This is a genomic window from Mucilaginibacter sp. BGA-UO-ETr-C110 (assembly GCF_059567985.1).
On the sequence record NZ_JCAQPB010000002.1, the window covers coordinates 402,537 to 633,222 of the forward strand.

A 230,686-nucleotide genomic window follows, 5' to 3' on the forward strand; every position below is an offset into this window, starting at 1 on the left:
AATGGTGTTGATAAGAGTATCAAAAACTCCAAATTCATAATAATTATACTGGTATGTATTATTGTGGGTACCATTATTCTGTTTCAGCGTAAACCAAGCGGTTTTATCCCAACAGAGGATGATGGCCGTATTTACATCACCTATGATCTGCCCGAAGCTTCGTCAACACAGCGTACCGTAAAAGTATTGCATGAAATGATGCGTACCCTGGATAGTGTTCCCGAGATTGGTCACTATGCGGCATTGGGCGGTTTGAATGCGGTAACCTTCGCAACCAAATCAAACAGTGCTACCATATTTGTGCAGCTAAAACCCTGGGATCAGCGTAAAGGCAAGCAACATACCATATTCCCGTTGGTAGCTATGCTGCAGAAAAAACTTTCGCGATTTAAAGAAGCCAGCGTGGTTGTAATTCCGCCGCCGGCTATACCTGGTTTGGGTAACACCGCGGGTTTCTCGTTCATACTGGAAGAGAAGCAAGCCGGAGGGGATATCAAGTATTTTGAATCTGTAATGCGTAATTTTATAGCCGAATTAGGTAAACGCCGCGAAATTTCAAAAGCATTCTCGTTCTTTACCGCCCGTACACCGGCATATCAATTAACTATCGACAGGGAAAAAACCAAAAGACTTGGTGTGGCCCTGTCTGATGTAAACGCGGCCCTGCAAACTTATATGGGTAGCTCTTACATCAATGACCTGACGTTGTACGGTCGTACATTCCGCGTATTGGCCCAGGCCGATACCAACTATCGTACAAATATCCAGAACATTGGGCAGTATTTTGTGCGTAACCAGGCCGGTACCATGGTACCGCTTAGCACATTGACTACTTATAAAGTAATTGAAAATGCTCCCTTAATATCGCATTATAACCTGTTCCGTTCTGCCGAGATAGATGGTAACCCCGCACAAGGCTACAGTAGCGGCGACGCGCTGAATGCCCTGGAAGAGGTGGCTGCTAAAACTTTGCCGCAAGGTTATGGCTACGAGTTTTCGGGACTGAGCCGTGAGGAAAAATTATCGGGATCAAAAACCATTTACATCTTTATGTTGTCCATAGGTTTCGTGTTCCTGTTCCTGGCTGCCTTGTATGAGAGCTGGTCGGTACCATTCTCGGTACTGCTGGCCGTGCCTCTGGGTGCCTTCGGAGCTATCCTGTTCCTTACATTTAACCAAAGTTTGGATAACAACGTTTACGCGCAGATTGGTTTGATCACGTTGATCGGTTTGGCGGCCAAAAACGCCATCCTGATTGTGGAGTTTGCCAAAGAACGTGTGGATAGTGGTATGGAGCTGGAGAAAGCTACGCTTGAAGCTGTACGTTTGAGGCTAAGGCCGATTATCATGACCTCCATGGCATTTATATTGGGCGTGGCGCCCTTGTTATTTGCAACAGGTGCAGGTGCCGTAGCCCGTCAAACCATAGGGTGGACGGTGTTTGGCGGTATGCTTGCGGCCACTTCTTTGGCCATATTCATTGTACCGGTATTGTTCTTTATCATTACACGCTTTGCTTATGGTAAAGAAAAACTGGCTGAGCTCGAGAAAAACTACGATCCTCATAAAAGTCATGAACCCGAGGTTTAATATTTTCGATTAAAACAAAAAAGGAGAGGCATTGCCTCTCCTTTTTTGTTTGAGTTGATTTTGAGATCAGGTATCGCCCATATAAATATTAGGCAAAACAGAACAAAAATTCATCATTTACCGACATAAACCTGTTAAGGGATATAACTTTTTGTGCCGAAATTTAGCCTGTGCTTAAGGTTTATAGCTATTTGTTTTGATTAACTGATTAGAATGTGAAGGGGTTGATTATCAATGTTTAATGCGGTATGTCATGAGCCGGTTGGGATTTTAGCAATGTTAAAGCTGGAGCAGATTACTATAATGGCAAAGTATTTGTTAAGGAGGTGTTAATACAATAAAAATTGTAGAGTATATACTAAAAAACACAGTTATGAAAACAATGACAAAAATTATAGCCGGAGCGTTTACTGCCTTAGCTATATTTATCGGAACGAATGTAAAAGCCCAAACCGTTGATAAAAGCGCGTTGCGTTTAGGCATTGGAATTGAAGGAGGTATCCCAACCGGAAACATTCATGAACTTTCAAAGTTTGAATTGGGCGGAACCGCACGTTTGCAGTATGGTTTAAGCAATAACCTGGCTCTTACATTAACATCTGGTTATTATAATTTTTTCGCCAGCCAATTGTCTAAAGATCTGGGAGGTAAAAGTTCTGGTATGGTACCTGTTAAGCTTGGTATTAAAGCTTTCTTTGCTCCAAGCATTTATTTTGGTGCAGAAGCTGGTGCCGGTTTTGAAACCCAGAGTGAGGGTAATACAAAATTAATATTATCTCCAGGCTTAGGTTGGGCTAATAAATCATGGGATGTTGGCGTACGTTATGAAAACTTCTCGGGCCAAAGCTCTAACTATGGTCTTGTGGGCTTACGTATTGCTTACGGATTCGGTTTGTAAGATTTTTACATGAATTATTTAAAAAGCCCCTCAGCATTTGCTGAGGGGCTTTTTTGTTGTTTGAACCCTATATTAATCAAGGTTTAGATATTATTTCAATTTACCTAAGGCTTCTTTGATCCTGCGCACAGCTTCTATCAGTTTATCTTCTGCAGCTGCGTAAGAGATACGGATAGATGATGGATCGCCAAAAGAATCACCACCTACGGTTGCCACGTGGCCTTCTTCCAACAGGTAAATACTCAACTCGTCGGCATCTTTTATGGTTCGGCCATTATAGCTTTTTCCAAAGAAAGAAGTCACATTTGGGAAAAAGTAAAACGCACCATCGGGCAGGTTAACTTTAACGCCTTCTACATCGCTTAATAGCTTGTAAACAATATCACGGCGTTTTTTGAAGGCTGCGCGCATTTCCAGCACGCTTTCCAATCCACCTTCGTAAGCGGCAACACCCGCGCGTTGTGTGATAGAGCAAGTTCCTGAAGTGATCTGGCCCTGCATTTTGTCACAGGCGGCTGCAATTTCGGAGTTTGAGGCGGTATAGCCAATTCTCCAACCGGTCATGGCAAAAGCTTTCGACCATCCGTTGATGATCACTACACGGTCTTTAATATAATCAAACTGTGCTATGGACTCGTGCTTGTCAATAAAGTTGATATGCTCATAGATCTCATCACTCAGAATGTATACATGCGGGTGTTTTTCAAATACTTTGGCCAGTCCTTCCAGCTCATCTTTACTGTAAACACTACCGGTAGGGTTACAAGGTGAGGAGAACATGAACAGTTTGGTTTTTGGCGTAATAGCGGCCTCCAGTTGTTCCGGGCTTATTTTAAAGTTTTGCTCAACAGTAGTATTAATGAATACGCTTTTACCCTCGGCCAGTTTTACCACCTCTGAGTAAGATACCCAGTAAGGAGTAGGGATGATCACCTCTTCCCCCGGGTTTACCAAACACAATACGGCGTTAGCAATAGCCTGTTTGGCACCGGTTGATACCACGATCTGGCTAAAATCATAATCCAGGTTGTTTTCGTTCTTTAGCTTGGCAACTACTGCCTTGCGCAGGTCAGGGTAGCCGGCTACTGGCGTATAGTAGGTAAAGTTTTTATCCATGGCCTGCTTCGCTGCCTCCTTGATGTGCTCAGGGGTATGAAAGTCAGGTTCGCCAAAGCTAAGGCTGATCACGTCGACACCTTTAGCGGCAAGTTCACGGCCTAATTTGGCCATCTTAATTGTTGCAGATTCGGACAAGTTATTGATCCGGGTACTTAATGCGCTCATATAAATTATGTTATCGCGGCAAATATAGAAAATAACTTTACTGCTACTTACGCTTGTTATTTATAAATTTGTCGCCTAATAAAGATTGGCTTGAAAGAACAAAAAAGGATCATATTAATTTCGCTGATTACAGGCATTGTGCTCATGCTGGCGAAGTTTGGAGCATATTTTTTAACAGCATCTAATTTTGTATTGACCGATGCCGCCGAAAGCATTGTAAATGTAATTGCCAGCGCTTTCGCCTTCTTCAGCATTTACCTTTCATCGCAACCCCGGGATGAGAACCATCCCTACGGACACGGCAAGGTCGAGTTCTTCTCCGTTTTTATCGAGGGCTCGCTTATCGGTATTGCTGGTGTGATGATCATCATCAAATCTGTTTACAGTTTACTATATCCTAATGCCATCCATGATCTGCTTACCGGTGCTGCTATTATTGGCGCTACAGGACTTATAAACGGGGCACTGGGCTACTACATGATACAAAAAGGCAAGGCACTACGCTCCATCACACTGGATGCCGACGGCCGCCACCTGATTGCCGACATGGTAACCAGCATTGGCCTGGTAGCCGGCTTAATGCTTATCCACTTCACCGGTATCCAGTGGCTCGATAGTGGTTTATCTATCCTGGTGGCATTATATATTATATATAGCAGCTACAAGCTGATCCGTAAATCGGTAGCGGGTTTAATGGACGAGGCCGATTTTCAGGTGGTAACTGATATTATCAATGTACTGAGCGAAAAACGCCGCGAATCATGGATTGATGTGCATAACCTGCGCGCCCAGAAATATGGCAACGAACTGCATATCGATTGCCACATGACCTTGCCCAATTATTTCGACCTGAACCATGTGCATGCCGAAGTGTCCTTAGTTGATAAGATGATCAATAAGGAGGTCGGTATTAAAACCGAGTTGTTTATCCACTCAGACCCCTGCGTACCCGATTGCTGTCATTACTGCAGCATGCCCAATTGTCCTATCCGGTCTGAACCGCAAACCGAAGTCATTGCCTGGACAATGGATAAAGTAGTGCGCAACAAAAAACACTTTGAATAATGAAAGAGTATTTTAACGTACGGGTATATGGTCTGTTGATCAACGAGCAAAACGAGGTACTGATCAGTGATGAACAGGAATACGGGCATCGTTTCATCAAATTTCCTGGCGGCGGATTGGAAATAGGCGAGGGGTTGATCGATGGGTTAAAACGTGAATTTGTAGAAGAGTGTGAAGTGGAAGTAGAGATCATCAGCCATTTTTATACCACTGATTTCTTCGTCCGTTCGGCATTTAACAACTCGCAGATCATCAGCGTATATTATAAAGTTAAAAATACTACTCCCTTAAATTTTCCTGTAAAAACCATCGCTTATGATTTTGATGGTGAGGGCGATGTGCTGCAGGCTTTCAGATGGGTAAAAATAGCTGATCTGACTACTGATGACGTCACTTTCCCTACCGACAAGCGTGTGGTAGAACTATTAAGAGCAGAACTATGAATTTAACCGAACGCGACCTTAAAGTAATCTGGCATCCCTATACCCAAATGAAAACCGCCGCACCGCCAATAGGCATAGTGCGCGGCGAAGGAGCCGGTTTGTTTGATGAAGAGGGCAAAAAATATATCGACGCGGTATCATCCTGGTGGGTAAATATTCATGGGCATGCGCACCCGTACATCGCCAAAAAGGTATCGGAGCAATTGCACAAACTGGAGCATGTGATATTTGCCGGCTTTACCCACGAAGGCGCCGTTGAACTGGCCGAAAGGTTGCTGGCCATTTTACCCAACAACCAGCAAAAAGCATTTTATTCCGATAATGGCTCAACCGCTATTGAGGTGGCCATAAAAATGTGCCTGCAATACTGGCTCAACAAAGGCGATCAGCGTACCAAGATCGTGGCGTTTAAAAACGCCTATCACGGCGATACTTTTGGAGCTATGGCCGTAAGTGGCCGTAGCGCATTTACAGCCGCATTTGATAGCTTGTTGTTTGAAGTAGAGTTTATTGACTTACCCAATGAGCAAAATATAGAAAGCCTCAAATCTCACATCTCACATCTCAAATCTGAACTGGCTTGTTTTATCTTCGAGCCATTAGTACAAGGATCTGCCGGTATGATCATGTATGAGGCAGAATATCTGAATCAGTTGATGGCTCATTGCAAGCACGAGAATGTGCTGATGATAGATGATGAAGTGTTTACCGGTTTTGGCCGTACAGGCAAACGCTTTGCCTGCGATCATCTACAGGTTCAGCCAGATATTATGTGTTTCTCCAAAGGTCTTACAGGCGGCACCATGGCATTGGGTTTAACCACCTGTACCCAACAGATCTATGATGCTTTTTTGTCTGAGGATAAGCTTAAAACGCTGTTTCACGGGCATTCCTTTACGGCTAACCCGGTTGCTATCGCATCAGCGCTGGCCAGTCTTGATCTTTTCCTGGAGCCAGCTACGGCGGCCAATATGCAGCGTATCGAGGCATCGCACCAACAATTTGCTACTAAAATAGAACATCACCCTAAAATAAAAACCGTAAGGCAAACCGGTACCATATTGGCTATGGAATGGGAAACGGGCGATAATACCTCGTACTTTAGCTCGCTGCGCGATAAATTGTATCACTACTTTCTGGCCGAAGGTATTATATTGCGCCCGCTGGGCAATGTTATTTATATTTTACCCCCATATTGCATTACTGATGCCGAACTCGGTTATGTTTACAGCAAAATTGAGCAGGCACTTGAAGAAATATAACTATGCTGAATACACTACTCCCTCAAATAATTGCTGATAACGAATTGCACTCCCGCTGGCTAAACACGCTGTCGCTGATGGAAAATACCGGTGCTCGTAAAATATCGGCCAGCGAAGATCCGCATACCGTTACCTATATCATCTTAAAACACGCCGCCGAAGAGCACCGTCACGCTTTCTACCTGAAAAAACAGCTGGAAAAAACGGGGGTGGAACTGCCAACTTATGCCCCAGAATACTTGCTTGCTCCCGGTTCAAGCAAATACTACCTGAACCAACTGGATGTTGACGTTTGCCGTTATCTGAAAAAGGAATTGGGCCTGAGCGGCAGTGAACTGCGTTTTGCGGCCTATCTGCTGGTTACCTATGCTATTGAGGTTCGTGCCGATGAGCTATATCCCATTTACCAGGACGCGCTCGACGAGGCCGGTAGCAAAGTAAACGTAAAATCGATTATTTTAGAAGAAGAAGGTCATCTGGAAGAAATGCTGCACCAACTGCACAAATTCTCGCCCGACTGGGAACGCCATGCCAACAAAGCTGTTGCGTTTGAAACCAACCTGTTTAACCAATGGGTAGAGCAGTTGGGTATTTCTTTGAAATAAGTCAAAAGTCAAAATTCAAAAAAAGCGCCCTGTCATCCTGAACTTGTTTCAGGATCTCACAGGACGGGCAGCCTGATATGTTGTACACCCTAAATGTGGGATGCCGAAACAAGTTCGGCATGATGTAGGTCTTTCAAATCCTGATAATCCTTCAAGTGAATCAAGGTTCAGAAAAAATCAGCGACATCAACGTAATCAAAAAAAATCAACGGTCAAAAAGCCATATACTCCGTATAAACCACTTGTAAAAAAGCTTTGCCCTGCTGCAAGGTTTTATCCGTAGCAGCTTCGCCCGCATTCTTATTGCCTTTATAAACTATCCTCCGGCCCGAGTTATCATAGGAGATACTTTGTTGCGGCGTCATAAACCCAAAGCCGTTATCCCAGTTAAAAAAAGCAAAGTCCTTACTGCCCGGATTCAGTAGATCTTTCGACCAGGTAAATTGATTATGCGACAAACCCAGTTGAGCCAGTAGTGTTGCGGCAATATCGGTTTGTCCCCCTAATTTATTGATCTTTTTACCCCGGTATTCGGGTTTGATCACATCGCCAAAAAACAATAGTGGGATATGGTATTTAACAGGATCATAAGCCTCGGCAATATTACGGGGCAGGCGGTGTCCGTGATCAGCCACCAGTATAAACAAGGTATTTTTATACCAGGCTTGTTTTTTGGCCTGCTCAAAATACGCGTTAAGGCAGGAGTCGGTAAAATAAGCCGTGCTTCTGAATTTATTGCTGGCATCACCATCCTCGTCGGCTGGAAAATGCGCTTTTACAGGTAATACAAAAGGCTCATGATTGGTGGAGGTTTGCAGGTACGAAAAGAATGGCTGTTTTTGCTGCTGCGCGAATTGCAGGTGTTTGGTTAACAGCACATCATCATAAACGCCCCATTTGGTTTGTACTTGTGCCGGTGCAAAGGCTTGTTCATCCGTGATCTGATCTATAGCATGGCTGTTCATGAAGATATTAAAATCCATGTAGCTGCTTTTGCCGCCATAAAAATAAGAGGTATGGTATCCCGCGTTCTTAAATATCACGGATAGGGCAGGTAGTTTTCGTTGTTTTAGCGTATCGGCTATAATGGTACGGATGGCTTGTGATGGAAACCCGCTCATAATAGATATGATGCCTTTATCCGTACGGTCGGCCGAGGAATAGATATGGTTAAACAGGACACCCTGCTGAATGAATTTCTCAAAGTTAGGTGCTACGCCTTTATCGCCGCCCAATGACTCAATAATGCTGGCAGTATAGCTTTCCAACTGGATGATCACCACGTTGGGCTTGTCCGTAGTCAATATTTTTAATGACGAGTCGGACTTAACACTAAACGAATCATGTACCAACTTTTCCGCATCCACAGGTTCCATGAACACGTATGGATTGTAGGGCTTCCGGAAATTTTCGAATATGTTATTGAACAGGTTCCACTCGGTATTCAGGGCCGATTGGTTCAGGATCTCCTTGTCCGAAAAATAAGCCGCGTTTTGGTTGATGGGCTCTGTTTGCAGGCCACCCCGCATAAACAGGAAATTGATAAATACCAACAAGCATATCAGCCCAATTTTAAGCCCCGGTTTCGCTGCCGGTTTCTTGAAATTATAGTCAATAACGTACCAGGATAATAATGCACCTGAGCTCAGTAATAACACGCCGATCAGGATACACTTACCCACCGGCGATGAGCCCGATGATGCCAGCGCCTCGGAAGGAGCATGATAAAACGAACTAAATACCCTGAAAGTAACTTTGGTACCCCATTCCCTGAAAATATTAAAATTGAGTATAGTATTTAAGGAGATACAGAACAGGATGATCCCCACATAAATTTTAAGCCAGATAGGTTTGATATGCCAGGAAGGGACGCACCAGTTGATGATAAACACCAGCAAAGGGATGATGCAGATATAGGCCGTAGCCGAAGCATCCAGCCGGAAGCCGTAAAAAAATGTCTGGAGCAATTCGCCGAAACTGGCGCCACGAACTTTATAAAAAAAGTATAATTCAAACGTGAGCCGCGTGATCACGAAGAACAGCAGCCAGAATATAAAAAATCTGATTATACTAAAAAGGTTTCTTAACATAAAGGGGTACAAAAGTAGTACTTTAACCTCAATGTTAAGAAACCTTTAATGAATTGTTAGTGAAGAGAGAACGTATCAAGTAGTTAGTATCAAGTATCAAGATTTTTTTGCTGACTGAAAATATCGCATTTTAAAGGGTCTTGATACTTGATACTAACTACTTGATACTAATTTTATCTGCCGCCGCTCATCGCTTTCAGATCATCCAGAGATATCTTTTCAAAATCAGCCGGAATGCCGAATGTGCCGGCCGGCGCTTTTTCGTCAACAATGCTTTTAACGGTAACATCAGTGCTTTGACCCTGGCTAAATGAAGTATATTGTACCGGGAAGCCGCCTATTTCCCTGTAGTATTTTGCAATACCGGTTATCGGAACAACCACATCGTTGGTGATCCAGATATCATAGGTCTTTTTAGTTTTTGAATCTGTTGCTACTACTTTCTTGCAGTTAAAACCCGAGATCTGTTTAGCCTCGGTTGATGGCGCAAAAGTAAAGGTTGGCATATCTGCCATAGCCTGATCTACTTCATCAGGTGTAGCGATAGCTGCTTTTTTAATGCTGGCAACCGGTACGTCAACCAATATAGCCATTGATTTTCCGCTTACATCGGTTAATATTTTTATAGTAGCAGGACCTGCAGTAAATGTGAACGCGTTTGAGTCGGCACGGAAAAATCCTTTCGCATTAACTTCCTGACCCCTCATATTGGTAGTAAAGTTAACAGTACCTTCAGTGTATTTTTTCTGCGCGCTGGCGCTCATGGCTGTTGCGGTAAGAGCCAGGCCCAGGGCAACATTAAAAAATTTAATATTCATAGTTTTTGTTTGATTTATACCAATTTACCTGTTTTTGATTAAAAGACAAATTTATTAGTGTTTGGTTTAATTTTTTCAGTTAGATACGGCAATTAACGAAATGTTACGCTTTAATACGCTATAATTTATATGCATTGCCCTGGCTTGTTCTTCAAGTTGCTCAATAAGCTTGCCGCTATTGCTGCCATCAATTACAAGTGTTTGATAATCATAATTCTTGTTGATCAGGTTCAGATCGGCGTATGGGTTGCCGGTGATATACAAATAATTCGTTTTTAATTTTTCAGGTAACTGTAAGTTGAGCATTTGTTTGTCAAATACCATGATCTTTTTATTATTGAACTGAATAAGCCCTCCTTGTTTTTTTAGGAAATTTTTACTGATGCCCTGATCAAGGGTATACAATTCAACATGACTTATTTTACAGCTATCCAGATAGGGTTGTATCGAATATTTATAGTTTTTGTCGGTATCAGCCAGGTTAGTGATTACAACGGCTTTGTCGCCGTTTTTAAAAACGATGCCGGTGTTTTTACGCAGGTTCAAAAAAGCGACCGAACTGCTGTTATCAGCGTTGTATCTTTTTACGCTGATGCTTACACAAAGTAAAAACAGGCAGGCCATGCTCAATTTGAGCAACCATGATTTTTTATCATATAAAAAATAAAACAGGCTGATGATCAAAGCATAGGTAAGCAGATACTCGGCTGTAGTGAACCAGATCTTATTAATACTGGCAAATGGAGCGTGTTCAATAATGCTCAACGCTTTATTCATGAACAATACCGATTTCTCCAACACCCATGCCAGCGCGGTCGACAGCCAGGGTACCCAGGCCAGCAGCAGGTAGGCTATACCGCTATACATAATAACCATGGTAGGGATAATAATGAGCAGGTTGCTTAGCAAAAAATAAACCGGGAACTGATGAAAATAGTAAGCGCTTAAGGGAAAAGTAATTACCTGCGCGGCTATGGATACCGAACACAGCGCCCAAAGTTTATCGGCCCATTTGTTTTTGAATTTGAACCATTGATATACCACCGGCTGTAGTACGATCAAACCAGCTACGGAAAGATAGGAGAGCTGGAAACCTACATCGGTGATAAAAAAAGGATCGTATAGCAATAATAACAGGGCTGATATCGCCAGGATATTGAGCATATTGATATGCCTTACAAAAGTATTACCGATAATAACCATGCTGATCATCACCGCGGCCCGGCAAACGGCCGGCGAAAAGCCTGTTAACATGGCGTAATAGCCTATTAGCAGGATCATGATGGTCATTTTTAAATGCCTGCCATATTTGTAGCGGTTTAAAAAGCCCAGCATCCATTGCATTAAAAGGTAAATAATGGCCACATGCGCACCCGATACCGATAGTACATGGATGGTGCCCGTTTTAGAATAAGCCTGTAAAACATCATTGCTCAGGTCGGCTTTGTAACCCAGTATGAGGGTAGACGCTACAGCGATGGCGTTAGGATCATGGAGTTTCTGTTTAAACAGCACCACCATTTGCTGCCGCAGCTTTAAAGCATAGGCGATAAGGGGATTGCCTGTATCATGCTTTAAAAGCTTGTATTGCCCCGGAAATAAAAATACCTGGTAATAGATATTCTGATGCGCCAGGTACTTTTTATAATTAAACTCGGCCGGGTTAAAAGGTGGGTCGATAGGGGTGTAGGTGGCGGGTACCAGCAATTCATCGCCATATTGCAGGGCAATGGCATCACTGTCTTTCAGGGCCAGGAGCAAGGTGCCGTTGGCATCCGCGGTTTGCCGGTGATTGATACTTTGCCGAACGGTAGCCGTAAAGCGTACCAATCCGTTTTTAAACTGGGGCTCATTGTTAATGCTTACCGCCAGGAATTGTGATTGTGTTTTTGAGAAATGGCGCCGGTTATTCAACTCGTTATAGCTGATCACACTGATCCATCCGGCCGTAAATAAAACAAGGCTCATCAACAGGCCGCCAATCCACCGGGTTTTGTAAATAACTAACCGTTGGTAGTTTAAATTCAGCACAACAAATACGATAGCGAGACTGATAAAAGCAATGGCTACGGCGGGCAAATAAACAGCCGACAAAAACTGGATCCCTATGGCCAATCCCAATAAAAAAGGGATAAGCAGAATAACAACCGGGATTTCGCCTTTATGATTCACGATGGTTTAGAGTCAAGAATCAATAAAGATATATTTTAGTATCAAGTAGTGAGTATCAAGTATCAAGATTTTTGAAGAAGTAATAAAAAATATCACAGTCGTGATACTTGATACTAGCTACTTGATACCCCTGTCCACTATAACTGATCCCTAACTTCGAGCAGGAACTTTTTGATGTTTTCGAGCGAATCGATCACGCGTTGGTTCTCTTTAGTATCGCTCATATTGTGTTTGAGGTGTTCTTTGGCGCCATTGAGCGTGTAACCTTTATCGCGGATAAGGTGAAAGATGATCTTGAAATTCTCGATGTCCTCGGGGGTGAAATAACGGTTGCCTTTTTTATTCTTTTTGGGTTGCAACACGTCAAATTCCTTTTCATAGAAACGGATAAGCGACTGGTTCACATCAAACATGGCCGATACTTCGCCCATGGTGTAATACATTTTGCTTATTTCGCGGTCTTTATAAGGCATGTGCAAATGTAATTATTAGTACTCAAATATTATAACCGGAGGCTTTGGGAACTAAAAAGAAGTATTACCTTAGAAAGTCTAAACTTTATCATGGTCACGCGCTATTTAATATCAGGATTTATTACAGTCCTTTTCTTCACCCAAGCCTTTGCTGGTGCTCCCGATTCGTCTGTAGTTATAGCTGCAGCTAAGGATGAAATTCAATATAGCTGGAACATTAAGTTAAACCGTGTTGAAATAAACAGGAAATCAACAATTGATTATGTAAGCAATGCCTACCAGGTAAACTATCCCGTTGCCGAATTTTATAATGATCATGTCACTATCAATAATGTAAGTTGTAAGGTTGATGGCCACACCCCGCGCGATTTTAAGCCTCGTTACTCATACTACGGCGAAGAGAATGTTTTTTATTCCGATGCCAGGGTATGTTATTTTTCGATGCTGCTTACTAAAACAGGCAGCACCGGATCTGTAACTTTTGACGAAACCTATGATGATCCCAGGTATTTTACTTCCATACATTTTACCGGTAACGCGGCCATCAAGCACAAAGAGGTGACGGTTAAAATACCCCGCTGGATGAAAGTCGAACTTAAGGAATTGAATTTTGGCACCTACGATATCAAAAAAACGGTACAATACAACAGTGCCGATGATGCCGATGTGATAACCTATACCATGAACAATATTCCGGCCTTTGTTAAGGAAGGTAATAGCCCGGGCCCCTCATACATATATCCTCATTTGTTGGTTTTAAATAAATCAGCTACGATTGGCGGGCAGTCGTTCTCCTACTTTAACACGCTGGCCGATCAGTATGCCTGGTACCGCGAGCTCACTAAAAATTTAACAAGCGACGCTACGGTAACAGCTAAAGCAAAGGAGTTAACTGCTGCAATAACCGGCGATATGGATAAAATAAAAGCCGTGTTTTATTACATACAGGACAATATCAGGTACATCGCCTTTGAAGATGGTATGGCTGGTTTCAAACCTGAAAAGGCCGACGAGGTGCTTCGCAAAAAATATGGCGATTGTAAAGGAATGGCTAATCTCACCAAATCAATGCTGGTGGCTTTGGGTTTTGATGCCCGCTTGTGCTGGCTGGGTACTAATCATATAGCCTATGATTACCAAACCCCTTCACTGGCGGTTGATAACCACATGATTTGCGCCTTGCTTTATAAAGGTACAACCTATTACCTGGATGCAACGGAAACCTACCTGGGCATTAACGAATATGCCGAGCGCATACAAGGGCGCCAGGTGCTGATAGAGGACGGCAGCAAATACCTTTTAAGTAAGGTGCCTTATGCCTCGCCATCTCAAAATAATGATCAGGAAAGCTGCAAGCTCAGCATCAGCGGCAATAGTTTGGTAGGTAAGGTTAACCGCAGGTGGAAAGGCGAAAATAAGGAGGAGATGCTGAGCGGTTTAAACAGCGTAAAGCAGGAGAATGCCGACGAGGCGATCAAAAAGTATCTATCCGTTAATGATAAGGATTATACCATCAATGACCTGGTGTTAAGCAGCACAACTGACCCGGATAAAGATTTAACGGCTTCGTACACCGTTGAACGCAAAAACGGGATCTCGGTATTTAGCAAAGATTATTATATAGACCTGGATAACAGGAAAGAATATGCGCAGTCGGCTATTAAAGTGGAGGAACGCAGACACGATTACTGGTTCCCGAACAAAGAGAATATTAATATAGAAATGGAGCTGGAGCTGCCTGCAAATTATAAGGCCACCAGCCTGCCGCCCGATCTGAATATTGTTAAACCCGATTACGAGTTTCACATGAGTTATGTAAGCCTGCCCGGCAAGCTCAGCTACAAAAAAACGCTCAGGATCAAAAACACTATCCTGCCAAAAGCAAAATTTGCGCAATGGAATCAGGACATTGAGCAGCTTAACAAATACTACAACGAAAATGTTATTATAAAACCCATATCACAATGAAAAAAAGTCTACTCCTGTTTATTTTAGTGATCATTAGTCCCCGCTTATTTGCCCAAAGCTACGCCGATAAAGCCGAGCTGCTGAAAAAAGAAATTTGGGGAACAGTTACTCCCGAATTTAAAAAATCAACTGTGCCGACCAATCTGAGTAAAGAGAGCGCGGTGATACTGGCCCGTTCGTTAAGCCTTGTTCGTTTTGTGAAAATTGGTCATGCCGAAAAAACTTATATCTATCACGAAAGGGTAAAGATCAATGATAAAGCCGCGCTGGATGATTTTTCGACCATTGAATATCAAAAATCAGAATCAAAAACCGGGCGTATATTCTTCTTTAACTTTAAGGAAGGTTCAAAAGAGAAATTTATAGGCGCTAAGATCATCAAACCTAATGGCGCCGAAACCATTGTGAATACCGGCGAGGAAGTGATACTGCAAAATGAAAACAAGGGGAAAAAAGGTAAGCTGGCTATCCCGGGTTTGCAGGTAGGCGATATATTGGACTATTATATCAGTTCAACAGATCGCTCGGTGAATGTTTACGCGCAATCATACGATAAAAACGACGACCTGATCATGCTGGCGGGCGAGTATCCTGTTTTATCCTACGATCTTAATTTTAAATTCCACAAAGCTATAGATGTACAGTGCATTTATGCCAACGGAGCGCCCCATTTTGAAGAAAATACCAATGATGCTAAAGAGCGCATTTTTACCTTAAAACTAAAAGATCTGCCCAAATATAAAAGCCAGTTGTGGACATCGCCCTTAAGGCAGTTTCCTTATATCGAGATCGGTAGTTCATACTCAACTGATGTGGGTAGCTTTATGGGCCGGGTACGCGATAAAAGCTCCTCGCGTTTTGAGGGTTGTAAAGCTAAATTCGAGGGTATTTTCAGCGAGTATAATAATCCCGATTTTGATGAGGTTGAGAAAAAGACGAAAGATTTTTTTGGCAGCAGCAAGGCCATGAAAAGTGTGTCGTTAGATAGCCTGATGAAAGTTGTTTACACGCAATGGAAATACATGGCGTTTTGTAATTACAATGGTGATGAGCCGGATGATTTTGGTTCGGTGAACTACCGTAAAGCAAATAGCATAGGTTGCGCTGCCATGATGAGCATGGCCCTTACCGATATGAAAATAGATCATACCGTAATACTGGCAAGCTCCCGGAATAGCAATACGTTGGAAAACTCCTACAATCTTAATGATTTTGAGGCGCTCATCATGATCAATGATGCCAAACCTTATTACCTGTGTTTTGATGACGCGTTTACCCATTTTAACGAGATCCCGGTATATCTGCAGGGCGAAAAGGCGCTGGTACTGTATCCTAAAAGAAAAAATAACCGCAGCTATGATTTTACGGAAGACCAGATCACCTTACCTGTAGCAGCCAGTAATGTAAATACCGATATAGAGCAATTAAAAGTATCCCTGCTGCCTGCCAATATGCAGAAACTAAAAATTGAGCGCACGGTATCATTAACAGGCGCCATGAGGCACAATGAGCAAAAGCGTTTAATTGGGGCAGGGGATGTTGATGCCGCTTATACCGCCCAGGCCAAAGGCGAACCTCTGGAAAAACGCTTGTCGAAAAAGTCGGAAACTAAAAAAAGAATAGGCGAGTATCAGTATGCATTTGAGGCTGAACCTAAGAAAATGACCGAAAACTTTACGGCCGAAATAAAAGATCAGTATGACCAGAAACCACAGGATGTAAGCAATTGCAAGATCCTGAGCAAAGGGATGGATAGTTCAAACCCTGTGTTTCAATACAGTGCAGCCTTTGTATTAGATAACCTGGTGAAAAAGGCGGGCAACAACTATATTATTGACTTGGGTAAACTTGCCGGCGGTTTTGTTAATATAGACGAGAAAGACCAAACCCGTACCATTGATGCCTATTTGTTTGCCGCACGTAACATTACCTATAATGTAGCTTTAACCATACCGGCAGGTTACGATGTGAAAGGGATAGAAGAACTGAACGCGCAAAAAAGCAACAAAACAGGCTCATTTATCACAACGGCAACTGTAAACGGCAACACGCTGAATTTGAAAGTTACCCGCATATACAACACCAACTTTGAAAAAGCGGCAAACTGGACGATGCTAAAAGATGTTGCAGATACCGCTTCTGGATTTGAATCAAAGAAGATCTTGCTGGAGAAAAAGGGATAAATAAATTATAACCATGACGAAAATTTTAGGCTAATTATCGGAAATTTATTAAGTTTGACAACATTAAAATCTAATCCTTATGATCAATAAAACAATTTTAGCCGTAGCACTGCTTTTCGCGCTAACATCCTGTGGCAATTCCCCAAAAAAAGAAACTGAAGAAAAATCAGGCATTGGTAAATTAGTAGAAGGCGCCAGCAATCTGGATAAACTGGCAAAGTCGGGCGAGAAATTAAAAGACCAGACAGAGAAACTTAAAAAGCTTACACCGGCAACTGTAGAGGAGCTGAAAGCGGTGGTACCCGAGAATGTAGGCGATTTCAAAAGAAAAAGTTACAGCGCGGGCGGTACCGTGGCCGATATTGTTGCTGCGGAGGCGGAATATGCAAAAGAAGATAACAAAACTATCCATGTAAGTATTTTAGATGGCGCCGGTGAATCAGGCAGCGCTGTGGTTAGTTTATTGGCCATGGGGCTGAGTATGCAAACGGAATCAGAATCAAATGGTACCATCAGCAAAAACATCGAGATAGATGGTGTGCGTTATTCTACAGAAGATACCAAAAGCGCTTCAAGTGTAAGCTCTTCCCTTAAGTTTATACATAATGATCGCTATGCGGTTACTTTGCAAGGCGAAGGCTACAACCTTTCAGAGCTACAGGACTTTTTAAAGAAATTGGATCTGAGTTCATTAAAATAAGTCGATTATTGGAGTAGATATTCTACCCGATATTGCGTATATTTGTATATACAACAGCCCGGTTTTCCTGATCAAAAAGGAAAACCGGGCTGTTTTGTTAAGCAGAAAAACAGAACAAAAAGCGATCGTTTTGCAATTAGTTATTTGATAATCAATAAATTAATACTTTTTAAAGTTTTCAAAACCCATCAAAATCGTGTTGAAATTTGTTAAAAAGTGTTAAAATGAGGTTTTTTCGAGTGGTTTTCAGTGGTTTTTGCCCCGTTTTTGAGCAGAAAAGTGTTAAAATTTAAGGTTTAAAAAGTTTTTTGAGGGTAGTTTTATTGGCAAGTACTCCTTAACTAATCCCGATCTTTTTACTTTCGGACTTCCGGACTTTCCGACTTCCGGACTAATAATTACATTTGCACTCTATGACAGCTACCGAAATACGACAGGCTTTTCTTGATTTTTTTGTTTCCAAAGGGCATATCATTGTGCCTTCTGCACCTATTGTAATAAAAAACGACCCCACCCTCATGTTTACCAACGCGGGGATGAACCAGTTTAAAGATATATTTTTAGGCGAAGCCCCCGCGAAAGCGCCTCGTGTGGCCGACACGCAACGCTGTCTGCGCGTATCCGGCAAACATAACGACCTGGAAGAGGTGGGTATTGATACCTATCATCATACCATGTTCGAGATGCTGGGCAACTGGAGCTTTGGCGACTATTTCAAAAAAGAAGCCATTGCCTGGAGCTGGGAACTGCTCACCGAAGTTTATAAATTGCCTAAAGACCGCCTGTACGTAACCTATTTTGAAGGTGACGAAAAGGAAGGACTGGAAAAAGATACCGAAACCTACGACTTATGGAAAGCACTGGTTGCTGAAGATCACATCCTCCCAGGCAACAAAAAAGATAATTTCTGGGAAATGGGCGAAACCGGTCCATGCGGTCCATGCTCCGAAGTTCACTTTGACAGTCGCCCGGATAACGAGCGCGCCGAGGTAAGCGGAGCAACCCTGGTAAATGCCGACCATGACCAGGTGATCGAGATCTGGAATGATGTATTCATGCAGTTTAACCGCTTAAAAGGCGGTGCATTGCAGCCGTTACCAGCCAAACATGTAGATACCGGGATGGGCTTCGAACGCCTGGTACGCGTACTGCAGGGCAAAAGCTCAAATTACGATACGGATGTTTTCCAACCGATGATCCAGTTCATCGCTGATAAAAGTAAAAAAACATATAACAGCAAAGCCAAGCCCGGTGATGCGGATTGGAACGAAGCAGTAGCCATGCGCGTACTGGCCGACCACATCCGTGCTATCAGTTTTGCCATTGCCGATGGACAGTTACCAGCCAGTAACAAGGCAGGTTATGTGATCCGTAGGATTTTGCGTAGAGCAGTTCGTTATAGCTATCAAACTTTAGGTTTCAAAGAGCCGTTCTTTAACCAACTGGTTCCTTTACTGGCTGAACAGTTTAAAGGGGTGTTTGATAATTTACATGCTCAGAAGGATTTTGTGCAGAAGGTGATTTTGGAGGAGGAGTCAGCATTTTTAAGGACACTCGGAAACGGAATTACAAGGTTTAACGAACGAATAAAATTCCTTACTCATTTGGAAGTAGGACATGAGGCCACGGGCTTTTATAAAGAATTTGAGCCTAAAAAGATAGACGGATCCTTTGCTTTTGAATTGTCTGATACATACGGATTTCCCATCGACTTAACGGAATTAATGGCGCGTGAATTAGGCTTTTCTGTTGATTTAAAAGGTTTCGAAACCGCCCTCCAAGAACAAAAATCCCGCTCCCGTGCTGCTACAGCTATTGATACCGGTGATTGGGTTGTTCTAAAAGATAATGACAGCGTTGAGTTTACCGGTTATGATGAAACCGAAACTGTTGCTCACGTAGTCAAATATCGCAAGGTAACTGCCAAAGGTAAAGAGCAATACCAGATCGTACTGGATAAAACACCTTTCTACGCCGAAAGCGGCGGCCAGGTAGGAGATAGAGGTGAACTCGTTTTTCCGGATGGTACCATTATTATGGTAACCGATACCAAGAAAGAGAATGGCCTCATCGTACATTATGTAGATAAACTGCCCGAGGATATTGAGGATGCCTTAACCGCTATTGTTGATCCTGCTTTACGCAGTCAAACCAATAGTAATCACTCGGCTACGCACCTGCTGCATGCCGCCATGAAACAGGTTTTGGGCAGCCACGTAAATCAAAAAGGCTCATTGGTGAATGCCGATTACCTGCGGTTCGACTTTTCGCATTTTGCCAAAGTAACCGATGAGGAGCTGGCGCAGATAGAAGCCATTGTGAACCAAAAGGTACGCGAGAATATCCCCTTGAAAGAGGAACGCAGCGTACTATACGCCGAAGCCATCACCAGCGGCGTAACCGCCCTGTTTGGTGAAAAGTATGGTGAGTATGTGCGCGTCATTACTTTCGATGATGAATTTAGTAAAGAGCTTTGCGGTGGTACGCATGTAAAAGCTACCGGGCAAATAGGTTTCTTTAAAATAATAGCCGAAAGCGCTGTAGCTGCAGGGGTTCGCCGTATTGAGGCCATCACCGGGGTTGCCGCCGAGGTATATATCACCAATCAAAATCAGTTGATAGACCAGTTAAAAGAGCTGCTTAAAAATCCCAAGGACCTGGCTAAAAGTGTAGAGAGTCTGTTGGATGAGAACGCTAAGCTGAAAAAGGAGATCGAGAAATCGATCCTGGAAAAATCATCAGGCTTAAAAAATGAACTGGCACAAAAGGTGGAGGCCATTAATGGTATAAATTTTATCGCCCAAAAAGTAGCTTTGCCTAATGCCGAAGCGGTTAAAAACCTGGCTTACCAGCTAAAAGATATCGTAACGGATCTGTTCCTGGTACTGGCTGCTGATTTTGATGGCAAACCAAGTCTCACGGTAATGATAGCCGAAAACCTGGTCAAAGAAAAAGGTTTGAATGCTGGTAATATTGTACGTGAACTGGCCAAAGAGATCAAAGGTGGCGGTGGTGGTCAGCCATTCTTTGCTACCGCGGGTGGCAGTGATGCCAGTGGGTTGGATGCGGCATTGGCTAAGGCCAAAAGCTTTATCGCGTAATATACAAGCTCATTTTGCACGAAATACAAGCTACTTCCGCGCGTCATTGCGAGCGTAGCGTGGCAATCTCTAAATAGGCAGGTTAATCTGAAAAGTTCGCTCTGTATAGTTTGGGATTGCCACGCTACGCTCGCAATGACGCGTGAAGAAGTTGTCCTACAAAAAAAGACCGCGTAATAGACGGTCTTTTAATTGTTAATATATATTGGGGATATAAATGCTTATTTGTATGGATAGACCAGCCAAAATTCAAAAGGTTTAAAAGCATTTAAAAATTTTATTAAACACCCTCTTTGCGGCTGGTTAAACGCTCGAATAAAACCGCAACCATCGGGTGCTCCTTTTAAACTATACAAAATCAGTAGTTTTACTTGGATTGTTAAGCTCATTATAGCTATAAGTGCTGCTTTAGTATAAATTTTATGCGTTGTTTAATAGTTAAATAGTGATTATACTGTATTAACTTTTATATATTTGACCTTACAATCAGTAAAATTATAGCTGAATTTTTATTTTATGACAGTTCTCGCAAACGGGATAAGTGACAAGTACGAGTTGGTTGTAGGCCTCGAGGTACATGCCCAGTTATCCACTTTAAGTAAAGCATTTTCGGCCGATTCTGCAGCCTTTGGTGCCGAACCTAACCATCACATCAGTGCCGTATCGTTGGGGCATCCGGGCACGCTGCCGTTCCTGAATAAAAGAGCGGTGGAGTATGCCGTAAAAATGGGCCTTGCCTGTAATTGCACTATCAATTTAAACAACAGCTTCGCCCGTAAAAACTATTTTTATGCCGATTTACCCAAAGGCTACCAGATCACACAGGATCAGGCACCGGTTTGTTTGGGTGGATATGTGCCCGTAAGATTAGCCGAGGGTAAACAAAAAGATATCGCCATCCACCATATCCATATGGAAGAGGATGCCGGTAAAAGTATGCATGACCAGCACCATGCTGATTCACTGATCGATTTGAACAGGGCAGGGGTGCCATTGATCGAGATTGTGACACAACCTGATATCCGTAGCGCCGAAGAGGCCGGTCAGTTTTTGACCGAAACCCGTAAAATACTCCGTTATCTGGATATTTGCGATGGTAATATGGAAGAAGGTAGCATGCGCTGTGATGCCAATATTTCTGTAAGGCTGCACGGTGCAACCGAATACGGTAACCGTTGCGAAGTAAAAAACCTGAACTCCATACGTAACGTTCAGCGCGCTATTGAACATGAATTTGCCCGCCAGGTAGATATCATAGAGAATGGTGGCCGTATAGATCAAAACACATTGAATTTTAATGCAGATACCGGCGAAACATCGGTTTTGCGCTCAAAAGAAATGGCGAATGATTACCGTTATTTCCCGGAACCCGATCTGCCACCTCTGCGATTGACCGAACAGTATCTGGAAAATATCCGGAAGAGTTTACCTGCATTGCCAAACCAGTTATATCATAAATATATCGAAGAACTCGGTCTTTCGGCTTACGATGCTTCCGTAATAACAGCCGAGCGTGACCTGGCTTTATATTTCGAAGAATTGACCAAACATACCGACCATTATAAAGCCGCTGCCAACTGGATTATGGGCGCTGTAAAATCGTATTTAAATGATCACGATGTAACCATCGGTAACTTTGGCGTTACACCCAGGCACCTGGCTGGTCTGATCAAACTTGTTGACAGTGGCGTGATAAATAATTCTGTAGCTTCGCACAAATTATTCCCCGCCATGATCAAAGAACCGGGTAAAACGCCCGATGATCTGGCTAAGGAACTTAACCTGTTGATCAGCGCTGATACCGATGATGTAAGCCGTTTTATACGCGATGCCATTGCCAAATATCCGGATAAGGTTAAAGAATACCAGAAAGGGAAAAAGGGCGTTTTAGGCTTGTTTATGGGTGAGATCATGAAGAGCTCCAAAGGCAAGATCGATCCGCAGAAAACAAACCAGCTGTTGATAAAAGAATTAGAATCAAAATAAAAATGAAGAATCGCATTATTGCATCAGGCATATTTTTACTGGCCGTTTTCCTGTTTTCATGTAAGGATAAAACATCATTTACTATTTCGGGAGCTATCAAGAACCCAGCGGCCCTGAAAATGGTTTTTCTGTTAGAAGCCGACAGCTCACAGGTAAAAGTGATCGACTCGACCACCTTAAGCGAGAATGGTAAATTTCAGTTCAAACACCAGGCGCCTTATGCCAACCTGTATAAACTGCGGGTAGGTGATGCTATTTATGACCTGATCGCGAAAAATGGTGACGATATCGATTTCAGTACAGATCTGAAAGATAATACCCATTCTTATATGATCACCGGATCTGATGATTCTGATAAGATCAAGGAATTTAATAAGATCAGTAATTTTTACGGCGATAAAAACAACAAGGTGGTTGCCGAATACCAGGAAAAATCACAAGCCCTGGGTAAACAATCAGACTCGCTACTCAAGGTGTATATGCCCATATTTCAAAAAAATATGGCCGACTACGGTACTGCCGTACTCAAATTCGTGAACGATAATAAAAAATCCCTGGCCGGTTTTTATGCAGCCACTTCATTGGATGTATTTAAATATGAACCACAACTGGTGGCTTACGCCGATGAGATCAAAGGCAGTTTCCAGGATAATCCAGGGGTGCAGCAATACATTAAACAAATGGAAAAGGTGAAACCTGTTTCTATTGGCCATAAAGCGCCTGATTTTACAACCGGTGGTATTGATGGCAAGCCTGTAAAACTATCTGACTATAAAGGCAAATATGTAATGATAGATTTTTGGGCTTCGTGGTGTATGCCATGTCGCCAGGAAAATCCTAATGTGGTAAAGCAATACAATGCCTTTAAATCAAAAGGGTTTAATATTCTGGGTATATCATTAGATAAAGAGACCGGAGCCTGGAAAAAAGCTATAGATGATGATAAACTAACCTGGGCACATGGATCAGATCTGAAAGGATTTGAAGGTCCAACAGAAACGCTTTATCATATTGAAGCCATTCCTTCAAATTTTATCATTGATCCTCAGGGAAATATAGTGGCAAAGAACATAACAGGAGCCGATCTTGAAGCTTTTTTAAACAAAACATTTAGTAAGCCTCAATAAATCGTTAATATAAGGTAACCTTTAACAATTTGTTAATATTAGCTTAACTTTTAGCTTTTGTAAAGCGTATACTTTTATACAAAAAATTTAACGTGCCATGAGCAACTCCTCAAAACAGAAAATACTTATTGTTGATGATGAACCGGATATTTTAGAGCTGATCGAATATAATCTAAAAAAAGAAGGTTATCAGGTGTTTTTGGCCCGTAACGGACAGGAAGCCGTTGCTGAAGCAAAAAAATCACTGCCTGATCTTATCGTACTGGATATCATGATGCCGAAAATGGATGGCATCGAGGCTTGTCGCATTATGCGTACCATGCCCGAGTTTAAAAATACTTTTATGGTATTTTTAACCGCCCGCAGCGAAGAATATTCTGAAATCGCTGGTTTTAACGTAGGTGCTGATGATTATATAGCTAAACCAATTAAGCCTCGTGCTTTGGTAAGCCGTATCAATGCTATCCTGCGCCGCAATGCTCCTGCTGAGGATACCCCTGATAACAAATTGGAAATTGGTAACCTGGTTATCGATCGCGAAGCATATTTGGTTTATAAAGATGGGGTTAAGGTAGTTTTAGCCAAAAAAGAATTCGAATTGCTTTATCTGCTGGCCTCAAAACCAGGTAAAGTATATACCCGTGAAGTGATCCTGAAAAATATCTGGGAAGACTCTGTGGTAGTTACCAACCGTACCATCGATGTACACATCCGCAAACTGCGCGAAAAATTAGGTGATGATTGTGTAGCTACTGTAAAAGGTGTTGGCTACAAATTTGAAGCATAGCAAGCAAAAAAGCAAAACACAAAAGGGCGGTAATTTTACCGCCCTTTTGTGTTTTAAAGAAATGATTTTTTAACATTTTATTATTTTGGTTTAGCCCTAAGAAGTTTTAACTTTAGGCGTTTTAACTTCCTGTAAGATAGTCCCCTATGCTATCGTAATTAAGTAAATCTCAAGCTAATGAAAAAATATCTACTCCTGATGCTGGTAGGTTTTGTTTTTCTTTTTTCCTGCAAAAAAGATCATTCCAAAGGAACAAACCCTACAGGACAAAAATATACCGTTAATTTTACGGTAAGTGATGTGGTAAAGGCTACCGCAAGCGCTAACAAATTGCGGGTTAACAGCGCCGCGGATACTTTTAAAAAATATATAAAGAATCTGCATTACTTGGTATACGATAGCGGTGGTAAATTGGTACGGCAAATAAACCAGGATACTACATCAGCAAACTTTGGTAATATTAGTGATGGTTTTAGTCCTGGTACTTATAATATTGTGTTTGTAGCTAATGCAGCTTCCTTTTCTGCTGGCCAATTCTATGGATCAACACCCATACCAGATTATTTTACAGGTAGCTTTTTACTCGATGGCCCATTTTATAAAAGTATGTCTTTAACAGTAAGCACTTCTAACATCAATCAGCAAATAACGTTAGACAGACTTGATGCTCAACTCCATATTAAAGCAACAGATGTAATCCCAACCGATCTGGATAGTATTCAATTTGAATGTAATGCGTTTTATGGTCAATATGCTATGGGAACTGGAGTTTTTAAATATACCGGGGGAACATTTATATTTAAACATGTTTTTACAGCTGCTGAAAAAGGAACGTCAAATTTTCAATTTGCTACTATTTGCTACAATACAAGTTTTGCGTTTAGTGTTACAGTTACGCGATATGGGAAACCATACGTCAATAGTAAACCGCTAATAATTAGTAATATAACGTGTGTGAAAAATAAGATCACGATAATGACCGGAGCGTTATTTCAGCCCATTTCAACAGGCGTTCAAAATGGAGGATTTCAATTATCACTTGACCCTGTTTGGAACGATCTGGTTATAAACTTTTAGTTTTATTAATATGAAAAAGATAAACCCTTATATGTTACTCCTTGCTATTGCTGTATTGTTTTCATGCAAAAAGGATCATTCAAAAGACCCAGAACCACCAGCGTCTGGTAAAAAATATACGCTTAACTTAAGTTTAAGCGCGTTTTCACAACGAATAGTAGGAAGCGACAATAAACTGAAAGTGAATAGTGTTGTCTCAGATACGGGGACAATAAGGTCAATGTTTAAGGTTATTGGCGTTATAATAAGTGACTCTTCAGGAAGCGCCTTTACTCTTCCTGGTGGCATTTATAATGCGAAAACCTATAACGGAAGCATAAAGTATTCAATGTTGCCAGGCAAATATAAAATAGCTGTATATGCCGGACAGGAGGGATGTGGTATAGTTGGTCAATTCCTTTGTTATGGTTATGATGTTACAGATCACCTAAGTACATACAATTCATGGGGAGATACCTTTGTTAAAGTTTTTACGGTAACCGTACCAAGTGCGGACGTTAATATAAACGTTCAACTGGAGCGTTTGGTTGGAGAAATTGAATTAGATGTTAAAGATAACCTTCCGGCTAATGCCTATTCTTTTTCAATATCCCGTACTCGTGAGGATTTAAACTATTCGTTGGTAACCTCCTCCCTTGTAGCAGGCGGTGGTGTAAGCTATGTATATTCAATTATTCCCGATAGCTCGAAAAATAAACCGAATTATAAATTTACTTATATCACACCTTTTGTCAACAAGCCATTTCCTATTACGTTTACCTGTACAGATAAAAATGGGAATGTGCTTTCGCAGAAAGTATTTAATAATAATATTGTGCAAAAAAATCAAAGGGTTATATATAGCGGTAACTTTTTCGGCACACCAAGTACAGGTAATTCTTTTCAGCCAACTGTAAGTACAACCTGGGATCCTAATCCTATAAACATCAGTTTTTGAGTTAAATTATAATATTATAAAAAAGCCCTGCTTTAAAGAGCAGGGCTTTTTTTATTTTTCCTTAGGCTTGATGCCATTCAATTTAGCCAGTAAAACCGATGAAGAGCGCAGGATGTAAATTTGAAGCATAATAGGTATAATGCCATATACTATATTGATTCGGTTAATTTTCAATTAATTGGATTTTTTACCTGAAAGGGTATCTTTACAATATCTATGAAAAAATATCTATTTCTTTTACTCGTTGTCTGTTTTTTAGGTTTTTCTTGTTCCAAGGATCATTCTGGAAACCCTGAAACTAAATCATATAAGCTAACTTATAAAATAAGTGATTTCTCATCGGCAGATACTGCTTTCCAAAAGACCAATCAGGTGACTCTCGGAGTTAAGACCACAACTGCAGTGGCGCCCTCAAGCATAATGGATGTGCTATATTGCAGTATTTATGATGCCGATGGCAAAAGTATAAATACAATTAAACAGTTATCAACAGATGCAGGTTTTGGAACTATAACCACTAATTTACCGGCAGGTAATTATACTTTAGTTTTTGCAGGGGGTAAAACGGGGCTTGTTTTCTTAAACACGCTTTCTTCGGCGAAGGGTACTTTAAATACAGACCTATTGAGCTATGATAATAACAATACTGCAAATGGCCTTCCAGGTTATATCATAAAGGATACTTATTACAAAAAAGTCACTGTAGCAGTTAGCAGTGATAATATGCAAAGTGTTTCTTTAAACAGAATTGTAGCACAATTAAACGTCGTTATACAGGATGCTATCCCTTCGGCTTCGGCTTATAGTGTTGATTTATTTATAATTAAGAAAACACCATTTTATAATGCCTTCCAGGTAAATGGGGGGGATGTTAAAGCCGTCGGCTCGGAAGGCTCTGACGGATGGAGTAATATTGTACCAGCCTCCAAATTAGGTACCAGTAATTATTCAATCAAGACACTTATTTTTACTAATTCAAGCCCTTTTCAATTGAAGATTAGCGCTTATCATAGTATACCAAATGATATTATTCCGCATTGGGTTGCAGATATCACCTTAACAAATATTACCGCGGCTGTTAATAAAACAACAGTTGCATCAACAAGGCTTTTCGATCATGTTGGCGATCCAAGTGTTACTCCGGTGTTAACACATTAATTAATATCGTAACTAACTGCAGGGTGTTGTTTTGTGCCTTATGTTATTAAATAAAAATGGCCTTATATAATTATACAAGGCCGTTTTTATTTCCCTTTTTAGGCGATCTTCGGTTTAGCCGGTAATTTTACCGGTAACATCCTTTATTTTATCGGATGCTTTAGTTTCTAAATCGTCCACTATTCCTTTTATTTTGTCGCCGGTAAAGTCTGAGGCTTTTTCCTTTAGTTCGTCAAATTCCTCTTCAACCTTATCCTTTGCGTTTTCCCACAATTCTCCGGCAGATTCTTTGATCTTATCAAAAAAACCTTTTTCTTCTTCTGGTTCGTTCGGTGTAGTGCTCATGATGTTTTCCTTAATTATGAATGATTGATTTATTTAGGTATTTATAATTAAAGTTAAAATTTATTTTACAATCTATTTATTAAATTGTGGGTAATAATTTGATATAATTTCAACCTCAGCTACATCTGCTGCATAAAAAAGCGGTGAAGTATTAACTCCACCGCTTTATCAAAACCTGTAATAAAGTTTTACTTAGCCTCATTGGCCTTTTTCTTTACTGCTGTAGCTACTTTGGCTGTTTTTGTGGCCGCTGCTTTTTTAACATCAGTGGCTTTTGTTTTTGCAGCACTGGTAACTTCCTTAGCTTTTGTGGTTGCTTTGGTTTTAACGTCAGCTACCGCTTTTTTTACCGTAGCGGCTTCGTCTTTAGCTTTCGTATCGGCTTTAGCTTTTACATCTACAGCCGCCGTTTTTACTTTGGTGGCAACGCTATCGGCTTTTTTAGTAACAGCAGCTTTAGCCGCTGTAGTTTTTTTAGCCACAATTGCTTTCTCTGTAGCAGCTTTTTCTTTTAGGGCATCTATTTTGTCTTCGGCTTTATCTTTTAGTTCTTCGGCTTTTTCTTTTGTGCTGTCCCAAAACTCTTCAATTGTTTCTTTAACCTTTTCAAAAAATCCTTTCACTTCGGGTTTTGTTGCTTTGTTACTCATGATTGCTGTTTTAGATAGATATGTGTTAATTGAAGTATTTAACCATTATCATTAACCTTTGTTTTACAGCGAATTAACAAATGAGGTTTTATGATTAACATCCCTAACTGCTGTTTAAATTATAAACCGTATTTTTGCCGGCTATATTTAAAGTATGAAGTTTCCGAAATTTGCCGACCTGGTATTGTTTGAGAATGATGACGTGATTGTGGTAAACAAGCCGCCTTTCCTAAGTTCGCTGGATGAGCGCGAAGGTGGTGAGGTTAATTTACTGCGCCTGGCTAAAGTTTATTCAGAAGATGCACAGATATGTCACCGCCTGGATAAAGAAACTTCAGGAGCGCTTATTATAGCCAAAAATCCCGAAGCTTACCGCTTCGTGTCTATGCAGTTTGAAAAACGCCAGGTTAAAAAAGTTTATCATGCCATTATTGATGGTACCCATACTTTTGATAATCTGCTGGTTGATCTGCCTATCTTAAATGTGGGTAAAGGTAACGTAACTATAAGCCGGCAGGAGGGTAAAAGGGCTGAAACCTGGTTTCAGTCGTTGAAATACTTTAAACATTATACCCTGGTTGAATGTCGTCCAGTTACCGGTCGTATGCACCAGATCCGTATACACCTGGCTACCCAAAGGGCATCAATAGCGGGTGATGAAATGTATAAAGGCGAGCCGGTTTTCCTGTCAAAAATAAAACGTAAATACCATTTAGGTAAAGATCAGGAAGAACTTCCTATCATGAAACGTTTTGCCTTGCATGCTTACGAAGTTACCTTTAAAATAAATCCCGAAACGGAGGTTACCATACATGCCCCGTATCCCAAAGATTTTGAAACTTTATTAAAACAGCTTGAAAAGTTTGATAGCTAATATTTCAACGGAATATTAATTTGCTTTTGCCATAAGCAAGCGTAAATTTATATAAAAATATGCTTGCATGTTAAAAATGCTACGCCTGGGTTTGTCGCTTCTATTGATCAGCTGCTTTAACGCGGCTTTTTCGCAGATTAATACAGAAAAAGATAGCCTTTTGAACTTTATCAGGCTAAACGATAAAGATCTTCGTGATCAAAAGTTGGTAACCTATATCAAAACAAACCTGAATGATATTCCGGTACCAAAACTGAAAGCCAAAAAAGATTCTATAATCAAAGTAATTTCAGGCTATAATATTGAAAACAGGCAGGAGATCGTGTTTTTGATAGAAAGTATTGCGCTAAGGAGGTTCCTGAAATTCGATGAAGCTAAAAAGACGCTCTTAAAAGCCATTGAACTGGCTCAGAAAAAATCCGATCATTTTTTGTTATATACACTTTTTAGTCAGTTTGCATTTGTACAAACAGGCGAAGGGGATGCTATGGGGGCCATTTATAGTTATGGATTAGCGCAGAATGAGGTGAAAAAGTTAAATAATTATGCTTTGGAAGCCCTGCTTTATGTAAATATTTCCGACATATATTATAAGAGTGGGTTATACAGTCAGTCGTTATTTTATCTGGATAAGGCACAAGGTATTTGTGACAAATATAAGGTGCGTCGCCTGATCGTTTTAAGACTTATCAGTGATAACAAAGCAGAAAACTTTTTTAGAACCGATAATTATGATTCTTTAAATACCTATCATCATAAACTACGTTCACTTGCTGGTAAAACATATAAATTATATACCTCTGTAAAACGTACAGGTTATTATCTGCTTTTGTTAAAGCATAATTATAAAGGCGCTATACAAACCATCAATGTTTTATTAAAAGATAGTTTGTATGTGAGAAGTGATGCGGATGAGCAGTATCTGGCCAATGCTTACTTCGGTAATGGGCAAGTTGATTCCGCGGCGTATGTGGTTAACAAACTACTGGCACGGCCATCATTGGTAAATCTTCCTGAAATGAAATTTCAGTTATATGAAATGCTTGGTGAAATAGCACAAATTAAAAATGATAATAAACTGGCTGCAGATAACTTTAAATTAGCACTGCAGCAATCAAAACAGCACATCAATAATCTTACCCAGGTAGGTAATGTATCGTCGCAAATGAAAATTAACGATGTGCAAAGCTTGTATTACGAAAATTTACTGACATATAAAAAGGAGCGGTTAAGGCTCTTGTTTATTTTAATGTTCACATTTTTGCTGGTAATTGTAATTGCTATTTTTTATCGCTCCAACAGGCAAAAGCGGCGTTATGAAAAGTTATTGTACGCTGCCCAGAAACAGGAATTGGCTACTATCAACTCACACGAGGTTCGCAACCACTTGTCAAACATATTGGGTTTGCTTGACCTGATGAACGATAAAGATAATAAGGGCAACGAGCTCTTAAAAACAAAGGATTACCTGCAATACTCTGCCGAGCAATTAGATAAGGCTTTGAAAAACGTATCAAAAAAATTAAGCGATTAAAATTTAACAGGGCGTTCTCTGCCATTTGTACTCTTAAATAGTAAAAATCAAGCCTCAAAATATCCTCATGTTTTGAGATTTTGCATTTTTAATAAAAAAAGACTGGTTTTAATGTTCGAAAATGCGAAAATGGCAAAATTGATTTTTGAGTTCTCTATTTTTGCGTATTTTCACTATAAAAATGAGGTTTGTTGAAAAAAATTATAAAAATTTAACAATTTTATAATGAATTTTATAAAAATAATTTAAATTCGCCTTAATAATTAGTCAGATTAACAGAAAAACTATAATTAGAACCACAATTTTACAAATTAACTTAAAAATGGCAACTAAACTCGAGTACATTTGGCTTGATGGGTACAAACCAACACAAAGCCTGCGCAGCAAAACAAAAATTGTTAAAAGCTTTAGCGGTAAAGTAGAAGATCTGGAAAACTGGAGCTTTGATGGTTCATCAACCGAACAGGCACCTGGTGGTTCTTCAGATTGTATCCTGAAACCGGTTTTTACAGTTCCTGATCCACAAAGAAAAGATGCTTACCTGGTAATGTGCGAAGTATTGGATTCAACTGGTAAACCACACGAGTCAAACGGTCGTGCACTTATACAAGATGATGATAACGATTTCTGGTTTGGTTTTGAGCAGGAGTACTTCTTATGGGATCCTAAAACCGACAAACCTCTTGGTTTTCCGGCAGGTGGTTACCCAGCTCCGCAAGGCCCATACTACTGTTCAGTAGGTGCAAACAATGCTTACGGTCGTGAAATTGTTGAAGAGCATTTAGATGCTTGTTTAGAAGCCGGTTTAAATGTTGAAGGTATCAATGCCGAAGTAGCAGCAGGTCAATGGGAATTCCAGATCTTCGCTAAAGGCGCTAAAGAAGCTGGTGACCAGATCTGGGTTGCCCGTTATTTATTAGAAAGAATTGGCGAAAGCTATGGTGTTGCCATTAACTGGCATTGCAAACCATTAGGTCAATTAGACTGGAATGGTTCTGGTATGCACGCTAACTTTTCCAATACATTATTACGTACAGCAAACAGCAAAGCTAAGTTTGAAGCAGTTTGCGAAGCGTTCCGTCCTGCAGTAAAAGAATGTATCGCTGTTTATGGTGCCGATAACGATCAGCGCTTAACCGGTAAACACGAAACTGCTTCTATACATGACTTTAGCTATGGTGTATCTGACCGTGGTGCTTCTATCCGTATCCCACTTTACGCTGTTGATCACAACTGGAGTGGTTACCTGGAAGATCGTCGTCCTAACTCAGCTGCTGATCCATACAAAGTAGCTGCGGTGATTATCAAAACAGTAAAAACTGCGAAAGTTTAATCCCCTTTATATACTTTAACTTCTTCCCCCGGCTCATAAGGCCGGGGGATTTTTTTTGTGGGGTTGGCGCTGTTGTTGGTTCGATAAACAATTTACTTTTGGAAGTATTGTTACAACATGACAAACGATTTAACACAATAGAGCTGTTAAAACGTTATGACTCACCTGATATGGGAAATTTTTATCATTGCCGTAACGACGAAGATGTATCGTTTGATCATCTTGTATCGTATAGGCGTAAGCTTCCAGTGGCAATCTTTCGCGAAATTGAAAGCACCGGGCACCACTCAATAATAATCTTAATTTGGTAGCAAAGGACATCAAAGACCTATAAATTTATCGGATAGTTATGAAAATCAAAGCATACGGGATTAAAGAGGAAGGTGGAAAAGCGGAGCCATTTTATTATGAAAGAAATGTTGGTGATAATGAGGTAAGGGTAAAAATTAATTATTGTGCTATTGCAAGGGGAGATGTTCAATTCATAAGTAATGATTGGGGTGATACGAAATTTCCACTTGTTCCGGGGCATGAAATTGTGGGAATTGTAGAAGAAACCGGCTCAAATGTAACTGCGTTAAAAGTTGGTGATCGTGTTGGTATCGGTTATCAGCAGGAGGCCTGTTTTGAATGTGAATTTTGTAAAGCGGGTAATGAACAATTTTGTGCTCAGCAAAAAGTAATTGGTGTGGATTGCTATGGTGGTTTGGCTCACCATATTGTTGTTGATAACAGATTTGCCTTCAAACTTCCTTCAGCTCTTCACCCGGTAAATTCGGTTCCTTTGCTGTCATCTGGTCTTACTGTGTATTCAGGAATTGTGAACGCACAGTTGCCTGCTAATTCTGTTGTTGGCGTCCTGGGTGCCGGTGGCCTTGGGCAGCTGGCAATCCAGTTTTTAAATAAAATGGGACATGAGGTTTATGCATTTTCTCATTCTCCTGAAAAAAAAGAGATGATTAATGAGTTGGGAGCTGAATTTATATTGATCTCAAATCCCGATAGTCTATTAACATTAAATAAGCAATTTGATTTTATTATCTCGACATTAAATGCGCCATATGATCTGGATGTTTTTTTGAAGATCCTTAAGCCTCAGGGCAAGTTTTGTGTGGTGGCTTCACCTTTGAAAAAGCAGCCAATTGCCCTTGGCTTGCTATATGATTATGCTCAACGAACTATTTATGGAAATTATGTGGGTAGCCGCAGGAACATGATAGATATGCTTGATTTCTCGGCAAAGCATCATATTGAGAGCGCTGTAGAGGTTATGCCATTCGCTAAAATGAATGAAGCAATAGAAAAGGTAAAGACAGGGGAAGTCAAAATTCGGTTAGTATTGGAAAATCAGGAATAAAATGAATTCACAAAAAAAAGTATTAGACTGTTACAATATAGTGGCCGACGACTATGCGGCCGAGCGTTGGGGCGAACTCTCCAAAAAACATTTGGACACCTTGTTATTGAAGGAATTTGCATCTGTCAATAAAGACAAAGGGCTATGTGCCGACTTTGGCTGTGGACCCGGACAAACAACAAGATTTCTGTATGATAATGGCTTAAAAGATATCATCGGCATTGATCTGTCGCCGGCGATGATCAACGCTGCCCGGCGGCTTTCCCCTCAAATTAAATTTGAAACCGGGGACTTATTGAACATCGATTACTCGCCAGGTTATCTTGGAAGTGTACTTGCATTTTATGCAATAGTACATTTTACCATCGATCAGGTTAGGAAATGTTTTGAAGAAATAAACAGAGTATTAAGAGCAGGGGGAGATTTTTTACTGGCCTTTCATGCAGGGGATGAAATAATGCATTTTGCCAAAGCCCATGACAAAGAGATTGATATTGATCTATATTTCTTTAAAACAGATGACATCATAGCCTTACTTGATGAAACTGGTTTTAATATAGTTGAAGCGATAGAAAGGCGCCCGCATGAAGATGCGGAATTCAAAACCACGCGAGCCTATATCTGGGCAGTGAAAAAATGAAGAGTAACGTAAGCTTCATTAAAGCTTATACTTACCCGATTCTATCCACAACAAACCATTAACCGGCAAATTGTAAAGATAAACCCAACATTCAACCTGGCCGTCTAATGTTTCAATACTGGTTAATATCCGTATAAACAAATTTGGCTGCTCCTGATCATCACCAAAACCTTCATAATCATCAATAGCCTTCAGTATTTTTTGGGGTTCATCCATCTGGTAAATGCTGCCAAGTACGTACTGATCGTTATTTTCGTCGGCAATAGCGCCGGGATAGTCTCCTATATCATAAAGCTTTCCTCTAAACTTACCAGCTTGTAGCAAGGTGCAATGTTGCTGCAGATACGCTCCATAGCTATTTCCATTATCAAGCAGGGTACCGTAAACAAATAAATGCGGACAAATAGCTTTCATGCTGCAAACAAAGGTAAGGGCAAATTCGTATGAAATTATGTAAACACACAGGGCATTTTTTTATGTTTACATCATTATTGGTTATCTTGCTAAGGTAACCTGCCTTTACAATTATATCATGAACGAGGAACAGATCAAAGCATATCTAGAAGAAAATAATATACAGAAGATAAAATTCGCCTTTGCAGATATCGATGGCATTTTGCGCGGTAAAGTAATTCACCCTAAAAAGTTTATTGACGGTTTGCAAAGCGGCTATGGCTTTTGCGATGTGGTTTTTGGCTGGGATAGCAGCGATGTTTGTTATGATAATGTACAGCTTACCGGCTGGCATACCGGCTACCCAGATAAGCTTTGCCGCATTGATCTCTCTACGCTGCGTAACGTTCCATGGCAGGATAATATCCCTTTTTTCCTGGCCGATTACAGCGACCCGAAAGGAACCGACCTTCCTGCCTGTCCGCGTAGTCTACTCAAACATATTACCAAACAATGCGTAGACATGGGCTATCATGCAGAGTTTGCTCAGGAATTTGAATGGTTCAATTTCAGGGAAACGCCGCAATCTATCAATGATAAAAACTTTACCAATATCAATACCCTTACACCGGGTATGTTCGGCTATTCTATCCTGCGTACATCAGAGAACAGTGATTTTTATTACGATCTGTTTAACCTGCTTACCCAGTTTAATATTCCTATTGAAGGCCTGCATACCGAAACCGGTCCGGGGGTATACGAAGCTGCTATAGCACATGACGAGGTTTTAAGCGCTGCCGATAAGGCAACCTTATTTAAAACAGCGGTAAAAGAAATTGCCTATAAGCATGGCATCATGGCATCGTTCATGGCCAAATGGAACGAAAATTTACCCGGTTGTAGCGGTCATATACACCAAAGCTTATGGACAAAAGATAAAAGCGGGAACCTGTTTCACGATGCAGCAGACGAACATAAAATGAGCGATCTGCATAAACAGTACCTCGCCGGGCAATTGTATTGCTTACCCCATATACTGCCCATGTATGCTCCAACTATTAATAGTTATAAACGCCTGGTTGAAGGGGCTTGGGCACCAACCACTGTTACCTGGGGAGTAGAGAACCGTACTACAGCGCTCCGGGTGATCAATACCACACCGGCCTATACGCGCCTGGAAACCCGCATTCCGGGATCAGATACCAATCCTTACCTGGCTATGGCTGCTGCGCTGGCCTCTGGCTTATATGGTATCAAAAACAAACTGAAACTGGATATTCCCCAAACCATAGGTAACGGCTACCAGGATAAAAAGAATGGTGTATTGGCTGCTAATTTGTATGATGCCTCCGTAATGATGCAAACCTCATCCGTAGCCAAAGAGCTTTTTGGCGAAGGCTTTGTAGATCACTTTACACAAACCCGCCTATGGGAGCACCGTCAGTACATTAAACATGTAACCGACTGGGAATTGAAAAGATACTTTGAGATCATTTAAATAATATTGAACATCGAATGTTGAATGCAAAATAATGAAGGAAATACACTTTGATATTTAACATTCGGTGTTCGTTATTCCACAATATTATTTAATCTTTGTAGCCTAAATTATGTAAATGGACTATTCAGTCATTGTTAAAAAAGCGTGGGAGGGGTATGATGCTTCAAAAACCATCAAGCTTATTGAAGATATCAGCGCCATGGTATCAACCAACCACGTTTATCGCATCACTTTTGATGACGATGATATCATTATTGCCAAGCTATCCTACTTTGGCAAGTTTGAGCATTTTAAAGAAGATCACCGCATTATTCAAACCCTGGCCAATAACCTGCTTTATCCGTTCGAGAATCTATTGGCCCGCTCGTTGTTGAAAAACAACCGGGTTTATATTTATCATTACAAACATGGTAAAACAGATGCCTGGGTGGTGTTTTATAACCCTACTCGCATATTACAGCGTTTGCCGCGCCGGCTGGATGAAAGTCACATCAAAAAACTGGGCCAGCAGGTAGGTAAGTTTCATAAGGCCTGTTCCAGGGTGAAAAATGTGTTGCCTAAATCGTCAAAAACACTGCGTACCGATATATCTGCGTTGCAGCATCAGTTGGAGGCAGATGAAACACAGTTTGGTACGGCTATGCAGGCAGATTTCTTGAAATATCACTGCGAAACCTTCCTCAAGAACCGCTCTAAATATAACATGAGCTCATTCGAGATCATCCCTGTATTTATCGACTGGAACATAGGCAATTTTTCTGTCACCCCAAACCTGGAATTGTATTCCCGCTGGGATTATGACTGGTTCAGGATGAGTTACCGTGTGCTGGATTTTTACTTTTTTAGCCGCGTAGTATCCGATATTGGCGATCGTACGGTATTCAGCTATGTGATCAATACCATGGTGGAAGACCGTTTTATCATTTTCCTGAAAGAGTACCACAAAGTGAACCCGCTTACCGCAGATGAGATCAGGTTTATGAAAGAAGCTTATCGTTTTTTTATCCTGAATTATGTGATTAAGGATGGCAAGCACTTTTTTAGCGAACAATACGCCGAAAAATTGCAGGCCGAGGCATTTAATGTTTATCTTCCATCGGTCGACAGAGACTTTGACGCCGAAAAAATCATTGAAGCATTAAAATTGAAATAAATACGTGTAGTATCAAGTAGTTAGTATCAAGTATCAAGATTTTTTGCAAATTCAATTCTGAGATCAAGGTACTTTATAGCCAAAAAATAGTCACGAAGTTTTTTTACACATAAGCAGATAAATCACTAATTCACTAAATCACTAATTCAATAATTATACAGGCGCATGAACAGAATAGATAACTTTAAATCCATCATTGACCGGTATAAAGTTGTTTTTTTTGATGCTTTTGGTGTGCTGAAGAACTACAATGGTTTACTGCCTGGTATTGAGCGCACATTTGCTTACCTGGAAGAGCAGCAGAAGGAATATTATATAGTTACTAATGATGCCTCGCGCAGTCCTGCCCAACTAGCCGAATCGTACCAGATCAAAGGACTGCATACCATTACCCCAGATCATATTATATCCTCGGGGATGTTGACCAAAGATTATCTTGATCTGAAAGTGAATGATGGGATAGTGGCCTACCTGGGCACGCCCGATTCTGCTCATTATATCGATAGTTCTGGCCTGCATACGTTGCCGGTAAGCCAGATCGATGCCTCGAATATTGATAAAGTAAATGCCCTGGTGTTTTTGGATGACGAAGGCTTTAACTGGTTTGAGGACCTGAACAAGACCGTCAATATATTACGCAAACGCCCCATTCCTGTGATTGTGGCTAATACCGATCATGCTTACCCGGTAACCAAACATGATGTATCCATAGCCATAGGTGGTTTAGCCAGTATGGTGGAGAAGATAGTAGGCAAGGAGTTTATCCGTTTTGGCAAGCCCGATTCGCAGATGTTCATGTTTGCTTTCGACCTGCTGCGCGATCAAGGGCCGATCAGCAAAAAGGATATTGTGATGGTAGGGGATACCCTGCAAACCGATATACTGGGTGGCAATAAATTCGGGCTGGATACGGTGCTGGTACTTTCCGGCAATACCCAGGCGATGGATGCCGATAATCGCATCAATGCAACAGGCATTGTGCCAACCTACATCTGCGACTCGGCAGTAGTAGAGTATGGCGAGCTGGGATTTTAATAAGTCTTCAAAAAATGCCATCTCCTTTAGGTTAATAGCTATAGCACGATTCTTGGGGCATTCGGGAATTTCTTAAAAAGGGGTTTACATGGTTTACACTTTTTATGGTTTACATTTATTTAAGTAATTTATAATCAACTAATTAAATTTAAAAACTCATAAAAAGTGGGTTTACACTGTAAACCATAAAATTAAGCCATTCTGTGTTGGTAAGTTACCTTCTTTAGCGCAAGTCTTGTGCGGTTGCCGGTGGGTTGATGACTTGTGCCTATGAGCCTGGCAATGTCACAAGTCATCAATCCCACTACACAAGACTTGCGCCAGTAGTGCCAAAAAGGGGCTGTCACCCTGAGCTCCGTCGAAGGGTCGAGCGTAGAGGTCTGCCCCGCCATACTTCGACGGAGCTCATCATGACACCCTTTTTTGAACAAAGTCGTTCCATAGGCAATTGCTCTTTCAAGGGAGGGAACTAACTCATTTAACACTAAAAATGTCTATCTGACAAATAAATTTTATTTTTAAATGTAAACTTAACATTTGTTTTTTTACTTTTGGTTCAACAAAGGCATTTAACCCCATGCCCGGTGCCCCAGCACCAAAAAAACCTGAATTAATTAAACGTGATGAACAACGAAAACTTTGATCTGAAAGAACATCCGCATAGTCGTTTGAATATTTTGACCGGCGATTGGATATTAGTATCGCCACACCGCACCAAACGCCCCTGGCAGGGTAAGGTAGAAGCAACCCAGGCTGATCAGCGACCGCCTTATGACCCTACCTGTTATTTATGCCCCGGAAACAAAAGGGCTGATGGGAGCGAGAATCCCGAATACAAAGCCAGCTACGTTTTTACCAATGATTACTCCTCATTACTATTAAACACCCCGGATGGTGGATTGAACGATGATGAGCTTCTTGTGGCTAACAGCCAACGCGGTATATGCAGGGTGATCAGCTTTTCACCACGCCATGATCTCACATTGCCCGAGATGGAAACTGCCGACATCAGGAAGGTAGTTGATGTTTGGCAAACCGAATACCAGGATCTGGCTACTTACCCCTGGATAAAACACATCCAGATATTTGAAAACAAAGGCGATATCATGGGCTGTAGTAACCCGCATCCGCACGGGCAGATCTGGGCACAAAACAGTATCCCGGTTGAGGTGGCTAAAGAAACCCAGCAACAAAAAGCATATTTTGAGCAAAAAGGTCGCAGCCTGTTGGGCGATTACCTGCAACTGGAGCTCAAAAAGCAAGAGCGTATTATTTTCGAGAACGAACATTTTGTGGTGCTAGTTCCTTTTTGGGCGGTTTGGCCTTATGAAGCCATGATCGTGAGCAAAAGGCATATCACCAGCTTACTTTATTTTACCGATGAAGAAAAAATTGCGCTGGCTGATGCAATCAAACGCCTTACAGTAAGATATGATAATATGTTCGAGACCTCGTTCCCATACTCGGCAGGTATGCACCAATCGCCGGTAAACATGGGCGATCATCCATACTGGCACTGGCACATGCACTTTTATCCGCCCTTGTTACGCTCCGCCACGGTTAAAAAGTTTATGGTGGGTTACGAGATGCTAGCCAACCCTCAGCGCGATATTACCGCCGAGTTTGCTGCCGACAGATTGAGAAATTTGAGTGAAGTACATTATAAAATAAAGGGATAAGCAAAAAATACTAATTTAGGCCAACCAAACTAAACGGTATAAACCAACTATTTACGAAGCCATGAGAAACTTATCTAAAAACCTCTTATTAATAATGTTACCGGCATGTGTATCTTTAGCGGCCTGTAATCAATCATCTGACAAGAAAAAAACAACTATGACGGATAGCACTCAAACACCCGCTTCTGCTTTCGAAAAAACAATCGATGGAAAACAAACACATTTGTACACGCTTAAAAACAAAAATGGCATCACCGCTACTTTTACCAATTACGGTGGCCGTATAGTGAGCCTATTGGTCCCCGATAAAACAGGTAAACTTACCGACGTGGTATTAGGCTTTGAAAGTGTAGAAGGTTTTGAAAAATCAAAAGAGTCATATTACGGCGCTACTATTGGCCGTTATGGCAACCGTATAGCCAAAGGTAAGTTTAAAATTGAGGGTAAAGAATATCAGTCATCTATTAATAATCCTCCAAACAGCTTGCATGGTGGTAAAATGGGCTACCAAACTATTGTATGGGATGGTAAACAGATCGACTCATCAACCGTTGAGTTTACTTACTTGTCAAAAGATATGGAAGAGGGCTACCCGGGTAACCTGAAAGTAAAAGTTACCTACAGCCTGACCAATGATAATGAGTTTAAAGCGGTTTACGAAGCTACAACTGATAAAACTACTGTTGTAAACTTAACCAACCACGCCTTCTTTAACCTCAATGGCGAAGGTAGTGGTACCATCCTTGATCATTTAGTACAAGTTGATGCCGATAACTATTTGCCGGTTGATTCAACGCTAATTCCGCTGGGTAAAATAGAAAGTGTAAAAGGTACTCCGTTTGATTTTACCAAACCAGAAACTATTGGCAAAAGAATAAATGATGATAACATACAGCTAAAAAATGGTAAAGGATACGACCACAACTTTGTACTGAACAAACACGATATCAAAACGCCTATCGCTACTGTTGTTGGTGATAAAAGCGGTATCAAAATGGAAGTATTTACTGAAGAACCTGGTTTGCAGTTTTACAGCGGTAACTTTATGCAGGCCAAAAACGTGATGAAACGCGGTATCAAAGATGAGTTCCGTACCTCATTCGCGATGGAAACACAGCATTACCCTGATTCACCAAATCAACCGCAATTTCCATCGACTGAGCTTAAACCAGGACAGACCTATAAAACACAATCCTTATATAAATTTTCGGTAGTTAAATAAGCCGGAAAATTTTGCTTGATATTGACAGGGTCTTTGCCAACAGGTAAAGGCCCTGTTTGTTAAATAAGGTTAAAAGTTGCTGGGCTACAAATATTTTAAGTGAATCGACGTTAGGGATTTATCTAAACAATAGCATGAAAAAACTAATCTTATCCTTGTCGTTTATTTTTTTTATAAACAGCTCCTTTGGCCAGATTAAAGCCGGTGATGCTATCCCCGATATTAAATTTGAGCTATTAAATGCACCAATAAAAAGCACCACCTTAAGCAAGTTAAAAGGGAAAATAGTTTTAATTGAATTTTGGGCAACCTGGTGTAGTCCCTGCGTTGATGCCATGCCACACTTAGCGCGATTACAAACGAAATATCATAATAAACTTCAGGTGATCACTATTACAGATGAAAAAACGACAAGGATCAGGCAGTTTTTAAGTTCCAAACCATTCAACTTATGGTTTGGTATAGATACCGGGGCGTTGATTACCAGGATATTCCCACATCGGGTAATCCCTCATATGGTTGTTATTTCGGCCGAAGGAAAGTTAATTGCCAACACAACGCCAGAATCGGTAACGGCATCCGTTATAGATAGCTTACTGCAACAAAAAGAAGTGCATCTGGCCGAAAAGAAGGAAACTTTGCTTACTCCGCCAGAGATTGTTAAACAATATTTCTTTGCTGCTGATACAACAAAAAGCAGATTTATAATGCAGGCTGAAATGAAAGGGGCTGGGAGTTTCAGTACAACTCATCTGCAAGATAGTGTTTTCAGAGGCCGCAGATTAACCTGCCTTAACTTCCCGCTCAGCTCATTATATCGTATGGCTTACCATAATTTCGATTATGGTCGTACTATCGATAAAACAGGCGAAAAAAATAATGCGCCCTTGTATTGTGTTGATTTGATTGTGTCTGATAAAAAAGACCTGTTGCCAATGCTGCAAAAAGAACTTTCCAAAAGATTTGATCTGCAAGCAAAAATTGAGCAGCAAACAAAAGATGTATATGTTTTAAAAATTACTGATAAGGACAAATTTAAAACAATACCTATTAATACATCAGGCAAGCGGACCTACGGATCGATGCATGGTGAAATTGATCAGCAATATATCACTATGGCTGATTTTGCTAATTATTTAGAAAACTTTGGAACAGGAAAGCTACCCGTTGTTGATGAAACATTGAACAAAGAGCATTTTGATATCAAGTTTTCATTTCAGCCCGAAAAACCAGAGAGCTTAACAACTGTATTAAGCAGTATGGGACTGGCTTTAGAAAAAGTCACACGTAAAGTTGATTTTTTAGTGCTTTATAAATAGGGATGAGATTGAAGAGGCAATCCGAACAAATAAAACGTTTGTCATTCTGAGCGATAGCGAAGGATCTATTCATGAACTATGCACTCGTAGGACAGATTCTTCGCTATCGCTCAGAATGACAAGTTAAGAGAATATATCATATATCAATGCCCGTGCAACTGCTCATAATCAGCAATAGTATCAATATCAATAGCTCCAAGCGGAAACGCGATCTGTGCTACATCATTTGGAAAAGTTTTGATCAGTTTTTTGGCGCCTTCTTTACCGTGCAGCATTAATAATTGAGGGAAGTAAGCTGCATCGAACAATACCGGCACACCGAGCGTTCCGCGGTAAGTGCAGGCAATGATGCCAAAGTCGGTCTCCGCTCTTTTTTCGGTGAGTTGATATAGCAGCAGTGGATCAACAAAAGGCTGATCGCATAACATTAATATAGCGCCTGTTATTAAAGGTTGAATGCTCAATAATTCGGTTACACCCAGTCGTATGGATGATGCCATGCCTTCCTGCCAGAGGGTGTTGTAGGTAATATGTACCAACTCGTCAGATATTCCCGGGCGTATTATTCCTTCATTAGCCCCCAGCACCACCACCACATTTTCATGGCATACCGAAGTTAACGCGGTTTGGATGGCGCGTTGCAGCAGCGTTTGCCCCTGGTAAACCAGATTTTGCTTTGGGCTACCCAAGCGGCTCGATGAGCCTGCCGCTAATATGATGAGTCCGGTCATAATAGTTATTGCATGGTTTGCGTAATGATTCTTTCACAATTGGTTTAACTTTGTATTAAAGTAAATATAAATTAAAAGTATCAATATTGATATTAACCCATTGCCGGCAAATTTGTGATACAAAAAGTACATTTTAAAAACATAGGAGCCGTTTGTAATATTTACTTTTACTAAAAGACTGTTAAATTAAATTTTTATCCATTGCTCATAGATAATCACGGCCGGAAAATAAATTACCTGCGCCTTGCAGTAACAGACAAATGCAACCTGCGCTGTTTTTACTGCATGCCCGAGGATGGTTTGCATTGGCTTTCGCGTACAGAATTGATGAGCTATGAAGAAATGCTGCGCGGCTGCAGCCTGTTGGTAAAAATGGGTATCGAAAAGATCCGGATTACCGGGGGCGAGCCTTTTGTGCGTAAGGATATTATGCAGCTGCTCACGGCCATATCGCAGCTGGATGGCCTGAAAGAATTGAGCCTCACTACCAATGGTGTACTCACCGCGCCGCATGTTCCTGAATTGAAAGAGATAGGGGTGCGGTCGGTAAACCTGAGCCTGGACACGCTGGATGCCAATCGCTTTTTTACCATTACCCGCCGCGATGAATTTGCCAATGTAATGGCTGCCCTGGAGGCTTTGCTAAAACACGGCATCGAAGTAAAGATAAACGCGGTAGTGATGGACGGAAAAAACACGCAGGACATTATCCCCCTGGTACAAATGACCAAAGAACTGCCAGTAAGCGTACGTTTTATAGAAGAAATGCCTTTTAATGGCGATGGTCATGTTTACACCGGCTTGCAATGGGATTATATCCGCATATTGGAGGAGATCAAAAGTCAATATCCGCAGATCCAGAAATTACCCGATCCATCATATTCAACGGCTTATAATTACCAGGTACCTGGCCATCAGGGGTCGGTAGGGATTATAGCCGCCTATTCACGTACGTTTTGTGGTACCTGCAACCGCATCAGGATAACCCCGCAGGGCGAACTGAAAACCTGTTTGTATGATGATGGCGGACTGAACATGAAGGCTATAATGCGTGCAGGGGCAGGTGATGATGAACTACAGACTGTGTTGCTAAACGCTATTAATCACCGGGCTAAAGATGGCTGGGAGGCCGAACGTACGCGGGTGGTACATCCGGGTATACACGAATCTATGGCTACTATAGGAGGATGATTTACAGTATCAAGTAATTAGTATCAAGTATCAAGATTTTGATCCACATAAAACAAATGCAGCTGTCATGATACTTGATACTAGCTACTTGATACTAAAAAAACTAATATATGACCACTGTTGAAGAGGCTGAAAAGCTGATACTGGCACAATTAAGAGATTACGGTACTGAAAGTCTGCCGTTTGAGCAGACAGTAGGCCGTGTGCTGGCCGAACCTATTACTGCGGATCGTGACCTGCCACCCTTTAACCGGGTAACCATGGATGGTATAGCCGTTAATTACAGGTCTATTGTAAGCGGCATACTTACTTTTAACATCAAAGCTACCCAGGCGGCTGGTGATGAACCAGCTGTTATTGCTCATCCTGATGAATGTATTGAGATCATGACAGGGGCGGTGTTACCCCTTTCTGTAGATACAGTGATCCGCTATGAAGATCTTGAAATAGCCAATGGCCGGGCTTTGGTAAAAGTACAGGATATCAAAAAAGGGCAAAACCTGCACCTGCAAGGGGCTGATAAAAGAGAAGGAGATGTATTAGCGTCGATTGGACAAATGATCACGCCTGCTATTATTGGTTTGGCCGCATCTGTAGGTAAAACACACTTGCTGGTGAAAAAATTACCCCGGGTGGTGATCATATCCTCGGGAGATGAACTGGTGGAGGTTGACCAAACGCCCGCACCATACCAGATCCGGAAATCAAATGGCTATACCATAAAAGCGGTATTGCAGAAGCAGGGTTTGCAGCCAGATTTGATCCATATTCCCGACGATCCTGAAATTACCCGTCAGCAAATACAGTATTGCCTGCAAAATTATGATGTATTACTATTGAGTGGCGGTATATCTATGGGTAAGTTTGATTATGTACCCCAGGCACTCGAAGACTCGCAGGTAGAGAAGATTTTTCATAAAGTGGCCCAACGTCCCGGGAAACCTTTTTGGTTTGGTGTACATGGCAACGGGAGCCTTGTATTTGCCTTTCCCGGTAATCCTGTAGCTACCTTTATGTGCCTGCATAAATACTTTTTAAGCTGGTTAAGGACTACTTTAAATTTGGCAGAACAATCATCCGTTTATGCGGTTTTAGCTAAGGATTTTCAGTTCAAACCACCTTTGCAATATTTTTTACAGGTAAAGCTGCAAAGCAACCTGCAAGGACAATTGATGGCCTGGCCAATTGAAGGAAATGGTTCGGGTGATTTTGCTAACTTAGCAGATACCGATGCCTTTTTAGAATTACCACTGGAGAGGACTGATTTTAAAGTAGGAGAGGTGTACAAAGTATTGACATATTGATTAGGGAATGATTACACCGATCTTAGGGGATAATGATTACACCGTTTTTTTGATAAAAGTAAATGAGGTGTCAATGTTTAAACAAAGGGTCGGCGAAATAAAAAAGAATCACTGTAATCACCTCATAAAATCATTGCAATCGCTTTATAAAATCGGTGAAATCATAAAAATTACATAATGTTAAGCCATTTAGATAAACAAGGCAACCCATCTATGGTTGATGTAAGCGAGAAGCAGGTTACTCACCGCATTGCTACAGCGCGTAGCGTGGTTGTTTTGCCTGCTGAGGTATTGCAGTATTTAACCAATGGCGATTTGGTGAGTAAGAAAGGCCCGGTTTTTCAAACGGCTATTATTGCAGGTATCATGGCAGCCAAAAAAACCGGCGACCTGATACCGCTTTGTCATCCCCTGGGTATGGATAACTGTAACATCACCATACAAGTTAATGAACAACAGGAGATCGTGATAGATTGTACCGCCAGCATCACTGCTAAAACCGGTATCGAGATGGAGGCCCTGGTTGGCGCATCTATAGCGGCGCTAACTATTTACGACATGTGCAAGGCCATGAGCCATGATATTGTAATTAAAGAAACCAAACTGATAGCAAAAACAGGAGGTAAACGTGACTTTAAACGAGCATAAAAAACACGCTAAACTGGCCCGACCAGCTTCGGGGAATTTCGGTCGTAATGAATGGTCTATTGTAGGTGGCCCCTGCACGGTGATCAAACTGCTGGCCCATGATGTGATCGGGGCGCTATCTACAGTATATAAATGTGCTTATGCCGATACATCACACAATGATGACATCACCCTGGTGCCGGGCCGGCTAACCAACGGAGCCATGCTGGATTATACCGATCAGATCAATTACCAGCAGTTTAATTTTCAGAACCCGGTTTGGCCCTACCAGATCAAACAGCAATTTGCCAATGCCGACCTGATACTGGTGAATGGCAACCACCAGCTGGCCAAAGCGCAGGTAGTGATCATTGATATTAATAAAAGGGTGTCCCTGCAAAAAAGGCTGGAGCAGTTAACCAACGTACAGTTATTCCTGTTAGCCGATAACAGCGACGAGATCTTTGATTTTATACAGGAAGCCATCCCGCACTGGCAGGATATACCCGTTTACCGACTATCAGACAGGGAACGGATCATCGGTTTTTTTGAAACCAACCTGAAGCTATCGCGCCCGGTTTTAAACGGATTGGTATTGGCAGGCGGCAAAAGCGAGCGGATGGGTTTTGATAAGGGTAATGTGAATTGGCATGGCAAACCGCAACGCTTTCACATGGCCGATATGCTCAAATCATTCTGTAACGAAGTTTTTATTTCCCGCAGGCCCGGGCAGCATAATAATGAAGCAGACGTTCAATATCCAGTTTTAGAGGACACTTTTACAGGTCTTGGGCCTTTTGGGGCTATCCTGTCGGCCTTTCGCGAAAGACCAGATAATGCCTGGCTCGTTATAGCCTGCGACCTGCCCTTGATGGATGAGGCTACCTTGCGTAATCTTGCTGCCTGGCGCAATAGTTCGGCTGTTGCTACAGCTTACCACAGCCCGGTGACTGATTTCCCGGAACCATTGGTTGCTATATGGGAGCCTAAAAGTTATCCGATCTTACTGTCGTTTTTGGCGCAGGGATATTCGTGCCCGCGCAAGGTGCTTATCAATACGGAAATTAACCTGCTCAACGCGCCGGATCCCGAAGCATTGACCAATGTGAATACCCCGGACGAGCTGGAAAAAGTAAAAAGGGTTCTTCACCAAAAAACAGCTACAAACTAATGACACCCGATATTTTAAGATATAGTTGCCAGATGGCCCTGCCCGGTTTTAGCGAGCAGGCGCAAATACTATTACAACAGGCCCGGGTATTGATAGTAGGTGCCGGCGGTCTGGGTTGCCCCGCAGCCCAGTATTTAACTTCGAGTGGGGTAGGTACTTTGGGCATTGCGGATTATGATGTGGTATCTGTGAGTAACCTGCACCGGCAAATATTATACTCGCCGGCAGATGTGGGGCAACTCAAGGTAGCTATTGCCATAAAACGTTTACAGGAACAAAACCCGGATACAAAACTGGTTCCCCATACCGAAAAGATCAATTCCGACAATGTGCTGAGCATCATACAGCATTATGATATTGTGATTGACGGTACCGATAACTTTGAGTCCCGCTATTTGCTGAATGATGCCTGCGTAATGACTGGTAAGCCCCTGGTTTATGGTGCCATTTACCAGTTTGAAGGACAGGTAGCAGTTTGGAATGTGGTTTATGATGAAAATAGCCGGTCGCCTAATTACCGTGACCTCTTTCCGAAGGTTGATGCTACCCAGATCCCCAACTGTACCGAAGGCGGCGTAATACCTACATTGGCCGGGATAATTGGTTGTATGCAGGCTAATGAGGTGATCAAATATATCACCAAAACCGGCGATTTGCTGGTGGGTAAGATATTGATATTTGACGCGCAAAACATGCAGAGCCGGATCATCAAAATTGGCGCCACTTCAAAAACACCGGTAAGAAGTCTTGCTGCAACTATAACTATTCCCGTAATATCAGCATTAGAATTAAAAGAACATATAGACGACGATTCGATAGACCTGGTAGACGTACGTACCGAACAGGAGCGCGACGCCTTTGACATCGGTGGTATCCATATCCCCATTGATGAGCTGGAAGGTTATCTGGCCTACTTTACCGATCCCAAAGCCAAGGTGCTTTACTGTGCTACCGGTAAGCGCAGCGAAGAAGCTGTAAAACTCATCCTGAAACGCATCCCCGATGCTAATATTTTTTCGTTAGAGGGTGGTTTGAGAGCTTATTTGGGGAAATGATTTTACGATTTCGAAACTTACCTCTCCACGCGTCATTGCGAGGAACGAAGCAATCCCCGATAAGCAGGGCGGCTCTGTATAGTTAGGGATTGCCACGCTATCGCTCGCAATGACGTGATGTAATTTAAAATCCGAAATCGAACATCCGAATTTCCAAATCTCAGGGATGCGCCGCTACCCAAACCTCACCATCTTCAAAAGCTTCTTTTTTCCAGATGGGTACCGTTTGTTTCAGGGTATCGATGATGTAGCGGCAGGCATCAAAAGCTGCGTCACGATGGGCCGCAGATACGGCAATGATCACTGGTACTTCGCCAACCTGTAAGGTACCCGTGCGGTGATGGATCAACACCTTTTGTACCGGCCATTTTTCAAAGGCCTGCTGGGCTATCTTTTCCATTTCGCTGATGGCCATAGGTTCATAGGCTTCAAAATCAAGTTTCAGTACTGGTTTGCCCTTGGTAGCATTCCGCACTGTTCCAATAAACACATCTATCCCCCCGGATTCGGGCGACATGATCCAATCGATACAGGATTGAATATTCAGCGTTTCGGAAGAAAGTAATATCTGTGTATTATTCATTGGGCAGCATTTTTATAAAATATTTTGGCGATTCCGAGTAACCCTGGCGTTCATAAAAGCGATGGGCATCTACCCGGCGCGAGTGACAGTGAACTTCTATCCGGTCGCATTTTTTTTCGGTGGCCAATTTAGCAAAATGCTCTTCGAGCGCATTGCCGATGCCTTTGCCGCGTGCGCTTTCATCAACGGCAAAACAGCTTATCCGGGCAAAATCACCACGGGTAGTTAATTGTGGTATAAAATCAAAAGCAATAACCCCGGCCACCTCAGCATCCAGTTCATAAACCAGTACGGTTGATAAGGGCTGGCTAAGCATCACTTCCAGGTTTCTAAGTAAATAACTTTCTGTTCCCGGATAGCCCAGTTGTTCCAGTAGTTTACATATCGCCGGATGATCGGCCAGAGTAGCTTTCCTGATGCTCATATAGTTTGTTTGTGATTAAGGATTGAGGGAGCAAAGAACAAAGACTTTTTATCCGCTTGTATTTTTATTTTTCAATCCTTGCTCTTTGTTCCAAATATCTTTGCTCCAATCATCCTCCGCTTACAGGCGGTATAATGGCAATTTCGTCACGCTCATGTATCGTATCGCCAGGCAGGGCATACTCGTTATTTACTGCCACCATGTACGATGCCAATTGTTTCAATCGCGGATATTGCTGCTCCAGCAGGTATTTTAAATTGTATATGGTGGCATCGTTTGTCAATTCAAGGCTAACCAGCGAACTTCCAAATATCTCCTTTGCCACACCAAATGCCAGCACATTAATCTTCATACTCAAAATTAGGGCAAAATAGTTAAGAAAGGAAATAATAAAGAGTAAGGGTTTTTTGATCAAGGATAAAAAGAGTAAGGAATAAGGATTTTTTTAGCTTAATATCTTTGCTCCCCAAATCCTTGCTCCTTGTTCTCAAAAAGAAACAAAGCCGTCACGTAAATTGTATATTTGATGTATGGTTGCCAATTCTACACATAGTATCCGCGTTATCAAGGTAAATGCTGCCGAAATAGCTTCAGCTACGGATGTACTCGCCATTGAAGAACCACTGGAGATCAGGCTGGAGCATGGGCCCGAAGGGCAAAGGCAGGTGCAGAATATCTCTGTTACCATGCGCACCCCCGGTCATGATGCTGAGCTGGCAACCGGCTTTTTATTTACCGAAGGCATCATCAAAAATCCGGAAGATATCGCGAAAACAGAGCATTGTTTTATTGCTTGTGCCGAAAATAAGGAGAATGTGATACAGGTAAGTTTGGCGCCCGGTATTGTACCTCACCTGCAAAATACAGAACGTAATTTTTATACTACCTCCAGTTGCGGGGTTTGCGGCAAAGGCTCTATCGATGCTATCCGTACCGTAAGCAGTTTTGCCGGCGAGCGGGATGATAACGATACTATACAAGCCCCTGTTTTATACCAATTGCCTGTGATACTCCGCAAGCATCAGCGGGTATTTGAGGATACGGGTGGATTGCACGCCTCAGCATTATTCAGTACCATGGGCGAGCTGTTACTGCTGCGCGAAGACGTGGGCCGGCATAACGCATTGGACAAGCTCATTGGTGCCGCATTAAGCTATAATTGGCTGCCGTTACAACAAACCATATTATTGTTAAGTGGCCGGGCAAGTTTTGAATTGGTACAAAAGGCGGCTATGGCTGGCATCAATATTATAGCAGCGGTTGGAGCGCCATCAAGTCTGGCCGTGGAGTTGGCCAATGAATTTAACATCACGCTGATCGGTTTTTTACGCGATGAGCGTTTTAATGTATACACCGCGGCACACCGCGTACAGATACCCCGTTATGAAGATACGTATTAAAGGCAATTCATTAAGATACAGGCTTACCCGTACTGATACCACCCTGTTGGCCGAAGAAGGTCACCTGCGTGAGGTGGTTGATTTTGGCAGTAAGCAGCTGTTTTACGCTTTGCAGGTAGTGGATGAGGAGCAACTATCCGCGACTTTTAAGGATGATACCATCACCGTGTATATACCTGCAAAACTGTTACAGGAATTTTCCGATACGGATAAGGTGGGTTTTGAAGGTATCCACGGCAACTTACACCTGTTGGTGGAGAAAGATTTTACCTGTTTGGATAACGTGGCCGAAGATCAGAGCGATAATTACCCCAATCCTTTAGCGGCAAAAAAGAAATGAGCAAGGCATTGAAAGAGCAGGAACAGCCGGCAGCCGAGAATCCTGAGAAACTGCTGGATCTGAAATTAACAGAGCAAAAACAATGGGCGGCGGGTATCCCGGCGGTAAAAGCCGCCATAGTTGATATTATACAGGAAGCCGGTTTTGTACGCGGCATGGAAGGCTTGTTTAAAATGAACAAGAAGGACGGTTTTGATTGTTCTGGCTGTGCCTGGCCCGATCCGGATGATGATCGCTCCCCGGTTGCGGAATATTGTGAGAACGGCGCCAAGGCCCTGGCTGAAGAAGCTACCACTAAAAAACTGACAGCCGATTTCTTTGCTGAAAACTCCGTGTTCGATCTGGCTAAGCTCAATGATTATGAGATAGGGAAGAAGGGGCGTATTGCCCAGCCTGTTTATTTGCCCAAAGGCGCTACACATTACCAGCCTATCAGTTGGGATGATGCCTTTAAAAAAATAGGCGATAAGCTCAGTAGCCTGGCATCACCTGATGAGGCTGCTTTTTATACCTCTGGTCGTACCAGTAACGAGGCCTCTTTTACGTATCAACTTTTTGTACGCGAATACGGTACCAATAACCTGCCCGATTGCTCTAACATGTGCCATGAATCAAGCGGCGTGGCTCTTACGGAAACTATAGGTATAGGTAAAGGAACCGTTACCCTGAATGATTTTTACGATACCGATGTGATCATTATTATGGGGCAAAACCCGGGTACAAATCACCCGCGGATGCTCACCGCTTTACAAAAGGGTAAAGCGAGAGGAGCAAAGATCATCGCCATAAATCCATTGCACGAAGCCGGGTTGATGGGTTTTAAAAATCCGCAAACCGTTAAAGGCATCCTGGGTATCGATTCGCACCTGGCCGATCTTTACCTGCAGGTAAAAATAAATGGCGATATGGCCCTGCTCAAAGCTATAGAAAAGCTGCTGTATCAGGCCGAACTGGAAAATCCGGGCAGGGTATTTGATCATCAATTCATTCAAAATAATACTGAGGGTTACGAGGCTTTTCTGGCCAATTTAAACCGGTACAGTATGGATGAACTGGCTCTTGAGGCTGGTGTGCCTTTAGCCCAGATTGAGCAGGCTGCTGAAATGCTGAAAGATAAAAGCCGCATTATTGTGTGCTGGGCCATGGGTATTACCCAACATAAAAACGGTGTGGATACCATTAAAGAGATCGTTAATCTTACCGCATTAAAAGGCGCTATCGGCAAACCCGGTGCCGGATTATGCCCGGTAAGGGGCCATAGTAACGTACAGGGCAACCGTACCATGATGATCTATGATAAACCCTCGCCCAGGCAGCTGGATAAACTGAAAGAGGTATTTGGCTTTGAACCTCCGCGCGGGCATGGTTACGATGTGGTGGAATCGATACAGGCTATGCATGAGGGTAAGCTGAAGGTGTTTTTTGCCATGGGCGGTAATTTCCTTTCGGCTACGCCGGATACGGTTTATACGGCCGATGCCATGCGCAAGCTCGAGATGTCGGTGCATGTATCCACCAAGCTTAACCGGAGTCACCTGGTGCACGGGGAAGAGGCTTTGATATTACCAACGCTCTCGCGTAGTGATAAGGATATGATTAACAGCGAGGCGCAGTTCATTACCTGCGAAAATTCGATGGGCGTGGTACAAATGTCAAAAGGAATGCTGAAGCCCATTTCAGACCATCTGATGAATGAGAACCAGATCGTTTGCAACCTGGCCAAAGCCACTTTAGGCGATCGCTCTGTTGTTAATTGGGATAAATATGCTACGAGTTATGATGCCGTGCGTGATGATATTGCCCGCGTGATACCCGGTTTTGAAGATTATAATCAGCGGGTACGGATCCCGGCTGGTTTTTATCTGCCCAATGCACCACGTACGGGTAAATTTGAAAATAAGATCAACGGTACCAGGATAGGTTTCGCTATAACCGAACTGCCTAAACATGATATAGCAGCTGATGAGTACCGTATGGGTACCATCCGCAGTCACGACCAGTTTAATACCACTTTATATGGCCTTGACGACCGTTACCGTGGTATCCATAATGAGCGCCGGGTGATATTCATGAACGAGCAGGATATGCTCAAAGCCGGCTTCGAATCGGGCCAAAAGGTTGATCTGTTTAATTATTATGGGGGAGTAGAACGGGTGGCACGTTTGTTTGTAGTAGTCCCTTACAATATCCCCGAAGGAAACACCGCAACGTATTACCCGGAAGCCAATGTGCTGATACCAATAGACAGCGTTGCCGAGAAAAGTAACACGCCCACCTCAAAACTGGTGTTTATCAAGATCAAAAAGCACGAGGCTGAAAGGTAAGACCTTGTCATTTCGACGAGGTACGAGGAGAAACTATCTCTCGACCGGAGGGAGAAATCTTTTTATGAGGTATATGCTGCAGTATTGGTGCAAATCTTGTGTGGTAGATTGTGTAAGGCTGACTTGTGACCTCACCAGAGCACAAGTCAGCAACCCGCCGGCAACCGCACAAGACTTGCGCTAAAAATGGGAAGGATCTTCTTCAGGAGGTATGTCGAAGAAGATCCTTCGTTCCTCAGGATGACAAACACAAGGTCCTTTCCGAGAGCCCCTGCGTAGGCGTGAGGTAAGATCAATCATTTGTCATTTCGAACGAGGTACGAGGAGAAATCTTCTGCAACATTCCTGATCAGTAGGTAAAGCGTAAAAGATTTTTCGTTATGCTCAAGAGATAGTTTCTCCTCACGCCACGCTTTGCCCACCCTTGTTCGTCGAAATGATATTTTTTTAATTTTAATCGCCGTATTAATTATATTGCTTCAACATATCAAATCTAAAACTTAAAGCAATATAAAATGAAAACAGATCTGTATACCAAAATTGTATTAACCATTATTGCGGTAGCTTTAACCGTAAACCTGCTGAAAGGAAGCGCAACCCCGGCACAAGCTGATGGCAAACACTATGTTAGCGTACCCCTTAATCCCGATGGCAGCCTGAATGTTACCATCAAAAACACACAGGACGTAATGAAAGTAAGCATCAGCGATATCGATCCTTACGCTTTCAGGAATGTGACACCTTTAGAGGTTAAAGTCAGAAATTAACAAGTATTTTAGTACCTACGGCAACGCTTTGCGCGATACATAAACCACGGCAGGGATATTGTCCCCGTTGAAGGTGAATGTATCTTTTTCTTTATTGTACACACCCCCGGAAGCTGTTACATATAGGCGGTCGTTACTATCCATATACAGGTTTTCGATCTGGGCCTTAAACGGAAAATTAAGGGTATTGCCATCCCGGAGTATTGTCGTCGGGCCATGGATATAAGCATTGCTATTGGCCGAAACTGGCTTGGTATTATATTTTAGCGCATAGGTGATTTTATTTGCTGATTGAACAATTCCAATAAGTTTACTCATCTTCAGTGATCGTTCATAATTCATATAGCGGTTCCAGGTTTTACCCAGATCAAGCGTATAGAATTGCGCCAATGAGGCTTTCAAGGTGCCATCCAACTCCAGTCCACCTGTAGTGAATAGTGCGAATACGGTATCTTTACTGACGTATAAACCTTGTATAGGTCCGTTGAAGTTTTTCGATTCCTGCCAGGTTTTTCCTTTGTCGGTAGTAAAATAGGCTTTGGCTTTGGTAGTCACCAAAAGGGTGTCATCAATATTACCGGCAACAGCGTAAGCTGCGTTACCATTGGCTATTTCCAGTTTGATCCAGTTGGGATCTTCCTGATTGGTTACGACAGGCGATTTATTATCTTTTTTGCAGGAAGTAATAATAAAAAAAATAGCGGTGATGATAAGGTTTAATTTTTTCATAAGCAGGGTTTATAAATAATAATACCATATAGAACGTGCTAATACGGTATTATTGGTATGACCTGCAATTTATAATTTGGTTTAATAAGAAAAAATTAATCAGCCAGTTTTAAACGCCACGTAGCACGGATGCGGCCTGCGCTGCGCAGGTTTTCCAGTTGTTGCTGGCTTGCATTGGCCCGAAGATATTTTAGCGAGCCCGAGTTTTGATGTTCAGCTTCGGCTTCTTTGTCGATAATGAACCCTTCTGCTTTAAAAAAAGCTGCGGCTTCTTCAAAACTATTGAACTTGTTTTCGTCAATGCGGTGCTCTCTGAGAAATTCCTGCAGTTCATCGTTTATTTTAAGCTCCGGGAAACTTTTTCGGGATTTAACATAGATATCGGCTGTAATCCAGTAACCGCCCCGCTGTCGGAGCACCTCGCGGATGTTATGGCATAGCCTTCGTTTTTCGTCCATATTCAGGTAAACCAGCAGTCCTTCGTTTACAATGATGATCCCGCCTTCGGGGAAATGATCCGCTGTGGCTGTAAACGCGGCCTCATCAAGCGCGTTGAGGGCTAAAGTTTCCAGTTCACCATGGGGTATAACATCAGGAGGCAATAGATCCTCCAGCAGGCTAAGCTTGGTTGCAATTACCCCCGGCAGATCAGTATCAATGTAATAAGCCTCCTTATTCAATACCGAGCTTAAACCGCGGAAAGAAAAACCTGAAGATATCTCTAAAATATTTTGAACCACTAAACCTTCCAATAATTGGTTAATGCTCTTATACCGCGATTCAAAATGCAGTACACGCGCCCAAAAGGCAAGCTCTTTGATACTAAAATCCGGCTGGTAATGATCGGGGCGACTGATCAGCTTTGCCGCTTCCAAAGCAAAAGGAATATCTGTAAAGCCTTTCAGCAATAATAACGACCGTGCCGAAGGGCTAATACTGCTATAATCTCGGTCTTTTGAAAGTAATTCTTCGTTGTTCATGATTAAATTGACTGTTGAATAATAATACAAACAGAAGTTTCATCGTGTACGGCAAATTCTTTTAAGCCCCAGGGCTGATTCTTGATCGCTTTTAAATTAGGGTGTAGTATTTCCGGATGTTTGGCGCTGACCTCCGCGTAAAATCCCTCAATATCGTCGGTATCTATCCGCATTTCCGGGCGATCATGCACATGAAAATCATCTTCACTGGCTACTAACTGAATAGTAACACCATCGCGCGCCATGATGTAAAATCCATCCTCGGAATATTTGATTTCAAAACCAAGCGCGGCGAAAAGGTTTACGCCTGTCTGAACATCTTTATAAATGATCTTGGGGATTATTTTTAATAAACTCATGATTGTCGTGTTTGTGATTACAACAAATTTGCTGAGTTTTAGCCGCGTATCATTTAACAAAAGATAAATAATACAAAGGTCACTTGATTTTATTGCGGATACGGCTCAGGGATACCTGGGTAATACCCAAATAGGAGGCAATGTGTTGCAATGGCACCCGCCTGATCACTTCGGGGTTATGCTGCAGCAGGTTTTTATAACGCTGGGTAGGACTGTCTTTTAAATAGGAGAAAAAATGCTGCATAAACTCAGCCTGTTTATCGCTGGTCTGTTCAATGATAAACTGGTATAGTACGGGATCTTTTCTCACTTGCTCCATATCACCGGCATCAAGCCAGCGTATAGAACAAGGTTCCAGCGTTTCGATACTAAACGGACTTGGCGTTTGCTTGCGCATGCTTTGCCGGGACGAAACCACATCACCTTCAAAAAAGAATTGAAAGCTGATTTCCTTACCATCGTGATAAAACCAGGTGCGGATGCTGCCCTTTTCAATTAAAAAAGCCTTGCGACTGATATCGCCTTCTTTTAAAAGCAGGTGTTTGGCTGGCACCTCTGCAAACTTCCATAAATGCCGGTATTTTTTCCATGCTAATCTAATGGCGGGTGGTGCTATTTGTGGTTCTTCCTGTTTCATGGGTAATTTACTGTTCCCTAATATTTCAAATACTTAACGCCGGATGTGGCTCCTGGTTTTAATCTGTATCCTTTCTAAATATCGTCATATCGAAACAAATGCAGCATATCAAGCCTTTTAAAATAAAAAAATATTATGTCATTTGATCAATATCACGAACCGGCCGATGAGCTATCCGCCGAAACCAGGACCTTTGCCCGGATGATTGTATCCTTAACCGAAGAGGCAGAAGCCATTAACTGGTACGAGCAACGCATCTCCGTTGAACCTGACAAGGCTGCTAAAGCCATCATGCAAAATGCCCAGCAGGAAGAGTTTAAACACTTTGGTATGGATCTGGAATTTCTGTTGCGCAAAAAGCCGGTTTGGCGTAAAACTCTGCAAGCTATATTATTTCAAAAAGGCGATATTGTAAAGTTGGGTAGTAAAGGCGAGGAAGCAGCGGAGTAGTATATTTGCACCATGAATAACAACCGTATTGCGCTGGTTTTGGGCGATATTACCAAGATTAAAGCAGATGCTATAGTGAACGCGGCGAATACCTCCTTATTGGGTGGTGGTGGCGTTGATGGCGCTATACACCGCGCGGGAGGTAAGGCCATATTGGATGAGTGTGTTCAGATCCGGAATAGGCAGGGTGGTTGCAAAACGGGTGAAGCCGTGATCACCACAGCGGGTAATTTGCCTGCAACCTATGTGATCCATACAGTTGGTCCTGTTTATAATAACGGCAATAGCGGCGAGGAAGAATTGTTGGAGTCCGCTTACTTAAACAGTCTGAAATTGGCAGTGCAAAAAAACGTGCAGACTATTGCTTTCCCTAATATCAGCACAGGAATTTACCATTTCCCTAAACAAAAGGCAGCCGCCATAGCCATCAATACCGTAAAGCATTTTTTAGCCGGGAATGATAGCATACAGCTGGTAACATTTGTTTGCTTTGACGACGAGAATTACGGCATATACCAGGATTTACTGAGTTAATAAAAAAGCGTGTTATTATCTAAATAACACGCTTTTTTAATTTCTTTATCCTTTTAGGTCGAAGAGAATATGATGCGGCGCAAACTGGTTGCGTTTATTTACTCGCGTTGTTGTTCAAAAACGGAGCTACATTAGCCACCTGTGTGGTTTGGAGGGTTGAGCTCCTGAAAGCTTTAAAACGGGTTGAACCACCAAACACAAACAGGTAATTATTGTAAACTGCCGATGCGGTTGCCCTGCGCTGTTCCATATTTGATTTGAGTTTTACAAACTGGTTGGCTTTGGTATCATAGTAACCAATAAAATCTTCATCATCATAACCACCTACTACAAATACTTTGTCGCCACAGGCTGATACGCTGTTGGCTGATAGAAATTCAGGGAGTTTGCCCACTTTTTTCCAGGTATTGCTTTTGATATCATACGCGTTGATGCTGTATGATTGGCGTTTAGTAAAAGCATCAAAACCGCCAAATGTATAAATTATGCCATCAACCACGACGCCGGCGGCCTGCAGGCTCTCTGGCATATCGGCCAGTTGCGAAAATTTCGATGTCTGCGGATCAAACTCATACAGGGAGTTTAATGTACGTTTTCCATCCCTGGTTCCGCCAAAAACATATACTTTATTGTTCCATTCAACCGCGCTGCCATAGGTGCTGGCCATCGGGTTTAAAATATGCAGGTTCTCTACCTTGCCGGTTTTAACATCTACCGTTTGTACACCCTGAAATATCTGACTGGCATCGCGTCTGCCTCCTACACCACCAATGCCGCCCATCACATAAATTTTTCCGGTAGCGGGCACATAAGCCGCTGAGGTTTGAATCCTGTTTCCGCCCATATCTGCCAGAACTGACCACTTGTTTACCTGCGGATCATATTTCAACACTTCAGACGAATAACCGCCAAAGCCTTTATAGCCCGATATGGTATAAATATAGCTGCCGTCGGTAACGCTGGTGGTCCAGGTTAAGGGGTAGGGCAAATTGGCCGCGCTTTTAAAAGTAATAGCAGCAGGCTGTTTAATTTGTGCCTGGCTTTCATTCATATTTAAACCGGCAACTACAATAAATGCGCAAAGGAGATTCAGGATTTTCATTGGGCAATAAGTTTAAGTGAATTTACCAAATAAGACGGATATGATCATCAATAGTTTAATAGTATCATAATATTTACAATTGGGTAACAATCAGGTCAATAAGTCTCATTTTTGGGGGTTTAAACCCAGCTTGAGTGGCAAATAAATAATGCTTATGTTAGCCTAATGCATCCGGCGCTACAAAAACAAGTCGAAGGAAAGATCAGCCTCTCTGCCGAACAGGAGCAGCTTGTGAGTCGTTGTTATAAACCGCGGCTGGCTAAGCGAGGGGAAATACTGCTCGAAAAAGGAAGCATTGCCCGCTATTTATATTTTGTAGTGAAAGGTTGCCTCCGCGTTTTTTTAACCAAGGAAGATGGCAGCGAATGGACACGTTTTTTGATATTTGAAGATCATTTTGGCACTGCATTCCCCAGTTTTGTACAGCAAAAGCCATCGGTTGCCGCTATACAGAGCATGGAACCTTCTGAACTATTCATGATCAGTCGCCAGGATGCGCAAATGCTGATGAAAGAAATACCCGGCTGGGAAACCATGATGCGCCTTGGGCTTGAGCAGGATTACATAGCCTCCATTGAGCGTATAGAAAGCTTAATAACCCTCGATGCCAAAGAACGCTACAACATCCTGATGCAAACACAGCCCGGCCTGATACAAAGACTACCCGGCAAGATCATTGCCGATTACCTGGGCATATCGCAGGAAACGCTGAGCCGGCTCAAATCAAAAAAATGATTTATTGACTATTGTCAATCTTTTTAAAAGGACTATTGGCTTGCTTTGTATCTAAATCAGATAACCTATGCACCGCTCCATTTATATTACGCTCATCATCGCCCTGTTTCACCACACCATTTGCGCGCAAACGCATATTGGCGAACGCACTTTTCATTTTAAGGACGAGAAACGTAACCGGCCGCTGGTTACCGAAATCTGGTATCCCACAACAGATACTTTAAAACAAAGCGACAAAACTTTTTCGCCATTTATGCGTGTGGCTACCGTGCGCGATGGTAAGTTGCCAACCGCTAAGCTGCCCTTGATCCTGATCTCACATGGCACAGGAGGGAGCCGCCTTTCGCTGGAGTGGCTGGCTGATGCTTTGGTGCAAAAGGGCTTTATTGTTGCCGCTGTTGATCACTGGGGCAACACTTATGACCATAAGATCCCCCTTGAATTTTTAAAACCCTGGGAACGCCCGCAGGATATCAGCTTTGTGATCAGCAGCTTGTTAGCCCAAACAGATACAAAGGATGTGATCGACACAGATAAAATTGGTATGGCCGGATTTTCATTTGGTGGTTATACGGCTATTGCACTGGCTGGCGGACATTTTGATTTTATGGCGCTGCTTAACTACTATAAAACTATAGGCAGGCAACAGCTTAATCTGCCCGAATTTCCCGGCTTGGCAAAATATCTTGATGACAGTACTTTGCTTGCCGGCGCGAAAAACCCTCCACGGTTATATGATAAACGGATCAAAGCTTTCTTTTCTATTTCGCCAGCCACGGGTCTGGGTTTTGTTTCTGATCGTGATATCACGGCGCCAGTTTATATTGTGGGTTCGCAAAGCGACAGTATCGCCCCGGTAAAAACCAATGCCCTGCGTTATCATCAGCTCATCAAACGCTCTCAATACTATATAAACCCAGGCAAAACCGGTCACTATGTAATGCTGCAGGAAGCTATTGAAGAGGTCAAAAAAGAAGCCCCCACTTATTTTACGGATGACCCATCAGTGAGCAGGCACCAGGTGCATTTAAAGGTTGATAGTTTGGCGGTGGGGTTTTTTGTGAAGAATTTGAAGTAGAATCGACTCACCCCTACATCGCTTCGCTCGTCACCCCTCTCTCCGCCTTCGGCGCAAAGAGGGGGCATTCGCTTTTCTTTACCCTCTTTATGGCGAGGCCAAAGAGAGGGTGGTGCAGAGAAGCGCAGACCGGGTGAGTCTTCGCCGGCGTTCAAAAAGGGTGTCATACTGAGCTCCGTCGAAGTATGGTGGGTAGGGCCTCTGCGCGCGTCCTTCGACAAGCTCAGGATGACAGGCCTACGCCAGATAAAATCTTAAACAGAACTGTTCGCAATCGTTTTCGTAGTTTCTATAATGGCGTCCTGGCTCAACCTTATTCTTAAAACATATATTTGGAGTACTAACCGCAATTATATCTGCATGAGAAAAAAGTACTCCCTGCCACGCGTAAGCATGGCTTCTGTCCTGATCGCCGGATTGGCTCTATCCGCATCGGCACAACAAAAAAACATTTACCATAAAGGTTGGGTTGATTTTAACAAGAACGGCAAAATGGACGTTTTTGAAGATCCTTCGCAAACCGTTGACAAACGTGTTGCCGACTTGCTAAGCCAGATGACCGTTGAAGAAAAAACCTGCCAGATGGCCACACTGTACGGCTACAAGCGAGTTTTGAAAGAAGAAATGCCCGCCGCGTCATGGAAAAACGAAGTCTGGAAAGACGGTATTGCCAATATTGACGAGGAACTGAACAACCTGGTTTCTACAACCGACAGGGCATATACCGAATATTCATTCCCTTACAGCAAACATGCTTCGGCTATCAATACCATTCAGAAATGGTTTGTGGAAGAAACCCGCCTGGGGATCCCGGTTGATTTTACCAACGAGGGGATTCACGGTTTAAATCACGACCGTGCCACACCTTTACCGGCCCCTATATCTATCGGCAGTACTTTTGATAAACAACTGGTGCGCCGTGCCGGCCAAACCGTAGGTCGTGAAGCTAAAGCCCTGGGTTATACCAACGTTTACGCACCTATTCTTGACCCTGCGCGCGACCAGCGTTGGGGACGTGTTGTGGAGTGTTATGGCGAAGATCCTTTCCATATAGCTGAGCTGGGCAAACAAATGGTGCTGGGGATCCAGGAAGAGGGCGTAGCATCAACCCTGAAGCATTTCGCGGTGTACAGCGTACCTAAAGGCGGCCGCGATGGTAGCGCCCGTACCGATCCGCATGTGGCCCCGCGCGAGATGTACCAGATCTATCTGTACCCCTTTCGCCGGGTGATACAGGAAGCACATCCTATGGGTGTAATGAGCAGTTATAACGATTGGGATGGCGTGCCCATTACCGGCAGTTATTACTTTTTAACCGAGCTATTGCGCCAAAAATTTGGCTTCAATGGCTATGTAGTATCTGACAGTGAGGCCGTAGAATACCTGTACTCCAAACACCATGTGGCAGGCGATTATAAAGAAGCAGTAAGACAAGCGGTAGAAGCCGGGCTGAATGTACGTACCAACTTTACCATGCCGCAAACCTATATTATGCCCCTGCGCGAGCTGATCAAAGAAAATAAACTGTCGATGAAAGTTGTTGACTCCCGGGTTGGTGATGTATTGCGGGTGAAATTCCGTTTAGGTTTGTTTGATGATCCGTATGTAAAAGATCCAAAATCATCCGACAAAAAAGTACATACCCCGGCTGATGATGCCATGTCGCTGCAAATGAACCGCGAATCGATGGTGCTGCTCAAAAACCAAGGCGACCTGTTGCCGTTGGATAAGAGTAAACTGAAAAATATACTGGTGACCGGTCCGCTGGCTGCCGAAAAAAATTATGCGACCAGCAGGTACGGTCCATCGCACAACCCCGTTACCAATGTGCTGGATGGTATTAAAAATTACGTAGGTAAGGATGTAAACGTTACCTATGCCAAAGGCTGTAACGTGGTTGATGCCACCTGGCCCGAAAGCGAGATCATCGAAACACCGCTTACTACACAGGAGCAGGCCGGTATTGATTCGGCTGTAGCACAGGCCAAACAGGCCGATGTGGTGATAGCCGTGGTTGGTGAAGATTTTGAAAGGGTGGGCGAGAGTCTTTCCCGTACCGGTTTAAATCTGCCAGGCAGACAGTTAAAACTGATCCAGGCGCTACAGGCTACCGGTAAACCGGTGGTGATGGTGATGATCAACGGGCAACCCCTTACCGTTAACTGGGAAAATAAATTTGTACCCGCCATACTGGAAGCCTGGTTCCCTGGCCCCGAAAGCGGACGTGTAATAGCCGAAACCCTGTTTGGCGATAATAATCCGGGCGGCAGGCTGCCTATTACCTTCCCCAAAACAACGGGACAAATTGAGTTTAACTTTCCGTTTAAACCGGCTTCGCAGGCCAGCCAGGGTGGCGAGAACAGTTGGGGCAAAACCAGTGTGAACGGCGCGCTGTACCCTTATGGTTACGGCTTAAGCTATACCAAATTTGAATACAGTAACCTGCAGGTATCGCCCGAGAAAGAGAACGCCCAGGGCGATGTACAGGTAAGTGTGGATGTAACCAACACCGGCAGCCGTAAAGGTGATGATGTGGTGCAGTTGTACCTCAAAGACGAAGTTAGTAGTGTAACTACCTATGAGTATGACCTGCGCGGATTTGAACGCGTTAACCTGGCCCCGGGCGAAAAGAAAACCGTGCAGTTTACCCTGCATCCTGATGATCTGGCCCTGTTGGATAAAAATATGAATTGGACGGTTGAACCTGGCAAATTCATGGTCATGATCGGCAGCTCATCGGTTGATATTAAATTGAAAAAAGAGTTTGAAGTGCAATAGGGCTGAATGCCTAAGGCAGAAAGCTAAAAGCGAAAGCCCTGTAAAGTTTAAACTTTACAGGGCTTTCGCTTTTAGAAGAATCTAACAGGTTTCTATATAAACATTTAAAAGCCTTGATTAATATCATTAGGATTATAAGCCGAATTATAAGTAACTGTAAAGCCACTGGCATCACCACTGCTATTAGAAAATAAATTTCCGGTCAAAATAGTTCGGGTATTGCGCTGTAGTGTTATATTGGAAACCGTTCTTCGGGCAATAATTGTGCTATAGTATCGAGCCGATATATATATAGTTACTGGTGAATTTGTATTTAACAGAGGACCTTCCGGACCAGGAGAAAAGTTGGTTGTACCAATTTTAACAAATGGAATGCTTGTAGCATGATCATAATCAATAGTACCGGAAGATATATCATCAAAATATGAATATGCGTTATTTAAATTGACAATTTGTACATCTATATCCGTAATTCCTGTAGGGATGGCGTCTTGAATAATAACTTGTACTTCAGAGGTTAATCGCTGCAAAACGACGTCCTTCACTATGGGGTTATCACCCACAACAAAATTTATCTTTTTATAAAACGTTTCATGAAAAAGCTCCTCATTACCGGAAACATCACTGTAACTAAATGTGGTGCCGGCATCAATAAATTTATCCTTATATTCATCCATATAGGTTATTCCTACAAAAACAGCTGTGTAATTTCCTGACGCAAGACTGTCTTGAATTGTTCCAAAAGCAGGTTCGCCTTTATTTATAGTTACTGTTTTTTTTAGGGTATTGCTGGAATCGTATAATTTGTATAAGAGTCTTATAATGTTACTTTGCTCTGGGGGAACAACATCATTTACCTTGGTTTTAACACTTCCATTTATCGGGGTGTTTTGTTGTGTAAAATTATTTATATTAAAAACAACCGGGTGCAAATTACCTTGAGGGTCTGTTGTTTTAGTATGATTTTCTTTTTTGCACGATAACAGCACTATACTTAATATGGTGAGGTAAATTATTTTTTTTTTCATTTGGATAGATTTAAGAATTAAAAGCCGACTGTTATTGGTGTATTCCAATCCTGATTAACCGTAATTGAAAATCCATTATTGCCAGGGGTAAATAAATCGCCTGATAACGTAGTTTTGGTATTTGTTTTACATACCACATTCTTAATTATTCTTGTATTAAGGGGAGCGGTGGGATTTGGACCGAAATACTTTACAGTTACGTCAAATGGTGTTATATTATTGAATGTATTGATACTGATCGTATAATTGGTTTTACCAATATCAGCCGCAGTTATAGTTTTAGCCGCGCCGTTTGTGCCTAAAAAACTAAGTTTGCCTCTGCCATTTCTGGCATCACATCCTAAAGTATCTGGAAAAGACACCCATATTTGTGTTGTGCCAACTGGAATGGCGTCTTTAATCACCAAATCTAATCGGGCAGTGATTCTATCTAAACTCACCCCCATATTTATTCCATTTGCAGTAACAGTAATGGGTACCCGCTTATAAAAGGTATCACCCCAGAAAAATGGATAATAAAACCCGGTGAAATACTCTGGATACGTTATCGTGCCAAATTTAAGATCAGCAGATCCCCCACAAAATACGGCCACATAGTTACCTGGCGCTACCTTGTCAGTAATTGTACCAAAGCCGGCACTTCCTTTAACAAAGCTGATTTGGCTAAGTAATGGACTCTGTATATCTGTGGTAAAAAGCAAATAAGTTAAGTTTTGCACCGGAATAGTATCTGCAGCCTGCGTGGCAAGGGCAGCTGTTTTTGCTTTACCTAAGCCTATAGGAACGTTGGTTTGTGAAAAACCAGATACCTTAAAATTTATGGGGTATAATTTGGTATCGGGTTCTTTTTTTTCCTTTTTGCAGGAAAAAAGCACAGATAGGCATATAGCACAAAGTAAAAGTCTATGTTTCATCGGCTTAAGTTTTTTGTAAAAATATTATTAAATATTCGATAATTGCCTTTTATAAAACATTTTGCAAATTATTTAACCGATAAGCCAGGGTGTTTAAAATTCTGATATCAAAAACATTAGGTTATCATATCGGGTTATTTTAATGGAAATTCCAGCGGGTAAAATTCTACTATCAACACCCGCCTTTTTAGGCATGGACGCTTGAACTGGCAAGAACTGCTGAGGGGTTTGGAATAGAAAAATATTATTAAAATAAGTATATATTTACTAATAGCTATCAAAGCTTCTTTTGTAATTTGAATTACTTCCTTATCCATAAGTATATGAACAAAAGTCTTTATAATTTCGGGATATTCTTTTTAGGATTGACCGTTGCCTGCGGCTTATTCCAGGGCATCATGCAAATCTGGGTCAATGCACAACTTTATACCCTGGGTTCCTTTGTTGCCTGGTTTTTGGTAACAAATGCAATTGCTTCAACAGGAGGAATATTCTTGCTAAAGTATTATCATTACCGGGAGTATTGGGCTGCCTTCTATACCTTGATAGCCTCTACCATTGTAAACCTTTGTTTTGCGGCTCTCATCTTAATGCTATTATCATCAAGGGCATTACTCAGCTATTATATGCCTATGGTTCTTATTTCTTTAAGTGTCGGCATTATATCCGCGCTGAGTCTTCTATTTTCCAGTACGAGGAAAAGCTTTTGGTTAAGAATAGCAGGGGCTTATCTATTGGTCATCGGTTTGGTTTTGGTATCAACTACTGTCTGGACCCTGTTTTCAAAAGATGTTCAATTAAATAGCACATTAGCAAAAATTGCCCTATGGACATCAATACCTGGCAGCTTAATTTACATTCCGTTTATTATGCATTTTTTAAGTGAGATTAAGCTGTTAAATACAGAAAACACAAGCCCGGTTAAGGAATCTGTAAAAGTTACATTGGGTATAGCGCGAACATTGGCTTTGATTATCGCAATAATTTCGGGAGTGATGCTGAGTTCCGATGCTAATTCGTCTGCATACTGGGGGGCGGTGAATTTTGAAAAAACTCAAAGAATGGCTCAATTATTTGAGTCCCGCACGTATGTGAACAGTAAAGGCGATACCTTATTTTATCATTTACTAAAGCCATTAAATTTCGATCCTGCAAAGAAGTATCCTTTGGTTGTAAGTTTGCCTTACGGCGGCCAACCCGCCACTGATAAGATCAGGCAAATGGAAGGTGCAGTGGCAGCTGAGGTATTATCAACTGATATTAACAGGGCAAATTATACTGCATTTCTTTTTATACCAAATTGCCCGCCCGGATCTGGCTGGGGCGGTATCCCTAATTATCCATCGGTAGATTCGTTGGTTTATGAAGCCATTAGCTCACTGGACAAAGAACCCGGGATAGATGTAAAAAGGCGCTACGTTACAGGACTGTCAAGAGGTGGTTACGGGGCCTGGCATTTTATCTGTACCCGGCCGGATATGTTTGCCGCCGCAATACCTGTTGCAGGAGGCGAAGATCCTAAATTGGCCTCCCGGATTGTCAATATACCTGTATGGGCATTTCATGGTGCTCATGACAAAAATGTTCCTGTTAGCGGTTCACGTGATATGATCAATGCTATCAAAAAAGCAGGCGGAAATCCAAAATACACCGAGTTTCCAGATGATGGGCATAACATATGGGACCGGGTTAGTAATACACCTGGTTTATGGGACTGGCTTTTTGCCCAGAAACGTAACTAGTAAAGGCGCAGTCACCAGCCTATTTAAGCATGGATGTTTGAACTGACCAGGCTATCTCCCGCCCGGAGGGCAATGCTCTTTTAAATACTGAGTATATAACGTACGTAAATGCAAACTTGTTCCCGGCCCTTCATCTATTGCATGTGAACGATTTGGGTACGACATCAACTGAAACTGTTTATTATATTTAACCAACTCGTTAATCAGCATTTCGGCATTTTTATAATGCACATTATCATCTCCCGTGCCATGTATATATAACAGGTTTCCCCGTAAGTTTTTGGCATAAGTTATGGGCGATCCCTTGATAAATACTTCGCGGCTTGCACTGTCAACAGGTACGCCCATATAACGTTCCTGGTAAATATTATCATAGGTTAGCTGCCAGCCTACGGCCGCAATAGCAATACCGGTTTTGTAGATCTCCGGATACTGAAACATTAAGTTAAGCGTGGCTGAGCCGCCGCCGCTCCATCCCCAAACCGCTACCCTTGCAGTATCAATAAAGGGCCATTTCATTATTTCTTTGGCACCCATTGCCTGGTCTCTGGCGCCTACAATACCAACATTTTTGTAGACCGATTTCCGCCACTCCCGTCCTTTAGGTGCCGGCGTTCCACGATTATCCATTGAAATATAAATATAACCGTCATCGGCCATATTGCCAATATATTCCCAATTTTGAACCGCATAATATATATCTTCCACGGTCACAGCTGCAGGTTCGCCGTAAACATAAAATACAACGGGATACTTTTTAGTTGGATCAAAATTGGTGGGTTTTACCATCCAGCCATCCATTTCAACCCCATCAATAGTTTTTACTTTAAAAAACTCCGGTTTATTTTTAGCTTGCTCGTTTATCGCTATCACCTTTCCAGCAATATGTTGATGATCAGGCAAGCTGATCACTTCGCGTTGAAAAGGCGTATAACTATTGGTAAAGTCGTGCAAGGCAATTTTTCCGTTGGGCGAAATCGAATAAAAGTGTGTTCCCGGCAAATTCATAGGTGTCACCCGTTCGGCCTTGCCGCCACTTAGTTTTATGCGGTAAAGGTATTTTTGCGTAGCATTATCAGGCGAAGCCGTAAAATAAACATAACCACTTTTTTCGTCTATTAACTCCAGGCTTATCACATCATAATTACCTTTAGTGAGCAGCGTTTCCTTGCCGTTCTTATTTATTTTTGACAGGTGCCGCCAGCCATCTTTTTCACTCATCCACAAAAAATCCTTACCGCCGTTTATCCATTCCCATCCTGCCCCGTCACCATAATTCCAGCGCGACCGGATATCCACCCAGGCAGCATCATGCTCCTCATAAATAAGCCTTGATTTTCCATCAGCGGCATCGGCAACAAATATTTTGCTTTCGTTTTGTGCCCGGTTCATTTGTTGTAAAATGATCCTGTTTGAATTTGGTACCCATTCCATATTTAATATATAATGCTGCACCGCATCGCCGGGTACATCCATTCGGTTTATCTTACCGCTGGCAATATCAACAACCGCAATTTTACAGGAACTGGGATCTTCACCGGCAACAGGATATTCTACCGGAACCACGTAAGGATAAATTGAATCAGTGGTATTTAGCATTGAATAGGTTTTAACTTTACTGGCGTCAATTTGCCAGTAAGCGATCTGCTTGCCATCAGGCGACCAGCGGAAGCCATCCCTGTTATCAAATTCTTCTTCGTATGCCCAATCAAACGTACCGTTTATTAGTTTTTGGGTACCATCAAATGTCAATTGTTTAACTGTGCCCGCAGTCAGATCTTCTGCATAAATATTATGCTCACTTACATAAGCTGCTTTACTGCCGTCGGGCGAGAACTTGGCAAACATCAGCGATGAGGCAGGCCGGTCCTTACCTATTTGCTTTAAGGTTTTGGCATTAAGGTCATAAACCCAATAATCGCCACGGGTATTATAGCGCCAAACCTTTTTACTATTGGTGTAGATCAAAATCTTTTTACCGTCATCGGCCATAAAGAACTGGTTGATCATAAGTGCTTTTTTCCCGGGAGGAGTAAAGACCTCCGGACCTAAAAAAACAGTCTTCCGTTCCGGATCGTGCATATCTACTGTTAGTATGGTACTGTCTTTTGCCGAATAGTAGTGGTAGCCATCAGCTGTCCAATGTATTTTTGGCCGCCGCTGGGCTTTTACCATTATCTGCAAAAACAGGAGCATTAAAAGCATAACGTATTTTAGCTCCAGCCGGAAGTTTTTAATATTCATTGAATGCGTTTTTATCTTATTTGGGTAGAAATGCCTCCCGTTTAGTGCCCTCAAAATGAAAGTAAATGGGAATTAGTTTACTATCACCTTCAAAAATGATGTTTTAGTTTAATATTTCCAATGAATTATTCTTTACCTATTGAATGTTCTGATCTGGGTATTTAAACGTGGACACTTGAACTAGCAAGAGAGTTTGAAGGTTTAAAAACTGTTATGCAACGTTTTTACTTGCCGATAATTTTCGGTATATTTACAGTATAGCAGCCCGGTTCTCTTTTTATCAGAGTACCGGGCTGTTCTGTTAAGAGGCTAACAGGCCCAAAAATAGATCGTTTTTGATGCAGTTATTTGAAAATCAATATATTAATACTTTTTAAACCTTTCAAAACAGGCTGAAAATTTGTTAAAATTTGTTAAAATCGATAGTTTAATCAAAAATTTGATGCTTTTTGAGCCGATTTTACCCCGTTTTTGACTAAAAAAGTGTTAAAATTATAGGTTTAAAAAGTTTTGGAAAAAGGCGTACGGACTCATAGCTACAATATCTTTTTTTACTTTCTGTAGGCAATTGTTTCATTAATTTTGTCAATTAGACAGGTACCCTTATTGAGTGTAATAATTACAGTTGTAGTTAAATACTTTATTTATATTTTTATACAATTCAAAACACTAAGGCATTGCCTGTTATAAACCCAATTATAAATTATTGAATGGAACTGGAGAATAAAGGTGTAAAGGGCAGTCAGCTAAAAAATATGATCATTAAAACGCTTTATTTTAATAAAGCGATGTCATGCGCGGGTTTGAGCGAGTTATATGATAAAAGCATACCCTCAATAGCCAAAGCTGTTAATGAATTAATGGATGAGGGTTTTGTTGTTGAGGATGGTTATGCTCCTTCAAGCGGTGGCCGCAGACCGTTGATGTATTCAGTAAAGGCAAATACCATGTATATTCTGGCCATTGCACTTGACCAACTTACTGCACGGATCCAGCTTTTTGACCTGCTGAACAACGCTGTAGCCGATATGGTTACTTTTGAACTTAAATTGCTTAATAATCCCGATGCTCTGGCTAAACTGACCGGGGAGATCAACAACTATATCAAGGGTTCGGGCGTATCCAAAGAAAAGATAGCCGGGACAGGTATTGGTATGCCGGGCTTTATAAACGTTACCGAAGGGATAAATTACACTTATCTTGATGCCGGCGGCGAAAGTTTGACCGCTTATCTTACCGCCAAAACCGGTATTACTACCTATATCGACAACGATTCGAGTTTGATAGCCCTGGCCGAACAAAAATTCGGCATAGCCAAATCACAGAACGAGGTTATGGTGATCAACCTGGGCTGGGGTATTGGTTTAGGGATGATTGTGAATGGTAAGCTGTTCCGCGGTTATAATGGTTTCGCCGGTGAACTGAGCCACATACCTTTATCAGAAGATGGCGCGCTTTGCGAATGTGGTAAACGTGGTTGCCTGGAAGCAGAGGCCTCCATGCTGGTAGTGGCCAGAAAAGCCATTGCGGGTATTCAGCAGGGACGTATCACCAGTTTAAAATACAATAGTAACGATAATGACCACTCTAAACTCATGGGGGATGCTGTACTGGAAGCCGCCAACAATGGCGATCAGTTTGCTATTGAGCTGTTATCAGACGCGGGTTATAAAATAGGGAAGGCCCTGGCTATTCTCATCCACATCATGAACCCTGCTATTATTGTACTAAGCGGCAGGGGGGCTAAGGTGGCCAAGATACTCATGGCGCCTATACAGCAGGCTCTGCATAAATACTGCATCCCGAGGCTTGCTGGTGGTACTGAACTACTGGTATCTGAGCTGGGTTTTGATGCCGAGCTGATCGGCGCCGCCGTACTGGTAATGGAAAATTTTGATAAAAACAAAAAAGCAAAAATAAGCAAAGCGGCTAAAGTTGTGGCTTAGCCAATGTGCAGATAAGATCAGATGTGCAAATTTCAGATGTGCAGATTAAAAAAATCAAATTATCAATAAATTATTTCATCTGCACACTTGCACATTTGAAATTTGTACATCTAAGAAAACACTTTTCCAGAGTAATCCATAGCTTCCTGAAATTTGGCCAAATCAAGCCTCAGGAGCTCGTTTTGTGACTGGAGATATCCTATTAGGTTTTCGGTGGCGATGTTGCCTGTGAGGTCATCTGCGGCCATGGGGCAGCCTCCGTAACCCTTTAGTGCTACATCAAAACGTTTGCAACCGCTTTTATAAGCAGCTTCTATTTTGGGCTGCCAGGTATCAGGGGTAGAGTGTAGGTGGATGCCGAACTCTGTTTCCGGGAATTTACGGCATAGGTCGGGGTAAATACTGCTGATCTGTTCTGCCTGGGCAATGCCAATGGTATCGGCAAGTGCTATGTTTTTGATACCCAGACCAACAAGCTGTTCTGTCCATTGCTCTATGATGCCCGTATTCCATTCATCGCCATATGGATTGCCAAAACCCATAGACAGGTAAACTAATAATTGTTTACCGCTGGTATGGCATAACTCGTTGATCTTTTTTACGTTTTCAAAAGCTTGAGGGAGCGTAGTGTTGGTATTACGGATTTGAAAAGTTTCGGATATAGAAAAAGGATACCCTAAATAGGTAATCTCCTCATGTTTAACCGCGTCCTCGGCACCGCGGTAGTTGGCAATAATGGCCAGCAGTTTTGACCGGGTACTGCTTATATCCAGCTTTTTTAATACGTCGGCAGTGTCCTGTAGCTGTGGTATAGCTTTAGCGGATACAAAGCTCCCAAAATCGATAGTATCGAAACCTACCTGTAACAGCAGGTTGATATAGGCCGCTTTGATATCGGTTGGTACAAAATCATGCAGGCCCTGCATGGCGTCGCGGGGGCACTCGGTTATTTTTATGCTCATTTCAAGTACTAAGTCTGAGGTCTATAGTCCAAAGTTAGTTTTTAAGTCTGAAGTTTTGAATTTTTAAACCCGGTCTTAAGGCTTTATGACTTTCGGCTTGAGACTCAGAAATCAATCAACCGTTTTGGGTAAATGCTCATCTTCGGTAAGTCCTTCGCGTTCAAACTTGCGGATAATAAGCCTTGTACCGCCATTATAAGTAATATAGCTGGATACCCAGTTAATAAACACGATCACCTTGTTACGGCCACCTAAAAGCGATATTAAGTGAACGAACAGCCATACCAGCCAGGCAAAAAATCCCTGGAATTTTATTTTACCCAGATCGGCAACGGCTTTATTACGACCAACAGTAGCTAAGGAGCCCTTGTCGAAATACTTAAAAGGTGCCGTTGGTTCGTGGTTGATGAGTTGAGCTATGGATTTAGCCACATGCTGCCCCATTTGTATGGCCACCTGGGCCACGCCAGGGTGACCTTTAGGTGTTTCGTCGGTTATCATGGCTGCTACATCGCCAATGGCAAATATGTTGTTGGTGCCCACTACACGACAAATACTATCAGTCCTAATCCTGTTCCCGCGTTCAATAAAGCTGGGATCGATACCTTCGGGTATCACACCCATAACGCCGGCACTCCAGATCACAGTTTTGGTGCGGATGGTTTTACCACCTTCAAATTTGATCTCCTCGCCGTTGTAGCTTTCTACTTTTACGCCTAAAAGCACTTCGACGCCCATTTTTGTCAGAAATTCTTTAGTTGCGGCAGAAGCTTCGTCAGAAAAAGGGCCTAATACTTTTGGCAGGAAATCAACCAGGTACACTTTCATATCCTCCTTTTTGAGCTCTGGATAATCTTTGGCCAGGATATGATTGCGCAATTCTGCCAGTGCGCCCGATAGCTCCACACCGGTTGGCCCGGCGCCTACCAGTACAAAGGTAAGGTAGGGGGCACGTTCTTCCTGGGTGGGTTTTAATAGTGCTTCCTCAATGTTTTGCAGGATGGAATATCTTAGGTTAAGCGCCTCAGGAATAGATTTCATGGGCATCGAAAACTTTTCGATATCCTTATTTCCAAAAAAGTTGGTGGTTGAACCTGTAGCTATCACCAGGTAATCATAGGCTATTTCACCAATGGTGGTATCAATGGTGTTTTTTTCGGCATTTACTTTGGTTACCTCGGCAATCCTGAACCTGAAATTTTTTTGACTGGCAAAGTTCTTGCGCAGCGAAAAAGCGATGGATTCCGACTCAAGGCTGCCTGTGGCCACCTGGTATAAAAGCGGCTGAAACGTGTGGTAATTATGCTTATCGAGCATTAAAACCTCAACGGGCTTATCTTTCAGGTGCTTGGCTACCTGGAGCCCACCAAAGCCCCCGCCTACAATAACTACCAGTGGAAATTTGGAGCTGTCTGTTAAGTTCATAGCACAGGTGTTTTATTTTATGCAGAGATACAACAAATGCGTCTCTTTTAAACAATTTCAGATATCAATACAAACAAAAAAGGCCCCAAAAGTTCTTTGGGGCCTTGTAAATAAATTTATGGAGTTTATCTCAGGTCTTTTTTCCCAAAGTCAACAATAACCGGTGTTGCCACGCAGATAGACGAGTATGTTCCGAAGATCACACCGATCAATAATGCGAACGAGAATCCTTTGATCACATCGCCACCAAATATGAACAATACGATCAATACGAATACCACGGTTAAAGCGGTAATGATGGTACGGCTCAATGTACTGTTGATAGCCTGGTTAATTACTTCTTCAGGGTTATCAGTTTTTGCATGGTGCAATTCCAGGAACTCACGGATCCTGTCAAATACTACCACGGTATCGTTGATCGAGTAACCGATAACGGTTAATATCGCGGCAATGAACGCCTGATCAATATCCAGCGAGAATGGAAGTATACCTCTGAATAAAGAGAAGAATGATAATACCAATAATGCATCATGCGCGGTTGCTACCATTGCACCTAAGCTGAACTGCCATTTGCGGAAACGGATCAGGATGTACGCTGAGATCACAAATATGGCGAACAATACCGTATAGATAGCTGATGTTTTTAATTCATCAGCAACAGTGGCGCTCACTTTTGAGAAACCTACTATATCCTTATCGGTTATACGGGTAGCATCTTTGGTACCCAAAGCCTGGATCAATGTACTCCTTACTTTAGAGTCAGTGGCGGCATTATTATCCTTGATCAACAAGTTGGTAGTGATGCTCATTTTATCGGCACCAAATGTTTTAACCTCTGTACTGCGACCTAATGTAGCATCAACTGCATCATGGATAGCCTCAGTAGTAACGGCTTTATTAGGGAAAGTGATGATATAGTTACGACCGCCTTCAAAATCCACACCGTAGCTAAAGCCGCGGGTAAAGATGGATACTAAGCCAGCTAATATGAATATACCCGAGAAAGCGTAAAACTTGAAACGGTTTTTTACGAATTTGAAATTGGCGTTTTTGAAGGTATGTGAGCTCCATGGGTGAGAAAATTTAATATCCCAGCCTTTATCAAGCATCCACTCAAATATAACCCTTGAGATCAGCAATGAACAGAATAATGAGGTGATGATACCGATCATCAATGTGGTAGCGAAACCTTGTATCGGGCCCGAACCAAAGATGAATAGGATCAAACCGGTTAAGAACGTACTGATCTGTGAATCGAGAATAGACGGTAAAGCGTGTTTGAAACCATCGGCAACAGCTATTCTTAATGATTTGCCTAAACCCAGTTCTTCACGAACACGTTCGTAAACCAACACGTTAGCATCAACCGCAATACCCAGCGTGAGTACGATACCTGCTATACCCGGTAAGGTTAATACCGCGCCTAAGCTGGTTAATACGCCCATCAGGAAAAATATGTTGATGATAACCGCTACTACCGCTACAGTACCCGCACGGTTGTAATAAGCGATCATGAATATCAATACCACAACCAAACCTAATATACTTGAGGTAACACCGGCATTGATAGCTTCCTGACCTAATGACGGACCTACTACTGATTCTGATATGATGTGAGCAGGAGCAGGTAAACGACCAGCTTTTAATACGTTGGCCAAATCCTTGGTATCCTCGATGGTGAAGTTTCCGGAGATAGAGGATACCCCACCAGAGATCTCGTTCTGTACATTTGGTGCAGAGTATACATTATCATCCAATACAATGGCTACCGCTTTTTTATTGGTACCTGATGATGCCTCAGCAGTAACGGTACGCCATTTCTGGGCACCTTCTGAGTTCATGATCATCACAACCTCTGGATTTCCTTTAGGATCATTATCGGCACGGGCATCAGTGATCACATCGCCAGATAATACCGGACCGTTTTCGGCGCCTGTTAATTTGATGGCATATAATGCAAACGCTTTGTCCTTATTATTTTTTAATGGTTTTACCTCCCAAAGAAATTTCAGGTTGCGTGGTATTACCGCTTGCACATCGGCGCTATGCAGGTAAGAGTTAACTTTAGCTGTATCTCTCAATGGTGAGTAACCTACAACCGGACCCTGGCCCAATTGCTGCTGACCGCTTGTTGGATCCTGACCAATGTTTGGAGACAACACAGCAAACAGTGGGTGCAATGCCGTGAATTGTGTTTTGCTGGCCAATGCTGCCGCAGATGTATCTTTAGCGGCATTTTTTTGAACCTTGCTCAATAATGAACCTGCTTTAGCCGCAGTATCAGTTTTAGCTGTAGCTGTTGTAGTAGCTTTTGCTTTTGACGAATCTGCTTTAGCTGTTTTATTTTTTGCAGCCAACAAGTTGTCAATATTGGCTATGTATTGATAAGCTTCGGTATTATCATAAGTTTCATAAAACTCCAGCTTGGCAGAACCTTGTAACAATTTACGAACCCGCTCGGGTTCTTTTACCCCAGGCAACTCAACCAGGATACGGTTTGAGCTTTGCTCTAACTGAATGTTAGGCTGCGTAACACCAAACTGGTTGATACGGGTATTCAAAACCGTATACGATTGTTTTACCGCAGTATTGGCCTGATCTTTCAAATAAGCTTGAACTTCGCTGTTGGAGGCGTTAAACTTTAAGTGATCCTGATTATCCTTTGTTGAAAAGATAGCAGCCAGTTTACCGTTTGGATTCAGTTTCTCATACTCGCTAACAAATAACGAAATGAAATCTTTTTGATTGGTTTTAGCATCAGCCTGTAATTTATCGGCATTAGCCAAAGCCTGGTTAAACACAACATCCGGATTGTTGTTGGCAATTTTCCTCACCAGCTCGTCAAGCGAAATTTGCATGGTAACGTTCATACCACCTTTAAGGTCGAGACCTAATGCCAATTCTCTTTGGAGAACGTATTGATAATTGTGTTTGAACAACGGATATACCGGTTGCGTCGACATCGAATCCAGATACGCTGTTTCTCTCTTAGGGTCACCCTTTGAATATACTTTGGCATCACTTTGAACTTTGCGCGCCACCCACGTGAAAGATAGCTGGTATAAGCATACTACAGCCAGCAGAATGGCGAAAAATTTAATAACCCCTTTACCTTGCATCGAATTATAATATGTAATTAATTAGTTTATAAGCTTTTTTTAATAAGACGGCAAATCTAATAAAATTTCGCAAGCATGAAATTTTAAATTAAAACAATTTGATGACAGAAAATGTTAGCGGCGTTCCAACGTGATGAAGGAGTACCTGTACTTGTTTTTTTCGTCGGGCTCAAAATTTTCCCGTTCCGTCTCTTTCCATTCCTGCGGATCAAGCTCCGGGAAAAAGGTATCACCATCAAAATCCTGATCGATCACAGTTAAATAGATACGATCGGTAAGCGGAATGGCTTGCCGGTAAATTTGGGCGCCACCAACAATAAATACCTCACCCTCGCCGGCGCAAAGCTCGAGAGCATCTTCTATAGAACCTGCAACTTCACAGCCTTCAATAGTGATGGACTGCTGGGTTATTACTATGTTACGGCGTTTGGGTAATGGTTTACCAACCGACTCGTAGGTTTTACGCCCCATAATCACGGTATGCCCGGTGGTGACATCTTTAAAATGTTTCAGGTCGTTGGGCAGGTACCAGAGTAATTTATTGTCTTTGCCGATAGCGTGGTTTTTGGCCGTGGCAACTATGATAGATGTGGTCATTATTGGTTTATTAGTATTATTGGTTCAATAGTTCATTGGTCTGAGCGGTTTAATTTGTTTTCTTGGCTTTTCCAGCCAACCAAACTTTTATACCGTCAAAATTTAGTTCTCCTTTACTTGCTGATATTGTCATATCATACTTTTCATCTTCAGTGGCGGTAATATCAACTTCAAATTCAAGAAGAGTTAGCCTGAGTAAAACGTAGGCGGTTCTTTTATTACCGTCAAGAAAAGGATGATTAATAATAATACTCTCGAAAACTGCAGCAGCTTTATCAATAGCTTCCGGATATAGGTACTGTCCATCAAATGTTGCGTATGGCCGTGCAATGGCCGCTTCTAAACCGCCTTGGTCTCTGATTCCTTTGCTGCCCCCAAATTTTTCGATCAATATGTTATGGATAAGCAAAGTTGTTTGCAAATCGATCATTGAGCCAGCTTTTGTAGTAACTCTTTATCTTCAGAAAGAATTTTCCTCAAATTATTAGTGAGTTTTATTTGATCAGGCGACTGTACCTGCAATTCTTTTACAAAATCTAAAATATCCTGCAATACAGTTTCAGGCACTTGGTCAAGTACTTTTTGTATCTCTTTTTTTATCTGAACCGAAGTCATCCTCAAATTTATTAAATTTTTACAGGAACAGCAAGCATGACCCAATTACACCGCCACTGCAGCTTTAATATGCGGCCATGGATCATAGTTCTCCAAAGTGAAATCTTCAAACTTAAAAGCGAAGATGTCTTTAACTTCAGGGTTGATCTTCATGGTTGGCAACGGACGCGGTTCGCGGCTCAGCTGCAAACGGGCCTGATCCATGTGATTATTGTACAAGTGGGCATCACCAAAAGTGTGGATGAAATCGCCATAATCCAGATCACAAACCTGTGCCATCATCATGGTGAGCAGAGCATAAGATGCGATATTGAAAGGTACTCCCAAAAATATGTCGGCACTGCGTTGATAAAGCTGACAAGACAACTTACCCTTCAATTCTCCCTTCAAGGGGTTAGGGGGCTCCACATAAAACTGAAACAGACTATGGCAGGGTGGCAGCGCCATCTGGTTCACGTCGGCAACGTTCCATGCCGATACGATCATGCGGCGCGAGTCGGGATTGTTTTTAATTTGATTTACCACCTGGGTTATCTGGTCAATGTGCCCTCCGTCGGGTTTTGGCCATGAGCGCCACTGGTAGCCGTACACCGGTCCAAGGTTGCCCTCGGCATCTGCCCACTCATCCCAGATGCGAACGCCGTTTTCTTTCAGATAGCTGATATTGGTATCGCCACTCAAAAACCAGATGAGTTCATGAATGATGGATTTAAGGTGTAATTTTTTGGTGGTCACCATAGGGAAACCATCTTTGAGGTTGAAACGCATCTGGTAGCCAAACACACTTACCGTACCGGTTCCTGTCCTGTCATGCTTTTGCGCTCCGGTTTCCATCACATGGCTCATCAAATCGAGATACTGTTTCATTTTTTTGTTAATATAGGTTGATTGAGTGGATTGATTAAGATTTAAAGAAACCTAATGAACCAATGAACTTATGAACCGGTGAACTTTTTCAAAAGGCAAAGAAAAATAATCTAATTTTGGTATCCTAACAGATGTGCAAAAATACAAGCGGTGTTAGTCTTTTTTCTATGATCCTTTTTCCGAACGCAAAAATAAACATTGGCCTGAACATTATCGAACGCCGGCCCGACGGTTATCATAATCTGGAAACCATTTTTTACCCCATCAACATTAAAGATGCGCTTGAAGTTGTGGTGAGCGATAAACTGAGCTTTGAGTCTACCGGTTTGGAGGTCCCAGGCAGGGTAGAGGACAACCTATGCATCAAAGGATATCATTTATTAAAAAATGACCATAACCTGCCACCGGTGAGTATTCATCTCCATAAAAATATCCCGATAGGGGCCGGACTGGGTGGTGGCTCGGCTGATGCTGCTTATTTTATCAGGTTGATGAATCAGCAATTTGAGCTCGGACTGTCTGTTGCTGAAATGACCGGTTACGCGCGCAGGCTTGGTGCCGACTGTGCTTTCTTTATCGAAAATAAACCGGTATTCGCTTTTGAGATGGGCGACGAATTTGAGTCGATCAAATTGGATCTGTCCAAATATAAAATTGCTTTGGTAATGCCAGATGTTCACATATCCACTGCCGAGGCTTTCAGAGGGATTAAACCATCCCCCGCAAAAGAATCATTGTTTGATCTGATCGCTGAGCCCATCACCGAATGGAAAAAAAATATCAAAAATGATTTCGAAGCATCGATATTTAAAAACCATGTAGAAATACGGGGTGTTAAAGCGGCTTTGTATGAAGCTGGTGCGATCTACGCTAGCATGAGCGGGAGTGGAGCCTCGGTATTTGGCATATTTGAACAAACGCCCAACCTGCAACATCTGGAAGCAGAGAACGAGGTGTTTTATGATGTATAGTAAAGCATAATCCCTGAACAGGCGGGCCATTTTGTTACAAAAAGTGGGTTTACATGGTTTACACTTTTTATGGTTAACATTGATTTAATTAATTGATAATCAATAAATTAAGTCAATTGTGCAACAAAATAGTGTAAACCATGATTTGTCTGAATTTAAGTCCATCTCAAGGGACTCTGCGTTTGTATCACCACGCATCATTGCGAGGCACGAAGCAATCCCAATAAGCAGAGCCGCTCTGTAGGTCGGGGATTGCCACGCTATCGCTCGCAATGACGAGAAGGAGATAAATTCCCCTTAATCAAACTCCCGCGTCTTCGCTTACGCCCCGTCCAATAGCCTCTACCCAATCAGTCTCGCCCCAGCCTTTTGCCATAGCGCTCAATAAGCGGCTGTGTAAGGCATTTACAAGCGGCATGGGTGTCTGACTTGCCTGAGATAATTTAAATGCAAGACGCGCGTCCTTATAGCCTAGTTTTGATTTGAAGCCTACCGGCTCATATTGCTTGTTGGCGATAGCCCGGCCATAGTTTTGAAAAATGGGGACATTGAACAATGTCGATCCGAAAAAATTAGCCACCTGTGCCCGATCCAGTCCATTCTTCTCTGCAAGGGTATAAGCCTCCGCCATGAGTTCCATCGAAGCCATGATCATAAAGTTACCTGCAATTTTTATCACGTTTGCTCCGCCCGCAGATTCACCAAAATCTATAACACCCTGGCCTAAGCAATCCAGTACAGGTTTGGCTGTATCCTTGGCATGCTGATCGCCGGATACGCATATCCAGAGTTTGCGGGCTTCAGCGGCTTCGGCCCGGCCAAACACCGGAGCGGCCAGATAGTGGCTGCCGGCTTCTTCATGAAGCAGGGTAAGTTGTTCGGACGTTTCTGGTGAAACGGTGCTCATGGAAATGTGCAGGGCATGCTCCGGCAATTTTTCCAGTATGCCCTGATCGCCCAAGGTTATTTCTTTCAGCACCTCGTCGTCCGAAAGTATTGTGATCACCATATGAGCTCCCTCGGATGCATCAGCAGGTGTTTGGCATTTGGTGACGTATGCAGGATCGAGCCCATCTATTTTTGAAAGGGTGCGATTATAAACTTGTAAATGATAACCCGACTTGATGAGATTTTGTGCCATAGGTATGCCTATGTTACCGAGGCCGATAAATCCGATTTTCTTTTCCATGATTGTTATTAGATGTTAGCTGATATACTCTCTGTCTTCGTCGCTTAGTGTATTGGGGTCTTCTTTCTTGTGGATGTTGTCATGATAGCCTTCAATGTCAAACTTTGCTTTCTTGGGTCGGCCAACAAGCCAGCCCAAAATAAAAGCCACCACGGCTACCACTGCCATCATCGTCAATTTTGAAATATAAAAATTGGAGAATAAAAAAGCGAACGGAACCTTGTCTGTGTTTTGCACCAATGCTGCTGTGAGCAAAATGGTGATAACTATTATAGTGATTGTTTTAATGCTCATGACGATTTGGTTTAACAGTTTATACAATATCCGGTTTTTAAATCTTTATTAAAAATCATTTTCGTTTAGCGCTTTTTAAAAACTGAAAAACATGGAGGGAGCAGGTGGTTAAAAATGGAGCACCTGAAAATTGGTTTTCGATCATCGTGAAAAAAATGGAAATGATTTTTGATGGTTTTGAATTTTAAGCCCGGAAGAAAACCGACCGAAATGAAACCGCGATTTTGAGAGGTCCGGGATCACGGAATCAAATCCTGATCTGACGATCCTGGTTCTGTTGTGTTTTGGCTGTTCGCGCCTCTTGCATCACCACGATCTCTGGCCCGAAAATAGGCTCCTGTTCCTCCGCTGAGAATCCAAAAAATTCCACCGGATTTAATTTTTTGTATACAACCGGGGGTGTTGTGTCAATTTTATTTCATTCCTTATTTTTAAGTTCATAACACTATCTGTGAACTTTTAAATCAATTCCATAACCTGTAGTATTTAGTTATATAATTAGTTTTATATATCTGAATATTAAGTGTATAAACACATTATTTAAGTATATGAATTTTTATTGCTAATTTTTTTAGTTTTTTGTTGTTTTAGTTAAATCTATTTTGTTTAACTTTTACTTTTAGTAACCGAATTAAATATTTGATTATTAAAATTTTATATATTTTATAAAATGACTGTTTTAAAAATTTTCGAATAGGAATTTTGTTTAAAAAGTAGCTTAAGAGATATTTTTATGTAATTGCCTATTTTTTTATTTGGTACACTAACTAAAAAATAGATTTTGGCGCTGTTGCGCGCGGAGATGTTTAAACGGTGCCAAACCCGTCGAAAAATAATAATGCCCTACAGGGCTTAAAAATGGCTTTCAAAACCGGGGGCTTTCTATCCCCTACCAGGGTGTGTCAGCATTAAAAACAGAAGGAAATGGGGCTGGATTTTGTGGCTTTTACGAAGGCAATAGCAAGGCATGAATAGCCGGATATTTATAAAGAAATAAAACTGCAGAGAAGCGAAAAAAGAAGAATTATTATCTTAATCTTCTCTTGCTGATTTGTTTTCGGGCTACCGGATATAGGAATATCGTAGACAAAATAATGACTGCTCCTGCCCAGAAACCCATCGTCATTTTGTTCATATCACCAAAAAAAATAAACGACATCAGGATACCATAAACGGGTTCGAGGTTAGTGATGAGGGCGACTTTGAAAGCCGAAAGTTCACGCATTACAGATACTCCCGCAACATAGGCAAGCGACGTGCAGATGGTGCCAAGGAGCACTAAGTATCCAATGTCGCTGGGTTTTAAAATGAGCGATCTGTTAAATCCCTGGGTCAGTAAAAGGTATAGGGAGATCCAGAAAAACGCTCCGGTTAATTCATAAAAAGCAATGATAGGCGCCTCATTTTTCTTGACAAATCTTGAATTGATGATCGAAAAAAGGCTGGCACAAACGGCACTTGCAAGCCCGGTAATGATGCCCTTAGTGTAATGTGATTCAAATTTAAATATCAAAACGATACCGGTTATGATCAGCAACCCGGCCAGGATTTCCAGTTTTGAGATCTTTGTTTTATTCAGTAAAGGTTCAAATATGGCCGTAAATAAAGTAATGCTGGAGAGGCAAACCAGCGTTACAGGAACGGTGGATAGCTTGATAGAAGCAAAGAAAAGTACCCAGTGACCACCTACTAAAGCGCCCGTAAAGGCCATTTTTAGAAAGGTTTTTTGGTCAACTTTGATAGCTGTTTTGTTAAAATTGAAGTATAAAAACAGTGATATCACGGCGATCATCACCCTGTACCACACTAATGGTACTGCCGAAATAGTAATAAGATTGCCCAAAATACCGGTAAATCCCCAGATAAAAACAGTGAAATGGAGTATAATTAAGTTCTTGTTAAGGCTTCCTTTGCTACTGTTTGTAACCACTATTTTGGTGCTTTTAGAAGTAAATAATAGCCGAGCAGACCAAATGTGGTATTAGGAATCATGACGGTAAAAATAGGAGGCACACCGCCTTTTATGGAGAATACGATAGAAAATCGCTCTACAATAATGTAAGCGAAGCAGAGTAAAATACCGATCCCAAGGGGTAAACCAACACCTCCCCGTACCTTGCGTGACGACAAAGCTACGCCCACAATGGTTAAAACATAGGCCGATAGCGGGTATATAAAACGATGATATTTTTCGTAATAAAGGTTGTTTAACACCTCTGGCCGGCGCAGTTTTTCCTTATCTATATTCTTGTTCAGATCGCTTAATGACATAGCCGCGTATACATTATCATACACGATAAAGTCGCTCGGGTGCATGTCAAGCGTGGTATCTTTTGGCGTTGTGCTGTTGATATACTGCTCTTTTAGGCCGTTTATATACTTAACAGTGTAGTTTTTTAATGACCAAACTCTTTTAACCGAATCGTAGGTAACCTGGTTGGCAATCAATTTTTCGCGAAGGGTATCACCATTGAATTTCTCCATAATAAACTGGTAACCAGTATGTACGGTTGGGTCATAGTTTTGCAGGTATACAAAGGTGTGTTTGTCTATCTGCATATGTACCTCAATCTTGGTTGGGTCATTATCGGTTATACCGTTGGCGTTCTCAAAGTCGTTTTTTAGGTGATTGGTGAAAGGAATCAGGTATACGTTGGCAAAAAACGATACCACAAATATGATACTTGAAGCTATAAAATAAGGTCTTAAAAAGCGGTTAAAACTGGCCTTGCCGCTCAAAATGGGTACAATTTCTGTTTGGTTAGCCATCTTGGCCGTAAAGAATATCACCGCCAAAAAGTTAATCAAGGGCGACAGCATATTCAGGTAAAAGGGGATAAACCCGGCATAGTACTGAAACACGATATCATGGAGTGAGGCGTGTTTACTGGTGAAATTATCTAGCTTCTCAGATACATCAAACACTACCGATACCGCGGCAAAAATACCCATAGTAAACACAAAAGTGCCCAGGTATTTGCCCATAATAAACCTGTCAATAACCTTCAGATACCGGTGTATAAAAGCCTTCATCCTTTAGTTTAGTTGTTTATGATTAGCCAAATTGATACCATAAAATTATGTTTATTGCCCCTCATCTTTACGTTGTCCTTCTGTTATAATCGTTGACCAAGCTGTTTAACCATGATGTTTTTCCAGTTATAAAACTCGCCGGATATGATCTTTTTACGGGCCTCCTTAACCAGCCACAGATAAAAGTGGAGGTTATGCAAGGTAGCAATTTGCGCTCCAAGCATCTCACCCGAATGTATTAAATGGCGTAAATATGCTTTTGTATAATTCTTATCCGCAAACAGCTCGCTATCACTTTCAATAGCCGAAAAATCATTTTTCCACTTCTCGTTTTTGATATTGATGATGCCATTTTTAGTAAAAAGCATACCATTACGGGCGTTACGGGTTGGCATAACACAGTCAAACATATCAATTCCCAGGGCTATATTTTCCAATATATTAATAGGTGTGCCTACACCCATTAAGTAACGTGGTTTTTGTTCCGGCAATATATTGCAAACAATTTCTGTCATGGCGTACATTTCTTCAGCGGGCTCACCAACTGAAAGTCCGCCAATGGCATTGCCTTCACACTCATAAGAAGCAATAGCTTCTGCCGATTTTATACGCAGATCTTTATAAACAGATCCCTGTACTATAGGGAAAAGAGTTTGGCTGTAACCATATTTGGGCTCGGTACTGTCAAAACGATCACAACAACGTTTCAGCCAGCGGTGAGTCATGTCAATAGATCGCCTGGCGTAATGATAATCGCATGGATAGGGGGTACATTCGTCAAAGGCCATGATGATATCGGCACCAATAATGCGCTGGATATCCATTACATTTTCCGGTGTAAACAAGTGTTTTGAGCCGTCGATATGTGAGCGGAAAGTAACCCCTTCCTCCTTGATTTTACGAACTTCGGTCAGAGAATACACCTGGTAACCCCCGCTATCTGTTAAAATAGGTCCATCCCAGCCATTAAATTTATGCAATCCTCCGGCTTGTTCAAGCGTATGAAGACCGGGTCTGAGGTATAAATGGTAGGTATTTCCTAAAATAATTTGCGCTTCTATATCATTTTTAAGCTCGTGCTGATGTACTGCCTTTACAGTGCCGGCAGTACCAACGGGCATAAATATAGGGGTTTGTATAGTGCCGTGATCGGTGGTAATTTCACCTGCGCGGGCTTTCGAAAGCGGGTCTTGTGCTGTTAAATTAAATTTCATTTTGAGGTTGCAAAATTAACAAATAAAGCCGGTTTGCTTAAATGGTTGACAATGAAATATTCAACAGCGTAAAACAATGCGTACTTAGTTTAAATCATTGCATCTTCTGATACCTTCTTTGAGCCAGACTATCAAGGATGGCGAACTTTTTTCTCCTTTATATCTGATTGATCTGTGAAGTGTGGAAAAAAATACGTCAGTGTGTGTAATAATCACGAAATAAACCCATGCCGGCCACTTTTATTCCGGTGATTTTTAACAAATTTGCCTGATATTAAAACTGATTGGAAACTTATATACACAACGCACTTTTTATTCTTTTTCAGCTGTGTTTTATCGTTCAGCTGTATTACCTGATAAGTAATCATAGCCGCCTTTCACGATATAAACCAGCGGAGCAATTACCTGAGGTATTGATACCTGTTTCGGTAATTATCAGCGCACGCAATGAGGCAAAAAACTTGCAGGAAAACCTGCCTTTGATATTGCAGCAAAACTACCCTGATTTTGAAGTAGTGGTGATCAATGATTGCTCTTACGATTCATCAAATGATGTTTTGGACGATATGCAACGGGAGTATCCACATTTAAAAGTGGTTACCATAACGGAGCATGATCGCTTTAAAACAGGGAAAAAATTTGCCCTTACCCTCGGAATAAAGGCTGCGAAAAATGAGTATATGTTGTTTACAGATGCCGATTGCAAGCCTGCCTCGATAAACTGGATAACGCGTATGGCCGTTAATTTTAGCACCAAAGCCCAAATCATTTTAGGTTATTCGCCCTATTATAAAACCCGTAATTTTTTGAATCCCTTTGTTCGGTTCGAAACAATTAAAACAGCGATAAACTATTTGTCGGGTGCACTCAACGGCGATCCTTATATGGGTATTGGTCGCAATTTAGGTTATACCAAGACCTTGTTTTTTAGTCAAAAAGGTTTTGCATCACATATGCACGTCATCTCTGGTGATGATGATCTGTTTGTAAATCAACACGCCACCGCGGATAATACCATTATTGAAATACACCCCGAAACTTTTACTTATACCAGTGCGAAAACAACCTTAGCATCGTGGTACAGGCAAAAAAAACGCCACATGGGGGTTGGTAAATTGTATAAAAATAAGCACAGACGAATGCTCAGCTTTGATGCCATGAGCGGTTTTCTGTTTTATGTTTTGCTTATAATATCCCTTGTTTTTAAATATGAGGCTTTGCTGGCACTTGGTTTGTTTACTTTCAGGCTGATATTACAGCTAATTATATACAGTAAGATATTTAAAAAGCTCGACGGTAAAGATCTGATATGGTATTTGCCATTTTTTGATATTATATATTATATGTATTTAAATGTTTTTGGGCTGATCGGGACATTTTTAAAAACAACCCAATGGAAATAAACGCCAACTTTACCGATAATGCGAAGAATGATTTTCACCTGGTGGTTAGGGCCCGCGAAGGTGATCAAAAGGCTTATGCCGATCTGATGCACCGGTACAAGGATTCTATTTATTTTATGGTTTTAAAAATGGTTAACAACAAGGAGGATGCGATGGATCTTACCGTGGAAACCTTTGCCAAAGCTTTTGAAAAGCTGGATAAATACCAACCTGATTATGCTTTTAGTACCTGGTTGTTTAGAGTAGCTACCAATAATTGTATCGATTTTATCCGTAAAAAGAAGCTGAATACCCAATCTATCCACGGGATGACCGATGATGATGGGGATGAAAAACCCTTACAAATAAAGGCTGATGTTTTAAATCCCGAAGAAACATCTATCAAAAAGCAACAAACACAAGAGCTCAAATTATTGATCGAAAGCTTGCCTCACCGTTACAGAAACCTGATCACGCTGCGTTATTTTGATGAATTGTCATATGAAGAAATAGCCCAACAGCTCGATTTGCCATTGGGTACGGTTAAGGCGCAATTGTTTAGAGCCAGGTACTTACTGGGTAATATCATTAATCGTTTTAACAGGGATGACATCTGATATCGTATTTAAATATTTTCCGGATCTGACCGCGAAACAACGTTCTCAAATTGAGCAGCTGCCGGAGTTATACAACTTATGGAACAGCCAGATCAATGTGATATCACGCAAAGACATCGACCTTTTGTATGAACGTCATGTATTGCACTCGCTGGGAATTGCGAAAATAATGTCCTTTTTACCAGATGAAAGCGTGTTGGATGTGGGTACAGGTGGAGGATTTCCGGGTATTCCACTGGCTATTTTATTTCCCGAAACCCGGTTCCATTTGGTTGATTCCATTGGTAAAAAGATAAAAGTGGTGCAGGAAGTAGCTAAAGCCTTAGGCTTAACCAATGTAAAAGCATCGCACCTGCGTGCCGAGCAACTGGATGAAAAATTTGACTTTGTAGTATCAAGAGCGGTTACCCAGCTCAAAGATTTCTATCCCTGGGTACGAGGCAAATTCAATAAAGACTCAAAAAATACTTTAGCTAATGGGATCCTATATCTAAAAGGGGGTGATCTGGAGCAGGAAATCAAAGAGTCGGGGCTGAAGGTACAGCAGTATCACCTTAAAGACTATTTTACCGAAGAGTTTTTCGAAACCAAGCAGGTGATCTACGTGAAAGGGTAGGCTGATAATGCCTTTACATGGAAAAATGCCGAAGCGGTTTTAGCCGTTCAGCATAAGCTTAAATAGATATTTAGTGGCACTAATTTTTGCTTTTGTATCCGACCACTACTACTCTCGCGACACTGGAAAAGTCTTTTCCCGCATCTTGATCTTCAGTGGATATGCCATCTAAACGATAAGCAATAACAATGTTATATGTGTTGGGTGTTACATTCTCAATAGTTCCGGTGTAAGATTTAAGGGCTCTCACAACTTCTTCATCGCAACCAGAACCAATACCTTTTGATACGATGATGTCATCTATCCGATGATTATCATTAAGATGGAATTTGACAGTGATATCCCCGGTAACTTGATTATTCCTGGCAACTGTTGGATATCTTATTGTTTTTGCAAGATACGTTGACAGTACAGTAAATGGGTTTTCAGGAGGCGGAGGCGGAGGTCTTTTTTCAGCCGGAGCCTTGATTACCGGAGGAGGAAATTTCACTACCTGTGTTTTTGGTGCGGGTTTAACTTTTTTTGGTAGTGGAAATTTCACAATGCTTACTTTTGGTGTTTCTGCTGTTGGAGCAGGCGGAACAGGTGGCGGCGGTGGAGGCGTTTTTTGTTTACCAATATAAGTAGGTTTTTTTACGACTGGAGGAGTGCTACCAGAACTTGGTCTTGGTGGCGGAGGTATAGTATATCCCAGTGAACCTATTACATAGGTATTGAATTCGGCTCCTGACTTTTGTATATCAGCTTCATATTTAGGTGCTTGTCCATAATAATCGGTAAAAAAGGTGATAGCCAATTTGTGCTCGCCGGTTTTGTCGTTAACTGAGCCATTGAATGACCGGAATGATGCTAATACCGCCTCGCTAAAAGCATTGCCTGTACTTTTTACGATCTGAGTGTTGGATATTTTATGGTCTGTGCCCACATTAAAAGCTACGATCACTAAACCTGATTGTTTGTTTTTTAGGTCGGCTTTAGGATACTTTTCGGTTTTGTTCAGGTGGGTAAAAAGGTCATCGTACCCGTTTTTTACCATAATAGGCGGTGGTAAATACTGTTGTTTTGATTGCTTTACTTTTGCTGATGAGTCGATAGCAATACGTTGTGGCACCAGATCAACCAGCGCATAGGTTTTACTGAACCCAAGAGTGGAGGCGCAAAGGGCCGCCACACAAATAGGCACAGCTACGAGGTATTTTAGCCTGGCTAAATTCCCCGAACGTTTTTGGTTTAACATAATGATCCTCTTTTTTAATAGGTTATAATTGAAAAATGAATGCGTAACCGATGAGCCATTAAGTCCATAAGCATTGTTTACCAAAAACGAAGAGTAGGTGAGCGTGTCTCTTTCAAAGGCTGCCGTTTGCTCATCAGCGATGTACTCATGCACGGTTTTGAGACTGTTTTGTAGCAGGTAAACAAAAGGATTGAACCAATTGATGATCTTGATGAATTCCAGGAACAACACATCGAGCGTATGTTTTTGACGAATATGCACCATTTCATGCCGGATAATGATGTCTGTACCTTTCAATTTCGACCCGATAAACAGGTAGTTAAAAAACGAGAACGCGGTATTGGAATCTTCAATCGGTACAATTTTATATCTGTCGGCGGCTATTTTACTAGCGGTTTGTACCATTTGTGCCAGTTTATATAGTTTGAAGATGAGTATAGTTACTAACAGCATAACCCCAAGACAATAGGCATAAATAACGATATCCTGCAGACTGATAGAGAAGTTTGTTGCCTGGTTTGCGGTTGGTTTTAACCCGGTGGGTACAATAAATACTGTGCTAACTACTCCCTGATCCACTGGTTTTAGCATGCCTACCTGTACTAATGGCAACAGAAAAGATATGATACAACTTAATAAAAGATAAACCCTGTTTAGCGTATAATAGGTTTCTTTATTTAAGAATATGCAGTACCCGGCATAAAATACAGCAAGGTAGATATTCGCTTCGAGCAGGTAATGCAGCCAATTCATGATTTTTGATTTTTAAGTTGATCAATCAATGAGGTTAATTCGTCAAGCTCTTTTACACCCAGCTTTTTTTCGTCAACAATAAACGATACCAGGCTTTGATAGGAGTTGCTGAAATAATTCTTCATCATCTTATCAAATGTGAATTTTTTATACTGGTCATCAGTAACAAGCGGGTAATAAACATGCGAGTTGCCATATGCTTTATGGTCAATAAAGCCCTTACCCTCCAATACCCTTACCACAGTTGATACCGTGTTGTACGCAGGTTTTGGATCGGGCATTTGCTCAATGATATCCTTCACAATAGCCTCTTTAAGTTGCCAAAGTATCTGCATCACTTGCTCTTCGGCTTTGGTTAATTCTTTTAAGTTCATAGTAAACTATTTTTATAGTTTGGTTTAATAAAGGTATAAACTATTTATATAGTTTGCAAACTATTTTTATAGTTTTTTATTTATGCTAATATTTTTAGGAATTTTTATATTTTAGATGTGAATAGAATGGCAGATTTAAATGATGATCTGTCTATCTGAAATTTGCACATTTATTAATATGTCATTACTACACAGAGTAGCTTTATCACTTGTGAAAAATTTGGGTCCGGTATCGGCTAAATCATTGATCGCTTATTTAGGCAGTGAAGAAGAAGTATTCAGATCTTCCGTAACAAAAATGACCAGGATACCTGGTATCGGCGATAAAAAAGTAGCCCAATGGGACTTTGATGACGCCCTCAAAAAAGCCGAAAAGGAGTTGCTATATATTGAAAAGCATGGTATAGAACCCATATTTTACACAGACAGCAAGTATCCGAAGCGGTTAAAGAACTGCGGTGACTCACCCATATTATTGTATGCAAAAGGGAGTATGGATCTAAATCCGCAGCATGTGGTCAGCATTGTTGGTACACGTAATGCCACCGACTATGGCCGGTTATTGTGTAAACAGCTTATAGAAGAATTACAACAGTACAATGTTTTAATAGTAAGTGGTTTAGCCTTAGGTATTGATGTTGCTGCTCATAAAGAATGCCTGAAACAAAATATGCCCACAGTTGGCGTATTAGGTCATGGGCTCGACAGGCTTTACCCCAGCCAGAACCGGGCTACGGCCGATAAAATGCTGGAGAATGGTGGTTTGCTGAGCGAATACCCATCAGGGACTATACCCGATAGGGAGAATTTCCCCCAGCGTAACCGTATTGTAGCTGGTATTGCCGATGCTACTGTAGTGGTTGAGGCCGGCATAAAAGGAGGAGCGTTAATAACAGCCGAAATTGCAAACTCCTATAACCGCGACGTATTTGCCTTCCCCGGTCGCCTGGATGATAAATACTCTGAAGGGTGTAACTTCCTGATACGTAATAATAAAGCTGCTTTACTAACCTGTGTAGCCGACCTGGCTTTTAGTTTAGGTTGGGAAAAAGGAGATAAAGCTAAACCAATTGATCAGTTTGTTTTACCCATTGATCTTTCGAAAGACGAACGTTTGATATTTGACATTTTACAACAGCACCAATCACCTTTGGCTATTGATGACCTTACCATCAAAGCTAATATGCCCATGAGCATGTTGGCGATGAATCTACTCAATATGGAAATGCAGGGTTATATCCAATCATTACCCGGGAAAACCTATAAAGTGAGTTAGGTTATACGTTTTACGTTAGGTATTTGATTAATAGTTGGTTGAGAGATTAGATATTACGTAGAACTTAAAACGTATGACGTACCACATCTACCCCTTCGGTGAATCATAAAAGGACAAATGCCCGTCCTCATTACTGATGGAACGCCAATCATCATTATCAAAACTGATCAATGCAACGGCGCAGGTAGGTACATCACGCAATTGACCTGTCAGGTAGTGTAATAGTTGACTTATACCCGGGTTATGACCAACCAGGCCAATATATCCATACTCATTCGGCAGGTTATTGATCACATTTACCAGGGTACGTTCGCTTGCTTCGTATATTTTTATATCGGTATGTGATGGCGGCAATTGCAGATGCTCGGTAAATATCTGCGCTGTAGTTAATGTGCGCAATGCCGGACTAGTCACCACTATTTCTGGAACAATAGATCGATCTTTTAAAACGTCGGCCATCAGTAACGCATCCTGCATTCCGGATTGTTTTAGAGGGCGGTCAAAATCCACATAACCGCTTTCATGAGTTGCCTTGGCATGGCGAATTAAAATTAGTTTTTTCATGTTCCAGTATAGGTTTATTTATAAAGATAACAGCTAAGCTTTAATAAGTTTTTGATATTATAAATAAAAAAGAGGGCCCGAATAAACCCTCTTTTTTGATCTGATTTTAATAGGCTAGCTTAAAACGCATAACCTATAGAAACACCAAATACACAGGTTTTTAATTTGCCGCTGTCGGCGGTTGGAGATATGTTAGTTAAACCCAGGTCATAGTTTACATTAAAAAGTAAGCCGCCTTTTAGTTTAATTCCAGCTATGGCGTTGGCACCATACTCCATAGATTTAAGACTGTTATCGTCATTGCCGCCAAATTTAACATCTTCGCTTGCGGTTTGTCCGCTTTGAGGATCGGTGATCTTTACTTTGCCCGAAATTCCCCTTGCAGCGTAGGGCCCTGCACCAAAATAGATATCACCAACAACCACTGGCACATGATACACGATATTTACAGGTAATTGTAAATAAAGCAGGTTGATTTTTCCTGTACCTTGTTCAATTTCAACATCAACATTTGGGTCGCTGTTATCGGTAAAAGAGGCTCCGTTAAATTTTCCACCCTTACCGCTAAGATTAAGAGCTGGTTGTACGGAAACATTGCCAAATTTAAAATCAACAAAAACGCCCGCGTTAAAAGTGGTTAAAGAGCTGGAATTAGCACTAAGACCGCCAATTGATGCATTCAAGGTGGCAAAGTTAACACCGCCTTTAATTCCGATTGTTGGTAACTGGGCAAAGGTTACAAGTGATGCACCCGCTAAAAGCAGGGAGAGTAGGAGTTTTTTCATACAAAGTGATAAGATTAATAATTTACCAGCAAAAGTAAATAAATTAATCAATCACCCAAGAAAACATTCTATTGATATGTGTGTTTTAATGTAAGTTTATGATTATCAGTAGTTTGTCTATTTGTTCGCGAATCGAATAATTTCATCTTCGGGCATATCATTCATACACTTGAAGTGGCCCAAAGGGCATTTCTCCAGACCGAATTTGGAGCATGGACGACAGGATAATTCGATGCCAGCAACCAGTACATCTTTAACCATATAAGGTTGCACACCCAAAAGATCTGGTACTGTGCCCCCCCAAACAGATACTATTGGCCTGTTAAAAGCCTCGGCAATGTGGGTAAGACCGGTGTCAAAACCAATGATACTTTTAGCCTTAGATACCAGGAAAACTGATTCATCAAGTGAGGTAACACCGCAAGCGTTATAAACTTTAGCCCCAATTGCGCCGGCTATAATGTCGCCATTAGCTTTTACATCGTTACCTCCTAATAATACAACAGGGCTATTTAGTTGCCGACAAATGCTGATGATCTTATCATTGGGCATGCGTTTGGTAAAATGCGTGGCCCCAATTACAAATGCCACATATCCAGTCTGGTGCGATAGGGGTAACAAATTATCTAATTGATGATCAGCTTTGATATAATAATCAATAGGCTGCCCGTCATTAACCACACCTAAAAATTTAACCGCTTTAAGGTAGCGGTCGACCAGGTGAGTAGGGGGGATCAGCTTTAATTTAAACTTTAAACTTAGCCATTTTTTTACAGGCTGTTTTTTGTATGTCGACGACCGGATACCTGTGCGTAGTTTGATGATAGCGGTACGCAGATTATTATGAAGATCTATAATATAATCGTAGCGTTCAGCTTTTATTTCATCAATAGTTGCTGATAATGTGGGTTTTAGCAATAGTAATTTATCTACATAAAGATTACTATCGTAAATGTACTGGAAAGCCGGTTTGGTTAAAAAATGGATCTCGGCTCCAGGTATCTGCTTCTTGAGGCAGCGAACAACCGGTGTGGTATAAATAATATCCCCCATCGAACTAAAGCGGATCACCAGTATCTTCATTTAATTTTGAATTAGTGAGTGGTGAGTTTTTGAATTAGTGAGTGATCAATGATGAGTTTTTGAATTTTAGCTTTTGAATTTTGACTTTTTTTCAAATACTTTGGTGATCTCAGGTAATGATAAGGCGTTAAGACACATCTCTTTATATAAACCACCTTTGCGTGCGGCTAAAATACCAAAGCGCATGTCCAGGAAACCTTCTACACGGTGAGCATCGGGGTTGATAGATAACCAAACGCCTTTTTCCAAAGCATATTGGTGCCAGCGCCAGTCGAGATCGAGCCTTAGCGGGTTGGCATTAATTTCGATCACCACATTGTTGGCCGCGCAGGCATCGATCACTTTTTTATAATTGATCGGATACCCGCCCCGACTTAATAATAGCCGGCCAGTTGGATGGCCTAATATGGTAGTATAGGGATTTTCAATGGCTGTGATCAATCTTGAAGTGGCTTTTTCCTCATCCATTTTAAGTATGGAATGCACAGATGCTACTATAAAATCAAACTTTTGGAGTATCTCATCCGGATAGTCAAGCGAACCATCATATAAAATATCCGACTCGATACCTTTAAAAATGTGGAAGTCACCGAGCTTTTTATTTAAATGGTCAATCTCTTCCTGTTGCTGTAAAACCCGTTCAATACTCAGGCCCTTCGCGTAAAACGCGCTTTTACTGTGGTCACACATACCCAGGTATTCCAGCTTTAAGTTATCACGGCAGTAAAGTGCCATCTCTTCAACCGTGTTTACCCCGTCGCTCCAGGTACTGTGATTGTGCAGGCTGCCTTTGAGGTCATGCGTAATGATCAGCGTAGGCAGTTCATTTTTTTCGGCCTTTTCAATAAAGGTAGTACCCTCGCGCAGTTCGGGTTGCATCCAGGCCAAACCGGCTTTGGTATAAATGATCTCTTCAGATTCAGGTTGTTCCAGTGGTACGTTAATGCGCTCTAACACAGCCTGAACATGATCATCTGTACCCGTATTGATGAATAACTCGTTGAAATAATCGGCTTTGTCAACACAAATGATATCAACCAGTAATCCATTTTGGAGTTCGCCTCCTATATGGTTTTCATTCAAAGAAACATTAGTTAGAATTTTTGACTCTAACAGGGCATTATAAGCTACTTCCTGGTTTATGCTGCCAACAACGATCACGATCTCGGTGATGATCTCACTTAACCGGCGAAATTCACCGGCAAAATGTTTCAACGCGTCAGGGAAAATGGCTTTTATTTCATCCATAAGCTCATTGGCTTCCTGTTCTACCTGGGCGAACAGAAATTTGCCGTTACTGGCCATCCGGAATTCGATCGCTTTGCGTATTTCTTCCTGTGTTTTAAGTCCGAAACCTTTGGCCTCTATCAGGCGGTTTTCGTTACAGGCATAAAAGAGTTCGCCGGTATTTTCAATACCCAGATCTTTCCAGATAATAGCCACTTTTTTAGGGCCGATACCTTTAATACCCATCATCTCAACCACCCCAGCTGGTGTATTATCCAGTAATTCCTGCATTTCGGCGATAGTGCCGGTTTCAAACAGTTCGATGATCTTGGATGCAATGCTTTTGCCTATACCGTCTACTTTTTCCAGTTGTTCCAGTGTTTTACCGGCAATAGGGAAGGGTAGCTTATCAACTTTAAAAGCTGCATTGGCCACCGATTTTATTTTGAATGGATTACCCTCATGCAATTCCATGAGTTGTGATAGTAAACGAAGCGTGCGGGCTATGGGTTTATTTTCCATAATAATATTGAGGTCGTAAAAATACAAAAAGCCATTTGCTTTTTTTAGTTCAATGATTCATTAGTTCAGTGGTTCATTAGGTTGGTCTTATAACCCCAAAACTTTTTAAACCTTAAATTTTAACACTTTTTTAGTCGAAACAGGGCAAAAAAGCGTTTCATTTGCTCGTTTTAACAAAGTTTTAACGCCATTTTAACACTTTTTAACAAATTTTTGATGGGTTTTGAAAGGTTTAAAAAGTATTAAAATATTGATAGTCAATAATTTATGTTAAAAACGGCTTGTTTTTGGCTGTGTTTTCCCTTAACTAAACAGCCCGGTTTTCCTTTATAGCGGGAAAACCGGGCTGTTGTATATACAAAAATACGCAATATTAAGGAGGATACCTACCGGAGTCTGATAAATAAAAAAGCTGCCCATACAAGCAGCTTTTGAATTAAAATATAAACTGGAAAGATCGTATTATCAGTGTGTTTATTTGGCAATAACTACCAGTGGTCTGGATGTATCGAGACTATTGGTTAGCGCGAATTTCCAGCTTTCGCTGCCGCTATTGGCATCTAATACATAAAAGAAATTAGAACCGCCGCCGCCGGCATACACTTTGCCGTTAACTACAGTAGGTATGGCGCCGTTGGCATTAATCAATTTTTTCCAAACCTCTTTGCCGGTAGTAGCATCAACAGCATAAATATTTCCGTCATCACTGTTGATGTATAATTTTCCGTTGGCATAGATAGGGCTGGAGGTAAAACCCTGGTTGTCCAGGCTTTTCCATATAAGGCTTCCGTCGCTTTCTTTAATAGCGTATAAACTTCCTGATTTGCTGCTATCACCAATTTTAAACCAACTTGCAAAGTAGATAACACCATTGTTAATAACCGGCAAGGCATGCTCCATAGAAATGCCATCGGTGCTGAAACTCCATTTTAACTGACCGGTAGTCTCATTTACAGCGGTTAAATAGCCATTTCTTGAACCTATTAATACAACACCATTTGAAATTACCGGACTCGATTTAACAATGACACTGGACGTATCATACTTCCATTTTAAATTCCCGGTTGCAGCGTCAATGGCATAAAGGTTACCATCGGTACTGCCAATATATACTATGCCGTTGGCAACTGCCGGATTCGAATCAACATTGCCAGCAGTTTGAAACTTCCATTTTAAAGTACCTGTTATGGCATCTACTGCATACACAAAATGATCATCACTGCCAAAATAGGCTACACCATTAACCACAGCCGGACTCGAGATCACCGTGCTCTGTGTTGTGAATTTCCATTTTAATTTACCCGAAGCCGCATCAAGCGCATACAGATTATGATCGGTATTGGTAGTATACAAAATGCCGTTTACCAGCGTGGGTGCCGAATAAGAAAAATCGCCGCTTGATTGATATTTCCAAACCAACGCGCCGTTTTGAGCATTAAGGGCATATAGGTTTTTATCCTGGGCTCCAACATAAGCAACATCAACTTTGTCTGGTGTCGGAGAGTTTGGTTTAGAATCCTTTTTACAGGATACAACTGAAGAAAGTGATAATAGAACAGAACAATAAAAGAAATACTTTTTTAAGGAAAGGTAATGGATGTTCATGTGCGATAGATTATTGGTGATATAACTGTTTAATCATAAGTATATTATCCGGTATGTTATAAAACATCGAAATATATTATAGTTGACTAATAATAAATAGGAAGGTTTAATACCCCGATTAAATAAAAAAAGCTGCCCATACAAGCAGCTTTAATCAAAATATAAACTGGAAAACTTATTTTATTTCTATACTATAAGGCATGCGGGCCTGCGGGGTGCGCATCATTTGGGTAACGCCTTTAATTTGTTCGTAAATTTTGTAATTATCACCCAGTTCTGATTGCAGTATCCGGGTGCGGGCCTCCGCGGTTACATCACCGCTTAGCTGATTAAAGAAGCTTTTTTGCTCGGGATATGTTACCAGGCTGTAGTTTTTAATTTTGGCCTTTTTAGCAGCCGATGTTATGGCATCATTGATATTGCCCAGGCGGTCAACCAAGCCATTCTTTAATGCCTGTTCGCCTGTCCAAACACGGCCCTGACCTATGCTATTAATGTATGCCTGGGTTTTGTGGCGGCCTTCGGCAACGGCTTTGGTAAAGTCGTCATAACCGCGGTTTACGTTGTTTTGCAATATCAGTTTTTCGTCGGGGGTCAAAGGGCGACTAATATCACCCAGGTCGGCATATTTTCCGGTTTTTACACCATCAAATGTAACGCCCAGCTTATCGTTAAAAAGCTTTTGCATGTTTGGCAAAATGGCGAAAATGCCTATCGAGCCGGTAATGGTATTGGGCTGCGCGATGATAGAATCGGCCGCGCATGAAATATAATAACCGCCCGATGCTGCTAAATCGCCCATAGAAACGATGATAGGTTTTACTTTTTTGGTTAGCATAACCTCACGCCAGATCACATCCGAAGCCAGCGAACTGCCACCGGGAGAGTTTACACGAAGCACCACCGCTTTTACTTTATTATCAAGCCTTACTTTGCGCAGGGCTTTTGATATTCTTTCAGATCCAATAGTGTTGTCATCTCCTTCGCCACCAGAAATTTCGCCCGATGCATAAACAACAGCTATCCGGTTTTTGGATGATGTAACTTCATCTTTATTATCGTTATCGGCGCTGCTCTTGGTATAGTCGGCCAGTTCAATACTGTTCAGGTCGTTTTTACTTAGGGTGCCGGTGCGTGTTTTCAGGTCATCCAGTATTTCGTCTTTGTATTTTAAGCCGTCGATCAGCTTCAATTTAAGCGCATCCTCAGGTAATTGTACCCGGCCGTTGTTGGCGTAATTAAATAAAGAATCTTTATTGATGCCCCGGCTTTTGCTGATACCGGTTAAAAAATGATCATATAACGAGCCCAGGTAGGAGGTAACCTGTAAACGGTTGGCATCGCTCATTTTGGTCAAAAATAAAGGTTCAACAGCGCTTTTGAACGTACCCACTTTAATGATCTGTACCTCGATACCTAATTTATCAAGCGCTCCCTTTAAAAAGGTAACCTCCGAATTAAAGCCTTTGAGCTCAAAAATGCCTTTCGGGTTCATATAAACCTTATCGGCAACTGATGCCAGGTAGTAAAAGCCTTGTGTGTATATTTCTGAATATGCTACGATGAATTTGCCCGATTTTTTAAAATCGATCAGGGCGTTGCGGATCTCTTCGGTAGTAGCTTGTCCGGATATCATGTAGCTTTCATCCAGGAAAATTCCTTTAATGTTAGCATCAGTTTTGGCCTTTTTAATATTGGCCAGGATATCATTTAAGCCGGTTGATTTATCTTTATCCAATCCTAAAAAGCTTAAGCCGGCCAAAGGGTTGTTGGGTGTACGCTCGGTTATGGGGTTTGTAAAAGCCATATGCAGTACAGAATTGGGCTCAACTTCAATTGTTTTATCGCCACTGGCGGAAATTATCCCTATCACTACCAAAACCAAAACAACGGTGATTAAAACTACACCAACAATGGTGGCCAGAACGAATTTGAAGAATTGTTTCATTAATGTTATAAATCTTTTTATCTATGCAAACTTAGTAATTCAATACCGATAATGTTAAGAGCCGTTTCTATAATATTTGTTACAACATGAATAACATTTTTTTACTTTTAGGTAGCAACCTTGGCGACAGGAAATTGTTTCTGAAACAGGCAGTTGACCATATTGAAGTTGAGATTGCCCCTGTTGTAAAGCAATCATCGGTATTTGAAACACAATCATGGGGCAAAACCGATGCCCCCGATTACCTGAACCAGGTAATACAGCTGCATACTTCCTTACCGGCAAGGGCATTATTGGAGAAAATACTAGCTATAGAAATTTTGCTGGGACGCGAACGTAAAGAGAAATGGGGATCGCGCACTATTGATATTGATATTTTGTTTTACGGTGATGAGGTTATCCATGAACCCGATTTGCAGGTTCCCCATCCCCAACTCCATAAACGACGGTTTACCGTAGAGCCTTTGGCAGAAATAGCTGCTGCTTTTGTTCATCCGGTGTTGCATAAAAATATTTTACAACTTAAAAATGAATTGATAGACAACTTGATCGTAAAAAAAGTATAATTTTAGTAAAACATAAATTTGTATGGCGGATATTTCACCGGGCCAGGATCTCGATCTTTCTTTTTTGTACGAAATTGCCGATGGCAGTACCGAGTTTATTGTAGAGTCGATTGATATGTTTCTGCAGCAAACCCCGGAATTGATGAGTGCTATTGACGATGCCCTGGCTGGTAAAGACTGGGCTGCAGCCGGGCAGGCCGCACACAAACTAAAGCCAAACCTGGGTTTTTTTGGTATGCCTATTAGCCAGGAAACTTTACAGGAGATTGAAATAGCTTGTAAGGAAGGAGCACCCGATTCTGAGAAGATCACTGAGAAATTTAACCAGGTAAAATCATTGGTAAATGCCAACCTGATAACCTTACAGCAAATAAAAACAGAGAAACAAGCGGAGCTGTAATATCAGCAAAAAGCTTAAGGCTGAAAGCCAAAAGCGCCCAACACAGTATAAAAAACTAAGGCAATCAATTTGATTGCCTTAGTTTTTTATAAGCTCTGTAAGTAAATTAATTACATTTTTCGCTTTAAGCTTTCGGCTTTACGCCTTTAGCTGTCTTTAAGCTACTTGTTGTATTTTGAAGGTATAGCTTTCCATGATCAGGTTAGCTAATAGATTTTTGCAGGCCTCATCTACTTTGGCGTGTGCGGTTTCGGCGCTGTCGGCTTCAATTTCGAGGGTAATGTGTTTGCCGATACGTACGTTTTGTATTTCGGCTAAACCAAGGTTTTTCATGCTTCCGGTTACTGCTTTTCCTTGAGGATCAAGTATTTCTTTTTTGGGCATTACGTCTATTTCAGCCTGGAACTTTGTCATTTGTGAATTTAAATTGAATTAAAGATAAAGTGATGTATATAAATATCACCACCGGAACTGCCACAAATTTAAAAAATAGAATCAGTATTGCCGAAAACAACAGCAGTAAATAGCGGAAAATGTTTTTATTAAAGTCGCGGTTCTTGAATTTAAGCGACATCAACGGTATTTCAGACACCAGTAATATGCACATCACTGTAATTAAACCCGTTAATATATAAGGATTTAGAATGTAACGGGCTAAAACTTCGTATTGCTGAATAATTAGTGGAAGCGAAGCGATAAATATAGCATTGGCGGGTGTTGGCAGGCCAATAAAACTATCAGACTGGCGGGTATCATTGTTGAATTTGGCCAGGCGTAAAGCCGAGAATACCGTTATTAAAAATGCGACATAACACAAATAACGACTTATATGGTCAATTTGCGGAGCTTTTAAATATAACTCATATAATATGGCCGATGGTAAAAAACCAAAGCTTACCATATCGGCAAGTGAATCCAGATCTTTACCTATAAATGAATAGGAATTAAGCACCCTTGAAGCCAGTCCGTCAAAAAAGTCGAATATAGAAGAAAGAAAGATAGCATAGGCAGCTATGATGAGGTTGCCCTGAAAAGCAAATACTATTCCTATACAGCCGCTAAACAGGTTGGCACAGGTAATGGCATTGGGGAGATGTTTCTTAACGCGCTTCTTCATTATCAGGCCATGAAGTTATCAGGATTTTATTAAGTATTTATGAAGTTACAGATAATAATTTTATTTGAAAAGAATCAAGAGGCAAGAATCAAGAGTCAGGATACCCTAAATGGGCTTGTCTCTTGATTCTTGCCTCTTGATTCTAAAATCTCATCTACCTATAACTTCATAAATACTAAAATATTACGAATTCATTGAAATCAAAAATTCTTCGTTAGTTTTTGTGCCTTTTATCTGGGCCTGTAAAAACTCCATTGATTCCTGCGAATTCATATCGGCAAGGTGGTTACGTAGTATCCAGATGCGTTGTAGGGTGTCGCGGTCAAGCAGTAAGTCGTCACGACGGGTGCTTGAAGCGGTAATATCAATAGCAGGGAATATGCGTTTGTTTGAAAGTTTACGATCCAGTTGTAACTCCATGTTACCAGTACCTTTAAACTCTTCAAAAATAACCTCATCCATTTTAGATCCTGTTTCGGTAAGCGCTGTAGCAATAATGGTTAATGAACCGCCATCCTCAATGTTACGGGCGGCACCAAAAAAGCGTTTGGGTTTGTGCAAGGCGTTAGCATCAACACCACCCGATAATATTTTACCGGATGCAGGAGCAACGGTGTTATAAGCACGGGCCAAACGGGTGATAGAATCCAGCAGGATCACTACGTCATGACCGCACTCAACCATACGTTTTGCTTTTTCCAATACGATGTTGGCAATTTTTACGTGGCGTTCTGCAGGTTCATCAAAGGTTGATGAAACTACTTCGGCGCGTACGCTGCGGGCCATATCGGTCACCTCTTCCGGGCGCTCATCAATCAGTAAGATGATCAGGTAAACTTCGGGGTGATTTTTAGCTATAGCATTGGCCACATCTTTTAACAACATGGTTTTACCCGTTTTTGGCTGGGCTACAATTAAACCACGCTGACCTTTACCAATTGGTGAAAACAGGTCCATGATGCGGGTTGAATAGTTGCCGGCATCTGTAAACAGGCTCAGTTTTTCTGACGGGAAAAGTGGTGTAAGGTGATCAAAAGGTACACGGTCACGCACTTCGGCCGGGATACGGCCATTAATGGCTTCCACACGTACCAGTGGGAAATATTTTTCGCCTTCTTTCGGCGGACGGATGCTACCACGAACGGTATCACCTGTTTTAAGGCCGAATAATTTTATTTGTGATTGCGATACATAAATATCATCGGGCGAAGTAAGATAGTTGTAATCTGATGAGCGTAAAAAACCATAACCATCGGGCATGATCTCCAGTACACCTTCATTTACAATAACATTATCAAAATCAAGGTTAATAGCAGGCTCCTGGTTTTTTTGTTGGGTTGGGTTGCCATTGCCATTGGCGCGCCTGTCAAATTTTTGCGGGCGGCTCTCGGTTGCAGGTTCATCATTTCTGGTGACCGTTTCACCTTGTTGAACCGAAGGAGCTTCAGCTTCGTCAGTAACTGCTACCGCCGGTGTTTCGTTTTCGGTTTCTTCAGCTTGTTCTTCGTCCTGTATATCAAACAGGTTGGTATCATCTAAAGGTACTTCAACACGTGGTTGTGTTTTGGGTTTTAGTACACGGGTTCTTTTGCGTGCTTTGTCTACTGTTTCGGCCGGAGCGTTAGTAGGAGTATAGTTTGACTCAACAATGTTTTGTTGGGCGCGGGCAGCCTCAATAAGCTGTTGTTGTTCAATGATGCGGGATATTAGCTGTGGCTTTCTGAGTTCGTCAGCTTCGGCAATACCTAAATTTTTTGCAATTTCGCGCAACTCAGAAACGAGTTTGTCGTTCAATTCTATTTTATCAGACATGATATGAATTATAGTTCAATGGGATTTTTAATGTTGTAATTTGTTTTCTTGACGGTAATAAAGCCCCATGTGAGTTTTAGTGGTTAAACATGAAGAATTATTAAAAGAAATTGATCTTGAAACTTGTATAAGTAAACATCCAAATCCAGGTAAATATTGTTGTAATAAATAACGTGGGGTTTTAAATTGTTTCTTTAGTGCAAGAAAAATTCAAAGGAAAACGTTGCAATTGTAATCAAATAATTTATAATTTCAAATTAATTAAATAAATATCTGATAATTGACCACATATAAGCTAATTTTTTAGTTTTTTTGACATTCAAAATATTTAAGCATTAATGATTTCACGCGCCCGGCTAATTGAACAGATCAAACAGAAAAAATCTTTTTTATGTGTTGGTCTGGATACTGATATCAATAAGATCCCCGAATTTTTAAAGGATTACCCCGATCCGATACTGGAATTTAATAAAAGGATCATTGATGCCACTAAGGATCTTTGCATCTCCTACAAACCTAACGCGGCATTTTATGAGGCCTATGGAATAAAAGGGCTGCAAAGTTTGATTGACACCTGGAAGTATTTGCCTACTGATACCTTAAATATAATAGACGCCAAAAGAGGCGATATCGGTAATACCTCTGATAAATACGCGCAGGCTTTTTTTGATGAAAAAGCTTCGGGCATGAGCTTTGATGCCATTACCATTACACCTTATATGGGTAATGATAGTGTGACCCCGTACCTGGCTTATGAGGGTAAATGGATCATTCTGCTGGCGCTTACATCATCGGTAGGTAGTAAGGATTTTCAATACCTGCAAACAGGTGATGGTTATTTGTACGAAACCGTAATCCAAAAGGCCAATACCTGGGCTGGTGCCGACAGGATCATGTATGTGGTTGGCGCTACCAAAAGCACCGAGTTTACTAACATCCGCAAATATGCCCCAGATAATTTTTTACTGGTGCCTGGTGTTGGCGCGCAGGGTGGGAGCCTGGAAGAAGTGTGCCGCTATGGTATCACTAAAGACTGCGGCCTCATTGTGAACGCGTCGCGCTCTATTATTTATGCTGGTAACGGGAAAGATTTTGCCGATGCCGCCCGCGCCGAAGCGCAACGCATGCAGCAACAAATGCAGGTAGAGCTGGAAAAGGCAGGGGTGATATAACCCCTCCTAAACGGCGAAGCCCTCATGTAATAATCCTCCCCAAAGGGGAGGACTTTATAAGTATGGCTTTAATTAATAATGCGCATAGCATAAAAATATATACTCAGCTGTTCAGTTTATTGCTAATTGAATTTTTGCTAATCAAAGTCCTCTCCTTTGGAGAGGATTTAGGTGAGGTTTATGCCGCATAATTACTAAATTACCACCCGTATTCTTTACACCTTATGAAAAGAACCTTATTGTCTGTTATTGCCCTTTCTGCGGCCTGTTTGGTATCGGCGCAGGAAAAGAAACCCTTAAAGCCAATTGATTTTTACCGTATACCTTCAGTGAGCGATCCGCAGATTGCTCCGGATGGTAAATGGGTGGCTTATAGTGTATCAACCGTTGATACGGCTAAGGACAAACGCGTATCTCACCTATGGATGCAAAGCTGGGATGGCAAAGAGTCAATAGAGTTGACGCACGGCGATGAAGCGGCTTCGTCACCAAGATGGAGCCCCGATGGCAAGTATCTGGCGTTTCTTTCTTCGCGCGATTCCAAAAATGGTTCGCAGCTTTGGCTGATAGACAGGCGGGGAGGTGAGGGTTTTAAGCTGACGGATGTAAAAGGTAGTTTGAGTGAATATGCATGGTCGCCCGATAGTAAAAAAATAGCGCTGGTCATAGGTGATCCCGAAAACAAAGGCAAGGAAGAACCTAAAACACCCAAACCTATTGTAATTGACAGGTATCAATTTAAACAAGACGTAGAAGGATATTTACAGCAGTTACGTGATCATTTGTACCTGATTGATGTAACTACTAAAAAACTGGATACGCTTACCAAAGGCGACAAGGATGAAAACTCTCCGGTATGGTCACCAGATAGCAGGACTATCGCTTTTGTAAGCAACCGCACCGTTGATCCGGACAAAAACCAGAATAAGGATATTTTCACCATCGATGCCCGGCCCAATTCTACCATGTTACAGTTAACCACCTGGAAAGGCCGGGATAGTAACCCGCAATGGAGCCCTGATGGCCGTTATATCTCTTATCTGCGTACTACAAGCGATGCTGATTATATGATGTATGACCAGAGTGTACTATGTATCATGGATGCAGTTGGTTCCAATAACAGGGTACTGACAACACAGCTCGACAGACCGGTATCTGACCAAACCTGGGCTAAGGACAATAAAAACATATCATTTTTAGTAACGGACGACCGGCAGCGTTATCTGGCCAGTATTAATATTAACAGCGGCAAAATAGCAACTATAAGCAAGGGGATGTTCGGTATTACCGATATCAATACCAATTTATCCGGTAATTGGGTGGTGGCTAAAAGTGATCCATATACACCTGCAGAGATATTTGCTTTAGAAGGCGAAAAACTTCGCCGCTTAACCTTTCATCATCAAGCATGGTTAAATACAGTAAAGCTGGCCCAGGTATCGGGTTTTCAATCGCGCAGTGCCGATGGTACACAGGTATCGGGAATATTATTTACACCGGATAGCATTCCTGGTAAAAAATGGCCACTCATCTTATTTATACACGGCGGCCCGGTTGGGCAGGATGAGTATACCTTTGATGCTACCCGGCAAATGCTTGCCGCGGCTGGATATGCTGTAGCCGGCGTAAACTACCGGGGCAGCAATGGCCGCGGACTTGATTACTGTAAAGCCATATATGCCGATTGGGGTAATAGAGAAGTAAAAGATTTATTGGGCGCAGTTGATCATCTGGAAAGAATGGGAATTGCAGATCCTGATCATTTAGGTATTGGCGGATGGAGTTACGGAGGTATCCTTACCGATTATACCATTGCATCAGACACTCGTTTCAAGGCGGCTGCCAGCGGTGCAGGTAGTGCATTGCAGCTATCGGTTTACGGAAGCGATCAGTATGTATTACAGTATGAAAATGAAATTGGCCTGCCCTGGAAAACTGCCGATAAATGGATACAGCTATCATATCCGTTCTTCCATGCTGATAAAATAAAAACACCTGTGATGTTTATGTCTGGCCTGCGCGATTTTAACGTTCCCACAGCGGGGAGTGAGCAAATGTACCAGGCGCTGAGATCGCAAGGAGTCCCAACAGAATTGATACTGTACCCCAACCAATTCCATGGCCTTACCAAGCCAAGCTACCTGGTTGACAGGTTACAGCGTTATGTGGATTGGTATAATAAATACTTAAAGTAAACCCGAACCGTCACTATACTCTGATAGCTAACTTCACCACCGCTCATCTACTGATAAGATGATGTTGAAATAATAAAATTGACCATATGAATAAAAATATACTGTTGATCATAGCTGTACTTATTGGCAGCAGTGCTTTGGCTCAAACCGTTAAAAAGCCGTTCAAGCCAACCGATTTTTATCATATCCCTACATTGGATGATCCGCAGCTTTCACCCGATGGCAAATGGGTCGCCTATAGTTTGGCCGAAGTTGACTCGGCTAAGGATAAAAGGATATCACACATCTGGATGCAGAGTTATGATGGTAAGCAGTCTATCCAGCTTACTTTTGATGATGAACCTTCGTCAACACCAAAATGGAGCCCGGATGGTAAATATTTATCGTTTTTATCCGAAAAAGACTCTAAAAACGGGGGGCAGGTTTGGCTAATGGATCGCCGGGGAGGCGAGGGACATAAGCTTACCGATATTAAAGGAGAATTGCAGGATTACGCATGGTCTCCGAATAGTAAAAAGCTTGCCCTCATCATCAAAGACCCTGAAAATGGTGGTAAGCCAACACCCAAAACAATTGCCCCTATTAAAATTGATCGCTATCATTTTAAACAGGACATTGAGGGGTATCTGCAGCACCTGCACGCGCACCTGTATGTATATGATATTGATGTCAAAAAACTGGATACATTAACCAAAGGGGATATGGATGATGATTCGCCGGTTTGGAGCCCGGATGGTAAAACTATAGCTTTTGTAAGTAACCATACTGATGATCCCGACAAAAACGAAAATTCGGACATTTTTACCATTGAGGCCAAAAGCGGGGCCGAGGCCAAACAATTAACCACTTTTACAGGTCATGATATTAAGCCGCTATGGAGCCCCGATGGTAAATATATCGCTTACCTGCGTTCAACCAGCGATGCCGATTATTTTATTTATCAGCATGATGTACTTTGCCTCATGGATGCGGATGGTAAAAATAATAAGATGCTTACCGCGCAATTGGACAGACCAGTGAGTAATCATGCCTGGAGTAAAGATGGTAAGAATATAGTTTACCTGGTAAGTAATGACCGGATCAGGTATGTGGCCCAGTATAATCTGTTGCTTCATAAATCCACTGTAATTAATAAAGGAATCCAGTGCAGTTTTGAAGCCCTGATAGCCCATTCGCCGGGCAACTGGATAGCCAAAATGACCAATCCGCATATGCCACATGAACTGGTGGCTATTGAAAATGGTAAGATACGCCGGCTTACTTTTCATCAGGACAAATGGCTGAGCAAGGTTAAACTGGCTTACGTGAAGGGTTTTCAATCATTTAGTAGCGATGGTACGCTGGTGTCGGGTATTTTGTATACTCCAGACAGTGTTGTAACGCAGAAACTGCCTTTTATTTTATATATCCATGGCGGGCCAACCGACCAGGATGAGTTTGAATTTGATGCCACAAGGCAAGTACTGGCCAGTGCAGGTTATGCTGTAGCCGCTGTTAACTATCGGGGCAGTACCGGCAGGGGTTTAGAGTATACCAAAGCCATTTATGCCGATTGGGGCAATAAGGAAGTAAAGGATCTGCTGGGCGCGGTTGATGAACTGGTGAAAACGGGTGTAGCCGATCCGCAGCGACTGGGCATTGGCGGCTGGAGTTATGGCGGCATATTAACAGATTATACCATAGCTACGGATCCCCGTTTTAAAGCCGCGGCAAGTGGAGCGGGGAGCGCATTGCAATTATCTATTTATGGCAGTGATCAATGGGTAGTTCAGTATGATAATGAATTGGGCGTTCCATGGAAGAATGCTGATAAGTATATTAAACTATCTTATCCGTTTTTTCATGCAGATAAGATCAAGACCCCAACGCTGTTTATGTCGGGTTTGAAAGACTTTAACGTACCAACCGCAGGAGGTGAACAAATGTACCAGGCGCTTAAGTCGCAAGGTGTACCAGCCGAGCTGGTGCTTTATCCGGGGCAGTATCATGGTATCAGTATACCAAGCTATCAGGTTGACAGGGCACAGCGTTATATTGATTGGTTCGGGAAATACTTAGCCCCACAGTCCCCTAAGTTTTGATATGCGGATTTTAGATGTGCAGATATGCAGATGTGCGGATGTGAAGATTAGCTTCGTTGCTGGCTGCGTCGTTTCAGATGTGTTGATTAAAGCCGATATGGGCATTTAATTATCATCTGCATATTTGCACATTTGCATATCTGCACATCTGAGGCTTACATCTGCACATCCATTTATTGTTAATATGTTAAAAATATCCATATTAAATAACTATGGTTTAAGTATAATTTTACTTCATGACTAAACATCGCCATCTGCTTTATTTGTTTGCCGTGTTTTTTGTGCCATTGGTGTTAACTTCCTGTCATTCGCGTAAGGCTGCGATGAAGGGGCAACCTGGCGAAATTGTGAAACCGAGGACGGAAATGGCCGATAAATATTCACAAATCATGGGGGTGGACAGGAGCAATATCGAAAATGGGCGTTTGTATGCATTCATCGACCAATGGATGGGGGTACCTTATAAATTTGGTGGCCTGGATAAAGATGGCGTTGATTGTTCGGGCCTTGCTTTTTTACTGGAGCAGCAGGTTTATGGTATTACCATTCCGCGGATGACCAGTAAGCAGATCACCGTGATCAAACGCAAATATGAAGAGGATCTGAAAGAAGGCGACCTTGTTTTCTTTGATTTTGACGGTAAGCAGTTTAGCCATGTGGGTGTATATCTGCAAAACGGATATGTGGTGCACGCTAGTTCCAGGAGGGGAGTGATCATTGTTCGTCTGCGCGATCCTTCTATATATAAATACTTTTCGCGTGCAGGCTCCATCATAGCGGATACCAGCGTAACGGATGCCAGTGCCGGGAAATAACCTGTTGAGTTAACGCTTACTTTTGTGTTCTACCTTCTTAACGGGTTTTGCAACAGTTTTTCTACGCGATCTGAAGTGCCGAAAAAGCATAGGTGCCGAGTTGTTTTGATCCGGAAAGTATCTTCTGTTAAGTCCGGCTATCAGTATCCCATATAAACCCACGAAATAGAGCAGCAGTTTTGTATCAAGCTCAAGCCAGGTGATCAATGCCATGCAAACAAAACCCAGTGGGATAATAATAAAGTTGATACGTTGTACCTTCCATTTAAGCACAGTTTCCATATTGGCTGCATTTACACAAAGCAGACTTTTATTTTTTAGGAGATAATAAACAAGCACTGTTTGAGATAAAGTAACCAAAAAGATAATGCCGATATACGAGAACAATCCCCAGCTGTATTTGATGAGATCAAAACCAGCGGTTATAAAAGTTACCGCAAACGGGAACATAGAAACAAAAAACAGGAAGACCAGGTTCATAACGATAAGGTTTACGTTATAATCCTTTAAAAAGCTGAAGATCTGTAAATGCCTGTACCAAAAGCTGCCTATTAATGCAAAGCTGAAAGCATAGCCAATAAACTTGGGTAGCAGATCGGTGAATGCCTCGTTTATTTGCCGGGCGCTGGCGTGATGCAGGCTTTCGGGTAGTTTTATCTCCAAAACCATAATGGTGATAATGATAGCGAATACGGCATCACTAAAAAGTATAACCCGTTCCAGTTGAAACTCTTTTTTTATTTCATCTTCATTTACCATATCTATTTCCGGTAGTTTTAATTTAATTGGTAATTTTGCTGCATTATGTCAGATCAAAAAGAGAATTACTCCTTCTGGACTAAATATAAGCGTTTTGCAGGTAACGAGATTTTGCTTTATCTGGTGATGATCATCGGCATTATACTTGGCATTGTGATATTTAGTTACTTTTAGCCAGGGTAACGTTGTTGTCGTCACTTTCTACAATGGCCTGGTAAAAATCGATCAGGTCCTGGTAAATGTCCTTACTGTAAGTTCCGTCAATTAATTGTACACGGCGTTTATATACCAGTTCGTTCCCTTTTACGCTTATACTTGCCGAAAACTTACCGAATGGTTTGCTAATGGAAACATCGACAGGGCGCAGATCAACATGATAGTTTGCCGGTAAGGTATAAATGATCTCGTCTTCGTCAGTATAACCTCGGTTAATGTACACATCATGGCGACGGTTACGCACCTCGCGTGGAACGGTGTGGGTTCTGTTGGTAGCATTTGCCAGGAAAGTTATTTTTCCGTCGTTTACAGATCCGTATTCACCCGCATTAAGTTTAATGGTTTCGGTAGTTACAGGCTGCAGGCTCTTATCCTGTTTAAAGTCTACTTTTTCAATATCCATATTGTTGATGGCGTATTCTTTCTGCAGGTTTTTTATTCGCTCTTTGGGCGCTTCTTCAATTATTCCTTCCCGGTTATCATATTGAGTGCCTTTAAAAATAGTTTGCATTTCGCCCGATAAATTGCCTTGCACATCTAAAACGAAGGTGGCTTTACGCTGTTGCAAGTTGTTTGGAGCCGTATATTTGGGCGTGTGAAGTAATTTTCCACCTTCAGGGGTACAGGCTAACACGGTACGATCGTCGGTAAAGTCACTTAAAAAGCCGAAAGGTATTTTCTGGCTGGTACACTCTAAAAAAGCAGTATCGTTTTTAAAAGGCAGGCATAAAATAACATGATCAAACTGGTTCATGCTGGCAAAATCACTTAATGGGCTTTGCTTGCGGCTGCCGGCTTCAACAATACAATAATAGGAATCAATATTTACGGTTTTAAGTAAGGCCTGGGTATAATTCACCAATGCCTTACAATCGCCATAATTTTGCTGATCCACATCGGCAGCCAAAAAGGGCTGATACCCTCCAATACCAACCTGTACGCTTATATAATGGGTTTTACCCTGCATATATTCGTATATCTTTTTGGCTTTCAATTTTGGATCGGTGATACCATTGGTAAGTTCTTTAATATAAGATGCTGTAGCACCAGGTACCTGCAGGCGACTGGCCAGTAGTTTATCATATATCCATTTCCCCATCTCCTTCCAGTTATTGAACGACCCGGTAATACCCTCGTAACTGAATTTTTCGGGGGCTATTTTAACACTGCTCAGGTACTTATCTTCATTAGGGCTATAAGGTTCGTCCTTAACTGCTTTTAAGTTATTAACCCGCCAGGTATAGGTTTTATAACCATCTTTATTAATACCCGTAACTACTTTAACGGGCATATTGATCTCTTTGTACCGGATATTAAAATCGGGTTTACAGCTAAATGTATACGAGCTTTTTTCAACAGCCTGTCCGGTAGTTGAGTTGGGTTCCCAATCGCTGAAATTAAGTGACTGTTTTGATTTTACTTCATATTCATAAACAATGGTATATGGGTAATCAGTTACAGCAGGGTTATAATGTTTCACCTTTAAATCCTGAAATAACGAAAACCCATCTTGCGCGTTCACATCCTCGAAATCGCTTTCTGAGAATTTATTAACCTGTTTGCCAAATTGGTTGTAAACCAATCCTTTAATGCTTTTTATTACACGGCTTTTATTGTGCCAAACTACAATATCGGCTATATCGTTGCCATTTTTATTTAAGATGGTAACCGCGGTTTTGATGTGATAAAGTGTATTATCATAATCCTTTACCTCAACGCTCACCTCATTATTACGCACTACCGCACTGGCATATGGCAACAGATCTTTGGAGATAAGAGATACATCATAATTATCCTGTGCACTGGCACCCAGACCTATGATGGATAAAAAAAATAGTAATAAAGGAGCTCTCATTATTTTTTCTTGAAGACCATATCAGTTTTTTCTGTAAGGACTATCTTGTTATATAATTCTTTAAGGTAAGGATATTCTTCGGGGGTATAAATAGCCTTGGTGAACCGGATAATGTTTGAAAAAGTAAACTCGTTATCGTGGCTTTCATAATTGGTAACAAACATACCGCCGTTATTGGGTAAAGCAAAAGCCACTACCTGTGGCGGGGTTTCAATAGCGTATTGAGCGGGTAGGTGCATATTTATAACAAGTCTGTTGTCGCTGGCCATGCCCCAGTCAACCGGGTAATCACGCTCGGCCAGTTTAAAAGGATTATTGGTTCTTTTTTCCCAAAAGAAGGGGTTAAAGACCAGGCGGGCTTTGTTCATATTATCAAAGGCATCTATTTCAACCTCCAGTACTTCGCCGAGGGGTTGGCTAAGGGTATCCAGATTAGTAATGTACGATTTTAATATCTTTATTTTGGGCAGCTTTCCGTCCAGGTCCTCTATATACTCATCAATGGAGTTGAATTTTTTGATCGCTTTACGTTTTAGATAAGCGTTATATCCATTATAATAATTACTGATGGTGCCTTTGATCTTTCCGTTTTCAAGCAGGGTAAGATCAAGTGTATGGATCTCGCTAGCCTTTTGTAAGGAACTTAGTTCAACCCAGTATGAGGGTTTGTCCAGGCTTATCACACGACCTTTATCATTCAAACATTTTAGCGGAAGTACCCCAAAAGATAACAGAGGATCGCTGGCATCCAGGTAATAGGGTTTTCCATCAATATTTGTTTTGGCTATCACATAGTTAAAATCGCTGATTACCGGGTACAGCGTATTGATGTTGCCATGTTCGCGGGTTGATAGTAATACAGCCTCGGTATTAATGCCTGCCGCATTTAATGCGGTGATCAAAGTAAGATTGATATCGGCGATGCTACCAGTGTGGGCATCCATGGCACGCTTGATGCCATCTGGGCTGGATATACCAATATATTCGTTCCATTTGTACCATTTTTGCAGATAGGCATAAATAGCGGTAGCCTTATCCATTTCGGTGGTTTTGCCGGCTATAACCGGAGCAATGCGCTCCTTCATCAGTTCTTTTCGCTTCATTTGCGATCCAAACCCTTCATCAATTTTAAGCTGATGGTCTATATCTTTCCATTCCTTGGTTTCAAGGGTTTTAACACCGGTGTAAGGGTTAGTCCATTCTGCAAGCTCATAATATATGGCCGATAAAAAATTCTTGGGAGAGGTCATATAATCCTCTTCCACAAAAGCTGGTACGTCTTTCATGCCATAAACCATGTGCGAACAGTCGCTTTTTGATCCATGCGAGGTAAAGCATTCCCGCTCAAGTTCGGAGCTGGTCTTTGTAAGTTTGTAAGGCCCTCTTAATGACACGTTAAACGTCCAAAAGCCAGGTATGTGAGCCTCGTATTGGGAATAGATCTTGGGTATATCATCCTGGAATTCCCATTTGCGAAAGCTATCCCAAAAAGGAGATATCAGCGTATACCTGAATTCAATAACACAGCCCGGACGCAGGCCCGGGAGGGCGAACTTAACGGTACTTCCGTATTTATAATCTTTTACCTTGAATACTTTTTTAGGGTCAAGGTCTATTTTTTGCATCAGGCCGTTATCATCCTTATAGTAGGTAGTGCCGGTTATGTCGGTCACTTCTTCGGCTACATTGTCATTATTATGTACAGGTATCTCGATAGTGCCGCTGGTAAAGCCCTTATTATCGAATATTTTTATTTTAGCATGGTATCTATAAATGAGCCTGATATGGTCGTCACTGGCTATGTCGATCCTGGAATTACCAAATTCATTTATAAATACGGCGTGAGCAGCGGTATCTTTATCATAGCGTTGCATATCTACCTCTTCCTGTACAAAGCCTTCTTTAAAGTCTTGTGCAGTTGCAAAGTGTTGTATACCAATGGATAAAAGAGTAATGAGTAAAAGTTTCTTCATGAAATATTGTGATAAAATAGGAAGGTATTAAATTAAAAATAAAACGTTTATATTAAATAAATTAAAAAATTTATTCTGCTGATTCTTTTTAGGACATTTGCGACCTTTGTACCATCTACTATTGATACCTTTTAAAATGAAATTAAATTTAAAACGCCCTCTTGCTTTTTTCGACCTGGAAACAACCGGTACCAATATTGGTTCCGATCGTATAGTTGAAATTTCTGTAATAAAACTAAATCCGGACGGCAGCGAGGAAGTAAAAACCTGGCGTGTTAATCCGGGTATGCCCATTCCCTTGGAGTCATCACTGGTGCATGGTATCTATGATGAACACATCAAGGATGAATTGCTGTTTAAAGAAATAGGAGAGGCGGTAGCAGAATTTATTGGCGGAAGCGATTTGGCCGGCTACAATTCTAACAAGTTTGATATACCGATGCTGATGGAGGAGTTTTTACGCGCGGGAGTATCATTTAGTCTGGATGAACGTCATTTTGTGGATGTACAAAATATATTTCACCAGATGGAGCAGCGTACATTAAAAGCGGCTTATCAGTTTTACTGTAATAAAACCATTGAAAACGCCCACTCGGCCGAAGCTGATACCCGCGCTACTATGGAAGTTTTGCTGGCGCAGATAGAGCGTTATGAAAATATGCAGTGGGAAGATAAGAAAGGAAATATCAGTGTGCCTGTTGTAGGTGACGTAGAAGCATTGCATAATTTCACTAATTTGAGTAAACCGGTTGATTTTGCTGGTCGTATGGTTTTTAACGAACAAGGCGAAGAGCTGATTAATTTTGGCAAGCATAAAGGTAAACGCGTTGAGGATGTATTTAACGTAGAACCAAGCTATTACTCCTGGATGATGCAGGGCGATTTTCCATTGTATACCAAAAGGAAACTCGAAGAAATATATACCCGTTGGAATGGTAAAAAAGCGGCTGAACGCCAGGCTAAAGCAGCAGCACAGCCAAAACCAGAGCAACAAGCTCCAAAATCAGATGCTCCGAAGGCAGACTATCCTAAAAAGGAGTTTACCAAACCCGATCATACCCGTACACAATATCCACCTAAACCTTTTAAAAAGAAAGAAGAACCCGCAAAGCCTGTTGATAACGATATGTTGCAGCAATTAGCTTTGAAGTTTAAAAAGGGATAGATCTTCTAAGAAAATAAGAGACAAGAATAGGGAAAGGAGTTGTAGTGATACACTCCTTTTTTATGCCTTTAGCTTTTATCGTTCAGGAATTCAATATTCCGCTTCAGTCCGGAAAATTTGGTGCGTTTTACGGCTGAGTTTTTAAATACTTTTTGAAAAACGTCCTGTGTTATCTCCTGCCAGTCATCAGCTTTCAAATGAAGCAGTTCGGGATGTGGATTGAAGGCAGATTCGGTATTCAGTATCGAAAAACGATTCCAGGGGCATACATCCTGGCAAATATCACATCCAAACATCCAGTTATCCATCTTGCCCTTAAACTCTTGTGGAATCTCGTTCTTCAACTCAATAGTGAGATAGGAGATGCAACGACTGCCATCAACTACATAAGGGCCAACAATAGCATCGGTAGGGCAGGCGTCAATACAATTGGTGCAAGTGCCACAATGATCCACTGTGGGGGCTATATCATACTCCAGTTCCAGGTCGATAATTAGTTCGGCAAGAAAAAAGAAGGATCCAGCTTTTTTATTTAACAGGTTGGAATTTTTGCCTATCCAGCCCATGCCTGCCTTTTTTGCCCAGGCTTTGTCAAGCACCGGTGCCGAATCAACAAATACACGACCGCCAACTTCGCCTATTTTTTCATTGATGATCTGTAAAAGCTGCCTTAATTTATCTTTTATAATCGTATGGTAGTCAATTCCGTAGGCGTATTTTGATATTTTGGGAGCGTTAGGGTCCTCTTGTTTATTATTGGTGTAATAGTTAATACCTAATGATATTACCGATTTGGCACCATCAACCAGCAAACGGGGATCAAGCCTTTTATCAAAATGGTTTTCCATGTATTGCATTTCGCCATGCATGTTTTTTTTGAGCCAGGATTCTAGCCTGGGGGCCTCTTCTTCCAAAAACTCGGCTTTTGAGATACCACAAAACAGGAAACCAAGCTTTTGCGCTTCGTTTTTGATCAGTTGGCTATATATTGTCCTGTTTTGCGTCACTGGTGCAAAGATACTATAAAATAAAATTCATAAATCAGGAGGTATTTATCTATCTATTATTAATAGGAAGCCGTTAATCATAACATTTTTAATAAAAAGCCCCTCCTGTTAATTATTGGTGTGGTATTTGTGAATATTATGATAAATATGAAAGATGCTTGAACACATGAATTATTTGCCTTCACATGTGTTAGGTATGCATGCAGTTGGTGAGGTAACCATTAAAGATTACGAAAAAGCCCTTTTACCCTTGCTCCATGAGCAAGTTGAAAAAACAGGGAAGATCAACTTTTTGTTAGTTTTGGAAACCAACATTCAAAATTTTACAGCAGGGGCCTGGTGCGGAAACATTGAAATTGGTCTGAAGTACTTTATGAAATGGCACAGGCTGGCCATCGTAACCGACCAAAAGGGGTTCAGAGAGTTTAGTCACCTGTTTAAATATATTCTTCCGGGACAGTACAAGGGTTATCCCTTAGAACAATTGGATGAAGCCGTAAAATGGGTTGCCGGAAAATAGATTAAAAATCACGCCTGATATTGCTCAACAGGTTTTTTGAGTTCCAGTGCCCGCTGTCGATGATCCGTCTGATGGTCATCAAGGGATCGCCGGGGTAACGCTTTGTCGAAAGCTGGAAAGCCGCCTTAAAACCTCTTTTATGCAATTCCGGTAACCCTTCTTTGTTCCATAAACCAAAAGGGTAGGCAAAATACTTAACAGGTTTGCCCGTTATTTCTTCCAGTTTTTTTGTGGGTTTATCTAACTGAATTTCCCAATCCTTGCTGCTAAGTTTTGGAAATGGATGATGATCCCAGGTATGGCTGCCAATCACGTTTCCTTCATCAGATAACTGTTTGATCTGTGCTTTATTCATATAGTGCGGCCGACCAATGGATACCGTCATGATGAAGTAAACGGCTTTGAAGTTGTATTTTTTTAACTCCGGAGCAGCAATGGTAAACTGATCCAGATCGGTGTCATCAAAAGTGAACATGATGGGTTTGGATGGCAGCGGCGCACCTGTGGTGAGGTAATCATACAATTGATCGGGTAGGATACTGTGATAACCCTGGTCGGCCAGCATTTTGATATGTTCTTTAAATGCCGCTATTTGTACAATATCATCTTTAGCGCTTTTGGAATCAGTGGCACGCCAATCGCGTACCTGGTGATAGCATAAAACAGGGATCTGTTTTCGCTTCATAATAGCAGCAGTATCAACAGGAATTATGGCTGTTGATACTGCTGGTTTTGCTACTGACTGTGAAGCCACAGCCGTTTTATGAATTGATTTTGGCTGGCACGCAACTATGCCTGAAACAAAAAGCAATAATGCCAGTGATTTTAACATGATAAGGTTTGATCTTGCTAACAACCCCTTTAAGGGCTGGGGAGACTAAAAGCTGTTTCTTACGCTGTTGCCAAAAGTTTTAGTGCTCCAGTAACCGCTGTCTAATATCCTTCTAACGGTCATTAGCGGATAATCAGGATCGCGTTTGTCAGCCAATTGGAATGCTATTTTGAAACCTTTTTTCTGGAACTCCGGTAAAACTGGTTTTTTCCAGATGCCAAACGGGTAAGCGAAATAATCTATTTTTTTACCTGTAATTTCTTCCAGCTTTTTGGTAGGCTTGTCTATTTGCGTAACCCAATCGTCAACAGGGCGGGTAGTGATTTTACCGTTTTTGCCGATGATCTTCAATTCAGAATTATGGGAGTATTTATCAACCCGGTGATGATCCCAGGTATGGCTTCCAATGATGTTACCTTCGTCTGATAGCTTTTTAACCATATCGGCAGTCATATAATGAGGGCGGCCGATAGATACAGTCATTACAAAATAAACAGCTTTAAAGCCGTATTTTTTAAGCGTAGGATTAGCAATGGTGAACTGATCAAGATCGGTATCATCAAACGTTAGCATAATAGGCTTTTTAGGCAGTGGGGCGCCGGTTGTCAAATAGGCATACAATTGATCGGGCAGAATGGTATGGTAACCACTATCGGCCAACATTTTGATATGTTCTTTAAAAGCGGCTATTTGTACAATGTAGTCCTTGGCATTTTTTGAATCAGTCGCTTTCCAATCGCGTATTTGGTGATAGCAAACAACAGGCACCTGTTTACGGGCCATGATAGCGGCGTTATCGATTTTTCCGCCGGTTGTGGCGGCAGGAGTTTCAGAACCTTTATCAGCGGGGCTGGCTGTTTTATCAGCAGGTTTAGATTGGCAGGACATTGCGCCTAATGCACAAACGGTTAACCACACAAAAGCTTTTTTTAACATAAGATAGCAATGATTATAGATTGAATTATTAACGGCGAAATTAATATTATAAATGTGCAGGTTTACAATTATATTAACAAATATTCAACCTGAAGTTATAAAATTATCCTTTTGCCTTCTTTAATTGATCTTTTAGCGGCATCCAGTATCTGCATCACAATCATGTTGTATTTTAACGATGAACGGTCATTGCGTGATTTAAGCGGATTTTTAAGTGCGGCAGTAAAATAGGGTACAGGGGCGCTATCTGTTAAGGCCAATGGCGGCGCTTTAAATTCCTTTACATCATTGTTAATACGTACCTGAACCTTGTCGGGATCAAAAGTGTGGATATAGCCTTTGGCCCCGAATATTTCCATGTCTTTGATACTGAAGGGCCAGTTCCATGATGCTTCAATCATGCCGGTAGCATTGGGGTATTCTACTATGATGGTAGCATCATCTTCCACCTTTGGATAAACAGATGGTTTGTAATGACGGGCGATTGCTGTTACCGCGATAGGGCGCTGGCCCTGCATGAACCAGGTCATCATATCGGCGCCGTAGCAGCCAAAGTCATTGAGCGCGCCTGCACCGTTCAGTTCCGGATCTGTAAGCCAGCTTAAAAAATCCTCACTGCAACCAATTTCACGCGGGCCCTGGTGCCCGTCATGGAAAACCATTTTACGAATTGCACCAATGCTATCGGTTTTTACCGTATTGTAAGCGCTTTGTACTGATGAATACCAGGTTGTTTCGTAATTGGTAAGCAGGTTGATGTAATATTTAAGCGCCAGAAACTCCATACGTTTAGCCTGGTCAAGGGTTGCCGCCAAAGGTTTTTCAACCATTACGGATATACCCAGCGGGGCGCATGTTTCTACAATATCAATATGTTTGCCTACTGCGTTATAACCCAGCACAATGGTTGGCTTGCGTTTGAGGCACATGGTTTTAAGGTCCTCAAAAAACAAGGAATCAGGCAGGTTATATATTTTACCAAACTTTTGCCAAAGTTTTTTATCTGGCTCGGCTATGCCGACAATATTCACATTGCCGTGGCGGTATTCATTTAATATCAGATGTATATGATCATGATTGAGCCCGGCAATACCTACTTTGGTACCAGTAGCTATCCTGCGGGTGACCAAACTATCGGCTTTGATCTTAGCCAGGGAATCGGCCTGGGTGGTTTGAGCTTGTGTATCAATTGAATAAAGCGTGAAAATAACAGCAATAGCTAAAAGCATTTTGCAATAAGATCTGAAGCTTTGTTTAAGTTGTGTTCTCATGTTTTAATATGGTATAGTTGGTGGTTTACTAAAATAGAGAGGGGTTGCCGCCCAGTTTTATTTTGCCTAAATGTTTATAAGCGCTTTCCGTAGCCTCGCGCCCACGGGCGGTACGCATCAAAAAGCCTTCCTGTATCAAAAAGGGTTCGTATACTTCTTCAATAGTACCTTCGTCTTCACCAACGGCGGTAGCAATGGTTTTTAAACCTACCGGGCCACCTTTGAACTTATCAATAATGGTGATCAGTATCTTATTATCCATCTCATCCAAACCGTGTTCATCTACGTTGAGGGCATTTAGCGCGTATTTAGCTATTTCAGTATCGATGTTACCGTTGCCTTTGATCTGGGCAAAATCGCGTGTACGGCGTAATAACGCGTTGGCTATACGCGGCGTACCACGGCTTCTACGGGCTATTTCGTAAGCGCCTTCATCCGTAATGGGGGTTTTTAATATAGTTGCTGAGCGTAGTACAATAGTTGTAAGCAGCTTGGCATCATAATACTCCAACCGGGAATTAATGCCAAAGCGAGCCCTCAATGGCGCTGTAAGCAGGCCTGAGCGGGTGGTAGCACCTACCAGGGTAAAGGGGTTAAGTGATATTTGCACCGAACGGGCGTTGGGGCCGCTCTCCAGCATAATATCTATCTTAAAATCTTCCATGGCTGAGTATAAGTACTCCTCAACCAGCGGACTTAAGCGATGTATTTCGTCAATAAATAGGATATCTCCGGTTTCCAGGTTGGTAAGCAATCCGGCAAGGTCGCCGGGTTTATCCAGCACCGGACCCGAGGTGATTTTGATACCCACGCTCATCTCATTGGCGATGATGTACGACAGGGTAGTTTTGCCCAATCCTGGGGGGCCATGCAGTAATACGTGGTCAAGGGCTTCGCCACGCTGACGGGCCGCTTGTACAAAAACTTTTAAATTGGCTAATATTTTATGCTGACCGGTAAAATCCTCAAATTGCTGCGGACGCAATACCCGTTCAATATCGCGTTCGGTATTGGTTAATCTTTCTGCTCCGGGGTCAAGATGCTCGTTCATTGCCAACGAAATTAGCTTTTTTATTTCGAAATTCGGATTTCCGATTTCGGAATAAAGGATTTTTTATCGGGATTGTTACAGACCAATTATATATATCAAGCCGGTAAGAATCAGGATTGAAAATTTCCACCTCCAGTCAAAATAAATCCGGAATAGAACCTCTCAATTCCGAAATCAATCTCATCCCTCCGGATACTTCCTGAAAATACTGTTGATTTTCATTTGGATCACACCAAAAAACGCTTCCTTGAATATACCTGTCGACATTTTGGAGGTGCCTGCTGTACGATCGGTAAAGATAATGGGTACCTCAACCAGTTTAAAGCCATGTTTTATAGTAGTATACTTCATCTCGATCTGGAAGGCATATCCCACAAATTTTATCTTATCGAGCCTTACGGTTTCCAACACTTTGCGTTTATAGCACATAAACCCAGCTGTAGAATCGTGTACATCGATACCAGTGATGAACCGCACATATACCGATGCAAAGTAGCTCATCAGCACGCGGCTCATAGGCCAGTTGACCACGTTTACACCACTACTGTATCGTGAACCAATGGCTGCATCGGCGCCATCAATGCAAGCCTGACGAAGTTTAAGCAGATCATCGGGGTTATGTGAAAAATCGGCATCCATTTCAAAAATATAGTCGTACTGGCGTGCAATAGACCACTTAAAGCCATGTATGTAAGCTGTCCCCAAACCCTGCTTACCCGCACGCTCTTCAATAAAAAGGCGTTCGGGATATACGTTCATCAGATTTTTTACAATGATGTTTGTGCCATCGGGCGACCCATCATCAATGATGAGTAAATGAAAATCATGAGGTAAGGAAAACACTTTGCGGATCATCCGCTCAATATTTTCCTTTTCATTATAGGTTGGTATTATAACTATGCTATCCGGCACTTAAAAAATATCAGGTAAACAAAGAGCAAAAATAATTGATTTAAACCCGGTTTTAAAAATTAAAAGCAGTTAAATAATGTTAACTGCTTTTAATGAAAAGAGATTTATAAATTATGAGTATCAGCAATAACCTGGTTATCTACGTAAGGATCAGTAATGTAGTTGCGTTCTTTTAACCTTGGAGCAACAAAAAGAAATATCAGTATAAATATGCAAATAAAAATAACAAAGAACCACTCATAGTTTGCACCTTTAAGCATACGTGCCCACCAGCCGCCGTCTTCTATTAAGCCATTAACAAGCGCGGTAATAAGATTACCGAACGATACAACCAGGAACCAGATACCGGTCATGGTACTTTTCATTGATTTTGGTGAGTGTGTATAAGCGTATTCCAGGCCGGTGATAGATACGAGCACTTCGGCCGCTGAAAGTATCATAAACGCAAACACCTGCCACCAGATGGAGGGTGAACCGCCATGATCCAGGCTGGTGTGTATGATGCCGATTACCACGAATGATAAAGCTGTTAAAATCAGGCCGGTGCCAAGTCTTCGCAGCGGGGTTGTTTTTAGGCCAATTTTGTCAAGCCATGGATATACTACATAGTTGAAAAATGGAATGAATAGAAGAAGGAACACTGTATTAACAGTTGATAACTGACCAGGCAGCACCGTGAACGAGGTAAAACCCAGGTTAATTACACGATCCATCCTTTCGGCATATAGGGTCCACTCAGACAAACATTGATCCCAAACAGCCCAAAATGCCAGTGCGAAAAAGAATACCGACATAACCCGGTATACTGCTTTCACACCTTCAACGCGTTCGGGGTTATACGGGCCTTTGGCAACATCAAGCATTGATTGCCCAGGTTTGCGTTCACCTAAATGAGTTAGTGCATACCAGGTTATAAATACCAGGTTATTGCGATTAACGCCTTGTGGGGGAACTTTTACGTATTTTTTACGGCCCGAAAAAAATATGATGGTAGCCAGCGCCATCAGTAAACCGGGGATACCAAAAGCCCATCTGGGGCCAAAGTGCTCATAAGTCCATGGAATAGCAACGGTTGAAATCATAGAGCCGGCATTGATACTGAAATAGAACCAGCCGTAAACTTTCGAAAGTAGATCCTGGTTGGTAGCATCAAACTGATCGCCCACGTTAGCAGATACACATGATTTAATGCCGCCGGCACCAATTGCAACCACAAGTAAGCCTAGTTCAAAACCACTAAGGCCACCATCGAACATGGCTAACATTAAATGCCCCAAACAGTAAATCATCGATACATATAAAATGAGTTTGTATTTACCTGTAAACCAGTCTGCTATCATGCCGCCTACAAATGGTAAAGCATAGGCCACCATCACAAATAAGTGGTGTAGCTTATTGGCTTTGGCGTTGGCAACATCTGTTAACGCAACAACATGGTTGGGATTAAAAAACTGGTTTACCAGAAAAAGCGTCAATACAGAACGCATTCCGTAAAAGCTGAAACGTTCCGCGGCTTCGTTGCCGATAATATAAGGAACACTCCTGGGGAATCTGGATTTTGGGGTAGCCGTTGCGGCAGGGTTTTCTTGCATTATTTAATTTTGTTAAAAATAGTATAATTCTTGTTATTCAGGGTCTTATACCAAAGGTGTTACAATTTATGATTTAAATATCTTGATGAATGAATTACTTATAGAGTTAATGTATTTAATTTGAATGTATCAGGCTCTTGTCCTTAGCTGCCTGTTTTTTCGGGTCCACGTATTCTTCATCACTATTGTTAGGGATGTTGCGCATATCCAGATTTTCTACATATACCCAGCGGTCATTTTTTAGCTTATAACCATCGTATGACAGATCGGGGCCAAAGGTCTCGGGCTGGTCTTTCATCTTCTTATCTGGCGGTGCCAGATGGTCAAACACGATCAGATTTTGGTCTGACACGTATCGCAGCAACATAGATACCTGGCGGCTATATTCAAATATTATCCTTTTGCGGGTTTTGCTATTACCATCAAAAACAGGCATCCCGAATGAAGGCCTACCTCCATTATTAAAAGACAGTATCTCCAATACTTTTTTGGTAGATTTTATGGTATTTCCCTTCCAGCCGAGGAGTACATAATAAGGCTTTTGCGCGTACACCGGAATGATCTTGTAATATTGGGCTCCGTACCATTTGCGACTATCGGTCACCGAATCTTCGGGGTTTTTGAGTAGGGGCGAATAATCTTCGAGCGGGAACATTTTAAGCGGGCCACCGCTATTGAGCTGAATGGTGCCATAAAAGCGATAACTGCCATCCTGGTTCATCACGTGCCAGCTCATGATTCGGAAACGGTTATCGGGCGAATTCAAGATGCTGATACTTTTAACCGAATCAAATGGAAAAAGAAACGAATTGTTAATTTTTAGGGCGCTTACCAGTGTTTTAATAAATTGGTAATTAGCGTTTTTACGCTCCAGGTCGTTTTCATCATTCACCATTTTTTTACCCAGCGAGGCAAGGCTGTCCTGGTAAATATTTAATTGTTTTATACGTGAACTCTCATCTAAGTGCTGACCAAAAGTCTGGCTGCAAATAAACAGGGAGGTTACGAACAGAAACAAGCGCTTGGCTACCATACCGGGTATTTAAAAATTAACATGATGTTGCCGCTAAATTAAATAATTTATCATAATAGCTGTTGTAACTTATAGTTGAACAGCCGGTTTGTTTAATTTAACGTAAATTTTCAATAACCATTGCGCTGGCGCCACCGCCGCCATTACAAATTCCGGCAGCGCCGTATTTGCCTTTATTTTGCTGTAAAACAGAGAGTAAGGTAACAATGATGCGCGCACCCGAAGCACCCAACGGGTGACCGAGCGAAACAGCGCCTCCATTAACATTAACCTTAGCCGGATCGAGCTTTAAAAGCTGGTTGTTGGCAATAGCTACTACAGAGAATGCTTCGTTGATCTCAAAAAAGTCGATCTGATCTGCTGATAAGCCTGCCCGGTGTAAAGCCAGCGGGATAGCTTTGGATGGGGCAGTGGTAAACCACTCCGGGGCTTGTTGTGCATCGGCATAGGCTATTATTTTGGCCAATGGCTTAATACCCAGCTCGTCTGCTTTTTCTTTGCTCATCAATACCAGTGCCGCTGCGCCATCATTTAGGGTAGATGCGTTGGCGGCTGTTACAGTGCCATCCTTTTTGAATACGGGTTTTAGTGTAGGTATTTTTTCAAACTTTACCGCTTTGGGCTCTTCGTCCTCGGCAAATAAAGTGGTATCACCTTTTTTATCTTTAAGTTCTACAGGGGTTATCTCATCGTTGAATTTACCTGCAGCCTGAGCTTTTTGGGCCCGGTTGTAGGATTCAATAGCAAAGGCATCTTGCTCCTCGCGACTGATATTACAATCAGTAGCGCACAACTCGGCTGCAGAACCCATGTGATAGTCGTTATAAACGTCCCAGAGGCCATCTTTTACCAGTCCGTCGGTAATCTGGCCATTGCCCAGGCGGTAGCCATTACGGGCTTTATCCAGGTAATAGGGCACATTGCTCATGCTTTCCATACCGCCGGCTACTACAATATCATTTTGACCTATGGCGATACTTTGGGCAGCCAGCATAATGGCTTTCATGCCCGAAGCGCATACTTTATTTACGGTAGTGGCAGGTAGATAGGGCAGACCGGCAAATATAGCCGCCTGGGTAGCAGGTGCCTGGCCTAAATTGGCCGACATTACATTGCCCATATATACTTCTTGTATCTGCTCGGGTTTGAGGCCCGATTTTTCGATTGCTGATTTGATGGCTAAAGCCCCCAGTTGCGTGGCGCCTAAGGCAGCTAAACTACCCCCAAAGCTGCCGATAGGTGTGCGTGTGGCAGCCACTATTACTACTTCTTTCATGTGTCCCTCATTAAATTGGTGTGGCAAATTTAGTTATTTTGATGAAAGGAAAAAGCTATGCATGCATAATAATTACAATTGATCCAGATGGGGGTTTTTTCGGCACAGACCATTTGGTCGGTCGGTGGTCAAGGAGGCATTTTTGATTCGCTTCCTACCCTGAAAAACTTTTTAAACCTTTAATTTTAACACTTTTCTGCTCAAAAAACGATGAAAATCGATCAAAAACTGCTTGAAAAACCCTCATTTTAACACTTTTTAACAAATTTTAACACGGTTTTGAGCAGTTTTTGAAACTTTAAAAAGTATTAAATTATTGATATTCAAATAATTGAATTATAAATGGCCTGTTTTTGGCCTTGTTTTATCCTTAACAAAACAGCCCGGATCATCTATTATTAGAAGATCCGGGCTGCTGTATATACAAAGATACGGAATATTTGCCGCAGTTAATAAATATTGCTTCGGCTGCCCCGGCTTTGTAAGATTATAATATGCTCAGCAAGAAAACATAATAAGGGTATCATGTCTTCGGGGATGTCTTTCCTGATGACGGTAATGGTATCTGTTAAGGAGAATGCCGGACTTTTTATATGCATTAAACTGCCCAATTTGGCCGAGATCCATTCATATTCATGTGAAAATAAGGATACGTCTGAAAATGTAGCCTTAAATCCGTTTACCATGATTAAGGTTGGAGGATCTGATAACCGACCATAATGCTTGGTGGCATGGCCTAACAGATTGGCATTATCGTCATATATCAGGATCTCTCTTTTGCCGAAAGGCTCAAAATCATAATCGAATTTCCAGCTTTTGCCAGCGGAATAGGCAAGTCCTGTTTCCCTTCCTAAGCCATCATAAACGAGTTTGCCGAAGTTATTGGTGTGGTCCGTTAAAAGATATTCGCCATCAAACAAGCTCTGTTTAATTAAATACAAAGTATTTGTGGCAGGGCTTATTTCCTGGTATTCCATTATTCCTTTTTCTTCTTCGTGGTTTTTTTGCGGGTGGGTTAAATGGTTAATAAACCTGGTTGCGATTAAAAATGGTTTTAACACCTGCCAGGATAAGCACGTTTAAATGTGGTATCTCTGAAACCGAACTGATAAAGGTGATCACTATTTGTGAGCTGTCATTACCTGAAATTCTTATTAGCTCATTATGATGTTCATCAAGCCAGTGATATTCTGAACTAAATAATGAAGTAATGTTGAAACTGGCTTTGAACCCGCTATTTAGTTTTAAACTGACTTTATTATTTGTTTCGTAATAACCAATTATTTTCCCTTCGGGAGTTTTGATAGTAAGATCGCCTATGGTGGAATTTAATACCAGGATAGTTTCATCTTTTGTTTCTAAATGTGTTTTGGCAATAAATGAATTGTCATCATACATTCGGCCATAGGAGTTCACATTATCAGTCAGGTCATAATCCGAACTTATTCTGCCGCGATTTAACAGCCAAAGTTTTCTGCCTGCTAATTGGTTAATTTCCTGGTATTCCATTATTCCTTTTTCTTCTTGGCGGTTTTTTTGCGGGCAAGCAAGGCCTGTTGCAGCAGATATTCGACCTGGCCGTTAGTGCTCCTGAATTCCTCGGCGGCCCAGGTCTCTATCTCCTTCAATACATCCGGATTAACGCGTAATATAAATGCCTTTTTTTCTGCCATATCAACCTCCCACTCCTGCAGATGCCGCGGCCTTCTTCTGGTTTTGCAGAACCAGGTTTATACCCAGTAAAGCCAATAAAGACGGGTTGGGTATGTTTTTTAATGCATCCGGCTCCAGGAAAACTTTAAAAGGTGTTTTTAACTTCCATGATTCTTGTTTGATGTTCAGCAGATCGCCATACTGCGTATTGATTAAACTAAAGGTGCGTGTAAAGACCTTCTTATTTAAATATACCGCCTCAAATCCGTCGTTCAAGCTCAGCATCGTTTTACGCGACCATATTTCGGGTGTGATGGTGCCTATCTGCATCCCATCTGTATCATTGATCAGTAATATCCTGCTAAATATGCCTTTGCTTTTGATGATCCAGGTTTTTTGTGCCGATTCTAAAATGGCCCCGACTTTCCACAGTCCATCGTAGCTCAATTTGCCATAGCAAAACTGGCCATCGGTTAATTCAAACCAGGGGCGCCAAAAGCCATGCCGTATTACTAACAGTTCGTTGGTGCGCAGTTGGTCAAAACTCCTGTACTGATCCATCATTAATGATATAAAGTTCCGGTATTTACTACGGGGTTCACGCTGCGGTCGCCGCATAATACTACCAATAAGTTACTTACCATGGCAGCTTTGCGTTCTTCGTCCAGCTCCACAATGTTTTTTTCGGATAGTTTGTTCAGCGCCATTTCAACCATGCCTACGGCGCCTTCCACAATGAGGCGGCGGGCAGCTATAATGGCTGTTGCCTGCTGTACCTGTAACATGGAATGTGCAATTTCGGGCGCATAGGCCAGGTGAGATATACGGGCTTCCAGTACTTCTATACCAGCACGTGCCAGTCTTTCATTCAACTCTTTTTCTAACAGCAGGCTTACCTGCTCGGCACCACCACGCAGGGTGATGTTGGCTGTTTCATCCTCCAGGTTGTCATAAGGGAAGGAGTTGGCCAGGTGGCGAACCGCGGCCTCACTCTGGATATTTACATATTGGATATAGTTTTCAACTGCGAATACGGCAGCGGCAGTATCCTTGATCTGCCATACAATAACAGCCGCAATTTCAATCGGGTTGCCAATGCTGTCGTTCACTTTAAGCTGCTGTCCGTTGAGGTTAAAAGCCCGTAATGATACTTTCTTTTTATTGGTGAAGGGATTAACCCAAAAAAAGCCGTCTTTTTTTACACTACCGGTATACTGGCCAAAAAGTGTAAGCACTTTTGATTCGTTGGGATTGACAACGATCATACCCGGAAGTACAAAAATAAAGCCGAACACCAGGAGTATCGATCCTAAAAAAAATCCCATGTCGGAAGAAAAGAGAATAGCGGCAATAACTAATAATACCAGGAAAAAAGCCAGTGCGGTGAAGCCTGATGGCGGGTTGATAGTTTTTTCGGTTTGCATGATAAGATGATTTTAAAATGATATCATAAAGATATCAAATTTAAATTGACAAATGCAAATAATTAGTATCAAGTAGCTAGTATCAAGAAATAGTTGCCAGGGTTGTTAGCGACTTTATATAAACTCTTTTTTATTCGGTATTTCCAAGTCGTGATACTTGATACTAGCTACTTGATACTAACTATAACAGAAACTTATATTATTTTTGAGCGGTTAATTAAATAAATGGCAAAACTATCCACTTCGCGCCAAAAGGCTTTATTGCGTAAATACTCGCGCAACGTTAAGTTTTTAATGATGTTGCTGAGCATTGGCCTCATTGTGTTTTTTTTACCCAAGCAGGCAAAATTTGGCTATGAATATGAAAAAGGCCGTATCTGGAACCAGAAAGACCTGGTATCGCCTTATAACTTCGCCATCCTGAAAACTTCCCAGGAAAACAAGAACGACCAAAAATCGGCCAAGGAAAGTATCACCCCCATTTATCAACTGGATGCTGCGGTGGCCAACCAGCAGCTGGAAGGTTTTAAAAGCGATATCGAGATCAAATGGCATAATGCAGGCATCAACGACAAGCTTAAACCCAAATATATTTCAACCGGTACCGATCTGCTGCAGGAAATATATGAAACCGGTATTTTAAAGCTGAACCCCCAGTACCAGGTAAATTCAGAAAACTATCCCATTACCGTTTTAGACAAAAACGTGGCTACGGCCAAAAATACCAACGAACTGTTTACCAAAGAAAAGGCCCTGGCTTATTGCGACAAGATCCTGGGCAAACATACCGACCTGGATAAGGCTTTTTTGCTGGATATGCTGCAAAACCGACTGCAAACCAACTTAAGCTATGATAATAACCTTACCTCGCGGCTCATCAATGAGGCTATCGAGGGCTTGTCAATCACCCGGGGGATGGTGCAGAAAGGGGAGGTGATCGTTTATAAAGGTTCGGTTATTAATGATGACGTTTATCAAAAGCTGGAATCATACAAACAGGCTTTTGAGGATAATGCCCGTACCAACGGTAACCGCAAGCTGGTGCTGCTGGGGCAGTTTTTCCTGGTAGGCATAGCCATATCATTACTGATGATATTCCTGCACCTTTTCCGTAAGGATATTTATGCCGATAACCGCCTGGTAAGTTTAATATTACTGGTCATGACGGCTATGCTGGCTACTTTATCGCTGGCTATTAAACTACAGTTCCCTACCAACCTGTATTATATACCGTATTGTATTGTGCCTATCATTATCCGTATTTTGTTTGATACGCGTTTAGCGCTTAACATACATTTACTGGTTGTGCTCATCGCCGGCTTTTTTGTACCCAACAGCTTTGAGTTTACTTATTATGAGATCACGGCGGGGATGGTATCTATCTATAGCATCAAAAACCTCATCAGGCGCGAGCAGTTCCTGATCTCGGCGGTCATTATCATCTTTACTTATTTTGTAGCCTTTTTAGGGATCACCTTTATCCGTGAGGGTACTTTCCTGGATATCGACTGGATGGATTTTCTGCCTTTTGTGGTGAGTGTGCTGCTTACCCTGCTGGCTTATCCGCTCATTTATATTTTTGAAAAGATATTTGCCATCACATCGGATATTACGCTCATTGAGCTCACCAATACCAATGCGCCTTTGCTGCGTGAGCTGGCTTTTAATGCTCCGGGTACATTCCAGCACTCGTTGCAGGTGGCAAACCTTGCTGAGAACGCTATTTACACCATTGGCGGTAATGCTTTGCTGGTAAGGGCAGGGGCGCTGTATCATGATATCGGTAAAATGGAAAACCCGCTGTTTTTTATTGAAAACCAAAGTTCGGGCTTTAATCCGCATGATAAGCTGCCTTATGAAGAGAGTGCCCAGATCATCATCAGGCACGTAAGCAAGGGTATTGAAATGGCGCGTAAAGCCAACCTGCCCGAAGTGATCATTGATTTTATACGTACCCACCATGGTAATACCCGGGTGGATTATTTTTACCAGTCGTCACTGAAGAATTTCCCGGAAAAATTCATCAATGAGAACATTTTCAGGTACCCGGGACCCATCCCTTTCACCAAAGAAGCTGGTGTTTTGATGCTGGCCGACTCGGTTGAGGCCGCTTCGCGCTCCTTAAAAGAGCCCGACGAAGAGTCGATCAGTATTTTGGTCGACCGGATAGTGAAATACAAGCTTGATCAGAACCAACTGAAAGACAGTAATATAACTTTAAAAGATATCGAAACCATCAAAACTATTTTTAAGCGGATGCTGATGAGTATTTATCATGTGCGAATAGATTATTAAAAATCGAACTTTTTTTTTGACGGGAAACTTGAATTACTATATTTGCAATCCCGAAAAACGGGGAACATATTGAAAAGAACACGGTGAGGTGCCTGAGAGGCCGAAAGGATCAGTTTGCTAAACTGACGTACGGGAAACTGTACCGAGGGTTCGAATCCCTCCCTCACCGCTGAATAGGAAAAAGTCCCGACAATTAATTGTCGGGACTTTTTTCTTTGGGGATGGTTGGTGATGATAACGGGCATGGGCTGAATTAGCTTAATATTGGTAAAGGTTTTGAATTTATATCTTAATAAATCTAAATATTCCGATTTGTGATGATTATATTGTTGTTGTGTCCGACTTTCTTATCGCAACTGTTCGTTCAGGCTGATGAGTCAATTCATCTTGTATTTCTTCTTTTTCTCTTTTTAGGTTCTCCATAATATCCACTCTTCGCTTGAAAACTTCCTTTTCAGTGATTTCATTTTTAATAATGGCATCCAATATTTTAATCTTTTCGTCAATGATTTGCAGTATAATATACTTTTCAAAAGCAAGTACATCGTTTTCAGAGTTATCAGACGGTGCAAACATCTTGTAAACAGGCTTTGGTAAAGAATCTTTGTATGCCTTCCATTTATGAAAAGCAGCGGAATATATATCCTTGAATTTTTCAAGGGTTTTGGTGTCAACATACCTGTGCATTTCATCGGTAAATCCATGACTATACTCAGTTTTAAGTATAAGAAGCGTGCCCAAAACCCTAATAAAAAGCTCTTTAAAGCTATGATTTAGATTATCTTCTTCATCTTCAATGGGGTTCGGTAGCTGGGTTTTTAAGAAATTAGTACATTCTTTTGCCGTTTTGCTTAAATCAACAAATGAATTACAATCAGGATTATGAATAAACTGATTTCTGATCTCCATGAATTTAACCATGGCTTTATAATCCTCGGGTTTTAAATCATCAATATCCGAGAGCAAATCGATTTTGCTTTTGAAAGACAGACTGCTTGATTTATTGTCCAGAGTTTTCGAAGATGGTTTAATAGTCCTTAAAAGCATCTTCAATGCGCCTGATGCGGCTTCTTCACATCTAATTGAACAGATTAAGATAGTACTCCGTAAATCTTTATTATAATCCTTTGCCATAGCATCTAGATTTCAATTATATACAGCTAACTTACGGAATATTCAAATCATTAGAAACGCCTCACTCATTTTGACAATAAAGTTTTCCCTGCTAAACTCTGCCAAATTATTCTTTCAGCCTCTCAAAGTTTCTTGAAAGAGACCTTGAGGGAGATGAACTGGTCTTTTGAGATTATATAATAAAAGATATACCTTCGGTTAAAACCTAAAATTATGACAGCTGAATTTTTTGAAGAGTATTCATTGTTTAGAAAACTTAATATTGATGTACCTGCTACTCTCAATCTTGTTTCTAAACCACCTATCCATATGTCTTGTTTAAAATGTAAAAGAGAACAGACATTTAATGTGACAAATGAGTTTTGGGAAGGAAATCACTATATGAATGTGCCATCCGGATCTACTAAAATTAGATTTGTATATGAATGTCAGGCTTGCAGGTCATTTGAAAGAGTATTTTATGTTTTTATTGACGAAAATTGTAAATTCATTTACAAAGTTGGTCAATATCCCGAATGGGAAATCAAGATTGATAAACAGATTGAAAGAGCACTTGGTGACCATGCTACTAATTTCAGAAAGGGACTTGTTTGCGAATCTCAATCATATGGTATTGGTGCGTTTGCATATTATAGGCGAATAATCGAAGGCATAATTGATGAATTACTAAATTCAATCGTTGATATCATACCGCCTGAAGATTTGGAAAAATATTCAAACGCATTGGAACGTACCAGAAAAACTCGCGTAACCCAGGATAAGATTGAAATTATTAAAGATCTTATACCATCTATTCTGAAACCAAGTGGTATAAATCCATTAGGTGTATTGCACAGTGAGCTAAGCGAGGGAATCCATGTTTTGTCTGATCAAGATTGTCTGGAAAAAGCACATCATATTAAATCCATTTTGACGTTTTTATTAAATCAAATTATTGCAACTAAAAACACGGCTTCTGCATTTTCAGATAGCATGAAAAAACTGCTTGAAAAAAAATCGAATATCTCAAAATAAAAATCTTCCGTCATTCTGCGTGCCGCGTGTAACCCTAACGTGTATTAAATAATTAATTGACGAAAGCACACGCGGCACGTGTGCGCCAGCTGAGGGTTGAAATAAATTTAGCGTGATTCGTTGGGTTTTAAGAAATCACACTATCGGATGCTTGCGCCAGCTGTGGCACAGATTTATTATCAAAGTAATACGCTTTTTACAAATAATATTTAAATTCATGATAAAATCTAAACCTCTTATCATGAAAAAACTACTGGCTATTATGCTGCTGTTTCCATTTGTATGCAAAAGCACCATGGTGAACGCACAAAGTAAAAAACTTACAAAGGCTTACAATGTGGCAACAAAACTTGCCATGATTGCCGACAGCACCCAAAACATCGATACATTGATGACGTTAACATCAGCTAATCCGGTGTTGAAGTGGAAAATAATTAATGGAAAAAATTACGTATTGATGGCTACGTTTACCGGCGATCTCCAAGGATATCCGGTGGGAGATTCAACCAGGACAACAAACGAGGTCTGGCTGTTTATTCCCGGCCAAATGCAGTACCGGCTACGGAGTAAAATGACTTCTAAAACCGATACTATTCTTAAATTAAATGAAATGCTGGGCTTGCCGCCTGTATCGGGGGATACCCATATAGCACAATTTTGGGTGCAGGTCGACAATGTTTTCCGGCCTGCAGGAAGTCCCGATGTCACCGTACCAAAAGCTTCGGGTACATTATCATTAAATGCAAGTCCGGAATATAAGCTTTGGTTTAATAACTATATCATCACATCCTATTTCCAACCGCTCACCAGTACTGAGGTGTATTATCCATGGACACGAATGGGTTATACTTACAATTGGGCGCCTGGCGCAAACCGGGTTGGTGTGAGTGAGTTTGTGTTGAATCCTTATTCAGGGATATGGGTGGAAGCCGTTATTAAAGCCAGCGATTATTTTAAGAATTAGTGTTGAAAAGCATAAAAATTTTGCGATGTAACTTTAAGCTGGCGCACGCGTGCCGTGTGCTTTCACCGGGTTCTGAGTAGGTTTACATATAACCCCCGCTACAGCAAGGATCAGTTTGCTAAACTGACGTACGGGAAACTGTACCGAGGGTTCGAATCCCTTCCTCACCGCTGATCATATCATCAGAAACAAACAAAAGCCTGTAAATGAATAGTTTACAGGCTTTTGTTTGTTGCCAACTTTCCCAAAGTTACCTAAAATGCCCAAAAGTTTGTGGCAAAATCGGGGCAAAAATTATTTTATAAAACTGCCACGAATTGTTATATAACTCATTGATTATCAGGTTTTACATGGCTTAGAGTCTTGATTCTCCGTAGCTGTATTTCGACATTTATTCATATTTAATCGTAGTAACTATGTTGGAAAAAGCTTTAGTTTACTGTATTTGCTGGTATGGTGAGCCGGGCTGTAATCCGGCTTGTAACAAAAAATATTCAGTTGACTTTTATGATATTTAAAGCCAGCCAGCTAAAAAAATCAAGACTCTCCGTAGCCATGCGGTTGCCACACCGCATTTTTGTATAGGGTTACGATTCATTTCCATGAAGTGAATAGGCTAAAACAAAACCTGATCAATACTGAAAAGCGGTCGTTTATCCATCCAGATCATCTGAAACATCTTTTGAACGATCAAACAGCAAGCGTTCAAGGCTGGTTTATTTCCAGATAGAACGCAACCCGGTCATACTGAGGTTATCAATAGTTAGTTTGCCTGATGCCGTAAGGGCAAGGTTATTAAGATCAGCACTCGGGAAATAAACGGCCGTCATGGCCGTTAAACCACCGTCGGCAAATAGCTCAACCGATGTTTTATCAACTACGATGGTGATATTTGAGTTTTTAGTGGTAGTTAAACGTGGGGCTGTAAAACGGCCGGCAAAATCCTTTTGAAAGTCAGTTTTCCCTGCTTTTGTACGGTCAATAAAATATTGATCTTTTCCTGCATCATAGCCTATCAGCAATTCCTCTCCATTTTTATTTGACAGCTTAATACTATAATCCTGTAGCTGCTTTAAACGGAACTTTAAAACATACTGACTTTTAAAACTACTGATCCTTGAAGAAAGGTCAATGGTTTTATTTATCTGTAATTGCTTTAAAGCAATTGTTTTGGTGTAGCTGTTTTTCAGTTCTGCTACCGGTTTGGATGCCAGTAAAATTTGACCCTTGCTTTCTTGCAGTTCAAGCTCACGCGGTATTGTCATGGCATTTCGCCAGGCCTGGGTGGGTACCTGGTTGGCATATTGCCAGTTACTCATCCAACCTAAGAATATTTTGCGGCTACCCGTATTGCTCCAGGTTATGCCGGCGTATTCATCGGGACCGTAATCAAGCCATCTGGTGTTGGAATCAATGGGTATGAATTTATTTCCATCAAAACTACCGGCAAAATATTGCGTAGCCGAGCCGCCGTTGGGGCCTCCGGGGTTAAGGTTTACCACCAATATCCAGTAAGTTTTACCGTTCAGCTTTAAAGGAAACAGGTCTGGGCACTCCCAAACGCCGCCATGTGCCCCCGCTCTTAAACCAAATTCACTTTCCTTTTTCCAGTTTTTTAAATCAGGTGCCGAGTAAAAAGTGATGCGATCTTTAGTAGCTAGGGTCATTATCCATTTTTTCTGTTTGGCATACCACATTACTTTAGGGTCACGAAAATCCCTGATGCCCGGATTTTTAAGGACCGGGTTGCCGCTGTATTTGGTCCAGGTAGTACCATTATCTAAACTGTAGGCAATGCTTTGGTTCTGAAAAACTTCAGTGCCTGCTTTTTCTCCTTTCGGATCATGGTGGGTAAATATGGCAACCATCGGGATCTTCCCTTTTTTACCAAAGCCCGATGTATTGTTGGAATCGACAACAGCACTGCCCGAAAATATATAACCCAGGCTATCCGGGTATAAAGCTATCGGCAACTCTGTCCAATGCATCAGGTCCTTACTTATAGCATGCCCCCAGTGCATAGGCCCCCAAACAATATCCTTGGGATAATACTGAAAAAACAAATGGTAGGTATGGTTAAAATAAACCATACCATTGGGGTCATTTATCCAATGCGCTTTTGGCGAGAAATGTACCTGCGGGCGGTATTGCTCTGTGTACGTTTTTTTTTGTAAATCCTGAGCTCTGCAAACACCAATTACGGTGATAAAGGCTATCAGCATCAACATGCCGCATTTTGTTTTCATAATTTAAGTTTTTAATAAAATATATTATTGGGCAGAGATATTCAAAAACAGTAAATAAATATTTCATAAATAAGGGAACCCCGGTTTACTTTACCAAACCAGGGCCCTTTATTTTTGTTGACAAATTAATACCCTGGGTTTTGTTTATATAAACCATTGGTAAATGTTATTTCAGATTGTGGAATGGGCAGATATTCGTCTCTGCCGGCGGTAAATTTGGCTGTTGCTAAAAATGTTCTTCTCACCTTTTCAACATTGATATAGTCGTTTAAGGTTTTTTCGGCAATTCCCCATCGTACTAAATCAAAGAAACGCGCACCTTCTGTTGCGAACTCTAATCGCCTTTCCCATTGTAACGCTTTAAGTGCATAGTCCTGAGTCCAGTTTGCCAGAGTATAGGGCTTTATATTATAAGATGATGGAAAAGTGCCATCTATCTTTTTCAATCGCCCGGTACTTGCTGCTGCACGGTTTCTTATCTGGTTAATTAAGGGTAAAGCGTTTGCCTGCTGGCCCAGCTCAATATAGGCTTCGGCCTGCATGAGCAACACATCATCGTACCTGATGATATCATAATTTTTAGCCGAGCCCATGAACGGACCAAGCTTAAAATAGGATGAGCTTGTAGCCAATTGCTGATTGCGCATGGTATGGAAATTTCCGTAAACCCCCGGATCACGTACCCAGCTGTTGCTGAATGGCTTTGTGTTGTCGTATTTATACGGATGCCCGTCTATTCCAACGGTATGGTCTAATCTGGGGTCAACCGTTACTTTTGTTAAATCGGCAATGCTGTTGTTAAATGAATCAAAGTTGGGCAATCCATTCACATCAGTGGTGTGTGCGTTCACCAAGTTCTGGCTTGCGGCATGAAAACCGCAGCAGCCATATTGCGGCGCGCCGTGGGGGTAATTTAACCCATCTTCAAAATTCAAACGCCCGGAGGTAGTGCCGTCATTAATAGTAAACTGTATCGCGAATACAGATTCCGGCCCGTTCTCAGTTTCTGGTAAAAAGTCATCGGCAATATCTGCACTTAATGAATATTTTCCAGAGGAAATAACCGCCTGGGTAAGCGTAACCACTTCTTGTAGCCTTGTTTTGTTGATATTGATTACATGGTGTTTATCGTCCTGCTCGTAGGCCTGGTACAACCTTAATTTAGCCAAATATGCCTGGGCATTTAATTTATTGGCCCTGGCCAACTCTGGTTGGGTAGCTGGCAAGTTATCAATGGCGTATTGAAAGTCGGTCGCAATTTTATTCCAGGAATCCTCATTTGATAAGGTGTTTGAAACTTTCAGGATATCATCCGTTGTTGCGTTTTCGTCAAAAATGGGGATGTTTTTATATAATAGTTTCATGGTGAAATAACTATGGGCGCGTAAGAATTTCAATTCGGCCAAACGTATTTTCTTATTAGGGTAATCGGCCTCGGAGAGTGAATTCACTGCCTTTAGCGCCACATTTGCCCTGGAGATAGACTTGAACAGGTTTTTCCAGGTACGTGAAACAAACGAGTCCATTGATGGGGTTACCAGGTTGTAATGCTCCAAAGCATCAACCTCACCCACATCGCTGGTACCGCCGCCGCCTTTGTAGGCATCATCTGAACGAACGCTACCATATGCCCAGTCGCTGTAAATTGGCCCTATCATATCGCCGTTACCAATAGCTGCGTAGGCTGCTGTTACCAAACCCTCAATTGCGGCAGGCGTTTTTAAATCTGATGAAGACAATACGCCTTTGGGTGTATAGTCTAACGCTTTTTTACAGGAGCTGAGGATAATCAGTCCGGATAAAACAGCTGTAAATAATATTTTTGCTTTCATACTGAATAGTTTTTGTCGTTAAAATGATGCGTTGATACCAAAACTGAACACTTTCGGAATTGGAACCGGGCCAAGGTCAATCCTTTCAGGATCGGGGCTTAAATAGTTTTTACTTTTCAACGTAAATACGTTTTCGGCCATCGCGAATACCCGCAGCTTTGTAAATACCGCCTTAGGTACAATAGTGTATCCAACTTGGACGTTGCGCAATTTGAAGTAAGAGGTATTCACAATAAAGTAGTCAGAAGTACGACCTTCATTATTGTTATCTTTTAGCGTTAGTGCCGGCACCTTTGTATCGGTATGCTGCGGTGTCCAGCCGTCAAACACACCCGGGCCTACGTTTTCGCGGCTATGCATCAAATTGTTATACAGGGTATATACATCAAATCCTTTCCTGCCCGCAACACCCGACCCGAATATTGACAGGTCGAATTTTTTATAGGTCAGATCAATTCTTACACCGTACTCTAAGGCAGGCAATGTAGTCCCTATCCAGGTTTGATCGTTGGCATCAATTTTCCCGTCATGATTGATATCAACATAACGGATCCTGCCTGGTCCTGCGCCGATTTGCGTTGGGGCAGCATCTACTTCGGCCTGCGATTGGAAAAGGCCGTTTGTTTTATATCCGAATATGTCAAACTGGGAATGTCCTATTATGGTATTATCTATATTCCCTGGATAAGCCGGCCTAACGTTCTCCGGTAAATCTGTGATCTTGTCTCTAAAGTGAGAAAAGTTTAAAGTTACATTGTAATTAAAATCGCCTGATTGCTGGCCGTGGTAGGTTACTAAAAACTCCCAGCCTTTATTGCTTTTTGAGGCACCGTTAACGGTCTTTGATTGGCCCTCGCCCAATGCCGATGCAACAGGAGGCGTAATCAGGATACCGGTGGTTCTCCGGGTAAAATAGTCAAATGATCCCGAGATCTTATCATGCAGGATGGTAAAATCGAGTCCCGCGTTTATCTCTTCGGTAGATTCCCATTTAAGACCGGGGTTTGCAGCCTGGGTTTGTACAAAGCCCGAGGGTAATGAACCCGTATTGGCGCCAGAAAGCGAGTACGCAGTACCAACATTCATATACTGCTCCCAGAAACCTGGTGTCAATTGATTTTGGGTAGTACCATACCGGGTATCATAAAGCGTGAAGCGCGATTGGTCGCCAATTTCCTGGTTACCAACCCGGCCTACACCAACCCTTAGTTTTAATTCCGAGAAAATGGTATTGTTTTTCATGAAGCCTTCCTGGTCAATTTTCCAACCAAAAGAAGCAGCCGGGAAAATACCATATTGATTATTTGAACCAAACCTTGAAGAGCCGTCACGGCGTACGGTTACCGAGGCCAAATATTTGCTGGCGTAATTATAATCTAACCGTGCAAACTGCGAAAACAAACTGTTCCCGGTTGACCGGCCGGTTACAATGGTATTGCCTGTGCCGGCGTCCAGGGTGAAATAGTCTTCCGTTTGTATGGCGTAGCCTTGTTTAAGGGTAGTTTGAAAATCGGTAAAGGTTTTAATATACTCGGTACCTGCCAATAGCTTGAAATGATTATTGCTATTTAAATCATAATTATACCTCAAAGTGTTTGAAAAAGTAGTGCTCAGGTAATGGTTTTGATCAAAAAACAAGCTGTTTGTTGTACGGGCCAGGGCACCTTCCTGAAAGGTTGGTGTTATGACCTTACTCAGGTAGTCTGCATTATCGGCACCAAAATTCGATTTAAAATACAGATTCTTAATTGGCTGAATTTCTAAAAAAACGTTTCCAAATGTGTTTACCCGGTTGGCATTATTCCATTTGGCCAGATCCTGCATGTGCAATGGATTGTTCCTGTCAGAATAACCTGCACCAGACTCACCGGCGTAAGTAACACCATCTTTTTGATATACAGGTATAGTCGGCGCTAATGTGACTGCCAAAAATGTGGTTGCAGCACCACCCAGATCCGTGGTCGTAAGCGTCTCGTTAGAGTTGGTTATTTTTAAATTTACACCAAACGTGGCTTTGTTATCAAAAGCGCGCACCACACCGTTAATGCTGCCTGTAGTACGGTTATATTTGGTAAACCTAACCAGGCCCGTATTTTTGATGTTGCCAAAGTTTATTTCGAGCGATGCATTCTTGTTACCAATCGATGCGGTGAAATCATTATTATAAACCATGGCTATTTTATACAGCACACTTTGCCAGTCGGTATCACCGGCGGGGGTATTAGGATCGCCGCCCACAAATTGTTTGGGTACCACACTGTTTAAAACCGGGTTGTTATAATTGCCATTCCAGTTAAAGGTGTATATATCGCCGTATCCGGCAGCCGGGTCCTGACCATCATTTACCGAAGCCTGCCATAACGCCTTTCCCCTGTCAGCCGAATTCAGCATTTTAAAACGCAATGATTTTTCGGACTGAACAGATGTGCTGTTATTAAACTGGAACTGAACTTTACCCTGCGTATTGCCGCCATTTTTTGTGGTAACAATGATAACGCCATTTGAAGCCCTTGATCCGTAGATCGACTCGGCAGAGGCATCTTTTAGTACCTGTACCGATGCGATGTTTGAGGGTGACAGATTTTGAAACACTTCGGGCCTGGTGGTGGGTATACCATCAATAACATATAAAGGATTGTTATTGCCCAAAGTGTTGGCTCCCCTGATCAGTATCCTGCTGGTTGACCCATTAGCCGATCCATCTTTTTCGATATACAAACCGGCAACCCTGCCCTGCAAAGCCTGCATGGTATTACCCGAGCTGTTGTTTTTTACCGGGGCTAAATCCACAACGGCTACCGCGCCCGTCAGGTCTTTTTTTCTTTCGGATGTGTAACCGGTTACAACCACCTCATTGAGTGCATTGGCGGCATCTTTAAATACGATGTTAAGTACTTTAGTATCGGCTGCAATAGTTATCACAATAGGCTGAGTACCTACGTAGGAGAACCTGATTGACTGTCCGGTGGCAACGGAAATGCTGAATTTTCCGTTAGCATCTGATAGTACTGATTTTTGGGTTTCAACAACACCTATGGTAACACCATCCATTGGTTTAGATGCGTTATCCAATACAGTCCCGGTGATAATACGGGATTGCGCGTATCCTTCACTTATTAGCAGTATAAGCAAGGAACAAATAAGTAATAGTTTTCTCATTGATTTTAATTTAAGTTTATGGGTTGGTTAAAACATTTTGTTGATAAAGTCCTGGTATTCTTTGATTTTATAATCCGGGCAACCTCCTTTCTTTGTCGCAATAAATGCTCCCATCGCTATTGCATTTTTCAATAAGGTTTGTGGCTGTTCGCCATGATAATGGTTGGCTATAAAGGCGGCTAAAAACGAATCGCCGCTGCCAATTGTGTCTATAACTTTTACCTCGCGGCCGGCTACATGATAGGCCTTATCGCCCTTGTAATATGATGCGCCAAACTCCCCCTTGGTAACAATGATCTCGGGGATGGTAAAATGATCCTGGATAAATTTGATCTGTTCAGATTCCTTCCAGAATGATCCACGGAATAAGCCCTGTACCATTTCGAGTTCGGCCTGGTTAAATTTTACAATGTCAGCTTTATGAAGTAATTCATCCAACAGATCGCGGCTGATGAACGGTGGCCTCAGGTTAATATCAAATACTTTAATGGCATCGCTTTCCAACAGTTCAAACAAGGTGTTACGCGATACACTATTCCTTGATGCAAGGCTGCCATACACCAGGTAGGTTGACGGCTTCAATTGCGTAATGATGTGTTTACTATCGTTAATAAAATCCCATGCTACAGGGAAAACGATCTCGTACGATACTTCGTTGCCATTATTCATTTTGGCAATTACCTGGCTGGTGGGATGTTCAGTATCTGTTTGCAGCAAATGTTTAGGTATTCCCCAGCCATCAAGCAGGTTTTCCAGCTTTTGGCCGCTGGCATCGTTCCCTATTTTGCTTACCAGGCTAGCCGGTACGCCTAATTTATTCAGGTGGTACGAAACGTTTAGCAAAGCGCCGCCTGGCTGCGGGCCATCTGGCAATACATCCCAAAGGATCTCGCCGTAGCAAATGGCCGGGGTTGATATGTTTGTTTGCGGGTTTATCATTATAGTATGATTAATGCATTACCATATTGGTTTCTATCTGCTCTAAGGAACGGCCTTTGGTTTCGGGCATAAACCGCCAAACAAAAATGAGCTGGCATACCATCATCACACCAAAAAATGAAAACGTAACCGCGCCGCCTAATGACTCGGCCAGGTAGGGGAAGCAAAAAGCGATGATGGCCGCCATTACCCAATGGGTGGAGCTACCCAGTGTTTGACCTTTGGCACGTACCTGGTTTGGGAAAATTTCGGATATAAAGACCCAGATGACCGCCCCCTGCGAAAAGGCAAAGAAGGCGATGAACATCATCATATAAACAGGTATTGCAAATCCGCTTAAATGCCCGGAGTAAAAGGTGAACGCCACCAGGAATAACGATGCTATTAACCCGAATGAACCAACCAACATTAATGTGCGTCGGCCCACCTTATCAATAATATTGATGCCCAGCAGGGTGAATATAAAATTGATTAACCCGATGCCAACCGTAGATAACAGCGAAGAGTGCGCACCAAGCCCGGCCATTTCAAATATGCGGGGCGCGTAGTATATAATGGCGTTGATACCAGATACCTGGTTAAAAAAGGCGAAGAGCACAGCCAATATTACCGGTGTTTTATACTGACCAGAGAAAAGCCTACTGCTCGATGCGGTATCATGAAGGGTTGAGTTTTTGATAGCCGCCAGCTCCTGATCGCAGTTAAGCGGGTTTATTACGCGCAGTATCTCCAATGCCCTACCTGTTTCGCCTTTTTTAAGGATGAGCCAGCGCGGGCTTTCTGGTATAAAGTAAATCAGCACTAAAAACAATGCAGATGGGAAGGCTTGTACACCCAGCATCCAGCGCCATGAAGCTTCGCCGCCCTGGCTAATGAGATAGTTGGACAGGTACGAGATAAGAATACCCAATACCACATTGAACTGGAACAAACCTACCAAACGCCCCCTTCTATCGGCGGGCGATACTTCTGAAATATAAATAGGCGCTGTTACCGATGATATACCTACACCCAGGCCACCTAATAGCCTGAATACTAAAAACAGATACCAGTTATCTGCCAGCGCGGTACCTATTGATGATAGCAAATAGGCGGCAGCCACGAAGTATAAAGTGTTTTTTCGTCCGAAGATATCTGATGGCCTTGCACCGAACAATGAACCAATTACGGTACCAATAAGCGCGATAGATATAGTAAGCCCATGCTCCATTACAGACAGGTGCCAGAATTGCTGGATAGATTTTTCGGCGCCCGATATCACAGCAGTGTCAAACCCGAAAAGGAAGCCACCAAGGGCCACGACCATGGACCAGGCCAGGACGGAATGTTTTCTCATAATAATTATAAAAGGTGTTAATTGGATTTACAGTTGCAAAGTAGGACGATATGCAAAGCGGCAGTTATTGATTTTATACCAAAAGAGTATAAAAATTTAGATAATTATAGATTGTTGATTATCAGTTATATAAAACAAAATTCCTATACTGTTTCACCCGGATGTTTGATTTTGATACACCGTATTTCCAGTTTTGATACATGATGACACAGTGGAAGCCGTAGGATGGAGTCTGTTATTTGCATTATAAAAACTTTTATCGATACTTTTGTATACGTCCCTCCCAAAAAGGATTGTATTAACCAATAAAACCATACGCAAACGGATACTTAATATTTTATAATGGCTTTGCTTTATCACCTGCGCAATCTGTTATTGCTAACCATATTTATTATACTAATGGTATTTACCGGCTGTAAAAAAGCCGACAAAACATCACAGTATACCATAGGCTTTTCGCAATGTGTAGGCTCAGACTTGTGGCGGCGCAATATGCTCGATGAAATGAAAATGGAACTGTCATTACATCCCGATGCCCGTTTTATTTATGCCGATGCCGATAACAGTAGTAAAAAACAAATTGAACAGGTAAAACAAATGCTGGATGAAGGCATCGATCTGCTCATCATATCGCCAAACGAGGCGCAACCTTTAACAGGCATCGTAGAGCAAGCGTATAATAAAGGCATCCCGGTTATTGTCATTGACCGTAAAACTTCGTCAGACCTTTACACCGCTTATGTGGGTGCCGATAATTACCAGATTGGCAAAATGGCCGGCGAATACATTGGCAGTAATTTAAAGGGCAACAGTAATATTGTAGAGGTGATGGGTCTGCCCGGCTCTTCGCCTGCAATTGAAAGACACAGGGGCTTTAGCGATGCCTTAGCCAAATTTAATAATATACACATTAAGGCCCAGGTATATGGCGACTGGCTGAAAGATCATGCCCAAAAACAACTTTATCAGGTACAGCCCGATTTAAACGCAGCCGATGCGCTGTTTGCCCATAATGATGTCATGGCGAGCGCATCCAGAGAGGTTTTGAACAACCTGCATGTAAACCACCACGTTAAAGTATTAGGTGTTGACGCGATGCCCGGAACCGGCGGAGGCCTGCAAATGGTAGCATCAAAAACTATTGATGCCAGTTTGGTATACCCCACCGGTGGTAAAGAGGCTATTACCATCGCATTCAGGATCTTGAATAAGGAGGCTTTTGCCAAAGAAAACATCCTGCAATCGCTGGTTATCGATTCAACCAATGTGCAGCTGATGAAAATGCAATGGAACAAGATCAGCAGCCAGCAAAAGGATATTGAACGGCAGCAGTCATTACTGGAAGAACAGCGGCAGGTTTACAACAGCCAGCAGCTCATTTTAAATATCATTATCATAACACTGGTGCTGGCCATTGTTTTTGGCGGGCTTGCCTTTTACTGGCTGATGGAAAACCGCAAGATTAACAAAAGCCTGGAAGCAAAAAATAACGAAATTTTGTTACAGCGTAACCAATTAATGGAAATGTCGGCCCGGGCTGAGGTTGCCACCGAAGCCAAGCTGAATTTTTTTACCAATATCTCGCACGAGTTCCGTACGCCATTAACGCTCATCCTGTCACCGGTTGAGGATATGATGAAAAACGAGAGGCTGAATATGATAGCGGGCAAAAATTTAAAACTTATCCATAAAAATACATTCAGGCTGTTAAGATTGGTTAACCAGCTGATTGACTACCGCAAAATTGAGTACGATAAACAGCAAATTAACGCGGCACCAAACAACCTGATTGATTTTGTTATGGATATCATGGATAGCTTTCGGCATAATGCCCGGAAACGGAACATTAGCCTGAACTTGATATCGGCAGAAAAAAACATCAGTGTATGGTTTGATGCGAATATGCTGGACAAAGTTTTCTTTAACCTGCTATCCAACTCATTTAAGTTCATTAAAGACAATGGCCGCATCCAGGTAACCTGCTCTCAAAATACCGAAAACGTTGAAATAGTTGTCCAGGACAATGGCATAGGCATGGAGCCGGAAGAAGCTGAACACATTTTCGACCAATTTTACCAGGCCGATAATGGCGATGCAAAGGGTTCAGGCCTGGGACTTTCCTTATCTAAAGAGATCATTTCCCTGCACCATGGCAGCATCAGAGTAAGCAGCAAAAAATGGGAGGGAACCATTTTTACCATTACACTGCCGCTTGGCAATCCGTACAACTACAGTACCGGCCAAGTCGGCAAGCCTGTTAACACTGTAGCCATTGATGAACGCTCCCGTATTTATACGGCTGATCTTGAACAATATGAAATAAATACCGACACAACTGCCCTTGCCAACCCTAAAGAGCAATCGATCCTTATCATTGAAGATAATACCGATTTGCTTGGTTACCTTGCCGATAAAATGGGTGCTGATTACGAAGTCTTTACAGCGGATAACGGTGTACTGGGTTTGGCGGAAGCATTTGAAAAAGTACCCGACCTTATTATATCAGACGTAATGCTGCCCGGCATGTCGGGCAAGGTCATTACCGAAAACCTTAAAACGGATATCCGTACATCGCACATCCCGGTGATATTGCTTACGGCGCAGGCCAGCGTTGAGCAGCAAATTGATGGTATTGACAGCATGGCCGATGTGTATATGGTTAAACCTTTTAATTATGATCAACTACTGGCAACGGTAAAAAACCTCATCAAAAACAGGGTGATACTTAAGGAACACTTTACCAGCGATGTAAGCCACGGCAAAATACCGGTATCAAAATCGCTTGATAAAAAATTCCTTAACGATTTTGCAGGTATAGTAGAACAAAACCTGGCCAATGAAAACTTTAATGTAGATGACATCTGCAAAAATATCGGCGTTTCGCGGGTACAATTATACCGTAAAGTAAAAGCGTTATTGGGCTGCAGCATTACCGATTATATTTTGAACCGCCGGTTAAAAAAGGCCCGATACCTATTGACTCATGAAGGATATTCCATCTCCGAAATAACTTACATGGTAGGCTTCGCCAGCCCCAATTACTTTTCAACGGTATTTAAGGCGCAGTACCATTGTACCCCAAGTGAATATAAACGCAAGCAACAACATTCATAAGGGCTTAATTGATTTATTATCTGCTTATTAGACTGGATGTTCCGAGCACTTTGCCAGTAAAAGCTCCGGCTGCAACTACATCTGTACACTCTGTGAGCCGCCTCCGGATGTAAAATACGCCCTCAGTATCCATAATCAAGTAAATAAGGATTATAAGTCATCCCTATCTAGATGGATAGGTTTTTACCAGGAAAGGAATGAAAAGCCACTGCTCAGCTCCAACATGAAATATGCGTAGTAAATACCTGCAATCGATTGCATTTTTAAAATAAATTTTTAGATTTGTTCAACTGGTTGTAACGCAAATTTTACATGTGTTGTTTTAACACTTAAATTTTAAATCATTCCTAAATTGCCAAATTACACTTACATATCTAATGAAAGCGTACTTCTATTATGGAGTGAGTTCAGGTTGGGCAATGCAGTTTCATATGCCAGCCTGATGCGTATTTTCAGTAACCCGATGTACAGATATGGGATTAGATTTCTCGACGATCCCGATTTTGTAAAGGATTGTATCCAGGACGTGTTTTTTGAGCTTTGGAACCGCAGGGATAAAATAAGGCAGGCAGAATGTGTTAAATCCTATTTATATAAGGCGTTGAGATTGCGGATATTCAGGGAAAGGTCAAAATGGAAACCATCGGAATTCATTGAGGATAATTATGAATTTATGATAGAATTTGACGTGGAGTCAAGCATCATCAATGAGGAGGTATCTCAGGAAATCTATCATCGGCTCGAAAAAATCCTGGATAATCTTCCCAAACGTCAAAAAGAAATTTTATACCTGCGGTTTTATGAAGGCATGAGCCCTGAAAAAATCGCCGAAGTGATGGATCTTAACCGGCAGTCGGTGTATAACCTGATGCATGAATCCATCATTAGCTTACGAAAGTATTGGGCAAAAAGCCCGGTTTATTACTGCCTTTGATCTCCTTTTTATCAATCCGGAAATTATTTTAAGATTTTTCCAGTAGATTTTTCCTTTTGCTGCATATAGTTAATGTAGACCAATATTATAACCTGTTTCATGCCTGAAAATAAATATCATAAAATCGAAGATTTTTTAATGGATAATTCTTTTGTAGAATGGGCCCTGGGTAATTCGGCAGAGGAGGAGGATTATTGGAGAAATTTTCCTTTACAGCACCCAAATTGTGAAGATATTTTTAAACAGGCTTGTGCTATTATACAGTCATTCCATATCAAATCCGTAAATGATCTTTCTGAAAAAGATATCGACCTGATCATAGATCAGGTGAATAGCCGGATTAAGGGAGGGGGAATAACGCCTTATTATATTCAGCCAATTAAATCCAGAGGAAATAACCTGTTACGTTTTGCCGCCATTTTAATTATAGCTGTTGCAGTCGGCCTTGTGGCTATCAATGTCAGCAAAAAACAACAAATGGATAACCAGGTAAATTTGCAAACCAGCAGCCATGTGATTAATAAAAGCGGGACGCCGATGCTGGTAAAGCTGCCGGATAACAGCTCTGTGATACTTCAACCCGGCGCTCAAATAAATTATCCTAAAATTTTCAGCAGCAGCAAACGTGAGGTAAACCTCAAAGGGGAGGCGCTTTTTGAGGTCAGTAAAAACCCTGCAAAACCATTCTATGTGTATTCAGGTGAACTGACCATACGGGTTGTGGGTACCAGTTTTAAGGTTAAGGCCAATGATAGCGAAGGGCAATATAAAGTTTCGGTTAGTACGGGCAGGGTAGAGGTATCAGCCCATAAACTTGAAAGCACAGGATCAAAAAACAAGCCTTCGATAGTTTTAACCGCTAACCAACAAGCGGTTTTATATCGTGAAGATCTAAAGCTGGAGAAAGTGGTTTTAAAAAAGCCCATGCTGTTATCAAAAGAGTCCGCCAATATTCACTTCAATTTTTCCGCAACACCATTTTCAAAAGTGGTAACAACTATGGAGGATGCTTATGGGGTACATATCACCTATGATGAAAAAGTAATGGGCAATTGCCAGCTTACAGCATCCCTAACGGATCAATCTTTAGATGAGCGGTTAAAACTGATCTGCAAGGCTGTTGAAGCCGAATACAAGATAATTGACGGACAAATTATAATAACCGGCCATGGCTGTGATAATCAACTGATTTTAAACAATTAATCCCCTAAAGATATGTGAGAATAAATATAAAAAGCTTTTGAAAAAATCACCGGCAGTGCTGACACACCGCCGATGAGGTCGGTTTCTTCCTGTCATCTGCGACCAACAAATTGAACAGGAAGCTTTTCGTCGAATTTTTATAAAATCCAATTAACCAAACCAAATTTATGAAAAAAAAACGTTCATTAACTGCTATTATGCGTGTAACGGTTATCAACATGGCTTTATGCCTCACCTTAGTCAGCGGGGCTATTGCCAGTAGTAGTAAGGCCCAGGTTCTTGATAAAAAAATAAGCCTTGAAGCAAAGGATAAGGAAATGCGCAAAGTGTTAGTTTCAATTGAAAAAGAAGCCAACATTACATTTATATACAGTCCGATGCTGGTGCAAACCAACAATAAAGTAACAGTGAAATTCAAAAACGAATCCCTGTTAAATATCCTTTCGACGCTGCTAAAGCCACAAAATATCAAATATGAAGTGTCGGGTAATGTAATCGTGCTTAACAGGATGCTGGCGGCTGGTGACGAGCCGGAAAATCAAACGATGAGGACATCACAGGAAATCCCTGTCACGGGTATGGTCACCGACGAAACCGGGGCACCTATACTGGGCGTAAGTGTAACCGTTAAGGGGAGCAATGTTGCGGTAAGTACCGATATCAAAGGAGGCTTTAAAATCAACGTCCCTGATGCAAGCGCTGTATTGGTATTCAGATCCGTTGGTTATTTAACACAGGAAGTAGTGGTCGGCAATAATACGGTTATTGATGTACAACTTAAAACGGATTCAAAATCACTTAACGAAGTTGTCGTAGTCGGTTACGGATCGCAAAAGAAAAGTACGCTTACCGGGGCAATCACTTCATTGAATGCCCGTACCATTAACGCTTTACCTGTTGCCAGTGTTGAACAGGCCCTGCAAGGGCGTGTTGCAGGCTTAAATGTAACCAATAACGGCGCACCAGGTACACAGCCTATTGTAACTATCAGGGGTATCAGTTCAATCAATTTTGCGTCTGATCCATTGTATGTGATTGATGGCTTTCCTACCGGAAACCTTTCATCTTTCGACTCAAAGGATATTGAATCTGTTGAGGTATTGAAAGATGCAAGTGCTGCTGCTATTTACGGATCAAGGGCTACCAATGGGGTTATACTGATCACCACAAAGAAAGGTGCCCGCAACGGAAAAGTGCAGGTGAGCCTTGACTCATACGCGGGTATTCAAAGTCCGTCAAAAACATTAGATCTGTTGAATACAGAACAATATGTTCAGTATGCCACCATGCTTTTAGGGGCCGATAAATTACCGCCGCGTTTATCCCAGGCTAATTTTAACAAGCCTATTTACGCAGGAGCAAGCCAAACCTACGCGCAAACGAATACCGACTGGCAGGATGCTTATTTTAAACGCAATGCTTTAATAACATCAAACAATGTGTCCTTAGCTGGTGGTAATGATGTATCACGTTTTTATACTTCGGCAGGATATTTTAAACAGGATGGTATAGCACAAGCCCTGAGTTATGATCGCTATAATTACCGTATCAATTCTGATCATAAAATAAGCAAGGTATTTACTTTTGGTCAAAACCTTTATTCGGCGGTTAGCAATCAGCATTATGACGCGACTCAGGGTAACAGAACGCAATTGACCAATGTAGTCAGGATGCTGCCATACATCCCATTGCATGACCCCACCACAAACGGAGGCTTTCAAGGTCCTATCAGCAGTTTTGATGGATCAGACCCTACAAATCCTGTGGAATCAGCCCAGATCGGGTCAAATACTATCAAAACGATTAAAATTTTAGGAACCGCGTTTTTGGATGTCAACTTTACCCCGTGGTTAAAGTTCCGGTCTACTTTTGGTATCGATTACACCAATGGTTATACCCAAAACTATACACCTATTTATAATGATGGGGGCACTTTGAGCGCTACCTCGGCATCAATTGCCAATCAGCGAGTATCGTCAACAACCAAACTCTATACCCAACAGCTTTCTTTTGATAAAAGCTTTGGAGCTCATCATATAGCGGCAACCGCTGTTTACGAGCAGCAGGGCCTTACCTTTACTACGGAAACATCATCCGGGACCCAGTCAACCAACCTGGTTAAAACACTTAACGGTGCATCAAATATATCGGCCAACAATATTAATCAAAGCAACCTGTTGCAATCACTCGTAGGCAGGGTAAACTATGATTTTGCCGGTAAATACCTTTTAAGCGGGTCTATTCGTCGTGATGGGTTGTCGATCTGGGCACCAGGTCATAAATATGCCAATTTTCCCTCAGCCTCAATTGGCTGGAAGATCGATCAGGAAGATTTCCTGAAAAATAACCCATCTGTATCCGAATTGAAATTGCGGGCAGGTTATGGTTTAACCGGTATTCCTCCAGGCGGACTTGGTAACTATCCATATCTGTCACCGGTAAACTCAAACCAGGCCTTCTACCCGATAGGAAATATTGCGCCGGGAAGTGCTAACGCTTCGTTTACCAATGGCTTATCAAATCCTAATCTTAGCTGGGAAAAAACCAAGCAACTCAACATTGGTGTAGATCTGGGCCTGTATAACAATACCATAACGGTAGTGGCGGAGTTTTTTAAACGTAAAACCGATAACCTGATCCTTACAGTACCCACTGCACCCAGCCAGGGATTTCAGGGTGTTGGTACGTTAGCTAATATTGGCGCAATGCAAAATACCGGTGGCGAAATACAGTTGGGTTATCATAAAAGGGATGGCGAGTTTAAATGGGATATTACCGGCTTGTTAAGTATTATTCGTAATAAAGTACTCAAGCTAAATACCGCAAATGCATCGATCCCATCTGGCAGCGATGCCGATTTTGGAGGTGGAGATGTGTTTACCAATACCATTGCCGGTCAGCCGGTACAGTCATTTTATGGTTGGATAGCCGATGGAATTTTCAAAAATGCTGCGGAGATTGCCAATAGCCCTACACAGGCTAATGCTGCTCCCGGTGATATCAAATTCAAGGACATCAGCGGCCCGCAAGGTAAACCGGATGGGGTGATCGATTCCTATGACCGTACCTATATCGGCAGTTTCCTGCCTAAGTTCACTTACTCTTTAAACTATACGGCCAATTATAAAAACTTTGACCTAGCCATATTTTTTCAGGGTGTACAGGGCAACAAGATCCTGAATGCCGAGCGGATTATACAGGAAGGCATGCCCAGATTATTTAATGCAGGCACCCAGGTCTTAAATGCCTGGACACCACAAAACCCCAATAGTACAATGCCCCGTGCCATTGCCGGTGACCCTAACCGAAATGGAAGGCTCTCTACCCGGTGGATTGAGGATGGATCATACCTGAGGCTTAAAAACGTAATTATTGGTTACAGCCTGCCACAATCTGTGCTTAGGTCCTTTGCCAATAATGCCATTAGCCGCCTTAAATTCTATGTGTCTGGCCAAAACCTGCTGACTTTTACAAAGTACAAAGGTTTTGACCCGGAAGTAGGTAATAAAAATCAAAATACCACAGGTGGTAATTTGACCAACGGTGTCGATTTTGGTCAGTACCCGGTAGCCCGTTCATTTCAATTTGGCATACAGGCCGGTTTTTAACAGTTAAGATTTTTAAAGGAAAATATTATGAAAAGCAATAAGACTTTTAAATACCTCATTACTTTAGGGCTTATAATAACAAGCATTTTTTCATGTAAAAAGGATCTGGATATTAGTAATCCAAACGTCGTGACTACGGATAATTACTTCAAGAATTCAAGTGAATTAACAGCTGGCACTTATGCTATTTATTCAACATGGCATGCCATCGGCCTCGTAGCCCGGGAATGGTTTTTTCTGCATGATTTGCGGAGCGATGACGTAGTAAGCGGTGGCAGCCAGTTAGAGGCTCCCCGCAACCAGATACTGATTGGTGTGGTTGATCCCGCTAATCCGGTGATGAATACAGTTTGGAACACCCTTTACACGGTTATTCACCGGGCTAATACGGTTACAGATAATGCGCCAAATGTAACCGACAATACTGCTGTAAGGGATAACCTGGTGGGCGAAGCCAAATTTTTAAGGGGTTGGGCCTATTATGAACTGGCAAGCATGTGGGGTAGTGTGCCTATTTATACAACTACCGCTAAAACCCCAACCGATTATCAGCCTAAATCAAAAGTTGAGGATGTTTTTGCCCAGGCGGTAAAGGATCTGACAGAGGCAGCAGCCGTATTACCGGGTAAATCGGCTACAGACAAGGGCCGTGCAACCGCTTCCGCGGCAAATGCTATGCTGGGCCGTGTTTTAATGCAAACCGGCGATTATGCAGGTGCCAAAGCGGCCTTACTAAAAATACCAACTTCAGGTGCCGATGGTTATTCGCTTACCCCAAGGTTTCTTGATAATTTTGAAGAGGAAACAGAATTTAACAATGAATCGATCTTCGAAATGATCTATTCGGATAAAGGCGATAATGGTTTTAACTGGGGGAGTGCTGTTGGAGACGGCGCTTCTGCTGCCCAGACCACCGTACGGAATCAGGAATATAACCCAATAGGCTGGCGTAACCTGATTCCATCAAACAAAATACTTAACGAATTTGAAAATACGGCAACGGGCGCTGCCAAAACAGATCCTCGATATGCCTACAGTTTTTACCAAACAGGTGATACGTTTAACAACGGTGCCTCTACATTAGTTGATGCCGATCAAAATGGGAACTCATCTGTTGTGAATGGCAAAACTATTAAGGTTGGCTTCAGAAAGTTTCAGCTCATTTATAAAGAAGACAAGGCTACCGCATCCTATCACCCGGGCAGCAACAACCAAAGGATTATAAGGTATGCGGAAGTGCTTTTGAATCTTGCTGAGTGCGAAAATGAACTGGGTAACACCAGTGCTGCGGTTGCGTATTTGAACCAGGTACGGGCAAGGCCAAGTGTCGCTATGCCACCTTATCCAACATCACAATTCCCGGTAGGATCAAAGGCCGATGTCGTTAAAGCCATTATGCACGAAAAAACAGCGGAAATGACGAATGAAGAGGTGAGGAACATTGATATTTTAAGATGGAGAAGGAAAAGCTATTTTACTACCGAACCCTTATCATATTATACTCCTTCAAAAGAATTTCTACCTATCCCGCAATCTGAAATTGATAACAATCCTAAACTTTAATACGATAACGATACCGATAAAAGATGAGATGTTTTTTGTCGGTATCGTTTTTACGACGAGCAGAAATCTGCAGGATGGCCTTTCCTGGTATTTTTACGGTTGGATCGGGTATACGACAGGCTGCGGAAAGGGCCTTAAAGACCTTTACAGCTTATTAAAGTTCTTTAATTTCTTTATCTCCATTTCTCTTGCCCGTTCCCCGGAACGGGGCATCTTATAGGTCGGAATCCCGCACCTGCATTGTAGAATAAACTGACCTGTAATAATTTACAAGTGAAATAATTTACAAATTTTGTTTGTTATTGCATAAATTTAACGACCGATTATTTAAACAACTGATACTTTGCAGATAAAGTCATTGTATGATCAGCAACATATACGCACCAGGGTATCCCTTGGAGACCAGCAGGCCTTTGCCTTATTTTTTAACTACCATTGGCCGCAGATTTATAGCACGGGTTTAAGGCTGACCAAATCGCCAGAAAAGGCCCAGGACCTCGCGCAGGATATTTTTATTAAGCTCTGGGAAAACCGGCATAAGCTAATCGAAATAAAGGAAGAAGATGCCTATGTCTATATCTTATCGCGCAATGTTATTCTTGATTTTCTGCGAAAAAAGGTTTTCGATACCGAAAATATTGAAGCCTTGGTTGATTACTTTGAAGACAGTACCGTTACGCCGCAGGAAAAGTTGGAATATAATGAATTAGAAAATATCCTTAAATCCGCTATCGATCAATTGCCGGGAAAAGTAAAAGATGTATTTATGCTGAGCAGGGTGGATGGCCTTACTCATGAACAGATTGCTCATCAACTAAGTATATCTGTAGTATCCTCAAAAACCTATATAGTGAGAGCACTGCAGGACATCCGCAAATTCATGGCTTTACATACAGATAATCCTGCCATCATTTTTGCCGCCGGGGCTATTTTGTACGGCCTATCAAAATAAATAAATATTTTTTGTCTTACCCTGTCGCTCTTTTACGTCTTTAGTATCAGTAGGCCCTGATTAATGCATGTTGCAAGGGGTACGTCCTATACCAATAAGATGCACCAGGAAAGATTTAAAGTATTATTTGAACAATATCTCCATGATAGCCTTCCACCCGAAGATCTTTCGGAATTACAGGCAGCTATTCAGGATGACCGCTATCGGGCATTATTCGATGATTTGCTTAAAAATGCATTCCAGGAACCAGCTTTTGCAGAGGTAGATGAAGGGGCCAGGCAATCCGTTTTAAACGCCGTCAGTTTCAGGATCAACCAGCAGGAAGATACTGAGTTAAGAAACACCGATAAAAGGCGCTTAATTCCTTATCGTTGGTTAACCGGTGTAGCGGCTTTGCTATTTTTTGCTTTCGGTGCAGGATGGTTTTTTCTGCGGAATAAAGATAAAGGGCCGCATGAAAACACTTATGCCCATGATATCAAACCAGGCATCAACAAAGCCACACTGACCCTTGCAAATGGTAAAAAACTGATCCTTACTGATTCCCTGCAAGGTCAACTGGCCAGTGAGGCGGGGATCATAATCAGTAAAACAAAGCAAGGCCAGATTGTTTACACCGTTGCGTCGGATAAGGATAGCGACCATCAGGCACTACAGTATAACATCTTAACGACAAAAGAAAGCGAACAATTCCAGGTAATTCTTCCTGATGGTTCCCATGTTTGGTTGGATGCCGCCTCCTCCCTGAAATACCCCGTAGCTTTTAACGGAAATGAACGCAAAGTAGAATTGACCGGACAAGGTTATTTTGAAGTGAGTCATAATGCAGCTGTACCCTTTATCGTAAAAACAACCAAAAGCGAAGTGCAGGTATTGGGGACACATTTTAATGTTTCTGCGTATGATGATGATCAGGATACCAGAACAACCCTGCTTGAGGGTGCGGTAAGAATAAAAAGTAAGCTATCGGCTGCTATGCTGAAACCCGGCGAACAAGCTGTTTTAAATGATAAGGGACAGCTAACAGTTAATAAAGAAATAGATGCAGAAATGGAGATCGCCTGGAAGAACGGGCTATTTGATTTCAAAAAAGCCGGTATTGAGCAAATTATGGCCCAGGTATCACGCTGGTATGGCATTAAGGTTACCTATGAAGGAAAGATTCCTAAGACAAAGCTTACCGGAAGAATGCCACGCAATGTAGACATTGCTGAGTTATTGGGAGTATTGCAATTTGAAGGGATCAAATTCCGGATAGAAGGAAAAAATATTACTGTTACTGACTAAGGCAAAGGCAGGCTCATGAGAAGGCCAACCTATTCCATGTCTCAGGCAGCAGGCTGATAATCAATAACCAATTATTCACTTTAATACTAATTATGGAGAAATAAATACGAAAGACCACCTAAAAAACGGGTACCTTTTTAAGCTGATAGATAGGATACGGGTATAGTTTACCCGTATCCCTGCAATTCATCTGTAAATTAAAAGACCGGGAAGTGCTCTAACACTTTCCCGGTTAATATCCGGGTATCCAATCATCAGAAGTAACCAATTTAAATCTAACGTTTAACCCCAAACTAACCAAAATTATGAAAATTAATTTAAAGTGCGCGGAAGCGTCATGGCGCACTATGTCCAAAATTTTTCTAATGATGAAACTAACGATCGTCTTATTGATTGCAGGACTTGCACAAGTAAGTGCGAAAAGCTATGCTCAGCTGATAACCCTTCACGAAAAGAATGTATCCATAGAAAAAATCTTATTACTGATAGAAAAACAGAGCGGGTATCATTTTATATACGATGATAATCTTGATGTTCTTAGATCCAGAACCTTAAATATTAGTGTCGAAAAGCAAACTATCGGCAATGTGCTTGACCAGTGTCTCAACGGGATACCAGTTAGTTATAAAATATTTAAAAAGACTATTGCCTTAAAAGAAACAGAGCAATCACAAAGCGATAAGCCGGTTATTACTGTTCAAAATATCAACGGAACAGTTACAGATGACAAAGGGGCTCCATTGCCCGGTGCGTCCGTTATGTTAAAAGATGCGCAAAAGGGTACGGTCACTAATGCTGCGGGGCAGTTTTCGATCGATGCCAAACCGGGTGATGTACTTGTCATTTCTTTCGTAGGATTTCAAACCAGGGAGATTGTAATTGGTGCACAATCGAAAATTGAAGTCAGGATGACTGCGCTCACCAGTGCGTTAAATGAAATGGTTGTTGTAGGCTACACTACACAAAGCAGACACAAGCTCACCAGCGCAGTAGTCACCGTTTCCGGCGACGAACTGAACAAAAGGGTAGCCACCTCTCCTGCAACTTTACTACAGGGAAAACTTCCCGGTTTACAGGTTGTTCAGGGTTCAGGTGAGCCGGGAGCCGAAAATGTCCAGCTTACAATCAGGGGTACCGGTACCTTCAGCGGTGCTGGGTCAAATCCATTAGTGATCGTTGACGGCCTTCCCGGCAGCCTGGATGTGCTGAATGCGAATGATATAGAGTCGATCTCCGTATTGAAGGATGCGTCATCTGCCGCGATTTATGGATCACGCGGGGCGAACGGTGTGATTGTGGTAAAAACCAAGCGGGGCAAAGCCGGCAGTCTTGCTGTTCAATACACCTACAATTTCGGGATTTCCAATGCGACGAAGCTTCCGGATCTGGTTACCAACTCCGCCACCTATATGCAGTTATCGAATGAAGCACGTACCAATTCTTCATTGGCCCCATTATATACGCAAGCTCAGATCGATTTGTATCAAAATGCGACGGACCAGGTGAAATATCCAAACCATAACTGGCTGGATGATATCTTTCGCACCGCTTACACACAAAATCATTACCTGAACATGAGCGGAGGTAAGGATAGCACAACTTACAGTGTGGGTATCGGGATCACTAACCAGCCCGGCGTTATGCGGGGATTTGACTACTCAAAGTATACGCTCTCGCTAGGGCTGAATTCAAAGCTTAACAAGAGAATAACGTTTGGAAGCGATATACAGATGCGCTATGGCAAAAAGCTCACACCCGAAAACGGAGCAAGTGACCAATTTCTTTCCGCACTGGCGCAATCTCCTTTGTATCCGGCGCAGGTGGATGGGAAATGGATAAAAAAAGCCTATTCAAATGAACTGGGTAATAAAAATCCGGTGGCCATCGTGGATGAAGACATCAGGACCCGGGGAGATGACAAATACATTCAAGGTAACCTGTCACTGGATATTGATCTTTTCAGGGGGTTGAGATGGGAGAATAAAGCGGGATTCAATTATGGGATTTATAAATTCAATGATTTCAGACCCATTATACCCACCTATTATTATAGTGATATGAGTCCCGCGGGTAATCTCGATGACGGATCCCCCGGCCTGAATGTAGGCAATTCAGACAACTTATACACCGTTTATTACAGCCAGCTGACCTATAAAAAGAGTTTTGGAGGGCATAATTTTTCGGCGTTTGCCGGCTTGCAGCAGGAGAGGAACACGGGCAGTAATATCAATGCATCCAGAACACAATATGTTACAAACTTCCTGAGAGAACTGGATGCGGGACCCTCTGACGGGCAGACAAACGGCGGTACATCCTCTTCCTGGGCGATCAGTTCTTTATATGGTAGTGCCAATTACGATTATGAAGATAAATATTTGCTCGGCGCCAGCATCAGGTATGATGGAACATCCAGGTTGCCATCTGATACCCGTTATGGAACGTTTTACTCATTTTCAGGCGGATGGAGAATTTCAAAGGAAAATTTCCTGAAAGATGTTTCCTGGTTAAATGATTTGAAGATCCGTGGTTCCTGGGGACAATTGGGTAACCAGAATATTGGAACATATCCTTATCAGTCTACATTATCGGGCGCTAATTATGCTTTTGGCGGTACGGTTACATCTGGTTTTGTTTCCAATACGTTGGTTGACCAAAACCTCACCTGGGAAACTACCCGGGTAGCTGATGTAGGTCTTGATATGACTGCATTTAATAATAAACTGGTTTTCTCGGCAGATTATTTTAATAAATATACCTTCGATATCTTAAGGGGATCCCAGGTTCCTTACTACGTCGGCCTTAATGCACCTACTATAAATAACGGAGCCCTGAGGAATAAAGGCTTCGAGTTTGCAGTTCAATACAATGACAGGATTGGCAAAGATTTTACGTATACCGTAGGGTTAAACCTGCAAACCTACAAAAACAAGCTTGAGCAATATGGATCAAAGGACATCAGCGACCATACCATCAGAGAGGAAGGGCATGAGCTCGATGCTTACTATATGTATGTTTGGGATGGTATATTTCAAAGTCAGGCCGAGATAGATAATTCTCCGAAACAACCGGTTACCCCAACGCCGGGCGATCTGAAAATAAAAGATATAAATGGTGACGGGAAAATAGACGCAAATGACAGAACCTATGTAGGCGGTAAATTTCCGTCTTATCAATATTCAGCTAATTTGGGAGCTGGATACAAGGGCTTCGACTTTAGTGCGCAAATTTATGGTTCTCAAGGTCAGAAGACATATGTTAACGGTTGGGGAATAGAACCTTTCAGGCAGGGCTCTATTCCAACAACAGACTGGCTGAACCGTTGGACGCCAACCAATCATACCAATACCATGCCTAAGATATACGTGGCAGATGGCTATGCACCTGTACAAAATTACCCTTCTACTTATTTCTTAAAAGACGCTTCCTTCATCCGGCTCAAAAGCCTGCAACTCGGCTATAGTTTTCCGATATCCATGCTGAACAGGATCTCGATTAAAAGCCTTCGGATTTTTGTAGCTGCTGACAACGTGTTCACCATTAGTAAATATCCAGGTTTGGACCCTGAACGTGTTGGAGACGGTAACTATGTTACCTATCCTCAGAACAGGACAATAACCTTTGGTGCATCCATTAAACTTTAACCCTATTAAAGCAAACGATTATGAATCTTTACAATAAATATATATTCATGCTGATCATGTTATCAGTCATGCTGATATCTTGCAGGAAAAGTTCATTGAACCTTAATCCGCCTGATCAACTATCTACGCAAAATTTCTGGAAATCAGAAAGCGATGCGGACCTTGCATTAACAGGGTGTTATAACTTTTTATATGCATCAGGAGGAGGCTATTCGACCTCGCAATACGAGGTGGTGGCCTGGGATAATTTTAGTGATAACTCTTACGGGCAATATAACTACGGAGGTGGAACAAGCGCATTATCTTCCGGTCTTTCAGCCGGCGTTTTTGACACCTATAATCTTTTCCAATCATCTTATTACGTGAATAATTATAAAGCGATAGCTTCTATTAATTATTTCCTGGCCAATGTGGATAAAGTGCTCACCGGTGATAAGCTGAAGCAATACAAAGCTGAAGCGTATTTCCTGCGTGCCTTTAATTATTACTGGCTTGCTGTGTTGTATGGCAATGTCATTATAACAACGGCAGACCCATATACCCTTGACTATACCAAACACATGGCCAAATCTAGCCGGGCAGATGTTTTAAAGCAGGTTGAAGCGGATCTGGATCTGGCGATCGCCGGCTTGCCGGATGTTTCCTACAGCAGCGGACATGCGGTTAAAGGAGCAGCGCAAGGTTATAAAGTCAGAGCGTTGTTGTTTGAGAAAAAGTATACAGAGGCCGCCGCCCTTGCCAATGAAATAATAACAGGAGGAAAGTTCTCATTGAATACTTCCTATCCCGCAAACTTCTATAAGCCTGCTCAAAACAGCAGTCCTGAAATTATGTTCTCGGTAAAATACCAGCTTCCGAATTTGTCTCATCAGGATAATGGGATCAGCGTTCCCCTGCAACGTTGGAAAGGTGAACTGGCCACACAGGACCTCGTAAACGAATATGAAGCCGCAGATGGCAAAGACACGACCAGTTCCGGGGTATATGTTCAAGGGAAACCTTATGACAACAGGGACCCTCGTATGCGTATGACCCTGTTCTTTCCAGGCGACACCAAAGTCCAGGGATGGCCGTTCACCGGATCTTATGCAGTGGCTACGCCAGGAAAAGATTCATGGATTGTCGGCTACTATCCGGTCAGGAAATGGCTTGACCCTGCCTTGGTAGATCCTGATTACGGCGTAAAAGGTGATAATGATTTTGTTTTACTCCGTTACGCGGATATTTTACTGATGTATGCAGAAGCACAAAATGAAGCGTCTGGACCGGACGCAAGTGTTTATAATGCAATAAACCTTGTTCGGGCCCGGGTTAATATGCCTGGTTTATCTGCTGGTTTGTCACAAGCGCAGTTAAGGGAAAGAATCCGGCATGAGCGGCGCGTGGAATTTGCCCTGGAGGGAATACGCTATTTTGACCTGAGGAGATGGGGCATCGCAACGCAGAAATTAAACGGTTTTGCCCAAAATCCTTTATTCCCTACTGTAAAAACTAAATATGCTGACAACTATGATTTCTGGCCTATTCCACAACCGGAAATTGACAGAAATGCGCCCGAACTCGTGCAAAATCCCGGGTATTAAGCAAACCCTAATGATTTGCGCCGCAAACTTAAAGAAAATTAACTGGACACTATTCACACCGGATGGTATCCAGTAAGGTTTAGGCGTAATTCTGCGATATTTTCAAGTTCGCGGCAATATCATGGCAATGAAAAAAAATATCGTAAATTATTGATTTACAGCGTTAAGTGTATGCAGGTTTCATACTCTTCCTCTCAACTGGATATAAAAAGTCCCGACAATTAATTGTCGGGACTTTTTTGTTTGGATGGTGCGGAGATGATGCCGACCATGGGCTGGAAGGTATAGAGCTTGAGTTGTTGTTATATAGCTTGATCGAAGCGTTTCCAGGTTCCTTCTGAGATCACCTCGATGTTTCCGCCGGTGACTATGATAGCGGTCTGTTCGTCGATGGCGTAGACGGGGCAGGGGAGCATGGAAGCCCAGGTAGGGGCATTGGCTATAGAGGCACTGCGGTGGTTTTCGTTGTTGTAGTGGGGGATGACGGCAAAATCGATGTACCCGGCGCCCTGGGCGGTGATGAATGTTTGGGTGAATGTATCGAACCTGATGGTCTGGGTGGTCAGAGGCTGGGCGATGGTGGCAGGCAGGTTGTTGTAGGTTTCGCCGAAGAGGTTACTGGTGGCGATGGCACCGGCGCTAGTTCCCACATAGACCAGGTTATCGAGGGTTGGCAAAAATTCGGATAGGCCTGATTGTTTTAACCAATAGCTGATAAACAGCGGGTCGCCGCCCCACACGAGCAGGGCATCTGCTTCGCGGAGCGCTTGTTGCCAAACTGCTGCACTGATGCTGGGGAGCATGGTCAGTTCCAGTAGTCCTAAGGACTTCCAGCCTAACTGGCACATGGCTGAGCCGAGCTGTCCGTTCATGGCTTTCCAGGCGAACTGCGGGCCGCCGGGAAAGGGGTACATTCCGGTCGGTACGAAGAGCGCGTTGGATTCTTCAATGGGTTTACCTAACAGGTTTGTTAGTGCATTTTGGATGCTTGGATTGGCAATGCCGCTGGAGGTTAGTAAGAGCTTCATATGTATAGTAAAGATAAAGATAAAGAAACGCTAAATTTATGAAGGGGGCCAGCGGAGGCAAAATGAAATTTAAACAAAAACAGGGCGCCCGCTTAATGCAGGCGTCCTGTAACCATATATAGGTATAAAGCTTGATTTAACCGCAATGACAGGCACCGTCAATACAGGTGCCCGGTTGGTTTACGGCTGCACAATAATGTACACATGAAGATGGCACACAAGTAAGCGCCTGGCCACCTTTTATTTTTTTCATTTCATTTTTTGTCAGGCTTGTGCCGAGACTTTTAAATTTTTTCATCGTTTTTAGTTTTTAAAGGTTAAGAATGACACACAAATTTACCTTGGAGCCTGCTGTGAAAGTTCACAGACTTATAGCCGTTCAGATGCAATAAGGTGGTTAACTAATATACGATAACATTAACCAATAATTACAATGAAGGTTTAACTAAAATTGTGCTTTTAACCTTAATTTCCGTCTTCAGATGGCGTATGCGTACCGCGTGTGCTTTCACTGTTAATTATTCAATGCACATTAGGATCACACGCGACACGCGTGCGCCAGCAGAGGAGGTGGCGGTTTTAGTCAATATTGTAGCCTATTACTATACCTTATTTTTTAAATGAAAACAGCCACGGAAACAAATCGGGTTCAGCAAATACATTGGCTTCAATGTTATGTTTTAAGCCTGGGTATTCGGTATATTTCGCATTTTTTGCACCGCTGTGTTGTAACGCTTTAATCAGGCTCCTATCGGGCCATGGATTAATAATGTCATCGATCGCACCGTGAAAAATCCACACGGGAAGGTTGACAGCCCTTTTTGGATATAGCTCTACGTTACCCTGCCCGCATATAGGAAAAGCAGCCGCAAAATAACCAGGATAATGGATGATCAGATCGTAAGTGCCAAAGGCGCCAAGTGAAGTGCCGCCCAGGTAAATTCTTTCTCTGTCTGCGATTTGATGTTCGGCCAGGCTATCCATTAAAAGCTTTACCAAACGTTCCGGTGTTGAAAGGGCCAGGGTGTTCATCTTATGGTTAAACGCTGCTGTTGTATCGTAGGGCGGCCCCGGAGGGTTTTTGAACCACATGCTGTCCGCAGGACATTGCGGAAAAACTACAAGTGAAGGATACTTTTTCCGGACCGAATCATTTAAAAAATCCTTGCCGGCTCCGTAATACGGACTATGACCGCCGAGTTGTTGTTCATTATCATTTCCTCTGAAGCCTGCACCATGCAAGTAAACAATCAAAGGGTATGATTTTTTTGAGTCATAGTTTTCAGGATATAATATCCGGTAACGCAGCGTGTCTTTGCCCTTAATAAATAGCGCTTTTTGATATAGATGGAAATCCTGTGCCTGGGAGAAATGACCGCAGATTAATAGCGTGAGAATAGAAATAATTTTTTTCATATGCATATCAATTCTCTACTGCCACTTTACTATACTTATTTCTGTATTCAATTGGCGTAATTCCCGTAACCCTCTTGAATACATCTCTGAATGCTTTCATATCACTATAACCAACATCAAACATAACTTCCGATACGTTTTTTCTTGAGCTTTCAAAACTGCGTTTGGCGGCTTCAATTCTTACCCTTTGTACATATTCAACAGGCGTATTATTGGTAGCCAGTTTAAATCTTCTTTCAAAGGTTCTTTGGCTAATGTCTACTTTATCTGCCAGACCATTAATGGTTAATTTATCCTGATAACTTTTTTCGATATAGTTTTGTGTTTGTAAAATCTCCTTATCATTGTGGGCTTTCTGTCCGGTGAAAATTGTAAAAGCACCCTGGCTGTTCCGATCTATATCTATGGCAAAATATTTGGCGGCCAAAATAGCGGTATTTCTATCGGTGTATTTTTCTAATATATAAAGCAGCAAATTCCATATTGAGTTTGCACCGCCGCTCGAATAAATTTTACCTTCATCAGTAATAACAGAACCCTCTACAATATTTATTTCCGGGAACATATCACGAAACTGATTATAATAGGCCCAATGTGTAGAGCATCGCTTACCATTTACCAAGCCGGTTTCTCCTAACAGGAAAGCACCAATACATAAACTTGCGACCTCGCTGCCATTTTGGTGCATCTTTTTTATCCATGGAATTACTTTCTCATTTGCTTTTATCGCTTTATCAATTTCTCCATAAATGGCTGGTATTATGATCAGATCAGTTTTTTGAATGTCTTTTATTAGCCGGTCTATTTTTACGGAGTATTCGCCATCATTGGTAGCTACATAATCTTTTAAGCCTACATATTCCACATCAAATAAAGGGTTTTTACCGAATGCTTTTAAAAAATCATTAGCTGTTTTAAACAAACGGTAGGGCGGGGTTACAGCCTCAATGGCCGCATTTTCGGGCACATAAACAGACACTTTTTTCATTGGAATAATTATTCGTTAATAAGTTGTTTTTTAATAGTACTCATGAGTGCTGCACAGTTTGGTTTTTTAATGGTAATGAAGCTATCATGAGCTGTATTTTTCATTAAGGTTTGTGAGCTGTAGCTCATGCTGGTTTCATTGTTATATTTTCTTTTCCTAAAGATAAATATGTTTTGGCGGAATTTACCCTCTAAGTTGTCGTTTTTGCACTGTATCAGATCCTGAAGTAAATTCCAACTTTGTATTATCAATAAGTTTCAAACTAAATTTAAATGTCGTCATGAAAAATTTATTCAAAACACCTAGTCCTCTTAAATCAATACTACTAATGGCAATCATTGTATTTGCAGCATCTCCATCAAACGGGCAACAAAGTAAACCTGCCGACAGTGGCTACGTACCTGTTAATGGCACTAAAGTTTATTACGAAGTGTATGGTGAGGGCAGGCCTATCGTTTTACTGCATGGTGCCTTTATGACCATCGAAGGGAACTGGGGACAATTAATACCTGAATTGTCAAAAACAAGAAAAGTAATTGCTATTGAATTGCAGGGACATGGACACACACCGTTTTCAGACAGAAAATTATCGCATGCTACTTTAGCCAGTGATGTGGCAGGAGTAATGGATCGCCTGAAAGTTGACAGTGCCGATGTGGTTGGATATAGTTTTGGCGGCTCTGTGGCTTACCAGTTTGCTATACAAAGCCCTAAACGATTAAGAAAATTAGTGATCATCTCTTCTACTTATAAAAGTACTGGTTGGAGGCCCGAAATAGCTAACGCGTTTAAAGGTATGAGGCCTGAATTATTTGCAAATAGCCCGATGAAAGTGGCATATGATGCGGTAGCGCCCGACAAAACAAAATGGACAAAGTTCTTAGAGCAGATGATCGCTTTCGCCGGTGAGCCATTTGATCTGGGCGACTCCAATATTGCGAAAATTTCTGCGCCTGTATTGATCATCTCGGGCGACAATGATGGTCTGGATAAAGTGGAGTTGGCGAAAACGTATCAATTACTGGGAGGTGGTGTATCTGCTGATCTGGCACCGATGCCAAAATCACATCTGGCAGTTGTTCCTTCGCAGAGCCATGTTGGCCTAATGATGCAGACTAACACCATATTAGGTTATCTGGATGGCTTTTTAAAGTAAACATAATCGTATCTGGTATTAAAAAGATGCTTCGATAAATATTTTCGAACCCTTAAATAGAAAATGAACAAAAACGCAACCACTTCAATTAAACTACTATGAGAAAGATAATCGTTTTAACATTTATGACATTAGACGGAGTAATGCAAGCACCAGGCGGACCTGAGGAAGATACATCAGACGGCTTTAAATATGGCGGTTGGTCTGCACCGTATGAGGACGAAGTTTCTGGCAAGGTGATGCAAAAACAGATGGAACCTACTGATATTCTTCTGGGCAGAAAAACATTTGATATTTTTGCTTCCTACTGGCCAGCGCATGCGGATTATTGGCCGGGTATCAATGATGTCACGAAATACGTCATATCCAACACCATGAAAGAGTCTGGTTGGGAAAATTCGGTGTTCTTGACAAGCGTGGCAGATATCGAAAAACTCAAAAATTCAGAAGGTTCCGACATCAAAGTTTGGGGCAGCAGCGAACTCGTTCAGCTACTACTGAAGCATGATTTGGCGGACGAACTCTGGCTCAAAATTTACCCGGTGATTCTTGGCAAAGGGAAAAAGTTGTTTGACAACGAAGCGGTTCCGGCGGCATTTAAATTAACAGATAATCATGTTACCCCAAGTGGAGTTATTTTTGCCAATTACAAGCGAGCTGGAGATGTAGAGACAGGTACTATTGGCGCTTAAGAGCGTGCAATAATTTCATTTCCCTCAGGGTTCTCTGCGAGAGGCCTTGAGGGGACGTAAAAAGTGGGTTTACATGGTTTACACAATTTATGGTTAATATTCATTTATTTATTTGATAATCAAGTGAGTATGTAGATTTTCTTACAAAAAGTGTAAACCCAACACCGTAGTTGGGTTTACATTATTCATTTGCCACCACAGATACCCCTCCGCTTACACACTCGTCATAGACCACAGGTGTCGGGAAAAGCAAAATTTTATAAATGACAACGGAATTAAGTCTTCCCACCACCTATGGTCATAAACGAACACGAGAGAGGCCTCATACAACATGCTACAACCAGATTAGTTTATAAAAAACAAGCACAATCGTTTTGGTTGGGCTTGATATTATATTCAATATCCTATTCACCACACGCGGCACGCGTGCGCCAGCGAAGGGCTCTGTTACACCAAGTGGAGTTATTTTTGCCAATTACAAGCGAGCTGGAGATGTAGAGACAGGTACTATTGGCGCTTAAGAGCGTTTCGCTAAACGCTTCAAATCCTCAAGAAAGTGGTTCGAGTTTAGCCTTATCGGGCTACGAAAGTTAAAAGCCTCAAATCGAAAGATTTGAGGCTTTTAACTCTGGGGTATTTTGTGGGTTTACACTATCGTAATAATATTCTTGGGTTTAATTATGTAATTAATTGATTATTAATAGTTTATAATGATGTTAACCATGAATTATGTAAACTATGTCGCCCCCTCAGGGGCTCCTGGAAGAGGCACTGAGGCAGTCTGTAAATCAGGGCACTCTGCGAGAGACCCTGAGTAGATACATAAGGTCTTATCGCACCGCGGGAGCGTTGCTATTGAACATGTCGCGGAACATTTTCCAGCCCTCGCTTGTCTTTTTCCAAAGAACAAGGTATTTCCCTTTACCCAGGGTATTATTGTTAGCCCCAAACATCTCATAGTTTCCCTGTTCGGTGACATATTCATCGGTAAGGCCATACAGGTCGAGCGTATTAAATATGATGTTACGCACGCCGGAACGGTAGGCGAATTTAAAAAAGGCCAGTTGACCTTGTCGGCCGCAAATTGCCGGTGAATTGGCCGGGAGCAGGCAGGCATCAGCTGTATAGCTGTTTAAAAATAAGGAAGAATCCCCTTTTATAAATGCTTCACCATAGTTTGTGTTAACGATGTTCAAGGCGGCTTTAACCTTGCCAACATCGGCGTTTTGTGCAAGGGCCTGTTGGCCTCCGTAAAATAATAGGTAAAAAATGGTTAATGTGAGCAGCAAGCTTTTGTTTGTCATGATGTTTAAGGTTGGTTATAAAATAAAAAGGTTTTCTGCAAGCTAATCATAAGTCGTTGATATGGAGACCCGGTATCCACTTATTAATCAAACCTATACAGAGATCCAGTTAAAAAAATGTTTTCATTCAGAATAATCCATTAAAAAGCGATCCTATTTATCCTCTTTTAAATAGCAGGGTGTCGATGGTTTTCCAGCTCTGCCCATCCGGACTCCGTTCGTAGCTCATTTGAAAATGGTTTTTGTCTATAAGCATGTATCGGAAGCGTTCGAAAGTTTGCTGAGGCCCGGTTTCATCTTTGCGGGAGAGGATGATCACATCCGGATCGGTGTTAACTCCAGAGAATGTACGATTGCCATGAAAGTTATCGAAAATGGTAGCTGAAAAACCGGATTTTGAGCGATCGAGACCCCACATGGACAGGGCCTTGTAGGTATTGGGTAGCTGGTCTTCGTGTGTATAGCTGAGCCAACAACTGTCGAGTGATAGATGGAAGGTGGCTTTGGCTGCGATCTTTCGGCCGTTAGCGAATTCCCCTTCTCCTTGCCAGGAACCCTCCAGAAAACTGGCCATCGGTGGTATCGTAGTCGGCGTAACCGCGTTTTGGGCCCGTATATTTAATGTGTTTATCATCAAAAGAGTACTGATGATCCCCAATTTGATTTGCATCGCTTTGTTAATTATTATAAAACAAAGCTTTGATAATTTATGGAGCCGGGGAAATTAATTCAATGGTTATCGAATTATTTTCAACGACTTACCGGAAATGTACGCTAAGGGGACAACAACAAAAAAGCCTGGTAATTACCAGGCTTTTTCTGATTCGAAACACCAATCATGCTCAATATTTAGTAGCACCAATATCAAAAGCCTGGGCAGCAGGGCGTGAGCTGCCATAATAATCATAATTTACACCATATGATGCGGCGTTTACCCCTGCTTTAATAAGGGGAGATGACGATAATAAATGAAAATCCCCTCCATTATAATTTACGAATTTTAGAATGTTTACATCGGTACTTATATAGTTATTTAAAGCTGTAAGTTTAACATCGTTGCTCTTTTTGATTATCGCAAGGCCTGATCCCGCTTGCAGGATAACATTATTGATAACGGTGTTCATCGGGATAGTTTCTGAATTTAATTTTATACCACCCAGTGTGGAAGCGATAATGGTATTATTAATAAACTGAAAGTTGGGCCCCGGTGTGTATCTCGAATCGGCAAAAATGCCATAGCCTTTTGAATTTAGAATATAGTTATTATACACCTGATTGTTTCCGAGGCCGAGAACAATAATCCCGTTACCGGGCGCATTCCTGACCAGGTTATTAAAACATCGCCCTCCGGTACCTTCGCCTATTTGTATACCGTTATTCTGATATGCCGCAAAAGGGCTTATTCCGGGGTTTTTAACTATATTACTATAAATATCGCATCCTGAAATTGCACTGCCAACCTGGATGCCCTCAGAACCGGTAGAATCGGTAAGGTTATAGTATATTTTAACATTCGCCACATCGTGGGGTAAAACCGTACCGCAGGAAAGTGATACCCCATCGGCATAAAAAGAATTGCCTACGTAAAGTCCTTCGCCTCCTGTTTTATGAATGTAGTTGTCATGAAGAAGTATATTTCTCATTGTAAAATGGCTACGCCATGTTGCTGCATCGCATGATGGGTCTGTTTTTGCCATAATGCCCGCAAAGCCGCTATTACGAACTTCCACTTTGGCAATCTCAAAATCCGAGCTCAGATCATCCATCGTCATACCGATGTTGCCACCATTAATATCAAACCCATACTTAATGGAGGATACGCCATTGCCCAGCACCTTAAAATAGGTGCAATTTTGTGTCTTAAAGGCATATGATGCAGTAACGGATGTGGAGATAGTTACTTTACCACCCTGGTTAATAATAGTAATAGGAGCTGCTGCTGTTCCTTTAAGATTTTTAAGTAATAAAGATCCTCTTACTCCAGCGAGGATAAATACAGTAGCTCCCGCAGGTATATTAGTGCCATCGACCATCCATTCCGAAGACTTAACTGTATACGTAAAGGTAGAAACTGATTCGGCTTGCACACTTACGGATTCGGTATTTACAGTTGGGCTTGCCGGTTTTTCAATTTTGCTTTTGGTACACATCGCAAAGGATGAAATAACCAGTGCACCAGCCATTATGCGGGTCAGGCGATTTTTATTTTTCATGTTTAAATTAAGGGGAGGCCCGAAAAAAATGTACTGGATTCAAAGCGTTATCATATATCAAGCTTTCCAGGCCCGGCAAAGTAACTTATTATACGGGACTTTCGGTATATGGTTACTTTGTTTTTGAGGAAATTAACTAATGGTTTTATTTATCAATGCGCCTGAGTTAAATACAAACAAAAAAGGCCCGCAATCAAGTAATTACGAGCCTTTTTTCTATTTATTCTGTTAAACCAAAGATCTGCGTTTTAGGGTAAGCACGGCGATCTCGGGCCAGATACCTATGCGGCCTTTTAAACCCAGAAAGCCAAAGCCCCTGTTTACATAAAGGTAAAGACCGCTTTTTTGATAAAGCCCCGCCCATTGTTTATAAATATATTTGATCGGGCTCCATTTAAAACCAAACAGCTCAAAGCCGAATTGCGCGCCATGTGTATGCCCCGAAAGCGTGAGGTGGATGGGCTGGTGGTGACCAAGCGTTACCGCATCCCAATGCGAGGGATCATGTGACATCAGGATTTTGAAGGCCGCATCAGGTACGCCGGCCGTTGCTTTTTTAAGGTCGCCGTATTTATGAAAACCACCCTTACCCCAGTTTTCAACACCGATAAGGGCGATAGCCTGGTTATCTTTTTGAATAGGCGTAGCCTCGTTCAGCAGTAATTTGAACCCAATTTCCTGGTGCACCTGTTTCAGACGACTGAGGTTGGCCTGTTGATCGTCCTTGTTTTCCCATTGCATATAATCGCCATAATCATGATTGCCGAGTACTGAGTATTTGCCATAAGGCGCTTCCAGCCCGGCAAATGCCGGTATCCAGGGATCCATTTCTGTTGCCTGGTTGTTGACCAGGTCGCCAGTGAACAATATCATATCACTTCCCTGCGCGTTAACCAGGTCGAGCCCTTTCTGCACGCCATTAGCATCACTGAAACTACCGGAATGAATGTCGGATAATTGTGTGATCGTAAAACCGTCAAACCGCTCCGGAAGATCATCAAAAAAGAGTGTTTCCCGGCGTACTTTATAATAGTGCCGCCCGCGGGTGATGCCAAACAGCAACAGCCCGAAAAACATAGCCGCTATCACTAATACAAACTCACTCACGCCATAACTGCGCGGCGGGAAGCCACGAAACAGGCGGGTGAAATCTTCCAGTATCAATACGATAGAGCTAACCAGCTTGGGTATAAAGGATAACAACATCGAGGCCATTAGCCAGGATATGAGTTTGGTATTCCGGGTAAACGCACCGAATATAATGGTACCGGCCAGCAAAGCATCAAATAACCAATAAACCAGGTATACGGATGTATTAACAGTAAGGGTGGCAACAGCCGAAAAAAAGTAAATATCAACAATGAGCCATAAAAGGATAATGGCGAGGATTCGTGTTTTCATATATCGCTATGACGAGTATACCCTCAAAAGATTTTAATGGTACAAGCATGATGGCAATTGGATGACAAAAGGGTATTATATGTAACAAAAATGTTATGCTAGAAACTATAGCGATCAAGTAACGATATTAGTTTAATCGCTGTCTTATAGTTATGAAATTACTGTACCTATCGTTTTTAACCTTATTCACGCTATTTCTATTCAACCTTGCTGATGCGCAAACAAAAGATGGTAAAATTTCAGGGGCGGTTTTAGATGATGCCAGGAAACCGCTCGACGGGGCAACTGTAATTTTACTTACCGCAAAAGACTCGGTAGTTTTAGGTACCAAACTGGCCAATCCGGATGGTAGCTTCACTTTTCAAAACTTAAAGGATAATACCTATATGATCAAGGTGACTTATATAGGCTATAAGAATTACAAAAGCGATCCTGTGTTGGTTAGTGGGCAAAAAACGGTTAATCTGCCGGCATTTATTTTATCATCTATCGGGAAAAAGTTGGATGAAGTAAACGTAACCGCCCAAAAATCATATGTACAACAAAAGATCGACCGCACGGTGGTTAATGTTGGGGCGCTGATATCCAATACAGGTGCCAATGCATTGGAAGTGCTGGCAAAGACCCCTGGTGTGCTGGTAGATGCCGACGGCAATATTACTTTTAAAGGGAAAAGTGGCGTAATGGTGATGATAGATGATAAACCCACTTACCTCTCGGCCGCTAACCTAGCCACATACCTGCGCTCATTGCCATCTTCGGCATTAGATCAGATAGAGCTGATGGATAACCCGCCTGCCAAGTATGATGCCGCTGGAAACGCGGGTGTCATCAACATTAAAACTAAAAAAAATACCACCAGGGGATTTAATGCGGTGGTATCGGCAAATCTGGCTCAGGGTTTTTATGGCCGTATGAATGAAAGTATCAACTTTAATTACCGTATAGATAAGGTTAACTTTTTTGCCAACGTTGCTTATAACAAGCAGAAAACTTTCAGAAGGCTCGAAATAGACCGCAATTATTTGGATGCGAACGGGGATCAGACCTCTTCTCTAAAAGACATTTCTTATTTCAGACCATCCAGCAACAATACTAATATTAAAGCAGGCTTAGATTATTTTATATCGCCAAAAACAACCTGGGGAGTAGTATTTACCGGCAACATATCCCGCGATCATGATAGCAGCCCGGTATACAGCTTACTATATGATAAAAGCGGTGGATTGGATTCGACTGTTAACTCCCTCAATACATCTAAAAATAAATTTGACAGTAAGGGCGTCAACCTGAACTATACCCATAAGTTTGATAGCATAGGCCGTACCCTTACGTTTGACCTGGATTATATTCACAATGTAGCAGGTAGTAACCAACTATTTGTAAACAATACTTTTTTACCCGATGGCAGTTTAACAAATACACAAACCATAAGTGATAATTTGCCTTCTACCATCAATATTTACTCTGCAAAAGTTGATTATACCCATCCGTTTAAAGGCAAGGCGAAACTGGAGGCCGGCGTTAAAAGCAGCTATGTTAATACAGATAATGCCGCTAATTACTTTAATGTGATCGATGGCGTAAGCAACATCGACTATAACAATACCAACCGGTTTTTGTACAAAGAAAATATAAACGCAACGTATGTTAATTTCAATAAAACCTTTGGCCGTTTTTCGATACAAACAGGTTTGCGATTAGAGAATACCAATGGCGACGGGCACCAGCTGGGAAACGCACAAAAGGCCGATTCATCATTTGTTAAACATTACACCAATCTTTTCCCAACGACGTATTTTTCCTATAACCTGGATACCGCCGGTCATAATGTATTGGTGGCTTCCTACGGTCGCAGGATAGGGAGACCAAGCTACGGAAGTTTAAACCCCTTTACCTTTTTTGTAGATAAGTTTACTTATTTCTCCGGCAATCCCTTCCTAAAACCACAGTTTACCGATAATTATAAACTGGCCTATAGTTTCAGGAGTTTATTTACCGTGGCCATTGCTTATAATCGTACAACTGATGTTCAAAATGAAACTATTCATAAAGATGGTAATGTGTTTGTGAGTACTACCGGTAACATAGGGCAACAAAAAACATGGGATTTTTCGGTTAACAGCAATCTTCAGCCTGCCAAATGGTGGTCGGTTAATCTGTATGCCGAGGTGTATAAAAATACTTACCAGGGCGCATTTTATACCGGCTACCTGAATCAATCGCAATATACTTTTAGCGCCAACGGAAATAATCAATTCACCATATCAAAAACCTGGAGCGCTGAATTAAGCGGCTGGTATAATAGCGGGGGTACTTACGGGCAGTTTGTTTCTATACCTACAGGTATGCTTAATGCCGCTGTTCAGAAAAAAATATTGAATAACAAGGCGTCCATCAAGTTCAATGTACGCGATGTATTGAAATCATTTAGTCCAAGCGGTACCATTACTAATATTGCAAATGCTACTGCAACCTATCACAACTTTGTAGATACGCAGGTGGCAACCCTTTCATTTACCTATAGTTTTGGTAAATCGATCACCATGCCGCATAAACGTGATACCGGCGGTGCTAACAGCGAACAGGACAGGGCACACTGATATGTAATTTGATTAAGCTTGTGTTTCCAAAACTCTTCGTGTAAAAATCGTTACCCTCGTGATATTGGCGAAAGTAAAATAATCGCAAATAATTGCGAAGTTTGTGGGGATGACGGAATTGAACGAATACGAGTGTGAAATGCTGGATGCGATGCTGGAGGCTTTTGGGATACCGGACAGTCTTACACGCGTGCAATTGCTCAAACTTTTTGATGGGGACGAAGCCACCGCTTTTGCCATGGTACAAATATTAACATGGGAGGGGTTGATCAAGGAATCGGGTAATCATGGCGATTATGAACTGCCGGAGAAATTGATACTGAAGCCAAAAGGCGAGAAATTCCTTAAAGACGGCGGTTTTAGCCGGCGTTACCAGCTGGAGCAGCAAAAGCCAGTGGAGGTTGGTGGCACGCTGGTTAAACTACAACAGCAAAATATGCGCTTACAAACCGAAAAACTGGCTAACCAGGGTGAGATTTCCCGACTAGAAAAACGGATCAATGGCTACCGCACCCGTCAATATATTTGGTGGGCGCTGATAGTTGTTGCCTTAATCCTGGGTTACTGGCTTGGCCATAAGTAAAAGCGTTCACCCGGGAATAAGTACATTTATTCAGTGGGCTCAACACCTTTTTCGGTATTGCCGTCATCCTCTCTTTCTACGGTGATGGTGCATTCTGTTACCAAGGCCGCCAGCGTTCCTACAGCTGCAAATACCGGAGCCAATATAGCACCCAGCAGGCCTACGCTTAAAGGAAAGCTCATCAGTTCCTTACCTGCCTTATCACTTATCGTAATGCGGCTCACGTTGCCTTCATGAACCAATTCTTTTATTTTTCCCAGTAACGATTCGCCACTGATGGAAAATGATTCTTTTTTACCCATTTGCTGAAATTTATAGTTTGGTTATTGGATGGTAAGCAGCGGGTTTTGTTACAAAGTTAAATATGCGCTATTGTATTTTAGCAAAGGTGATATTTCGGGCTCGGCTAACAGATATTTTAAACCCATTGATTTTATCGCTGGCATCCCTCGTAAAATATATATCAGCACCGCCGTCGGCACTTTTGAAGCCATCATAATAGGTAGGGTTAATGGCTTGATCGTTTAACGGGTCGATATGCAGGGTAAGTTTGCCATTTTTGATGACTACCGTATACTTGCTTTCTGTTTCGGATGAATAGTATGCACCGGTATAGGCCTTAAGATAATCCTCGCCGATACCTGCAGTTTTTACTGCCGCATAAACGGTGGTATCCTTTGTTTTTGTGATGTGGATAAAGCCTTTATTGTTGAATATTATTTGCTCTCCGTTAACACTGAAAGAATTTCGTCCTATAGGTCGAAGTTTAAAACGTGCAGTGCACAGCGTATCATTTTTCAGCATCAATTGTAGGCCGGCGCCGTTTTTCTGGTTTTGATACCAGCCTGTAAATGTTTTTAACTGATCGGGTGATAAGGGATAGGTTTTAGCCTGTTGAGCTGGTTGAGACGGCTGTTTTTCTTTATCCGGAACAAATAAATCCTCCACCTTGCGTACCAGACTAAAGTCGGCATTGGAAGCATTGCTTAAAAAAGCGATAGACAGCTTTAGCTGCGGATAACACAACAGGAGCGATCGGTAGCCTGCTGTAGCACCATCATGGTTAATATAATCCCAGCCACGGCGTTTCTGTATAAATAAACCCATACCGTAAGCGTTTTCCGCACCACTGTTCAGGTGGTCAACTGCTATTTGCTGTGATAACAGGGAAGGGTTCCCTAATTTGCCACCCCAGTAATATTCGTTCCATTTCAATAAGTCTTCGGCGGTAGTAAGCAGGCCGCCATTGCCGTAGGCATATTCGTTAGGCATATCAGTTTCATAACCTGTATCCGTTGTGTGATAAGCTATGGCCCGGTTTAAAACGATACGTTTAAAATTGTCGCGCCATTGGGTATGAGTCATTCCAGCCGGTTCAAAGATATATTTGCGGGTAAACTCAGCCAGCTCCATACCGGTAATACGTTTAACGATCAGGGCCTGCAAATTAAAGTTTGAATTGCTGTAAATAAATTCATCGCCGGGTTTATTGTTCAGCGCTTTTTGGTGCGATACAATATACAGCACATCATCATTGTTATAAGTTTTGGTTGATCGCGGCCAGCCTGCAATGTCCATAACAGAGCCCCAATCGCGCAGTCCGCTGGTATGATGAAGCAGGTTGCTTATTCTGATCACCGAACCATAATCGGGTATCTCGGGCAGGTACTTGCGGATATCATCATTAAGCGAAAGCTTACCTTGCTGCGCCAACAGCAAAATGGCCGCGGCTGTAAATTGTTTGGATACAGACCCAGCTTCAGTTACTGATACTGTGGTTAAAGGTACCCGGTGTTCCAGATCGGCCATGCCCCATGCTTTGGAGTAAATAACCACCCCGTTCCGTGAAATAGCCAGTTCACAGCCCGGATTTTGCGGTTGGTAAGCGCTGAACGTCTTATCTATCTGTGCCAGAGTATCCTGCAAAGTTTGTGTATGCCCAAAGGAAGAAATTAATAAGAAGGTGATAAAGACAAGCGATTTTTTTATGCAAAATGCGGAGTGGTTCATTTTGTATTCAATTTTGTATAAGTGACGTTAATTTGTTTTACTTCGTTACAGTTGATATCAAATTTATCCTGATCAAATGTATTGTATTAACTCCGAAGACCGTAACCAGGAGAAATTATGTCTGCAAGGGCTAATAAATGCTTAATAAATGGGTAAATTCCTGCTTTAATTCACGACCGCAGAGAACTACCTTTGCGCCCGATTTTTAGCTTACTTAATAAATGTTTATTATGAAACCCCTACAAAAAATAACATTTTTATTTGCCGGCTTACTGTTTGTAGGTACCGGTTTAGCCTTTGGGCAGAAAAAAAATAGCACACACGCACACAAATCAACAGCGATCGACTCTGCCAAATGGCGTAAAGATAACTACATCGTAAATCGCGATTCTGCTTTTGCCAATCCTTATTTTGCCCTGCAAAAGTTAACAGGTGGTAATCGCCGGTTTACGGAAAGCCGGAGTATTTATCCGAGGCAAAACCCCGCTCTGATCAAAAAACTGGCTTCGGGGCAATCTCCTTTTGCCACCATTGTTGGCTGCTCCGATTCCAGGGTTTCTGCCGAAATTTTGTTTGATCAGGGCTTTGGTGATCTTTTTATCGTTCGTACCGCCGGGCAGGTGATGGCCGAAGCTTCTTATGGTACATTGGAATATGGTTACCTGGCGTTAAAAACAAAATTGATCGTGGTGCTGGGGCATACCAATTGCGGTGCGGTTGAAGCGGCCGTAAAACGCCCGGAAAATCCACCGGGCCATATAGTAAGTTTGATCAATGCCATCAAACCGGCGGCTATAGCGGCAAAAAAAATGCCAGGCAATGTACTTGACAACGCTATACGGCTTAACGTCATCAACCAGGTAAACCACCTGCGCCATCTGGAGCCCGTATTAAGTAAAAATTATGAAGATGGTAAGCTGCTTATCGTAGGAGCTATTTATGACCTGGGAACCGGTAAAGTAACCTTTTTAAAAGAAACGCTGGAGCATCTTCCGGCAACCGCCTTTGCCAGGCACGATATTACTGGTAAATAGCTTGCTTTCATCAGATCTGATCTTGCATAGGTTTTTACAGGGTAGAAACAGGTAAAGCCTTTTTATGAATGATCATACAGCCGCCTGTAAAGGTGAGTGCAGCAAGTATACATAGTATGATATAATAGGGCTCGCCCAGTAGGCCTGAAAAATTTTGTTGTGACTTCGGCAAAAATAACATTACCGCCGCTGTACTGTTAATTGTTGCATGTATAATCATGCCGGGGATAACAGACCGTGTTTTATAGAAAACCCAACCCAGGAACAGTCCGCCAAAAAAGGCCGGTATAGCTTGCCAGGGGTTCATGTGTATAGCCGCGAAAAACAGCGCTGAGATCAGGATAGCTTTTTGAGGCTCATAGTTTTTTAACAAGCCTTTTAAAATGATTCCACGGCACAGTATTTCTTCCAGAATAGGTGCTGCAATAATGAGTGTTATGATCGAGAAGATGTCTTTTTTGATCATATTATCAAAAAATTTCTGGACGGAATCGGGCATAGGCAAGAGGTTTGATACCCACTCTAGACCGACAACTAACGCCAATGTGCTCAGGATAAGTATAGGTGCCAGCCAGCCTTGCATCTTATTAAAACTGATATTGAAGGGAGACATCCTCAACTTTTTGCTTTTTTTGACCGAGTATCGTATAGTCAATAATAAGCCCACGATGTAAGACAGTAACTCCACAAGCGACCTGAGTCCCGGCGACTTAAAGCCCCAATATTTAAGTGGTTCCAATAAAATAGCACCTAAGATACCTCCGGCAAACATGAAACCAATGGTTACTAAAAATAATTGGAAGATAGATCCTCCATCCGGGTACGTAAGTTGAGATAAAATTGGCGTATCGGTAACAGGATAGCTAACTACAGGGTTTTCTGGTTCAGGTTGGTTCATATACCAATATTATGAAAAATTTGCTGAATGTAATGCCATCAAACTATTTCGATAGAGCGCTCCACATTTACCTGTTTTAAAAAATATTCATCGTGCGATATAACTAAAAGCGTGCCCTTGTACTCATTGATCGCATCGGTTAAAATTTCGATGTTTTGAATATCCAGATTGTTTGTTGGTTCGTCCAACACTATCATGTTCGGCGCCTGGTTGCTGATGGTTAATGAACAAAGCATCAACCGCATTTTTTCACCACCGCTTAAAGCTTTACAGGATTTGTCCCAATATTCCTGGGTAAATAAAAAACGGTTCAGGCGGATCTTGATATCATGTTCCTGCAACGCTCCCGAGTTAAATTGCTGTGCCTGCTCATAAACGCTGAGTGTATTATCGATCAGGGAATAATCCTGATCAATATAAATGGTTTTCACGGCGGCCCTATCGAGTGTGCCTGATGTGGGTTGCAATTCGCCCAGCATCATTTTGATCAGTGTTGTTTTGCCAGACCCGTTTGCACCTCTGACTACCAGTCGTTCGCCACTTGTGATCTGAAAAGTTAAAGCCTGTTTCCAAAGCAGCAGATCACTGTATCCAAAGTTAATGTCCCTGGCGCTGATCAATATCTTGCCTGTATGGAGCGCCGGGTTATCAAAATCCATTTTCATCTTGTCGATCCCCGGGAGCTCTTTTCGCAATTGGCTCAACTCCTGCGAAATATTACCCACTTTTTCGGCGTGAATACCTTTCATGCGTGAGGTGCTGTTCTCGGCATTGTTTCTGAGGGTATTCATAACTATGGTGGGGAGCCCAGCTTTTTCTTGTTTTTTCTTACCCCTGGCATCCAGTTTTTGCTGCCGCTCCATGGATTCTTTTGCTGTTTCTTTTGCTTTACGAAGGGCTTTTTCTTTGTTCCGCAGATCCTGGTTCAGGGCATTGCTCTCTATCATTTTCTGTTCTGCATAAAAATCATAGTTGCCGCCATAAACCGTTATGCCGTGCTTGCCAAGCTCATATACCGTGTTAAGCAGGTTCAGTAAAGTCCTGTCGTGACTTACCACCAATAAGGTATTTGAGGTGGAGGTTATATAGTCATACAGGATGTTTCTGCCCTGTGTGTCTAAATGATTGCTGGGTTCGTCCAGCAGAACAATCTCAGGTTGATGGATCCTGATCCCGGCCAGGAGAACCTTTGTCTTTTGACCACCGCTCAGAGACCCCATTTTTTGGTCCAGAGTTAGTTCATCAAGCTCCCAATATGCAAAAGCTTCATGACAGCGCTCTTCGATTGCCCAGTCATCATCAAGCAATGTCATATTTTCATCGGTTACATTACCTTCTAAAATCTCTTTTAGTGCATTTAGTTTATCATCTATCCGCAGTGCCCGGGCAGTACTGTAATCATTAAACTGGCCAAAAAGCTGGGGTACATAGTAAGGCTTTGAATGGGTTTTTATCAATCCGCTTGCAGGCTGCAATTCGCCGGCTAAAATTTTTAAGAGGGTTGATTTTCCGGTGCCATTATTACCTATTAAGGCAATTTTATCTTGTTTATTGACAATAAGATCCAAATCTGTAAACAACAGATCCCGGTTGGGGTGTATATAAGTAATAGCTTGAAGATTAAGCATAATTCCTTTCTTTAAGAGTGAATAATTACAAAAGCCTCCTATAGTGGCTTCGTTTATTTTCCTGAAAGAAATTATTTATTACATGGAGGGAATATGGTTTTTTGTTGAGGCAAAGATATGAAAAAAATAAAAAAAGCTTGTCCGCAAAATTTTGCAACTTCGTATAACGTACTTCGTTTAAAAGGAAAACCTAATCAACCTGTTATCATGATTATCCGTTATGCCCGTTTGTCTTTGCCCTTTGATACCAAGGCCATGCAGGCCGAAATAGCACAGTTCGGCCACGAATGGCAGGAGCATTTCAATACTTTTTATTACGAAGGATCCTGGACCGCAATGGCCCTGCGGTCACCGGGTGGGAGTGATAAAAATATTACCCCTGATCTGATGGCCAACTCCGGTTATCAGGATACTTCATTGATGCCCCATTTTCCTTCGGTAAAACAGCTCCTTGCGGACCTGGATTGCCCCGTAATGGCAGTACGGTTTTTAAAATTGCAGGCAGGCGCGATCATAAAACAGCACCGGGATAACGAGCTGGCTTTTGAAAAAGGAGAGGCCCGGTTGCATTTTCCGGTCATCACCAATCAGCAGGTACTGTTTTATATTGAAAATGAGCGTATCCCCTTGCAGGAGGGCGAATGCTGGTATGTCAATGCTAATTTGCCGCACCGGGTATCAAACGAAGGCGCTACAGACAGGATTCATCTGGTTATTGATTGCAAGGTAAATGATTGGCTCGCCCGGATCATCAATGAATCGGATAAGATATCATTTAAGGAAGAAAATACAGAGAGTGACCTGTTAATGATCATCAAAGAATTACGACTGCAAAATACAGCCTCCTCCAATAAATTAGCTGCTGAACTGGAACAACAGTTGAACGGTACTGCTATTTAGATGAGTATGGATAAGCTCCCTCTTAAAAACTGGATCCCATATAAATTGGTAAACCATGACGGGAAGATGCAATGTCACTGGTTAAATACCTTTGAAAAGCAGTTTACCGAACCTTTTTTTGATGAAACCATTTTGAAGATTAAGGGGCTCAACAGCGCGCATTCCGCTATATCGTCGGTAAGTGACCTTTGTATGTTTGAGGAATGGGCAGGTGGTTTAAATTCTGTGGAACCAACAGCTTTTATTTTTCATATTTCACGCTGCGGCTCTACCCTTGTTTCGCAATTGCTGGCCACGTCTGATCAGCATATTGTACTCCCTGAGGTTCCATTTTTTGATGATCTGCTTCGATTGCCATACCAACATGCCGGTTTTACCTCAAAAGATGCTTCCAGGTTATTGATGACCGCCGTTAAGTATTACGGGCAAAAAAGAACGGGCCGGGAGCAGCATTTAGTAATTAAAGCCGACAGCTGGCACATGTTTTTTTACGAGCAACTACTGCACCTTTACCCAACTACACCTTTTATTTTGATGTATCGTGATCCGAATGAAGTGTTTAGCTCGCTTAAAAGGATGGCGGGATTACAGTCGGTACCGGGCCTGATCGAACCCGAAGTATTGGGATTTGCTGCGGAGGAAGAAGTGCCGCAAGCCCCGGATAATTACATTGCAAAGTTGCTTGAAAAATATTTACAGCAGTACCTTAAGATCATAGCAACTGACGGCCACTTTCTGCTTCTTAATTATAGCGAGGGGGCAATGCCCATGATTAAGAAGATAGCCGATTTTGCCCATATACCCCTTAGTAGGCAGGATCTGGCGGATATGGACGAAAGAAGCCGTTATCATTCCAAAAAACCAGGAGAAACGTTTTCAGAAATAAATCCGGCGCCTGTACCTCCATGCCTTCACAATGCCATGGAGCTTTATAAAGAACTGGAAGAAAGAAGAAAGGGCTAAGACCAATTTACATACCCAATAGCAAGCAAACCACTGGAGTATAATACCCACACTTCCTACACCCCTGATTTATTATCACGCAAACGTTTGTTTAATAACCATATATCCTGTTGATAATATTGATATTAGAAACTGCCAAGCCATGGTTTAAATCCAAGCGATTTAAACCTGAAAACCTATTGAAACATGCAAAAGAAAGCCATCCCTCGCAGAGATTTTATTAAAAAGACAGGTCTGTTGACAGCCGGCTTAGCTGCTGTACAGTTCCCGGCATGGAGCAGGGGGATATTTGACCAAGGCTATCCTCTGCATAATATACCTCAACGTAAAAATATTGATCCCGTATGGATAAAGTCCCTGTACAACCGTGGCGAGGCAACGGCATATTATAAAAGTAAAAACGAACTAAAATATATAGGTATGCCCGTTGGTGGCTTGCATGCCGGAACTGTTTATGCCGGTGGTGACGGCAGACTTTGGTTATGGCAAATTTACAATGAAACATTTGAAGGCAGTCATGAAGGGATTGAACCCAAAGCCGTAAAATGGAACGACGGCACATCGGAACGAACCATACGGGCAAGGGACGGTTCGGCCTATATAGAACCTGCTATAGCTGATAATCTGCGGGTATTGGAGCAGGGTTTCGCAGTAAAAGTAATTGTTGATGGGAAAACGTTTATCAAAGAATTAAATGAGGATCAGTGGGAGGAGATCATCTTTAAACCGGCATACCCTATAGCCACGGTGGAGTACAAGAGTAAGGATTTCCCGGTAGCTGTGAGTTTAAAAATATACTCGCCATTTATTCCCCTGGACGCCGAAAACTCCGCCTTGCCTGCTACTATTTTAAGGCTTACCGTAAACAATACCACCAGCAGCAATATCCAGGTTTCGTTACTAGGCTGGATGGAGAACGGGGCCAATAAGCTTTCCGGGAAAGAGGGTACAGGTAAACGTGTTAATCAAGTAACGACTGCGGCTCGATCAACCAGTGTGTTTTCCACCTTTGACACAACTAATGAAGCGTTAAAAACAGCACCGGATAGTGGTACCACCTGTTTTACCTTGCATGATAGCAAGGGTAAAGCAACAGCCAATACATCACCCTGGCCCGTTACAGAGCAACACTTTGATTCGCCGGTTATTGCATCAGCAAGCGCAGATGCACCCGAAAAACTGGTAGGTGCTATTTCCTTCCAACAGGATCTTGCCCATGGCAAATCGCTTACTGCTGATTACTCTATCTGTTGGCATTTTAATAAGCCGCACCCGAAACTGAAAAATTTAGTAAAAGACGCGGAAGCTGGCTTTCATTATGGTGCACGTTTTAAAGACGCGCATGAAGTAAGTCAGTACCTGGATACCAACTTTGAAAAACTAAGTAAAGCAACGGAATTATGGAGCACCACCTGGAACAACTCCACCTTGCCGCATTGGTTCCTGGAACGCACGTTTGTTAATATCGGTACGCTGGCAACTGCCAATACTTATCGTTTTGCAGATGGCCGTTTCTGGAGCTGGGAAGGGGTGGGTGCCTGTCCGGGTACTTGTACACACGTATGGCAGTATGCCCATTCGGTTGCCCGGATCTTCCCGGAACTGGAAAGGGATCTTAGACAGCGGGTAGATCTGGGCCTTGGTTTTAAGGAAGATACCGGGGCCATCCTTTTCAGGGGCGAGGATGAAACCCACCCGGCTATCGACGGGCAGGCCGGAACCATACTCCGCTTTTACCGGGAACACCAGATGAGCGCTGATAATGCATTTCTGCAAAGCAACTGGCCCAGGATCAAAAAGGCTGTGCAGTTTATGCTGGCCCAGGATAAGAATGGCGATGGCATGACCGACAGCCCCATGGAAAATACGTTGGACGCGGTATGGGAAGGGGAGATAGCCTGGATAGTTGGCCTCTGTATAGCCGCCGCCAGCGCTGCCCATGCTATGGCTATTGAGATGAACGACCAGCTCTTTGCAAACGTTTGTGGGCAATATGTAGCCAATGGCAGCAAAAACATGGAAAAGGAACTGTTTAACGGCGAATATTTCATCCATCGCCCTGATGCGATTAAGGGAAGAAAAGAATTAGGCTCCTACAATACCTGTCATATCGACCAGGTTTACGGGCAAAGCTGGGCTTTCCAGGTAGGCTTGCCGCGGATCATCAGCCAGGAGAAATCGACATCGGCATTGAAAGCTTTATGGAAATACAACTTCACTACCGATGTGGGACCTTACATCAAAACCCATACCGGCGGCCGGCCCTATGCCTTGCCCGGCGAAGGCGGGATGATCATGAATACCAACCCGCATAATGAGCCCAAGCCTTACGGCGAAAACACCACCTGGCAACTGGGCTATTTTCATGAATGTATGAGCGGTTTTGAACACCAGGTAGCTGCCCACCTGATGGCCGAGGGAATGATAGAGGAAAGCCTGATACTTACCCGGGTTATTCACGAGCGTTACCATGCTGCCAAAAGAAACCCTTTTAATGAAATAGAATGCAGCGACCATTACGCCCGTGCCATGGCCAGTTACGGCACGTTTATCAGTGCCTGTGGCTTTGAATATCATGGTCCCAAAGCTTATATCAAATTCGCCCCAAAATGGAACAGCACTCATTTTAAGGCGCCATTCACGGCGGCTGAAGGGTGGGGTACTTATACTCAAAAGCTAACCGGATCAAAACAAAGTCATAGTGTTGAACTGAAATATGGTGAATTAAAACTACAGCAAATCGCCCTGGAAAAGATCGCCGGAAGCAAAGTCAGTTCGGTGGCAGTAACACTGGGTACAGCACCTATCTCTGTAAACCTGAAGCAAGAGGGTAATACTCTGCTATTATCTTTTAATAAAAAGATCACTATCTCCAGGGATCAAACTTTAAATATCATTTTTTCCTGATCATCATCAACAGAAACATTAAACAACAGTATGTCCGTACTAAAACTATCACATCTTCCTAAGGCTTTATTATCTGCGATCCTGCTTATTTCGGAACTAGGTTTTGCCCAAACAAACAATAAAACAGCCCCGCCGGTACCAGAAGTCCGCGCGATACAAGCCGGCGATAAAAAAATCGTTTCGCCACAAAGTCCGGAAGGATATCATTTGCTGTTTAAAGGCAGCGACCGTTCAGCCATCATCGATAGTACAGGCGCGATTGTTACCCCTTTGGTGGAGAGCAAGGTAAACTTGTATTTTCAATTGATCAGCAACCAGACAGACACGCTCAAATACGATGTTTCCAAACAGGTAACTGTTCCCGGGAAATTTGCTGATAAAGGCACCAATCCCCAACCCTTTGTTATCCCGGCCTTGCGCGAGTGGCATGGCGGTCAGGGGAATTACGCGTTGACGTCTTCCGACCGGATAGTGATCAATACAGCCAACAGAACTACCCTGCAAAAAGTAGCCGCTATTTTAAAAAAAGAGATCAAACAACAAACCGGGTTTAATTTAGCCATCGTGACCGGCCGGCCTGAAAAGGGAGATATTTTTTTAACCCTGCAGGAGCCGGATAAAAGCATTGGCGAAGAGGGTTATTATTTCAGAGTGAGCGATCATATCACCATCAGCGCGCTTCAATACCAGGGTTTATTTTGGGGCACGCGCACCTTATTACAATTGTTGGAGCATCAAACACACATCTCCAAAGGTATAGCCCGCGATTATCCCGAATTTAAAGTGCGGGGTTTTGTGTTGGATGATGGTCGTAAGTTTTTTAGCCTCCAGTTTTTGAGGGATTATGTGAAACTGATGTCCTACTATAAAATGAACGATTTTCAGATCCATTTGAATGATAATGGCTTTAAAAAATATTTTGGCAATAGCTGGGACAGCACCTATTCGGCTTTCCGGTTAGAAAATGCCACCTATCCCGGTCTTACCGCCAAGGATGGCTCGTATACCAAAAAGGAATTTATTGAATTGCAGCAATTAGCTGATGATTACGCCGTACGCATCATTCCCGAAATTGATGTGCCCGCGCATGCACTGGCTTTCACCAAGGTAGTTCCCGGGATCGGCAGTAAACAATACGGCATGGATCATCTTGATCTGCATAACCCGCTTACCTATACCGTCATCGAAAATATACTGAAAGAGTATCTGGGTGGTGATCATCCCGTATTTACAGGCAAAGAGGTTCATATTGGTACCGATGAATACGCTAAGAAAGATGCGGAAGCTTTCCGTGCTTTTACCGATCATTTTATCAAATATGTACAGGGCTTTGGGAAAGATGTAAGGGTTTGGGGGGCACTGACCCATGCTGCGGGCACCACACCGGTTACCGTTAAAAACGTCACCATGAATACCTGGTATAATGGTTATGCCAATCCTGTCGACATGAAAAAGCTGGGTTATAACCAGATCAGCACACCCGATGGCTGGCTATATATTGTGCCCGCCGCCGGTTACTATTACGATTACCTGGATTATAAAAACATTTACGAAAACTGGACACCATCCATGATCGGCGATGTACGCTTCCCGGCTGGCGACCCGACCATCATTGGTGGCTCTTTTGCCGCATGGAACGATATTGTGGGCAATGGTATCAGCGAAAAAGACGTGCATGATCGCGTATTTCCGGCTATGCTGGTTTTATCACAAAAAATGTGGGATGGAAACCACACAGAGGTTGATTATTCCAATTTTGCCACAGCCTGTAACCAGGCTGGCGAGGGGCCGTCTGTAAATATCAGGGGCAGGATAAGCAAAACCAATACACCTTTTGTTACCCGTTTTACTTTTGATAAAACCGACCGCCGGGTACAGCTTCATGGGGTTACCTATGCCGAGGGTATAAAAGGACAGGCCCTGGTATTTTCGGGCGAAAATAGTTTAGCCGTATTGCCTTATCCCGAGATCGGTTATGATTATACTGTTTCCTTTTGGATCAATCCGGCCGAGAATACTTCGGAGGATGTGGTACTGTTCAAGGGCCCCAATTCGGTAGTGAAATTAAAACAGGGAAACAGCGGTAAACTAGGCTTCTCCAGGGATGGTTACAACTTCGATTTTGACTACGCCGTTCCAGAAAACGTTTGGACACACGTAGTGATCTTGGGTACTAATAAAGGCACCAGTCTGTACATCAATGGTACTTTACAAAAGAAACTGTACGATGATTGGATCCAGTTCAGCGATAAGGAAAAAACAAAGGTGCGCAAGGTAGAAACCCTGTTTTTTCCCTTGCGGGAGATAGGCGGCTTCCATGGTAAAATAGATGAACTGCAGATCTGGAACAAAGCCCTATCTGACCAGGAGATAGCGAATGATAAATAATCCCTTAATGATGATAAGAAACTCCAATAACCATTTGAAATACGCATTCGTCGTGATCATGATGTTCCTGATGCTGATATGGTCGTGTTTCACTGTTAACGCTCAAACTAAACCGCAGGCCGACTGGCTGCTTAACCCAACCGCTTATAAAGCGGTGATCAAAGCTGCCCCCTCTGGTAAAGAGATCACCCTGAATAATGGTTTGGTTAAAAGAACCTTCAGGCTGAATCCCAATTTGGTTTGTACCGATTATACCAACCTGGTTAACGGGCAGCAGCTATTACGATCAGTTAAACCCGAGGCCCGTTTAACCATTAACGGTAAAAGTTATAATGTAGGTGGATTGATAGGTCAAAAGGAGAACGCCTATCTTTTGCCCGAATGGATCGATAATTTCAGCGCCGGTAAAAACGATTTTCAATTAAAGCGATTTGAGATCAAAGCGTTGGCTCCCCAGCTTAACTGGAAAAGTAAATTCTGGGCAAGCAATCATCATCAGCCCGCTGGTCAGCAGATCGCTTTTTACTATCAGCCTGGTGCGCCTGAGTTAGCGGGCTTGGAGGTTACGGTTACCTATGAACTGTATGATGGCTTACCGCTGATTGTTAAATCGCTCCGCATCAATAATAAGGGCGACCAATCATTTAAGATTAATAGGGTGGTTAGCGAGGTGTTGGGTATGGTGGAGGAGCAGAGCGCCGTGGTAGGTACTCCCGCCAATATGGCCAAACCGCAGGGGATATATTTGGAGACAAACTATGCCTTTAACAATGCCATGCGGTACGACCTGAGCGACCAAACCACACACTGGAAGGCCGATTCCACCTATACCTCGCAGGTAAATTATGATTATCAGACCCCATGCCTGCTGGAGATCTACCCGGATAAAGCGCCCGGTATTGACCTGCAAAAAGGAGAAACTTTAAACTCTGTACGCACCAACGAGTTACTGATGGATAGTTACGACCGGGAACGCCGGGGACTGGCTATCCGCACCATGTACAACACCATAGCGCCCTGGACAACCGCCAACCCCATATTTATGCACCTGGTGAGCCGCAATGATGAGGAGGTACACACGGCGATTGATCAATGCGCGGCAACAGGCTATGAAGCCCTGATATTGAGTTTCGGCAGCCATTGCAATATGGAGGATACTTCTGTAGTAAATATCAAAAGATGGAAACAGCTGGCTGCTTATGCGCATAGCAAGGGGATCTTTATAGGTGGATATTCCCTGTTTAGTTCGCGCAGGATAAGTGATGAGGATGATGTGATCAACCCTAAAACAGGCAAACCCGGCGGGGCTTTCTTTGGCAACGCGCCATGTTTTGGCAGTAAATGGGGACTGGCTTATCGCGACAAGATCAAAACCTTTTATGCGCAAACAGATTTTGATATCTGGGAAAATGACGGCCCTTATCCCGGCGACGTATGCGCGTCGACAACGCATCCGGGGCATAAAGGTCTGGACGATTCGCAATGGCGGCAAATGGAGATCCAAAAGGATCTGTATCATTCCCTGCATGAAAAGGGGGTATATATCAATGCCCCCGATTGGTATTTTTTAGATGGTACCAATAAAATAGCGATAGGTTATCGCGAGGTAAATTTCTCGCTCTCGCGCGAAGAGCAGATGATCCTGAACCGGCAGAATATTTTTGATGGTACCTGGGAAAAGACAGCCTCCATGAGCTGGGGATTTGTACCGCTCACCAAATACCAGGGCGGCGGACCCGAGGCGGTGCTGGAACCCCTAAAAGATCATTTAAAAGATTACGAGCAATTGATGGCCCAGTATTATGGGGCAGGGGTACAAGCCTGTTACCGCGGCCCTCGATTGTATGATACCGAAACCACTAAGCAAACCGTTATCAAAGTGATCAATTGGTACAAAAAATACCGCGATATCCTCAACTCGCAGATCATTCACCTGCGCCGGGCCGATGGCCGGGATTGGGACGGGATATTGCACGTAAACCCCAACCTGCAAACCAAAGGCATGCTGATGCTGTATAACCCGCTCAAGCAAACCATCACCCGTACTATCAGCATTCCGCTGTACTATACCGGGCTAACCAGCACGGCTACGGTTCAGGAACAGGAAGGCCCCGCGAAAAAATACACGCTAAGCCGTGACTATAAAATAACCTGCGCTTTCACCCTAAAACCCGAAAGTTATACCTGGGTGCAGATTAGGTAGGGAGGGGTTTTGTTGGAGCAAGGATTTTTGGAATAAGGAGTAAGGACGAAAAGAGTAAGGAGCAAAGACAAAATATAAAAAGTATGTCATTGCGAGCGTAGCGTGGCAATCTCGTAGCTATTCCTATTGATTAGAACGTGATGAGATTGCTTCGTACCTCGCAAAGACATGGTATAGAAATTTTCGAATCTCCCTGATTTTTCGTATATTTATATTAACACCAGCCCGGATCTCTTTTTTTAGAGACCCGGGCTGTTTGGTTAAAGGGAAAATAAGATCAAAAATAGGTTGTTTTTCACTTAGTTATTTGATAATCAATAAATTAATACTTTTTAAACCTTTCAAAACCCACCAAAAATTTGTTAAAAAGTGTTAAAATGGCGTTAAAAAAGTGTTAAATGGATAAAAAACAAGCCTTTTTGCCCCGGTTTTGACTAAAAAAGTGTTAAAATTAAAGGTTTAAAAAGTTTTTTCTTACCTGATCAAAATAAGAATGATAGCCAGCAACGCCGGTACCGCCTGAATAAAGAAAATCTTTTTGGTCACGGTAAGCGCTCCGTAAATTCCCGCTACGGCTACACAGATCAGGAAAAACAAGGCAACATTGGTATGCCACTGAGCATCGCTGATAAAAAATGTCCAGATCAAACCGGCTGCTAAAAAACCATTATATAAACCCTGGTTTGCAGCTAAAACCTTACTCTTTTCCAGTTCCTCCAGTGGTTTGTTAAAGGCTTTAGGTCCACGGGTTGTCCAGGCGAACATTTCCAGCCATAAGATATAGCAGTGTATAAGGGCTACCAGGCCAATAAGTACTTTGATAATAAGATCCATAGGTTTATGATTTATAGGATATAAATGTAGTAAAATGTGAATGATATATTAGGTCTGGATTTCTGTTATACCAATAAAGCTTTGCCTCTATTTAGTTAGACCTTCCTACATAAGATGAATATATAGCTTACCTTTTTGCTAAATACGCTTAATTATTGCAGGTATTATAATTGCCGCTAATAATTGTTGTGATTTTTATTAGATAATATTATTTGTATCAGTCAAATTTGTAAATTATTCTATTTGTTTGGATACTTATTAAAAAAAATAAAAAAGTTTGCTTAAAAAATCAGAATTAATTAATTATGTTTGAATAATAAGCAATTATTTATGGAAGGTAGGCATAAGCAAATTAAAAGTGCCCAATTAAAGAGTGATATCTTAAAGCAATTGTATTTTAAAAAATCGCTTCTATATAGTGAATTAAGCGCGATTTATAACAAAAGTATTCCTGTAATAAATAAAATAATAAACCAGTTGATCAAAGAAGGCTTCGTAGCCGAGATTGGTTATGCTGCATCGAGTGGGGGGAGAAGGCCCCTGATGTATTCGGTAAAACCAGATGCTATGTACATCATGGCTATAGCGATGGATCAGTTCTCGACCCGAATGTTAATTATGGACCTGCATAACGAGCCGATAACGGAAGTTGAAATGATAGCATTGTCGCTAAATGCTAATCCAGAGGCTTTGCCGCAACTGATAGATCATATTAACCATTGTATCATCAATAGTGGGATAGACAAGACCAGGATACTTGGAATTGGAATTGGTATGCCGGGTTTTGTTAGTGTTTCTGATGGCATGAATTACTCCTACCTGGATACAGGGGGCGAAAAACTAACAGAGTATATTCAACGCGCTACCGGACTACCAGTATATATTGATAACGATTCGAGTTTAATTGCACTGGCCGAGCAAAAATTTGGCGCGGCCCGATCAAAGGACCAGGCCATGGTTATTAACCTGGGTTGGGGCATCGGGCTGGGGATGATAGTTAACGGTGAGATTTTTAGAGGAAGTGATGGTTTTGCTGGTGAATTTAGTCACATCCCTTTATCTGAGGACGGTACCCTATGCCTTTGTGGTAAACAAGGTTGCCTGGAAGCCGAAGCATCAATGCTGGTTGTAACTAAAAGAGCAATAGAAGGCATCAAGCAGGGCAAACTATCATCATTAAAATCATTTATTAATGAGCCATTGGAAGTGATCGCGAAAGCCATTTTTGATGCAATAGATATTGGTGATCAATATGTGATAGATCTGCTTTCAGATGCGGGCTATAAAATAGGTAAAGCCCTGGCCATACTGATTCATATTATGAACCCGCGCGCTATAGTTTTAAGCGGTCGGGGTACAAAAGCCGCTAAAATAATGCTGGCTCCTATACAGCAGGCATTAAACAAATACTGTATCCCGCGATTAGCGGCAAAAACAGAACTGCTCATTTCATCATTGGGTTTTGACGCCGAACTTTTAGGTGCCGCAGCCCTGGTCATGGAATATTTAGACGATGATATTTTAACTACACACTTTAATCAACAGCCTATGGATAAAACACGCTAAGAAAACACAAACAAAAATTTCAAAATTACTATAACCGCTTAATCATGAAAAAAACATTACTCGCATTAATAATGCCCTGTTTGGCTATTGGAGTCAACGCCCGCACAATGGCAGGCTTTAGGGTAGCAGATAATCTGCACATTAAAAAAAACAATACCACGAAAACCTTAAATGCGATTGACGCCATTAAAGGAACCGTGAAAGACGCCAGCGGCCAACCGCTTATTGGCGTTAATATACAGGTAAAAGGAACCAGTCGGGGAACACAGACCGATGCAAATGGTGCATTTACCGTACAAGCCAGCGCCGGCGAGGTGTTGGTTGTTAGCTACATAGGATATGCAAAAAAAGAAGTAACCGTAGTAGGTCCGGCGGTAGCCCTTAATATCGTGCTTTCTGAGGATTCTAAAACACTGGGCGAAGTTGTGGTTACCGCTTTAGGTATTAAAAAATCCGAAAAATCAATTACATACGCTTCGCAGCAAATAGGTGGTGGTGAGCTTACCCGTGTAAAAAGCGATAACCTGATGAACTCCCTGAATGGTAAAATTTCGGGTGTTACGATCTCGCCAAGCGCGTCGGGCGTGGGCGGTTCGGCTAAGGTTATTTTAAGAGGTAATAAATCGGCAGCAGGTAATAACCAGCCTTTATACGTAATTGATGGTATACCTATTTCCAACGGTTCCAACTCAAACGGACAACCCAATAATACATTCGGAACCAGCGTTGGGCAAGGGGGGATGGCGTCTGCAGCATCTACTAACCAGGATGGTGGCGATGGTATATCAAACCTGAATCCCGATGATATAGAAAGTGTTACTATATTAAAAGGTGCTTCCGCATCAGCATTATATGGTAGCCAGGCACAAAACGGTGTTATCCTGATCACGACCAAAAAAGGTAAAGCCGGAAAAACCTCCATTAGTTTTACCTCATCTGCAACAATGGATCATATCGCCTATAAACCAGAGTTTCAAAACTCATATGGGCAAACTCCCGGTGGTGCAGACAGTTGGGGTGCCAAAATATCCAGCGGGCATGATAATCTTTCAGAGTTTTACCAAACTGGTACCAATTTTACCAATTCTATCAATCTTTCTGGTGGCTCTGAAATTGCGCAAACATATTTTTCTTACGCCAATACTACTGCCAGAGGTGTTGAGCCTGGTAACAAGCTGGTTCGTAACAACCTTAACTTTCGCGAAACCGGTCATTTTTTAAATGATAAATTAACGGTTGATGGAAATATCACCTATGTTGATCAGAAAATAAATAACTCACCGGGTCTGGGTTTGTATTTAAATCCTTTAACCGGCTTATACCTATTCCCCCGCGGACGGGATATTCTTCCATATAAAAATCAATTTGAATTACCACCGGTGCCTATTACTGGAAATGGTGCTCCAACACAGAATTGGCCTTTTAACGAAGATATTCAACAAAACCCATGGTGGACAACCCAGCGCGATCCGAACACTGCTCAGCGTAACCGCGTGCTGATAAACGGTAGCGTTAAATATGATTTTACCAAATGGTTGAGTCTACAAGTTAGGGGAAATCTTGATCGTTTTAACGATGTTTACGAGCAGGATCTGTATGCAGGCACCAACCCTGTTTATGCCAAAGCAAATGGTCAGTTACTGTTAACTAATCAAACCACCGAGCAAAAATATGGTGACGCGTTACTAACTTTCACAGTACCTGGCAAATCTGATTTTAAAGTTGATGGGGTTCTCGGTGCAAGTATAACCGATTCAAAAACAGCTGGTACCATTATAGGCCCTAATTCGCTGAATACTTATAATGATCCGGGGCTTTTAATACCTAACGTATTCTTGCCTGAAAATTTGGTTTCGGCTGATGGCGCGCCTCCGGTTAATTCGCTTCAGGCAAATCATAATCAAATACAATCGTTATTTGCCAATGCTAACTTATCATACAAAAACTGGGCATTTTTAACCCTGACAGGCAGGAATGATTGGTCGTCAAATCTGGCATTTACACCTAATAGCTCCTATTTTTATCCTTCGGCAGGTTTGTCATTCATCTTAAACCAGATGTTTGAATTACCCAAAGCTATTTCTTATGCCAAGATCAGGGGAACTTATGCAGAAGTTGGTAATACAGTACCATCGTATGTAACTAATCCGTTAACGCATATTATCCCTGGAGGCGTAGTTTTAAACTCTGTGGCTCCTTTCCCACAGTTGAAACCTGAAAGAACCAAATCATTTGAGTTGGGCTTTGATTCTCGCTTTTTTGATGATGCTTTAACGGTTAATTTTACTTACTACAAATCCAATACAAGAAACCAGTTCTTCCGGATCACGCCTTCTTTTGTGACCACTTACTCTCAAGGGTTTGTTAATGCCGGGAATGTTCAAAACTCAGGTATTGAGTTTATGGTGGCTTATGATGTAATTAAAAACAGCTCTTTCACCTGGAATACTGCTTTCAACGGATCTACCTTTAATAATAAAGTGATAGATGTTGATTCAAAAGATGGTATCGATCAGTTTATTTTAACAACAAGCTCAAATAACTCTTATGAATCTGTACTGGCTAAAGGTGGTTCATACGGTGATATTTATGGTGTTACTTTAAAACATGATGCACAGGGCCGTATTATGGTTGGTACCGATGGAAAGCCAATAACTGAAGATGGTTTTAATTATATCGGTAATCCTAATCCTAAGTTCCAATTAGGCTGGAATAACACATTCAATTACAAAAAATTCACCGTAAGCTTCCTGGTTGACGGCAAATTTGGCGGACAGGTACTGTCATTAACACAGGCCGTAATGGATAAGTATGGTGTTTCACAAGTAACCGGTGATGCACGTAATGCAGGTAGTGTGCAAATTAATGGTGTTGATCCAACTGGCAAAGCAGTTAGCAGTGTTGATCCTAAATTATGGTATACCACTATCGGTGGTCGTGATGGTATCTCAAGCCAGTATATATACAGTGCCACAGTGGTACGTTTGCGTGAGGCCTCAGTAGGGTATACGCTGCCACTTACCGGTAGTGTGTTTAAAAGCCTGAGACTTTCGTTAACCGGAAGGAATTTATTGTATTTCCACAAGAAAGCTCCTTATGATCCGGAGGTTACCATGTCAACAGGCAACAGCCTTTCTGGCGTAGATACCTTTAACCAGCCGGCAACACGTAATATTGGTTTTAACCTGAATGTTACTTTATAAAATATTCACTTTTAAAAATGAAAGTAATGAAAACACATTATAAATTAATTGTACGCTCAGGCTTTAACTACGGGATGGCCGGGCTGCTTGCAATGGTAATATTTACTTTTACCAGTTGTAAAAAGAACTTCGAAAAATTTAATACAGATAATACAGGTGTTAAGGACTATCCAGTTGGTTTGGTATTTCCTGGTTTACAATATTCAGTTTTTAATGAAGAAGGAGGTTATCAACTTGATCAGAATCTGAATGCCGATTGTTATTCGGGCTATATGATGTCTCCAAACCCATTCAGGGGAAACATTAACAACCTGAACTATAGTTTGGTTGATGGATGGAACCAGCAAATTTTTATTGACTCTTACACAACATCCTTATTTGCTGTTAATGGTATTGCCAAAACCGGTGCTAAAACTAATCTCCCTGATTTTTGGGCTGTTGCCTTGATATTAAAGGTAGAGATAATGGATCGTGTAACCGACAAATATGGACCGATTGCGTACAGTAAAGCTGGTACCGTTATATTGAATACGCCTTATGATAGTCAGCAAGCCGTTTATAACCGGTTCTTTTTGGAACTGGATACAGCCGCTGCTAATTTAAACACATTTATTGCAGCTAACCCTGGTAAGACGCCTTTTGCAACGTATGATAGGGTTTACGGTGGCGACTATACCAAATGGCTTAAATTTGCTAACTCGTTACGGTTACGCCTGGCTATGCACCTTACCAAAATAGATCAGACAACCGCTCAGGCACAAGCTCAAAAAGCTTTGACGGCTCCTGGTGGTTTGCTTACAACTAATGATGACAATGCCGGCATTTCTGGCTCAGGATACCATAATCCACTTTTTACCATTACTACCAGCTGGACTGATATAGCAGCAGGAGCTTCTTTGGAATCATATATGGTAGGATATAAGGATCCGCGTTTGCCTAAATACCTGTCGCCTGCTACTGATACGCATTTTGCCGGTCAGTATAAAGGTATCCGTATAGGTTCGGCAGTTACCGCAAAGCCTGGTTACAACGGCTTCTCTGTTTTAAATCCAAACACTATTGTGGCATCGGGATCGCCTATGATGATGATGACCGCTGCCGAAGTCTGGTTTCTGAAAGCAGAAGCAGCGTTGCGCAACTGGCCGGGTGCGGGTGACGTAAAAACCAATTACGAAACCGGTATAAATACATCCTTAGCTCAATGGGGAGTTTCAGGTGGTAGTTATGTTAGTGATGCGGTTAGTAAGCCTAAGGATTATGTAGATCCTTTGAATGCTGCTAATAATGCAACCGCGGTTTCAACGATTACAGTTGCCTGGAACGCGGGGGCTACTAACGAACAAAAACTGGAGCGGATCATTACCCAGAAATGGCTGGCTATGTTCCCGGAAGGTCAGGAGGCATGGACTGAGTTTCGCCGTACCGGTTACCCTAAATTGTTTACGGTTGTAAATAATAATAGTAGCGGAACGATTGATACTCAAATCCAGATCCGTAGGCTGGCATATCCTCAAAATGAATATACAACCAATGGAGCTGAAGTGCAAAAGGCCGTTACATTGCTTGGAGGCCCGGATAATGGTGGCACAAGAGTATGGTGGGATGTAAACAAAGCTAATTTTTAATTAAAGCAGCATCCAAATGCTGGTTATCTTATAAAAACAAAGTGGCCCTTATAAGGCGCCACTTTGTTTTATTGATGTTGACAATTATGTTAAAGAATAGCTTTTAACCTTGTTTTTAAACATATTGGCAACAATACCTATAATGGTTCGGCGGGGCAGGAACCGTGAAGATAGAGATTGTATATAATTATTGAAGCCGCCTGTTACAGTATAATTTTTTCCCTTCATGAAGGCTGCAATGCCTTCTTTAGCCACTTGTTGCGGCGTTGCATAGGATTGGCCCTCTGTTTGGGCATTCGCAACTTCAGAAAAAAGAGTTTTAGTGTTTCCCGGGCATACGGCAGTAATGGTGATGCCTTTATCTTTGTATTCGCCAAACAAAGCCTCCGAGAAACTAAGTACAAAGGCTTTTGTGGCACAATAAACGGCAATAAAGGGCGTAGGTTGAAATGATCCGGTTGAGCCTATGTTGATAATGCCGCCACTTTTGTTTGTAAGCATCTGTGGTAAAAAAAGATGGGATAGCTTTATTGTGGCATCTATGTTTAAGGCAATCATTTCGGTATAGGTTTGTTTTTCTTCATCAAGAAAATTAGCCCACTTGCCAAATCCTGCATTATTTACCAAAATGTCTACATGGAGCTTGTCATCCCAGATTTCATGCGCGATCTCATCGGCGGCAGAAGGGAGGGTAAGATCGGCAGTGATGATCTTTACATCGACAGCATGCTCTTTTCTGATCTCAGCTGCAATTTTAGCCAGTTTATCGCCTGATCGGGCAGTTAAAATAAGATTAAGGCCCATTTGTCCGAACTGTCGGGCAAAGGCTTCGCCAATCCCAGAAGAGGCTCCTGTTATTAGTACTGTTTTATTTTTTAATGATTTCATATTATTCGCTTTTTACAGCTGCAATAGTATATCATTAAAATAGGAGATTGCTTAACCTATGTTAGGAAATTAAAAAAGTGATCAAATCAGTTGACCAGCTACAGATCTGCGTATGCGACTAAGCGATTCTGGTTTTACGCCTATAAAAGATGCAATATATTGTAAGGGGATATTGTGGATAAAATCCGGATGCTGTTTCATGAGTTGCAAATATCTTTCTTCGGCGGTTTTACTAACAAGATCCTGGGTGCGCTGTGAATTGTAGAATGCCACGTGCTCATTGATGATGCGGCCCGCATCGGCCCATTTTGGATGAAGCTGGAATAGTGACTCCAGCTTTTCTTTTTTTATTCGCAGCAAATCACAATCTGTTATGCATTCCAGTTGCTCGTGCGAGGGCGCGCCTGAGATATAGCTGCCAAATGCTGTCATAAAACCCAGGGGGCAATTGATCTGATTGGTTATCTCCTGACCATCTGTGTAGTAGTAAGTCCTTAGGTATCCTGAATTTATAAAGTACATATACCGGGCGAATCCTTGGTGCTTGACAAGTACAGATCGTTTTTGATAGCTCACAGGCTCAAAATTTTTAACAATAATGTCCTTGTCATTGTTGTCAATGAAAATCAGTCCAGAAAGCAGATCTATCAATTTTTGATGTTGCTGGAGCTCCATATATAAAACTATAACAATTTGCCCGTTATATGGTCATTCTTTTTCAAGATTTGGTGTTAACTACTCTTTATTGCTTGTATTGTGCTGCTTTATTTGATTTCGTTTTATTTCAATTGTGTTTCAATTTGTATGATTTTGATGAATTATTCATTTGTAAATAGGGTTTTTGTTCTCTTTTTGTGAAAAATTAATTATTAGTTAGTTTTGTTTTGTTTCTAATTGTTATTATTTATAATTTTGATATGTGAATCGAAACTGATTGATAAAATATAACAATATAAAGATCATGGTTGCAACTAACAGAAGCGATATTGTAGAATCCATAGCCGATCCTAATAAAATTTGGGATGTGGTTATAGTAGGTGGTGGCGCCACCGGTTTAGGCGCCGCGGTTGATGCTGCCTCCAGGGGCTATAAAACCCTGCTATTAGAACAGGCTGATTTTGCAAAAGGTACATCAAGCCGGAGCACTAAACTGGTACACGGTGGTGTGCGTTATCTTGCCCAGGGTGATATTGGCCTGGTGCGTGAAGCTTTGCATGAACGCGGTCTGTTGCTTAAAAATGCACCTCACCTGGTAAAAAACGAATCATTTGTTATTCCGAACTATGAATGGTGGGGTGGCGCTTTTTATACTATTGGCCTAACCCTTTATGATCTGTTAGCTGGCAAGCTTGGTTTTGGCCGCGCAAAACATATCTCCAAAAAAGAGGTGATCAGTAAGCTACCTACTATTAATCAAAAGGGTTTATGGGGTGGAGTTGTATATCATGATGGGCAGTTTGACGATTCGCGGCTTGCAATTAACCTTGCGCAAACCTCACTTGAGCAAGGTGCGACTGTACTGAATTACTTTCGCGTGGTTAGCTTGATTAAAAACGATCAACAGAAAATTGCCGGTGTAATTACCACCGACATGGAAAGCGACCAAACCTATACCATAAAATGTAAAACGGTTATTAACGCTACAGGTGTATTTGTTGATGATCTGCTGCAGATGGATAAACCTGGCAAAAAGCCCTTAGTTAGACCAAGTCAGGGGGTACACCTGGTACTCGACCGGTCGTTTATGCCGGGTGAGGATGCCATCATGATCCCCAAAACAGAGGACGGTCGGGTGCTATTTGCCGTTCCGTGGCACGATAAACTGGTAGTAGGTACTACGGATACCCCGCTTAATGAACATAGCCTTGAACCTCGGGCATTGGAAGAAGAGATTGACTTTATTATACGCACCGCCGAAAAATACCTGACCAAAGCGCCAACCCGTAAGGATGTGCTCAGCGTATTTGCCGGTTTGCGCCCATTGGCAGCTCCGGAAGGTGATTCATCCAAAACAAAGGAAATTTCACGTAGTCATAAGCTGCTGGTATCCGATTCTGGACTGATCACCATCACCGGTGGAAAATGGACAACTTACCGCAGGATGGGAGAAGATACAATTAATAAAGCTATTGAGGTAGGTAAACTGGATCCCAAACCAAGTGTTACCAAAGACCTGTCGATACATGGCAGTAAACTCAATGTAAACCGAAACGATCATTTATATGTATATGGCAGCGATGAAGATGCTTTGCTGGCACTCGTAAATGAAAACGCGGAATGGGGTAAAAAAATGCATCCTGATATGCCTTATATACAGGCAGAAGTGGTGTGGGGTGTAAGGCACGAAATGGCGCGCAATGTAGAAGATATCCTGGCACGCCGTGTACGATCATTATTCCTTAATGCCCGTGCCGCTATCGATATGGCACCAGTTGTGGCTAACCTGATAGCCAAAGAACTAAATAAAGATGCTGCCTGGGAGAAGGAACAGGTAGCATCATTTACTGCTTTAGCCAACGGCTACCTGCTTGAACCTTATCAGACCTCACCTAAATCCTCTCCAAAGGAGAGGACTTAAAATTGCTTTTTTGAACCCTTTCCTTTGGAGAGGGCAGGGTGAGGCTAAATCAATTATTAATTATAAACCAGTGAAAAACGTAAATTATGGAAGATTACATTTTAGCATTAGACCAGGGAACTACCAGCTCAAGAGCTATAGTATTTGATCACAAGGGGCAAATTAAATCTGTTGCTCAAAAAGAATTTAAACAGATATTCCCGCAATCGGGTTGGGTTGAGCATGATCCGAACGAGATCTGGTCGACACAGGCCAGTGTAGCAGCAGAAGCCACCGTTAAGATGGGCATAAACGGTACCAATTTGAAAGCTATAGGTATTACCAACCAACGCGAAACCACTATTGTGTGGGATCGTAATACAGGTGAGCCGGTATACAATGCCATTGTTTGGCAGGATCGCCGTACCGCTGCTTTTTGCGACAAGTTAAAACAAGCTGGGCATGAAGATATGATCCGTTCCAAAACGGGACTGGTGATCGATGCTTATTTTTCCGGATCAAAGATCAGGTGGATATTGGATAATGTAGAAGGTGCCCGTGCAAAGGCAGAGAAAGGCGAACTGGCATTTGGTACCGTAGATAGCTGGCTGGTATGGAAATTTACCCGTGGACATGTACACATTACGGATGTTACCAATGCCTGCCGTACCATGCTTTTCAATATCCAAACCCAGCAATGGGATGATGAATTGATCGCTTTATTGGATATACCTAAAAGCATGTTGCCCGAGGTAAAACAATCCAGTGAGGTATATGGCGAAACGGCAACAACCATTTTTGCATCTAAAGTTCCGATCGCGGGCATAGCTGGCGATCAACATGCTGCACTTTTTGGTCAGATGTGTATTGAGAAGGCCATGGTTAAAAACACCTATGGAACGGGCTGTTTTATGCTGATGAATATTGGCGATAAATTTATCGAATCAAAAAATAACCTGTTGACTACCATCGCCTGGAAAATTAACGGGAAAATACAATACGCTTTTGAGGGCAGTATATTTATCGGCGGGGCAGTAGTACAATGGTTGCGTGATGGGTTGGGCATTATCAAAACATCTGCTGATGTTGAAAAACTAGCTTTGGCTGTTGAGGATACGCAGGGTGTATATTTTGTACCAGCCTTTGCCGGCCTGGGTGCACCTTACTGGAAACCTGATGTACGCGGGACTATTGTAGGTCTGAGCCGGGGAACTACAGCATCGCATATAGCCAGAGCGGCTTTGGAATCAATAGCCTACCAAACTATGGATGTACTCAAAGCGATGGAGGCTGATAGTGGGATGGAAATTAAAGAATTAAGGGTTGATGGTGGCGCTACGGCGAATGACCTGCTGATGCAGTTTCAATCAAACCTGCTCAATTGTAAAGTGATCAGGCCAAACGTGGTTGAAACAACGGCTCTGGGTGCCGCATACCTGGCAGGTTTGGCGGTTGGTTATTGGGAAAGCGTAGAGGAAATACAACAGCTATGGAAATCGGAAAAGGAATTTACGCCCGAAGCTGATCTACCTGCAATTAAACAAGGGATCAAAGGCTGGAAAAAAGCTATTCATGCTGCCCAGTCCTGGACCGATGAACTGCCAGAGGCTTAATTAATTTGATTATTCACCATTAATTTTAATATCAATATGTCACCATTCATAGCTGAGTTGTTAGGCACCATGTTGCTTATACTTTTAGGCGATGGCGTAGTTGCCAACGTTGTTTTAAATGATACCAAAGGGAATAATAGCGGCTGGATTGTTATCACCACCGCCTGGGGACTGGCCGTTTTTGTAGGTGTGGTTGTAGCCGGGCCATATAGCGGGGCGCACTTAAATCCCGCGGTTACCATAGCCCTGGCCATTGCCGGTAAGTTTGCCTGGGCCAGTGTACCACTTTATATTGCTGCCCAACTTTTAGGGGCCTGTTTAGGGGCTTTTTTAGTGTGGTTAATGTACTATGACCATTTTCAGCGTACCAATAACCCAGGTGGAATCTTGGCGATTTTTTGTACCGGGCCTGCTATTCGTAATTATAAATCAAATATAGCAAGCGAGATCATCGGTGCATTTGTGCTGCTCTTTACTATCTTTTATATTTCCGGTGCCGAGATCACACCCAGTAAAACACCTGTCGGCCTGGGATCTGTAGGGGCATTGCCAGTAGCTTTATTGGTTTGGGTAATCGGTTTATCTCTTGGTGGTACTACGGGTTATGCCATTAACCCCGCCCGTGACCTGGGGCCACGCATCATGCACGCCATTTTACCTATCAAAAGCAAAGGTACCAGCGACTGGGCGTATGCCTGGATACCTGTTATTGGCCCCATTATTGGTGCCGCGATAGCCGCTTTTTTATACACTAACCTGAGTCATTAACACATAATCCAATTATTATTTCTTTTTAAAACCAGAGTTTTATGAAAACGATTAATAAAGTTGGCCTTTTGGCCATACTTGGGCTATGCCTTTGTCTTCAAAGTATGGCTCAAGACACCACAGCAAGGAAAAAAGACTCAATCATTGTAAAAAAATACCACCCGTTTGACGTTAATTTACAGGTAAGATCATTGTATATATGGCGCGGATTTAAGGTATCAAACGCTCCTATAACCGATGTAGACATGCATTACACCACTCGCGATGGCAGGTTTGCCGTTGGCCTATGGGGCGGCGCTGGTTTTACCGGCGACTACAAAGAGTTTGACTACTATGTAAGCTATAAAGATAAAAAATCAGGCTTCAGCGCATCTGTTTGGGATATTAACAACATTACCAATTATCCTAATGCCGATCTGTTTAACTATAACAAGGCGAGCACATCGCACTTTATTGATGTTACGGTAGGTTATCAGTTTAAGGATGCATTTCCGCTCAGTATCAACTGGAGCACCATTGTGCAGGGGCGTGATACCTATGTTAAAAGCAATGGCGATTTAGGTAACGCTTATTCCAATTATGTGATACTGGATTACAGGCTATGGAAAGAAGGAAGCTCTGATCTGCATATTTTTGCAGGAGGCGGTTTTGCCTTTGGCCGACGGGTGAATTTTTACGGCTCAAAACCCAACATTGTTAACACCGGTTTAACCCTGAATAAGGATCTGGTGCTTTTTAACTATCACATGCCAATTTCCGCTACGGCCATGTTCAGTCCGGAGCATAAATACGGGGCATTACAATTAATTATCAATGCGTTTTAAGTAATTTTTAGGCCTGTTGAGGAGAGCTACCGCAGCTTTTGAGATGATGCCCGGGCGATTAACTCTGTTTCCACCAGTTCCGTAGTAAACTCCTCAACAGGCCATTTGCTTTCAATGGTTTTGATCAGCATTTCAGTAGCCAGTTGCCCTATTTGAAAGGCTGGTTGCCGCACTACAGTTAAGGGCGGATCAAATAGTTCGGCCACATCCGAGTTAGTAAAGCCGACAATTGCAATGTCGTCCGGAACTTTGACCCCCAGCTTTTTTAGTATGTGCATGCAACTAATGGTAAGCCGGTCGCTGCCAACGAAAATAGCTTCGGGACGCTCGTCCATGCTTAGTAACTCTTTAATCGCAAATTCAACTTCGTCCTGTATCATACCTCCATGATTACAGTGCTTTAAATAACCTGCCTTAAAATCAAGGTTGTGTTTGTCAAGCGCTGCCTTAAAACCGTTAAATCTTTCCTGGGTAATTGACAGGTTATTGGAACTGGTTAAGTGAGCTATTTTCCTAAAACCTGTATTGATTAAAAGTTCGGCAGCATCAAATGATCCTTTAAAGTTGTTCGCGATTACTTTATGGGTATTCACATCTGCTGCAACCCGATCAAAAAATACAATTGGAAATCCTTTTTCATGCAGGTATTTATACTGAGAGGTATCGGTTGACTCGGCAGATAAGGATACCAACAAGCCATCTACATGTCGCGACAACAGGTGTTTTACATTGGTGCATTCCCGGTCAAATGACTCATGTGTTTGCGTGATAATAACATGATATCCCCGGTTATAAGCAATTGATTCAATCCCATTGATAGCCTGCGAAAAATAAGTATTAGCAACCTCACATACTACAACACCAATGGAATGGCTCTTTTGTTCTTTAAGACTAAGCGCTATAGGATTTGGCCGGTAGTTTACCTTCTCCGCATACTCCAGCACCAGCCGTTTGGTTTCGGCGCCTATTTCATAGCTTCCGTTCAAAGCTCTTGATACTGTTGATGTTGACAGGCCCAGCGCCTTTGCTATATCTTTTATGGTATAAGATTCAAACATAATTTAGTTCAAGGTGTTTCGAGGGGCCAGCATGACATTGGTTTACAATGAGAGTTTCTCTGTTACAGGGCTAAGTTAGTGTAAAATTACAGATCTCCTATGCCGATTTAAATACAATTAAAGGCTCTAAACCATGCAAACGTTTCCGGGAACGTTTGCATGATTTTAGTACGTCATATCTTTTTTTTATTAGCTACTTGTACTTAACCTTGTTTGGTAATTGAGCTGTACGGCTAATTACCCCAATAATAATAAACCAACAAGAACCGATAAATACATCTTTTTTATTGAGTGCATGATCTTATCAAAATATAATTTAAACAAAATCAATTTGCCGGTATCAAGTCTTCCTGATGAGCAAATATTTGAACTTCCTGAAAAAGTATTACAATTTGGTACCGGAGTACTTCTACGCGGTTTGCCCGATTATTTTATTGACAAAGCCAATTGCAAGGGCGTTTTTAACGGCAGGATAGTCATAGTAAAATCAACCGATACAGGTTCTGCAACTGATTTTGATAAACAGGATGGTTTGTACACTATTTATACAAAAGGTATTGCAAACGGACAAGAAATAAATGAGCAGGTCATATGCTCGGCCATCAGTCGCGTGTTATCAGCTACAATCGATTGGAACGCTATTCTGGAAGTTGCCCAGAATCCTCATTTACAGGTGATCATTTCCAATACCACAGAAGTAGGTATTAAATTGGTAAAAGAAGACATCAGTAAGCATCCACCGGTATCTTATCCGGGTAAATTGCTGGCGGTTTTATATAAACGATATAAGGCCTTTAATGGCAGTGCTGAGAGCGGGTTGATTATTATACCTACTGAGCTGATAACGGATAATGGCAAAAAATTAGAGTCGATAGTACTTGAATTGGCACACCTTAACAAGCTGGAACCGGCCTTTATGGATTGGCTGGAAAGTAATAACCGTTTTTGTAATTCCCTGGTTGACCGTATAGTGCCAGGCAGGCCCGATAAGGCCTTAAACGATGAACTAGAGGCAAAAAGTGGTTATACGGATAATCTGAGTATCATAACGGAGCCATATAGCCTATGGGCCATTGAAGGAGACGATCATATTAAGTCGGTTTTGTCATTTCATGAGGTTGATGAAAGTGTTGTTATTACGCCTGATATTGAATTATTCAGGGAGCTTAAATTGCGTTTGCTGAACGGAACGCATACCTTGAGCTGTGCCTGGGCCATTCTGCAGGGTTTTGCTACGGTGAAAGAAGCCATGGCTGATGAAACTTTTATAAATTTCATCACACCGCTGATGTTTAACGAGATATTACCTGCTATCCCGTATAAAATTGATGAAAAGGTAGCTGCCGATTTTGCAGGTAAAGTGCTCGACAGGTTTCGTAACCCATACATCAGGCATGAATGGTTGAGTATTTCGGTACAGTACACTACTAAGATCAAAATGAGGGTGATCCCTTTATTGTTGAACCACTATAAACTAAAGAACAACACCCCGGAACATATGGTACTTGGTTTTGCCGCCTTCATCCGGTTTATGCAGGTTAAATTAAGTAACGATGGCCATTACACCGGGAGAATAAACGAGCGGGACTATCGGGTTACCGACAGCTTTACCGAATATTTTGCCACGGTTTGGGCAAATGCAGAACCCAACACAGCCATACACCAAATATTGACCAATTCTGATCTTTGGGATACCGATCTTACCGTTTTACCGGGATTCGAGGATGCGGTAATTGAACAATTTCACAGTTTCAAATAGGGTATAGGATAACTGTTCGGGTTAATTTCTGGGGGACTGTAACAAATTTTCAGCGCTTACCATCTAAGGGTTAAAGTAAAGGCCATCACCATACTAAACCTCATGAAGCTGAAAAAAATATCCTGGGTTTTAATTGCTGTTTTTGCTATCATTATAGGCTTGTATCCGCTTGCTTACTACTTTGTGGATATGAAAACCAACGGTTTACTCAGTACTAAACCCCAGGCCGTATTAGATAATGCAGTATGGCATGGAGCGTTTTATGCACATATTACTTTTGGTGGTATTGCCCTGCTAACCGGCTGGACCCAGTTTAGTAAAAAGCTGCGCGAAAAATATCTGAGTACCCACCGGCTGGTTGGTAAAATTTACGTTATCGCTGTTGGCCTAAGCAGTATCAGCGGATTATTCATCGCTTTTTTTGCTACTGGTGGTATAGGCAATGTTTTAGGTTTTGGCATATTGGCCATGTTATGGTTTATAACCGTATTCAGCGCTTATACCAGCATCCTGAAAAGGGATGTATACCAGCATGAAAACTGGATGATACGCAATTACGCCCTCACTTTGGCCGCCGTTACTTTGCGTATCTGGCTGCCATTATTATCTGGCTTTGTTTTTCATGATTTTATACCGGCGTATCGCATCGTATCCTGGTTGTGCTGGGTACCAAATCTGATCATTGCTGAGATCATTATCAGTAAAAGAACAGCGAAATCGGAGCAAGTTCCTCAAACTATATAGGCTGTCAGCAATTAAAAGCTGGCATATGCCCTTACCGGGAATGTACCCACACCTTTGAATTTTGGAGGTACCGCATTGAATTTATAGCCACTCTCCGGTAATTTGTCCAGGTTGCATAAATGCTCAGATATCAGTATTTCGGCACCCAGTAAAATAGTATGTACCGGGCGACTTTTACCACGGGTATCATCAATGTTATGACTATCAATACCGACAAGTTTTACGTTGCATTCCTGCAGATATTCAGCTGCATTGGCTGTAAGGTAGGGATGGTTTTCAAAATATTGCGGTGTGTTCCAGTGTTTTGCCCATCCTGTATAAACCAATACGGCTTTATTCCTGATCTCTTTACCTGTAAAATAGCTTCTGCCAATTTCGGTTGCATTTTCCGCGTTGATGGTGATGGCGTCGAGGTTGGCAAAGCGTTCCAGCTCCATTTCTGACATATCCTTGCCATGTTCAAAACGATGGAAAGGGCAGTCGATATAAGTACCCGTATTGGTTACCATTTCTATTTTTCCTATCTGGAATTCCGTTCCTGGTTCATAATTAGCCCTGGATTGCTCCCGGCTGAGGTAATCGCAAATGATAGGTGAAGGCAAGCCTTTGTAGGTTACCAGGCCATCGAAAATGGTATGACTGAGGTCGATATACTTATCATCAGGCAGGATATTAACCGGCTGGCGTTTGTGTTTTTCTTCGATATAATATTTATTCAGGATGTTAACCTTACCAACCATGAGTAGCTGCATATCGTTTACAATATAATCGGCCAGTTCCAGGTCGCTGATGGTATCGCCGGCAATATCCAGTCTGAAATCCTGACCCTGGATACCGCCGCCATTGGTGAAAGAAATATCAAAATCAAAAACTACTCTTTTATCAGGCATGGTTGTTTGGTCTGTTTTAGTGATCGGATGAAAATGCTAAAATAAAACTTTTTAAACCTTCAATTTTAACACTTTTTTAGTCGAAAACAGGGTGAAAAGGTTTGGTTTTTATCCACTTTAACAAAGTTTTAACGCCATTTTAACACTTTTTAACAAATTTTTAGCATGTTTTGAAAGGTTTAAAAAGTATTAAATTATTGATTGTCAAATAATTGCTTGTAATATGGCCGGTTTTTGTTCCTGTTTCTGCATTAATAAAACAGCCCGGATCTCTTTTTTATAAGAAAACCGGGCTGTTTTATATATACAAAAATACGAAATTTTGGGTAGAATACATAGGATGGGAGAAGATCAAATTGTCGCACAATCGATTAGTCTTATAAATAAAAACCATGTCATTGCGAGCGCAGCAATCTCCTCATTGTATCTCCGCATCATGCTTACTTGAATTGAACGTGATGAGATTGCTTCGTCGTTCCTCCTCGCAATGACATGATTTTGATTATTGTTTATTCCTCGGCGCAGCGATGCCGGGCTGAGCCTTCTGCTACTTATTTATCTTCAGATACCGATAAATCAACAAAAGAATACAAATTATAGCCGCTGCCGAAATAAGGGAGCTTACCGTTATGGCATGTACTATAGCTTCGGGGCCGCCATTGGTCATGGCGCCAAATACAGCTACGCCCATGGCGCCGGCTGCTTGCCGGGTGGTATTTAACACGGCTGATGCCGTACCCGAACGTGTTTTGGCTACGGTAGATAATATACCGGTGGTCATGGCGGGTACGGCAAGGCCCATGCCCAGGGGGATAATGATAAAAGGGAAAAATAGCTGCCAGTACGGTGTATGAGCATGGGCGATGAGCAGGCCCGCATAACCGATAGCGCCAATGCTGAGCCCGGTGATAATGGGTACCCGTGTACCATATTTGGCCATGAGCCTGCCACTGATGAGGTTGGAGATGATGAATCCCGCAGTAAGCGGTAAAAAGGCTAACCCCGCGGTGAGGGAGGGGTAATGAAGCACATTTTGCAGGTACAGGCTCAGCACAAACACGGTTCCATAATAGGTGGCATTCAATATGATGCCCTGTAGTACCAGCACATTAAAAACCGGCGACTTAAACAGATCCAGCGGAAGGATAGGGGATCTGGCTTTTCGTTCTATCCGCAGAAAAATAATAAACATGATGGCGCTGAAAATAAGCGCCCCGTAGATGATGGGGTTGTTAAAACCCAGGTAGTGCAGCTCGATAATGGCCGCGATAAGTGCCGTAAGGGCCAGCATCCAGGTAAACTGACCGGGAATATCAAAACCTTTATTGGCGTGTTTTTCGCTTTCGGTGAGTTTAACGCTGAGCAGGATACCGATCAGGCAGATGGGTACATTCACAAAAAATATCATCCGCCAGTTGCTCACATGCATCAGCAGACCGCCCAGGATGGGCCCGGCGGCTATGGATACGCCACCGGCGGCTGTCCACCAGGCTACGGCTTTGCTGCGCTGGGTAGCCTCGTGGGCAAAACTCTGGTTTAGGATGGATAGGGAGCTGGGGATCATGGCTGCTGCACCAACACCCTGCAGCACGCGGAAAACGATCAGACTAAATGGGTTCCATGCAAAACCACAGCCTGCAGAGGCTATGCCAAATACTAACAGACCAAATTGAAAAAGCCGTTTCGATCCCAACAGATCGCTCATGCCGCCTGCCGAAAGCATCAGCACCGCGAAAGCTATGGTATAGGCATCAACAATCCACTGCAGTTCGCTGATATCAGCCTTAAACGAGGTGGAGATCTGAGGCAGTGCGATGTTCACAATGGATACATCCAGCTGTGATACTACAAAGGCCAGGCTGGTGGTGCCCACTATAAAAATAAAGGGTGATTTTGTTTGGTGCCCGCTGCTTACCGCCGTCTCTGCCATGGTCTGTAGATGTTGATTTACAACACAAAGATACCTGCTCCAAAAACATTACAGTTCGGTTTAAAATGAAATGTGAAATTCATATCGAATATGAATAACTATTTTTATTGGTTTTTTATAAGATCTTTCTTATTTCAAATCAAGCGGCGCCATGCTTACCGCTGTAGCAGAAGGGAAGTTTTTTGGTACAGGATAAGTTACTTTGCCGCTTCCAAGCCACTCAACCGCCCTGATCATGGTGGTTTGGAAACCTATGCAGCGATAGCCGGGTGGATAGGTGTCACCTTTCCACAAATGCCCCATGCTTGATATATAAACCTTTCCCTTGCCATATTTCACTACCCATTCCACCGGCCAATTGATGCCGGTCAGCGGGTCTTTGGCGTAGGAGAGCACCGTAAGGTTTTGTGCCGGGCCACGTGCAAAGCGGTATAGTTCAACATCGGGTGTAAGCCATTGTTTAGGGTACAATCTGTTGATAGGATGCTGATTCAATACGCTAATGAGCAGGTTACTTCTGTCGTTATGATAGGTATCCTGGCCCTGGCCTGGTGGTATGCTGTCTATTTTGCCTAATGAATCAACCGTGAGCGCGTAACCAAAGCTTTTTGATCGCCAGCCTAATCCTATCATTTTGTTATACTCGGCCCAATCGGGGTAAGCATTATTAGCGGAGTGCAGGATATACAGACCACCGCCATTTTTAACATAGTTTTCCAGTTCATGCTGCACGCTTAAAGGCCATTTTAGCTTCGGATTCTGGATGTTGTTGGTATTTTGTATAACTACATCATATTTTTTAAAGTTGGGTTTCCAGCTTGATTGAACGGTGGAATCCTGCAGATTTACCGGTATAGTGGAAACTGTTATCTGGAATAGGCCCGATCCATCCAATATTTGCTTCACCATTTTTGTTGTCTGTTTCCAGTCGTGATTACTGAAACCATCAACAATAAGCACCTGGATGATTTTTTTAGGGTGATTTTTTGCACATACCACCGAGCACAATAAGCAGCAAGTAATGAGCAGGCTATATTTAAGATATTTCATTAAATTAATTTGTGGCATAAAGATAGGATAAGCTGCGTAGGTATGGTATAGGAACGAAACCCAAAGTATAAGTAATTGCTTTTCGCCTTGTAAATATTGTGTTATAAAGCCCTTGTAAGTATATTTAACGTGAGTTCGGGAGAAGGTGGGAATTGTAATATCAACAAAAAGCAGTTGTCATTTCGAACGAGGTACGAGGAGAAATCTTTTTCGCGTGATAAGTCTGGCGTAAAAGATTTCTCCTCACGCCAGCACGTTGTCCAGCGCTGTTTGTCGAAATGACATGGCTTATTTTTCCCGAACTCATGTTGTTTAACCTTATCCCCAATCAGACTAAAAACAAGAGAATGACTAATATCAAACGAAGGGTATTTATCAAAGGCACTTTGCTGGCCGGTGCCGGTACTATTTTAACGCTGCAGATCATCCGGGCAGCGGAGGAAAACAGTGTAAGCACAAGATGCAATGGTGAGCAGGCAGCGAGCGGCAAAAAAGTTATTGTAGCGGGCGCGGGGATAACCGGGCTATGCTGTGCTTATGAGTTGATGAAAGCGGGGCATGAGGTGGTGGTACTGGAAGCCAGCGGCCGATATGGCGGGCATGTATTTACTGGTCGTGATGGTTTATCTGATGGTCTGTACGCCGATTATGGGGCCGATCATATCACCAAGCCGGGTTACGAACGTTTTTTTGAATATGTGGAGGAATTTAAGCTCAAAGCTATCCCGTATCCACATGCCGAAGGCTCAGAGGCCGCGCCCGATAACCATACCCTCAAAATGATCGACGGTAAATTTTATACGCCCGAAATGATGAAAGACCCGGCGGTGCTGGCCAAATTCGGATTTAACGAAAAGGAGATCAAATTTCTGTCGGAAAACCCGATGTATGCCCTGAGCGATTTCTACCTGAAACCGTACTTGAGCAAGTTTACCGACCCTTACCAGCCCTATGGTATTGGTTATGATGATTACGACCAGATAGCCATTGCCGCGATCTATAAAAAGGAAGGTGCTTCGGCGGGCGCGCTCCGGTTTTTGGGAGGAAGCACGACCAATGCGCTATACGCACTCTGGCGATCTGCCATCATGAAATCCCGGGGGATCCCGGCATCAGAAGGGGATACCTATCACTTAAAAGATGGTAACGAGCAGCTGCCTATGGCTTTTGCCAAACGTCTGGGTGCAAGGGTTAAACTTAATCATCCGGTTACGGCCATTAAGCATGATAGTACAGGGGTAACGGTTTCCTACAAGGCTTATGGCACTGCCCAGTTTCAGGAAATGAAGGCCGATTTTTTGGTGAACTGCATCACCCTGCCCATATTTAAAACTATCCCGGTTAGTCCGCCGCTATCCCCGGCTAAGCAGTATGTGGTTAACCGCATGGGTTATTCCTCGCATCCTTTTTATGTGTTCGAGGCCAGTTCTAAATTCTGGCTCGATGACGGGTTTAAAACTATCAATATGGAGTTTGAGCACCCTGATATTTCCTCTATATGGGAAGAAACCAACGAGGTAGATACCCAAAGAGTGATTCTGAAAGCCTTTGGCCCGGGTGGCATATCGCCCGAACGTGTTCTGGCGGCTTTCAGGGCTGTGTACCCCGGTAAGCATGATACGATAGAACAGGCTTTAACTTTCGACTGGACGAAGGATAGATTTGCCCCGGCCTGCGAAATGCAGCCTTTCCCGATAGGCACCATGCGTAAGTTTTGGCCACAGATAATGCTGCCCGAGGGGCGCATCTATTTTGCAGGCACTTATGCCGATAATATGAGCCGGGGGATGGAATCCTGTATCCGTTCGGCACAGCGGGTGGCGCAGGAAATTGGCAAGCTTTGACTTTACAATTTATTAAACATTTCTTATCCTTTTACAATCCGCTTTCTTTAATATCTTAGGCACCTTAAAACCGGTATTTAACCAACGGTTTTGCCTGACATATGAAACGCAGAGAATTTGTAAAAAACGCCACGCTTACCGCTCTTGGAGCTTCGCTGATTGGTCCATTAGAGGCTTTTGCAGAAGAAAGGGTTACGCACCTGGGCAGTGATGACGTATCGCCCCGGGCGGCGCTGGCCGATGACTTTAAGCTGCACTTTTTGGCCGTTGGTGACTGGGGCCGCAACGGCGAATATGATCAGGCCGAAGTAGCCAAACAAATGGGTCAATGGGCCACCACGCATCCTAATGACTTTGTGGTTTCGGTAGGTGATAACTTTTATCCCAAAGGCATCATCAGCGAAATGGATCCGCAGATCCATTACTCTTTTGAAAATATTTATACCGCGCACTCCCTGCAATGTGATTGGTACCCCATTTTAGGCAACCATGATTACCTGACCGATCCCGACGCGCAGATCCGCTATAGCAAAGTAAGTCGCCGGTGGAACATGCCCGCCCGTTACTATTCCAAAGAAGTTTCCTTAGGTAAAGATAAAGGCAGCGCCTTGTTGGTGATGATAGATACCGACCCTATGCTGCATGAACATTTGAAGGATTATGTGAGCACCCAAATGGATTGGCTGCGTAAAACATTGAAAGATGCATCGGCCGATGTGAAATGGAAAATAGTGATTGGTCACCACCCATATTATACGGTGGGGCCGCGGATCAACAACTTTGATACTTTAACCGTGCGGAAAATATTACCGCAGATATTTGAAGAGCATAAGGTCGATGTTTACCTGGCGGGCCACGATCATTCCCTGCAACACCTCAAACCCGAAGGATTTACCCACCAGTTTATTTCGGGCGCGGGTTCGGAGCTTACCCCGGTAACCGCCGGTATTGCCTACAGTAAATTCCAGGCTTCAGAGCATGGTTTCATGTCGTTCTCGGTAAATGCCAGCAAGCTCAATGTAAAAGCCATTAACCAGGTTGGTAAGGTGATATACGAAACGGAATTGAGTAAGTAGTTTTTAGTCGATGGTCTATAGTCCATGGTCCATGGTCAAAAGGCCCGGCCACCATGGTTCGACGGGTTCACCATGACACCCTATTTTAACGTTAAGAACTAAAAAACAACCGTGTCATTGCGAGCGGTAGCGTGGCAATCTCCTCGTGTTTATGTATGCGACGAGATTGCTTCGTCGTTCCTCCTCGCAATGACATGGTTTTTATTTCCAGTCCTTATTCCCTTGTTCCCAAAATCCTTCCAATCCCTAGTCCTCTCCTAAGGTACCTGGTTAATATGCGATACAGAGAATTTTAAACCCATGATACCAATCATGATGAGGGAGATAAAGAAAACCTCCACCCAGGTGATGGTTTTGTTGAAGAAGGCCATTTCGGCTATTTTGATAAATACCAGTGTAGCGGCGGTCCAGATGGCGTATGCGGTGGCTGTAGAGAGCTCTTTGATGGCCAGGGAGAAGAAGTATACATTACACACACCAAACAGGATATAGCCCAGCAATGGCGCCAATAACGGGAAGCTTACATCAACCCGGTAAAAGTTTTGCCAGGTGAGCAGTTTAAGATCGCTTAGTTTAAAGTATTTTACCGAAAACGTCCACGCGGTTTCAAATACTGCTGCTATGATAATGTATATCCAGGCCAAAGGGTTATCGGTTTATTGCAGAATTTCTTCTTGCGGGTGAGTGGTTATGGTTGTGTTGATTGTTTCCGGTTGATGTATTGTATCGGTTTTAGAATGCTGTTTTTTCCAGGGTGATAGCAACAAAGATAAAATAGCCGGGCGTAAGTTATAATAACGCTCAAACCATTTATATTTCAACAGCTTGTTTTCGTCAAAACGCTTGACAGAAAAGGCGTGTTGTAAAAAATAGTCTTTGGGATACTCATAGCCTAATCCCCAGTTTTCGCGCTCGTTACCTGGCGGGTGTCCCGGATCGTAAGCTGAGCCAAACAGGTGGTCCCAGATGGAAAACTTGGTAGCAAAGTTGGCATGGAAAACTTCCTGATAGTTGGCATGGTGCCACAAATGCAGCTCGGGTGTGTTGAGGATATATTTGAGCTTACCCAGTTTTACATTCACATTGGCGTGGATGAACATACCGAACATGGCATCCAGCAGGGCCTTGATGGGTATTACAGCCGGATCGGCACCTAATAAAATAATAGGTGCGAATTCAATGGTTTGGTTAATGATGATTTCGATGATGTGCGAGCGCGAGCCGGATAAAAAATCAACCTCCTTGCCTGAGTGGTGCGCCTCATGTGTACGCCAAAGGAACTTGCTGCGGTGCTGCAGCCGGTGAAACAGGTAAATGTACAGATCATGCGTCACCAGGAAAAACAATACCTGCACGGCTATTGGCCAATGGGTTACAAACTGAAAGGCCGACCAATCAAAATGATGCTGAACGGGCGCGATGATATAATCAAATATCAGGATCTTTAAAAAATAGCTTTGTATCAGGGTATACCAAACCAGGTCGATCCAAAAACCTTCCCTGAAAAATTTTAATCCTTTACGATAGGGCGATACCCGTTCCCCGGTAATAATGAATATTACCCACAAAACCAGTATCGTAGTGGTAACGGTAAGTAGTTTTTCCTGTGGCATTGTTTTTAGTTAGTATCAAGTAGTTAGTATCAAGTATCAGGTACCAGGATATCGTTTATAGACAATTTTCAAAAGTCTCGATACTTGATACTAGCTACTTGATACTAAAGTTATATCGCTGTCCATCCGCCGTCAACCACCAGGTTGGCGCCGGTCATGTAGGCGGAGGCATCGCTGGCTAAAAATATCAGCGCGCCCTGGTAATCGTTGGCTTTTGCCATGCGGCCTAATAATGTTTTGGCCGAATAGTTCTCAACAAAAAAATCATTCTGGTTGTTCTCTACACCACCCGGCGAAAGCGTATTTACCCGCACGCCTTTATTACCCCAATACGAGGCCAGGAAACGGGTGAAGTTAATCACCGCGCCCTTGGTTACCGGGTAGGCGGCAGATTTATAAAAATCCTGTTCGCCCTGCGCGTTTTTGTATATCGATTGATCGGGTCCTACCATACCATAGGTAGAAGCGACGTTGATAATACTGCCCGAACGTTGATCTGCCATCACGGTACCAAACACCTGCGAGCACAGGAACACGCCGGTCACGTTTACATTCAGCGATTGCTGAAATGCGGCGAGCGGATAATTCTCAAATGCCGAGAGCTCTTTGGCCATAGCCGGGTTCTCGAACATATCGTTAATAGCGGCGTTATTCACCAGTATATCGATGCTGCCGTAACGGGTGGTGATCTTGTCGCGGGCAACTTCCAGAGAGTGTTTGCTGGTTACGTCGATCTTTAGTCCACCGTGCTGCTCGCCCAGGTTGGCGGCAAAGGCTTCTACCTTTTTCTCGTCCATATCGGCAGCTACCACGTTTGCTCCGGCCATAGCCAGTGCTTCGCAATGCTTTTGCCCGATAAGGCCCAGCGCCCCGGTCACGATAGCCGTTTTTCCCTGTAATGAAAATAGTTCCATATACTTCATAATGAGAGTCAGGAATTAAGAGTCAAGAATCAAGAGAGAAGATAAAACCTTTGTTGGCTACCGGTTATTGTTCTTCGCTTTTTTGTTTTCTTGACTCTTGATTCTATTTTATAGTGCCGCGGTTTTTGGCTTAATATTATAATTGCTCACCTTACGGAAAACAGCCTCCAAAACTTCGCCTTTTAAATAGCTTTTTACGTCGCCGCTTACAATGGCGTCTTTAACCAGTTGTAACACGTCGCGGTAAGCTAAAAGGGTATAGTCAATATCTTCGGAAGTATGGCTGAAGCACATGTTATGGAAGCCGGCCCAAAGGATACCGCGCTTGATCATTTCCTGCTGCATCAGCGTTTTTAACTCCAGCGCGTTACCTGCCTCGGGAGTAAAGGTTACCATGCTGCGACAGTTATAACCTATGCAGCGGGTATATTGATCCATTCCCAACGATATAGCGATCTGGTTATAGCCATCTTTTAGCAAAGCACCATGCTGATCAAGGTATTGCGGTACATTCTTATCACGGAGCTCGTTGATAGTGGCTATACAAGCTGCTAATGATAAAGCTTCGCCGCCAAAGGTAGTATAGCTGAATACTTCAGAGTTAAACAACTCCATCACATCCGCGCGACCGGTAAGCAAGGCTATAGGCATGCCATTGGCACAAGCTTTAGAGAATACGGCCAGATCGGCCTTAACATTAAAATATTCCTGCGCACCGCCCAGGGCAATACGGAAGCCTGTCCACATTTCATCAAAAATAAGCAGGGTGCCATTTTCACGGCATACTTCGGCTAATTCCTGTAAAAAGCCCGGTTTGGGTGCTTCAAAGATGAAAGGCTCCAATATCAGGGCAGCTACGCTTTCGTCTAAGGCTGCTTTTATCGATTCGATATCGTTGTATTCAAAAGTGTAGGTAAGGTCCTGTATGGCGCCGGGAATACCTGCATTGCGACTGGTAATACCGATGTACCAGTCGTGCCAGCCGTGGTAACCACAGCAAAACACTTTGTCGCGGCCAGTAAATGCACGGGCTACACGAATAGCGGCAGAGCAAACATCAGCACCTGTTTTGGCTATTTTAACAGCTTCGGCATTCGGGATCACTTGCTGTACCAGTTCTGATAATTCCACTTCCAGTGGGTGCATTAGCGAAAAGGTGATACCATCATTCAGTTGTGCGCGGATAGCGTCATCAACGGCGGGGTAGGCGTAGCCTAAGGAGATAGGGCCAATAGCCGAGTTATAGTCGATATATTCATTTCCGTCGGCATCCCAAACGTGCGATCCTTTACCTTTTACCAGGTATTTGGGGGCTACGCCTTTGCTAAACTGACCCGGACCTTTAGCCAGAGTTTGGGTAACCGGTTTTTGAACTTTTAAAGCACGCTCGTATATTTTGTCCGACTCGGTGATGTCGGGATAGTTGTTGCTTAACTGTATTTTATTAGCCATGGTCAAATCTTTTTTATTCTGAAAACTCTGGGGTTAATATAGAAGGTTGTGAGTACCCGGTTTGGTAGCCTAATATCCTTTCGGCTATTTGCTTGCCGGAGAAACCTTCGTTTTGTAATACATCGGGTAATAATGCCGGTCTGAACCATCTTTCCTTTAAAGCGATAGGCATTACTTTGGCGGTGGTTTGATATTGTAATAGTACTTCGGCTACAATGGTGTATAGACCGCCGGTCAGGAAATGATCTTCGAGGGTAACTATGAGGTTGCTGCTGGCAGCTACTTGCAGTATGATAGCTTCATCAACCGGTTTTAGGCTGCGCATGTTCACCAGGCCAACTGATAGGCCTTCATTTTGTAATACTTCCACAGCGATAAGCGCCTGTTCAAACATTAACCCATAGGTTAAAATGGTAACATCGCTACCTGAAGAGATCACCTCGGCTTTGCCTAATTCAAAAGGCTCATGCACGTGGCTGGTTTTGCGGGTGTTAATGCGGGTATAGGCCGGGTTGGGCGATCTCCAGATCTCGGGCAGCATTTTTACAAGGTCATCCTCATCAGCAGGAGCAAAAACGGTTAGATTGGGGATGCCCCGCATAATAGAAATATCTTCGATAGCCTGGTGGGTAGGCCCGTTGGCATCTGATAAAAAACCGGGGATGAAGCCGCTTAGCTTTGCCGGTAAATTGGCAATGCCCAGGTCGGTACGTACAAATTCAAAAGCGCGCATGGTTAAAAACGCGGCTAAGGCGTGCACCACCGGGATGCGTCCGCGAAGGGCCAAACCAGCTGATGCGCCGATCATTGTTTGCTCGGTAATGCCGGTATCAATAAAACGTTTACCCAAAATGGTTGGCAGGTTACGCACCAGTGCACGGTTTTCGGCTGTCATCACTACTACCTGTTCATCGTTCAGGGCCGTTTCGGTTAATAATTCTTCGTAGGTCATGGGCTTATCTGACAATTAAAGTTTCTGATGTTAATGAGGTGGTATGTTCACCATGCAATTCCAGTAAAAGCTGCTCAACTTCGTCGGCCGAGAAATTGCAGAACCAGCGATCGGCGCGTTCCTGGATGCTGGGCAGACCTTTACCGCGCACGGTATCGGCTATAACCACATTGAGCTTGCCTTGTTGAAAAGGGTAGGCGCTGAAGGCTTCATGTAGTTCAGGATAACTATGCCCGTTGATACGTTTCACCGCCGCACCAAATGATTCAAATTTTTGTACCAAAGGCTCCAACGGTATCAGATCTTCCGTACGCATATTGGCCTGAAAATGGTTACGGTCAATCACAAAGATCAGGTTATCCAAACCATAGGCATTGGCCACCAGCACGGCTTCCCAGCAGGTGCCTTCATTGAGTTCGCCATCACCCATGATGCAGATCACTTTGTTGTTGCTGCCGCTGATTTTAAGATCCATAGCAACACCTATGGCAACCGAAGGCAAATGCCCCAGCGAGCCTGAATGAAATTCGACTCCCGAGATATGGGTGTTGGGGTGCCAGTAAATATGATCGTCAATAGAAAGATGTTTTTCTAATCGCTCCTTTTCCAGGAAGCCCAATTCAACCAGTGTACCATATAAAGCCGGCACATCATGGCCTTTGGACAAGAAAAGGTAATCGCGATTGGCATCTTTTAAGTTCGCGGGTGTAAGGTTCAGGAATTCGCTGTACAGGTAAACGATCATATCAACGGCCGATAAAGAGGCTCCGGTAAAGCAGCCGCCTGCTGTTGACATGCGCACAATATGTTCACGCACTTTTAGCGCTATAGCCTGTAGTTCCTGTTCGCTATGTTTTGTGTTTTCCACGGGTAAATAATTATTTAATTTAAATATTTATGGTGTTAACCGGCACCTGTTTGGTTTGCTCCGGTTGTATGGTTTTTAACTCGTTTAAATGATTGCGGTACCAGTTTACACCCGCGTAACCGGCATTGATCTGGTAGATCTCCGGCTTACGATCCAGCAGATCCAGTATATCAGCACAGGAGAAGTTTTTGTTTACAGGGTACAATTCCTCAAATACCCTTTTTATAAAAAGATAGTCTTCCTGGTAATCAATGGTAAAACGGTGCGACATGGAATAATCCAAACCGGTTTCCCAGCTCAGATTACCGATGCTGAACAACTGCGGATTTTCCCAGATATAAGGTGTGGTATGCTCCAATTCCAGGCTTTTAGTGGCATTTTCCCAAACCTGTTTTAAACAGGCCATGGTCATTATCTCTACGTCGTTACCATCGGGCCAGGTAGCCGGGTGCAGGTTGCTTACATAATCATGCGCAACGGTATGTTCAAAAAAGTAAGCAATCACCCGGTCAATGATCTGGGGGTCTATCAGTGGGCAATCCGAAGGGATTTTCAATACTGCATCGGCATTGTGCAACAAGGCTGCCTGGTAATGCCGATCAAGCAGGTTGTTTTGATCGCCCCGGTAGCAGGGTATGTTCAGCGCGCGGGCTTCCTGTTCAATAACGTCGTCCTCGGCATTAACCGATGTGGCTATCACCAGTGTGGCCTCGTGTTGCATCATCTGCAGGCGCTCTATCATCATGGCCAGTATGGTTTTACCCAAAACGGGCAGCATCACCTTGCCGGGTAAACGGGTTGATGCCATACGGGCCTGTACGATGATAACTACCATTTTTTAATTAGTGAATTAGTGATTTAGTGAATTTTTCATTTGTGTTTATTCCAAAAATCCTTGCTCTTTGCTCTCCCAATCCTTGCTCCCTTAATAATTAGCTACTAATTGTTCGGTATAAAAAGTGACGCCTTGTGTATTTAAAGCTTTTTGTACATCAAAATTTTCGGATATGCCCTTGTGGTTAGTATAAGCCCGGCACACCTGCGCTATTTTTTGTGCGGAGATACCACCGTTTTGAATAGGCGCCAGTTTTTTAAGCTCATCCACATCAAACCATGAATGCACCTTTTTACCTAATGCTATACCGGTATATACCACTGTTGAATATTGCGTGATCAGTTCGCTGCAATTAGCGATCATATGATTGGTATTTCCCGATTTGAAGATCATAGCATCTGCAGGGGCATGTTCCCGGATCTCCTTTTCGGCACGATCCGCGTTCTCGTTTGGGTGCAACTTGAAGAGCAAAGGCCTGCCATTGGCTATTTTTACAGCACTTTTAATAAAAGCGGGCCGGTTTTCGAAACGATAGGTTTCGCGCATATCGGTGGTGGCCACCATTACATAATTACGATGCGGGAAATCGTTATCCAGAAATTGTTCCAGGTTGTCGTAATTAGGCATGCCGGTAACGGCGATCTTATTACTGCTGGTGCCGTTTTTAATAAAGTACTGACGGTAACCTAATGATGCTGAACAGTAAACGTCGCAAACATTTGATGAGCCGTTCAATGAGGTGTTGCCGCATAAAAAAGTAGGCAGCTTCAATATTTTTACCAGTTTACTCACCAACGTATATTTATCAACCATGCCTTCCTGCACCCATACTGTTTTGGTTTTACGCATGCGGCTGGGCACCAGTATATCTGAGCAAAAGACTACCAGATCATAATGGTTTAATCGTGCGCCATAATCAATTTGTAATCCGTGCTGATGAAGGTATTTTTCGGAGTTTGTACGATAGTAGTTTGAGAGTATCGTGCCGTTGAGCAACGAAGTATGATTAATAAATAAGTTTAATATATAGCTGTCTGTAAATAGCTGACTAAACCAGCAATCAAACTCGGGCAGTTCGTTTGCTATCTGATGCATTTGTGATGTTTGGTTTACAGAACCGGTAATAAACAGTATTTTCTGCATTTATAGTTTGATGACTAATTGTTAAGGCAAATGTTTTCTGTTATGGTATGCTTAACTTAACTGATATAAATATTTTATAATAAATTATACATCATATATTAAAACCATCACAATGGATTAAAAGTATGGCTGTTACTTTTATATAATGCTAATTTAAGGTTATGAAATAGTTAATTATGTATTAGGGTAATTTTAACTTAACACATTCAAGACTAATGATTTATATTATTTCGCATTCGCCGAAAAAGCCACCCGCCTGGTCAGGAAATTTTTAAGCTCCGGAAGTTTATCCGTATTGATCAGATCAACACCACAGTCAAGCAATTCATTCCAAACCGCTGGATTTTCGGGTGATGCCCATAACCGTACTTTTTTACCGAACCTGTGTGCCATGCTTACATATTTACACAAACGCGCCTTTTGTAAAACCGGGAAAGTACCGCTGCCATTCCAATTCACCAACCTGGAGTATTTACAGCTTGCTGTACGGTAAATGTTTGTTGATGAGGTGTCCTGTTGAACCTTCATCAGGTCTTCGTCAATAAAGGCCAAACGGTTTTGTTGGTTTTTCAGGATATCAAATGGCTTGTTACCGGTTATCACGATCGTGATCTGGCGCTGAACAAATACACCATCCTCGTAGCCTGAAAGTATGCTTTTATATTTTTCGAGCACTGCTGAAAGCACCTCGTATGTTTTGGCCGCGTTTGATTTAATATCGATCATCAGTGTAATGGGATAAACAATGCGGGATTCTTGCCCGTTTGAGCCATTGATACAACTGGCCAGCGGATCCAGGTAAAGGCGTTCCAGTGTTCGGTGCCTTCTAAAAAGCGGCAGTAAATGAGCTACAACTAATTTCCCCTTTCGTAAATAAATATCAGCTTCTATATGGGTATACCCATTATCCAGGGCATCATACAACGGTCGTTTATGCCAATAATCATTATGGGCAAAAGCGTTGGCGAGCGGGACATTTTGGGAGTAGGAGTTAAAGGCAGTAAATACCAGGAGAACTAAGAACAATAATTTTAGGTGCTTTAGGCAAAAGCTTGCTGCTTGCATCATTAATTGTTTTGTTGCACAAAGCTACCTGTTGAATGTGTTTTAAATATTAGCACACAGTTAACAAATTTTTTATTGATGTTAAGGTTTTGTGAAGCGGAGTAAGGGTTTTTGGAGCAAAGAGCAAGGATAGAGAGCAAAGAACAAGGACTTTAGGAACAAAGACAAGGCTGAAACTCAACACAGATAAAAAATCACTAAATCACTAATTCAATAATTTCCATGGATCTCCTGCTATTCGTTTATATAAACTTCGCCGCTTCTGATGTTTCCATAACAGGTACTGCCTTTTAGCGTTTTAATAATAACATAATCTTCATCCATTTTTTCAACCCCCGAATCAATAATTGAAGCATATATTGGCATTATTTTTTCTTTGCCTCCTGCTAATGCAGCACCCCATAAGCCGTCCTTAATCAATATCCAACAAAGCAGCCGTCCCTTTTTATTGATTTTATACAATGGTTTAATTTCATCATACAAAAATGGGGTTTGCAACCTCATGCCTCTTTCCAGTTTTCTATTAATAGCAGTGTAAGAAGCCAGTCCTTTTTTGCCAGTACTCAATGATTTTATTTTAATAAGGAGATCATCATATTTGTTGGGAAATAATAATGAATCAATTTTGCAGCCAAATAACCGGACTGTATCTGAATATTCCAGTTTACCGGCATCAAATTTTTTCAAATTATAATAGCTTGTATCGCCTCGTTTTTTTAGCAAGGTGTAGGTATAATTAATTACAATATTATCTGAAGGTGGCCGCGATATATCCATTACCACGGCATCGTCACGGCTGTAGGAGGGTTGCGCTCGCTTTTTGCCGTTTTCATCTATATATTCGCTTACCTTATTTTTATAAACAATAAAATAGATCTGCTGCTCATGCTGAGTGTAGGAGTAATTAACAGAATCATATACAGGCTTTACCAATATGGCCCCTGTTTTTCGGTTAGCTATGCCCTCTTTATGTTGGAGGGAAATTTTCACAAACGGGTCGCCAAGATATTTTATACTATCATATACACAGGGTATTACCAGCGTTCCGGCACTATTGATCAGTCCCGTCTTTCCCTTTTTTACAATAGCTGTGGCATCCTTATTTTCATGGTCGTGAAAAAAGTCAATTTTTTCGTAACCAGGTTGTAGTATTATTTCCTTTTTATCATTAATAACGCCCCAACTGTTGTGAGCATCAGCGAAAGGATAAACCGCCTGGGCAAATAAAATATCTATGTTGCTTATAAAAAACAGGAATAAAAGCAGGTACCGCATATTTTGTGTTTATGATTGGAAGTGTATTGGTTTATAAATATAAGAATGATTGAGATATTACTTGTATTTCAAAATATATATCAGATCATATGATCATAGGCTTCCAATAATGAAGATGCGGAATTAGGTAGGAAATACTTTTGTGAGAAAAGTATAATAAGTAAACCTGAAAGGTTTTTTTATAGCGTATAGGTGTATAAAAAAGCAGCTGGCGTATACCAGCTGCTTTTTATAAAAGTATTAATAACCCGGATTCTGAACCAGGTTAGGATTGGTTTTTAACTCGGTTGATGGGATAGGGTACAACCTGCGGGTTGGGTCGGTGTTCATTTTCAGATCATCTGTTTTTCCACCAGCTACTGGTAGTGGATATTCTTTTTCAAACAAGCCAAAACGGATCAGGTCATTACGGCGCCATGCTTCCCATGAAAGCTCACGTGCACGCTCATCTAACAAACCATCCAAATCAATTGATGAAGCAGCCTGTGCGTGGGCACGTGTACGTAATTTATTTACCAGTGTAAGCGGAACTTGTAATTCGCCATTTACGGTAGTTGGCGTGGCTCCGCGTAATATAGCCTCGGCTTTCATCAGTAACACATCAGCTAAACGAAATACCGGTACGTCGTTACTGTTTAAACGGGTTGCCTGGATAATATTAACATCAGGGTAGTATTTGATCGATCTTACACCTTCTGATTGTGAGGTAACTATATCGTTGCCCAAATCCATTGGTTTTAATCCGGTAAGGGTTAATGTAGGTATAAGGTTGATTTGTTTAGTGGCGTTTGGTGACGGATAATAAACCGGTTGATTAGTAAAGCCGCCATTGCCATCAGGATAAAATTGTGGACCTGCCAACCATGTTTTGGTACGGTCATCTCCAGGGATGTTAAAGCGGTTATAAAACTCAGGAGTAGTGCTCATGGCAATACTTAAACCTACGTTAAAACCATATGCTTGTGCCAGGTAATAAAAGAAGCCGAAACGAGTAAACTGATTGCCCGGTATTTGCTGGTCATAAGGTACTGCAAATATGGTTTCATTGATTAACGGACCGTTGGTTGGTAAAAATATGTCACGGTATTTGGCATCCAGATAATAGTTGGTATTGGCCTGTACGCTATCGCACATGGTTACGGTTTCCTGGTAGCGGTTGGTTCCGGTGTATACGCCAGCGTTCAGATACATCTTTGCCAATAAGGCAAATACCATTCCCTTAGTTGGGCGGCCATATTGCGATACGTTTGTGGTAGCATTGCTGCTTTTGGCCGGCAATAAAGGTAAAACAGCTTTTAACTCACTTTCAATAAAGGCATATACTTTGGCACGTGGCTGTGTTGCCGGTTGTACGGTTACCGGGAAATCGGTAATGATAGGCACATTACCATACAGGTCCATCATAAAATAAAGATAAAGGGCGCGCATGGCCTTAACTTCGGCAATGGAAGATGCTTTTTTTGCAGCTGATGATGACGAACTATTGATAACGCTCATGATGCGGTTACAGGTGTTTATACCACCAAAACCCCATTGCCATACACCTATTACGTTAGGATGATCAAAAGTCCAGGTATGGTAATGTAATTGGCGGTATTGGCCACCATCGTCAAAGTTGCCGTCACGTGCAGGTAAAATGGCTTCATCTGTTGACATATCCTGCATACGCCAGTAAGGTACGGCGTAGCTTGATGACAGGTTAGAATAAATGGTACCCAATAATGCGGTATAATCGGCATCGGTTACGGGAAAGTTTGATTTTACGTACTGCGACTCCACGGGTACATTTAATTTTGTACAAGAGAATGTGCCTATCGTCACAACTATAGCGGCACATATGATGAATATCTTTTTCATTTTTGTTTGTTTAACTGTTATTAAAATGATGCGGTTAGGCCTAAGCTGAACGTGCGTGTTTTAGGATAAAAATTCCTGTTATCAATACCAGGGGTTAAGCCGCCCATGTCAACTTCCGGGTCAACACCGCGGTATTTGGTAATAATGAAAATGTTATTACCCGAGGCATAAAAACGCAAGCTTTTAAATGCCTGGATGTGCGGCTTAATGGTATAACCAATAGTAGCATTATCCAAACGCAGGTATGAACCGCTTTCCAGAAAACGATCCGAGATCAGGTAAGCATTGATATCCTTAAACGATTCGCCTAAAGTAAATCTTGGAATGTTTTGCAGTTTGGAGTCGGCAGGGTTATTTAAACCGGCAAGTGTCGCGTTTAAAATTTTGTTGCCATACACGCCACGAACCAGGAAGTTAAAGTCGAAGTTTTTATAGAAGAAGCTATTGCTCCAGCCGTAAATCAATTTTGGTTGCGCATCGTATTTAATGAACTGATCGGTAGTAAGCGGTTGCGCGGCGGTTGTTGATCCGTCGGCTTTTTGGTAGGTACTCACACCGTTTGAGTTTTTACCCAGGTAGTGCCACAGGTCAAAAGTACCAACAGCATAACCCGGTTGAATAATCTGGCTGTAGTTGCCCGACTGACCTTTACCGCCTAACTGGGCAGTTTGAATGTATGGAAGAACCAGGCCACCCTGTGATAAACTTTGTACCACGTTTTTATTATGTGAAAAATTTAGTGAGGTGCGCCAGGTAAAAGCTCCCGATTTTACAGGTATGGCATTTAACACAACTTCAACACCGCTATTTTTCATTTTACCTACGTTTGCCGTTAAAAGCGGATAAAAATATTGAGTAGTTGATACCTGGAGGGTAGTGATCAGATCAGAGGTTTTCTTGATATAATAATCAACAGAGCCAGTAATGCGATTGTTAAGTATACCAAAATCCAAACCAATGTTGGTAGTGGCAGTACTTTCCCATTTCAGATTTGGGTTGTCATTACGTACAGGGCCAATAGGGTTAACTATATTACCATTGCTTAAAAACTTGCCGCCACCTGGAGGTACGCCGTAAATGAGCTGTGCGGTAAAGGCGTCGAACCCTGCGCTATTACCAGATACGCCATAACCAGCCCTTAATTTCAAGTCGCTGACAACCGGAACGGATTTCATAAAATCTTCGCTGATGATCTTCCACCCGGCAGAAGCCGCAGGGAAATAACCATGACGAACGTTTAAACCGAAACCCGAAGATCCGTCTTCCCTTAATGAGGCCTGCAGCAAATACTTATCATTAAATTGATATTGTGCACGGGCATAAAAAGATATTAACCTTAAAGTAGAAATATAGGTTGGCGGGGTAGTGCCATTTATATTGTAACTTGGATTAAAAATAATTTGTGAAAGCTGGGTAGGATTGGAGAATGCCAAATAATTATAAGTTAAAGCATCGTTTGAAAACCCTTGGGTTTGTACCCCAAAGCCGTCACCGTTACGGTCCTGCTGGTAAGAGTAACCACCTAATAATTTTAAAGAGTGCTTACCAAAAATACGATCATAGTTAAAATACGCCTCAACTACGTTACTGGTATTGGTATAAGCACTGCGCGCGGCTACGCCACCGGCGTTAACATATATGCCCGACTGGCTGGTAGAGTAGGTATTAACGTTGTTTTGTTCTTTTTGGGTTGATCCTGATAAGGTGAATTTTAAACCGTTTAAGATATCAACCGAAGCAAAACCATTGATCAGGGTTTTGTTGTTTTCCGTTTTGATAAAGTTATTGTTAATTAACGATAAAGGGTTCAACGGCCCGCTGCCTGTACGGGTATAGTTTTCTTTATAAGTACCATCGGGATTAAAAGGACCCACCGTTGGTAAATAGAACAAAATACCCGATAATACCTGGCTTTGGAATATATCGTTGTTTTTGGTGGCGCTATTAGTAAGCGTGATACCTAATTTTAAACGGTCATTAAAAAAACGTTGGTTGATATAACCTTTATAAATAGTACGCTCCAGGCTGGTGTTTTTTAATATACCATTATTTTTCATGTAGTTTACGCTTGCTCCGTATTCTGAATTGGTGCCTGCACCGCCATAAGAAAGGTTATGGTTTTGCGAATAGCCCGTCCTTTCGGCTAATTTTTGCCAGTTGGTATTTGAACCATCGTCATCGGCGACACTCAGCTTAGGTACACCGTTATCGGTTAAATATTTGCGCAGCTCATCGCCGGTAAGTACATCAATATTTTTTGATACATTTTCAACAGCGCCATAGGCACTATAGGCCAACCTGGTTTGGCCGGTTTTAGCCTTACGGGTGGTAACAATAATTACACCGTTTGCCGCGCGCGAACCGTATATAGCTGTTGATGATGCATCTTTTAATACGTCGATGCTTTCAATATCGGCAGGAGCTAAAAGATCTATTGAAGCGCCTGGCACACCATCAATGACATAAAATGGCTCCGTAGCACCGTCGCGTAATGTTGACGGTCCTCTTAATGTAGTTGAGGGTTTTTTGTTGGGGTCACCGCTTTTGGTAATGTTTAAGCCGGCTACCTTACCTTGTAATAACTCGGCAGGAGTGGTTAATACGCCCGCGTTAAAATCTTCGGCCTTTACCGATGTTATAGCGCCGGTAACATCTTTACGGCTGGATGTACCGTAACCAATAACTACCACATCTTTCAACTGTTTGGTATCAGTTACAAGAGTAATATTGAACGATGCCCTATCACCTACAGTAACCTCTTTTGGTACCGAACCCAGGAAGGTGAATTTTAAAACGTCGTCTGGGCCGCCAACTGTAACGGAATAACCACCATTACTGTTGGTAGTAGTTGCTTTGCCGGTGCTTTTAACAGTTACCACAACACCAGGTAATGGTGTGTTGGTTTCGTCGGTTACGGTTCCTTTTACAAGCCTGCCGGTTTGTGAAAAAGCTTGTAGCGCGGTAAGTAATATTGCGCAGGCAATGAGTAAACCATGCCTGGATAAATGATGTGTTTTCTGGAAAAAACAGTGGTAAATTTTTTTCATAATGTGTGTTTTGGACAATTAATTAAACTAAACTCAGGAATCGCATTTTTCCGCTGCAAAGGAATGATGCGCATGTTAGGAAATCATCAAGTGAACATTAGCTTTTTCATTTAGGTTGAAATGAGTGATTTGGTTAATTGGTGTTGTTTTTTGTATTAATTTATTGATTTACAAGATTTTAATATACAAAAAAGATTAGTTAAACCATAAATTGGTTATATGGGAAAAACTAATTATTAAAATTAGTTTAATATCTCTTAAACAACTTTAAAAAGGTAATAAATGGGTTTATTGCCTGCAGTTGGACCTTATTAATTTAGTAAGTTTATTATTGGTTTATAACGTAATAGTTAAAGAAATAACCGTTATAATGGTTTAAAAATAGGTTTTAATTAATTGATTTGGCAGACAAGCAAATTACTTAAACGTTTTTGTTTAAAAGTAATTGATGATTGAACTCAATTCGTC

Annotated in this window: 186 protein-coding genes and 2 tRNA genes (1 of these 188 running past the window's edge); 92 read left to right on the forward strand and 96 right to left on the reverse strand. The window is 42.1% G+C overall.

Features of this window, described 5'->3' with window-relative positions; all coding sequences use genetic code 11:
- Together AC57BQ_RS03155 and AC57BQ_RS03160 are read left to right on the forward strand one after the other, a co-directional pair.
- On the forward strand, positions 1-1,590 hold the 3' end of the coding sequence (locus AC57BQ_RS03155) for an efflux RND transporter permease subunit (RefSeq protein ID WP_496404884.1). 1,590 nt of this gene lie to the left of the window's left edge; 1,590 of the gene's 3,180 nt are visible here — the last part of the coding sequence; the start codon falls outside the window, past its left edge; its stop codon occupies positions 1,588-1,590.
- A gap of 373 nt (positions 1,591-1,963) precedes the next feature.
- Positions 1,964-2,488 (forward strand): hypothetical protein, encoded by a 525-nt coding sequence (locus tag AC57BQ_RS03160; RefSeq protein ID WP_496404885.1) that lies wholly within the window; start codon positions 1,964-1,966, stop codon positions 2,486-2,488.
- A 90-nt stretch (positions 2,489-2,578) separates the two neighbouring features.
- On the opposite strand, the gene AC57BQ_RS03165 is transcribed toward AC57BQ_RS03160, so the two are convergent.
- Positions 2,579-3,772 carry a pyridoxal phosphate-dependent aminotransferase gene (locus AC57BQ_RS03165; RefSeq protein ID WP_496404886.1) on the reverse strand — a complete coding sequence of 398 codons (1,194 nt, stop codon included), beginning with the start codon at positions 3,770-3,772 and terminating at the stop codon, positions 2,579-2,581.
- A 90-nt stretch (positions 3,773-3,862) separates the two neighbouring features.
- Here AC57BQ_RS03165 and AC57BQ_RS03170 point away from each other — a divergent pair, with 90 nt between their 5' ends.
- Genes AC57BQ_RS03170 through AC57BQ_RS03185 form a run of 4 tightly spaced genes read left to right on the forward strand, consistent with a single transcriptional unit; the run spans position 3,863 to position 7,147 of the window.
- Entirely contained in the window at positions 3,863-4,837 is a 975-nt protein-coding gene (locus AC57BQ_RS03170) for a cation diffusion facilitator family transporter (RefSeq protein WP_496404887.1), read from the forward strand.
- Positions 4,837-5,280, forward strand: a complete 444-nt coding sequence (locus AC57BQ_RS03175) for an NUDIX domain-containing protein (protein WP_496404888.1) — start codon at positions 4,837-4,839, stop codon at positions 5,278-5,280. The genes AC57BQ_RS03170 and AC57BQ_RS03175 overlap by 1 nt, the downstream gene beginning before the upstream one ends.
- Entirely contained in the window at positions 5,277-6,542 is a 1,266-nt protein-coding gene (bioA, locus tag AC57BQ_RS03180) for an adenosylmethionine--8-amino-7-oxononanoate transaminase (protein ID WP_496404889.1), read from the forward strand. The genes AC57BQ_RS03175 and bioA overlap by 4 nt, the downstream gene beginning before the upstream one ends.
- A gap of 2 nt (positions 6,543-6,544) precedes the next feature.
- Positions 6,545-7,147 (forward strand): hypothetical protein, encoded by a 603-nt coding sequence (locus AC57BQ_RS03185; protein ID WP_496404890.1) that lies wholly within the window; start codon positions 6,545-6,547, stop codon positions 7,145-7,147.
- Between the two features lie 212 nt (positions 7,148-7,359).
- On the opposite strand, the gene AC57BQ_RS03190 is transcribed toward AC57BQ_RS03185, so the two are convergent.
- From AC57BQ_RS03190 to AC57BQ_RS03205, 4 genes are all read right to left on the reverse strand, one after another.
- On the reverse strand, positions 7,360-9,237 hold the full coding sequence (locus tag AC57BQ_RS03190; RefSeq protein WP_496404891.1) for an LTA synthase family protein: 1,878 nt from the start codon (positions 9,235-9,237) through the stop codon (positions 7,360-7,362).
- Between the two features lie 173 nt (positions 9,238-9,410).
- Positions 9,411-10,055, reverse strand: coding sequence for a hypothetical protein (locus tag AC57BQ_RS03195; protein ID WP_496404892.1), 645 nt, complete (start codon positions 10,053-10,055; stop codon positions 9,411-9,413).
- A 75-nt stretch (positions 10,056-10,130) separates the two neighbouring features.
- Entirely contained in the window at positions 10,131-12,227 is a 2,097-nt protein-coding gene (locus tag AC57BQ_RS03200; RefSeq protein ID WP_496404893.1) for a ComEC/Rec2 family competence protein, read from the reverse strand.
- A gap of 137 nt (positions 12,228-12,364) precedes the next feature.
- Positions 12,365-12,700, reverse strand: a complete 336-nt coding sequence (locus tag AC57BQ_RS03205; RefSeq protein WP_090464704.1) for a MerR family transcriptional regulator — start codon at positions 12,698-12,700, stop codon at positions 12,365-12,367.
- A 90-nt stretch (positions 12,701-12,790) separates the two neighbouring features.
- Between AC57BQ_RS03205 and AC57BQ_RS03210 the strand changes: the two genes are divergently transcribed.
- The 10 genes from AC57BQ_RS03210 (at position 12,791) to AC57BQ_RS03255 (ending at position 27,724) form a co-directional block, all read left to right on the forward strand.
- Positions 12,791-14,668, forward strand: coding sequence for a transglutaminase-like domain-containing protein (locus tag AC57BQ_RS03210; RefSeq protein ID WP_496404894.1), 1,878 nt, complete (start codon positions 12,791-12,793; stop codon positions 14,666-14,668).
- Positions 14,665-16,851, forward strand: coding sequence for a hypothetical protein (locus AC57BQ_RS03215; RefSeq protein WP_496404895.1), 2,187 nt, complete (start codon positions 14,665-14,667; stop codon positions 16,849-16,851). Before AC57BQ_RS03210 ends, AC57BQ_RS03215 begins: the two co-directional genes overlap by 4 nt.
- 79 nt (positions 16,852-16,930) lie before the next feature.
- Positions 16,931-17,551: a hypothetical protein gene (locus tag AC57BQ_RS03220; RefSeq protein WP_496404896.1), complete on the forward strand. Its 621-nt coding sequence runs from the start codon at positions 16,931-16,933 to the stop codon at positions 17,549-17,551.
- A 413-nt stretch (positions 17,552-17,964) separates the two neighbouring features.
- The gene (gene alaS / locus AC57BQ_RS03225; RefSeq protein ID WP_496404897.1) at positions 17,965-20,652 is read left to right on the forward strand and encodes an alanine--tRNA ligase; all 2,688 of its coding nucleotides are present in this window, start codon (positions 17,965-17,967) and stop codon (positions 20,650-20,652) included.
- A 516-nt stretch (positions 20,653-21,168) separates the two neighbouring features.
- Positions 21,169-22,638 (forward strand): Asp-tRNA(Asn)/Glu-tRNA(Gln) amidotransferase subunit GatB, encoded by a 1,470-nt coding sequence (gene gatB, locus AC57BQ_RS03230; RefSeq protein WP_496404898.1) that lies wholly within the window; start codon positions 21,169-21,171, stop codon positions 22,636-22,638.
- Positions 22,639-22,640: 2 nt separating this feature from the next.
- Positions 22,641-23,765: a redoxin domain-containing protein gene (locus tag AC57BQ_RS03235; protein ID WP_496404899.1), complete on the forward strand. Its 1,125-nt coding sequence runs from the start codon at positions 22,641-22,643 to the stop codon at positions 23,763-23,765.
- Between the two features lie 97 nt (positions 23,766-23,862).
- A complete protein-coding gene (locus AC57BQ_RS03240) occupies positions 23,863-24,552 on the forward strand; it encodes a response regulator transcription factor (RefSeq protein ID WP_076373414.1) in 690 nt (229 codons plus the stop codon).
- Between the two features lie 177 nt (positions 24,553-24,729).
- Positions 24,730-25,629: a FimB/Mfa2 family fimbrial subunit gene (locus AC57BQ_RS03245; RefSeq protein WP_496404900.1), complete on the forward strand. Its 900-nt coding sequence runs from the start codon at positions 24,730-24,732 to the stop codon at positions 25,627-25,629.
- A gap of 10 nt (positions 25,630-25,639) precedes the next feature.
- A complete protein-coding gene (locus AC57BQ_RS03250) occupies positions 25,640-26,566 on the forward strand; it encodes a hypothetical protein (protein WP_496404901.1) in 927 nt (308 codons plus the stop codon).
- Positions 26,567-26,782: 216 nt separating this feature from the next.
- Positions 26,783-27,724, forward strand: coding sequence for a FimB/Mfa2 family fimbrial subunit (locus AC57BQ_RS03255; RefSeq protein WP_496404902.1), 942 nt, complete (start codon positions 26,783-26,785; stop codon positions 27,722-27,724).
- A gap of 114 nt (positions 27,725-27,838) precedes the next feature.
- Here AC57BQ_RS03255 and AC57BQ_RS03260 read toward each other — a convergent pair whose 3' ends face one another.
- On the reverse strand, positions 27,839-28,069 hold the full coding sequence (locus AC57BQ_RS03260; RefSeq protein WP_419699158.1) for a hypothetical protein: 231 nt from the start codon (positions 28,067-28,069) through the stop codon (positions 27,839-27,841).
- Positions 28,070-28,257: 188 nt separating this feature from the next.
- Positions 28,258-28,719: a hypothetical protein gene (locus AC57BQ_RS03265; RefSeq protein WP_496404903.1), complete on the reverse strand. Its 462-nt coding sequence runs from the start codon at positions 28,717-28,719 to the stop codon at positions 28,258-28,260.
- Positions 28,720-28,873: 154 nt separating this feature from the next.
- Here AC57BQ_RS03265 and AC57BQ_RS03270 point away from each other — a divergent pair, with 154 nt between their 5' ends.
- The 5 genes from AC57BQ_RS03270 (at position 28,874) to AC57BQ_RS03290 (ending at position 34,457) form a co-directional block, all read left to right on the forward strand.
- A complete protein-coding gene (locus tag AC57BQ_RS03270) occupies positions 28,874-29,593 on the forward strand; it encodes an RluA family pseudouridine synthase (protein WP_496404904.1) in 720 nt (239 codons plus the stop codon).
- 67 nt (positions 29,594-29,660) lie between these two features.
- Complete coding sequence (locus AC57BQ_RS03275) at positions 29,661-31,127, forward strand: hypothetical protein (RefSeq protein ID WP_496404905.1); 1,467 nt, start codon at positions 29,661-29,663, stop codon at positions 31,125-31,127.
- 322 nt (positions 31,128-31,449) lie between these two features.
- Positions 31,450-32,460 (forward strand): glutamine synthetase beta-grasp domain-containing protein, encoded by a 1,011-nt coding sequence (locus AC57BQ_RS03280; RefSeq protein ID WP_090464730.1) that lies wholly within the window; start codon positions 31,450-31,452, stop codon positions 32,458-32,460.
- Between the two features lie 349 nt (positions 32,461-32,809).
- Entirely contained in the window at positions 32,810-33,817 is a 1,008-nt protein-coding gene (locus AC57BQ_RS03285) for an NAD(P)-dependent alcohol dehydrogenase (protein ID WP_496404906.1), read from the forward strand.
- A 1-nt stretch (position 33,818) separates the two neighbouring features.
- Positions 33,819-34,457, forward strand: a complete 639-nt coding sequence (locus AC57BQ_RS03290; RefSeq protein ID WP_496404907.1) for a class I SAM-dependent methyltransferase — start codon at positions 33,819-33,821, stop codon at positions 34,455-34,457.
- 18 nt (positions 34,458-34,475) lie between these two features.
- Here AC57BQ_RS03290 and AC57BQ_RS03295 read toward each other — a convergent pair whose 3' ends face one another.
- Complete coding sequence (locus AC57BQ_RS03295; RefSeq protein WP_496404908.1) at positions 34,476-34,871, reverse strand: gamma-glutamylcyclotransferase family protein; 396 nt, start codon at positions 34,869-34,871, stop codon at positions 34,476-34,478.
- A 118-nt stretch (positions 34,872-34,989) separates the two neighbouring features.
- Between AC57BQ_RS03295 and AC57BQ_RS03300 the strand changes: the two genes are divergently transcribed.
- The 6 genes from AC57BQ_RS03300 (at position 34,990) to AC57BQ_RS03325 (ending at position 42,759) form a co-directional block, all read left to right on the forward strand.
- Complete coding sequence (locus tag AC57BQ_RS03300) at positions 34,990-36,348, forward strand: glutamine synthetase family protein (RefSeq protein WP_496404909.1); 1,359 nt, start codon at positions 34,990-34,992, stop codon at positions 36,346-36,348.
- Between the two features lie 118 nt (positions 36,349-36,466).
- Positions 36,467-37,504 carry a hypothetical protein gene (locus AC57BQ_RS03305; RefSeq protein WP_496404910.1) on the forward strand — a complete coding sequence of 346 codons (1,038 nt, stop codon included), beginning with the start codon at positions 36,467-36,469 and terminating at the stop codon, positions 37,502-37,504.
- 165 nt (positions 37,505-37,669) lie between these two features.
- The gene (locus tag AC57BQ_RS03310) at positions 37,670-38,539 is read left to right on the forward strand and encodes an HAD-IIA family hydrolase (protein WP_496404911.1); all 870 of its coding nucleotides are present in this window, start codon (positions 37,670-37,672) and stop codon (positions 38,537-38,539) included.
- Between the two features lie 623 nt (positions 38,540-39,162).
- On the forward strand, positions 39,163-40,218 hold the full coding sequence (locus AC57BQ_RS03315) for a UDP-glucose--hexose-1-phosphate uridylyltransferase (RefSeq protein WP_496404912.1): 1,056 nt from the start codon (positions 39,163-39,165) through the stop codon (positions 40,216-40,218).
- A 94-nt stretch (positions 40,219-40,312) separates the two neighbouring features.
- Complete coding sequence (locus AC57BQ_RS03320) at positions 40,313-41,440, forward strand: aldose epimerase family protein (RefSeq protein ID WP_496404913.1); 1,128 nt, start codon at positions 40,313-40,315, stop codon at positions 41,438-41,440.
- Positions 41,441-41,574: 134 nt separating this feature from the next.
- Entirely contained in the window at positions 41,575-42,759 is a 1,185-nt protein-coding gene (locus AC57BQ_RS03325) for a TIGR03435 family protein (RefSeq protein WP_496404914.1), read from the forward strand.
- Positions 42,760-42,902: 143 nt separating this feature from the next.
- Here the strand turns inward: AC57BQ_RS03325 and AC57BQ_RS03330 are convergent, their stop codons facing one another.
- Positions 42,903-43,490 (reverse strand): nucleotidyltransferase family protein, encoded by a 588-nt coding sequence (locus AC57BQ_RS03330; RefSeq protein WP_496404915.1) that lies wholly within the window; start codon positions 43,488-43,490, stop codon positions 42,903-42,905.
- 201 nt (positions 43,491-43,691) lie between these two features.
- Between AC57BQ_RS03330 and moaA the strand changes: the two genes are divergently transcribed.
- The 5 genes from moaA (at position 43,692) to AC57BQ_RS03355 (ending at position 48,838) form a co-directional block, all read left to right on the forward strand.
- On the forward strand, positions 43,692-44,681 hold the full coding sequence (moaA, locus tag AC57BQ_RS03335) for a GTP 3',8-cyclase MoaA (RefSeq protein ID WP_496404916.1): 990 nt from the start codon (positions 43,692-43,694) through the stop codon (positions 44,679-44,681).
- A gap of 110 nt (positions 44,682-44,791) precedes the next feature.
- Positions 44,792-45,985: a molybdopterin molybdotransferase MoeA gene (locus AC57BQ_RS03340; RefSeq protein WP_496404917.1), complete on the forward strand. Its 1,194-nt coding sequence runs from the start codon at positions 44,792-44,794 to the stop codon at positions 45,983-45,985.
- A 177-nt stretch (positions 45,986-46,162) separates the two neighbouring features.
- Positions 46,163-46,633, forward strand: a complete 471-nt coding sequence (moaC, locus tag AC57BQ_RS03345) for a cyclic pyranopterin monophosphate synthase MoaC (RefSeq protein WP_496404918.1) — start codon at positions 46,163-46,165, stop codon at positions 46,631-46,633.
- On the forward strand, positions 46,614-47,783 hold the full coding sequence (locus tag AC57BQ_RS03350; RefSeq protein WP_496404919.1) for an NTP transferase domain-containing protein: 1,170 nt from the start codon (positions 46,614-46,616) through the stop codon (positions 47,781-47,783). The genes moaC and AC57BQ_RS03350 overlap by 20 nt, the downstream gene beginning before the upstream one ends.
- Entirely contained in the window at positions 47,783-48,838 is a 1,056-nt protein-coding gene (locus AC57BQ_RS03355; RefSeq protein ID WP_496404920.1) for a ThiF family adenylyltransferase, read from the forward strand. Before AC57BQ_RS03350 ends, AC57BQ_RS03355 begins: the two co-directional genes overlap by 1 nt.
- Before the next feature lie 160 nt (positions 48,839-48,998).
- Here AC57BQ_RS03355 and AC57BQ_RS03360 read toward each other — a convergent pair whose 3' ends face one another.
- The 3 genes from AC57BQ_RS03360 to AC57BQ_RS03370 all read right to left on the reverse strand — a co-directional run bounded on the left by AC57BQ_RS03360 (position 48,999) and on the right by AC57BQ_RS03370 (position 50,197).
- Positions 48,999-49,421 (reverse strand): molybdenum cofactor biosynthesis protein MoaE, encoded by a 423-nt coding sequence (locus tag AC57BQ_RS03360; RefSeq protein WP_496404921.1) that lies wholly within the window; start codon positions 49,419-49,421, stop codon positions 48,999-49,001.
- The gene (locus AC57BQ_RS03365) at positions 49,414-49,845 is read right to left on the reverse strand and encodes a GNAT family N-acetyltransferase (protein WP_496404922.1); all 432 of its coding nucleotides are present in this window, start codon (positions 49,843-49,845) and stop codon (positions 49,414-49,416) included. Before AC57BQ_RS03365 ends, AC57BQ_RS03360 begins: the two co-directional genes overlap by 8 nt.
- 109 nt (positions 49,846-49,954) lie before the next feature.
- The gene (locus AC57BQ_RS03370) at positions 49,955-50,197 is read right to left on the reverse strand and encodes a MoaD/ThiS family protein (protein WP_090464779.1); all 243 of its coding nucleotides are present in this window, start codon (positions 50,195-50,197) and stop codon (positions 49,955-49,957) included.
- 178 nt (positions 50,198-50,375) lie between these two features.
- On the opposite strand from AC57BQ_RS03370, the gene fdhD reads away from it, so the two are divergent.
- From fdhD to AC57BQ_RS03390, 4 genes are all read left to right on the forward strand, one after another.
- The gene (gene fdhD, locus AC57BQ_RS03375; protein WP_496404923.1) at positions 50,376-51,245 is read left to right on the forward strand and encodes a formate dehydrogenase accessory sulfurtransferase FdhD; all 870 of its coding nucleotides are present in this window, start codon (positions 50,376-50,378) and stop codon (positions 51,243-51,245) included.
- Complete coding sequence (locus tag AC57BQ_RS03380; RefSeq protein ID WP_496404924.1) at positions 51,229-51,585, forward strand: DUF7009 family protein; 357 nt, start codon at positions 51,229-51,231, stop codon at positions 51,583-51,585. The genes fdhD and AC57BQ_RS03380 overlap by 17 nt, the downstream gene beginning before the upstream one ends.
- Entirely contained in the window at positions 51,582-53,909 is a 2,328-nt protein-coding gene (locus tag AC57BQ_RS03385; RefSeq protein ID WP_496404925.1) for an FdhF/YdeP family oxidoreductase, read from the forward strand. Before AC57BQ_RS03380 ends, AC57BQ_RS03385 begins: the two co-directional genes overlap by 4 nt.
- 515 nt (positions 53,910-54,424) lie before the next feature.
- Entirely contained in the window at positions 54,425-54,676 is a 252-nt protein-coding gene (locus tag AC57BQ_RS03390; RefSeq protein WP_090464790.1) for a hypothetical protein, read from the forward strand.
- Positions 54,677-54,691: 15 nt separating this feature from the next.
- Here the strand turns inward: AC57BQ_RS03390 and AC57BQ_RS03395 are convergent, their stop codons facing one another.
- From AC57BQ_RS03395 to AC57BQ_RS03410, 4 genes are all read right to left on the reverse strand, one after another.
- Positions 54,692-55,405, reverse strand: coding sequence for a beta propeller repeat protein (locus AC57BQ_RS03395; RefSeq protein ID WP_496404926.1), 714 nt, complete (start codon positions 55,403-55,405; stop codon positions 54,692-54,694).
- Positions 55,406-55,500: 95 nt separating this feature from the next.
- The gene (locus tag AC57BQ_RS03400) at positions 55,501-56,385 is read right to left on the reverse strand and encodes a hypothetical protein (protein WP_496404927.1); all 885 of its coding nucleotides are present in this window, start codon (positions 56,383-56,385) and stop codon (positions 55,501-55,503) included.
- Positions 56,386-56,387: 2 nt separating this feature from the next.
- Entirely contained in the window at positions 56,388-56,744 is a 357-nt protein-coding gene (locus AC57BQ_RS03405) for a VOC family protein (RefSeq protein WP_496404928.1), read from the reverse strand.
- Positions 56,745-56,823: 79 nt separating this feature from the next.
- On the reverse strand, positions 56,824-57,381 hold the full coding sequence (locus AC57BQ_RS03410) for a Crp/Fnr family transcriptional regulator (protein WP_496404929.1): 558 nt from the start codon (positions 57,379-57,381) through the stop codon (positions 56,824-56,826).
- A 135-nt stretch (positions 57,382-57,516) separates the two neighbouring features.
- Here AC57BQ_RS03410 and AC57BQ_RS03415 point away from each other — a divergent pair, with 135 nt between their 5' ends.
- Positions 57,517-57,831 (forward strand): ferritin family protein, encoded by a 315-nt coding sequence (locus AC57BQ_RS03415; RefSeq protein WP_496404930.1) that lies wholly within the window; start codon positions 57,517-57,519, stop codon positions 57,829-57,831.
- Between the two features lie 12 nt (positions 57,832-57,843).
- A complete protein-coding gene (locus AC57BQ_RS03420) occupies positions 57,844-58,365 on the forward strand; it encodes an O-acetyl-ADP-ribose deacetylase (protein ID WP_496404931.1) in 522 nt (173 codons plus the stop codon).
- A gap of 94 nt (positions 58,366-58,459) precedes the next feature.
- Here AC57BQ_RS03420 and AC57BQ_RS03425 read toward each other — a convergent pair whose 3' ends face one another.
- Positions 58,460-59,467, reverse strand: a complete 1,008-nt coding sequence (locus AC57BQ_RS03425) for a Kelch repeat-containing protein (RefSeq protein WP_496404932.1) — start codon at positions 59,465-59,467, stop codon at positions 58,460-58,462.
- 165 nt (positions 59,468-59,632) lie between these two features.
- Between AC57BQ_RS03425 and AC57BQ_RS03430 the strand changes: the two genes are divergently transcribed.
- The 3 genes from AC57BQ_RS03430 (at position 59,633) to AC57BQ_RS03440 (ending at position 64,058) form a co-directional block, all read left to right on the forward strand.
- Positions 59,633-60,202, forward strand: a complete 570-nt coding sequence (locus tag AC57BQ_RS03430) for a Crp/Fnr family transcriptional regulator (RefSeq protein ID WP_496404933.1) — start codon at positions 59,633-59,635, stop codon at positions 60,200-60,202.
- Positions 60,203-60,269: 67 nt separating this feature from the next.
- Positions 60,270-61,280 carry an alpha/beta hydrolase family protein gene (locus tag AC57BQ_RS03435; protein ID WP_496404934.1) on the forward strand — a complete coding sequence of 337 codons (1,011 nt, stop codon included), beginning with the start codon at positions 60,270-60,272 and terminating at the stop codon, positions 61,278-61,280.
- A 360-nt stretch (positions 61,281-61,640) separates the two neighbouring features.
- Complete coding sequence (locus tag AC57BQ_RS03440; protein ID WP_496404935.1) at positions 61,641-64,058, forward strand: glycoside hydrolase family 3 N-terminal domain-containing protein; 2,418 nt, start codon at positions 61,641-61,643, stop codon at positions 64,056-64,058.
- 104 nt (positions 64,059-64,162) lie between these two features.
- Here AC57BQ_RS03440 and AC57BQ_RS03445 read toward each other — a convergent pair whose 3' ends face one another.
- Positions 64,163-65,086 carry a hypothetical protein gene (locus AC57BQ_RS03445; protein ID WP_496404936.1) on the reverse strand — a complete coding sequence of 308 codons (924 nt, stop codon included), beginning with the start codon at positions 65,084-65,086 and terminating at the stop codon, positions 64,163-64,165.
- A 17-nt stretch (positions 65,087-65,103) separates the two neighbouring features.
- Positions 65,104-66,000 carry a hypothetical protein gene (locus tag AC57BQ_RS03450; protein WP_496404937.1) on the reverse strand — a complete coding sequence of 299 codons (897 nt, stop codon included), beginning with the start codon at positions 65,998-66,000 and terminating at the stop codon, positions 65,104-65,106.
- Between the two features lie 323 nt (positions 66,001-66,323).
- Between AC57BQ_RS03450 and AC57BQ_RS03455 the strand changes: the two genes are divergently transcribed.
- Positions 66,324-67,742 (forward strand): carboxylesterase family protein, encoded by a 1,419-nt coding sequence (locus AC57BQ_RS03455; RefSeq protein ID WP_496404938.1) that lies wholly within the window; start codon positions 66,324-66,326, stop codon positions 67,740-67,742.
- Positions 67,743-67,793: 51 nt separating this feature from the next.
- Here AC57BQ_RS03455 and AC57BQ_RS03460 read toward each other — a convergent pair whose 3' ends face one another.
- Positions 67,794-69,986, reverse strand: coding sequence for a S9 family peptidase (locus AC57BQ_RS03460; protein ID WP_496404939.1), 2,193 nt, complete (start codon positions 69,984-69,986; stop codon positions 67,794-67,796).
- Positions 69,987-70,696: 710 nt separating this feature from the next.
- Here AC57BQ_RS03460 and AC57BQ_RS03465 point away from each other — a divergent pair.
- The gene (locus tag AC57BQ_RS03465) at positions 70,697-71,932 is read left to right on the forward strand and encodes an ROK family transcriptional regulator (RefSeq protein WP_496404940.1); all 1,236 of its coding nucleotides are present in this window, start codon (positions 70,697-70,699) and stop codon (positions 71,930-71,932) included.
- A 110-nt stretch (positions 71,933-72,042) separates the two neighbouring features.
- On the opposite strand, the gene AC57BQ_RS03470 is transcribed toward AC57BQ_RS03465, so the two are convergent.
- The 7 genes from AC57BQ_RS03470 to AC57BQ_RS03500 form a co-directional block, all read right to left on the reverse strand.
- Positions 72,043-72,894 carry a hydroxymethylglutaryl-CoA lyase-like TIM-barrel protein gene (locus tag AC57BQ_RS03470; RefSeq protein ID WP_496404941.1) on the reverse strand — a complete coding sequence of 284 codons (852 nt, stop codon included), beginning with the start codon at positions 72,892-72,894 and terminating at the stop codon, positions 72,043-72,045.
- Positions 72,895-73,005: 111 nt separating this feature from the next.
- Positions 73,006-74,319: an NAD(P)/FAD-dependent oxidoreductase gene (locus AC57BQ_RS03475; RefSeq protein ID WP_496404942.1), complete on the reverse strand. Its 1,314-nt coding sequence runs from the start codon at positions 74,317-74,319 to the stop codon at positions 73,006-73,008.
- 125 nt (positions 74,320-74,444) lie between these two features.
- Entirely contained in the window at positions 74,445-77,438 is a 2,994-nt protein-coding gene (gene secDF, locus AC57BQ_RS03480; protein ID WP_496404943.1) for a protein translocase subunit SecDF, read from the reverse strand.
- 114 nt (positions 77,439-77,552) lie between these two features.
- Entirely contained in the window at positions 77,553-78,035 is a 483-nt protein-coding gene (locus AC57BQ_RS03485) for a dihydrofolate reductase (RefSeq protein ID WP_496404944.1), read from the reverse strand.
- A gap of 49 nt (positions 78,036-78,084) precedes the next feature.
- Positions 78,085-78,465 carry a type II toxin-antitoxin system death-on-curing family toxin gene (locus AC57BQ_RS03490; protein ID WP_496404945.1) on the reverse strand — a complete coding sequence of 127 codons (381 nt, stop codon included), beginning with the start codon at positions 78,463-78,465 and terminating at the stop codon, positions 78,085-78,087.
- Positions 78,462-78,650: a hypothetical protein gene (locus AC57BQ_RS03495; protein WP_496404946.1), complete on the reverse strand. Its 189-nt coding sequence runs from the start codon at positions 78,648-78,650 to the stop codon at positions 78,462-78,464. The genes AC57BQ_RS03490 and AC57BQ_RS03495 overlap by 4 nt, the downstream gene beginning before the upstream one ends.
- A gap of 45 nt (positions 78,651-78,695) precedes the next feature.
- Positions 78,696-79,517 carry a thymidylate synthase gene (locus tag AC57BQ_RS03500; protein ID WP_496404947.1) on the reverse strand — a complete coding sequence of 274 codons (822 nt, stop codon included), beginning with the start codon at positions 79,515-79,517 and terminating at the stop codon, positions 78,696-78,698.
- A 131-nt stretch (positions 79,518-79,648) separates the two neighbouring features.
- Between AC57BQ_RS03500 and ispE the strand changes: the two genes are divergently transcribed.
- Positions 79,649-80,488: a 4-(cytidine 5'-diphospho)-2-C-methyl-D-erythritol kinase gene (ispE, locus tag AC57BQ_RS03505; protein WP_496404948.1), complete on the forward strand. Its 840-nt coding sequence runs from the start codon at positions 79,649-79,651 to the stop codon at positions 80,486-80,488.
- Positions 80,489-80,789: 301 nt separating this feature from the next.
- Here ispE and AC57BQ_RS03510 read toward each other — a convergent pair whose 3' ends face one another.
- From AC57BQ_RS03510 to tgt, 5 genes are all read right to left on the reverse strand, one after another.
- Positions 80,790-81,677: an NAD(P)-dependent oxidoreductase gene (locus AC57BQ_RS03510; protein WP_496404949.1), complete on the reverse strand. Its 888-nt coding sequence runs from the start codon at positions 81,675-81,677 to the stop codon at positions 80,790-80,792.
- 15 nt (positions 81,678-81,692) lie between these two features.
- A complete protein-coding gene (locus AC57BQ_RS03515; protein ID WP_090464855.1) occupies positions 81,693-81,971 on the reverse strand; it encodes a LapA family protein in 279 nt (92 codons plus the stop codon).
- A gap of 1,027 nt (positions 81,972-82,998) precedes the next feature.
- Positions 82,999-83,904 (reverse strand): DMT family transporter, encoded by a 906-nt coding sequence (locus AC57BQ_RS03520; protein WP_496409454.1) that lies wholly within the window; start codon positions 83,902-83,904, stop codon positions 82,999-83,001.
- Positions 83,901-85,004, reverse strand: coding sequence for an LptF/LptG family permease (locus AC57BQ_RS03525; RefSeq protein ID WP_496404950.1), 1,104 nt, complete (start codon positions 85,002-85,004; stop codon positions 83,901-83,903). Before AC57BQ_RS03525 ends, AC57BQ_RS03520 begins: the two co-directional genes overlap by 4 nt.
- 83 nt (positions 85,005-85,087) lie before the next feature.
- Positions 85,088-86,218, reverse strand: a complete 1,131-nt coding sequence (tgt, locus tag AC57BQ_RS03530; RefSeq protein WP_496404951.1) for a tRNA guanosine(34) transglycosylase Tgt — start codon at positions 86,216-86,218, stop codon at positions 85,088-85,090.
- 284 nt (positions 86,219-86,502) lie between these two features.
- On the opposite strand from tgt, the gene AC57BQ_RS03535 reads away from it, so the two are divergent.
- From AC57BQ_RS03535 to rsmG, 3 genes are read left to right on the forward strand one after another with little or no spacing between them, the layout of a single operon-like run.
- Positions 86,503-87,621, forward strand: a complete 1,119-nt coding sequence (locus AC57BQ_RS03535) for a glycosyltransferase (protein ID WP_496404952.1) — start codon at positions 86,503-86,505, stop codon at positions 87,619-87,621.
- Positions 87,612-88,217 carry an RNA polymerase sigma factor gene (locus AC57BQ_RS03540; RefSeq protein WP_076375015.1) on the forward strand — a complete coding sequence of 202 codons (606 nt, stop codon included), beginning with the start codon at positions 87,612-87,614 and terminating at the stop codon, positions 88,215-88,217. Before AC57BQ_RS03535 ends, AC57BQ_RS03540 begins: the two co-directional genes overlap by 10 nt.
- Positions 88,207-88,833, forward strand: coding sequence for a 16S rRNA (guanine(527)-N(7))-methyltransferase RsmG (gene rsmG, locus AC57BQ_RS03545; RefSeq protein WP_496404953.1), 627 nt, complete (start codon positions 88,207-88,209; stop codon positions 88,831-88,833). The genes AC57BQ_RS03540 and rsmG overlap by 11 nt, the downstream gene beginning before the upstream one ends.
- Positions 88,834-88,912: 79 nt before the next feature.
- On the opposite strand, the gene AC57BQ_RS03550 is transcribed toward rsmG, so the two are convergent.
- Together AC57BQ_RS03550 and AC57BQ_RS03555 are read right to left on the reverse strand one after the other, a co-directional pair.
- Positions 88,913-90,823 carry an energy transducer TonB gene (locus AC57BQ_RS03550; RefSeq protein WP_496404954.1) on the reverse strand — a complete coding sequence of 637 codons (1,911 nt, stop codon included), beginning with the start codon at positions 90,821-90,823 and terminating at the stop codon, positions 88,913-88,915.
- The gene (locus AC57BQ_RS03555) at positions 90,820-91,197 is read right to left on the reverse strand and encodes a BlaI/MecI/CopY family transcriptional regulator (RefSeq protein WP_419699117.1); all 378 of its coding nucleotides are present in this window, start codon (positions 91,195-91,197) and stop codon (positions 90,820-90,822) included. Before AC57BQ_RS03555 ends, AC57BQ_RS03550 begins: the two co-directional genes overlap by 4 nt.
- A 178-nt stretch (positions 91,198-91,375) precedes the next feature.
- Here AC57BQ_RS03555 and dprA point away from each other — a divergent pair, with 178 nt between their 5' ends.
- Complete coding sequence (gene dprA / locus AC57BQ_RS03560; RefSeq protein WP_496404955.1) at positions 91,376-92,473, forward strand: DNA-processing protein DprA; 1,098 nt, start codon at positions 91,376-91,378, stop codon at positions 92,471-92,473.
- Positions 92,474-92,560: 87 nt separating this feature from the next.
- Here dprA and AC57BQ_RS03565 read toward each other — a convergent pair whose 3' ends face one another.
- The 6 genes from AC57BQ_RS03565 to sppA form a co-directional block, all read right to left on the reverse strand.
- A complete protein-coding gene (locus tag AC57BQ_RS03565) occupies positions 92,561-93,037 on the reverse strand; it encodes a SixA phosphatase family protein (RefSeq protein ID WP_090464883.1) in 477 nt (158 codons plus the stop codon).
- Between the two features lie 119 nt (positions 93,038-93,156).
- On the reverse strand, positions 93,157-93,822 hold the full coding sequence (locus AC57BQ_RS03570; protein WP_496404956.1) for a porin family protein: 666 nt from the start codon (positions 93,820-93,822) through the stop codon (positions 93,157-93,159).
- 117 nt (positions 93,823-93,939) lie between these two features.
- Complete coding sequence (locus tag AC57BQ_RS03575) at positions 93,940-94,905, reverse strand: glycosyltransferase family 9 protein (RefSeq protein ID WP_496404957.1); 966 nt, start codon at positions 94,903-94,905, stop codon at positions 93,940-93,942.
- 66 nt (positions 94,906-94,971) lie between these two features.
- On the reverse strand, positions 94,972-96,654 hold the full coding sequence (locus tag AC57BQ_RS03580) for a helix-hairpin-helix domain-containing protein (protein WP_496404958.1): 1,683 nt from the start codon (positions 96,652-96,654) through the stop codon (positions 94,972-94,974).
- 474 nt (positions 96,655-97,128) lie between these two features.
- A complete protein-coding gene (locus AC57BQ_RS03585; protein WP_496404959.1) occupies positions 97,129-98,259 on the reverse strand; it encodes an outer membrane protein assembly factor BamB family protein in 1,131 nt (376 codons plus the stop codon).
- Positions 98,260-98,434: 175 nt separating this feature from the next.
- Positions 98,435-100,207: a signal peptide peptidase SppA gene (sppA, locus tag AC57BQ_RS03590; protein ID WP_496404960.1), complete on the reverse strand. Its 1,773-nt coding sequence runs from the start codon at positions 100,205-100,207 to the stop codon at positions 98,435-98,437.
- Positions 100,208-100,293: 86 nt separating this feature from the next.
- On the opposite strand from sppA, the gene folK reads away from it, so the two are divergent.
- A complete protein-coding gene (gene folK, locus AC57BQ_RS03595) occupies positions 100,294-100,773 on the forward strand; it encodes a 2-amino-4-hydroxy-6-hydroxymethyldihydropteridine diphosphokinase (RefSeq protein ID WP_496404961.1) in 480 nt (159 codons plus the stop codon).
- 22 nt (positions 100,774-100,795) lie between these two features.
- Positions 100,796-101,173 (forward strand): Hpt domain-containing protein, encoded by a 378-nt coding sequence (locus AC57BQ_RS03600; RefSeq protein ID WP_496404962.1) that lies wholly within the window; start codon positions 100,796-100,798, stop codon positions 101,171-101,173.
- A 156-nt stretch (positions 101,174-101,329) separates the two neighbouring features.
- On the opposite strand, the gene purS is transcribed toward AC57BQ_RS03600, so the two are convergent.
- From purS to rho, 3 genes are all read right to left on the reverse strand, one after another.
- Positions 101,330-101,587 carry a phosphoribosylformylglycinamidine synthase subunit PurS gene (purS, locus tag AC57BQ_RS03605; RefSeq protein WP_496404963.1) on the reverse strand — a complete coding sequence of 86 codons (258 nt, stop codon included), beginning with the start codon at positions 101,585-101,587 and terminating at the stop codon, positions 101,330-101,332.
- Entirely contained in the window at positions 101,568-102,290 is a 723-nt protein-coding gene (gene pssA / locus AC57BQ_RS03610) for a CDP-diacylglycerol--serine O-phosphatidyltransferase (RefSeq protein WP_496404964.1), read from the reverse strand. Before pssA ends, purS begins: the two co-directional genes overlap by 20 nt.
- 183 nt (positions 102,291-102,473) lie before the next feature.
- Positions 102,474-104,102: a transcription termination factor Rho gene (rho, locus tag AC57BQ_RS03615; protein WP_496404965.1), complete on the reverse strand. Its 1,629-nt coding sequence runs from the start codon at positions 104,100-104,102 to the stop codon at positions 102,474-102,476.
- Between the two features lie 341 nt (positions 104,103-104,443).
- Here rho and pyrF point away from each other — a divergent pair, with 341 nt between their 5' ends.
- From pyrF to AC57BQ_RS03635, 4 genes are all read left to right on the forward strand, one after another.
- Entirely contained in the window at positions 104,444-105,274 is an 831-nt protein-coding gene (gene pyrF / locus AC57BQ_RS03620) for an orotidine-5'-phosphate decarboxylase (protein WP_496409455.1), read from the forward strand.
- Positions 105,275-105,498: 224 nt separating this feature from the next.
- Positions 105,499-107,469 carry a prolyl oligopeptidase family serine peptidase gene (locus AC57BQ_RS03625; RefSeq protein ID WP_496404966.1) on the forward strand — a complete coding sequence of 657 codons (1,971 nt, stop codon included), beginning with the start codon at positions 105,499-105,501 and terminating at the stop codon, positions 107,467-107,469.
- Positions 107,470-107,555: 86 nt separating this feature from the next.
- Entirely contained in the window at positions 107,556-109,550 is a 1,995-nt protein-coding gene (locus AC57BQ_RS03630) for a S9 family peptidase (RefSeq protein ID WP_496404967.1), read from the forward strand.
- 236 nt (positions 109,551-109,786) lie between these two features.
- A complete protein-coding gene (locus AC57BQ_RS03635; protein WP_496404968.1) occupies positions 109,787-110,365 on the forward strand; it encodes a C40 family peptidase in 579 nt (192 codons plus the stop codon).
- A gap of 9 nt (positions 110,366-110,374) precedes the next feature.
- Here AC57BQ_RS03635 and AC57BQ_RS03640 read toward each other — a convergent pair whose 3' ends face one another.
- Positions 110,375-111,124 carry a TMEM175 family protein gene (locus AC57BQ_RS03640; RefSeq protein ID WP_496404969.1) on the reverse strand — a complete coding sequence of 250 codons (750 nt, stop codon included), beginning with the start codon at positions 111,122-111,124 and terminating at the stop codon, positions 110,375-110,377.
- Between the two features lie 45 nt (positions 111,125-111,169).
- Here AC57BQ_RS03640 and AC57BQ_RS03645 point away from each other — a divergent pair, with 45 nt between their 5' ends.
- On the forward strand, positions 111,170-111,298 hold the full coding sequence (locus AC57BQ_RS03645; RefSeq protein WP_255366852.1) for a hypothetical protein: 129 nt from the start codon (positions 111,170-111,172) through the stop codon (positions 111,296-111,298).
- Here the strand turns inward: AC57BQ_RS03645 and AC57BQ_RS03650 are convergent.
- A complete protein-coding gene (locus AC57BQ_RS03650) occupies positions 111,285-113,195 on the reverse strand; it encodes a DUF3858 domain-containing protein (RefSeq protein ID WP_496404970.1) in 1,911 nt (636 codons plus the stop codon). The two genes, AC57BQ_RS03645 and AC57BQ_RS03650, sit on opposite strands and share 14 nt — an antisense overlap.
- Complete coding sequence (locus AC57BQ_RS03655; protein ID WP_496404971.1) at positions 113,195-115,168, reverse strand: DUF3858 domain-containing protein; 1,974 nt, start codon at positions 115,166-115,168, stop codon at positions 113,195-113,197. The genes AC57BQ_RS03650 and AC57BQ_RS03655 overlap by 1 nt, the downstream gene beginning before the upstream one ends.
- A gap of 136 nt (positions 115,169-115,304) precedes the next feature.
- On the opposite strand from AC57BQ_RS03655, the gene AC57BQ_RS03660 reads away from it, so the two are divergent.
- Entirely contained in the window at positions 115,305-116,333 is a 1,029-nt protein-coding gene (locus AC57BQ_RS03660) for an exonuclease domain-containing protein (protein ID WP_496404972.1), read from the forward strand.
- 68 nt (positions 116,334-116,401) lie between these two features.
- Here the strand turns inward: AC57BQ_RS03660 and queG are convergent, their stop codons facing one another.
- Positions 116,402-117,340, reverse strand: coding sequence for a tRNA epoxyqueuosine(34) reductase QueG (gene queG, locus AC57BQ_RS03665; protein ID WP_496404973.1), 939 nt, complete (start codon positions 117,338-117,340; stop codon positions 116,402-116,404).
- A 154-nt stretch (positions 117,341-117,494) separates the two neighbouring features.
- On the opposite strand from queG, the gene AC57BQ_RS03670 reads away from it, so the two are divergent.
- Entirely contained in the window at positions 117,495-117,860 is a 366-nt protein-coding gene (locus AC57BQ_RS03670) for a SpoIIAA family protein (RefSeq protein WP_496404974.1), read from the forward strand.
- A 1-nt stretch (position 117,861) separates the two neighbouring features.
- Here the strand turns inward: AC57BQ_RS03670 and AC57BQ_RS03675 are convergent, their stop codons facing one another.
- The 13 genes from AC57BQ_RS03675 to AC57BQ_RS03735 form a co-directional block, all read right to left on the reverse strand.
- Entirely contained in the window at positions 117,862-118,692 is an 831-nt protein-coding gene (locus AC57BQ_RS03675; protein WP_496404975.1) for a polysaccharide deacetylase family protein, read from the reverse strand.
- A gap of 45 nt (positions 118,693-118,737) precedes the next feature.
- Complete coding sequence (locus AC57BQ_RS03680; RefSeq protein ID WP_496404976.1) at positions 118,738-119,628, reverse strand: polysaccharide deacetylase family protein; 891 nt, start codon at positions 119,626-119,628, stop codon at positions 118,738-118,740.
- Positions 119,629-119,723: 95 nt separating this feature from the next.
- Positions 119,724-120,899, reverse strand: coding sequence for a Gfo/Idh/MocA family protein (locus AC57BQ_RS03685; RefSeq protein ID WP_496404977.1), 1,176 nt, complete (start codon positions 120,897-120,899; stop codon positions 119,724-119,726).
- Positions 120,900-120,927: 28 nt separating this feature from the next.
- Positions 120,928-121,950, reverse strand: a complete 1,023-nt coding sequence (gene ruvB / locus AC57BQ_RS03690; RefSeq protein ID WP_496404978.1) for a Holliday junction branch migration DNA helicase RuvB — start codon at positions 121,948-121,950, stop codon at positions 120,928-120,930.
- Between the two features lie 180 nt (positions 121,951-122,130).
- Positions 122,131-122,862 carry a polyprenol monophosphomannose synthase gene (locus tag AC57BQ_RS03695; RefSeq protein ID WP_496404979.1) on the reverse strand — a complete coding sequence of 244 codons (732 nt, stop codon included), beginning with the start codon at positions 122,860-122,862 and terminating at the stop codon, positions 122,131-122,133.
- Positions 122,863-122,966: 104 nt separating this feature from the next.
- Complete coding sequence (locus tag AC57BQ_RS03700; RefSeq protein WP_496404980.1) at positions 122,967-124,454, reverse strand: POT-type proton-dependent oligopeptide transporter; 1,488 nt, start codon at positions 124,452-124,454, stop codon at positions 122,967-122,969.
- Positions 124,455-124,569: 115 nt separating this feature from the next.
- Positions 124,570-125,487: a hypothetical protein gene (locus AC57BQ_RS03705; RefSeq protein ID WP_496404981.1), complete on the reverse strand. Its 918-nt coding sequence runs from the start codon at positions 125,485-125,487 to the stop codon at positions 124,570-124,572.
- Positions 125,488-125,584: 97 nt separating this feature from the next.
- Positions 125,585-126,763: an acetyl-CoA C-acyltransferase gene (locus tag AC57BQ_RS03710; protein ID WP_496404982.1), complete on the reverse strand. Its 1,179-nt coding sequence runs from the start codon at positions 126,761-126,763 to the stop codon at positions 125,585-125,587.
- Positions 126,764-127,212: 449 nt separating this feature from the next.
- Positions 127,213-127,740, reverse strand: coding sequence for a hypothetical protein (locus tag AC57BQ_RS03715; protein WP_496404983.1), 528 nt, complete (start codon positions 127,738-127,740; stop codon positions 127,213-127,215).
- Positions 127,741-127,786: 46 nt separating this feature from the next.
- Positions 127,787-128,272: a hypothetical protein gene (locus tag AC57BQ_RS03720; protein ID WP_496404984.1), complete on the reverse strand. Its 486-nt coding sequence runs from the start codon at positions 128,270-128,272 to the stop codon at positions 127,787-127,789.
- Positions 128,272-128,436 (reverse strand): type II toxin-antitoxin system antitoxin, encoded by a 165-nt coding sequence (locus AC57BQ_RS03725; protein WP_496404985.1) that lies wholly within the window; start codon positions 128,434-128,436, stop codon positions 128,272-128,274. Before AC57BQ_RS03725 ends, AC57BQ_RS03720 begins: the two co-directional genes overlap by 1 nt.
- Before the next feature lies 1 nt (position 128,437).
- The gene (locus AC57BQ_RS03730; protein ID WP_496404986.1) at positions 128,438-128,980 is read right to left on the reverse strand and encodes a hypothetical protein; all 543 of its coding nucleotides are present in this window, start codon (positions 128,978-128,980) and stop codon (positions 128,438-128,440) included.
- Complete coding sequence (locus AC57BQ_RS03735; RefSeq protein WP_496404987.1) at positions 128,980-129,840, reverse strand: SPFH domain-containing protein; 861 nt, start codon at positions 129,838-129,840, stop codon at positions 128,980-128,982. The genes AC57BQ_RS03730 and AC57BQ_RS03735 overlap by 1 nt, the downstream gene beginning before the upstream one ends.
- A 225-nt stretch (positions 129,841-130,065) precedes the next feature.
- Here AC57BQ_RS03735 and AC57BQ_RS03740 point away from each other — a divergent pair, with 225 nt between their 5' ends.
- The gene (locus tag AC57BQ_RS03740) at positions 130,066-132,135 is read left to right on the forward strand and encodes an HD family phosphohydrolase (protein WP_496404988.1); all 2,070 of its coding nucleotides are present in this window, start codon (positions 130,066-130,068) and stop codon (positions 132,133-132,135) included.
- 82 nt (positions 132,136-132,217) lie between these two features.
- Positions 132,218-132,304: transfer RNA gene (locus tag AC57BQ_RS03745), tRNA-Ser, on the forward strand.
- 152 nt (positions 132,305-132,456) lie between these two features.
- On the opposite strand, the gene AC57BQ_RS03750 is transcribed toward AC57BQ_RS03745, so the two are convergent.
- A complete protein-coding gene (locus AC57BQ_RS03750) occupies positions 132,457-133,269 on the reverse strand; it encodes a hypothetical protein (RefSeq protein ID WP_496404989.1) in 813 nt (270 codons plus the stop codon).
- A gap of 213 nt (positions 133,270-133,482) precedes the next feature.
- Between AC57BQ_RS03750 and AC57BQ_RS03755 the strand changes: the two genes are divergently transcribed.
- The 3 genes from AC57BQ_RS03755 (at position 133,483) to AC57BQ_RS03765 (ending at position 135,417) form a co-directional block, all read left to right on the forward strand.
- Positions 133,483-134,283, forward strand: coding sequence for a hypothetical protein (locus tag AC57BQ_RS03755; protein WP_496404990.1), 801 nt, complete (start codon positions 133,483-133,485; stop codon positions 134,281-134,283).
- Positions 134,284-134,524: 241 nt separating this feature from the next.
- Positions 134,525-135,247: a hypothetical protein gene (locus tag AC57BQ_RS03760; protein WP_496404991.1), complete on the forward strand. Its 723-nt coding sequence runs from the start codon at positions 134,525-134,527 to the stop codon at positions 135,245-135,247.
- 68 nt (positions 135,248-135,315) lie between these two features.
- A tRNA-Ser gene (locus tag AC57BQ_RS03765) sits at positions 135,316-135,417 on the forward strand.
- Between the two features lie 546 nt (positions 135,418-135,963).
- Here the strand turns inward: AC57BQ_RS03765 and AC57BQ_RS03770 are convergent.
- The 5 genes from AC57BQ_RS03770 to AC57BQ_RS03790 form a co-directional block, all read right to left on the reverse strand.
- Entirely contained in the window at positions 135,964-137,493 is a 1,530-nt protein-coding gene (locus AC57BQ_RS03770) for a glycoside hydrolase family 32 protein (protein ID WP_496404992.1), read from the reverse strand.
- Between the two features lie 125 nt (positions 137,494-137,618).
- Positions 137,619-139,325: a RagB/SusD family nutrient uptake outer membrane protein gene (locus AC57BQ_RS03775; RefSeq protein ID WP_496404993.1), complete on the reverse strand. Its 1,707-nt coding sequence runs from the start codon at positions 139,323-139,325 to the stop codon at positions 137,619-137,621.
- Positions 139,326-139,343: 18 nt separating this feature from the next.
- Positions 139,344-142,484 carry a SusC/RagA family TonB-linked outer membrane protein gene (locus AC57BQ_RS03780; RefSeq protein ID WP_496404994.1) on the reverse strand — a complete coding sequence of 1,047 codons (3,141 nt, stop codon included), beginning with the start codon at positions 142,482-142,484 and terminating at the stop codon, positions 139,344-139,346.
- A gap of 27 nt (positions 142,485-142,511) precedes the next feature.
- On the reverse strand, positions 142,512-143,423 hold the full coding sequence (locus AC57BQ_RS03785; protein WP_496404995.1) for a carbohydrate kinase family protein: 912 nt from the start codon (positions 143,421-143,423) through the stop codon (positions 142,512-142,514).
- Between the two features lie 10 nt (positions 143,424-143,433).
- Positions 143,434-144,759, reverse strand: a complete 1,326-nt coding sequence (locus AC57BQ_RS03790; RefSeq protein ID WP_496404996.1) for a sugar porter family MFS transporter — start codon at positions 144,757-144,759, stop codon at positions 143,434-143,436.
- Positions 144,760-145,101: 342 nt separating this feature from the next.
- On the opposite strand from AC57BQ_RS03790, the gene AC57BQ_RS03795 reads away from it, so the two are divergent.
- The 9 genes from AC57BQ_RS03795 (at position 145,102) to AC57BQ_RS03835 (ending at position 162,644) form a co-directional block, all read left to right on the forward strand.
- Positions 145,102-147,873, forward strand: coding sequence for a substrate-binding domain-containing protein (locus AC57BQ_RS03795; protein WP_496404997.1), 2,772 nt, complete (start codon positions 145,102-145,104; stop codon positions 147,871-147,873).
- 352 nt (positions 147,874-148,225) lie between these two features.
- Positions 148,226-148,807, forward strand: a complete 582-nt coding sequence (locus AC57BQ_RS03800) for an RNA polymerase sigma factor (protein WP_496404998.1) — start codon at positions 148,226-148,228, stop codon at positions 148,805-148,807.
- Positions 148,808-148,906: 99 nt separating this feature from the next.
- Positions 148,907-150,010: a FecR family protein gene (locus AC57BQ_RS03805; protein WP_496404999.1), complete on the forward strand. Its 1,104-nt coding sequence runs from the start codon at positions 148,907-148,909 to the stop codon at positions 150,008-150,010.
- A 167-nt stretch (positions 150,011-150,177) separates the two neighbouring features.
- Positions 150,178-153,618 (forward strand): TonB-dependent receptor, encoded by a 3,441-nt coding sequence (locus AC57BQ_RS03810; protein WP_496405000.1) that lies wholly within the window; start codon positions 150,178-150,180, stop codon positions 153,616-153,618.
- Positions 153,619-153,645: 27 nt separating this feature from the next.
- Positions 153,646-155,181, forward strand: coding sequence for a RagB/SusD family nutrient uptake outer membrane protein (locus tag AC57BQ_RS03815; protein WP_496405001.1), 1,536 nt, complete (start codon positions 153,646-153,648; stop codon positions 155,179-155,181).
- Positions 155,182-155,524: 343 nt separating this feature from the next.
- Positions 155,525-156,133, forward strand: coding sequence for an RNA polymerase sigma factor (locus AC57BQ_RS03820; protein WP_496405002.1), 609 nt, complete (start codon positions 155,525-155,527; stop codon positions 156,131-156,133).
- A 63-nt stretch (positions 156,134-156,196) separates the two neighbouring features.
- The gene (locus tag AC57BQ_RS03825) at positions 156,197-157,420 is read left to right on the forward strand and encodes a FecR family protein (RefSeq protein ID WP_496405003.1); all 1,224 of its coding nucleotides are present in this window, start codon (positions 156,197-156,199) and stop codon (positions 157,418-157,420) included.
- A 365-nt stretch (positions 157,421-157,785) separates the two neighbouring features.
- A complete protein-coding gene (locus AC57BQ_RS03830; protein ID WP_496405004.1) occupies positions 157,786-161,061 on the forward strand; it encodes a SusC/RagA family TonB-linked outer membrane protein in 3,276 nt (1,091 codons plus the stop codon).
- Between the two features lie 20 nt (positions 161,062-161,081).
- On the forward strand, positions 161,082-162,644 hold the full coding sequence (locus tag AC57BQ_RS03835; protein WP_496405005.1) for a RagB/SusD family nutrient uptake outer membrane protein: 1,563 nt from the start codon (positions 161,082-161,084) through the stop codon (positions 162,642-162,644).
- Between the two features lie 302 nt (positions 162,645-162,946).
- Here the strand turns inward: AC57BQ_RS03835 and AC57BQ_RS03840 are convergent, their stop codons facing one another.
- The 3 genes from AC57BQ_RS03840 to AC57BQ_RS03850 form a co-directional block, all read right to left on the reverse strand.
- Positions 162,947-163,672 (reverse strand): Type 1 glutamine amidotransferase-like domain-containing protein, encoded by a 726-nt coding sequence (locus AC57BQ_RS03840; protein ID WP_496405006.1) that lies wholly within the window; start codon positions 163,670-163,672, stop codon positions 162,947-162,949.
- Positions 163,673-164,281: 609 nt separating this feature from the next.
- A complete protein-coding gene (locus AC57BQ_RS03845; RefSeq protein ID WP_496405007.1) occupies positions 164,282-165,088 on the reverse strand; it encodes a carboxylesterase family protein in 807 nt (268 codons plus the stop codon).
- A 7-nt stretch (positions 165,089-165,095) separates the two neighbouring features.
- Entirely contained in the window at positions 165,096-166,076 is a 981-nt protein-coding gene (locus AC57BQ_RS03850) for a GlxA family transcriptional regulator (protein WP_496405008.1), read from the reverse strand.
- Between the two features lie 328 nt (positions 166,077-166,404).
- On the opposite strand from AC57BQ_RS03850, the gene AC57BQ_RS03855 reads away from it, so the two are divergent.
- Together AC57BQ_RS03855 and AC57BQ_RS03860 are read left to right on the forward strand one after the other, a co-directional pair.
- The gene (locus tag AC57BQ_RS03855; protein WP_496405009.1) at positions 166,405-167,232 is read left to right on the forward strand and encodes an alpha/beta fold hydrolase; all 828 of its coding nucleotides are present in this window, start codon (positions 166,405-166,407) and stop codon (positions 167,230-167,232) included.
- A 98-nt stretch (positions 167,233-167,330) separates the two neighbouring features.
- Positions 167,331-167,924 carry a dihydrofolate reductase family protein gene (locus tag AC57BQ_RS03860; protein ID WP_496405010.1) on the forward strand — a complete coding sequence of 198 codons (594 nt, stop codon included), beginning with the start codon at positions 167,331-167,333 and terminating at the stop codon, positions 167,922-167,924.
- Positions 167,925-168,754: 830 nt separating this feature from the next.
- Here the strand turns inward: AC57BQ_RS03860 and AC57BQ_RS03865 are convergent.
- The 4 genes from AC57BQ_RS03865 to AC57BQ_RS03880 all read right to left on the reverse strand — a co-directional run bounded on the left by AC57BQ_RS03865 (position 168,755) and on the right by AC57BQ_RS03880 (position 172,842).
- The gene (locus AC57BQ_RS03865; RefSeq protein ID WP_496405011.1) at positions 168,755-169,228 is read right to left on the reverse strand and encodes a YybH family protein; all 474 of its coding nucleotides are present in this window, start codon (positions 169,226-169,228) and stop codon (positions 168,755-168,757) included.
- A gap of 157 nt (positions 169,229-169,385) precedes the next feature.
- Positions 169,386-169,862 (reverse strand): hypothetical protein, encoded by a 477-nt coding sequence (locus tag AC57BQ_RS03870; protein WP_496405012.1) that lies wholly within the window; start codon positions 169,860-169,862, stop codon positions 169,386-169,388.
- Positions 169,863-170,070: 208 nt separating this feature from the next.
- Complete coding sequence (locus tag AC57BQ_RS03875; RefSeq protein WP_496405013.1) at positions 170,071-171,441, reverse strand: right-handed parallel beta-helix repeat-containing protein; 1,371 nt, start codon at positions 171,439-171,441, stop codon at positions 170,071-170,073.
- 228 nt (positions 171,442-171,669) lie between these two features.
- Positions 171,670-172,842, reverse strand: a complete 1,173-nt coding sequence (locus tag AC57BQ_RS03880; protein WP_496405014.1) for a metallophosphoesterase — start codon at positions 172,840-172,842, stop codon at positions 171,670-171,672.
- Positions 172,843-172,994: 152 nt separating this feature from the next.
- Between AC57BQ_RS03880 and AC57BQ_RS03885 the strand changes: the two genes are divergently transcribed.
- Both AC57BQ_RS03885 and AC57BQ_RS03890 read left to right on the forward strand, forming a co-directional pair.
- Positions 172,995-175,445 carry a TonB-dependent receptor gene (locus tag AC57BQ_RS03885; RefSeq protein WP_496405015.1) on the forward strand — a complete coding sequence of 817 codons (2,451 nt, stop codon included), beginning with the start codon at positions 172,995-172,997 and terminating at the stop codon, positions 175,443-175,445.
- A gap of 109 nt (positions 175,446-175,554) precedes the next feature.
- On the forward strand, positions 175,555-176,028 hold the full coding sequence (locus tag AC57BQ_RS03890) for a hypothetical protein (RefSeq protein WP_143013830.1): 474 nt from the start codon (positions 175,555-175,557) through the stop codon (positions 176,026-176,028).
- 26 nt (positions 176,029-176,054) lie between these two features.
- Here the strand turns inward: AC57BQ_RS03890 and AC57BQ_RS03895 are convergent, their stop codons facing one another.
- Together AC57BQ_RS03895 and AC57BQ_RS03900 are read right to left on the reverse strand one after the other, a co-directional pair.
- Positions 176,055-176,330 carry a DUF4342 domain-containing protein gene (locus AC57BQ_RS03895; RefSeq protein ID WP_496405016.1) on the reverse strand — a complete coding sequence of 92 codons (276 nt, stop codon included), beginning with the start codon at positions 176,328-176,330 and terminating at the stop codon, positions 176,055-176,057.
- A gap of 67 nt (positions 176,331-176,397) precedes the next feature.
- The gene (locus AC57BQ_RS03900) at positions 176,398-178,038 is read right to left on the reverse strand and encodes a serine hydrolase domain-containing protein (protein ID WP_496405017.1); all 1,641 of its coding nucleotides are present in this window, start codon (positions 178,036-178,038) and stop codon (positions 176,398-176,400) included.
- Positions 178,039-178,268: 230 nt separating this feature from the next.
- On the opposite strand from AC57BQ_RS03900, the gene AC57BQ_RS03905 reads away from it, so the two are divergent.
- Entirely contained in the window at positions 178,269-179,072 is an 804-nt protein-coding gene (locus AC57BQ_RS03905) for a carbonic anhydrase (RefSeq protein ID WP_496405018.1), read from the forward strand.
- Between the two features lie 34 nt (positions 179,073-179,106).
- Here AC57BQ_RS03905 and AC57BQ_RS03910 read toward each other — a convergent pair whose 3' ends face one another.
- Positions 179,107-179,970, reverse strand: a complete 864-nt coding sequence (locus AC57BQ_RS03910) for a CPBP family intramembrane glutamic endopeptidase (RefSeq protein ID WP_496405019.1) — start codon at positions 179,968-179,970, stop codon at positions 179,107-179,109.
- 38 nt (positions 179,971-180,008) lie between these two features.
- Positions 180,009-181,598, reverse strand: coding sequence for a ribosomal protection-like ABC-F family protein (gene abc-f, locus AC57BQ_RS03915; protein WP_496405020.1), 1,590 nt, complete (start codon positions 181,596-181,598; stop codon positions 180,009-180,011).
- A 117-nt stretch (positions 181,599-181,715) separates the two neighbouring features.
- On the opposite strand from abc-f, the gene AC57BQ_RS03920 reads away from it, so the two are divergent.
- The 5 genes from AC57BQ_RS03920 (at position 181,716) to AC57BQ_RS03940 (ending at position 190,959) form a co-directional block, all read left to right on the forward strand.
- The gene (locus AC57BQ_RS03920; RefSeq protein ID WP_496405021.1) at positions 181,716-182,498 is read left to right on the forward strand and encodes an aspartyl/asparaginyl beta-hydroxylase domain-containing protein; all 783 of its coding nucleotides are present in this window, start codon (positions 181,716-181,718) and stop codon (positions 182,496-182,498) included.
- A 6-nt stretch (positions 182,499-182,504) separates the two neighbouring features.
- Positions 182,505-183,461, forward strand: coding sequence for a sulfotransferase (locus AC57BQ_RS03925; RefSeq protein ID WP_496405022.1), 957 nt, complete (start codon positions 182,505-182,507; stop codon positions 183,459-183,461).
- Between the two features lie 186 nt (positions 183,462-183,647).
- Positions 183,648-186,368: a GH116 family glycosyl hydrolase gene (locus AC57BQ_RS03930; RefSeq protein ID WP_496405023.1), complete on the forward strand. Its 2,721-nt coding sequence runs from the start codon at positions 183,648-183,650 to the stop codon at positions 186,366-186,368.
- Positions 186,369-186,398: 30 nt separating this feature from the next.
- On the forward strand, positions 186,399-188,756 hold the full coding sequence (locus tag AC57BQ_RS03935; RefSeq protein WP_496405024.1) for a glycoside hydrolase family 20 protein: 2,358 nt from the start codon (positions 186,399-186,401) through the stop codon (positions 188,754-188,756).
- 7 nt (positions 188,757-188,763) lie between these two features.
- Positions 188,764-190,959 carry an alpha-galactosidase gene (locus tag AC57BQ_RS03940; protein WP_496405025.1) on the forward strand — a complete coding sequence of 732 codons (2,196 nt, stop codon included), beginning with the start codon at positions 188,764-188,766 and terminating at the stop codon, positions 190,957-190,959.
- 474 nt (positions 190,960-191,433) lie between these two features.
- On the opposite strand, the gene AC57BQ_RS03945 is transcribed toward AC57BQ_RS03940, so the two are convergent.
- Positions 191,434-191,793 carry a DUF1304 domain-containing protein gene (locus tag AC57BQ_RS03945; protein WP_090465260.1) on the reverse strand — a complete coding sequence of 120 codons (360 nt, stop codon included), beginning with the start codon at positions 191,791-191,793 and terminating at the stop codon, positions 191,434-191,436.
- Positions 191,794-192,270: 477 nt separating this feature from the next.
- Here AC57BQ_RS03945 and AC57BQ_RS03950 point away from each other — a divergent pair, with 477 nt between their 5' ends.
- Genes AC57BQ_RS03950 through AC57BQ_RS03960 form a run of 3 tightly spaced genes read left to right on the forward strand, consistent with a single transcriptional unit; the run spans position 192,271 to position 198,187 of the window.
- A complete protein-coding gene (locus AC57BQ_RS03950; protein WP_496405026.1) occupies positions 192,271-193,359 on the forward strand; it encodes an ROK family protein in 1,089 nt (362 codons plus the stop codon).
- A gap of 44 nt (positions 193,360-193,403) precedes the next feature.
- Entirely contained in the window at positions 193,404-196,562 is a 3,159-nt protein-coding gene (locus AC57BQ_RS03955) for a SusC/RagA family TonB-linked outer membrane protein (RefSeq protein ID WP_496405027.1), read from the forward strand.
- A gap of 26 nt (positions 196,563-196,588) precedes the next feature.
- Complete coding sequence (locus tag AC57BQ_RS03960; RefSeq protein ID WP_496405028.1) at positions 196,589-198,187, forward strand: SusD/RagB family nutrient-binding outer membrane lipoprotein; 1,599 nt, start codon at positions 196,589-196,591, stop codon at positions 198,185-198,187.
- Between the two features lie 84 nt (positions 198,188-198,271).
- Here the strand turns inward: AC57BQ_RS03960 and AC57BQ_RS03965 are convergent, their stop codons facing one another.
- On the reverse strand, positions 198,272-199,075 hold the full coding sequence (locus AC57BQ_RS03965) for an SDR family NAD(P)-dependent oxidoreductase (protein ID WP_496405029.1): 804 nt from the start codon (positions 199,073-199,075) through the stop codon (positions 198,272-198,274).
- An 81-nt stretch (positions 199,076-199,156) separates the two neighbouring features.
- On the reverse strand, positions 199,157-199,750 hold the full coding sequence (locus AC57BQ_RS03970) for a Crp/Fnr family transcriptional regulator (protein ID WP_496405030.1): 594 nt from the start codon (positions 199,748-199,750) through the stop codon (positions 199,157-199,159).
- Positions 199,751-200,036: 286 nt separating this feature from the next.
- Between AC57BQ_RS03970 and AC57BQ_RS03975 the strand changes: the two genes are divergently transcribed.
- The 4 genes from AC57BQ_RS03975 to AC57BQ_RS03990 all read left to right on the forward strand — a co-directional run bounded on the left by AC57BQ_RS03975 (position 200,037) and on the right by AC57BQ_RS03990 (position 204,837).
- Positions 200,037-201,653, forward strand: a complete 1,617-nt coding sequence (locus AC57BQ_RS03975; protein WP_496405031.1) for a glycerol-3-phosphate dehydrogenase/oxidase — start codon at positions 200,037-200,039, stop codon at positions 201,651-201,653.
- An 86-nt stretch (positions 201,654-201,739) separates the two neighbouring features.
- Complete coding sequence (gene glpK, locus AC57BQ_RS03980) at positions 201,740-203,245, forward strand: glycerol kinase GlpK (protein ID WP_496405032.1); 1,506 nt, start codon at positions 201,740-201,742, stop codon at positions 203,243-203,245.
- A 36-nt stretch (positions 203,246-203,281) separates the two neighbouring features.
- On the forward strand, positions 203,282-204,013 hold the full coding sequence (locus tag AC57BQ_RS03985; RefSeq protein WP_090465276.1) for an MIP/aquaporin family protein: 732 nt from the start codon (positions 203,282-203,284) through the stop codon (positions 204,011-204,013).
- Between the two features lie 41 nt (positions 204,014-204,054).
- A complete protein-coding gene (locus tag AC57BQ_RS03990) occupies positions 204,055-204,837 on the forward strand; it encodes a hypothetical protein (RefSeq protein WP_496405033.1) in 783 nt (260 codons plus the stop codon).
- 26 nt (positions 204,838-204,863) lie between these two features.
- Here AC57BQ_RS03990 and AC57BQ_RS03995 read toward each other — a convergent pair whose 3' ends face one another.
- The gene (locus AC57BQ_RS03995) at positions 204,864-205,895 is read right to left on the reverse strand and encodes a LacI family DNA-binding transcriptional regulator (protein WP_496405034.1); all 1,032 of its coding nucleotides are present in this window, start codon (positions 205,893-205,895) and stop codon (positions 204,864-204,866) included.
- A gap of 295 nt (positions 205,896-206,190) precedes the next feature.
- On the opposite strand from AC57BQ_RS03995, the gene AC57BQ_RS04000 reads away from it, so the two are divergent.
- Positions 206,191-207,654 (forward strand): tagaturonate reductase, encoded by a 1,464-nt coding sequence (locus AC57BQ_RS04000; RefSeq protein ID WP_496405035.1) that lies wholly within the window; start codon positions 206,191-206,193, stop codon positions 207,652-207,654.
- A gap of 102 nt (positions 207,655-207,756) precedes the next feature.
- Positions 207,757-208,398, forward strand: a complete 642-nt coding sequence (locus AC57BQ_RS04005; RefSeq protein ID WP_496405036.1) for a DUF2306 domain-containing protein — start codon at positions 207,757-207,759, stop codon at positions 208,396-208,398.
- 11 nt (positions 208,399-208,409) lie between these two features.
- On the opposite strand, the gene AC57BQ_RS04010 is transcribed toward AC57BQ_RS04005, so the two are convergent.
- The 3 genes from AC57BQ_RS04010 to AC57BQ_RS04020 form a co-directional block, all read right to left on the reverse strand.
- Positions 208,410-209,288 (reverse strand): cyclase family protein, encoded by an 879-nt coding sequence (locus AC57BQ_RS04010; RefSeq protein WP_496405037.1) that lies wholly within the window; start codon positions 209,286-209,288, stop codon positions 208,410-208,412.
- Between the two features lie 547 nt (positions 209,289-209,835).
- Positions 209,836-211,218, reverse strand: coding sequence for an MFS transporter (locus AC57BQ_RS04015; protein WP_496405038.1), 1,383 nt, complete (start codon positions 211,216-211,218; stop codon positions 209,836-209,838).
- A gap of 129 nt (positions 211,219-211,347) precedes the next feature.
- The gene (locus tag AC57BQ_RS04020) at positions 211,348-212,268 is read right to left on the reverse strand and encodes a ThuA domain-containing protein (RefSeq protein ID WP_496405039.1); all 921 of its coding nucleotides are present in this window, start codon (positions 212,266-212,268) and stop codon (positions 211,348-211,350) included.
- 347 nt (positions 212,269-212,615) lie between these two features.
- On the opposite strand from AC57BQ_RS04020, the gene AC57BQ_RS04025 reads away from it, so the two are divergent.
- A complete protein-coding gene (locus AC57BQ_RS04025) occupies positions 212,616-214,112 on the forward strand; it encodes a flavin monoamine oxidase family protein (protein ID WP_496405040.1) in 1,497 nt (498 codons plus the stop codon).
- 101 nt (positions 214,113-214,213) lie between these two features.
- Positions 214,214-215,188 carry a purple acid phosphatase family protein gene (locus AC57BQ_RS04030; protein ID WP_496405041.1) on the forward strand — a complete coding sequence of 325 codons (975 nt, stop codon included), beginning with the start codon at positions 214,214-214,216 and terminating at the stop codon, positions 215,186-215,188.
- 257 nt (positions 215,189-215,445) lie between these two features.
- Here the strand turns inward: AC57BQ_RS04030 and AC57BQ_RS04035 are convergent, their stop codons facing one another.
- The 12 genes from AC57BQ_RS04035 to AC57BQ_RS04090 form a co-directional block, all read right to left on the reverse strand.
- Positions 215,446-215,832: a DMT family transporter gene (locus tag AC57BQ_RS04035; RefSeq protein WP_496405042.1), complete on the reverse strand. Its 387-nt coding sequence runs from the start codon at positions 215,830-215,832 to the stop codon at positions 215,446-215,448.
- 12 nt (positions 215,833-215,844) lie between these two features.
- Positions 215,845-216,801 (reverse strand): sterol desaturase family protein, encoded by a 957-nt coding sequence (locus AC57BQ_RS04040; protein WP_496405043.1) that lies wholly within the window; start codon positions 216,799-216,801, stop codon positions 215,845-215,847.
- A gap of 110 nt (positions 216,802-216,911) precedes the next feature.
- Positions 216,912-217,715 (reverse strand): SDR family oxidoreductase, encoded by an 804-nt coding sequence (locus tag AC57BQ_RS04045; RefSeq protein WP_496405044.1) that lies wholly within the window; start codon positions 217,713-217,715, stop codon positions 216,912-216,914.
- Positions 217,716-217,832: 117 nt separating this feature from the next.
- On the reverse strand, positions 217,833-219,176 hold the full coding sequence (locus tag AC57BQ_RS04050; RefSeq protein ID WP_496405045.1) for an aminotransferase class III-fold pyridoxal phosphate-dependent enzyme: 1,344 nt from the start codon (positions 219,174-219,176) through the stop codon (positions 217,833-217,835).
- 13 nt (positions 219,177-219,189) lie between these two features.
- A complete protein-coding gene (locus AC57BQ_RS04055) occupies positions 219,190-220,128 on the reverse strand; it encodes a transketolase family protein (protein WP_496405046.1) in 939 nt (312 codons plus the stop codon).
- A gap of 4 nt (positions 220,129-220,132) precedes the next feature.
- Positions 220,133-220,996, reverse strand: a complete 864-nt coding sequence (locus AC57BQ_RS04060; protein WP_496405047.1) for a transketolase — start codon at positions 220,994-220,996, stop codon at positions 220,133-220,135.
- Positions 220,997-221,015: 19 nt separating this feature from the next.
- The gene (locus AC57BQ_RS04065) at positions 221,016-221,831 is read right to left on the reverse strand and encodes a cytidylyltransferase domain-containing protein (protein WP_496405048.1); all 816 of its coding nucleotides are present in this window, start codon (positions 221,829-221,831) and stop codon (positions 221,016-221,018) included.
- Positions 221,832-221,921: 90 nt separating this feature from the next.
- On the reverse strand, positions 221,922-222,974 hold the full coding sequence (locus AC57BQ_RS04070; protein ID WP_496405049.1) for a hypothetical protein: 1,053 nt from the start codon (positions 222,972-222,974) through the stop codon (positions 221,922-221,924).
- Between the two features lie 225 nt (positions 222,975-223,199).
- Complete coding sequence (locus AC57BQ_RS04075; protein WP_496405050.1) at positions 223,200-224,000, reverse strand: phosphatidylinositol-specific phospholipase C/glycerophosphodiester phosphodiesterase family protein; 801 nt, start codon at positions 223,998-224,000, stop codon at positions 223,200-223,202.
- A 273-nt stretch (positions 224,001-224,273) separates the two neighbouring features.
- A complete protein-coding gene (locus AC57BQ_RS04080; protein WP_496405051.1) occupies positions 224,274-225,314 on the reverse strand; it encodes a WG repeat-containing protein in 1,041 nt (346 codons plus the stop codon).
- A gap of 240 nt (positions 225,315-225,554) precedes the next feature.
- Positions 225,555-227,171, reverse strand: coding sequence for a RagB/SusD family nutrient uptake outer membrane protein (locus AC57BQ_RS04085; RefSeq protein ID WP_496405052.1), 1,617 nt, complete (start codon positions 227,169-227,171; stop codon positions 225,555-225,557).
- Positions 227,172-227,191: 20 nt separating this feature from the next.
- A complete protein-coding gene (locus tag AC57BQ_RS04090; RefSeq protein ID WP_496405053.1) occupies positions 227,192-230,218 on the reverse strand; it encodes a SusC/RagA family TonB-linked outer membrane protein in 3,027 nt (1,008 codons plus the stop codon).
- Positions 230,219-230,686: the final 468 nt, after the last annotated feature.

Coding starts and splice junctions, on each gene's coding strand:
- secDF (WP_496404943.1), bottom strand. CDS start 77,438: ATGCAAGGTAAAGGGGTTATTAAATTTTTCGCCATTCTGCTGGCTGTA.
- AC57BQ_RS04000 (WP_496405035.1), top strand. CDS start 206,191: ATGATCTTATCAAAATATAATTTAAACAAAATCAATTTGCCGGTATCA.
- AC57BQ_RS03485 (WP_496404944.1), bottom strand. CDS start 78,035: ATGACCACATCTATCATAGTTGCCACGGCCAAAAACCACGCTATCGGC.
- AC57BQ_RS03420 (WP_496404931.1), top strand. CDS start 57,844: ATGAATAACAACCGTATTGCGCTGGTTTTGGGCGATATTACCAAGATT.
- AC57BQ_RS03270 (WP_496404904.1), top strand. CDS start 28,874: ATGAAGTTTCCGAAATTTGCCGACCTGGTATTGTTTGAGAATGATGAC.
- AC57BQ_RS03710 (WP_496404982.1), bottom strand. CDS start 126,763: ATGAAAGAAGTAGTAATAGTGGCTGCCACACGCACACCTATCGGCAGC.
- AC57BQ_RS03285 (WP_496404906.1), top strand. CDS start 32,810: ATGAAAATCAAAGCATACGGGATTAAAGAGGAAGGTGGAAAAGCGGAG.
- AC57BQ_RS03680 (WP_496404976.1), bottom strand. CDS start 119,628: ATGTTAAAAAAAGCTTTTGTGTGGTTAACCGTTTGTGCATTAGGCGCA.
- AC57BQ_RS03450 (WP_496404937.1), bottom strand. CDS start 66,000: ATGAAACATAGACTTTTACTTTGTGCTATATGCCTATCTGTGCTTTTT.
- AC57BQ_RS03440 (WP_496404935.1), top strand. CDS start 61,641: ATGAGAAAAAAGTACTCCCTGCCACGCGTAAGCATGGCTTCTGTCCTG.
- AC57BQ_RS03360 (WP_496404921.1), bottom strand. CDS start 49,421: ATGAATAATACACAGATATTACTTTCTTCCGAAACGCTGAATATTCAA.
- AC57BQ_RS03955 (WP_496405027.1), top strand. CDS start 193,404: ATGAAAAAAACATTACTCGCATTAATAATGCCCTGTTTGGCTATTGGA.
- AC57BQ_RS03475 (WP_496404942.1), bottom strand. CDS start 74,319: ATGAACTTAACAGACAGCTCCAAATTTCCACTGGTAGTTATTGTAGGC.
- AC57BQ_RS03465 (WP_496404940.1), top strand. CDS start 70,697: ATGGAACTGGAGAATAAAGGTGTAAAGGGCAGTCAGCTAAAAAATATG.
- AC57BQ_RS03390 (WP_090464790.1), top strand. CDS start 54,425: ATGAAAACAGATCTGTATACCAAAATTGTATTAACCATTATTGCGGTA.
- AC57BQ_RS04020 (WP_496405039.1), bottom strand. CDS start 212,268: ATGAAATATCTTAAATATAGCCTGCTCATTACTTGCTGCTTATTGTGC.
- AC57BQ_RS04085 (WP_496405052.1), bottom strand. CDS start 227,171: ATGAAAAAGATATTCATCATATGTGCCGCTATAGTTGTGACGATAGGC.
- sppA (WP_496404960.1), bottom strand. CDS start 100,207: ATGAAACAATTCTTCAAATTCGTTCTGGCCACCATTGTTGGTGTAGTT.
- AC57BQ_RS03470 (WP_496404941.1), bottom strand. CDS start 72,894: ATGAGCATAAAAATAACCGAGTGCCCCCGCGACGCCATGCAGGGCCTG.
- ruvB (WP_496404978.1), bottom strand. CDS start 121,950: ATGAACGAGCATCTTGACCCCGGAGCAGAAAGATTAACCAATACCGAA.
- pssA (WP_496404964.1), bottom strand. CDS start 102,290: ATGAAGAAGCGCGTTAAGAAACATCTCCCCAATGCCATTACCTGTGCC.
- AC57BQ_RS03540 (WP_076375015.1), top strand. CDS start 87,612: ATGGAAATAAACGCCAACTTTACCGATAATGCGAAGAATGATTTTCAC.
- AC57BQ_RS03370 (WP_090464779.1), bottom strand. CDS start 50,197: ATGAAGATTAATGTGCTGGCATTTGGTGTGGCAAAGGAGATATTTGGA.
- alaS (WP_496404897.1), top strand. CDS start 17,965: ATGACAGCTACCGAAATACGACAGGCTTTTCTTGATTTTTTTGTTTCC.
- AC57BQ_RS03300 (WP_496404909.1), top strand. CDS start 34,990: ATGAACGAGGAACAGATCAAAGCATATCTAGAAGAAAATAATATACAG.
- AC57BQ_RS03850 (WP_496405008.1), bottom strand. CDS start 166,076: ATGAAAAAAGTGTCTGTTTATGTGCCCGAAAATGCGGCCATTGAGGCT.
- AC57BQ_RS03635 (WP_496404968.1), top strand. CDS start 109,787: ATGACTAAACATCGCCATCTGCTTTATTTGTTTGCCGTGTTTTTTGTG.
- AC57BQ_RS04025 (WP_496405040.1), top strand. CDS start 212,616: ATGACTAATATCAAACGAAGGGTATTTATCAAAGGCACTTTGCTGGCC.
- AC57BQ_RS03380 (WP_496404924.1), top strand. CDS start 51,229: ATGAAGATACGTATTAAAGGCAATTCATTAAGATACAGGCTTACCCGT.
- AC57BQ_RS03795 (WP_496404997.1), top strand. CDS start 145,102: ATGGCTTTGCTTTATCACCTGCGCAATCTGTTATTGCTAACCATATTT.
- AC57BQ_RS03430 (WP_496404933.1), top strand. CDS start 59,633: ATGCATCCGGCGCTACAAAAACAAGTCGAAGGAAAGATCAGCCTCTCT.
- AC57BQ_RS03870 (WP_496405012.1), bottom strand. CDS start 169,862: ATGATAAACACATTAAATATACGGGCCCAAAACGCGGTTACGCCGACT.
- AC57BQ_RS03410 (WP_496404929.1), bottom strand. CDS start 57,381: ATGAAACAGGAAGAACCACAAATAGCACCACCCGCCATTAGATTAGCA.
- AC57BQ_RS03280 (WP_090464730.1), top strand. CDS start 31,450: ATGGCAACTAAACTCGAGTACATTTGGCTTGATGGGTACAAACCAACA.
- AC57BQ_RS03880 (WP_496405014.1), bottom strand. CDS start 172,842: ATGAAAACACGAATCCTCGCCATTATCCTTTTATGGCTCATTGTTGAT.
- AC57BQ_RS03585 (WP_496404959.1), bottom strand. CDS start 98,259: ATGAACATCCATTACCTTTCCTTAAAAAAGTATTTCTTTTATTGTTCT.
- AC57BQ_RS03570 (WP_496404956.1), bottom strand. CDS start 93,822: ATGAAAAAACTCCTACTCTCCCTGCTTTTAGCGGGTGCATCACTTGTA.
- AC57BQ_RS03515 (WP_090464855.1), bottom strand. CDS start 81,971: ATGAGCATTAAAACAATCACTATAATAGTTATCACCATTTTGCTCACA.
- AC57BQ_RS03645 (WP_255366852.1), top strand. CDS start 111,170: ATGTCAGATCAAAAAGAGAATTACTCCTTCTGGACTAAATATAAGCGT.
- AC57BQ_RS04080 (WP_496405051.1), bottom strand. CDS start 225,314: ATGCGGTACCTGCTTTTATTCCTGTTTTTTATAAGCAACATAGATATT.
- AC57BQ_RS03340 (WP_496404917.1), top strand. CDS start 44,792: ATGACCACTGTTGAAGAGGCTGAAAAGCTGATACTGGCACAATTAAGA.
- gatB (WP_496404898.1), top strand. CDS start 21,169: ATGACAGTTCTCGCAAACGGGATAAGTGACAAGTACGAGTTGGTTGTA.
- AC57BQ_RS04040 (WP_496405043.1), bottom strand. CDS start 216,801: ATGCCACAGGAAAAACTACTTACCGTTACCACTACGATACTGGTTTTG.
- AC57BQ_RS03700 (WP_496404980.1), bottom strand. CDS start 124,454: ATGCAAGAAAACCCTGCCGCAACGGCTACCCCAAAATCCAGATTCCCC.
- AC57BQ_RS03780 (WP_496404994.1), bottom strand. CDS start 142,484: ATGAGAAAACTATTACTTATTTGTTCCTTGCTTATACTGCTAATAAGT.
- AC57BQ_RS03845 (WP_496405007.1), bottom strand. CDS start 165,088: ATGAAAAAAATTATTTCTATTCTCACGCTATTAATCTGCGGTCATTTC.
- AC57BQ_RS03160 (WP_496404885.1), top strand. CDS start 1,964: ATGAAAACAATGACAAAAATTATAGCCGGAGCGTTTACTGCCTTAGCT.
- AC57BQ_RS03825 (WP_496405003.1), top strand. CDS start 156,197: ATGCATGTTGCAAGGGGTACGTCCTATACCAATAAGATGCACCAGGAA.
- AC57BQ_RS03985 (WP_090465276.1), top strand. CDS start 203,282: ATGTCACCATTCATAGCTGAGTTGTTAGGCACCATGTTGCTTATACTT.
- AC57BQ_RS03930 (WP_496405023.1), top strand. CDS start 183,648: ATGCAAAAGAAAGCCATCCCTCGCAGAGATTTTATTAAAAAGACAGGT.
- AC57BQ_RS03935 (WP_496405024.1), top strand. CDS start 186,399: ATGTCCGTACTAAAACTATCACATCTTCCTAAGGCTTTATTATCTGCG.
- AC57BQ_RS03830 (WP_496405004.1), top strand. CDS start 157,786: ATGATGAAACTAACGATCGTCTTATTGATTGCAGGACTTGCACAAGTA.
- AC57BQ_RS03895 (WP_496405016.1), bottom strand. CDS start 176,330: ATGGGTAAAAAAGAATCATTTTCCATCAGTGGCGAATCGTTACTGGGA.
- AC57BQ_RS03630 (WP_496404967.1), top strand. CDS start 107,556: ATGAATAAAAATATACTGTTGATCATAGCTGTACTTATTGGCAGCAGT.
- AC57BQ_RS04055 (WP_496405046.1), bottom strand. CDS start 220,128: ATGACCTACGAAGAATTATTAACCGAAACGGCCCTGAACGATGAACAG.
- AC57BQ_RS03435 (WP_496404934.1), top strand. CDS start 60,270: ATGCACCGCTCCATTTATATTACGCTCATCATCGCCCTGTTTCACCAC.
- AC57BQ_RS03235 (WP_496404899.1), top strand. CDS start 22,641: ATGAAGAATCGCATTATTGCATCAGGCATATTTTTACTGGCCGTTTTC.
- tgt (WP_496404951.1), bottom strand. CDS start 86,218: ATGAAATTTAATTTAACAGCACAAGACCCGCTTTCGAAAGCCCGCGCA.
- AC57BQ_RS03295 (WP_496404908.1), bottom strand. CDS start 34,871: ATGAAAGCTATTTGTCCGCATTTATTTGTTTACGGTACCCTGCTTGAT.
- AC57BQ_RS03995 (WP_496405034.1), bottom strand. CDS start 205,895: ATGTTTGAATCTTATACCATAAAAGATATAGCAAAGGCGCTGGGCCTG.
- AC57BQ_RS03865 (WP_496405011.1), bottom strand. CDS start 169,228: ATGACAAACAAAAGCTTGCTGCTCACATTAACCATTTTTTACCTATTA.
- AC57BQ_RS03860 (WP_496405010.1), top strand. CDS start 167,331: ATGAGAAAGATAATCGTTTTAACATTTATGACATTAGACGGAGTAATG.
- AC57BQ_RS03705 (WP_496404981.1), bottom strand. CDS start 125,487: ATGGTAGCCAAGCGCTTGTTTCTGTTCGTAACCTCCCTGTTTATTTGC.
- AC57BQ_RS03165 (WP_496404886.1), bottom strand. CDS start 3,772: ATGAGCGCATTAAGTACCCGGATCAATAACTTGTCCGAATCTGCAACA.
- AC57BQ_RS03990 (WP_496405033.1), top strand. CDS start 204,055: ATGAAAACGATTAATAAAGTTGGCCTTTTGGCCATACTTGGGCTATGC.
- AC57BQ_RS03835 (WP_496405005.1), top strand. CDS start 161,082: ATGAATCTTTACAATAAATATATATTCATGCTGATCATGTTATCAGTC.
- AC57BQ_RS03945 (WP_090465260.1), bottom strand. CDS start 191,793: ATGGATCTTATTATCAAAGTACTTATTGGCCTGGTAGCCCTTATACAC.
- AC57BQ_RS03890 (WP_143013830.1), top strand. CDS start 175,555: ATGACGGAATTGAACGAATACGAGTGTGAAATGCTGGATGCGATGCTG.
- AC57BQ_RS03600 (WP_496404962.1), top strand. CDS start 100,796: ATGGCGGATATTTCACCGGGCCAGGATCTCGATCTTTCTTTTTTGTAC.
- AC57BQ_RS04010 (WP_496405037.1), bottom strand. CDS start 209,288: ATGCCTGATAAAAGAGTAGTTTTTGATTTTGATATTTCTTTCACCAAT.
- AC57BQ_RS03190 (WP_496404891.1), bottom strand. CDS start 9,237: ATGTTAAGAAACCTTTTTAGTATAATCAGATTTTTTATATTCTGGCTG.
- AC57BQ_RS04015 (WP_496405038.1), bottom strand. CDS start 211,218: ATGGCAGAGACGGCGGTAAGCAGCGGGCACCAAACAAAATCACCCTTT.
- AC57BQ_RS03905 (WP_496405018.1), top strand. CDS start 178,269: ATGAAACCCCTACAAAAAATAACATTTTTATTTGCCGGCTTACTGTTT.
- AC57BQ_RS03720 (WP_496404984.1), bottom strand. CDS start 128,272: ATGGAATACCAGGAAATTAACCAATTAGCAGGCAGAAAACTTTGGCTG.
- AC57BQ_RS03315 (WP_496404912.1), top strand. CDS start 39,163: ATGAACAACGAAAACTTTGATCTGAAAGAACATCCGCATAGTCGTTTG.
- AC57BQ_RS03730 (WP_496404986.1), bottom strand. CDS start 128,980: ATGATGGATCAGTACAGGAGTTTTGACCAACTGCGCACCAACGAACTG.
- bioA (WP_496404889.1), top strand. CDS start 5,277: ATGAATTTAACCGAACGCGACCTTAAAGTAATCTGGCATCCCTATACC.
- AC57BQ_RS03925 (WP_496405022.1), top strand. CDS start 182,505: ATGGATAAGCTCCCTCTTAAAAACTGGATCCCATATAAATTGGTAAAC.
- AC57BQ_RS03550 (WP_496404954.1), bottom strand. CDS start 90,823: ATGAATTGGCTGCATTACCTGCTCGAAGCGAATATCTACCTTGCTGTA.
- AC57BQ_RS03310 (WP_496404911.1), top strand. CDS start 37,670: ATGAACAGAATAGATAACTTTAAATCCATCATTGACCGGTATAAAGTT.
- AC57BQ_RS03525 (WP_496404950.1), bottom strand. CDS start 85,004: ATGAAGGCTTTTATACACCGGTATCTGAAGGTTATTGACAGGTTTATT.
- AC57BQ_RS03640 (WP_496404969.1), bottom strand. CDS start 111,124: ATGGTAAATGAAGATGAAATAAAAAAAGAGTTTCAACTGGAACGGGTT.
- AC57BQ_RS03355 (WP_496404920.1), top strand. CDS start 47,783: ATGACACCCGATATTTTAAGATATAGTTGCCAGATGGCCCTGCCCGGT.
- AC57BQ_RS03580 (WP_496404958.1), bottom strand. CDS start 96,654: ATGGAAAATAAACCCATAGCCCGCACGCTTCGTTTACTATCACAACTC.
- AC57BQ_RS03260 (WP_419699158.1), bottom strand. CDS start 28,069: ATGAGCACTACACCGAACGAACCAGAAGAAGAAAAAGGTTTTTTTGAT.
- AC57BQ_RS03740 (WP_496404988.1), top strand. CDS start 130,066: ATGGCAAAACTATCCACTTCGCGCCAAAAGGCTTTATTGCGTAAATAC.
- AC57BQ_RS03655 (WP_496404971.1), bottom strand. CDS start 115,168: ATGAAGAAACTTTTACTCATTACTCTTTTATCCATTGGTATACAACAC.
- AC57BQ_RS04070 (WP_496405049.1), bottom strand. CDS start 222,974: ATGCAGAAAATACTGTTTATTACCGGTTCTGTAAACCAAACATCACAA.
- AC57BQ_RS03960 (WP_496405028.1), top strand. CDS start 196,589: ATGAAAACACATTATAAATTAATTGTACGCTCAGGCTTTAACTACGGG.
- AC57BQ_RS03755 (WP_496404990.1), top strand. CDS start 133,483: ATGACAGCTGAATTTTTTGAAGAGTATTCATTGTTTAGAAAACTTAAT.
- AC57BQ_RS03495 (WP_496404946.1), bottom strand. CDS start 78,650: ATGACTTCGGTTCAGATAAAAAAAGAGATACAAAAAGTACTTGACCAA.
- AC57BQ_RS03940 (WP_496405025.1), top strand. CDS start 188,764: ATGATGATAAGAAACTCCAATAACCATTTGAAATACGCATTCGTCGTG.
- AC57BQ_RS03490 (WP_496404945.1), bottom strand. CDS start 78,465: ATGATCGATTTGCAAACAACTTTGCTTATCCATAACATATTGATCGAA.
- AC57BQ_RS03670 (WP_496404974.1), top strand. CDS start 117,495: ATGCTTGAACACATGAATTATTTGCCTTCACATGTGTTAGGTATGCAT.
- AC57BQ_RS03275 (WP_496404905.1), top strand. CDS start 29,661: ATGTTAAAAATGCTACGCCTGGGTTTGTCGCTTCTATTGATCAGCTGC.
- AC57BQ_RS03900 (WP_496405017.1), bottom strand. CDS start 178,038: ATGAACCACTCCGCATTTTGCATAAAAAAATCGCTTGTCTTTATCACC.
- AC57BQ_RS03885 (WP_496405015.1), top strand. CDS start 172,995: ATGAAATTACTGTACCTATCGTTTTTAACCTTATTCACGCTATTTCTA.
- AC57BQ_RS03240 (WP_076373414.1), top strand. CDS start 23,863: ATGAGCAACTCCTCAAAACAGAAAATACTTATTGTTGATGATGAACCG.
- glpK (WP_496405032.1), top strand. CDS start 201,740: ATGGAAGATTACATTTTAGCATTAGACCAGGGAACTACCAGCTCAAGA.
- AC57BQ_RS03675 (WP_496404975.1), bottom strand. CDS start 118,692: ATGTTAAAATCACTGGCATTATTGCTTTTTGTTTCAGGCATAGTTGCG.
- AC57BQ_RS03510 (WP_496404949.1), bottom strand. CDS start 81,677: ATGGAAAAGAAAATCGGATTTATCGGCCTCGGTAACATAGGCATACCT.
- AC57BQ_RS03385 (WP_496404925.1), top strand. CDS start 51,582: ATGAGCAAGGCATTGAAAGAGCAGGAACAGCCGGCAGCCGAGAATCCT.
- AC57BQ_RS03770 (WP_496404992.1), bottom strand. CDS start 137,493: ATGAAAACAAAATGCGGCATGTTGATGCTGATAGCCTTTATCACCGTA.
- rsmG (WP_496404953.1), top strand. CDS start 88,207: ATGACATCTGATATCGTATTTAAATATTTTCCGGATCTGACCGCGAAA.
- AC57BQ_RS03175 (WP_496404888.1), top strand. CDS start 4,837: ATGAAAGAGTATTTTAACGTACGGGTATATGGTCTGTTGATCAACGAG.
- AC57BQ_RS03210 (WP_496404894.1), top strand. CDS start 12,791: ATGGTCACGCGCTATTTAATATCAGGATTTATTACAGTCCTTTTCTTC.
- AC57BQ_RS03750 (WP_496404989.1), bottom strand. CDS start 133,269: ATGGCAAAGGATTATAATAAAGATTTACGGAGTACTATCTTAATCTGT.
- folK (WP_496404961.1), top strand. CDS start 100,294: ATGAATAACATTTTTTTACTTTTAGGTAGCAACCTTGGCGACAGGAAA.
- AC57BQ_RS04045 (WP_496405044.1), bottom strand. CDS start 217,715: ATGGAACTATTTTCATTACAGGGAAAAACGGCTATCGTGACCGGGGCG.
- AC57BQ_RS03365 (WP_496404922.1), bottom strand. CDS start 49,845: ATGAGCATCAGGAAAGCTACTCTGGCCGATCATCCGGCGATATGTAAA.
- AC57BQ_RS03910 (WP_496405019.1), bottom strand. CDS start 179,970: ATGAACCAACCTGAACCAGAAAACCCTGTAGTTAGCTATCCTGTTACC.
- AC57BQ_RS03205 (WP_090464704.1), bottom strand. CDS start 12,700: ATGCCTTATAAAGACCGCGAAATAAGCAAAATGTATTACACCATGGGC.
- AC57BQ_RS03965 (WP_496405029.1), bottom strand. CDS start 199,075: ATGAAATCATTAAAAAATAAAACAGTACTAATAACAGGAGCCTCTTCT.
- AC57BQ_RS03185 (WP_496404890.1), top strand. CDS start 6,545: ATGCTGAATACACTACTCCCTCAAATAATTGCTGATAACGAATTGCAC.
- AC57BQ_RS04065 (WP_496405048.1), bottom strand. CDS start 221,831: ATGGTAGTTATCATCGTACAGGCCCGTATGGCATCAACCCGTTTACCC.
- AC57BQ_RS03460 (WP_496404939.1), bottom strand. CDS start 69,986: ATGAATATTAAAAACTTCCGGCTGGAGCTAAAATACGTTATGCTTTTA.
- AC57BQ_RS03735 (WP_496404987.1), bottom strand. CDS start 129,840: ATGCAAACCGAAAAAACTATCAACCCGCCATCAGGCTTCACCGCACTG.
- AC57BQ_RS03255 (WP_496404902.1), top strand. CDS start 26,783: ATGAAAAAATATCTATTTCTTTTACTCGTTGTCTGTTTTTTAGGTTTT.
- AC57BQ_RS03725 (WP_496404985.1), bottom strand. CDS start 128,436: ATGGCAGAAAAAAAGGCATTTATATTACGCGTTAATCCGGATGTATTG.
- AC57BQ_RS03395 (WP_496404926.1), bottom strand. CDS start 55,405: ATGAAAAAATTAAACCTTATCATCACCGCTATTTTTTTTATTATTACT.
- AC57BQ_RS03405 (WP_496404928.1), bottom strand. CDS start 56,744: ATGAGTTTATTAAAAATAATCCCCAAGATCATTTATAAAGATGTTCAG.
- AC57BQ_RS03215 (WP_496404895.1), top strand. CDS start 14,665: ATGAAAAAAAGTCTACTCCTGTTTATTTTAGTGATCATTAGTCCCCGC.
- AC57BQ_RS03970 (WP_496405030.1), bottom strand. CDS start 199,750: ATGGAGCTCCAGCAACATCAAAAATTGATAGATCTGCTTTCTGGACTG.
- AC57BQ_RS03775 (WP_496404993.1), bottom strand. CDS start 139,325: ATGAAAGCAAAAATATTATTTACAGCTGTTTTATCCGGACTGATTATC.
- AC57BQ_RS03415 (WP_496404930.1), top strand. CDS start 57,517: ATGTCATTTGATCAATATCACGAACCGGCCGATGAGCTATCCGCCGAA.
- AC57BQ_RS03265 (WP_496404903.1), bottom strand. CDS start 28,719: ATGAGTAACAAAGCAACAAAACCCGAAGTGAAAGGATTTTTTGAAAAG.
- AC57BQ_RS03715 (WP_496404983.1), bottom strand. CDS start 127,740: ATGGAATACCAGGAAATAAGCCCTGCCACAAATACTTTGTATTTAATT.
- AC57BQ_RS04005 (WP_496405036.1), top strand. CDS start 207,757: ATGAAGCTGAAAAAAATATCCTGGGTTTTAATTGCTGTTTTTGCTATC.
- AC57BQ_RS03290 (WP_496404907.1), top strand. CDS start 33,819: ATGAATTCACAAAAAAAAGTATTAGACTGTTACAATATAGTGGCCGAC.
- AC57BQ_RS03875 (WP_496405013.1), bottom strand. CDS start 171,441: ATGAAAAATAAAAATCGCCTGACCCGCATAATGGCTGGTGCACTGGTT.
- AC57BQ_RS03815 (WP_496405001.1), top strand. CDS start 153,646: ATGAAAAGCAATAAGACTTTTAAATACCTCATTACTTTAGGGCTTATA.
- AC57BQ_RS04030 (WP_496405041.1), top strand. CDS start 214,214: ATGAAACGCAGAGAATTTGTAAAAAACGCCACGCTTACCGCTCTTGGA.
- AC57BQ_RS03975 (WP_496405031.1), top strand. CDS start 200,037: ATGGTTGCAACTAACAGAAGCGATATTGTAGAATCCATAGCCGATCCT.
- rho (WP_496404965.1), bottom strand. CDS start 104,102: ATGTCTGATAAAATAGAATTGAACGACAAACTCGTTTCTGAGTTGCGC.
- abc-f (WP_496405020.1), bottom strand. CDS start 181,598: ATGCTTAATCTTCAAGCTATTACTTATATACACCCCAACCGGGATCTG.
- AC57BQ_RS03320 (WP_496404913.1), top strand. CDS start 40,313: ATGTTACCGGCATGTGTATCTTTAGCGGCCTGTAATCAATCATCTGAC.
- AC57BQ_RS03575 (WP_496404957.1), bottom strand. CDS start 94,905: ATGAAGATACTGGTGATCCGCTTTAGTTCGATGGGGGATATTATTTAT.
- AC57BQ_RS03685 (WP_496404977.1), bottom strand. CDS start 120,899: ATGAGAACACAACTTAAACAAAGCTTCAGATCTTATTGCAAAATGCTT.
- AC57BQ_RS03325 (WP_496404914.1), top strand. CDS start 41,575: ATGAAAAAACTAATCTTATCCTTGTCGTTTATTTTTTTTATAAACAGC.
- AC57BQ_RS03555 (WP_419699117.1), bottom strand. CDS start 91,197: ATGAACTTAAAAGAATTAACCAAAGCCGAAGAGCAAGTGATGCAGATA.
- AC57BQ_RS04090 (WP_496405053.1), bottom strand. CDS start 230,218: ATGAAAAAAATTTACCACTGTTTTTTCCAGAAAACACATCATTTATCC.
- AC57BQ_RS03840 (WP_496405006.1), bottom strand. CDS start 163,672: ATGAAGCTCTTACTAACCTCCAGCGGCATTGCCAATCCAAGCATCCAA.
- AC57BQ_RS03250 (WP_496404901.1), top strand. CDS start 25,640: ATGAAAAAGATAAACCCTTATATGTTACTCCTTGCTATTGCTGTATTG.
- AC57BQ_RS03330 (WP_496404915.1), bottom strand. CDS start 43,490: ATGACCGGACTCATCATATTAGCGGCAGGCTCATCGAGCCGCTTGGGT.
- AC57BQ_RS03650 (WP_496404970.1), bottom strand. CDS start 113,195: ATGAGAGCTCCTTTATTACTATTTTTTTTATCCATCATAGGTCTGGGT.
- AC57BQ_RS03855 (WP_496405009.1), top strand. CDS start 166,405: ATGGCAATCATTGTATTTGCAGCATCTCCATCAAACGGGCAACAAAGT.
- AC57BQ_RS03305 (WP_496404910.1), top strand. CDS start 36,467: ATGGACTATTCAGTCATTGTTAAAAAAGCGTGGGAGGGGTATGATGCT.
- AC57BQ_RS03195 (WP_496404892.1), bottom strand. CDS start 10,055: ATGAATATTAAATTTTTTAATGTTGCCCTGGGCCTGGCTCTTACCGCA.
- AC57BQ_RS03445 (WP_496404936.1), bottom strand. CDS start 65,086: ATGAAAAAAAAAATAATTTACCTCACCATATTAAGTATAGTGCTGTTA.
- AC57BQ_RS03810 (WP_496405000.1), top strand. CDS start 150,178: ATGAAAAAAAAACGTTCATTAACTGCTATTATGCGTGTAACGGTTATC.
- AC57BQ_RS04050 (WP_496405045.1), bottom strand. CDS start 219,176: ATGGCTAATAAAATACAGTTAAGCAACAACTATCCCGACATCACCGAG.
- AC57BQ_RS03785 (WP_496404995.1), bottom strand. CDS start 143,423: ATGATAAACCCGCAAACAAACATATCAACCCCGGCCATTTGCTACGGC.
- AC57BQ_RS03565 (WP_090464883.1), bottom strand. CDS start 93,037: ATGAAAAAACTAATTTTAATTCGCCATGCCAAGGCAACTCATGAAAGC.
- AC57BQ_RS03425 (WP_496404932.1), bottom strand. CDS start 59,467: ATGAAAATCCTGAATCTCCTTTGCGCATTTATTGTAGTTGCCGGTTTA.
- AC57BQ_RS03790 (WP_496404996.1), bottom strand. CDS start 144,759: ATGAGAAAACATTCCGTCCTGGCCTGGTCCATGGTCGTGGCCCTTGGT.
- moaC (WP_496404918.1), top strand. CDS start 46,163: ATGTTAAGCCATTTAGATAAACAAGGCAACCCATCTATGGTTGATGTA.
- AC57BQ_RS03245 (WP_496404900.1), top strand. CDS start 24,730: ATGAAAAAATATCTACTCCTGATGCTGGTAGGTTTTGTTTTTCTTTTT.
- AC57BQ_RS03400 (WP_496404927.1), bottom strand. CDS start 56,385: ATGAACAACGAAGAATTACTTTCAAAAGACCGAGATTATAGCAGTATT.
- dprA (WP_496404955.1), top strand. CDS start 91,376: ATGTCATTACTACACAGAGTAGCTTTATCACTTGTGAAAAATTTGGGT.
- AC57BQ_RS03625 (WP_496404966.1), top strand. CDS start 105,499: ATGAAAAGAACCTTATTGTCTGTTATTGCCCTTTCTGCGGCCTGTTTG.
- AC57BQ_RS03660 (WP_496404972.1), top strand. CDS start 115,305: ATGAAATTAAATTTAAAACGCCCTCTTGCTTTTTTCGACCTGGAAACA.
- ispE (WP_496404948.1), top strand. CDS start 79,649: ATGTGCAAAAATACAAGCGGTGTTAGTCTTTTTTCTATGATCCTTTTT.
- AC57BQ_RS03455 (WP_496404938.1), top strand. CDS start 66,324: ATGAACAAAAGTCTTTATAATTTCGGGATATTCTTTTTAGGATTGACC.
- AC57BQ_RS03500 (WP_496404947.1), bottom strand. CDS start 79,517: ATGAAACAGTATCTCGATTTGATGAGCCATGTGATGGAAACCGGAGCG.
- AC57BQ_RS03760 (WP_496404991.1), top strand. CDS start 134,525: ATGAAAAAACTACTGGCTATTATGCTGCTGTTTCCATTTGTATGCAAA.
- purS (WP_496404963.1), bottom strand. CDS start 101,587: ATGACAAAGTTCCAGGCTGAAATAGACGTAATGCCCAAAAAAGAAATA.
- AC57BQ_RS03805 (WP_496404999.1), top strand. CDS start 148,907: ATGCCTGAAAATAAATATCATAAAATCGAAGATTTTTTAATGGATAAT.
- AC57BQ_RS03220 (WP_496404896.1), top strand. CDS start 16,931: ATGATCAATAAAACAATTTTAGCCGTAGCACTGCTTTTCGCGCTAACA.
- AC57BQ_RS03920 (WP_496405021.1), top strand. CDS start 181,716: ATGAAAAAAATAAAAAAAGCTTGTCCGCAAAATTTTGCAACTTCGTAT.
- fdhD (WP_496404923.1), top strand. CDS start 50,376: ATGGTTGCCAATTCTACACATAGTATCCGCGTTATCAAGGTAAATGCT.